Here is a 230,686-nt window from a genome sequence, read left to right as displayed (position 1 = left end):
ACAACCAGTCGTGCTCCTCGGACACCGCGCTGGAGGCCTGCTACACGGTCCGTGACCCGCTCGACCTGGCCATCCTCTGCGCGGCGATCATGGGTGCCACGTTCGGCTTCCTGTGGTGGAACGCCTCGCCGGCGCAGATCTTCATGGGCGACACCGGGTCGCTGGCCCTGGGTGGCGCGCTCGCCGGCCTGGCCGTGCTGACCCGCACCGAGCTGCTGCTCGTCGTCATCGGTGGCCTCTTCGTCCTGGAGACGCTCTCGGTGATGCTGCAGGTCAGCTGGTTCAAGATCACCAAGGGCAAGCGCATCTTCAAGATGGCGCCGCTGCACCACCACTTCGAGATGCTCGGCTGGGAGCAGGTCACCGTCGTGATCCGCTTCTGGATCATCGCCGGCCTCTTCGTGGCTGCTGGTATCGGACTCTTCTACGGCGAATGGGTGGCAACTGCAGGATGAGCACCAACGACATCGACACCTACACTCGCGCCTCCGACTGGGAGGGCGTGAAGGTCCTGGTCGCCGGTTTCGGCGTCGCCGGACGCGCTGCGACCGACAACCTCAACCACCTGGGCGCCTCCGTCGTCGCGGTGGACGAGCAGGTCGCCGGGCTGGACGAGGCCGAGGCGGCCGAGTTCGCCGAGCGGGCCGAACTGATGAACGTCCTCGGTGCCGAGGTCCGTCTCGGTGCCGGCGTGGCCGACTCCCTGCCCGACGACGTCGACCTCCTCGTCGTCTCCCCGGGCTGGGCCTCCGACCACCCGTTGGTGGAGCAGGCCATGGTCCGCGGCATCCCCGTGTGGGGAGAGGTCGAGCTGGCCTGGCGTCTGCGTGACCCGGCCCACGAGACCCCGTGGCTGGTCGTCACCGGTTCGCGCGGCCGAGCCCGGGTCGCGGCGATGACCGACTCGATCCTCCGCACCGAGGGCCGTCGTTCGGTGGTCGTCGGCAACGGCGCGCTGTCGCCGGTCGAGATCGTCATGGAGCCCGACCCCTACGACGCCGTCATCATCGACGCCTCGGCCGCGCAGTTGCACCACACCTTCTCGATGTCGGCGCACTCCGCGGTGGTGACCGGTCTGGGTCAGTTGGACGCCTCCGAGCACCCGGCGTGGCACGCCTCCTTCGAGGACTACGTGGCCGACACCGCGCGGGTCTATCACCAGGTCCAGCAGTCGTGCATCTTCAACGTCAACGACGAGCGCACGATGACCATGGTCGAGGACGCCGACGTGGTCGAGGGTGCTCGCGCGATTGGATTCACCCCCGGCATGCCGGCCGTCAGCATGGTCGGCATGGTGGAGGACATCCTCGCCGACCGTGCCTTCATCCCGCAGCGCACCACCAGTGCGGCCGAGCTGTGCACGCTGGAGGACCTCGACACCCAGGACCCCGAGCGGCTCCTCGACGCCCTGGCTGCTGCGGCCCTGGCCCGTTCGTTCGGTGCGTCGCAGGCCGCCGTCCGCGACGGACTGCGCGCCTTCCGCGACTGACCCACTGATCCACGACGCGGGGGAGGGCGGTCTCACACCGCCCTCCTTTCGCGACACGCAGCCGTCAACGCCCTGAATCGGCCCCGGCTGCGGGGAGACTGGGAGCGGGCTCGTGCAGTGCGCGGGCCCGCGAGACGCACCACCAGCCCCCGGCCGTGCCGTGAGGGCGTGATCACCGGGAGGAAGTCCCATGGCCTGGGCCGAACCTGACCGGTTGCGCAGCCGAGCAGCGAACCTCACCACGTCGGTGCGTGAGTTCCTCGACCGCCCTCTGACCACCTACCACCTGCTGACCGGTGCTTCGGCGCTGCTGCTCGTGCTGGGGCTGGTGATGGTGGCCAGTGCGTCCAGCGTCTACTCGTTCCGGTTCACGGGCGACTCCTACGGCATCGTGAAGCGCCAGCTCACGTGGGTGTTGATCGCAGCGCCCGTGGCCTGGGCCGCGAGTCGGATGAAGCAGGCCTGGTTGCGTCGCCTCGCGTGGGTGGCGCTGATCGGGTCCGCGGTGCTGCTTGCGCTGGTGCAGGTGCCGAGCCTCGGAGTCGAGGTCAACGGCAACCGGAACTGGCTTCGTCTGGGACCGGTGCAGATCCAGCCCTCGGAGCTGGCCAAGCTGTCGATGATCCTGTGGGCTGCCGACGTGTACGCCCGCAAGGACCCGCTGCTGGACCGGATGTCGCACCTGGTGGTGCCCGTCGTGCCGGTGGCGATGGCGATCATCGGGCTCGTCCTCTGGGGCCGCGACCTGGGCACCGCGATGGTTCTCTTCGCGATCCTGATGGCGATGCTCTGGGTGGTCGGCTTCCCGTGGAAGTACTTCGCCCTGGGTGGTGCGGGGCTCGTCGCGGTCGGTTTCCTGCTGGCTTCGACGTCGTCGGAACGCATGGAGCGTCTGACCAACTTCGTCGACCCGATGAAGGACTACCACAACACGGGCTGGCAGCCGGCTCACGGCCTGTACGCCCTCGCCACGGGCCGCTGGTTCGGCCAGGGCATCGGTGACTCCACCCAGAAGTGGGGAGACCTGCCCGAGGCGCACACGGACTTCATCTTCGCCGTCCTCGGCGAGGAGCTCGGCCTGCTCGGCACGCTGCTCGTGGTCAGCCTGTTCCTCACGATCGCGTTCGCCGCGATCCGGTTGGCCAGCAACACCGATCGGCTCTTCGTCCGCTACGCCTCCTTCGGCATCGTGGCGTGGCTGGTGGGTCAGATGATCATCAATGTCGGCATGGTGCTGGCGCTGCTCCCCGTCATCGGCATCCCGCTCCCGCTGGTCTCCTACGGTGGCTCGGCGCTGATGCCTTCCCTCGTCGCCCTCGGCCTGCTGATCGGGTTCGCCCGTCGCGAGCCGGAGGCCGCCGCCGCTCTCGCAGCCCGACGCGGTCCCACCGTCGTCTCGGCCCGGAGTGGCTCCTCACCCCTCGACTCCTAGGCTGGAAGCGTGATGCACGTCCTCCTCGCCGGCGGTGGAACCGCTGGCCACACCTCGCCCCTGCTCGCCACGGCCGACGCCCTGCAGCGTCTGGCCCCCGGAACCGAGATCACCTGCGTCGGTACGCAGACCGGCCTCGAGGCCCGACTGGTCCCAGCGGCGGGCTTCCCTCTCGAGTTCGTGCCGCGGGTGCCGCTGCCGCGCAAGCCCGGCATGGACCTGCTCAAGGTCCCCTCGCGCCTGCTGGCTGCCCGCAAGGCTGCTCTCGACATCATCGACCGCACCCAGCCCGACGTCGTCGTCGGCTTCGGTGGCTACGTCTCGGTGCCGGCCTACCTGGCGGCGAAGACGCGGGGCATCCCCGTCGTGGTCCACGAAGGCAATGCCCTGCCCGGCGTCGCCAACAAGTTGGGAGCCCGGTTCGCGGCCACGGTCGCGACCTCGTTCCCCGACACCCCGATCAAGGGCGCCACCTACACCGGTCTGCCGATCCGTCGGATGATCTCGACGATGGACCGCGCCGCGCTGCGGGCCGAGGCGATCGCTGCCTTCGACCTCGAGCCGGGACGCCCGACGCTGCTGGTCACCGGTGGTTCCCAGGGTGCGGCCCGGATCAACGCCGCCGTCTCGGGTGCCGCGCAGGCTCTCGCTGATGCCGGGATCCAGGTGCTGCACGTGATTGGCCCGAAGGCCGAGTTGGCCGAGCCCGTCACCGGCGTCACCTATCGCGTCGTCAACTACGTCGACCGGATGGACCTGGCCTACGCGGCCGCCGACGCGGTGCTGTGCCGTTCGGGTTCCAACACCGTCACCGAGGTCTCCGGCGTCGGTCTTCCGGCCGTGTACGTCCCGCTCCCGATCGGCAACGGTGAGCAGGCGCTCAACGCCAAGCCGGTCGTGGACGCCGGTGGCGGTCTCGTCGTCACCGACGCGACCCTCACCCCGGACTGGGTGCGCGAGCACCTCGTCCCCCTGCTCAGCGACGCCGAGGCACTGGCCAGCATGGGTCGCAACGCCTCCGACGTCATCCCGCTCGACGCGGACGAGAAGCTCGCCCGCCTGGTCATCGAGGCTGCCCAGTCCGTGAAGGAAGCACAGTGAAGATCCCCGTTCCCGACACCATCCCGTCCGCGACCGAGCTGGGTCGGGTGCACTTCGTGGGCATCGGCGGCGCCGGTCTCTCCGCGATCGCCCGGATCATGCTGGAGCGTGGCGTCACCGTCTCCGGTTCGGACGGCAACGACTCACCGACCCTCGACGCCCTGCGTGAGCTCGGCGCGACGGTGCACGTGGGCCACGCGGCCGAGAACGTCGCCGGTGCCGACACCCTGATCGTCTCCACCGCCGTGCGCGAGGAGAACCCCGAGGTCGTGGCTGCCGTCGAGGCCGGGCTGCGCCTGTGGCCCCGCTCGGCCGGCATGGCCTCGATCATGCAGGGCAAGCGGACGGTCGCGGTGGCCGGAACCCACGGCAAGACCACCACCACCTCGCTGCTCACCTCGGCCCTGATCGCTGCGGGCGCCGACCCGACGTTCACCGTCGGCGGCGACTTCGCCGCGACCGGGACCAACGCCCACGACGGCACCGGTGAGGTCTTCGTGGCCGAGGCCGACGAGTCCGACGGTGCGTTCCTGGTCTACTCGCCGTTCGGCGCGGTGGCCACCAACGTCGAGGCCGACCACCTCGACCACTTCGGCACGGAGGAGGCCTACAAGGCCGCCTTCGCGTCCTTCCTCGACCGGATCGACCCTGCGGGCTTCCTCGTGGTGGTCGTCGACGACGAGGGCGCTGCCGAGCTCGGTGACGCTGCCGAGGCCAAGGGCCTCACCGTGATCCGCGTGGGCGAGTCCGAGGGAGCCGACCTGCGTCTGGTCGACCTCACCTTCGTCGGCAACCGGTCCACCGCAACCCTGCTGGACGCCTCCGGTGCCGAGCTGGGCACCCTCGCGCTGCAGATCCCGGGCCGCCACTACCTCCTCGACGCCGTGGCCGCACTCGCTGCCGGTCTGCGTCTCGGCCACGACCTCGACGCCCTGCTGGAGGGCCTGGGCGGCTTCACCGGCACCCGTCGTCGGATGGAGCGCAAGGGTGAGGCCGCTGGCGTCCGCGTCTACGACTCCTACGCACACCACCCGGTCGAGATCAAGGGTGACCTGCAGGCCGCCCGCGCTCTGGCCGGTGAGGGCCGCGTCGTCGTCGCCTTCCAGCCGCACCTGGTCTCGCGCACCCGCATCTTCGGCGAGCAGATGGGCGTCGAACTCGCTGCGGCCGACGAGGTCGTCGTCCTCGACGTCTACCTGGCCCGTGAGGACGCCGATCCCGAGGTCACCGGCGCGCTGCTGGTCGCGGCCTGCCCGCTGGACGACGACAAGGTCGCCTTCGTTCCCGACTTCGACGCCGTCCCGGCCGAGTTGGTGCGTCGAGCCCGTCCCGGCGACCTCGTGCTGACCCTCGGTGCGGGCACCGTGACCCAGGTGGGTCCGCGCGTGCTCGAGCTGCTGGAAGCCCAGGAGGACTGAGCCGTGGCGACGGACGCCGACGCTCGTCGGGAGCGCGACGAGGAGCGGATGCGGCGACGCTTCGCGCGTCGTCAGTGGGCCCGACGCTGGGGCGTGTGGCGTCCGTTGCTGGCAGCCTTCGCCCTGGCGGTGGTGGTCGGTCTCGGTGTCTGGGTGGTGTGGTTCTCCACGCTCCTGGGCGTCGACGAGGTGCAGGTCACCGGTCTGGGGCATCTCGACCAGGCTCAGGTGCTGGAGGTCGCCGGAGTCAAGGAGGGCACTCCGCTGGTGAAGGTCGACACCTCGAACGTGGAGCGTCGGGTCAAGGCGCTCGCGCCGGTCCTCGACGTGACCGTGAGCCGTCGTCTCCCGGGGACGCTGACGCTGGACGTGACCGAGCGCGAGGCCGTGGCGATCACGGTCCTGGCCGGCAAGTGGAACGGCGTCGACGCTGACGGTGTGGTCTTCCGCCAGTACGCCAAGATGCCGCGCGGTCTGCCGCGTCTCAAGCTGGTCGGTCAGGTGGACCCCGAGGTGCTGCGCGAGGGTGCGCAGGTGGTGGCGTCGCTGCCGGACTCCTTGGCCGCCGACGTGCGTCGGGTCGAGGTGGAGACCGTCGACCACATCACCCTGGTGATGCGCGGTGGTCGCACCGTGCTGTGGGGGAGTGGTGAGGACTCGGCCGACAAGGCTGCCGTGCTCGCCGCGCTGGTGAAGGCCAGCCAGGACACGCACTTCGACGTGAGTGTCCCGGGCCATCCGGTCACGGCGCACTGACGGTGCTGACCTCATCGACGGTGTGCTGAGCGCCGACTTCGCACCACCTGTCACGCCCGTCACAGGTCCCGACCGAAAAAAATTTGGTCACGAAACCCGTGACACGCCGGGCCCGGGTTTCACTCCGGGGTGTGTTCGTGCTTACTCTCATCATACGAGAGGTTGACATAACTATAACCCTCAGGCTCACGGTTAGGGTTCGTGGGACGAGGGTTGTGGTGGGGGAGAGCAGGCTGGTCCTGCCACCTTCGGGCCGACCGTGCACAACCACCGAAGAGTCAGAGCCGGTCGCGAGCCGGACGTACGCAGGAAGGCGCGTAGACGTGGCAGCAGCCCAGAACTACCTGGCGATCATCAAGGTCGTGGGCATCGGTGGAGGTGGCGTCAACGCCGTCAACCGCATGATCGAGGTCGGCCTCAAGGGTGTCGAGTTCATCGCGATCAACACCGACGCGCAGGCACTCCTCATGTCCGACGCCGACGTGAAGCTCGACATCGGTCGTGAACTGACCCGCGGTCTCGGCGCAGGCGCCAACCCCGACGTCGGCGCTCGTGCGGCCGAGGACCACTCCGACGAGATCGAAGAGGTGCTCAAGGGCGCCGACATGGTCTTCGTCACCGCTGGTGAAGGTGGTGGCACCGGAACCGGTGGCGCTCCCGTCGTCGCCCGCATCGCCCGCTCGCTCGGCGCCCTGACCATCGGCGTCGTGACCCGCCCCTTCGCGTTCGAGGGTCGCCGCCGCGCGAACTCCGCGGAGGAGGGCATCTCCAAGCTCCGCGAAGAGGTCGACACCCTCATCGTGATCCCCAACGACCGACTGCTGTCCATCAGCGACCGCAACGTCTCGGTCCTCGACGCCTTCAAGCAGGCCGACCAGGTCCTGCTGCAGGGTGTCTCCGGCATCACTGACCTGATCACCACCCCGGGTCTCATCAACCTCGACTTCGCCGACGTCAAGTCGGTCATGTCCAACGCGGGCTCCGCCCTCATGGGCATCGGCTCGGCCCGCGGCGAGGACCGCGCGGTCGCTGCTGCCGAGGTGGCCGTCTCCTCGCCTCTGCTCGAGGCCTCCATCGAGGGTGCCCACGGCGTCCTGCTCTCGATCGCCGGTGGTTCCGACCTCGGCCTGTTCGAGATCAACGAGGCCGCCGCGCTGGTCGCTGACGCGGTCCACCCCGAGGCCAACATCATCTTCGGTGCCACCATCGACGACGCCCTCGGTGACGAGGTCCGAGTGACGGTGATCGCTGCGGGTTTTGACGGCGGCATGCCGAAGCGCCGTGAGTCGGGCGCGACCCTGGGTCGTCCCTCCTCGCAGGCCTCGGCCGCTGCCGCTCCCGCAGCCCCCACCACGCCGGCCGCCCCCGCGCAGCCGGCTCCCGTTGCCCAGGCTCCGGCCACCGCTCCTGCGGCCCCGGCCCAGCCGGCGCAGCCGTCCCAGCCGCCGGCCGCTCCTGTGGCCCAGCCGGTAGCTGAGCGTCCCCGTGTCCAGCGCAAGGTGGAGTTCGACGATGACGACCTGGACGTCCCCGACTTCCTCAAGTGAGGACGCCGACCTCTACCTGCACCGTGACCGCGTGAGCGGTGCGGTGCAGGTGGAGGTCGCGTTCACCTCGAACATGATCGACGTCGCCGAGCGTCCCCAGGAGCCCGGCGCCGTCGAGGCCGCCCTGGCCGTGCTCGAGGAGTCCCTCACCGTGCCGGTCGCCCGGATGCGCCAGGTGCACGGGATCGGGGTCCACGAGGTGCGCCTCGTCGACGGTCGTCCCACCGAGGTGCCCGAGGCCGACGCCCTGGTCACCACCGAGCGTGGTGTCGCCCTGATGACGCGCAGCGCCGACTGTGTGCCGGTCCTGCTGGCCGACGTCACCAACGGCGTCATCGGTGCCCTGCACGCGGGTCGTGTGGGTTTCGACGACGGTGTCGTCCCAGCCGCCGTCGAGGCGATGCGTGAGCTCGGCGCCGAAGAGATCACGGCGTGGCTCGGTCCTGCCGCGTGTGGCCGGTGCTACGAGGTGCCGGCCGAGATGCGGGCCGACGTCGCCGGTCGCCACCCCGCTGCCTGGACCGAGACCCGGGTCGGGACTCCGGCCCTGGACGTCGTCGGGGGAGTCCGTGAACAGCTGGTTGACGAAGACGTCGACGTCCTTGACCTCCCGATCTGCACGATGGAGGACGAGCGCACCTTCTCGCACCGTCGTCAGCAGGGTGCCGCGGGTCGCGCGGCCGGACTCGTCTGGATGCGCCCGTGACGAGCCGTGAGCAGTTCCTGTCCGAACGCCTCGCCACTGTGCGGGCGCGGATCGACGACGCCGTGAGCGCCGCCGGTCGCACCGACGACGTGCAGTTGATCGTCGTCACCAAGTACTTCCCGGCCTCCGACGTCCGGCTGCTGGCCGGGCTCGGGGTCACCGAGGTGGGGGAGAACCGCCACCAGGAGGCGAGCGAGAAGTCGGACGAGTGTGCCGACCTCGGTCTGTCCTGGCACTACATCGGTGGTCTCCAGAGCAACAAGGCCGCTGCGGTGGCCCGTTACGCCTCGGTCGTGCAGTCGGTGGACCGGCCCAAGTTGGTGGCCCCACTCGACCGTGGTGCCGGCGAGTCCGGTCGTGTCGTGGACGTGCTGCTCCAGGTGAGCCTGGACGACCCCGGTGCCGACCACCGTGCTGGTGTCCTTCCCGCCGACCTGTCGGCCCTGGCTGATCAGGTCGCCGCAGCGGAGCACCTGCGCCTGCGCGGTCTGATGGCCGTGGCTCCTCTGGGGGAGGAGCCTGCGCGGGCGTTCGAACGACTGGCACAGGTGCGTGCGTCGTTCCTGAGTGACCACCCCCAGGCGCGAGTGCTCTCGGCGGGCATGAGCGGTGATCTGGAGGAGGCCGTGGCCCACGGGGCGACACACGTGCGTGTCGGCTCAGCGATCCTCGGCCCTCGTCCCCCCATCTTGTAATGTCCGAAAACACCCTGCCGTCCCTCCGGGGCGGCGCGAACCGGAGGAATCTGTCATGAGCGGCGCGATGCGCAGGATCGGCGAGTACCTCGGCCTGCTCGAGGACACCGGGCGGTACGACGACTACAAGGACGACGCCGCCGACATCGAGACGACCATGGTCGGCCACGCTGAAGAGCCGCGCCGCCCTGCCCCGGTCGCCGACATCTCCGAGCGGCGTCGCCCGACGCCGGTCCCGAGCACCCCCACGGTGGCTGAGTTGAGCAAGATCCTGACCCTGCACCCGCGCACCTACAACGAGGCGCGCACCATCGGTGAGAACTTCCGTGACGGCATTCCCGTCATCATGAATCTCTCCGACATGAGCGACGCCGACGCGAAGCGCCTGGTCGACTTCGCCGCCGGTCTGGTGTTCGCCACCCGCGGCAGCATTGAGCGCATCACCAACAAGGTGTTCCTGTTGTCGCCCCACAACGTGACCGTCGCGGCCGAGGACAAGGAGCGGCTGGTCGACAGCGGCTTCTTCAACCAGAGCTGATCGCCGGTGTTCTTCTCGCTGCTCGCCCTCGTCGTGGGGGTGTTCATGATGCTGCTCTTCGTCCGTCTCGTGGTGGACTGGGTTCAGGTCTTCGCTCGTCAGTGGGTTCCGCGAGGTGCTCTGCTGGTTGTCCTGGAGGGCGTCTACTCCGCAACGGACCCGCCGATCAAGCTGGTTCGTCGTTGGGTGCCCACCCTGCGTCTGGGGAACGTGGGCATCGACCTGAGCTTCATGCTCGTCTTCTTCGCCTGCTGGCTGCTCCTCGCAGTCCTGCAGTCGCTCTAGAACCTGTGAGTTCTCCCCGCCTCCATGGGCGGGGAAGGCCCGCTTCCGTGGTGCCGTCGCGTGGGTGGAGATGACTTCACCGTCGCCACGTTGGCATCATGGGTACCGCAACACGCCTCGGGGACTGGCGCTATTGTTCCCACTAGTCAGAACCAAAGTTTTCTATGAAGAGATTGGGTGAGGTCATGCCGCTGACGCCTGAGGACGTGAGCAACAAGCGCTTTACTCCTGTCCGGCTCCGTGAGGGCTACGACATGGGTGAGGTCGACCAGTTCCTGGACGAGGTGGAGGCCGAGCTGGCCCGCCTCACCAAGGAGAACGACGACCTCCGGGCCAAGCTCGCTGCTGCCCAGAGTGCTGCTCCCGCGCCGGCTGCCTCGCCGTTCGCGATCACTCCGGAGCCCGTCGCCGCTCCCGAGCCGGTCAAGGCTCCCGAGCCGACCCCCGCTCCGGTCGCTGCGCCGATCGCCGCTCCGGTCACCGAGACCATCAAGGTCGAGACCGTCGCCGGCGCGTCCAACGCCGCTGCCCGCCTCCTCGAGCTGGCCGGCCGCAACGCCGACGAGCTCGTCGAGAGCGCCAAGGACGAGGCCGACCGCATCGTCGGCGAGGCTCGCACCAAGGCCGAGCGTCTCGACGTCGAGTCGAAGACCAAGGCCGACCGTGTCGAGGCCGAGGCACGCCAGCGTGCCCAGATGCTTGACTCCGAGACCGCTGAGCGTCGCATCCAGATGTTCGGCGACCTGGAGAAGGAGCGCGACAAGCTCAACGGTGAGGTCGAGACCCTGCGCTCGTTCGAGCGTGAGTACCGTTCGCGCCTGAAGACCTACTTCACCCAGCAGCTGGACGCCCTCGAGGGGTCCACCAGCCTGGAGTCCCCGGCGACCGGCGAGGTCTCCGCGCCGAAGCGTCTGCGTTCCATCCTGGGTGACGACGAGGGCTGAGCCCTTTCTCGCACGCGGTTCTGCAACGACGGCCGTCCCCTCTGGGGGGCGGCCGTCGTGCGTTGTCGGATCGTGACCGGTCCGAGTCCGGGCATGCCTTGAGCCCTGCGCCGGCCTTGCATAGCGTCACGTCAACTGCGCGGAACGGGCCGCGCGGCACGAGCCTCGCGGGAGCCCATCATGGCCAGCACCACGTCGACCAGAGACGCCAGCACCACCGTCAGCGGTCCGGCAGCGACGGGCAAGAACGTGCGCGTGCCCCGTCGTCGTCGACCGAAGGTGTCCGAGAAGCTGCTGGCCGGGTTGGCGCACAAGCCCGACGAATCGGCCTGGACCGCTGAGGAGGTCGTCGAGGTGCTGGACGCCCTCGACGAGCACCGCACGAGGGCCGAGGGTCTGCTGGCGGTGCTGGAGCACGAGGTCAACGGCCTGATGAAGGACGCCGGCGACGGTGCCGGGCAGGACCAGGCCGACGTGGGTTCCACCACGCTGGAGCGTGACCAGGAGCTGCAGTTGATGGCCGCCGAACGCGCCACCCTCGACCAGGTCGAGCGCGCCTGGGAGCGGGTCTTGGACGGCACCTTCGGGACCTGTGAGAACTGCGAGGAGCCGATCGGCAAGCTCCGGGCGATGGCTTTCCCACGTGCCACCCTGTGCATCGACTGCAAGCAGCGTCAGGAACGCCGCTGACCCGCGGCCCCGCGTTCAGCCCCGGAGCGGGCGTCCCGCGTCGAGCTGGGGGAGCCGCAGCGAGTCGGCGCGATGAATGTGCTGCGCTTGGCCGCTCGTGGGAGCATGGCTCCTGCCATGCACTCTGACCTCGACGCTCCTGCCCGCCCGCGGGCCCGCGTCATCTTCTGGCTCAGCGCGGTGGCGCTCTTCCTGGTGGACCTCTCCACCAAGGAGTGGGCGCTCTCGGCGCTCGCCGACGGCCCGGTGGACGTGATCGGGGACTGGTTCCAGTTCCGTCTGGTCTTCAACCCCGGCGCGGCGTTCAGCACCGGGACCGGTGTCACCTGGGTGTTCACGGCGATTGCCTGCGTGGCGACCGTGACCGTCCTGTGGCTCAGCCGTCGTCTGCGCAGCCCGTTGTGGTCCTTCGGTCTGGGCATGCTGCTCGCCGGAATCGTCGGCAACCTGTTCGACCGCATCTTCCGTCAGCCGGAGGCGTTCCACGGGCACGTCGTGGACTTCCTGAGCTTCGGAAGCTTCCCGGTGTTCAACGTCGCCGACATGTGCATCAACGTGGCCGCTGCCGTGATCGTGCTGCAGACCTTCCGTGGCGTCCGTCTGGACGGCACCCGGGAGCGCGACGATGACGACGACACAGCGGCGCAGGCCCCGGCAGGCCAGAACCCGGTGAGCCCCGAGGCTCCCGTGGAGCAGGACCCGATCGACCAGCAACAGGAGCACCGATGACCACCCACGCAGACCAGCGCACCGTCTTCGTCCCCGAGGGCCTCGCCGGCGAGCGCGTGGACGCCGCGATGTCGCGCATGTTCGGCTTCTCCCGCACCCGCGCCGCGGAACTGATCGCGATGGGCAACGTCCACGTCGACGGTTCCCTCGTCGCCAAGAGCGACCGGGTCGCCGCGGGCGTCATGCTCGACGTCGTCTTCCCGGTCGAGACCGACCCGCTCGAAGTGGTCCCCGAGATCGTCGAGGGGATCAAGATCATCCACGACGACGACGCCATCGTCGTGATCGACAAGCCCGTCGGTGTCGCCGTGCACCCCAGCCCCGGCTGGACCGGTCCGACCGTCGTGGGTCACCTCGCCGGTGCCGGTTTCCGGATCTCCACCTCGGGTGCCTCCGAGCGTCAGGGCATCGTCCAGCGTCTCGACGTCGGCACCTCGGGCGTCATGGTGATCTGCAAGTCCGAGCACGCCTACTCGGTCCTCAAGAACGCCTTCCGCTACCGCACGGTCGACAAGACCTACCACGCACTCGTCCAGGGCCACCCGGACCCGCTGCAGGGCACCGTCGACGCCCCGATCGGTCGCCACCCGAAGTACGACTACAAGTTCGCGGTGATGGCTGACGGTCGTCACAGCATCACGCACTACGAGACCCTCGAGGCGCACCGCTTCGCGAGCCTCCTGGAGATCCACCTCGAGACCGGTCGTACGCACCAGATCCGTGTGCACATGTCCGCGCTCAAGCACCCCTGCGTGGGCGACATGACCTACGGCGCGGACCCGACGCTGGCCCGTCGGGTGAACCTGGAGCGTCAGTGGCTGCACGCGGTCAAGCTCGGTTTCGAGCACCCGGAGACCGGCGAGTACGTGACGTTCGAGTCGACCTACCCCGACGACCTCGCGCACGCGCTCGAGGTCATTCGTGACGCCCACTGAGCCTGGCCCGGCCGGGGCGTCGCTGACGCCTGACGACGTCCTCCTGCGTCCCGCGGGGGAGGACGACGTGGTCAGGATGGCGGCCCTGCAGGTGCAGGCCCGTCGTGCGGCACCGATGCCCGGCGTGGTCGATCCTGAGGTCCTGGCCGCCGACCTGCGTGCAGGCCTGGGCGACGACGAGTTCTGGATCGCGGAGCGCGACGGCGAGGCGGTCGGCTACGTCCGGTTCGTGCGTCCCGACGCGACGCGGGTCGGATGGCTCGACGACCTCTACGTCGACCCGAACGCTTCCGGTCAGGGCGTCGGCACGCTCCTGCTCGAGTTCGTCCAGGCGTCGTTGCCCGGTGGTTTCGGTCTGTGGGCGTTCGCCGAGAACGCCCCCGCCCGCGCGTTCTACCGGGCCAGTGGCCTGCGTGAGCGGGAGTTCGTCCCCGCTGCGGACTCGCCGACGGGCGAGGACGAGGTGCGGATGACGTGGCCGTGACCACGTCCTGAGGTCGTCGCGGCGCAGGGGCCTGCGCCGGTGACCTTGCCTCGCCTACTCTTGAACAGCATGTCCCACCCGCTGGTGCCTGGAGTCCGCTCCATGCCCGGAAGGAGCACCCCACCCTCCCATGTCGGTCGCCAACGACTCGTTCGCCCATCTGCACGTCCACACCGAGTACTCGATGCTGGACGGCGCCTCACTCCTCGACGGACTGTTCACCCGGGTCCGCGACCTGGGCATGACGTCGATCGCGATGACCGACCACGGCAACCTGCACGGTGCCTTCGACTTCTGGCAGAAGGCCCAGAAGTACGACGTGAAGCCGATCATCGGCATCGAGGCGTACCTGACGCCCGGCACTCACCGCGGTGAGCGCAAGCGCGTGAAGTGGGGGCGCGGGAATGCGGCCGAGGAGGGCGGCGACGACGTCGCCGGTGGTGGCGCCTACACCCACATGACCATGTGGTCGGAGACGACCGAAGGCATGCACAACCTCTTCCGTCTCTCCTCGCGTTCCAGCCTCGAGGGCTACTACTTCAAGCCCCGCATGGACAAGGAGATCCTGGCCGAGCACAGCAAGGGCCTGATCGTCTCCACCGGTTGCCCCTCGGGCGCGATCCAGACGCGTCTGCGTCTGGGCCAGTACCGCGAGGCGATGGAGGAGGCCGGCGAGCTCCAGGACATCTTCGGTGTCGACAACGTCTTCCTGGAGTTGATGGACCACGGCATCAGCATCGAGAAGCGGGTCCGCGACGACCTCCTCAAGCTGGGCAAGGAGATGGGCATCCGTCCCATCGCCACCAACGACTCCCACTACAACAACCCTGAGGACGCCGACGCCCACGACGCACTGATCTGCGTCGCGTCGGGCAAGCGCCTCAGCGACCCCAACCGCCTCAAGTTCGACGGCGGTGGCTACTACATCAAGTCGGCCCAGGAGATGCGTGCGCTGTGGGCCGACGAGTTCGGCATGCCCGAGGCGTGCGACAACACCGTCGAGATCGCGGAGCGCTGCAACATCAGCTTCGAGTACTCGACCGGTGGCTACATGGCCAACGCGCAGATCCCGGCCGGTGAGACCGAGGAGGGCTGGTTCCGCAAGGAGGTGTGGCGGGGCATCGAGCACCGCTACCCCGGCGAGCGGATGACCCAGGAGGTCAAGGACCGCGTTGAGATGGAGCTGGGCGTCATCGCCCAGAAGGGCTACTGCGGTTACTTCCTCGTGGTTGCCGACTTCATCCAGTGGTCCAAGGACAACGGCATCCGCGTCGGTCCCGGTCGTGGTTCGGGTGCGGGATCCATCGCGGCGTACGCGCTGCGCATCACCGACCTCGACCCCCTCGAGCACGGCCTCTTCTTCGAGCGATTCCTCAACCCTGAGCGTCCCTCGATGCCTGACTTCGACATCGACTTCGACGACGCCCGTCGCGGCGAGGTCATCCAGTACGTCACCGAGAAGTACGGCTCGGAGCGCGTCGCCCAGATCGCGACGTTCGGTCGTCTCAAGGCGAAGGCTGCGATCAAGGACGCCGCGCGCGTCCTCGACCACGGTTTCGCGATCGGTGACCGCATCACCAAGGCTTTGCCGCCGGACATCATGGGCAAGGGCGTCCCGCTCAAGGACCTCTTCAACTCCGAGCACAAGCGTTACAACGACGGCGCCGAGTTCCGGGCTCTCTACGAGCAGGACCACGACGTCCGAACGATCTACCAGACCGCTCTCGGTCTGGAGGGTCAGATCCGCAACTGGGGTGTGCACGCGGCTGGCGTGATCATGTCCTCGGAACCGTTGATCGACATCGTCCCGATCATGTCGCGACCGCAGGACGGCGCTGTCATCACCCAGTTCGACTACCCGATGTGTGAGTCGCTGGGTCTGGTCAAGATGGACTTCCTGGGTCTGTCCAACCTGCGCATCCTCGAGGACGCGGTCACCAACATCAAGGCCAACCGCGACATCGACATGGTCCTGGAGGACCTGCCGTTCGACGACAAGGCCACCTACGAGCTGATGGGCCGCGGCGACACGCTCGGCATCTTCCAGCTCGACTCCTCGGGCATGCGCGCGCTGCTGCGTTCGATGCAGCCCGACAAGTTCGCCGACATCACGGCTGTCTCGGCGCTGTACCGCCCGGGCCCGATGGGTGCGGACTCCCACAACAAGTACGCGCACCGCAAGAACGGCCGCGAGCCGATCACCCCGATCCACCCGGCGCTGGAGGAGGCGCTGGAGCCTGTTCTCGGTGAGACCTACGGTCTGATCGTGTACCAGGAGCAGGTCATGGCGATCGCCCAGGTGCTGGCCGGCTTCACCCTGGGCGCTGCAGACAACCTGCGTCGCGCGATGGGCAAGAAGAAGAAGTCCGAGCTGGACAAGCAGTTCGCGGGCTTCGAGGCGGGCATGCTGGAGCGCGGCTACCCGGCCGACGCGGTCAAGACCCTCTGGGAGATCCTGCTCCCGTTCTCCGACTACGCGTTCAACAAGTCGCACTCGGCGGCGTACGGCGTCATCACCTACTGGACGGCCTACCTCAAGGCCAACTACCCGACCGAATACATGGCCGCACTCCTGAACTCCGTCAAGGACGACAAGGACAAGATGGCCATCTACCTCAACGAGTGTCGTCGGATGGGCATCAAGGTGTTCCCGCCCGACGTCAACGAGTCGGCGTTCAACTTCACCGCGGTGGGCACCGACATCCGTTTCGGTCTGACCGCTGTGCGCAACGTCGGCGGCAACGTCGTCGACGGCATCATCGCGGCGCGTGAGGAGAAGGGCCGCTACACCGACTTCAACGACTTCCTGGCCAAGGTGCCGGCGCAGTCGTGCAACAAGCGCGTCATCGACTCCCTGATCAAGGCCGGCGCCTTCGACGACATGGGTCACTGCCGGCGTGCGCTGGTGGCGATCCACGAGACGGCCGTCGACCAGTACGTCGACATCAAGAAGAACGAGGCCATCGGTCAGGACTCGCTCTTCGCGGGTCTCGACGACGCCGACGACGGCGGCGGATTCGGGGTCACGGTGACGATCCCCGAGATCGACGAGTGGGACAAGATGACGAAGCTGGGCCACGAGCGCGACATGCTCGGCCTCTACGTCTCCGACCACCCGCTGATGGGTCTCGAGCACGTGCTCTCCAACGGCACCGACGCGACCATCGGTTCGCTGCTCACCGACGAGGAACGTCCGCACGGACAGACCGTGACGGTGGCCGGTCTGGTGACGCAGGTGCAGCGCAAGATCACCAAGCGTGGCGACCCGTGGGCGACGCTGACCCTGGAGGACCTGCAGGGTTCGATCGAGGTCCTGTTGTTCCCGTCGTCGTACCAGCTCGCGGCACCGCACCTGCAGCAGGACGCGATCCTGCGGATCAAGGGCCAGCTCTCCAAGGACAAGGAGCAGCCCGAACTGCGTGGCCAGGAGGTGTCGGTCCCCGACATCACCGACGGCCCCAGCGGTCCGGTCGTGCTCTCGCTGCCGGCGACGCGGTGCACGGAACCGATCGTCGAGGGCCTGCGTGACGTCCTGCAGTCCCACCCGGGCATGACCGAGGTGCGTCTCAACCTGCAGATGCGCACGATGACGCGCGTCATGAAGCTCGACGACCGCCTTCGGGTGACGCCGTCCTCGGCGTTGTTCGCGGACCTCAAGCAGTTGCTGGGGCCCGGGTGCCTGGCCCAGTGACGTCCGACGCAGCGACCAGCAGTGCCGTGAAGCCGACGCTCGTGCGTGCCGCCTGGGTGGTGGGTCTCGGCCTGCTGCTCGGTGCGGTCGCCGGCGTCGTCTGGGAGGCGTGGTGGACCCCGCCGACCGGTGCGGCACTGGGCGGTCGTTGGCTGCCCGACACCGCGGGATCCACCGAGGTGGTGGACGCGTTCGGCACCTTCGCGGTGGTCGGGGGAGTGCTCGGCGTCGTCTACGGCCTGGCGGTCGTGCTCGTCGCTCGGGGACGCGACGTCGTGACGGCGCTGTCGCTGTTCGTCGGTGCGTTGCTGTCCGCCCGGGTGGCCGAGGCAGTGGGCGGCTGGCTGGGCCCGGAGGACGCCGATGCCGTCGCCGCGCAGGCGGAGGACCTCACCCCGATCGTGCGTGACCTCGTCCTCCCGCCGTCCACCGCGTCGTGGTGGCCCGACTGGCTGGGCAGCACCGTGCTGCTGGTGCCGGCGTTCGCGGCGCTCTCGATCGTCGTCGTGGTCAACCTGGCCGGGTGGGGCCCGAAGCAGAAGGCCGAGCCCGTCGTTCGGGTGGACCCAGCCGACTCAGTTGGGTGACCAGCGGGTCCGTGCGATGTCGCTGGCCGGCAACGACGGGATGGCTGCCATCGCTCGCAGTTCGTCGCCGATCAGCGTCGACAGCATGGTGAGCCGGTCGCCGGTGGTGTGCGCCTCCAGCAGGTCCTGACGCTGCGGCAGGGGCAGCGGGGTCCGGGCCGACAACGTCCACGAGAGGTACTCGGGGTCCTGGGGGAGTGAGCCCAGGATCGGTTCGTCGCGCCACTGCTCGAGTTCGGTGCGCAGCGACTCGTAGCGGCGGCGAGCCTTCGCGCCCAGCAGATCGTCACCGGGCACCGGACGCGGTTCGTCGACGAGTGCGACCCTCGCCACCACGTAGGGCTGTTCCTGCACCACTTGGGAGAGCCGGAAGCGTCCGCGGACCACGCAGTCGACGGCGTAGCCGCCGCCGGCGGAGGGGCGTGCGTCGACCAACTGCACGAGGCAACCGGTGCGGTACATGGTCTGCACGCCGTGCTCGCCGACCTCGTACCCCTCCTTGATCGCGACGCTGCCGAAGAGCCGTTCGGTGGGGTCGGCGACGTCGAGGAGGTCCTCGACCATCGCCCGGTAGCGCTCCTCGAAGATGCGCAGGGGCAGGGACTGTCCCGGGAAGAGGACCGCGCCCAACGGGAAGAGAGGGAGGTCGCGGTGTTCGGCGGGGCGCTGCTCGGCACCGTGCTCAGAGGTCACGTGAGCAAACGTACGTCCTCCGCACCCGTCCGGGGCAACGGGCCGAGGCAACGATCCACCCGAGGGGCGAACTACAATCGGGGGCATGATCCGCCGAATCGACCTCACCGACGCCGCGCCGTCCGTTGACTACCGCGGGAGCGTCCCCCGCGCCGAGTTCGATGTCGAGGCGGCAGCCCATGCCGTACGCCCGGTGATCGAGGCCGTCAAGACCCGTGGTCTCGACGCCGTTCTCGAGTACACCGCCAAGTTCGACGGCGTGGAGCAGACCGACATCCGCGTCCCCGTCGAGGCGCTCACCGAGGCTCTGGAGGGCCTGGACCCGGCCGTGCGTGCCGGCCTGGAGGAGTCGATCCGTCGTCTCCGTCTCACCTGTGCCGCCGAGCTCGAGGCCGACGTCACCACCGAGCTGGGCGAGGGTGCCCTCGTCACCCACCGCAAGGTCCCGATGGACCGCGTGGGCCTCTACGTCCCCGGTGGTCTCGCGCCGCTCGTGTCGTCCGTCGTCATGAACACCGTCCCGGCGCAGGTCGCCGGTGTCGGCTCGATCGCGCTGGCTTCCCCGCCGCAGAAGCACAACAACGGCCTGCCCGAGTCGACGATCCTGGCTGCCTGCGCGCTGCTGGGTGTCGACGAGGTCTACGCCGTCGGTGGCGCCCAGGCGATCGCGATGTTCGCCCACGGTGCAGGCGACTGCGCCCCGGTGAACCTCGTCACCGGTCCTGGCAACATCTACGTCGCCGCTGCGAAGCGTGAGCTGCGGGGCGTCGTCGGCATCGACTCCGAGGCCGGCCCGACCGAGATCGCGATCCTCGCCGACGACACCGCCGACGCTGCGTTCGTCGCTGCCGACCTGATCTCCCAGGCCGAGCACGACCCGATGGCCTCCTCCGTCCTCGTCACCGACTCCGTGGCCCTGGCCGACGCCGTCGTCGTCGAGCTGGAGAAGCAGGCCGAGGCCACCAAGCACACCGAGCGCATCCGCACCGCCCTAGGCGGTCAGCAGTCCGGCATCGTGATCGTGCGTGACGTCGAGCAGGGCATCGCCGTCGTCGATGCCTACGCCGCCGAGCACCTCGAGATCCACACCCGTGACGCCGACGCCGTGGCTGCACGCGTCCGCAACGCCGGTGCGATCTTCGTGGGTTCGTTCGCCCCGGTCTCCCTGGGTGACTACTGCGCCGGTTCCAACCACGTCCTCCCGACCGCCGGATGTGCCTGCCACTCCAGCGGCCTCTCGGTGCGTGCGTTCACCAAGTCCGTGCACGTGATCTCCTACACCAAGGCCGCGCTGGCCGAGGTCGCCGACCACGTCGTGACGCTGGCCAACGCCGAGGACCTCCCGGGGCACGGCCAGGCCGTCTCGGTCCGTTTCGCCGGTGAGGCGGGTGGCGAGAAGTGACCACCCTGCCGTGGCCTCCGCTGCGTGACGCCCTGATCGGCGACGAGCCCTACGGTGCTCCTCAGATCGACGTCCCCGTCCAGCTGAACACCAACGAGAACCCCTACGGTCCCTCGCAGGCCTGCGCCGACGACATCGCCGAGTCGGTGCGTGCCGCCGCGCTCACCCTCAACCGTTACCCGGACCGCGAGGCGACCGCGCTGCGCGAGGGTCTGGCCGAGTACCTGAACGCCGACGGCGGCCAGGGCCTCACCAGCGCCAACGTGTGGGCAGCCAACGGCTCCAACGAGATCATGCTGCAACTGCTCCAGGCCTTCGGTGGCCCGGGCCGCACCGCACTCTCGTTCGCGCCGACGTACTCGATGTACCCCGAGTACGCCCGTGACTCGCTCACCGAGTGGGTCTCCGGCAAGCGCGAGACCGACTTCTCCCTCGACCTCGACGCCGCGCGCGCCAAGGTCCTGGAGGTGCAGCCGGCCGTGGTGCTGCTGCCCAGCCCCAACAACCCCACCGGCACGGCGCTGCCGCCGGAGGCCATCTCGATGCTCTGCGAGGCTGCCGGCAACGGCGTCGTCGTGATCGACGAGGCCTACGGCGAGTTCCGTCGTGAGGGTGTCCCGAGCGCGCTGGAGCAGCTGCCCCAGCACCGCAACCTCGTGGTCAGCCGCACCATGAGCAAGGCGTTCGCCCTGGCCGGAGCCCGCCTGGGCTACCTGGCCGCAGCGCCGGAGATCGTCGACGCCGTGCGCGTCGTGCGCTTGCCCTACCACCTCTCCGCCGTCACCCAGGCTGCCGCGAGCGCGGCCCTGCGTCACGCCCCGGAGCTGCTGGGCAAGGTCGCCGACCTGCGCGTCGAGCGCGACGAGTGCGTCACCTGGCTGCGTGAGCAGGGTCTTCAGGTGGCCGAATCCGACGCCAACTTCGTCCTCTTCGGCACCTTCACCGACCGCCACGCGGTCTGGGAGGGGCTGTTGAAGCACGGAGTTCTGATCCGCGAGACGGGTCCCGATGGTTGGCTCCGGGTGTCGATCGGCACCCCGGACGAGATGAAGCAGTTCAAGAACGCCCTGGTGGCTGTGATGGAGGAAGCACGATGAGCCGTACCGCTCGCATCGAACGGAAGACCAAGGAGTCGTCCGTCCTCGTCGAGGTGAACATCGACGGCACCGGCAAGACCGACGTCTCCACCGGAGTCGGCTTCTTCGACCACATGCTCGACGCGTTCGGTCGTCACTCGCTGGTCGACCTCACCGTCAAGACCACCGGTGACACCCACATCGACGCCCACCACACCGTCGAGGACACCGCGATCATCCTGGGTCAGGCGCTGCGTCAGGCCCTGGGCGACAAGAAGGGCATCCGCCGCTTCGGTGACGCCACCATCCCGCTCGACGAGGCGCTCGTGCGTGGCGTCGTCGACTTGTCGGGTCGCCCGTACTGCGTCCACACCGGCGAGCCGGAGGGTCAGATCTACGTCGCCATCGGTGGCGACTACCAGGGTTCCCTGACCCGTCACGTCTTCGAGTCGATCTCGTTCCACGCCCAGATCGCGCTGCACGTCAACGTGCTCGCGGGCCGCGACCCGCACCACCTGGTGGAGGCGCAGTACAAGGCCTTCGCCCGTGCGTTCCGTGACGCCGCGGCCTTCGACCCGCGTGAGACCGGCGTTCCGTCCACCAAGGGCACTCTCGAGGGTGACGGTTCCGAAGCCGGAGCCACCGCGTGAGCAAGCCTTCCGTCGTCGTTCTTGACTACGGCTCCGGCAACCTCCGGTCGGGCGTCCGCGCCCTGGAGCGTGCCGGTGCCGAGGTCACCCTGACGAGTGACTTCCAGACCGCACTCGACGCCGACGGCCTCCTGGTCCCCGGTGTCGGTGCGTACGAGGCCTGCATGAAGGGTCTGCGCGCCATCAAGGGCGAGCGGATCATCGGTCGTCGCCTCTCGGGCGGTCGTCCGGTGCTGGGCATCTGCGTGGGCATGCAGATCCTGTTCGGCAAGGGTGTCGAGCACGGCGTCGAGACCGAGGGCTGCGACGAGTGGCCCGGCACGGTCGAGCGCCTGCAGGCCCCCGTCGTCCCGCACATGGGTTGGAACACCGTCGAGGTGCCGCAGTACTCGAGCCTCTTCGCGGGTGTGGAGGACGAGCGTTTCTACTTCGTGCACTCCTACGGCGTGCGGAAGTGGGAGCTCGTCACCAACGACCGCACCGAGGCGCCGAAGGTGACCTGGGCCGAGCACGGCGGTGACCGTTTCGTCGCCGCGGTGGAGAACGGTCCGCTGAGCGCCACCCAGTTCCACCCCGAGAAGTCCGGTGACGCCGGCGCCACCCTGCTGCGCAACTGGGTCAAGAGCCTCTGAGTCCTGCGCTCCTGCGCTCGGCTCGCTTCCCCTGAGAAGGACACATGACGAACTACCTCCAGCTCCTCCCGGCCGTCGACATCTCCGGCGGCCAGGCCGTTCAGCTCTCCCAGGGCGTCGAGGGCACCGGCGGCCAGTACGGCAGCCCGCTCGAGCAGGCTCTGCGTTGGCAGGAGGCCGGCGCTGAGTGGCTGCACCTGGTCGACCTCGACGCTGCGTTCGGCAAGGGCGACAACTTCGAGATCAAGTCCGAGATCGTCCGCACCCTCGACATCAAGGTCGAGATGACCGGCGGCATCCGTGACGACGAGTCGCTGCGCAAGGCCCTGGCCACGGGCTGCGAGCGCGTCAACATCGGTACCGCTGCGATCGAGAACCCCGAGTGGTGCGCCCGCGCGATCGCTGAGCACGGCGACCGCATCGCCATTGCTCTCGACGTGCGCGGCACGACGCTGGCCGGTCGCGGTTGGACGTCGGAGGGCGGCGACCTCTACGAGACGCTCGCTCGCCTCGACGCCGAGGGCTGCGCCCGTTACGTCGTCACCGACGTCAACAAGGACGGCATGCTGCAGGGCCCCAACGTGGAGCTGCTGCGCAACGTCTGCGCCGCGACCGACCGTCCGGTGATCGCGTCGGGTGGCATCTCCACCATCGACGACATCGCTGCTCTGGCTGCGATCGTCGACCTCGGTGTGGAGGGTGCCATCGCCGGTACCGCGCTCTACGAGGGGCGTTTCACCCTCGAGGAGGCTCTCGCGATCACGCTGCCGCAGGAGCGTCGTCGTGGAGGTGCGGGCGCATGAGCCTCGCCGTTCGTGTCATCCCGTGCTTGGACGTCGACGGTGGTCGCGTCGTCAAGGGCGTCAACTTCCAGGAGCTGCGCGACGCCGGTGACCCGGTGGAGCTGGCCCGGATCTACGACGCCGAGGGTGCCGACGAGCTGACGTTCCTCGACATCTCCGCCTCCCACGAGGCGCGTGCCACGACGATGGAGATCGTTTCGCGTACTGCGGAGCAGATCTTCATCCCGCTCACCGTCGGTGGTGGCGTGCGTGCCGTGGAGGACGTCGACCGTCTGCTGCGTGCGGGTGCCGACAAGGTCGCGATGAACACTGCTGCGATCAACCGTCCCGAGCTGATCAGCGAGGTCGCCGACCGTTTCGGCAACCAGGTGCTGGTGCTGAGTGTCGACGCTCGTCGTGCCGAGGGCACCGACTCCGGCTTCGAGGTCACCACGCACGGTGGCCGTAAGTCGGCCGGTCTGGACGCCATCGAGTGGGCGGCCCGTGCCGCTGAGCTCGGTGTCGGCGAGATCCTGCTGAACTCCATGGATGCTGACGGCACCAAGAACGGTTTCGACCTGGAGATCATCGAGGCCGTGCGCCGTGAGGTCTCGATCCCGGTGATCGCCTCCGGCGGTGCTGGTGCGGTGGAGCACTTCGCTCCGGCTGTCGACGCTGGCGCGGACGCTGTTCTGGCGGCCTCGGTCTTCCACTTCGGCACGCTGCGGATCAACGACGTGAAGGGCGCGCTGCGCGAGGCGGGTCACCCCGTCCGCTGAGTGCTCTGTTCCACGGTGAAGGCTGGGGTCCTTTCCTGGGATCCCGGCCTTCATGCGTTGGGGAGCGTGATGTCCACGACGAGGGGGACGTGGTCTGAGCGCTTCGTCGCGACCCAGTCCTCGTAGGCGCCGACGCTGACGGAGACGCCGGGCTCCATGCCTCCGGCAGGAACACGTGATCGATGTGGAAGCCCGATGCTGCCTTCCACTGGTGGTAGAAGGTCGGCTCCGTCAGTGGATCCGTCTCGCCGCGGGCTGTACTGAACGCGCTCACGAGACCGTGGTCCTGCAAGGCGCGTACGTTCTCGGAGTGGTGGCGGGCACTCGTCGCAATGGGGGCGTTGAGGTCTCCGGCCAGCACAACTGGGCCATCCAGCACCGGAAGGGTCTGAGAGATCACCTGCCCGGTCTGTGCCGCGTAGGAGAGCCGTCCCTCGACCCATCCAGGTCCGAGAGCCCAGACAGCAAGGACGGTGAAGTCGACAGGGCCAGTGATCCGAACTGGTAGGAGCCACGGCTGCTCCGGATCCATGGGCAATGTCTCCACACGCCACGGATCGCGTGCCAGGACGCCGATGTGCTTGGAATGCTTGGGATCGTCGACGGCGCGCTTGAGGACTGCCGTGACTTCGCGAGCCTCTCAGAGCCTGGTCTCAAAGGGGCCGCACTCACAGACCACCGCGACGTCGAAGTCCAGTCCGAGCAGGTGGGTGACGTTCCTTTCGAACTTCTCGCAGCAGTTCCAGGCAATAAGGCGCACGTCCGGAGTGTGGCAGAACTCCGGCTCGTCCCTCGGGCACGTGTCGGATGCCGAGCGCCGGTACGTGCTGGCCCGAACGAGGAAGGGTCGGATCGCCTCGAGGGTCCGGGCCCCTGCATCAGTAGCGGTGGTGTGATGCTGCCGCCCTCCATCCCTGCGGCGCCTGTTCCCTGCCATAAATGTCTGTGAGCTGAAAGACAAGGGCGACGACACCGACCAAGCCCGGCACGGCGTCCTTGACGGTGCCGCCCGGAAACGACATCGTGGCGCCGTGCCAGACTCGAAGCGCCCAACCCGACGAGGATCCAGCGACGATTCCACGGGACACGTCGGCCAGCAACGTCTGCGCGCGGGGGTCCTCACAGGAGTAGTTCTCATCGGAACAGCGGTGACGCTGATGCCGTTTGCGCTGACGTGGTGGAGCGCCGACCCTGCCTATGGCGCTTGGCAGATCGTCCTGCTAACGACCCTCACCAATGTAGGCACGGCGCTGCTATTGGCAGTGGTGATCTTCGTTCTTCAGCGCCACTTCACTAGGGACGTGCGAGGAACCATCGTGGAGGCAGCTAAGGACGAGGTAACTACGCAGACTCGTGGTTTGCGTGAAGAAACGGCGCAGTTGCGGACGCGGCTGGAAGACCTCACGAGACAGGTCGGACAGGAGATGGAACAGCGGGACCAAGAGGCTCACGACGTCGTCACCCGTGCACGTGACGACGTCACATTCGACACTGTGGCGGAGCTATTCGAAGTGGCTGCCGAGGTCGGGGCGCTGTGGTTCGGATCGGTCGTGGTGCCGGGTGGGGAAGACCTCGACGAGCCGCGTGTTCGAATCATGTGGGCGGACCTGTCGAATGTGTGGCGCGGCGGAAACGTCTTCGACAACTACGACGACATGACCTCCCCCGCGATTCAGATCGAGTTGCAACGGCCGGCCGATGTTCGTGGGGGGTGGTCACCAGCCGAAACACTGTGGTTCCCGTGGCAGCGGCCTGCAGATGCCTGGAGTGCTCTCGCTGAAGCTATGGTGGCGGACGGCCATGGACCGCTGGCCCGGCAACTCGATCCAACACTGGCGATGAATCATCTGATTGACGCATTGGAGGCCGCAATCAACGGGCGACGCCACACTCCTGGTAGTTGGATGCGTGGCGCGCTTGAGGAATGGGTGACGAGTGACTGGGCCGTTTCGGACTACGGGCTCGAAAGCCGCGATCATGGATCGATTCCTTCACGGTCGTTTCCCGAACACAACGGCGCTGCGCTGCGCCGCGCAGTCGGCGGTGAGAAGAACGACTTCGATCCGGGGTGTCCGGCTGGTGTCGACGAGCACCTATGGCGGTGCGCGCTAGGCGCCGCGCGGAGCAGGCACTATCGAGCTGTACCTGTTGCGGCCACAAGTGATCGGGGGCCCATCCCCTTCACAACCCAAAGTACTCCGCGTAACGATCCGGCCTGGCCACCGAGTGGCCCGCGATCGTGATGTCGCTGACGATTCATGCGACGGGCTCACTCGACGCCTCTCCGGTCGTGTCGGAGGCCTGCTCTAGGCTCTCGGACGCTAGGGCCAGCCAACTGACAGGACATCCATGAGTTACCGCAACAAGACCTACGTGGCGTTCGCCAGCGAGAACATCCACCTCTACCGGCTCATGGAGGCTTGGCGCGAGAACGACAACATCGACTTCGACTTCTATGACGCCCACGACCTCTTCGTGTCGCGGGACACCAGCAAGCCGGAGACCATCAAGCGCAATCTGCGTGAGCGGATGAAGAACGCCAAGCAGGTCGTCCTTATTGGCACCCATGAGGCAAAGAAGAAGGGAGGTGACGGCAATTCGTTCCTTGCCTATGAGGTGGCCGTAATGATGGAGTTCAACCTCCCTGTAGTCATCGCAAACCACGACGGGGACAAGAACGTCGACAAGAACTTCATCCCCTCGCCCCTCCTCAACGTCGACTATTACACGTTGTCGGTTGCGTTCAGTCCGAAGATCATCAAGTTCGCTCTGGATAACTACGCCGTCTTTTATCCATCCAGTGCCAACACTGGGCCTCACTACTACGAGCAGAAAATCTACGACAGGCTGTGAGCGTGACCCTGACCCGTGATCTCCGCAACCGGCGCTTTTGGCTTGGTCTTGGTACCCATGCCTTCGTCGCGTTGGGTATCGCGGCTAGCCTCCTCGGGCTGTTCGACCTCTTCTGGCCGAACAAGCTCGACAACTGGGATCTGCCCGAGATCCTTATTGTGCCCCTGCTGTCCCTCGGCTACGCGGCGTGGCGGTCCTGGCCGTACCCAGTTGAACAGCACTACTCGACTCCGGATACCAAGATTCGGGTCATTACGGGCGATCTCTTCGACCAAGACACCAATATTGTCATCGGCATGGCGGATACGTTTGACATCGAGACGCCCCACATCATCGCGAGGGGCAGCGTTCAGGGGCAGTTCCTAGAACGCGTGTACAGCCATGACGTGGCAGCACTGCGCTCCGAGCTAGAAGCTGCGCTTGCGGGCAAGACAGTGACTGGGACCGTGGTCAAGGTTGGCAACACCGATCGCTACCCTCTCGGCACTGTCGCGACCATCATTCACCAGCGAAGACACTACTTCTGCCTGGCCTACACGAGCTTGGACGAGCACAACAAGGCCGCATCGTCGATGGGCGTGCTCTGGGAGGCCATGGAACGGCTCTGGGATGAGGTGCGCCGACGCACCAATGGTGAGGCAGTCTCCATCCCTGTCATCGGCCTTGGCCAGTCAGGCATGTCTACCGTGCTCCCGATGCAAGACGCGGTGCGGTTCTTGATCCTCTCCTTCATGTTTGCCTCGAGGAAGGAGCGCGTGTGTGATGAACTTTCCATCGTTGTCCGACCCCGGGACGAGAAGCGACTTGACCTACTTGAGATCCAAGAATTCCTCAGTTCACTACGGAAGTATTCATGAGCCACATTGTCCTTCCGGATGCGTATCCCTGTGCATTTTGCGACTACCTCTCGGGTGAACGGCCCTACACTATTCTGCTTCGCGATGATCTAGCGGCGGTACTCGTGACCCGCGAACAGCGGGGTGTTTCTCACGTCCTTGTGATCCCAATTCGGCACGTTCCCACCGTTCTTGACCTTCATGACGCCGAAGCCCACGCAGTCATGGACCTGACCCGCCGTGTTGCTTCGGCCATCGATCAAGCAGATGGTCGACCTGGTATCAGCATTTGGCAGAACAATGGTGTGGCGGCCCAGCAAGCGATCCCCCACTTCCACATTCATGTTGCAGGGACCGTGCAGGGTGGCGGGACTGAGTGGGATGAGGTCGACGAGCTCACTGTTGAGGACACTGACAAGATCGCTGATCACCTCCGCCCGTACCTGTGACCGCGACGTAGCAAGCCTCGGGGCAAGCAGGGTCCTGTGCGCCGTTCGAGTCGTCAGGCGGGCGGTTTGAGGCGCGCCCACGAGGTGCTGCAATCTGGGCGGAGTGACGTATCTGGGTCAGCGGGCCCACGATGACCAGCAACAGTCGGAGGAGCGGCAACTAGACCCTTCGCAGGCCGTGGATGACTTCGGTTTGGGGAACAAACCCGGCGCGTAGGACGGTTGGCCCGGTGTAGGCCCTGCGAGACTGGGCGCCCCGCTACACCTCTCCCAGGAGCACCCCCTGAGCACTGCAGCACCGCCCGAAGCGCCCAAGGCCACGCGTCAGCGTCGTTCCACCACCGTCGAGGGTTTCCGGGTCCTGGGGGTCGCCGTCCGTCGTGAGCCGGTCGTCTTCTGGCTCTCCACGATCGGCAGCGTCCTGTTCGGTGTCCTCACCGTCGCCGACGCCTGGGTGCTGGGATGGTCCACCGACCACGTCGTGCTCCCCGCGTTCCGCGACGGGGAGATCGGTGTGGGGATGCTCGTCGCCGTCGTCGCACTCTTCGTCGGTGTCGCCCTGCTGCGTGCCGTCGGGATCGTCGCGCGTCGTCTCGGGGCCGGGCTCATGCAGTACCGGATGCAGGCGCACAGCCGCCGCGAGGTCACCCGCAAATACCTCGAGCTCCCGTTCGCGTGGCACCAGAAGCACCCCACCGGACAGCTCCTCTCCAACGCCTCCAGCGACGTCGAAGCAGCCTGGGCACCCATCGCGCCGTTCCCGATGGCGCTCGGCACCGTCGTCATGATGGTCATCGCGGTCGCGCAGATGTTCGCCGCAGACGTCGTCCTCGCCGTCGTCGGACTCCTCGTCTTCCCCGCGGTCGTGCTCGCCAACCTCTGGTACCAGAAGCTCTCCTCGCCCCTCATGACCCAGGCCCAGCGCCTGCGCGCCGAGGTCAGCGAGGTCGCCCACGAATCCTTCGACGGCGCCATGGTGGTCAAGACCCTCGGCCGTGAAGCCCAGGAGACCGAACGGTTCGCCGCCAAGGTCAACGAACTGCGTGACGTCACCGTCCGCGCCGGCAAGGTCCGCGCCGTCTTCGACCCCGTCCTTGCAGCGCTGCCCAACCTCGGCGTCCTCGTGGTCCTCGCCGTCGGCGTCGCCCGCGTCGAGTCCGGCGCCACCGCAGCCGGATCCGTCGTCACCGTCGCCTACCTCCTCACCGTCGTCGCGTTCCCGATCCGCGCCATCGGCTGGCTGCTGGGCGAGTTCCCGCGCAGCGTCGTCGGCTGGCAGCGCGTCCGCAGCGTCCTCGACGCCGAAGGCCGCATGGAACACGGCACCGCCACCGCCCCCACCGGCGACCCCGCCGGAGCCCGCCTCGACGTCACCCACCTCGGCTGGACCTACGACGACGCCGAACCCCTCCTGCGCGACGTCACCTTCCACGTCGAACCCGGCCGTACCGTCGCCCTCGTCGGCGCCACCGCGTCGGGCAAATCGACCCTCACCACCCTCCTGGCCCGCCTCGTCGACCCCACCACCGGATCCGTCGCCGTCGACGGCGTCGACCTCCGCGACCTCGCCGAAGGTGAACTCGCCCGGGTGGTCTCCGTGGTCCCGCAGACCGCGTTCCTCTTCGACGACACCGTCCGCGGCAACGTCACACTGGGTGGTGACTACACCGAGGACGAGGTCCGCGCAGCACTGCGCGTCGCCCAGGCCGAGGAGTTCGTCGACCGACTCCCGCAGGGCCTCGACACCCCGCTGGGGGAGCGCGGCACGTCGCTCTCAGGCGGACAGCGTCAGCGGATCTCCCTGGCCCGCGCCCTCATCCGACGCCCGCGCCTACTCGTCCTCGACGACGCCACCAGCGCCGTCGACCCCGAAGTCGAAGCCCGCATCCTCGCCTCCCTGCGCCACCGCGAAGGCGGGGGAGAAGGCACGACGCTCGTCGTCGTCGCCTACCGCAAGGCCACCATCGGCCTCGCCGACGAAGTCCTCCACCTCGCCGACGGCACCGTCGCCGACCGCGGCACCCACACCGAACTCCTGGCCCGCAACGAGGCCTACGCCCGACTCGTCAACGCCTACGAAACGCAGGAGGACGAGCAGTGAGCATGCGTCCCGGATCCATGGGCGACGCCCGCAGCCAGACCGGCGCGGCACCCGAGGCAGAGATCGGCGCGATCGAGACGATCCGACGCGGCCTCCGCCTCAGCCCCGAACTCCTCACCGGTTTCTGGGTGACGTTCACCCTCGCGCTCGTCGCCTCCGTCGGACAGGTCGTCGTCCCTGTCTCCGTCCAGCAGACCCTCGACAAGGGCCTCGGCGGCTCCGGCGACGGCGGCACCGACGTCAGCTTCGTCGTCACCATGGGAGCCGTCGCGTTCCTCGGCCTCGTCCTCACCAGCCTCGCCCAGTACGGCATGACGAGCCGCCTCTTCGCCACCAGCGAGCGCGGCCTCGCCGGCCTGCGGATCAAGGCGTTCCGTCACGTCCACGACCTCTCCCTGCTCACGCAGTCGACCGAGCGCCGCGGCGCGCTCGTCTCCCGCGTCACCAGCGACGTCGACCAGATCAGCCAGTTCCTCGTCTTCGGTGGCCTGCTGCTCGTCATCTCCGCCGGACAGGTCCTCGTCGCCACGATCGTCATGGCCGTCTACTCCTGGCAGCTCTGCCTGGTGGTGTGGATCTGCTTCGCGCCGCTGTTCATCTCGATCCGCTGGTTCCAGCGCAAGCTCGCCGCCGCCTACGGCACCGTCCGCCAGCAGGCCGGCGTCATGCTCTCGGCCGTCTCCGAGCCAGTCGTCGGCGCCTCAGTGGTGAAGTCCTACGCCGTCGCTGATCGCACCCAGGCCCGCATCGACACCGCGATCGACGAGTTCAAGGCCGCCAGCACTCGCGCCCAGCGCTTCACCGTCTTCTCGTTCTCCCTCGGCGGCATCTCCGCCGGACTCGCCAACGCCGCCGTCCTCGTGATCGGTGTCCTGCTCGGCTTCGCCGGAGACATGAGCGCCGGAGAGGTCCTCGCGTTCGCGTTCCTGGTGACCCTCTTCGTCGGCCCGGTGCAGATGGGCACCCAGATCATCACCGACGCCCAGAACGCCCTCGTTTCTTGGCGCCGCGTCATCGCCCTCGTCGACACCCCCGCCGACGTCGTCGACCCCGACACCACCCCTGACGGAGGCCTCGAACTGCCCCGCGGACCCGTCGACGTCGAGTTCCGCGACGTCACGTTCTCCTACCCCTCCGCACCCACCGACGCCGCCCCCGTCCTGCGCGACGTCTCCCTGCACGTCGCCGCCGGCACCCGCGTCGCGGTGGTGGGGGAGACCGGCTCGGGCAAGTCCACCTTCGCCAAGCTGCTCACCCGTCTCATGGACCCCAGCAGCGGTGAGGTGCTGCTCGACGGCATCGACGTGCGCCGCATCGGTCAGGCGTCCCTGCGACGCAGCGTCGTCCTCGTCCCGCAGGAGGGCTTCCTCTTCGACGACACCCTCGCCGCCAACGTCCGCTACGGACGCCTCGACGCAACCGACGACGAGATCCTCGCCGCCGCCGACGAACTCGGCCTCGCTGACTGGGTCGCCGGCCTGCCCGACGGTCTCGCCACCCGCGTCGGTCAGCGCGGAGAGTCGCTCTCTGCAGGTGAACGCCAACTCGTCGCACTCCTGCGCGCCCGCCTCGCCGACCCCGACCTGCTCGTCCTCGACGAAGCCACCAGCGCCGTCGACCCCGAGCTGGAGATGCGGATCGGACGCGCGCTGGAACGCCTCATGACCGGACGCACGTCGGTCACCATTGCGCACCGCCTCACCACGGCCGAGCAGGCCGACGAGGTGATCGTGGTCGCGGCCGGAGAAGTCGTCCAGCGCGGACCGCACGCCGAACTCGTGACGCAGACCGACTCCGCCTACGGACGCCTGCACGCCTCGTGGATCGCGCAGCAGGGACGATGACCCGCCCGACGATCAGGGACGCTGATCAGGTGACGCACACACACGCGGGGGATACTGGGGGAGTGACTGATCTCGATCCCGCCATCGCCGCCCGCCTCAAGCGCTCCGCCGACGGGCTCGTCCCCGCCGTCGTCCAGCAGCACGACACCGGCGAGGTGCTGATGCTCGGCTGGATGGACGACCAGGCCCTGCACATGACCCTCACCACCGGCCGCGCCACCTACTGGTCGCGCAGCCGCAACGAGTACTGGGTCAAGGGCGAGACCTCCGGCCACCAGCAGTGGGTCAAGTCGGTCGCGCTCGACTGCGACAAGGACACGATCCTGCTGCAGGTCGACCAGGTCGGCGCTGCCTGCCACACCGGCGACCGCACCTGCTTCGACGCCGACGTGCTCCTGTCGGTCGACACCCCCGGCGGCGAGCACCGTGCCTGACCAGGCTCCCGTCGACGCCCCGGCAACCACTCCCACAGCCCGGCGCAAGGACCGCACCTTCGGCCCGAGCGTCCTGGTCGGCCTCGTCGCCGCCGGCATGCTCGCCATCGCCGGCAACCGCGACTGGGTGCTCTTCGACGTCGCCGAAGCACAGCAGGGCAACGTCGACATCTTCACCGACGCCCACCCCGGCCTCGCCCAGGCACCGCTCGCCGGAGCCCTCGGACTCGTCGCGCTCGCCGGATGGGGCGTCCTGCTCGTCACTCGCGGCTGGCCGCGTCGGGTCGCTGCCGTCCTGGCCGCCCTCGCGCCGCTGGGCGCCGTCTGGGTGTGGCTCACCAGCCGCTCCGACATCCGTGACGACGTCGACGCCGCGATCGCCGCCGCCGGGGTCACCTGGCCCCACGAGGTCGTCGCCAGCACCTGGGCGACCATCGCACTGATCAGCGCCGTCGTCGCCACCCTCGCCGCCGTCGTCGCCGTCGTGCGGGTGGGCACCTGGCCCGCCATGGGCAGCCGCTACGACGCCCCCACCGCGCCGGTCGGTGCAGCAGCTCGCGTGGCGCAGGCCGAGGACCTCTCCGACGCCGACCCGACCGACCTGTGGAAGGCCCTGGACGAAGGGCACGACCCGACCTGAGGAAGACCTTCTGCCCGCCAACCACTAGGATGTGGGCAGTTATCACCAACACCAGAACTTGGAGCGCATCAAATGGCTGACAACCACGGCAACACTCCCGCAGCTTGGACCGGCGTGGCGGTGGCGATGCTCGGTTTCGTGATCGGCTGCGTGGCGCTCATGCTGTCGCCGGTGAGCATGGTCCTCTTCTGGGTCGGCGTTGCGCTCGGCGTCATCGCCCTGCCCGTCTTCCTGGTGATGGCCAAGATGGGCCTCAACCACTGATCCACGGTCCGCTGACCGCAGAGTCGAAGGGGACCCACGGGCACACACGCCCGTGGGTCCCCTTCGCCGTCTCTGCCGGCGTCGTCGGCACCGCGACGCTCGCGCTGCGGTTCCGTGACCCGCACGTCCAGGGCAGCTGGGGGTTCTGCCCCCTCGCCGTCCTCGGCTTCGACTGCCCCGCCTGCGGTGGCCTGAGGGCCGTCAACCTGCTCACCCACGGCGACCTCGTCGGAGCCGCGTCCAGCAACCTGTTGGCCGTCGTCGGCTTCGTCGCCGTAGGCCTCTGGTGGCTCCGGGCCGCAGTGCTCGCACTACGAGGGCATCCGAGGCCCTGGCAGGTGCAGCTCCCACGCCCGGTGCTGCTGGGCACGGCCGTGACACTGGTGCTGGTCACCGTGGCCTTCACCGTGCTGCGCAACTTCGGTGTCGACACCGCCCTGGGGGCGTGGCTCGCGCCCTGACCCGAGCCCGGCCCCCTGCCCGTGGGGTGAGAGGCTTGTCCAGTCCGACTTCCCCTGAACCAAGCCTGGAGGAACGCTGTGTCCGTCCTCGACGACATCGTCGCCGGCGTCCGGCTCGACCTCGCCCGCCGCGAGGCCGAGACCCCCCTGCACGAGTTGCGCGCCATGCTCGCCGACGTCGCCCCCGCCCTGGACCCGATGCCGCACTTCCGCGCCGCCGGTTCCAGCGTGATCGCCGAGGTGAAGCGTTCCAGCCCGTCCAAGGGACACCTGGCCGACATCCCCGAGCCGGCCGACCTCGCCGCCGCGTACGCCCGTGGTGGCGCCGGCGCGATCTCGGTGCTCACCGAGGAGCGTCGTTTCAAGGGATCCCTCGCCGACCTGCGCGCCGTCCGTGCGCGCGTCGACGTCCCGATCCTGCGCAAGGACTTCATCTTCTCCACCTACCAGCTCGTCGAGGCCCGCGCGGCCGGTGCCGACCTGGTGCTGCTGATGGCGTCGGTCGTCACCGACCAGTCCGAGCTGCGTCGCCTGCACGATGAGGCCGGCGAGCTCGGCCTCACCGTCCTCCTCGAGGTGCACGACGAGGAAGAGGTCGCGCGTGCCGCTGACCTCGGTGCCCAGCTCGTGGGCGTCAACGCCCGCAACCTCAAGACCCTGGAGGTCGACACCTCGACCTTCTCCCGTCTGGCGCCGCTGGTGCCCGACACGGCGGTGAAGGTCGCCGAGTCCGGCATCTTCTCGCCCGACGACGTGAACGGCTACGTCGACGAAGGCGCCCGCGTGGTGCTCGTCGGCGAGGCCCTCGTGAAGGACGGAGACCCCGAACAGGGTGTCCGCAGCATGACCGGCCTCACCGGCCGGGGAACGGGAGCAGAAGCATGACCAGCCGCCACGACGCCGACGAGCTCGGATTCTTCGGAGACTTCGGTGGGCGTTTCATGCCCGAAGCCCTGGTCGCCGCCCTCGACGAACTGACCGCCGAGTGGGAGGCCGCGATGGCCGACCCCGCCTTCATCGGTGAGTTCGAGCGGCTGCTGCGCGACTACGCCGGCACCCCGTCGAAGCTGTACCACGCCGAGCGTCTCTCCGCTCAGGTCGGCGCCCGCGTGCTGCTCAAGCGCGAGGACCTCAACCACACCGGCGCGCACAAGATCCGCAACGTCATGGGCCAGGCGCTCCTGACCAAGCGCATGGGCAAGACCCGCGTGATCGCCGAGACCGGCGCCGGCCAGCACGGTGTCGCCTCCGCGACCGCCGCTGCCTACTTCGGGCTCGACTGCACCGTCTACATGGGCAAGGTCGACACCGAGCGTCAGGCCCTCAACGTTGCCCGCATGCAGATGCTGGGCGCCGAGGTCATCGCCGTCGACGCCGGCTCCGCGACCCTCAAGGACGCGATCAACGAGGCCCTGCGCGACTGGGTCGCCTCCGTCGACCACACCGCGTACCTCTTCGGCACCGCCGCTGGACCGCACCCGTTCCCGTCGATGGTGCGCGAGTTCTGCCGCGGCATCGGTGACGAGTCGCGTGAGCAGTGCCTGGAGCAGTTCGGTCGCCTGCCCGACGCCGTGGCGGCGTGCGTCGGCGGTGGCTCCAACGCGATCGGCATGTTCACCGCGTTCCTCGACGACGAGGACGTGAAGATCTACGGCCTGGAGCCGGGTGGCGACGGTGTCGACACCGACCGTCACGCCGCCACCATCTGGGCCGGCGAGTCGGGCGTCCTGCACGGCGCCCGCACCTACGTCCTCCAGGACGAGGACGGCCAGACCATCGAGTCGCACTCGATCTCCGCCGGACTCGACTACCCCGGCGTCGGCCCGCAGCACGCGCACCTGGCCAAGACCGGCCGCGCGCAGTACCTGCCCGTCACCGACACCGAGGCCATGGACGCGATGGCGCTGCTGGCTCGCACCGAGGGCATCATCCCCGCGATCGAGTCCTCGCACGCGCTCGCCGGCGCGCTCAAGGTCATCCCCGACCTCGTCGCCGAGAAGGGCCCCGACGCCACGATCATCGTGAACCTGTCGGGTCGCGGCGACAAGGACATGGGCACCGCCATCGAATGGTTCGGCCTGGGCCGCTCCAACAACGAGCAGAGCAACACCGAGGAGAACGCGAAGTGACCGCCAAGTCGACCGCCAGCGCCTTCGCCCGCGCTCGTGAGGAGGGCCGCTCGGCCCTGATCGGCTACCTGCCCGCCGGCTTCCCCACCAAGCAGGGCTCCATCGACGCCATGCGCGTCATGGTCGAGAACGGTTGCGACGTCATCGAGGTGGGCCTGCCCTACTCCGACCCCGTGATGGACGGCCCCACCATCCAGGCCGCCGCCCAGACGGCTCTGGAGAACGGGTTCCGCACCCGCGACGTCTTCGACATCGTCGAGGCGGTCGCCGCCACCGGCGCCCCCACCCTGGTGATGACCTACTGGAACCCGGTCGAGCGCTACGGCGTCGACAAGTTCGCCGCCGACCTCGCCGGCGTCGGGGGAGCGGGACTGATCACCGCCGACATCACCCCCGACTCCGTCACCGGGTGGGACGAGGCCGCCGACGCGAACGACCTCGACAAGGTCTATCTCGTCGCGCCGTCCTCCACCGAGGAACGCGTGGCGATGACCACGGCGAACTGCCGCGGCTTCGTCTACGCCACCGCCGTCATGGGCGTCACCGGTGCCCGCGATTCCACCTCCGACCTCGCCGGTCCGCTCGTGGCTCGCACCAAGGCCACCACCGACCTCCCCGTCGGCGTCGGCCTCGGTGTCTCCAACGGGGACCAGGCCGCCGAGATCGCAAAGTTTGCCGATGGTGTCATTGTTGGTTCTGCGTTCGTCCGTGTGCTCGCCGAGCACGCCGACGACCCGGCAGCCGGCCTCGAGGCCCTCGCGGTCCTCACCCGGGACCTGGCCGCCGGCGTCCGTCGCTGACCAGACCCCCCGAAGAACGGCAACACCCGTGATGCAGACCCGTCCCCGTCCCTCCCGTCGTCCCGTGAAGGCAGCGCTCGGCGCGCTGACCCTGAGCGCAGCGCTCGTCCTGAGCGCCTGCGGCTCCACGGAGCAGGCCGTGGAGGGCGGGGGCGGTGTCTCCGGTGCCCTGAGCCAGATCGAGGGCGAGAACCGCTACACCCCGGCCGCCACCCCGCTGGTCTCCACCGTCGGTGGTGAGCAGGCCCTCGGCGACGTCGACGCCGACGTCACCCTCGTCTTCTTCGGCTACACGCACTGCCCCGACATCTGCGGCACGATCATGAGCACGATCGCCACCGCGCTGCGTCAGCTCGAGCCCGCCGACCGTGAGCGCGTCGACGTCACCTTCGTGACCACCGACCCCGCGCGCGACGACCAGCAGACGCTGCGCACCTACCTCGACCGCTACGACCCCGAGTTCGTGGGGCTCACCGGTTCCCTCGACGACATCCTCGCCGTCGGCACCTCCATGGCCGTCCACATCGAGGAGGGCGAGCCGCTGCCCAGCGGTGGCTACGAGGTGGTCCACACCGACCACGTCCTCGGTCTCGACGACGAAGGTCGCGGCAGCTACGTGTGGGGACGCCAGACCTCCGCGGCCGAGCTGCGTGGCGACCTCGAACTCCTGCTCGCCGACGCCTGACGTCCCTCTGCGGCGTTCCGCGGGTCGACCTTGCCACGCCGGGCGGTGAGGTCGGCGTAGCCTCTGCCCGGTACCGCCCCGTCCTCACGACAGCCGGAGAACTCCATGCTGCCCAGCATCGTCGCCCTCAGCATCCCCAGCCCGTCCCAAGGGGTCTGGGAGATCGGTCCCTTCCCCCTGCGCGGCTACGCGCTCTGCATCATCCTCGGCGTCGTCCTCGCGGTGTGGATGGGGGAGAAGCGTTGGGTCGCACGCGGCGGCAAGGCCGGCGACGTCCAGGACCTCGCCCTCTGGGCCGTCCCGTTCGGACTCGTCGGCGGCCGGCTCTACCACGTCCTGACCGACGCCTCCCTCTACTTCGGTGAGGGACGCAACCCCGTCGAGGCGCTCTACGTGTGGCGCGGCGGCCTCGGCATCTGGGGTGCGATCGCACTCGGCGCGGTGGGCATCTGGATAGGTGCGCGCCGCCGCGGAATCAAGGTGCTGCCGCTGCTCGACGCCCTGGCGCCGGGCGTGCTGCTGGCCCAGGCGTTGGGCCGCTGGGGCAACTGGTTCAACCAGGAGCTCTACGGCAAGCCCACCGACCTGCCGTGGGGCCTCGAGATCGACGACGCCCACCGTCCGCTGCAGTACATCGGCGACGACGTGCTCTTCCACCCGACGTTCCTCTACGAGTCGCTGTGGTGCCTGGCCGGCATGGCGCTGCTGCTGTGGGCGGACAAGAAGTTCCAGCTCGGCGGCGGTCGCGTGGTCGCGCTCTACGTCATGGTCTACACCGCCGGTCGGTTCTGGATCGAGCTGCTCCGCATCGACGACGTCCAGCTCGACAACGTCCTGGGCATGCGCTGGAACGCCTGGATGTCGATCATCCTGTTCGTGATCGCCCTGGCCTGGCTGGTGCGCAACCGCACGCCGCGCGAGAGCGTCGTGCGTGACCGTGCCGACGACGAGCTCGACGCAGTTTCGTTCGAGAAGCGCGCAGCAGCCGACACGGGAGCCGACACGGGAGCCGACACGGGAGCCGACACGGGGGAGTGACCCTCGCCACGTGGCACGAGACCCCCGTCCTGGTGGCGGGGGTCTTTTCACGCCTGAACAGCCTCGACCGAGTGGTGCACCCGATCAGGGGAGGGGCCACACCCTATTGGGTTAGGTCGGCCTGTGGTGCGCGACGTGTCACACGGGTGTTAATGTCCTCACCTCCGGGCCAACGTCGTCCCGAACTTGCACATTCCATCCGATCCGCTCACCTCGAGTCGGGGTGCAGTTCGGATCATGAGGACGACGGGAGAATGCCTCATGCACGCATTCCCGCCTGCTCAGGGGTTGTACGACGCACAGCACGAGCATGACGCTTGTGGTGTTGCCTTCGTCGCGACCCTGACCGGCGTCGCCAGTCACGACATCGTTGCCAAGGCCCTCGAGGCCCTGGTCAACATGGAGCACCGTGGTGCTGCTGGCGCAGAGCCCAACTCCGGCGATGGTGCCGGCATCCTGATCCAGGTGCCGGACGCCTTCCTGCGCGAGGTGGTCAGCTTCGACCTCCCCGCCGCCGGCAACTACGCTGTCGGTACCGCCTTCCTGCCCGGCGACGCCGACGCAGTGGCCACCACCGTCACCGAGATCGAGAAGATCGCCGCCGACGAGGGCCTCGAGGTCCTCGGCTGGCGCGAGGTCCCGGTCAACCCCTCCGTCCTGGGCGCCACCGCCCTGTCGGTCATGCCGACGTTCCGTCAGCTCTTCGTCGCCGCTCCCGGCGCCGCGCTGACCGGCATGGACCTCGAGCGTGCCGCCTTCGTGCTGCGCAAGCGTGCCGAGCGCGACACCGACGTGTACTTCCCGTCGCTGTCCTCGCGCACCCTGGGCTACAAGGGCATGCTCACCACCGAGCAGCTCGAGCAGGTCTTCCCCGACCTGTCCGACGAGCGTGTGGCCTCCGCGGTCGCCGTCGTCCACTCGCGCTTCTCCACCAACACGTTCCCCTCGTGGCCGCTGGCTCACCCGTTCCGCTTCATCGCGCACAACGGTGAGATCAACACGGTCAAGGGCAACCGCAACTGGATGCGTGCCCGCGAGGCACTGCTGGCGTCGGACAAGTTCGGCGACCTCGAGCGCGTCTTCCCGATCTGCACCCCCGAGGCCTCGGACTCCGCGTCCTTCGACGAGGTCCTCGAGCTCCTGCACCTCGGTGGCCGTTCGCTGCCGCACTCGGTGCTGATGATGATCCCCGAGGCGTGGGAGAACAACGCGACCCTGTCCCAGGAGCGCCGCGACTTCTACGAGTTCCACTCCACGATGATGGAGCCGTGGGACGGCCCGGCGTGCGTCGTCTTCACCGACGGCACCCAGATCGGCGCTGTGCTCGACCGCAACGGTCTGCGCCCCTCGCGCTACTGGGTCACCAAGGACGGCCTCGTCGTCCTGTCCTCCGAGGTCGGCGTGCTCGACCTCGACCCCGCCACGATCGAGCGCAAGGGTCGTCTCGAGCCGGGCAAGATGTTCCTGGTCGACACCGCCGAGCACCGCATCGTCGAGGACGACGAGATCAAGGACGGCCTCGCCGCCGAGAACCCCTACGGTGACTGGCTGCGCGACGGACTGATCAAGCTCAACGAGGTCCCCGACCGCGAGCACGTCGTCCACACGCACTCCTCGGTCGCTCGTCGTCAGCAGGTCTTCGGCTACACCAACGAAGAGCTGCGTGTCATCCTCGCGCCGATGGCCAACACCGCCGGTGAGGCACTCGGTTCCATGGGAACCGACACCCCCATCGCGGCCCTGTCGGAGAAGCCCCGCCTGATCTTCGACTACTTCACCCAGCTGTTCGCGCAGGTCACCAACCCGCCGCTGGACGCCATCCGCGAGGAGCTCGTCACCTCGCTGTGGGGCACCGTCGGCCCGGAGTCCAACCTCCTCGAGCCGTCGGCCGAGTCCTGCCGCCAGGTCGTGCTGCCCTTCCCGGTTCTCTCCAACGACGACCTGGCCAAGCTGCGCTACCTGCACCAGGACAACGACCGCGCCGAGTTCGCGACCCACGTCGCCCGTGGCCTCTACGAGGTCGCCGGTGGCGGCAAGGCCCTCAAGGCGCAGATCGACGAGATCTGCATGGAGGTCTCCGCCGCGATCGAGGACGGCGCCCGGATCATCGTGCTGTCCGACCGTCACACGACGGCCGACCTGGCCGCGATCCCGTCGCTGCTGCTCACCGCTGCCGTCCACCACCACCTGGTGCGCGAGAAGACCCGCACCCAGGTCGGTCTCGTCGTCGAGGCCGCGGACGTCCGCGAGGTCCACCACGTCGCGCTGCTGCTCGGTTACGGCGCCTCCGCGGTCAACCCCTACCTCGCGCTCGAGAGCGTCGAGGACCTGGCTCGCCAGGGTCACTACGTCAAGGTCGAGCCCGAGGTCGCGGTCAAGAACCTCGTCAAGGGTCTCGGCAAGGGCGTCGTGAAGGTCATGTCCAAGATCGGTGTCTCCACGGTCGCCTCCTACACCGGAGCGCAGATCTTCGAGGCCATCGGTCTGGCGCAGGACGTCGTCGACCAGTACTTCACCGGCACCACCTCCAAGCTGGGTGGCATCGGCATCGACACCATCGCCGAGGAGGTGTCGCGTCGTCACGCGACCGCCTACCCGCGCGGTGGCGTGCTCCCGCACAAGCGCGAGCTGGCCGTCGGTGGCGAGTACCAGTGGCGTCGTGAGGGCGAGCCGCACCTGTTCGACCCGGACACGGTGTTCCGCCTCCAGCACGCGACCCGCCAGGGCCGTTACGACATCTTCAAGCAGTACACGCAGCGCATCGACGAGCAGGCCGAGCGTCTGATGACCCTGCGCGGTCTGTTCAAGTTCAACTCCGAGCGTGAGCCGATCTCGATCGACGAGGTCGAGCCGATCAGCGAGATCGTCAAGCGTTTCTCCACCGGCGCCATGTCGTACGGCTCCATCTCGAAGGAGGCGCACGAGAACCTCGCCATCGCGATGAACCGTCTCGGCGCCAAGTCGAACACCGGTGAGGGTGGCGAGGACCCGGAGCGTCTCTACGACCCCGAGCGTCGCTCGTCGATCAAGCAGGTCGCCTCGGGACGCTTCGGCGTCACCTCGGAGTACCTGACCAACGCCGACGACATCCAGATCAAGATGGCCCAGGGCGCCAAGCCCGGTGAAGGTGGCCAGCTGCCGGGCAACAAGGTCTACCCCTGGGTGGCCAAGACCCGTCACTCGACGCCCGGCGTCGGTCTGATCTCCCCGCCGCCGCACCACGACATCTACTCGATCGAGGACCTGGCGCAGCTGATCCACGACCTGAAGAACGCGAACCCGGCTGCCCGGGTCCACGTGAAGCTGGTCTCCGAGGTCGGCATCGGCACCGTCGCCGCGGGTGTCTCCAAGGCCCACGCCGACGTCGTCCTGGTCTCCGGCCACGACGGTGGTACCGGTGCCTCGCCGCTCACCTCGCTCAAGCACGCCGGTGGTCCCTGGGAGCTCGGTCTGGCCGAGACCCAGCAGACCCTGCTGCTCAACGGCCTGCGAGACCGCATCGTCGTCCAGGCTGACGGTCAGCTCAAGACCGGTCGTGACGTCGTCATCGCCGCACTGCTCGGCGCCGAGGAGTTCGGTTTCGCGACCGCGCCGCTCGTCGTCTCCGGCTGCGTCATGATGCGCGTCTGCCACCTCGACACCTGCCCCGTCGGTGTGGCCACCCAGAACCCGGAGCTCCGCAAGCGCTTCTCGGGCAAGCCCGAGTTCGTCGTGAACTTCTTCGAGTTCATCGCCACCGAGGTCCGCGAGATCCTCGCCGAGCTCGGCTTCCGCAGCATCGAGGAAGCCGTCGGTCAGGTCCAGAACCTCGACACCGTCGACGCCGTCGACCACTGGAAGGCCGAGGGTCTCGACCTCTCGCCGATCCTGCACAAGGTGGAGAACCCGGCCCAGTTCGCCGACCAGGACCTCTACAACACCAAGACCCAGGACCACGGTCTCGACAAGGCCCTCGACAACGAGCTCATCAAGCTCGCTGCCCCGGCCCTCGAGAACGGTGAGCCGGTCCGTGCCCAGGTCGCGGTCAAGAACGTCAACCGCACCGTCGGCACCATGCTCGGCCACGAGGTGACCAAGCGTTACCGCGGCGCCGGCCTGCCCGACGGCACGATCGACATCACCTTCACGGGTTCTGCCGGTCAGTCCTTCGGCGCCTTCGTCCCCAAGGGCATCACGATGCGCCTCGAGGGCGACGGCAACGACTACGTCGGCAAGGGTCTCTCCGGTGGCCGGATCATCATCCGTCCCTCGCGCGAGGCGACCTTCGAGGCCCGCGACAACGTCATCGCCGGTAACACCATCGGCTACGGCGGCACCTCGGGACAGCTGTTCCTCTCGGGCCGCGTCGGTGAGCGTTTCTGCGTCCGCAACTCCGGCCTCACCGCCGTCGTCGAGGGCGTGGGCGACCACGGCTGCGAGTACATGACCGGTGGTCGTGTGGTCGTCCTGGGTCCCACGGGCCGCAACTTCGCGGCCGGCATGTCGGGCGGTTACGCCTTCCTGCTGGACCTCGACCCCGCCCAGGTCAACCCCGAGCTCGTCGACCTCAGCCCGGTCACCGGTGACCGCGTCGCTGAGCTCGAGGCGATCGTGCGTGAGCACTTCGAGGAGACCGGTTCCACGGTCGCCGAGGAACTGCTCGCCGACTGGTCCACGTCCGTGGGCCGCTTCACCGAGGTCATGCCTCGGGACTACCGTCGCGTGCTCGAAGCACGCGCCGAGGCCCTCGCCGAGGGTCTGACCGAGGACCAGGCCGCTGCGCGAATCATGGAGGTGCTTCATGGCTGACCCGAAGGGCTTCCTCAAGCACGAGCGTCAGGTCGCTGGCCGACGCCCGGTGGAGGAGCGAGTCAAGGACTTCAACGAGGTCTACACCGACGGTGGGATCGGCCGTGCGCTGCTCCCGATCATCAACACCCAGGCGAGCCGCTGCATGGACTGCGGCATCCCGTTCTGCCACTCGGGCTGCCCGCTGGGCAACATCATCCCGGAGTGGAACGACCTGGTGTACCGGGGTGACTGGGACGGTGCGGCTGACCGCCTGCACAAGACCAACAACTTCCCCGAGTTCACCGGTCGCCTGTGCCCGGCTCCCTGTGAGACCGCGTGCGTCGTCGGCATCAACCAGCCGGCCGTCACCATCAAGAACGTCGAGGTCTCGATCATCGACAAGGCCTTCGAGTCGGGCTACGTCCGTCCCGAGGCCCCCGAGTGGCTGTCCGGCAAGACCGTCGCCGTCGTCGGTTCGGGGCCCGCAGGTCTCGCTGCAGCGCAGCAGCTGACCCGCGCCGGTCACACCGTCGTCGTCTACGAGCGTGCGGACAAGCCGGGCGGCCTGCTCCGCTACGGCATCCCCGAGTTCAAGATGGAGAAGAAGCACCTCGACCGTCGCCTCGACCAGATGCGTCGCGAGGGCACCGTCTTCCGTTCCGGTGTCGAGGTCGGAGAGGGCACGCTCAGCGCCGAGCGTCTCCAGGAGCGTTTCGACGCCGTCGTCCTGGCCATCGGCTCCACCGTCCCGCGTGACCTGCCGGTCCCGGGCCGCGAGCTCAACGGCATCCACCAGGCCATGGAGTTCCTCCCGCAGGGCAACCGCGAGGGTGTCGGCGAGGTCGTCCCCGACCAGATCCGTGCCACCGACAAGCACGTCGTGATCATCGGTGGCGGTGACACCGGTGCTGACTGCCTCGGTACCTCCATCCGTCACGGTGCTGCCTCGGTGACCCAGCTCGAGATCATGCCGCAGCCGACCGAGGACCGTCCCGCCGGACAGCCCTGGCCGACCTACCCGATGATCTACCGCGTCTCCTCGGCCCACGAGGAGGGTGGCGAGCGCGTCTACTCGGTCAACACCACCGAGTTCGTCGGCGACGAGAACGGCAACGTCAAGGCGCTGCGTCTCGTCGAGGTCGACGCCTCCTTCCAGCCCGTCCCGGGCACCGAGAAGGAGATCCCGGCCGACCTGGTGCTCCTGGCCATGGGCTTCCTGCACCCGGAGAAGGACGGTCTCGTCGACCAGCTCGGTGTCGAGCTGGACGAGCGCGGCAACGTCAAGCGCGACAAGAAGTACCAGTCGTCCGTCGACGGCGTCTTCGTGGCCGGCGACGCCGGTCGCGGTCAGTCGCTGATCGTCTGGGCGATCGCCGAGGGTCGTTCTGCCGCCGCCGCGGTGGACGAGTTCCTCACCGGATCCACGGACCTGCCGGCCCCGATCCCGCCGAACGCGCGTCCGCTGACCGTCTGAGACGCCAGCACGCGCCCATCGGGCAGGACGGCCAACGTCGTCCGGCCTGACCGGTGGCCCGCAGCACCGACCAGGGTCGGTCCCCGTGAGGGGGCCGACCCTGGCCCTGTTCCCGGGGGGAGTGACGGCACAGGTGGCCTCCACCTGTTCAGGTGTGACATCGATGTGACAGTTGTCTCGCATTCGCTGCCGTGGTGACACCTGCCTGTCATCCGATGCAGGACGTAGCGGGGGTAGGATCGAGGAGTGCGCAGAGCCAAGATCGTCGTCACCCTCGGACCGGCTGTCGGCAGCCCTGAACGAATCAAGGAGCTCGTCGACGCCGGCATGAACGTAGCCCGCCTCAACATGAGCCACGGCACCCATGCCGACCACGAGCAGATGCTCGCCATGGTCCGCGAAGCGAGTGTCGAGACCGGCCGCGCGATCGGCGTCTTCGCCGACCTGCAGGGCCCCAAGATTCGCCTGGGCAACTTCCGCGAAGGATCCGCTGTCCTCGTTCCCGGTCAGGAATGGACCATCACCACGCGCGACGTGCTCGGTGACGGAACCGTGTCCGGGACCACCTACTCGGGTCTGCCCGGCGACGTCTCGCCCGGCGACCCCCTCCTCATCGACGACGGGAAGATCCGTCTCGAGGTCGTGTCCGTCGACGGGCCCGACGTCCTCACCAAGGTCATCATCGGTGGCCCCGTCTCCAACCACAAGGGCATCAACCTGCCCGGTGTGGCCGTCTCCGTCCCGGCGCTGAGCGACAAGGACGAGCGCGACCTGCGCTGGGCCCTGCAGCACGGTGTCGACTACATCGCGCTCAGCTTCGTCCGGCACGCCGCCGACGCCGACGACGTCCGCGCGATCATGGCCGAGGAGGGCGTCAGCGTCCCCGTCATCGCCAAGATCGAGAAGCCCCAGGCGATCGCCAACGCCGAGCAGATCATCGACGCGTTCGACGGCCTCATGGTCGCCCGCGGCGACCTCGGTGTGGAGTGCCCGCTCGAGGACGTCCCGCTGCACCAGAAGATGCTGATCGACCTGGCGCGTCGTCACGCCAAGCCGGTCATCGTGGCCACCCAGATGCTCGAGTCGATGATCAGCGCCCCCGCGCCGACCCGCGCCGAGGCCTCCGACGTCGCCAACGCCGTCCTCGACGGTGCTGACGCGGTGATGCTCTCGGGCGAGACCAGCGTGGGCAAGTACCCCATCGAGACCGTCCGCACCATGGCACGGATCGTGGCCTCCACCGAGGACCACGGCCTGGCCCGCATGGCTGCGGTCGACTGGCAGCCCCGCACCAAGGGCGGCATCATCTCCAAGGCCGCCGCCGAGGTGGCCCGTCGCATGGGCGCCAAGTACCTGGTGGCGTTCACCACCTCCGGTGACTCCGCCCGTCGTCTGGCCCGTTACCGCGGCGACGTCCCGATGCTGGCCTTCTCGCCGCTGGAGTCCACCCGGGCCCAGCTCGCGATGACGTGGGGCATCGAGACCCTGCGCACCGAGGACGTCCGCAGCACCGACGAGATGGTCCTGCAGATCGACGAGGTCCTGCTCGCCTCGGGCCGTGTCCAGGAGGGCGACTTCGTCGTCATCACCGCGGGCACCCCCTACGGCATTCCCGGATCCACCAACGCGCTGCGCATCCACCGTGCCGGTGACGCGAAGAACGCGCTGGCCGAGGCCTACCGCCGCGAGAGCTGACCCCTCGGCCCCGGTGGCCGCCATGCACGAGAGGCCCGGAACCTGATGGTTCCGGGCCTCTCGGCGTCTGGTGCCCCGGGTGGGATTCGAACCCACACTGGACGGTGTTTGAGACCGCTTCCTCTGCCGTTGGGATACCGGGGCCCTGAGGACGGGCACAAACTTAGTACAGCCGCGCGGGGTCTTCGCATTCAGGGGGCAGGCGTTAACCTCGTTGCGTGAGCAACAGTGTCGTCCCCGCATCCCGTGTCGTCATCGCCGAGGACGAGGCCCTGATCCGTATGGACCTCGCCGAGATGCTCGGTGAGGAGGGCTACGACGTCGTAGGCCAGGCCGCGGACGGCCAACGGGCCATCGAACTGGCCGAGGAACTGCGCCCCGACCTGGTGATCCTCGACGTCAAGATGCCGGTCCTGGACGGTATCGCCGCCGCGGAGCGGATCGCTGCACAGAAGATCTGCCCGGTCGTCATCCTGACTGCGTTCAGCCAGCGTGAGCTCGTCGAGCGTGCCCGCGACGCCGGTGCGATGGCCTACCTGCTCAAGCCGTTCAACAAGGCCGACCTCACGCCCGCGATCGAGATGGCGGTCAGCCGGTTCGCCGAGATGCGCAGCCTCGAGGACGAGGTCGCCGACCTCGCCGAGCGCCTCGAGACCCGCAAGACGATGGACCGTGCCAAGGGCCTGCTCCAGAGCGAGCTCGGGATCTCCGAGGCCGACGCGTTCCGATGGATCCAGAAGACCGCGATGGACCTGCGCCTCTCCATGCGTCAGGTCGCCGAGGGCGTCGTCACTCACGGCCCGGGCATCGCCAAGGGCTGAGGCTGCGGCCCTGCCCGCGGGCCGGGCAGAACTGGAGGGAACTCCGCGACGGAGCCTTCCGGACGGTACTGTTCACTTCGGCGTGTGGGGGCACGTGACGTCTGACCGTCCCTCCCGGGACGTGTGTGGTTGTCCCGTTCAGGGACGTGTGCTGAGGAGACGACGATGGGACGAGCTCAGGTTCAGGTGCGCGCTGCGCACGTGGGGGACGTACCCCTTCTCGCCGAGCTCTGGAGCGAACTCCTGCGCACCGGTGACGGTGTCGCGCTGGGGGACCTCGTGGCACTCGTCGAGCAGCAGGAGACCGACCCCGACCTCCGTGTCCTGGTGGCCGAGATCGACTCTGCCCCGGTCGGTGCACTGTTGGTGCGCGTCTGTGCGGTCAACCCCGTCAACCCGGATCGGATCGTCCAGGCCTTCGCGCCCCAGGTGGTCGCTTCATCGCGTCGTCGTGGTGTCGGCACTGCGCTCGTGGAAGCGGCCGTGACCTTCGCCGAGGAGCGGGGGATCAACTACGTCGGTGCTGCTGCGCTGTCGTCCTCGCGTGACGCCAACCGTTTCTTCGCCCGGATCGGGTTGGGGCCGCGCGCCGTCCTGCGGATCGCGACGACCAGCGCCGTGCGTCAGCGCCTCGGTTCGGTGCGCCCGGCTCGTGGCGCCGACCGACGCCACGTCGACCGCGTGCTCGCGGCGCGACGCGGACGCCGTTCGCGCGTCCCGTCCTGACACAGACCGACCGGCGCAGACCGACCGGCGCGGTTTGATCAGCGCGGTTCGATCAGCGTGGTTCGATCAGTGCGCAGGTGATGCGCGAGGTGCACAGGCGACGTCCCTGCTCGTCGGAGACGACGATCTCGTAGCAGGTGCTGGTGCGCCCCAGGTGGATCGCGGTCGCGACACCGGTGACGGTGCCCGTGGTCGCCGAACGGTGATGGGTGGCGTTGATGTCCACGCCCACCGGCACCCGGTCGGGGAAGCCGTGCAGAGCTGAGCCCATTGAGCCGAGGGTCTCGGCCAGCACCACCGACGCGCCGCCGTGCAGCAGACCGTAGGGCTGGGTGTTGCCCTGGACCGGCATGGTCGCGACGACGCGCTCAGGTGAGATCTCGACGAGTTCGATCTGCATCTTCTCGCACAGGGCACCCATCTGCGCGCCGAAGGCTGCGGTGAGGTCCTCAGGGGTGGCGGAGTCGATGTCGGCGGCGGTGAAGCCCGCGGAAGGGTTCGTCATGGCGGTCATTGTGGCGCACCTCGCCCGGTTCTCCCGGCACGTCCTCATGGAAGGCGAACGAGTCGGAGCCAACGGATAGTGTTCTGGTTCGTGACCGAGAAGTCCTCCCGCCCCCGCCTCCTGCTCCTCGACGGCCACTCGCTGGCCTACCGGGCGTTCTTCGCGCTCCCGGTCGACAACTTCTCCACCAGCACCGGCCAGCACACGAACGCCGTGTACGGCTTCACCTCGATGCTGATCAACGTGCTGCGTGACGAGGAGCCGACGCACGTGGCGGTCGCCTTCGACCTCTCGCGCCAGACGTTCCGGCTCGAGGAGTACTCCGAGTACAAGGCCAAGCGCGCCAAGACTCCCGACGAGTTCCGCAGCCAGCTACCGCTGATCCAGGAGGTGCTCGACGCACTCCGGATCAAGCACCTCTCGTTGGAGGGCTTCGAGGCCGACGACATCATCGCCACCTGGAGCACCCAGGCGCGCGAGGCCGGGATGGAGACGCTGATCCTCACCGGTGACCGCGACTCGCTCCAGCTGGTCAACGACGACGTCACCGTCCTCTACCCGATGCGTGGCGTCTCGGAGTTGGCCCGGATGACGCCGGAGGCCGTCGAGACGAAGTACTTCGTGCCGCCGCACCGCTACCCCGAGATCGCCGCGCTCGTCGGTGAGGACTCCGACAACCTCCCGGGCGTTCCCGGTGTCGGTCCCAAGACCGCAGCGAAGTGGATCAACCAGTTCGACGGCCTCGACAACATCATCGCCCGCGTCGACGAGGTGAAGGGCAAGGCCGGTGAGAGCCTGCGTGCCCACCTCGGTGACGTGATCCGCAACCGTCGCCTCAACGCGTTGCTCCGCGACCTCACCCTCGACTTCGGCCCCGCCGACCTCGCCCGTCAGCCGTGGGACCGTCAGGAGGTCCACACCCTGTTCGACGGCCTGGAGTTCCGGGTACTGCGCGATCGTCTCTTCGAGTCCCTCGACAGCGAGGAGGAGACCGCGACCGAGCCCTCGATGAAGGTCGAGGGCACCGTGCTGGAGCCGGGCACCGTCGCGGCGTGGTTCGCCGAGACCGGTTCTGCCGCGCTGGGTGTGCACGTGAGCGGCACCTGGCGCGCTGGTACCGGCGAGGTCGAGGGAATCGCGGTCTCCACGCTCGAGGGCCGCGCCGCCTACCTGGACACCCAGACCCTGACGCCCGAGGACGACGCCGCCGTGGCCGCATGGCTCGCCGATCCTGCGCGCGCCAAGGTCATCCATGACGCCAAGGGCCCCATCCTGGCGTTGGCCGCACGCGGCTGGGAGGTCGAGGGCCTGTCCAGCGACACCGCCCTGGCTGCGTACCTGGTGCGTCCGGACCAGCGCACCTACGACCTCGCCGACCTCACCGTGCGCTACCTCAAGCGCGAGCTGCCCACTGAGGACGTCGGCGACCAGGGACTCCTCTTCGACACCGGTGAGGCGGTCGTCGAGCCCGCCCTCGCACGCGCCCAGGCCAGCGTCGAGCTGGCCGCTGCGCTCGCCGACGAGATCGAGAGCCACGGCGGTACGCGTCTCCTCAGCGATGTCGAGCTGCCGCTGGTCGACATCCTCGCCCGGATGGAACGCACCGGCATCGCGGTCGACCAGGAGCACCTCCAGGCCCTCGCCGACGAGTTCGACTCCGAGGTCCGGGCCGCTGCGGCCGCCGCGTACGAGGTGATCGGCAAGGAGATCAACCTCGGCTCGCCCAAGCAGCTCCAGGTGGTCCTCTTCGAGGACCTCGGCATGCCGAAGACCAAGAAGACCAAGACCGGCTACACCACCGACGCCGACGCCCTCGCCTCCCTCTACGAGAAGACCGAGCACCCGTTCCTGCTGCACCTGCTGCGTCACCGCGACGTCATCAAGCTGCGTCAGACCGTCGAGGGTCTCCTCAAGACGGTCCAGCCCGACGGTCGCATCCACACGACGTTCAACCAGATCATCGCGGCGACCGGACGTCTGTCCAGCACTGACCCGAACCTGCAGAACATCCCGGTCCGCACCGCCGAAGGGCGTCGCATCCGTGAGGCGTTCGTCGTCGGTGAAGGCTTCGAGTCGCTGATGACGGCCGACTACAGCCAGATCGAGATGCGGATCATGGCGCACGCCTCCGGCGACGACCTGCTGGTCGAGGCGTTCCGATCGGGCCAGGACTTCCACGCCTCCACCGCCTCGAAGGTCTTCGGCGTCGACGCCGAGGCCGTCACCCCCGAGATGCGCGCCAAGATCAAGGCGATGAACTACGGCCTCGCCTACGGTCTCTCCGCCTTCGGCCTCTCGGGTCAGCTCAAGATCAGCCCCGGCGAGGCGTCAAAGCTGATGGACGAGTACTTCGAGACCTTCGGCGGCATCCGCGACTATCTCCAGGGAGTCGTGGAGGAGGCCCGCCGCACTGGGTACACCGAAACCGTCATGGGGCGTCGTCGCTACCTGCCCGACCTCACCAGCGACAACCGCCAGCGCCGCGAGATGGCGGAGCGGATGGCGCTGAACGCCCCCATCCAGGGCTCGGCGGCAGATCTCGTCAAGGTCGCCATGATCGGCGTCGACGCCGAACTGGCCGAGCAGGGCATGAAGTCCCGCGTCCTGCTGCAGGTCCATGACGAACTGGTGCTGGAAGTTGCCCCGGGCGAGCGTGAGGCGCTCGAAGCGCTGGTGCGTGCCCAGATGGGCAGCGCCGCAGACCTCCTGGTTCCTCTCGACGTCTCCGTCGGCACCGGACACAGCTGGCACGAAGCAGCTCACTGACGCAGCCGGAACCTTCCGGTCGCGGCCGCCTTCACGTACGGGTTCAGTGCGTGGGGGCGGCCGTTGCGTTGGTGGCGTCGAGTGCGCCGCTCGTGGTGTCGGAGGCGCTGTCCGCATCGTCGGCCGGTGCGGGGCGTCGGACGATCCAGAAGCTGGTCGCAACCAGGACGACGAGCAGGGCCGTGGTGACACAGAGGCCCCAGACCAGGAGCGACTGGGCGGTGGCCGCGGTCGAGCCGCCCAGCACCAGCACCGCGGCACAGATCCAGATCAGCCAGGTCGAACGACGGCCCTGACGTGCCAGCACCGCGTACACCACCAGCTGCACCATGGCCATGCAGGTGCCCAGGAGGGTGAAGGCCGGCAGGTCTGCGGAGATCTCGGCGAACTCGCCGCCGCCCACCACCGAGAGCGCGAGGGGGCGCAGGAGAGTGACTCCGAGCGTGGCCGCCAGACCGATCGCGGCGGTGAGAACCAGGCCGCGGGTCAGAGCCCGGATGCGTTCGGTGTGCGAGGCCAGGGAGGGGAACGCCACCACGACCACGAACTGCGGCAGGATCGCGCAGGTCTTGCTCAGGATCGCGCCGGCGGCGTACAGACCGGCCTCGTGCGGGTCGAGGACGGCGCGAGCCACGATCACGTCGACGTTGCTCAGTGCCATGAAGGACAGGAGCGCCTGGGAGTTGCGAGCCGCTTCGGAGACCAGCTCACGGATGCCGCGTCGGTGCATGCTCACGATGCCGGAGCGAGTGTTGCGCAGCGAGTGCCGTCCGACCAAGATCGGCAGGAAACCGGCCAGCGTCACTGCAACCAGGGCCGTGACCACGTCGGGCCACCACAGCAGCAGGACCACGCCGACGGGGAGGCGGAGCGAGGCAGCCAGGTAGAGCAGGCTCAGGTCACGCCAGCGGCGTTCGCCCTGCAGGATCCCGATGTAGCCGCCCACGACGGTGGAGGGCACGGTCGCTGCCGCGAGCCAGAGCGCGGGGGAGAGGTCGTCGAGTCGGAGCAGTTCCTTGACGAGCGGCGAGAGCACCACGAGCGCGAGCCCGATCCCCAGACCGGTGCGCCACGAGAGCCGCAGGACCGACGCCTCGATCTCCTGGGCGTGCGTGGCGTCGAGCGCGATCCGTCGGGCAGCCGTGGCCTGGACCCCCAGGGAAACGACGCTGAGGACCAGCAGCAGGTTCATGGCCGCGGCCAGCGCGCTGTACTCCGCAGGGCCCAGGAGGCGCGCAGACAGCATCGTCAAGGCGTAGAAGGCTCCGTTGGCGATCACCATCGTGGCTGCGATGCCACCTCCACCGGCGAGGAGTCCGGCGCTGCGGGACCTCGACGCAGGGACATCGTCCTGCGCGGCGGTGGTGGTGGTCATCCGGCGAGTGTAGGCACTCCCGCTACTCGCCGGTAGTGCTTGTGCCGCAAGAACGGCGGCGAGCCCGTCGAGGCGCTCTGAACGGCTGTGAGACACACCACGACATGCGTGCTTAGATAGCCCGCGTGACAGCCAGCGAAGCACATCAGAAGGACGTCGTCCGTCCGGCGTCAGAGGCCGGATTCGTCGCCTCTCTCACCGGTCTGCGCGGGTTCGCGGCGATCGCTGTCGTGCTGGTCCACATCAGCTTCTGGACCGACTACAAGTGGGTGGGCATTCACGGTTTCGGCCCGATCGCCCTCTTCGTCCTCGCGGGCTACCTGCTGTTCCGTCCGTACGGGGCGTGGATCCTGGGCGCCGCGGCGCAACCGTCCACCCGGGCCTATGCGGTGCGCCGACTCATGCGTACCTTCCCGGCCTACCTGGTGGCGATGCTGGTCTGGATCGTCATCTACCCGCCGGCCGTCCCGGTCGATGCGCGGGCCTGGTTCCACACCCTGACCATGACGGGCGTCTTCGAGGTGCTGAGCATCCCCAAGGGGATGGAGCAGGTCTGGAGTCTGGGCACCGAGCTGAGCTGGTACGTCGCGCTCCCGGTGCTCGCCGTGGCCCTGCACTCGTGCCTGCGCGGGAAGTCCCCGGCCGTGCGGCTGTGGGTGACCGGGGCAGTGCTGCTGGCCACCGTCCCGGCCACGACGGCCTTCATCGCCTGGTGCTACGAGGTCGGCAAGACCCAGGAGAAGCTCTGGCTCCCCGGCTATCTGATGTGCTTCACGATGGGCGCTTTCGTGGCGCTCCTGGTCGAGGCGCGTGCCGCTGGTCTGGCTCGTCTCGAGGGTGTTGAACGCCTGGCCTCCAGCCGGATCGTGCTCCCCGTGCTCTGCCTGGCTGCCCTGGCCGTGGTGATGTCGCCGCTGTCGGGGCCGCTGGACCTCTCGCCGCGCACCGCCACCGAGGACATCGTCCGGATCCTGTCCTGCACGGCCCTCGCGGCGTTGCTCGTCCTGGGGGCGGTCTTCACCCGGGACGGCCGGGGTGTCAGCGCCCCGCTGCGCTGGCGCTGGCTGGAGGCGACCGGACGCTGGTCGTACGGCATCTACCTGTGGCACCTGCCCGTCATCATCATGCTCGAGTCCGAGGCGGACCTCCCTGACGGTGTGGCCGGACTCCTGGTCCGCTTCGCCGTGGTGATCCCGATCGCGTGGGCGCTCGGGGCGACGTCGTACGTCTGGGTCGAGCTGCCCGCACAGGAGTACGGCCGCCGTCTCTCCCGCACCCGCGGGCAGGCGCAGCGCGAGGAGGGCGCGGGTGACCGGGAAGCCGGGTCGCACGCCGCGGGTCGGGGCGCGCGTTGAGTCGCGTCCCCGAGTCCGACTTCGACGCCGTTCGACTGGCCCACGAGGTCACCGGACTCTACGGTGACCCCGACGTCACGTGGGGGATCAGCCTGGAGGCTGAGTTCGAGACGCCGCTGGATCCGGTTCAGATCACCACTCGTCTGCAGGGATTGGTGGCCGAGTACCCGCACCTCGGTGCGGTGCCGCGCGTGGAACGCGCCGACGGTGAGGCGTGGGACACCCGACGTGAACAGGTCGCCAGCGCCGAACTCGGCACCGACGGGCGTCTCGTGCACGTCCTGCTCGACGACGCCGCCACCCGCGTCCTGATCACCGCCCACCACGGAGTCTGCGACGGCCTCGGACTGGTGGCCCTGCTCTCCGGTGTCGCCGGAGTCCCCGTCGTCTCCAGCGCCCGTGGCGTGGGGGAGACCCCTGCTCCGCGTTCCTTCCTCGGGTCGAGCCTGCTCCGGCTCCTCGAGGCCGTCTTCACCCCACCCGCCCGGTTCTCCGGCGCAGCCCCCGAGCTCGGTGCCGGCAGCGCCGACCACATGCGGCACGTCGTGCTCGACGACGTCCGGGTCAATGGCGCCCTGGCCTGCCACGCCCTGCTGCAGGCGCACGGGCAGTGGCCGCGGCGCCGCAACAGTGGCGGACGACGGTTCATGGTGATCATGGGCGCATCGCGCCGTCAGGGCAGCGAACTGCACCCCGACCGGCAGACGACGTTCCTCCGGATCAGGCTGCGCCCGCACGACACCGCCGAGCAGGTGGCCGCGATCGTGCGCACCACCGATCCCGAACCGGACTTCCCCGAGACCTCGGCGGGCGGAATCGGCCCGCTGGTGACCAAGGCCCTGCGCTCGCGACTGGGCTACACCGTCAACGTCTCCAACCTCGGTGTGCTCAGCGGCGACGGGCTGCTGCGCGCCACGATGTTCCCGGCGCTGTCCGGACCGATGGCGCTCGGGGTGGGTCTGGTGACGGTCCGGGGGCGCGCCAGCGTCTCGGTACGGATGCGTCGCACGGAACACGCCGACCACGAGGCCGACCGGCTGATGAGGGACCTCGCGGATCGCCTCACCCACGGCGTCGTGAAGGAGAGCAGTGCCTGAAATGGGCGCAGCGAACGGACGACGGCGTGGCTCGGTGAGCCGCAGCAATGACGACCGGGCAGATCACGTGCCCGTGGACGAGGACGGTGTGCAGGTGAGCGGCGGCAGCGGAGAGGCCAGCGACGAAGCCATGGGGGCGCGTCGCCGCGAGAGCAGGTGGACGCAGTACCCGGTGTGGGCGCTCCTGCTGTTCTTCTCCGTGCTCCAGCAGCCGGGCAAGACCACCTTCGACACCAAGCTCGACCTCACCGAGAACGTCGCAGGCTTCATGGGCCGCGCGCTCTACTCGTGGAACCCCATGTCCGGCATGGGCGAGCTGCAGAACCAGGCCTACGGCTACCTGTTCCCGCACGGCCTCTTCTTCTGGCTCGGTGACGTCGTCGGGCTTCCGGGATGGATCACCCAACGACTCTGGTCCGCGCTGCTCCTGGTCCTCGCCTACGAGGGAGCACGACGGCTCTTCATCGCGATCGACCGCGAGCGTGCCCGGGCTTGGCTGCCCCTGCTGGCCGGACTGGCCTACGCCTTCGCTCCTCGGATGCTGGGGCTGTCTGGCTCCCTGACCGGTGAGGTCCACCCCACGGCGATGCTGCCCTGGGTGGTGCTGCCGCTCGTGCTCGCTCTCAGTGGCAGGTTCAGCGCCCTGCACGGTGCCGCATGGTCGGGCGTCGCGGTGGCCTGCATGGGGGCCGTCAACGCCACCGAGGTGCTGCTCTCCCTGATCATGCCCGGTCTGCTGGTGCTGTTCAGTTGCGGCACGTCCGTGGGCCGCAGACTCATGGGGTGGTGGCTGCTCGCCCTGGCGCTCTCCACGTTCTGGTGGACCTCGAGCCTCGTGGTGCAGGGAAAGTTCAGCCCGCCCTTCCTCGACTACATCGAGACCGCGGCCACGACCACCCAGCCGTTGGGGTGGACCAACGTGGTGCGCGGCGCGAACCACTGGCTCTCGTTCCTGCAACTGGGTGGCGAACCGTGGTGGGACGGCGCCCACCAACTGTCCACAGGTCCGTTGCTGATCGTGCTCACCGGCGGTGTGGCCGCGATCAGCCTCTTCGGTCTTTTCCACCCTTCGATGCCGTGGCGCGTCCCGTTCGCGGTGGCGGCGCTCGTCGCCGCCTTCCTGCTGACCCTCGGCCACCTGCACACCTTCGGCAGCCCGCTGGCCGGCACCTACCAGTCGCTCCTCGACAGTGTTCTGAGCCCGTTCCGCAACGTGCACAAGCTGGACCCGGTGATGCGTCTGCCCATGGCGCTCGGCTTTGCCCACGCCGTCGGAATGGCCTCCGTCGCGGTCAAGCAGGGATTCGTCGCCCAGGGCTGGGCCCGGTCGGCGACTGCGGCGTCCACCGCCCTGATGGTCGTGGCGGGGACGCTCCTCGTCGGCTCCGCGCGTCCCCTGTTCACCCAGGACCTGCGCAACCCCGGCTTCGACCAGATCCCCGAGACGTGGCGCGACGCCGCCGCCTACCTGGGACGCTCCACCGAAGGTCGTCGCACCTGGATCGTGCCGGGCAGCAGCCACGGCATCCAGGAGTGGGGTTGGACCATCGACGAACCGATCCAGCCCGTGGCCGAGTCCGACTGGGTGACCCGCAGCCAGGTGCCCCTGGCGCCGGGAAGCACGATCAGGTTCCTCGACTCCCTCGAGGAGCGGATCCAGGACGGCACCGGGTCGCCGCACCTTGCGGACGCACTCGCGCGCTCCGGCATCTCGCACGTCCTGGCACGCCGTGACATCAACACCGCCGTCACCGGTTCTCCCTCCGACGCCCGGGTCGAGGCGGCGCTGAGCCGCAGCCCCGGACTGCGCGAGGTCGCCATGTTCGGCTCAGAGAAGAACGGCGACCCCACCCTGGTGATCTACAAGGTGGAACGGACCGTGCCGCTGCTGCAGGCAGTGCCGACCGACTCGCTGGTGACGCTGGCCGGTGGACCTGAAGACATCCTCACCGCCATGGAGGCCGGCGTCCTGGGGCCCACCGAGATCACGGTGAACTCCGCCGAGAAGGAGTGGAACGACTCCCCGGACGTCGTCGGCGACGGCTACCACAAGCGGGAACGCAACTTCGGTCGCGTGGTCGACGCCGTCTCCCACACCATGACCGCCGAGGAGAAGTACCGCACCAGTCGCCGAGTCCACGACTACGGCGGCGTCGGGGACTCCCAGCGCGTCGTGGCCGAGTACGAGTCGGTCAAGGTCGTGCGGGCGTCCAGCTCGAAGGCCTACGCCGACGCAGCCGACCAGATCCGACCGGAGTTCAGCCCCTACGCCGCGATCGACGGGGAGGAGAGCACCTACTGGCTCTCCTCGCCCTGGGAACACCCTGAGAAGCAGTGGCTGGAGGTCCAGTTCGACGAGCCCACCGACCTGCGATCCCTGCGACTCCTGGCCGTCGTCGACGGCATGTTCGGCACGCCGATGCGTCGGGTCAGGATCAAGGTCGGCGACCGCAGCTACGAACGCGATGTCGACCCCGAGACCGGAGAGGTCGTCCTCGACCTGCCCGGTGGCCCGGTGGAACGCGTCCGCGTCTCCAGCATCGACGTCTTCGGGGACTCCCGGTACGGACAGGTCGGCATCCGTGAACTCTCCTTCGAGGGCGTCGACACCGACCGAACCTTCGTCGTTCCCGACGTGGACGCCACGCCCAGCAGCACCTTCAGCTTCCGCACCCGCCCGCACCGCAGGCCCTGCGTCGAACTCGACGGCGGGCCGGAGTGCGACATCTCCACCGCTCGCCCCTCCGAGGAGGAGCAGGGACTGAACCGGACCTTCGTCGTCGGAGAAGAGGCCTCCTACCGCCTCGACGGCACCGTGCTGGCCCGGTCCACCTGGAGCAGCACCGCCAACGTCGACCCGAGCAAGGGCGCGGTCCGCGCCGAGGCCACCTCGGTCAACGGTTGGGACCCTGCCGCGGCAGGCCAGCGCGCCATGGACGGAGACACGTCCACCGCATGGGTGGCCGCCGAGGGCGAGATCTTCCCCAGCCTCGAGGTGTCGTGGGACGAGCGACGCACCATCGACCGCATCGCCCTGACCGGCACCAGCACCACCGGCATTCTCCCCACCCGCGCCGTCCTGGTGGCAGGCGACGAGCGCCGCACGGTCGACCTGGTCGACGGTGTCGCGGAGTTCGAGAAGATCAGGACCGACGAGGTCTCGGTCTCCTTCCCGATGGCACTCGACGGCCGCGGCGTCCCGGAGGGCCCGCTGGCCATCGCCGAACTCGAGCTGCGGGGCATCACCGACCTGGTCGCCGACTGGGACCCGACGACCGAGGTGCGTACCAAGTGCGGTGACGGCCCGGCGTTGAGGATCGATTCGGAGAAGTACCGGACCCGTGTCGTCGGCACCCAGAGCGACGTCGTGCAGGGCAACCCGATGAGCTTTGAGGTGTGCGACCTTGACGTGCTGCGTCTCGGCCCAGGACGACACTCACTGGTCTCGGCCTCCACCGACGAGTACGCCGTCAACTCGGTCGTGATCCGATCCCTCCAAGGACGCGTCGTCACCCAGAGCGAGGCCGTCGCTGGCCGCGCCCTCACCGTCACCGAGTGGGAACCCACCCGCCGGGTGATCGAGGTGGGGCCGGGGCAGGCCAGCGTGCTGCGCATCCCGGAGAACGCCAACCTCGGGTGGCGAGCACTCCTCGACGGTGAAGAACTCAAGACCCTGAGACTCGACTCCTGGCAGCAGGGGTACGTGCTCCCCGCCGACGCGTCCGGACAGGTGGTGCTGGAGTACCTGCCCGACGCTTCCTACCGCACGCGCATGTGGCTCGGCGGCGTGATGATCGTCGGCGTCTACGCCCTGGCCGCGGTGCTGTCGCTGCGTGGCGTGGCCCGTACCCGCCGCGAGGACGTCTCGGCGCGGATCCCGCTCTGGCTGCTCCGCGGCACCTGGCCGGTGCGCGCAGGTGCGATGCTGGTCGGCTACCTGCTCGGTGGTCTACCGGTCCTGGTCGGCATCGCGCTCGGCAACGTGCTGGGACGTCGGGGAAACCGCGCCGGACTGACCGCAGCAGCAGCGACAATGCTCGCAGCAGTGCTCCAGGGATGGAGTGCCTGGCGAGGTGACGGCGTGAGCGTGGACGCCGCCGACTGGGCAGCCGGACTGGCTGTCGGTGTGTGGATGGTCGCTCTGCTCGAGCCCGTCCTGAGGAGGAGGAACACCCATGCACGTTGAGGACCGCGAGACGACGGCTCCCGAACGCACGTCCCCTGTCGACCCCGCTCCGGCGGCGTCGCGTGCGGAGGAGGAGACCTGGTGGAGCGAGGTCGTGCGACCGGCGTTCCGGGGCCTCCCTGCGCTGATCGCCGTGGGACTGACCGTGCTCCTCGCGCTGTGGCGAGGTGTGGCGACGGCAGGCGGTCACTGGACGCAGGACGACTACCCGGGGCTTGCCCAAGCGGCTGCGAAGGGACTGAGCGGCGACTTCCTCGGTGGTTCACACGCTGGTGAGTTCTCGGTTCCGTCCCGCTTCCTCGTCTGGTGCGTGGAGTCGGTGACCGGCAGCAGTTGGGGAGCTGTCGCACTGGTCTCGACGGTTCTCGCGATCGTGGCAGCGGCCCTGACGTGGGTGGTCCTCTCCCAGATCCTCGGTGCGCGCTGGGTGCGGTTGCCGCTGTTCGCGGTGGTGGCCTTCACCCCGTCGGCGTGGGCCGGAACCATGAACTTCTCGCTGCTCCTGCTGCACCTGCCGGTCGTGGTGCTGTTCCTGCTGGCGACCTCGCTCCTGGTCCACGACGCCGTCCGTCCGGCTCGCGCGAGAGCGTGGTCCGCGGTGGTCGCGATCTTCCTGCTCCTGTTGTGGAGCGACCAGTCGGTGGCTCTCACCTTCGCGGTCCTCCTCGTCGTCCTCGGGACGGAGGTCGCCCGTTCAGGGTCGGTGCGCCAGGCGCTGGCCTCCGTCGTCGGTCGTCAGCCCGGTCTGTGGGTCACGGTGGCGCTGGGCATGGTGGCGCGGATCGTGCTGATGGCCGTGCGCGACGCCGACGGTGTGCTGCGCACCGACGGTGCGGACTCGGTGGTGGACGTCGTGGAGACGCTCGTCCGTCAGGTCGTGCTCGGTGTCGTGGGCGGTCCGTGGACCGGGTACGTGCAGGGCACCGAGATGTGGTCGATGGTGAACTGGCCGATGGCGGTGGCGACCTTGGTCTGCGTCGCGGGGATCGCCGTGATGGTGCGGTCGAGTCGCGTCGTCGTGGTCAGGTTCGCGCTGCTCGCTCTCCTGGCGCTGATGGTCTTCGCCATCGTGGTCCTGGTACTCACCAACAGTGGTGGCAACGCTGTGGCGCTGGCACCACGCACTGCGGACGCACTGCTTCCCGCGCTGGTGCTGATCGTCGCAGTCGGGCTCCGCGGAACCATCGTCCCGGACCGCGTCAGGACTGCTCGTCTCTTCGTCCCCGCCGGTGCGGCCGTGGCGCTGTCACTGCTGGTGGTGGTCTCCTCCGTCCCCACCTCGCGAATCCTGGTTCCGGCTCTGCAGAACGCCGACGACCGCGCCTATCTCGACACCTTGGCCGCTGCGCTGGACCTCGACCAGAGCGCCGTCGTGCTCGACGGGCCCGTGCCCGAGGGAATCATGCGCCTTTCGCTGGGGCTGGACGCCCGTGTCTCGACCGTGGCCACCGTCCTTCCCAATGAACCGTTCTTCGACCGGCCCAGCGGATCCCTGCGGATCGTCGACGGCTGGGGCAACCTCCAGCCCGTGGTGGTGGCCAACGGCATTTCCGCGGCGAAGGCCCCGGTGGAGGGATGCGGGTACGCGGTGCGCAAGGCGCCCGTGTCGGTGCCGCTGAAGGCGGCCGTCACCGGCGGCCCCCAGCTGGTGCAGATCGACTACTTCACCAACGCCCAGGGAACGATGCACGTGAGGACTCCTGAGGCAGAGGTCTCGTTCCCGGTGCGTGAGGGGCTTCGTTCGGTCCAGTTCCCGGTGCTGACCGAGGGTTTCTCGGCTCTCGAGATGCGGATCGACTCCGAGACCGACACGGTCTGTGTCGGTCTGGTCATGGTGGGTGCCGGCATGGCGGAGTCCGATCGGCCCCTGCGGGGTGCCCCCACACCTGACGACACCGTCGAGAAGCCCAGCGACAAGCCCAGCGACAAGCCCAGCGAGAAGCCCGGTGACGAGCCCAGCGACAAGCCCGGTGACGAGGGAGACAGGGCCAGCGACGACCCTGACGAGGACACCTCGACGAAGCCTTCGCCGGAGCCGGCCGAACCCGAGACCCGGGAGTGACGCCAGGCGTGAGCCCGGACCTTGACCCGACGTCGAACCCGGCGGTGACGAGCTCACCGCCGGGTTCGGCGCGTCGGCAGGGCGGATGGTGGCCGGTCTGGATCGAGATCGCCGTCGCACTGGCGGTGGTGGTCGTCGTGCTGGGTCCTGTGGTCCTGCGCAGCGGGTTCGTGCTGGTGGGCGACATGGTGTTCGTCCCTGACCAGCCCTGGAAGGATGCCTGGACCGGTGCGGACGGGGGAGTGCCGCGGGCGGTCCCGGCCGACGCGGTGGTCTCGGTCCTGTCCGGGTTGATCGGTGGCGAACTGCTGCAGATGTTGGTCCTCGCGGTGCCGCTGGTGGCCGGATTCCTGGGGATGACCCGGCTGACGGCAGGGCTCCCGCTGGTGGCCCGGCTGGCAGGTGGGCTCTGCTTCGTCTGGAACCCGTACGTCCACGAGCGCCTCGCGATCGGGCACTGGGGTCTCCTGTGCGGGTACGCAGCACTGCCGTGGGTTGCCCTCGCGGTGGTCCGGCTGCGCGACAGTGATCTCGGATCCCATCTCGGTCGCCGATTCACCGCGGTCCTCGTTGCTTCCCTGCTCGTCGCCGGGTGGAGCAGCCCGACGGGTGCTCTCCTGACGCTGGGCGTCGCCGGCGCGCTCGGCTGGGGGCGTCCCCGTCTCCTGGGCCTCTCCGTGGTGGTGTGGACCGTTGTCAACCTGCCCTGGTTGCTTCCTGCGGTCCTCAACGGAGCCGAGCAACTGCCCGCGGATCGGTTCGGCGTCACGGCGTTCGCCTCGGCCGCGGACACCCCGTGGGGGGTGCTGGGATCGCTGTTCACCTTCGGCGGCATCTGGAAGAGCGTCGTCTGGCCGGACGTGAGGGGGGAGTGGCTCTTCGCGGTCGTGGCCCTGACGGTCTCGCTGATCGCAGTGCTGGGCCTCTGGCTGGGGCATCGAGCCGGACCGGGCGGACGGGTGCTCCCTCGCACCGCCGCCTGGGTCCTCGGCGGTGCAGGACTGGCGCTGGCGGGTCTGGGCTCCTGGGAGCACTCCCGGCCGGTCGTGGAGTGGGTCGTGGTCTCGATGCCCGGGGGCGGGCTGCTGCGTGACGGTCAGAAGTGGGTGGCTTGGTGGGTGCTGGTGGCGTCCGTCGGATTTGCCAGCGCTGTCGCTCGCGCGGTGCGCTGGGCCTCACGAGCGGGTTCTGAAGTCGGGGTGACGACGGGTCTGTGCCTACTCCTGCTCCCGGTGATGGCGCTGCCGACCATGGCCCTCGGCCTGGGCGGCTTCCTGGCTGCTGCTGAGTACCCGGACGACTGGGACACTGTCCGGGCCGAGATGGAACGCCGGGTCGGGGACGCCGACACCGTGATCGCGTTGCCGTTCTCCACGTACCGACAGTTCGACTGGAACGCACGAGCGGTGCTCGACCCTGCCTCGCGTTACTTCCCGGGGACCAGCGTCACTGACGACTCGCTCATCGTGCCCGGCGGGACGGTGGGGGGTGAGAGCGCCGTGGCAGCGCAGGTGAGGGCGGCGCGGACGTCGGAGGAACTCACCGAGGTGCTGGCGGCAGCAGGGGTCCGTTGGGTCCTGGTGCACCGAAGTTCGACCAGTGCGCTGCTGCCGGAAGGAACTCGACGAGTCGTGGAGACCCGACAGTTGGACCTCCTGGAGATGCCGGCTGCAGAGGGCGTTGCGCCCAGTTCTGGCGGGGCGGGGAAGGGGTGGCGGGCACCGCTCTACGGCGTTGTCGACCTGACAGTGCTGTGCGGCTCGTTGATTCTGGTGATTTGTGGACTGACCAGCAAAAAGGCTTCCCCGGGCACCGTCTGACCTGCGTATACTCGCCACGAGTCAACGAGAGGTCTGGGAGGACGAATGTTTGCTTGGTTGATGTCGATTGTGGCGGGCGCCGTTGCTGCGCTGCTGACCGTGATCATTGCCGTCACTGCTCTGACTGGTGTTGACGCCGGCCAGGGTGGCGGCCCGAAGCCGGGTGAATCCACCTACGGCAGCTGAATCGGCGCAAGCGCCCGGGAGGGTGGCGCTGACAGAGGTTTTCACAGGGCGGGACCGATACCGGTCCCGCCCTGTTCTGCTGTCGCGGTCCTGGTGTCTCACAGACGTCCCGCTCCTGACATGACGCAGGCCCCGCTCCCATGAAGAGAGCGGGGCCTGCGTCATGTCCCGTCAATGACTCACAGCGACGGCAGGTCGTATCGGTGCGCCGTCGAGGCACCGGGAGACCACAGAGGTGGTGGCTTCCCAGGAGAACTGCTCACTCCGGAGCTGGGCCTTGTCGCCCATGGACGTGCGCAGTTCGTCGTCGGCCAGGAGTCGCCGCACACAGTCGGTGAAGTCGTCCTGGTCCTGTGCCAGCAGGCCCGTGACGCCGTCCAGGATGGACTCGGTGACACCTCCTGCGGACGCGTAGGCGATCGAGGGGACGCTGACGTGGGCCGCCTCGATGATCGAAAGCCCCCACCCCTCCTTGAGTGAGGGCATGACGTGGATCCAGGCTCGCGAGAGCTCCTCGAACTTGGTGCGGTCGTCGACGAAGCCGAGCAGCCGCACCCGGTCCTGGAGTCCGAGACGCGACACCAGCGCGGCCAGTTCGTCGGCCCACCAGCCATCGCCCATCACGGTCAGGGTGGCGTCCGGGATCTCCTCAGCGAGGTCGTGCAGGGCGTACACGGCGTGCTCGACCTGCTTGTGCGGCACGAGGCGGCTGAGCGCGACAAGACTGGGCTGCGGGTCGCGCGGCTGTGGGGTGAACTCAGGAACGGGCGGAACGCCGTTGTAGGCGATCCGAATCCGTTCGGCTGCCACTCCCAGAGTGCTGAGTTCGTCAGCGGTCACCTGGCTGACGGCGATGTACTGGTTGTGGCGATTGACGAAGGGGCCGGTGCGGGACTCCATGAACCATCCGACCTTCGCCAGGACCCTGCCCACGACGGGCCACTGCTCGCGATGGACGTGGTGGACGAGCACGCTCACGCGCGCACGCGTGAAGAGGGTCGAGCAGAACGGCATGCCGTTCTGGACCTCCAGGACCTGGTCGACGTGGCCGAACCGGCCGGTGAGCAGGTTCCACGCCGCCCACAGGTAGACCGTGAGATTGCGTCCGGCCCGCACGTAGTGGACGCCGTCGACCGTCTCGCGGGCGGTCGAGCCTTCGTAGCGTGAGGTGAAGAACGTGACCCGGCGGTCCTCCGCCGCGAGTCGCTTCGTCACCTGTTCGAGGTAGATTTCCGAGCCGCCCCCCTCGGGGTGCCACGGATCCCGCCAGTTCAGCACCAGTACGTGCTGCTTCGGGGTGTCGGATGTCGTAGGGGCGTGTGCTGCCTGCTTGTGTCTGGCTCGCATCGTGAACATCACCTGGTCTCCCTCCCGATGGTGATTACCGGAGGGTAGCATCCGCGACGTGATCCAAACCACACCCACTGACGCGACGGTCGAGGCTCCCTTTGCCGACGACTGGCGACGCTCGGTGAAGCTGTTCCGGTCCTTCCTGACCGAGCAGACCGACCCCCATGGGTTCTACGGTCTCATCGCTGAGGACACCGTGCAGATGATGCAGCGTCACATGACGCTGGAAGGGGCCCGGATCGCCGACTTCGGCGGCGGTGCAGGCTTCTACTCCGACGCGTTCGCGCGCCGGGGAGCCACGTCGTTGGTCGTCGACCTCGACCACGACGAGGTGAAGGCTCACGGTGTGCGGCACCCGCTGTCAGTGGTGGCGCGTGCCGAACAGGCGCCGCTCGCGGACGGTTCGGTCGACATCGGGTTCTCCTCGAACATGCTCGAGCACGTCCCCGACCTGGCCGGGACCTGCGACCAGATCGCCCGCGTCGTGCGGCCGGGCGGTCACGTCGTTCTCTCCTACACCGCCTGGTATGGGCCGTGGGGCGGGCACGAGACCTCGCCCTGGCACCTTCTGGGAGGCAGGCGCGCGGCCGAGCGGTACGAGCGCGTCAACGGCCGCCCACCGAAGAACCTCTTCGGTGAGAGCATGTACGCCGCCACCGTGGCCGAGGGGCTGCGATGGGCCGCGTCGCGCGACGACCTGGAGATCGTGGAGGAGCGTCCGCGCTATCTCCCGCCGGCCAGCAGACACCTGTTGCGAATCCCCGGTATACGTGAGGTGTTCACATGGAACTTGTGGCAAGTCTTGCGTAAGCGTCCGTGAATCCTGAGCTCGCTGGGAGAGGCGGGCTCTGATTTCGGCACTGCAGAACAAATTTTCACTGGTAGCGTGCGGCTACTTCGTGCGGCATGCACTTGTCTGGAGGGAACACGAGAGTGCGAAAGATATTGGGCCCGATCCTGTCGGGCATCGGTGGGTTCCTACTGGTCCTGGGACTTCTCCTGAACGTCTACGCCTACCCGCGTCTGGCGGTGGCTCCCCTCGACCAGGACGTCATCTCCGTCCTCGACGGTCCCGGCGCCCGCTTCTTCGACGTCAGTGTCGAGGGCGGAAAGATCGTGGGCGAGGTCGACACTGACTTCACCATCACGGCGAAGGTCGTGGGCGATGTCGACGCTGCTGAGTCCCACGGCGACAACGTCGCGGTCTGGACCAACAGCACCAAGATCACCACCGCAGAGGGCAAGTCCCCGCAGTCCACCGTGGAGCGCGTCGCGTTCGACCGGACCAGCGGTGAGGCAGTCGACTGCTGTGACGCGTTCTCCGAGAAGGTCCAGGGCGAACAGAACCCGACCAAGTTCCAGGGTCAGGTCTTCAAGTTCCCCTTCCAGACCAAGCAGCAGGAGTACCTGTGGTGGGACAGCACGCTCGAGCAGGCCTTCCCGGCCAAGTTCGTGCGTGAGGAGGAGTTCCACGGCATGAACACCTACGTCTTCGAGCAGAAGATCGAGCCCCGCGTGACCGGCCAGCAGGACGTGTCCCCGGACATGGTCGGCGAGATCGGCACCGGCAGCCTCAAGGCTGACCGCACCTACTCCAACCAGCGCACCTTCTGGGTGGAGCCCGAGACCGGCGTTGTCATGGACCGCGTCGAGAAGCAGTACGCGACCCTGCGTTTCGAGGGCGAGGACCGCGCGGTGGTGACCGACGTGGAGGCTCGTTTCTCCAAGGAGACCGTCGACGCCAACGTCTCGGAGTACGGCGACAAGGTCGGGCAGCTCAAGCTGATCCGCTTCACCCTGCCGCTGGTGCTGGGCGTCCTCGGTGCTGGCCTCCTGGTCGCCGGCCTCGTCCTGGGGCGTCGCAGTGGCGGTGACCCCGAGCACTACCAGATGAAGAGCCGCGCAGCAGCGTGACAACGCCACACTCGCGGTGAGGCGTGACGACGTGCATGCATGACCGCGAGCCGCAGGGGAGTGCTGGTCCCTGGCGGGTGGCATGACGGAGGGGCCCGGATCGACAGAAGTCGGTCCGGGCCCCTCCGTCGTTGGTTCAGTGCGTGGTTCGGTGCGTGGGTCAGCGCGTCGTCAGGTTGCAGACGAAGAGCGCCGTGCCGGGCGTGAGCAGACCGCGGGTGCGGGACCAGCCGCCCCAGTCGCGGTCGAGGTCGGCGGGCCATTCCGGTTCCATGAGGTCGACCATGAACAGGCCGCGCTCACCCAGGAGGCGCACCCAGTCGCCCAGGGTGCGGTGGTGCTCGACGTAGGTCGGGGCGCCGGTCTCGGGGTCCACCTCGACGTACGGGGTCCGGTCCCAGTAGGAGGTGCTCGCGGTGAGCCCGGCGACGCCGGGGTCGTCGGGGAACGACCACCGCGTGGGGTGCGTGACGGAGAAGGCGAAGCGGCCACCCGGACGGAGCACCCGGACCACCTCGTCGAGGCAGTGCTCGATGTCGGCGATGAACTGCAGGGCACCGAAGGACGAGAAGACGACGTCGAAAGTGGCGTCGGAGAAGGGCAGATCGGTGGCGGTTCCGCGCACCGACGGCGCGCTGACGCCGGTCTCCATGTCGAGGCGGCGAGCGTGCTGCAGTTGGCGCATCGACAGGTCGAGGCCGATGCCGACGCCGCCCTGGGTGCGCACCCACCGGGAGCACTGGCCCGCACCCGAGCCGACCTCGAGGACGCGGCGCCCTGCGACGGGGCCGAGCGCGCCGGCGGCCGCTTCGGTGAACCCTTCGGGGCCCCACACGAATCCGGCGTCACCCAGGAAGGACCCGTGGGTGGCCTGGTACTCGTCGGCGTAACGGTCCCAGTCGGGGCCGTTGGCCTGGCGGGACTCCTCCTCGCTCACAGCGCGGCGCTCGATCCCCACCGTCTGGGGGGCATGGTCGTTCGGGTGGTTCGTGGTGTCACTCTCAGGCACGCGGTCAGGCTAACGCGCGCACCGGCGCCCCACGCAGGCGTCGCAGGTCGCACGCGTGGGACGCCGCGGTGGCACCATGTGCGGCGTGACCGACCTCGCGAGCACCTCCCACTCCCTTGATCCGGACCTGCCCTGGCAGCCGCTCCCGGGTGGCTGGTCGGGGGAGACCTTCCTGTCGCGCACCGGGGGCGAGGCCCACGTGGTGCGGATCTATGCCCCCGAGCGGCCTCGACGCCCTGACGCCGCAGAGGTGGACGCTGCGCTGTCGCGTCTTGTCGGCGGGCTCGTCCCAGTGCCCCGGGTCGTCGAGCAACGTCCCGCGAAGGATGGTCATCCGGCCCTGATGGTCACCGAGTTCGTCCCCGGACGCCGGGCCGACGACGTGCTCCGAGCAGCGCTCGATGCCGATGACGTGGCGACGCTGGACTCCGTCGGACGTGCGTTGGGTGCGGTCGCGGGGCGGCTGGCAGGCATGCCGACGCTCCGGCGGGGCCGGTTCTCGGCTCCCGATCTGGTGGTGGTGGCCGACCCCGCTCACGGTGACGTCCACGCGCGGGTCACGCGCCGGCTGGGGGAGTTGCGGGGCTGGAGCGAGAGCGAGCTGGACGCACTCGAACGCGTGGCCGAACGTGCCCAGGACCTGCTGGACGAGGAACCACGCACCTGTCTGGTGCACGGCGACCTGAACCCCAAGAACGTCGTCCTGGCCGGGGACGGGAGCGTCGCGGCCGTGGTCGACTGGGAGTACGCCCACGCGGGCAGTCCCCACGAGGACCTTGGGGACCTCCTTCGGTTCGACCGGCACCCCGCGTGGGAGCAGGCGGTGCTCCACGGCTGGACCCGTGAGCGCGGTGGTGACCCGGCCCTGGCGAGAGACCTCGCCCGCGCCAGCGACCTCGCGGCACTGGTGGAACTGACGGTACGCCCCGGCGGGAATCTCGTGGTCGACCTGGCGGAGGTGTTCCTGAGGGAGATTGCGCGCACGGGTGACTGGCACGCCCATCCCTGAGGCACGGACGGTCCCGTCCGGGCGGCGTCCGGGCGTGGGGGACGCGCCGAAGCACGACTGGAGCGTGAGTGGGGTCACGCGGGAAGGTGGTTCACCCGGTTGGACGCTCGGAGAGCCTGAGGCGTAGCATGGGTCATTGCGTCAGAGACTGCCCGGACTCCATACGGAGTGAGTCCCGGCTCGGGTCCCGTGAGGGAGCCCCGAAAAGAGTCCCCCGCGCGCCCGCACGACTCCATCCATCCCAAGGACAACTCCTTCTTATGACGAGCTCCAACATTCCTCTTCCCGATTACAACGCGCCCCAGGTCGCGATCAACGACATCGGTTCCGAAGAGGACCTCCTCGCCGCCATTGACGCGACGATCAAGTACTTCAACGACGGCGACATCGTCGACGGCATCATCGTGAAGGTCGACCGCGACGAGGTTCTCCTCGACATCGGTTACAAGACCGAGGGCGTCATCCCCTCCCGTGAGCTGTCGATCAAGCACGACGTCGACCCGTCCGAGGTCGTCGCCATCGGCGACAAGGTCGAGGCCCTGGTTCTCCAGAAGGAGGACAAGGAAGGCCGCCTGATCCTGTCCAAGAAGCGCGCTCAGTACGAGCGTGCCTGGGGCACCATCGAGCAGGTCAAGGAAGAGGACGGCGTCGTCGAGGGCACCGTCATCGAGGTCGTCAAGGGTGGTCTCATCCTGGACATCGGCCTGCGCGGCTTCCTGCCCGCCTCGCTCGTCGAGATGCGTCGCGTCCGCGACCTGCAGCCCTACGTGGGTCAGACCCTCGAGGCCAAGATCATCGAGCTCGACAAGAACCGCAACAACGTGGTCCTGTCGCGCCGTGCCTGGCTCGAGCAGACCCAGTCCGAGGTTCGCCACGGCTTCCTCACCCAGCTCCAGAAGGGCCAGATCCGCAAGGGTGTCGTGTCCTCGATCGTCAACTTCGGTGCCTTCGTGGACCTCGGTGGCGTCGACGGCCTCGTGCACGTCTCGGAGCTGTCCTGGAAGCACATCGACCACCCGTCCGAGGTCGTCACCGTGGGTGACGAGGTCACCGTCGAGGTTCTCGACGTGGACATGGACCGCGAGCGCGTCTCCCTGTCGCTCAAGGCCACCCAGGAAGACCCGTGGCAGCACTTCGCTCGCACCCACCAGATCGGTCAGATCGTTCCGGGTAAGGTCACCAAGCTGGTGCCCTTCGGTTCGTTCGTCCGTGTCGAGGAGGGCATCGAGGGCCTCGTGCACATCTCCGAGCTGGCCGAGCGCCACGTGGAGATCCCGGAGCAGGTCGTCCAGGTCAACGACGACGTCATGGTCAAGATCATCGACATCGACCTCGAGCGTCGCCGCATCTCGCTGTCCCTCAAGCAGGCCAACGAGACCGTTGCCGCTGTGGACGACTCCGAGTTCGACCCGACCCTGTACGGCATGACTGCCACGTACGACGAGCAGGGCAACTACGTCTACCCCGAGGGCTTCGACCCCGAGACCGGCGAGTGGCTCGAGGGCTTCGACGAGCAGCGCACCAAGTGGGAAGAGGACTACGCCAAGGCCCACGCCCGCTGGGAGGCTCACGTCAAGCAGCAGGCCGAGGCGAAGGTTGCCGAGGCCGAGGCCGGCGAGGCCACCTCGTACTCCTCCGGTGGCGACGTCGCTGCTGCCGAGGAGGTCGGCGGTTCGCTGGCTTCCGACGAGGCGCTCCAGGCGCTTCGCGAGAAGCTCACCGGTGGCAACTGACACCTGAGCTCTCACTGAGCAATCGGCTCGAGCCCCGTCCGGAGAAATCCGGGCGGGGCTCGTCCCGTTTTCCTCGACGGCCCGTGTAGCGTCGCGGCGTCGATCCTTCCCCGCGACGAGGAGAACCCGTGAGCACCCCCGCAACCCCGACGTCCGCCCCGACCGCAGCCCCTGACTCCGCTTCGCCCGTCCGTCGGATCGCGCTGACCGGAGGAATCGCGTCGGGCAAGAGCACCGTCTCGACGCGTCTGGCCGCACTGGGAGCCGTCGTCGTCGACGCCGACCTGCTGGCTCGCGAAGTGGTGGCCCCGGGGACCCCCGGGTTCGCTGACGTGGTGGCGGAGTTCGGTGAGAGCGTTCTGGCCGCCGATGGATCACTGGACCGTCCTGCGCTCGGAGCGATCGTCTTCGCCGACGGGTCACGCCGCCGTGCTTTGGAGGCGATCATCCACCCGCTCGTGCACGCGGCCGGCGCAGCGTTGGAGGCTGCCGCTCCTGCAGACGCCCTCGTGGTCCACGACATCCCGCTCCTCGCCGAGGGCGGCCGGGCCGGAGAGTTCGACGCCGTGGTGGTGGTTGACGTGCCTGAGGAACTGCAGGTCGAGCGCATGGTGCGTGACCGTGGCATGAGCCAGGACGACGCGCGTGCACGGCTCGCTGCTCAGGCGTCGCGTGAGCAGCGTCTGGCGATCGCCGACGTGGTGATCGACAACTCCGGTACCCGCGAGGCCCTGACCGCCCGCGTGGACGAGGTCTTCGCCGAACTCACCCGCCGCCGGTCCTGACACGCCCCGGACGTGACGACGGGGCCCACGTTCGCCGTGCGGTGCGAGCGTGGACCCCGTCGGAGGGAGGGAGTTGGGTCAGTGGGTCAGGCGGCAGCAACCTGCGGCTCGGTGAGGCGGCGCAGCTTCTGCAGCGCCTCCCGCTCCAGCTGGCGAACGCGCTCGGCGGAGATGCCGTGGCGGGCACCGATGTCGGCCAGCTTGTGCTGGCGACCGTCGCCGAGGCCGTAACGAGCCCGGACGATGTCGGCCGAACGCGGGTCGAGCTGGGAGACGAGCGTGTCCAGGAGTCGGCGCGACTCGACGTCGATGAACTCGACGTCGGGGCTGGGGGCGGTCTCCTGGCCGATCAGGTCGCCGAGGGAGGTGCTGCCGTCCTCGTCGATGGGGGCGTCGAGGGAGACGTGGTCGCGACCCCACGACATGAGGTCCACGACGCGGTCGACCTCCATGCTGAGTTCGGCGGCGATCTCCTCGGGGCTGGGCTCGCGGCCGAGCATCTTCTCCATGGTGCGGCGGGCGTTGCCGACCTGGTTGAGTTCCTCGACCACGTGGACGGGGAGGCGTACGACGCGGGCCTGCTGGGCGACGCCGCGGGTGATCGCCTGGCGTACCCACCACGTGGCGTAGGTGGAGAACTTGTAGCCCTTGGCGTAGTCGAACTTCTCCACCGCGCGGATCAGGCCGGTGTTGCCCTCCTGGATGAGGTCGAGCATCGGCATCTGGGCACGGCCGTACTTGCGGGCGATGGAGACGACCAGGCGAAGGTTGGCGTTGATGAAGGTGTCCATGGCCTTGCGGCCCTCTTCGGCGAGCCACTCGAGTTCGTCCTGGTTGGCGCTCTTGGGTGCGCCTCCCTTGCGACGGCCGATGCGGCCGGTGTCGAGGAGGTGCTGGGCCATCAGGCCGACCTCGATGGTGCGGGCCAGTTCGACCTCGGTGGCGGCGTCCAGCAGCGGAGTCCGGGCGATCTCGTCGAGGTACAGGCCGACGGAGTCGCGTCCTTCGATCTCACGGTCGCTGGTGGTTGCACGGGTAGCGGTCCGAGTTGCCATGTGATGTCTCCTGCTCCGTGGACGTCGTCCAGACACCCACACGTGGTCAACAGTGGGTGCCCCGAGTTGATTCCGGGGCCCTCTTCGTTGCTCTCACAGGTTCAGACGAGCCGGGCAGGCGAGAAGTTGCCTCGATCGGCAACTCTCAGGGGGTTCTCAGGAGGGCCCGGTCAACCTGAAGGAAAGTTCAGGAAAACCGGGCCCGCACGGGGGAACTGGGGCGCTGAGGGCCGCTGGGACTCAGTCCTGCGCAGAGCGGGGCGGCACCTGGGCGAGACCCATCCGATCCAGGATCCACGCGGTCGAGAACGCGCGATCGTGCCATGCCTTGTACCGACCCGAGACGCCGCCGTGGCCGGCCGCCATCTCGATCCGCAGCAGGAAGTCACGACGTCCCACGGCGGTGGCGCGCAGCTTGGCGATCCACTTGGCGGGCTCGACGTAGAGCACGCGGGTGTCGTTGAGGGACGTCTCGGCCAGGATCGGCGGGTAGTCGACGGCGGCGACGTTGTCGTAGGGGGCGTAGGAGGCCATCAGGGCGTACACCTCGGCTTCGGCCTCGGGGTTGCCCCACTCCTCGTACTCACCGATGGTCAGCGGGAGGGTGGAGTCGAGCATGGTGGTCAGGGCGTCCACGAACGGGACGTCGGCCACGATGCCGGCGAACAGTTCGGGGGCCTGGTTGACCACGGCGCCCATGAGCAGGCCACCGGCGCTGCCGCCCTCGGCGACCAGCGTCTCGGCCGTCGTCCAGCCCTCGGTGACGAGGTGGCGGGCGACGTCGACGAAGTCGTTGAAGGTGTTGGTCTTGTGGTTGAGCTTGCCCTGCTCGTACCACCGGCGACCCATCTCGCCGCCGCCCCGCACGTGGGCGATCGCGAACGCGGCCCCGCGGTCCATCAGGGAGAGACGCGGGACCGAGAAGTACGGGTCCACCGAGGACTCGTAGGAGCCGTAGCCGTAGAGCAGCGTCGGCATGGGGCGGCCCTCGGCACGGACGTCCGTGCGGCACACCAGGGAGACCGGGACCTGCTCGCCGTCGCGGGCGGTGACCCAGATTCGGTGCTCCTCGTAGAGATCGGGGTCGAAACCACCCAGGACCGGCGTACGACGCAGCAGCGTCAGCTCGCGGGTGCGGACGTCGTAGTCGTAGACCGAGGACGGCACGGCCATCGAGGTCCAGCCCAGGCGCACGGTCGGCTGGTGGAAGTCAGGGTTGCCCGAGGCGCCGACGGTGTAGACCTCACGGTCGAACGCGATCGGGTACGTCTCGCCGAGACCGTCGTCGGTCAGCTCGACGATCGCGAGCTGGGTGAGACCTTCGGCTCGCTGCTGGACGACGAGGTGGGTGGCGAACGCGTCGACCTCTTCGAGACGCACCGACTCGTCGTGGGCGATCACCGGCGTCCAGCCATCGGGGCCGGTCGGGGCGACGGGTGCGGAGGCCAGCTCGAAGTTGGCGCCGGTGGCGTTGTGCATCACCAGGAAGACGCTCTCGCCGCCGATGACGGCGGGCTCGAGGCCGTACTCCAGTCCCGTGGTGCGCGGGTGGAACAGGGTCCAGGTGGCGTCGGGGTCGGTGGTGTCGAGGTAGGACCACTCCGAGGTGGTCTTCGAGCCGGAGACGATGAACAGGAAGCGGTTGTCGCGGCTGCGTCCCAGACCGGTCCAGAAGAGCTGGTCGCTCTCGTGGAAGACCAGTTCGTCCTCCGACTGCGGGGTGCCGAGGCGGTGGCGCCAGATCTTGTCGGCGCGCCAGGCGTCGTCGACGGTGTTGTAGTAGAAGGACGTACCGTCCGGGTGCCAAGTGGCGCCGCCCAGGACACCCTCGACGACGTCGTCGAGGACGGTGCCGGTGGCGAGTTCCTTGACCCGGATCGTGTAGCGCTCGTCGCCCTCGGTGTCGACCGACCACGCGAGGTAGCGGTCGTCGAGGCTCAGTGCGGAGCCACCGAGGGAGAAGAAGTCGTGGCCCTCGGCGAGTTCGTTGAGGTCCAGCAGGACCTGCTCACCGGGCAGGGCCGGCTGGTCGGGGTGCGCGGCCGCGTCGGGGGTGGGCGGGGTCCAGTCCTCGGGGTCGGTGACCGGAACGCGGCACGACGCGCCGTACTCCTTGCCCTCGAAGGTGCGGGAGTAGAACCACCAGCCGCGGCTGCGGGTGGGGACCGACAGGTCGGTCTCCTGGACGCGGTTCTTCACCTCGTCGAAGAGGGTCGCACGCAGGTCGGCCAGGTGCGCCGTGCGTGCCTCGGTGAACGCGTTCTCGGCCTCGAGGTGGGCGAGGACCTCGGGGTTCTCCTTCTCGCGCAACCACTCGTAGTCGTCGACGCGGGTCAGACCGTGGAGTTCGCGGGTCACGGGGCGTCGTTCGGCGACGGGGGGCTGCACTTCGAGTTCCATGTGCGCCAGCGTACGGGCCCGCCCTGACTCCTTCGGTGCTCCACGACGTCGTTTGCGCCCACGGCGAACAGGCCCGGAGAACAGGCCCGGAACGACGGGGCAGAATGGCCGCCGTGAGTGAGACTCCCCGGCCCCACATCGACCTCAACGCCGACCTCGGTGAGGAGGTCACCGACGACGAAGCCCTGCTCGCCGTGGTGAGCAGCGCGAACGTCGCCTGCGGCTACCACGCCGGCAACGCGGCGATCATGCGTGCCGTTTGCGCCGAGGCCGCCCGACGTGGCGTCTCGGTGGGAGCGCAGGTCTCCTACGACGACCGGGAGAACTTCGGCCGTGTGGCACTCGACGTCGCCGAGGAGACGCTGCGCGAGCAGGTCGCCGACCAGGTCGGGACGCTCACCGAGATCGCGCGCTCCGAAGGCATTGAGGTCAGGTACGTGAAGCCGCACGGTGCGCTCTACCACCGGGTGCTCGACGACGCCGCCCAGGCACGCGCCGTCCTTGACGGCTCCGGAGACCTCCCGGTGCTCGGGATGCGCCCGGGACTGCTGCTGCAGTGGGCCGACGAACGCGGACGCGCGACGTTCGACGAAGCCTTCCCCGACCGCGGCTACACCGACGCCGGGCGACTCGTGCCCCGCGATCAGCCGGGCGCGTTGATCCACGAGCCCGCCGACGTCGCAGCGGCTGCGGTCCGGTGGGCGCGTTCGGGCCAGGCGCACTCGGTCTGCCTGCACGGAGACAGCCCCGGTGCGGTCGCGACCGCGCAGCTGGTGCGCGCCGAACTTTTCGCGGCCGGGTTCGAGCTGCGGGGCCTGTGAGATGAGCACCGGGCCGTTGAGCGCGCTCGTCGCCCACGCCGTACGGACGGTGGGGGAGCACGCCGTCCTCGTCGAGGTCGCCGACACCGCGACCGCGCACGCCGTGGTGGCCTGGGTGCGGGAGTCCGGAATGGCGTGCGTCGACGTCGTCCCTGCTGCTCGCACGGTGCTGCTCGACGGCGTCGCGGACACGGCGGCAGCGATGATCCGGCTGAGGTCCCTGCAGCCGCACGACCTGCCGCCCGCTCCGGCGGGGGAGCACGACGTCGTGGTCCTCCCCGTCCACTACGACGGCGCGGACCTCGCGTTGGTGGCGCGCACCTGGGGCGTCGACGTCGACGAGGTCGTCACCCGCCACACCTCGCTCACCTTCGTCTCCGACTTCTGTGGCTTCAGCCCCGGGTTCGCCTACCTCTCCGGGATGCCGTCCGAGTGGCGAGTGCCGCGCCTGTCCTCTCCCCGCACCCGCGTGCCAGCAGGATCGGTGGCGCTCGCCGACACCTGGTGCGGGGTCTACCCGACTCCGTCGCCTGGCGGCTGGTTGCTGCTGGGACACACCGACGTCGAGATCTTCGACGTCACCCGCACCGACGCACCGGCGCTGCTCGCCCCGGGCACCCGGGTCAGGTTCACCGCCGCATGAACGCCGACGTGCGCGCGCTGCCCGGGCCGGTGTCTTTCGAGGTCGTCGACCCCGGCCCCTCCACGACCGTCCAGGACGCCGGTCGACCGGGGTGGGCGCACCTGGGTGTCACCCGCAGCGGGTTCCTCGACCGTGCCTCTGCCCGGTGGGCGAACCGGCTGGTCGGCAACGACCCTGACGCGGCGCTGCTGGAGACCACGGCCGGAGGCGTCACGCTCACCGCGGTCCGCGACGTCGTCGTCGCAGTCACCGGCGCCCGGTGCGAGGTGTTCGTGGCCGGCCGTCCCGCGCCACTCGACGAGGCGGTCGTGGTCAGGGCCGACACACTGTTGCACGTAGGCCGGGCCTTGCAGGGGCTGCGCAGCTACGTGGCTCTCGGCGGTGGCATCGACGCACCGCCTGTACTGGGATCACGCAGCACCGACCTGCTCGGAGGCATCGGTCCCTCGCCGCTCGCCGCCGGCGACCGCCTGCGGGTGGGCCGGGAACAGCCGGCCGCCGGTGCGAGGACCCACGGTCTGGTGCCGCGCGACGTCATGGGGGCCACGCCGTTGCCGCACGTCCACACCCTGCGGGTCCTGCCCGGTCCCCGGATCGACTGGCTCGACGATGTCAGGGTTCTCGACGCCGTGGAGTTCGTCGCCGGGTCAGGGTCCAACCGGGTCGGCCTGCGCCTGGAGCAGCCCTCGGTGCCATGGGCGCGCCGGCCGGGCGAGCTGCCCAGCGAGCCGATGGTTCTCGGTGCAGTGCAGTTGCCGCCGTCGGGGGACCCGGTGGTCTTCCTCGCCGACCATCCCACGACCGGTGGTTACCCGGTGGTGGCCGTCGTCGTCGAGGAGGACCTGGATCTCTGTGCCCGGATCCGTCCCGGTGAGAGGGTCAGGTTCCGGACGGCGGGATGACCGCTCGGGCGACGGCCTCGTCGTCGGGGGGAGGCTGCCACAGGTGCAGCGCCGGATCGTCCTGGGCGAAGGAACGCACCGGGCCGGGGCCCGTCTCGGCGGTCTCGAACCGCACGGTCACGACGCCGCGTCCGGCGCCCCACACCCATCCGGCGCCCATCTCGTCGTGGATCACGTCGCTGCCCGGGGCCCACTCGGGACGCCGCACCACCGGCGCGAGTCGGTCGAGTGCTTCGCGGTCGCTGGGCTCGGGGGGTTCGGGGTCGCTGAAGAGTTCTTCCTGCACCCAGTCGGCCAGACCCGAGACGCCGACGCCGAGCAGCCGGACCCCGCCGGAGGTGTCGAGGTCGGTGAGGAGGCCGCGGGCGGTGCGGGCGATCAGGGCGGCGTCGTCAGTGGGGGCCGGGAGAGTGCTGGAGCGGCTCGAGGTGGAGAAGTCGTGCAGCCGCACCTTGATCGAGATCGTGCGTCCCGACATCCGTTGCTTCGCGAGCCGACCGGCCACGGTCGCGGCCTGTCGGGTCAACAGGTCGGCCATCAGCTCACGGTCGGTGACGTCGGTGGAGTAGGTGTCCTCCACGCTGACCGACTTGGCCTCGCGCTCGGGCACCACGGCGCGGTCGTCCTCGCCGCGCGCCATCGCGTGCAGGGAGTGTCCGTGTGCCTTGCCGAGGAGCTGCACCACTTCGTGCTCGTCGAGCGCCTCGAGGTCGGAGACGGTGTAGACCCCGGAACGACGCAGCCGTTCGACGGTGGCCGGGCCGACGCCGGGGATCACGCGGACGTTCAACGGACGCAGCAGGTCCCGTTCGGTGCCCGGGTTGATGACGGTGAGTCCGTCGGGTTTCTCGATCTCGCTGGCGATCTTCGCGAGGAACTTCGACGACGCCAGCCCCACCGACGCGGTGAGGCCGCCGCTGACCTCGTGCACCCGGGCCCGCAGTTCCTCACCGACCGCGCGGACCGTGGCCTCGTCGAGGTCGGGCAGGCCCGCGGCGGCGAGGTCGACGAACGCCTCGTCCAACGACAGCGGCTCCACCAGCGGGGAGAGTTCCCGCAGGACGCCCATGACGGCGCGGCTGGTCTCGCGGTAGGCGTGGAACCGGCCCGACAGGAACGCTGCATGCGGGCACCGGGCCCGTGCCTCACGCGTCGACATCGCCGACCGGACTCCGAAGACGCGGGCTTCGTAGGACGCGGTCGCCACCACGCCCCGGCCACCCACACCTCCGACGACCACCGGCTTCCCCCGCAACGACGGCTTGTCGCGCTGCTCGACGGAGGCGAAGAACGCATCCAGGTCGATGTGCAGCACCGAGGCGTGCTCACGCATGCGCCACCCCCGACAGCACGACGACGTCTCCGGGGGCGACGCAGCAGAGGAGGGGCACGACGTCATTGTGCCTGCCGCTGCGGTCCGGCCGGGGCCGAGACGGGTTCGAGGCAGGGGAGAACCGGAGGCAGGATCCCTGCGCCGGCCGGCCGCGAGGCGCCGACAAGGCCGAGCTCGGGCGCCGTTGAGGGTGGCTGTCCACATCCCGCGTCTCGGGGCGCGGCGCGGAGGGGCTTCGGGCCGGGAGCGTCCTCGCATGGACCACAACACCGCACCGCACTCATCGCCCTCGTCGCGCTCCCGCCGCTCGGCCCCACGCCCGCGGCTCACCGTCACCTCTCCGCCTGACCTCGTCGCAGCGGTCGCCGTCGCCCTGGGATTCGTCCCCACTGAGTCGGTGGTGATGCTGGTGCTCGCACCGGCGTCCGGGCCGCACGCCCGGATCGACCTCCCGTACCCCAGGGAGGGGGAGGAAGGTGTGCGTTCGGTTGCCCGCGTCCTTGCTGCTGCCGGGATCCGCAACCACGTCGACCAGGTCGCGCTGGTGGTCTTCGCCGAGCACCACCGGGCGATGTCGATCGCGCCCGGTCTGGCCACGACGATGGCTGCTGCCGGGATCGAGGTCACGGCCTTCCTGGGCGCGGACGGTGCGTCATGTCTGGAGTTCGTGCCGAGCACCGGCGAGGTCCGCGGTCGGGATCGGGGCGGCTCGGACCTGGTCACGCAGCCCTACGAGGTGCTGGCCCACCCGTTCGTGGCGCGTGCGGTGGCCGACGGTCTCCCTGTGCGTCGAGACCGCAGCGAACTGGAGGAGATGATCGCGCCCCAGGGCGACGCCGTCTCACGCGTCGCGAGCCACACGTGTCCCCGCTGCCTCCGGGCGCAGCAGTCAGGACCGGGGCCCTCCGACGCCGAGCGGATCCGGGGATGGACGAGGCGAGGCGCACGCTTCCCCTCGACCCGTGACGAGCACCTGGTGGCCTGCCTGCTGAAGGTCCTCGACGACGCGGCGAGGGCGGGGGATTCCGACGTCAGGGACGCGACCTGGTCGTGGGTGCATCGCAGCGAAGCCGCCCGCCACGTCGACCTGTGGGTCGCGGTGGTGCGTGCCGCACCCGTGGGCCGGGCGGTCCAGGCAGCATCGGTGCTGGCCTTCCACGCGTGGCTCGCCGGTCAGGGTGCGCTGGCGTGGTGCGCCCTTGACCGAGTGGCCGAACGCGGAGGATCCAGCTCCCTGGCGACCCTGGTGCGCGACCTCATGGAACGTTCGGTGCCACCGCACTCCTGGGACCCGCTCACCGCAGTCGAGGTGGTCAGTGACGCAGGCGCTTCCACGTCCGTCGTGCCCCTGAGGGGTGCAACCACCACCCCTCCCGTGTGACCACTGCTGCCCGCGGGGCCAGCCCCAGGACCTTCCAGGCCCGGTGGGCCGACGAGATCCACTCCAGATCGGCGGGACACGGATCGGGAGTGCCCGAACGCGTCAACCAGAACCACGGGTCGGAAACGTGACCGATCACTGCGCGGCCCAGAGCGAGGGAGACCTCGAACCGGTCGTGGGCATCCATCACCTCCTCGGGCCCGGGACAGAAGAGGGAGGCATCCGACGCGGTGCGAGGCGCCGGGATCCAGGTCGAGAGATCGGTCCCGGGGCCCGCGCCCGTGGCGGGAGGGGTCTGCGCGCCGATCGTCCCGGCCCACACCCGCAACGGGACGTGCCCGCGGGTCCGCTCGTCCTTCACCTTCAGGCCCTCCCGACGCAGCGCGGACTCGAGAGCGCGGGGCAGGGCGACGGCAGGGGACTGACGCAATGGCGGGGCGGGTAGGTCCATGCAGCTCACTCTGGCCGAGCAGGGCATCGTGGTGGGGAGACCGTCCACAGGCACAGGTCACATCCGTTCCCCTCGCGCCCGACGCCGGTCGTGGGTACGGTCGAGACAGGGCCCGACGGCCTCAGTCGCACGCGAGGAGCAACCCATGTCAGTGGTTCTGGTCGGATACGTCGCCACCCCCGAGGGCGAGGCAGCCCTCGAAGCGGCCGTCGACGAAGCAGGCCGGCGAGGTGCACGTCTGCTGGTGGTCTGCTCCCACCGCGACGGCGACGTCGCAGCCGACGGCGAGAGCCACGCAGATGAGGCCGAGCGCCTCGCTGCTCACCTGCAGCACAGCGGTGTGGAGTTCGAGGTCCGCACCCTGGTACGTGGATTCGAGCCGTCGGAGGACCTGATCAGCCTCGCCGAGGTGACCGGTGCGGAACTCGTCGTGATCGGTCTGCGGCGTCGTTCGCCGGTCGGCAAGCTCGTGATGGGCACCAGCGCCCAACGGGTCCTCCTGGACGCGCCCTGCCCGGTGCTCGCGGTGAAGCCGCCGGCCTCCGAGGATCTCTGAGGCTGAGACGACCTGACCCCCGAGGGTCAGGGAACCGCGACGACGTTTGGCATCCTTGCTCCCATGGGTTTCCAGATCGCCAACCTGCCCGAGGCTGACGCCGTCCTCGACGCGCACCCCTTCGCCGTCCTCGTGGGCATGGCTCTCGACCAGCAGTACGGCATGGAGCACGCCTTCCGTGGCGGCTGGAAGCTCATCACCCGCCTCGGTGACCTCGACACCGCCCGCATCGCGGCGATGGACCCCGAGGAGTTCAAGGCGGTGGCCGCCGAGACCCCGGCGATCCACCGGTTCCCGGGATCGATGGCGGAGAAGCTCCAGGGCATCGCCCGGATCGTCGAGGAGACCTACGACGGTGACGTGACCCGTCTGTGGAACGAGGCAGCCACCGGCAAGGAGCTGCTCAAGCGAGTCCAGGCCCTGCCCGGCTTCGGCAAGCAGAAGGCGCAGATCTTCGTGGCGCTGCTCGCCAAGCAGCTCGACGTGCGTCCTGAGGGCTGGGAGGCAGCTGCGGGCGACTACGCCTTGGAGGGCTACCGCTCGGTCGCCGACGTCGTCGACGCCGACTCCCTGCTCAAGGTTCGTGAGTACAAGCAGGCCGCGAAGGCTGCGGCGAAGGCAGCCAAGGCCTGACCCGCCGGCCTGCGCGGCAGTTCATCAGGCCGCGCGCTCAGTCGCAGAGGCCGAGCATCTCCTCCAACGCGCGACGCTCACTGTCGTCGACCGCGAGGGTCCAGGCGTCCTTGACGACGATCCAGCGTCGTGCGTACGAACACTGGTACGCCTTCTTCGGTCGCCATGCGGCCGGGTCGCCGTCGCTCTTGGAGGAGTTCGTGGGCCCGTCGGTGGCGAGCAGCACGTCGAGACTGTTGGCGTAGGACCGACGCGTCCGTGCGTCCCAGGCCCATGCACCCGAACGCCACGCCTCGGCCAGCGGTACGACGTGGTCGATCTGCACGGCCTGGGCCTGTGAACGGTCCTTGAGGTCGTCGAGCTCGACCACGACCCCGGAGTAGGGGTCGGTCCAGGTCCCGGCGAGCACGTCGTGGTCGCAGCGTCCCTGGGGGGCGACGACGGCCGTGCCCGGATCGGCGTCACGCAGCAGCACGTCGTCGCGCTGGTTGCAGCCGTTCCCGTCGACGTCGGCCCACGCCGACCCGAACTCACTGCGCACGTAGGCAGGGATCGCCGCGGGGGAGCGCTCCACCTGCGGCAGCGCGTCCAGGAGGGTGCGGGCGCTCGCGGCGTCGGGCAGGGGGCTGCCGACCTCCACCTGTGCCGTGGCGGCGCCCTCGACTGCATCCCGGACCGCTGCCTCCATCTCGCTGCACCCGGACAGAGCGGTCGCGAGACCAGTGACGACGAGCGCGGCTGCGAGACGGGAGGAGGTGGAACGACGCAGGATGGGGAGGAAGAACACTCGCAGAGGATGCCAGAGCCTCCTGCGAGGGTGAGGGGGCGCACCTCGCGTGGCAGACGGTGAGCGCCGGTGGCATCGGTGCTGTGCCCGTGCGCTCCCCTGAACAGGGGTTCCGGGCCAGGCTGGTTGAAGTTCCGGTCGAGACCTTCTGGGAATCTTCACCGTCGTCGTGGCACAATGGCTGTTGCGGCTCTTGACGACACCGGGACCTGCCGCGCCCCTTTTCGCTCCACGAGAGGTGTTCGTGTCCTCGAACGCACGTAAGACGCTCCCCGCGGAGGTGCTCGAGCACCCCGCCATCGCCCTGCTCGTTGCGGCGGGAGGTGTGACCGGAACGGTCAGCCCCGACCAGGTCCGACAGGCCAGTGACATGGCCCAGGTCGAGCCCCGCCATCTCAAGGCACTGCTCACTCACCTGAGCGAGCTCGGCATCACCGTCGACGTCTCCTCGGTGTCCACCACGCGTGCTGCTGCTGCGGGTACCGCCCGCAAGACCACCACCGCGAAGACCACGGCCAAGAAGGCGACTGCGAAGAAGGCGGCTGCTCCCAAGGCCGCTGCCGCGGGTGCCGACGAGGACGAGGCCCCGGCCGCCAAGAAGGCCGCCGCCAAGAAGACGGCCAAGAAGGCGACCGCGAAGAAGGCCGCTGCCAAGAAGGCCCGCGACGAGGACGTCGTCGAGCTCGAAGAGGTCGAGATCGACGACGACCTCGAGCTGGACGACGACGTCGAGACGGTGGAGGACGACACCGCCAAGACGATCATCGGTCCTGACGGCAAGAAGATCCTTCCCGACATCCCGGACGAGCAGTTCGAGAAGGACGTCGCGAGCGACCCCACGATCAAGAAGGACGAGAAGGAAGCCTCCTTCGTCGTCTCGGCCGCGGACGACACCGACGAGCCTGAGCAGCAGGTCATGGTCGCCGGCGCGACTGCCGACCCGGTCAAGGACTACCTCAAGCAGATCGGCAAGGTCCCCCTTCTCAACGCGGAGATGGAGGTTGAGCTCGCCAAGCGCATCGAGGCCGGTCTCTTCGCCGACGAGAAGCTCGGCAAGGGCACCAAGATCGCCCCGAAGACCCTCGAGGAACTCGAGTGGATCTCCGCCGACGGCAAGCGCGCCAAGAACCACCTGCTCGAGGCCAACCTGCGTCTCGTCGTCTCGCTGGCCAAGCGCTACACCGGTCGCGGCATGCTCTTCCTCGACCTGATCCAGGAGGGCAACCTCGGTCTGATCCGTGCAGTCGAGAAGTTCGACTACACCAAGGGCTACAAGTTCTCGACCTACGCGACCTGGTGGATCCGTCAGGCCATCACTCGCGCCATGGCCGACCAGGCCCGCACCATCCGTATCCCGGTGCACATGGTCGAGGTCATCAACAAGCTGGCCCGTGTCCAGCGTCAGATGCTCCAGGACCTGGGCCGCGAGCCCACCCCGGAGGAGCTGGCCAAGGAACTCGACATGACCCCCGAGAAGGTCATCGAGGTCCAGAAGTACGGCCGCGAGCCCATCTCGCTGCACACGCCCCTCGGCGAGGACGGCGACTCCGAGTTCGGTGACCTCATCGAGGACTCCGAGGCGATCGTCCCGGCCGACGCCGTGTCGTTCACCCTTCTCCAGGAGCAGTTGCACGCCGTTCTCGACACGCTCTCCGAGCGTGAGGCCGGCGTCGTGTCGATGCGCTTCGGTCTGACCGACGGTCAGCCCAAGACCCTCGACGAGATCGGCAAGGTCTACGGCGTGACGCGTGAGCGCATCCGTCAGATCGAGTCCAAGACCATGTCGAAGCTGCGTCACCCGTCGCGTTCGCAGGTCCTGCGCGACTACCTCGACTGATCCACCGCTGTCCGACAGCGCTCACGACGCCCTCCTCGGCCTGCTGGGGAGGGCGTCGTGCGTTCCGGGCGATTCATCGGCTGCTGTTGGGGCCGGGTCTGTAGGTTGCTCCAATGAAATCCGGAAAGCGGCTGTTGGCCTTCTTGTGCGCCTCTGCGCTCACCCTCGCCCTGGCCGGCTGCAGCGGCTCGGAGGCGGAGAAGCCCACCCCCGAGGCGGTCGACCCGATGCGTGTCTTCCTCGAACCCTGGTACCAGGACCTCGACTCCCACGCCGAGGAGTCGGCGACGGTCCTCGTCGTGGGGGACTCGATCTCGGAGGGCAGCATGACCAACGTCGACGTGCTCACCGCACGGTGGCAGGCCAGCCTGCAGCGCCAGCTGCGCACCTCCGTGGGCATCGATGGTGCGGTCGGGTTCGTGCCGCCCTACTGGGGAGACGTGATGAGCACCGAGGCGACGCTGCAGTCCGGTGTTCCGTCCGAGGAGCGCCGTTTCGGCCCTTGGGGGCTGGGGGGACGCGCGCTGATCATGCCCGGCGGCGCATCGATCACGTACCCGCCGCTCACGGCGAACCGGATCCGGGTCGGCTACGGCATCAGCAACTTCGGTGGCGGGCAGGCGAAGGTCCACATCGACGGTTTCGACGTCACCGCCCAGGGCACCCTCGGTGGTCTGCAGGACGAGATCCCGGGCACGACTCCGTCAGGGACTCCTGACGAGGACGAGCCGCGGGCCTCTGATGACCCGACCGAGGTGGGGCCGACCATCTTCGGTGCCTCCGCGACGGCGTCGCAGGCGGGCCTGTGGTGGACATCGCCCGAGCTGGGGCCGGGACCGCACACCGTCCGGGTGGACTCCATCGCCCAAAGGTTCGGGTTCGTGCACACCGGAGTGGAGTACGTCAGCAGCCCCCTCGACCCCGTGACGGGGGAGGAGCGCAATGTCGGCGTCCATGTCCTCGACGCCTCCCAAGCGGGTGCGACGGCAGCCGAGTTCGCGAGCAAGAACGCGGAGGCCGGCACCTGGACCGAAGCCAGGGCACGCGACGCAGACCTCGTGCTCGTCAACCTCGGGTCCAACGAGGAGGAGAAGTACGAGGAGAGCCTGAAGATCGTCGTCGACCGGGCTCTCGAGGCCGCGCCCGAAGCACTGGTCCTGGTGGTCGACGGCTACGAGCCCGGCACATGGGAGCACGAGGACTGGGAGAAGGTCCGTGCGGCGCGACGCAACGTTGTGGACCAGTACGACGAAGGCGTCGCGCTCTTCGACCTCGCTGCGCAGTGGCCGGAGCTGGCCAAGGACGGATCGACGAGCCAGGGGCTGATGGCCGAGGTGCCGCCGCTGCACCTGACGCCGCAGGGGCAGCAGCGGATGGCGGACATCTTCACTGAGTGGCTCACACGCTGACCATCTCGCGGGAATGAGGCGGGCGCTGGTCGATCCCCGGCGGATCAGACGAGGAAGACTCCCACGATCCACACCACGGTGGCAGCGACCGCGGACAGCAGCTCGATCAGCATGCTGAGCCCCACCGCCTTGAGTGCGCCGACGCTGGAGGGCCAGGCCTGCGCTGCGCCGAGACGTCGGTGCTCGGCGAGGTAGACGCCCAGGACGAATCCGAGGAAGAGCCCCACCACGGGGACGACGAAGAAGCCCACTACGCCGAGGGCGCCGCCGACGAAGAGGGTGCTGTTGGGGACGCCGGAGTTCTTCAGGCGTCGCCCGGGGACGGTGAACTTCACGACTGCCCCTGCTGCCAGCAGCACCGAGCAGAGGGAGAACACGATCCACGAGGTGGAGGTGCCGATGCTGACGGCCCACACGAGCAGGGCGCCCCAGACCAGCAGGACTCCGGGCAGGACCGGGACGACGATCCCGACGAGTCCAACGGCGATCACGAGGGCGACGACGAAGGTCATGGTGGGGATCCTCTCGGGGAGACGGGTCGGGTGGTCATCCTGCGCCGGATACGACGGGCTCCGGGTACGACGACGGCCCCGGACCAGTGGTCCGGGGCCGTCGTCAGGACTGGGCGGCGCCCGGTGTCACCGTCGAGGTGACGGCGACTCGGCGTCAGCGCGCCAGCCGTGGCTCAGCGGTTAGCGAGCTTGTGGGTCTCGTCGTGGAAGGAGACAGCGATCTCGCGGAGCTTGTCACCGTGCTCGCGGGCGTGGTGAGCACAGAAGAGCAGCTCTCCGCCGCTCTGGAGCTCCACCCGGAGGTAGGCCTGGGCGCCGCAACGGTCGCAACGGTCCTCCGCCGTCAGGGCGGCGGTGGTGGGGGCAACTGCAGTAGTCACATCGGCCTCATTTCTGTGCTTCGGTGTCGGGTCCAACGTACCGGGGGGAGAAAAGATTCCCGCCACCGTTTCGGCTTTCCCATCCAATCATGAAGTTGTCCGTCCTGCGGCTCCAACTTCGGAGCCTCAGGTGAGGTGGTGCCGCCATCAGGGTACCCCGTGGTGCCAGCGAGCGGCAGTCTGCGACGTCACGCTGTCGCCTGGCCGTGACCGTAGCGTGGCAACAGCGAAGATGTCGCCGCTCGCCGGTAGATTTTGCCAACGTGGCAGCACCCAGCGACAACACCTACAACGCAGCGCACCTCCTCGTCCTCGAAGGACTGGAGGCGGTACGCAAGCGCCCCGGCATGTACATCGGCTCGACGGACACCCGCGGCCTCATGCACTGCCTGTGGGAAATCATCGACAACGGCGTGGACGAGGCCCTGGCCGGGCACGCCTCCGACGTCGAGATCACGCTGCACCCCGACGGTTCGGTGGAGATCTACGACAACGGCCGAGGCATCCCGACCGACAAGGAGCCCAAGACCGGTCTGCCCGGCGTCGAGGTGGTCGCCACCAAGCTGCATGCCGGCGGCAAGTTCGGCGGCGGTTCCTACAACGCCACCGGTGGTCTGCACGGCGTCGGCCTGAGTGTCGTCAACGCGCTCTCGGCGCGGATGGACATCGACGTCGACCGTTCGCCCGCCACTCAGGGTCTGTCGTTCCGTCGTGGTGTCCCCGGTGTCTTCGAGGGCGAAGGCCCCGACGCCGAGTTCACCGTCCAGTCCGGCCTCACTCGCAAGGGCAAGCGCGTCGCGAAGGGCAAGTCCGGCACCCGGGTCCGGTTCTGGCCCGACCGTCAGATCTTCACGAAGGACGCCGAGATCGTCATGGACGGTCTCGTCGGCCGTGCCCGGCAGACCTCCTACATCGTCCCCGGCCTCGGCCTGAAGATCACCGACCTCCGCGGCGAAGAGCCCGTCACCGAGACGTTCCGTCACGAGGGTGGCATCAGTGAGTTCGTGGAGTTCCTGTCCGCGGGCGAGCGGGTCACCGACGTCATGCGTCTCCAGGGCACGGGTTCCTTCAAGGAGACCGTGCCGATGCTCGACGCCAAGGGTCACATGACGCCGCAGGAGGTCGAGCGCGAGCTGGGCGTCGACGTCGCCCTGCGCTGGGACGCCGCCTACGACACCACCGTGCGTTCTTTCGTGAACGTGATCGCCACTCCCAAGGGCGGCACCCACGTCAGTGGCTTCGAGCAGGCCCTCACCAAGACGTTCAACGAAGCGATGCGAGCCACGAAGGCGCTCAAGGTCAACGACGCCGACGTGATCAAGGACGACATCCTTGAAGGTCTCACCGCGGTGGTCACGGTGCGTCTCTCCGAGCCCCAGTTCGAGGGCCAGACCAAGGAGATCCTCGGCACCCCGGCAGCGCGCAGCGTCGTCCGCAAGGTGGTCTCCTCCGAGCTCAAGAACTTCCTCTCCTCCACCAAGCGGGACCAGAAGGCCCAGGCCAAGCTCCTGATGGAGAAGGTCGTCGCGGCGTCCAAGACCCGCCTCAGCCTGCGTCAGCAGAAGGACACCCAGCGTCGCAAGAATGCCTTGGAGTCGTCGGCGCTGCCGGCGAAGCTGGCCGACTGCCGCTCGGGTGACAACGACCGCACCGAACTCTTCATCGTCGAGGGTGACTCCGCGCTCGGTACCGCCAAGCTGGCCCGCAACTCCGAGTTCCAGGCGCTGCTGCCGATCCGAGGAAAGATCCTCAACGTCCAGAAGGCCTCTGTCGCCGACATGCTGAAGAACGCCGAGTGCTCCTCGATCATCCAGGTGGTGGGCGCGGGCTCGGGGCGCACCTTCGACCTCGAGGCGCGTCGTTACGGCCGCATCATCTTCATGGCCGACGCCGACTCCGACGGTGCACACATCCGTTGCCTGTTGGCGACGCTCTTCTTCAAGTACATGCCCGGGCTCCTCGAGGCAGGCCGCGTCTACACCGCCGTCCCGCCGCTGCACCGCATCGAGCTCACCAACCCCAAGAAGGGGATGGAGAAGTACGTCTACACGTACTCCGACGACGAGATGCGTCGTAAGCTCGCCGAGTTGAAGAAGAAGAACGTCCGCTGGAAGGACCCGGTGCAGCGCTACAAGGGTCTCGGCGAGATGGACGCCGACCAGCTGCAGGAGACGACGATGGACCCGCGTCACCGCACGCTGCGTCGCCTCACCGTCGACGACGCCTCCGAAGCTGCGCAGGTCTTCGAACTCCTGATGGGTGCCGACGTGGCCCCGCGCAAGGAGTTCATCGTCCAGGGTGCCTACGAGGTCGACCTGGAGACGCTCGACGCCTGAGCGCCTCTTGCGACGTCCCGGGAACTCAGAAGGAAGTAGGGAACATGGGAATGTCGCACGTCGCTCCGGACGAGGTCGTGGGGGACAGCCGCGCGGCACAGACGCTGCGGCTGCTGCTCAAGGGCATCGTGGAGAACGCCGGCTACGAACCGAACGAGGTAGAGGTTCACGAGGCGTGGGTGGAGGCCGACGACGTCTTCTGTCTCGTCTACGACCTGCCGTTGCATGGTTCTCGTCGTATGGGGTTGCGTCGTGACGTCGATGAGGGATGGACGCCGGACGAGGTCGCCGGGGCGGTACTGGTCGGCGAATTGCTCGAACCGCTGGGGACGTTGGCTGACGCGCTGGTCGAGCGAGACGGCGTGTGGTGGTGGGAGGGCGACGAGCCGTCGAGGCGCATGCCGTACTCGTTGGAATGAGTCTGTTGCGTGTCCTCCGTTCGGTAAGGAGTTCATCGTCCAGGGTGCCTACGAGGTCGACCTGGAGACGCTCGACGCCTGAGTTCCCCTCGCGCCGCACTATGGGCAGCGCTGGCGGTCCTGGCCGTCGGGGTGGCCTTCCAGGCAGGTGCCAAGTAGTACGACGCCCGCTCGTGTGGACCGGAGGCAACCGACTGCGACCTCGGATTCTTCGGAGGACTCACATGGAGCGCGGTTGCGCTGCGCTGCGTGCTCGTTGCCATGGCTCTCGTGGAGAAACGCCGCCTCAGTCGCGCTTCCTGAGCGTGTCTGTCCGCCTCTGAAACGCCGCGGACGTCATAGGAATCCGGGGCCAGAGGCCCGGATTCCTATGACGTCCGGCGGAATAAGCGGGATGCCTCAGGCGTCGATCTCCTCGATGCGGCGCAGCAGGCCGGTGTCGACGTCGTAGATGCAGCCGGCGATCGCGATGTTGTCCGGGATCAGCGGGTGCGAAGCGACCTTGCGGAGGTCCTGACGCAGGGTCTGCTCCTGATCGGCGACCACGTTGAAGGGCTGCCAGGAGGAGTCGGTGCCGGTCTTCTCCGAGATGATCGCGTGCAGCTCGTCCTCCGACTTCGACGCCATCGCGCACTTGGTGTGCGGCACCACGAGGATGCGCTGGACGCCGAGGAGGTGCACGCCCAGGACGAGGGCCTCGAGGGCCTGCGGGGTGATGCGACCGCCGGGGTTGCGGAAGATCTTGGCGTCGCCGTGCTTCAGGCCGAGCATGGCCAGGGGATCGATGCGGGAGTCCATGCAGGTGACCATGGCCACGCCAGCATGTGCCTTGCCGTCGAACCCTCCGAGGGTGAAGTCAGCGGCGAACTTCTTGTTGGCCTCGATGAGGTCGTCGAATTCAGACATGGCGAAACTGTAAACCTGCTGAACTACCGACCTTCGACCGCGTCGCAGTTCTGAACACCAGCGCCGCCACCACAGCCGCTGCTACGCAGGCCACAGCCGCTCCGGCGAACACCGTCGACTCCTGCGCGATCCCGGCCTCCCGCAGCATCGTCGTGAACTCGGAGCAGGCCGACGTGCCGCCACAGACCTCACGGATCGAGGGCACTGCCTCGGTCTCGGAGTAGTAGCGCCGCAGGCCCACCGTGGTGAGCACCGAGATGCCCACCAGCATCCCGACCATCCGCGCCACCACGACCAACGCGCTCGCGAGCCCGTGGACGGCCTCGTCGGTGAAGGCCAACACCGCTGCGTTCACCGGAGCCAGCGCGAGACCGAACCCCAGGCCGCAGACCAGGAGCGTCGGCGTGGCGTGCCACTGGGTGAGGGAGTCCAGCCCCCACGACGCCATGAGCGCGAACGCCCCACCCGAGAGCAGCATCCCGAGGGCTGCGACCGGCCCAGCACCGAACCGGCGCAGGCCGTAGCCGCCCAGGACGGCTCCCACCGGCAGGGCCACGAGGAACTTCACCAGCTCCAGCGCGGCATCGACCTGGGAGTCGGTGTGGATCGTCGTCCGCGCGAACAACGGGACGTCGATCAGGGCTGCGACCAGAGCCGAGCCGACCAGGAAGCTCACCACCAGCGCCCCCCAAGCGGGGACCGCACGAAGGGTGCCTGCCGGGACCAACGGCGACGGTGCCGTACGCAGGTGCACGGCGAAGGCCAATGCCCCGACCCCAGAACCCAGGAGGTACCAACGGCCGTGGGCGGAGAAGACCTCCACCTGCGGGTCGGCCGTCGCGAAGGCCAGCACCACGCCGCCGAGCGCGATCGCGAGGAACGTCGCACCCAACAGATCGGCCTCACGGGCCGCGTGCCACCAGGGCTTGACGTCGATCAACGGTCGTCGCGCGGTGAGCAGACGCAGCAGGAACAGGAACGCGAGGACGCAGGTGATGACACCCAACGGCGTCGACCACCGACCGCCTGTGTCGGTGAAGGGAACGAAGAGCTGCCCCCAGAACAGGTCGCGCATCACGACACCCGGGCGGAGCAGCATCAGCACGAGAGCAGCGGACAGCGCCAGCCCCAGGAGCGCACCGAGGAAGTCGGGCCAGCCGGTGCGTCGCACACGCGGGGGAGCAGTACCGGTGCCGCGCGCCAATGCCAGCAGCCCCGCAGCCAGCACCAGACCCACGGCAAGGTTGAGCGCGAAGATGACCCGCCAGTCGGCGACCGCCATCACCACGGCACCCAGCAGGGGGCCGAGCACCGATCCGATCTCCTGGACCGCGGAGACCAGACCGAGCGGCACACCGCGTCGATGCGGCGGGTAGAGGTCGGCCACCAGCGCCAACGTTGCCGGGACCAGCCCGCCACCGCCCAGACCCTGGAGGAAACGACCGCCGACCATCGAGGTCATGTCGTAGGCGACCGCGGTGACCGCGGAGCCGAGGGCGAACACGACGAGCGAGACCACCAGCACCGGGACCCGGCCGCGGAGATCGGCGATCCGGCCGATCAGGGGCAGCATCGCGACGTACCCGAGCAGGAAGCCCGACACGATCGGGGCAGCCCGCTGCAGCTCGTCGATCCCGACGCCGACGCTGCCCATCATGTCGGGCAGCGCCATCACCACGACGTAGGTGTCTGCGGCCGCGAAACCGACCGCCAGTGCTGCCAGGGCCAGCAGCATCCGCACGCCCCGCGACAGCGCCCCCGTCGGCGTCACGGTGCCTCGATCACGCGCTCCAGCCCGAGGTCACTGACCACGAGCGTGTAGGTCATCTCCGGGGTGTCGGGGTAGAAGACGCCCGTCATCTCGGCCTCGGCCAAGGTGCCCGCGGAGGTGATCCGGAACGTCACGTCGAACTCGTCGCCGGCGCTGGTGGGCAGCACCCGCTGCATCACGTCGCCGCTGATCGTGCCGGTGTACGGCGTCAGCACCTCGGCGTTGTTCTTGCCGCCGCGCACCGATGATCCCGCCTCGACGTCCTCGGTCGCGTTCAGCAGTGCAGCGACACCGCTCTCGCGCGACAGGAGACCGGACGGGTCAGGGGCGCCGTACTCGGCGGGGTCGATGACGGACCAGCCCTGCGTCAACGGGATCTGGGCCCACACCGTGCCGTCGAGCGAACGCACCGGGACCGGCACCGCAGCGCCGGCGAAGTTGACCGTCAGGTCGCCCTCGAAGCCGGCGCCACCACCGGTCTCGGTGACCACGTCACCCTCGGCGCCCATGACACCGGCGGCGCCGCTGGGGAAGTCGGTCGAGGTCAGGGTCAGGTGGGCGCCGCTGGTGGAGTCGAGTTCGGTGGCCGCGGCAGCCAGTACGTCGAGCGGGCTGCCCGTGGGGGCAGCGTCGTCGCCCGAACAGCCGGACAGGAGCCACGGGGCCGTCAGGACGAACCCCGCGACAGCGGTCCATGTGGTGGTGCGCATCTCAGCCCTCCAGGTCAAGCGTGGTCTGGCCGTCACCGGCGGTGTCCGGCCCGGCGCCCACCGTAGCCACAGTGCCGGCCTCAGCCACAGTGCCCGCGTCGGCGTTGCCGATGGAGGCCTGGAACGAGACGGGCGAGGCGATCGCGGCGACCGGCTGTGCCGCAGGCATGCCCGAGCCGTCACGGCGTCCGTCCGGCTCCGGCAACGGGACCGGTGCACCAGAAGCGGCAGCGGCGCGTGCCGGTCCCTGACCGACCCACGCCAGGATCAGGGCGTCCTCGCCCTTCAGGAACCGGTGACAGCGCACACCACCGGTGGCTCGGCCCTTGGCCGGGTACTCGCTGAACGGGGTCACCTTCATGTTGCCCGGCTCGGTGCCCGGGAGGGCGGTCGAGGAGCCAGAGGCGGTCACCACGACCGCGTCGACGGGCTCGAACGCGGTGAACGAGACCACGCGCGCGCCGGCCGACAGCTTCACGCCCGCCACACCGCCACCGGTACGTCCCTGCGGACGCACGAGGTCGGCGGGGTAGTGCAGGAGTTGCGCGTCGGAGGTGACGAAGCAGAGCGTCTCGGTGCCGGTGCGCAGCTCGAGCGCGCCGACCACCTCGTCGTCGTCCTTGAGGGAGATGTACTCCCACTCGTCGCGGGTCAGGACTTCGGGGTTGACGCGCTTGACCACGCCGTTGCGGGTACCGACCGCGAGACCGGGGCCGTCCTCCTGCAGACGGGTCAGGCCGAGCGGACGTTCGCCCTTGCCCAGCTCGAGGACCTCGGCCAACGGCAGGCCGCCCTGCAGCAGCGGATCGCCAGCGGTCGCCGGGAGCTCGGGGAAGTCGAGGACGGAGAGCTTCACGACCCGACCGCGGTTGGTCAGGACACCCACCTCGCCACGGACGGTCGTGGTGACCGCGGAGACGACGACGTCGTGGTTGGCGCGGTCGCCACCGTGGCCCAGCGGCTCGTTCGCGGCCGTACGGGCCAGCAGGCCGGTGGAGGAGAGCATCGCGACGCACGGGTCGTCGGGGACCTCCAGGGAGGCAGCAGCCTTGGCCGCCGTCACCGGGACACCGGCCGAGGCCAGCAGTACCGTGCGACGCGGGGTGCCGAACGTCTTCGCGACGTCGCTGAGTTCGTCGGAGACGACCTTGCGGAGCAACTTCTCGTCGTCGAGGATCGCCTGCAGTGCGGCGATGGTCTCCTCGAGCTCGGACTTCTCCTTCTCGAGCTCGATCGTGGAGAACTTCGTCAGACGACGCAGCGGCATCTCCAGGATGTACTCGGCCTGGATCTCGCTGAGGTCGAAGACCGAGATCAGCTTGGCCTTCGCCTCGGCGGTGGTCTCGCTGGAACGGATCAGCGCGATGACCTCGTCGATGTCGAGGATCGCGATCAGCAGACCGTCCACCAGGTGCAGACGCGAAGCGGCCTTGTCCCGGCGGAACGTCGAGCGACGACGCACGACCTCGAAGCGGTGCTTGAGGAAGACCTCGAGCATCTCCTTGAGACTCAGCGTGCGCGGCTGCCCGTCGACCAGCGCGACCGCGTTGATGCCGAAGGAGTCCTCCAGCGGGGTCTGGCGGTACAGCTGCTCCAGGACGGCCTCGGGGACGAAGCCGTTCTTGATCTCGATCACCAGACGCATGCCGTGGGTGCGGTCGGTGAGGTCCTTGATGTCGCTGATGCCCTGGAGCTTCTTGGCGATCACCAGGTCCTTGATCTTGGAGACCACCCGTTCGGTGCCGACGCCGTAGGGCATCTCGGTGACGACGATGCCCTTCTTGCGGGGCGTGACGTTCTCGATCCGGGTGGTGGCCCGCATCTTGAACGTGCCGCGACCGGTCTCGTACGCGTCGCGGATGCCGTCCAGGCCGACGATCTTGCCGCCGGTGGGGAGGTCCGGACCGGGGATGAACTTCATCAGGTCGTCGGTGGTGGCCTTCGGTGCCTTGATCAGGTGCTTGAGGGCCGCGACGACCTCGACGAGGTTGTGCGGAGCGATGTTGGTGGCCATGCCGACCGCGATGCCGGTGGCACCGTTGACGAGCAGGTGGGGGATCGCCGAGGGCAGCACGGAGGGCTCGAACTCGCGGCTGTCGTAGTTGGGGCGGAAGTCGACGGTGTTCTCGTCGAGGGAGGCCGTCATCGCGGCGGCGGCCGGAGCCATCCGGCACTCGGTGTAACGCATCGCCGCCGGCGGGTCGTCGGGCGATCCGAAGTTGCCGTGGCCGTCGACCATCGGCAGGCGCATCGAGAACGGCTGGGCCATGCGGACCAACGCGTCGTAGATCGCGGAGTCGCCGTGGGGGTGGAGCTTGCCCATCACCTCGCCGACGACGCGGGCGCTCTTCACGTGGCCGCGGTCGGGACGCAGGCTCATGTCGTCCATCGTGTACAGGATGCGGCGCTGGACGGGCTTCAGTCCGTCACGCGCGTCGGGGAGCGCACGGGAGTAGATGACGGAGTAGGCGTACTCCAGGAAGGAGGTCTTGATCTCGTCCCCGACGTTGATGTCGAGGATGTGCTCCTCGAAGTCGTCGGGGAGCGGAGGAGTGGTGCTGCGTCGAGCCATGCGGATGATTCTTCCCGACGCCACCGACATCGTTGCCATGCGGCACGCCGTGACCTGTCCTGCACACCGCGTCCAGGGGCGTCCGCGGCACGCCGCGACGTGCGGTGCTGCACGGGCGCGCGCACGCTCACGTTAGATTCTGCACTGTGAGCGACGACGTGACCGGAACGGTCCTTCCTGAGCCTCCCAGCCACTGGGAGGCCGACGTCCTGCTGCGGGACGGACGGGCCGCGCACATCCGGCCGATCCGCCCCGAGGACGCCGACCTGCTGGTCGACTTCTATGCCCGGGTCTCGGACGAGTCGAAGTACTACCGGTTCTTCGCCCCGATGCCGAAGCTCTCCGAGCGCGACGTCAAGCGGTTCACCCAGGTCGACTACACCGATCGGGTCGCCTTCGTGCTGCTCGTGGGCCGCAAGATGATCGCGGTGGGACGCTACGACGCCGTCGGCGAGGGCGAGGCCGAGATCGCCTTCCTCGTCGAGGACAAGCACCAGGGTCGCGGCATCGGTCAGCTCCTGCTCGAGCACCTCGCCCAGGCGGGCCGTGAGCGCGGGATCGAGAAGTTCGTCGCGGAGGTCCTCCCCGACAACCACCCGATGATCCGTACCTTCAAGGACGCCGGTTACCAGGTCCGTTCTCAGTACGACGACGGCCTCGTGAGCCTCGAGTTCTCGATCGACGCCACCATGACCGCCCTCGACGTGATGGAGCAGCGCGAGCACCGCGCCGAGTCCGCCTCGATCGAGAAGTTCTTCAACCCGCGCTCGATCGCCGTCATCGGCGCCAGCCGCAAGCAGGACACCATCGGTCGGCTGCTGGTGCGCAACGTCGTCCTGGGCGACTTCAACGGCCGCGTCTACGCGGTCAACCCCAACGCCGACGCCGTCTCGGGGCTGCCGGCGTACAAGACGGTCTCCGACATCCCTGGCGAGGTCGACCTCGCGATCGTCGCGGTCCCGGCCGACAAGGTGCAGGACGTCGTCCTGGACTGCGCCGCCAAGGGCGTCCACGGCCTGGTCGTCATCTCCTCGGGCTTCGCCGAGACCGGTGAGGAAGGACGCCGCCGTCAGCGCCAGCTCGTCGGCCTCTCGCGTTCCTACGGACTGCGTCTGATCGGCCCCAACGCGCTCGGTGTCATCAACACCGACCCCGAGGTGTCGCTGAACTCCTCGCTCTCGCAGGTGATGCCGCCGCGTGGCCGTGCCGGCTTCTTCTGCCAGTCCGGTGCGCTCGGCTCCGCGATCCTGGAGAAGGTCAACAACCGTGGCCTGGGTCTGACCACCTTCGTCAGCGCCGGCAACCGCGCCGACGTCTCCGGCAACGACCTCCTGCAGTACTGGGAGAAGGACGAGTCGACCGAGGTCGTCCTCCTGTACCTGGAGTCCATCGGCAACCCGCGCAAGTTCTCCCGCATCGCCCGCCGCGTGTCGCGCCGCAAGCCGATCATCGCGGTCCGTTCGGGCCGCACCACCCAGGGCGTCCCGATGGGGCACGCGGTCCGCAAGATCGCTGCGCCCTCCCAAGCCGTCGACGCGATGTTCCGTCAGGCCGGCGTGATCCAGGTCGACACCCTGGAAGAGATGTTCGACGTCGCGCAGCTGATGGCTCACCAGCCGCTGCCGCGTGGGCGCCGCGTCGCCGTCGTCGGGAACTCCGACGCGCTGGCACTGCTGGCCGCTGACGCCGCGGCCGGGGCAGGCCTCGTCGTCAACAAGACCGTCGCGCTCGGTGCGGACGCCGGCGCGAGCGCGTTCGAGGACGCCCTTGACGCCGCGATCGACGACCCCGAGGTCGACGCCGTCGCCGCGATCTACATCCCGCCGCTCAACGTGTCGGGCGAGGACGTCGCCAACGTGCTCGCTGCCATCGGTGAGCAGTCCGACAAGCCGCTCGTCTCCACCTTCCTGGGCGCGGAAGGTGTCCCGGAACTGCTCCGGGTTCCCGACGTCGCCGGTTCGACCGCCGGTCGTGGCTCGGTGCCGTCGTACCCGGCTGTGGAGTCCGCGGTCCGTGCCCTGGCTCGGGTGGTCGAGTACGCGATGTGGCTGCGCACCCCGGTCAACGGCTCCAACGACGAGGCCCTCGTCGACCTCGCCGAGGCCAAGAAGATGGTCCACCACCTCCTCAAGCGCCACCCCGAGGGCTGGGACCTCACCGACACCGAGCAGCACGACCTGCTCGCCTGCTACGGCATCGACCTGTGGAAGACGCACCGCGTCAACAGCGTTCAGGAAGCGATCGAGGCGGGTGACGCACTCGGCTGGGACGTCGTCCTCAAGGCGACCGCCCCGCACCTGCGTGACCGCCCCGACCAGGCACACGTGTGGCGCACCATCGACGGCTCCGAGACGATGATGGAGGCCTGGGAGAAGCTTCTCGAGGTCGTCCCCGACGTCGCCAGCGCCGGTTTCGTGGTGCAGAAGAACGCACCGCCGGGCGTCCCGGTCGCGATGGAGACGATGGAGGACCCGCTCTTCGGACCGGTCATCTCCTTCGGCATCGGTGGCCCGATGACCGAACTGCTCCAAGACCGCGCCTACCGGATCCCGCCGCTGGCCGAGCACGATGCCCAGGACATGGTCCGCGAGATCAAGGCCTCGCCGCTGCTCTTCGGTTACCGCGGCAGCGACATCGTCGACGTCAGCGAGGTCGAGCGGATCCTGCGCCGGATCGCGCAGCTCCAGCACGACGTCCCGCAGATCCGTTCCCTCTCGCTCCCGCTCGTGCTGGCCGGCGAGGACGGAGCCGCGGTGCTCGGTGCCAACATCCGGATCGAGCCGATGGTCGACCCGCGTTCGGACTGGTTCGTGCGCCGTCTCAACGCCGTGCCCGGCGAGACGAGCCACGGATGAGCCGCTTCGGACGCGGTCGCGGCGCAGGCTTCGGTCGACGCGGTTCCGGGCCGGCGGGGCAGTCGCAGCAGGTGCCCGTGACCCACGCTGTCGGCGCGGGGCGTGACACACTGGACCCCATGCGCAGCAGGACCCCCGATCACGCTGGATCCGAGACGGACAGGACCCGCGAACTGCGGGCCGCGATCGAACGAACCGGTTACTACCCCGAAGTCGTCTCCGACGCGGTCTCCGCGGCGGTGGCCGGTGAGCCCGTGCTGGCCCACTACGTGCACCACGAGCCGACCTTCGAACGTGACGAGGTGCGTCGCCACCTGACCGTCGTGGTCCTCACCCCGACGCGTCTGCTGCTGGCCCACACCGACGAGCACCCCGGCGACGACCTGCTGCCGGAGCCGTACACGTCGACGTCGACCGAGGCGATCGCGCTCAGCGCGGTCCGCACCGTCGCGGTGACCCGCATGGTCACCAACCCCACCAAGGCTCCCGGACCGGCCGTCGAGGCCGTCCTGACCATCGGCTGGGGTGGCGTCCAGCGCCTCGACCTCGAGCCTGCCGGCTGCACCGACCCCCAGTGCGACGCCGACCACGGTTACACCGGCGTGCTCGCCGGTGAGGACTTCTCGCTGCGTGTCTCCGCTGCTGCTGACGGCCGTGACGCCGTCGCCGGCCTGCTGGCCTTCGCCGAGCAGGTCTCCTCCCGCACCCGCGGTGCGTGAGGTGAACGGTCCGTCCGACGCCGGGAACACCCCGGCGTCGTTCGTCGAGCCCGCCTACGGCAGCCGGTCGCTGACCGACGTCCTCCCGGCCGTCGCGGCCGCCCTGGGCACGCCGCTGCCGGGTGCCGTCACGAGCCTGCACCTGCCCGACGCCGGCTCCTACGTCGTCTTCCTGGTCGACGGTCTGGGCGCGGAACTGATCCGTCGCTACGCCCACGCGGCACCGTTCCTGGCGTCGCTGCTGGCCCAGCAGGAGCCCGGCACCGCTGGTGTCCCCTCCACGACCGTCACCAGTCTCACCTCCCTGGGCACCGGCCTCCTGCCGGGCACCCACGGGATGGTCGGCTACACCGCCCGGATTCCCGGCACCGACCGACTCCTCAACGGCCTCAACTGGTCCGGTGACGTCGACCCGCTCGTCTGGCAGCCGCACACCACCGCGTTCATGCGGCTGGGGGAGCAGGGCGTCCTGACGACGGTGGTCAACAAGGCCGAGTTCATGAACTCGCCGCTGACCACGATGTCTAACCGTGGCGCCGAGTACGTGGGCGCCCAGTCCGCCGGGGAGCGGATCGCGGCCGTGGTCGGTGCGTCGTGGCGCAGCCCGTCACTGACCTACGTCTACGACTCCGCCCTCGACAGCACCGGCCACCGCCACGGTGTCGCGTCGCAGGAATGGCTCCAGCAGCTCTCCGCGGTCGACTCCGAGGCCGAGCAGATGCGCGACCACCTCCCGCCCGGCACCCGCCTGCTGGTGATCGCCGACCACGGCATGGTCGACTCCCCGCAGGAGAGCCGGATCGACGTCGACGACCGTCGCGAACTGCGCGACGGTGTGCGACTGCTCGGGGGAGAGGCGCGCTTCCGGCACGTCTACTGCCACGACGGTGCCGTCGACGACGTCGCCGCCACCTGGCGTGAGGTCCTCGGGGACCGCGCTGAGGTGCTGACCCGCGCCGAAGCCGGCGCGCGTGGCTGGTTCGGTGCGCTCACCGACCCCGTCGCCGACCGGATCGGCGACGTGGTCGCTGCCTGTGCCGGGGACGCCGCGATCATGTCGAGCGTCGACTTCCCGGTCGAGACCCGCCTGGTGGGCATGCACGGCTCGCTCTCGCGCGCCGAGATGCTGATCCCGATGCTGGTGATCTGAGCCCGGTGTTGTGAGCCCGGCGATCTGAGCCCTGCTGATCTGAGTCAGTCGAAGGGCAGGGGTTCGGGCTGGAGGCTCACGGCCTTGGCCCGGGCCGCCGTCAGGTGACGACGGTGGTGCTGGCGGCACAACACCTCGTAGGTGACCTTCGTGGCCACCTGCGGGTTGTCGGCGACGTCTCCGGGCACGACGACCTCACCGTCGGTGACCATCGTGCCGTTCTCGACGCGGGCGTTGTGCGTCGCACGCTTGCCGCACCAGCACAGCGCCTCGACCTGCAGCACGTGCATCCGGTCGGCCAGCTCGACCAGTCGTGCACTGCCCGGGAACATGTACGAACGGAAGTCGGTGAGGATGCCGAACGCGAAGACGTCGATCTGCAGCTCGTCGACCAGCTTGGCCAGCTGGTCGATCTGGTCCGCGGAGTAGAACTGTGCCTCGTCGCAGATCAGGTAGTCGATCCGGTCGCCCTTGGTGAGGGAGTCGACCACGTACTTCCAGAAGTCGAAGTCGCTCGCGACATCGAGCGCGTCGTGGCTCAGGCCCAGACGGCTCGACAGGACGGCGTTGCCGCCACGGTCGTTGGCGGTGAAGATCCGACCCACTCGGCCGCGGGCGGCGTGGTTGTGGTTGGTCTGCAGCGCGAGAGTGCTCTTGCCGGAGTCCATGGTGCCGGTGAAGAAGTGCAGTTCAGCCACAAGAGCAGATCTTGTCACGGCGTGGGGCCTGACGCAGAACCACTGTCGCGCGTCTGCAGACGGCGTCGTGGCGTGAGACGTCCAACATGAGTGAGTAGATTGGGGAACATGGAATTCAGGTACTTGGGCAACTCCGGCCTCAAGATCAGCGAGATCACCTACGGCAACTGGCTCACCCACGGCAGCCAGGTGGACCAGGACACCGCCACCGCGTGTGTGCGGGCAGCCCTGGATGCCGGCATCACCACCTTCGACACCGCCGACGTGTACGCCAACACCATCGCCGAGTCCGTCCTCGGCGATGCACTCGCGGGGGAGCGTCGGGAGTCCCTAGAGATCTTCACCAAGGTCTACTGGCCCACCGGCCCCAAGGGACACAACGACGTCGGGCTGTCGCGCAAGCACATCCTGGAGTCGATCAACGGCTCCCTCAAGCGTCTGCGCACCGAATACGTCGACCTGTACCAGGCACACCGCTACGACACCGAGACGCCGCTCGAGGAGACGATGCAGGCCTTCGCCGACGTCGTGCGCTCCGGCAAGGCGCTCTACATCGGTGTCAGCGAGTGGACCGCCGACCAGCTCCGTGCCGCCGCACCGTTGGCCAAGGAGCTCGGCGTCCAGTTGATCTCGTCCCAGCCCCAGTACTCGATGCTGTGGCGCGTGATCGAGGACGAGGTCGTCCCCGCCTCCGCCGAGCTCGGTCTGTCCCAGATCGTCTGGTCCCCGGTCGCCCAGGGCGTCCTCACCGGCAAGTACCTGCCCGGTCAGCCCGCCCCGGCCGGCTCGCGCGCCACCGACGAGAAGGGCGGCTCCTCGATGGTGAGCCGCTTCATGACCGACGAGATCCTCACCGCCGTGCAGAACCTGCGCCCGATCGCCGAGCAGCTCGACCTGTCGATGGCGCAGCTCGCCGTCGCCTGGGTGCTGCAGAACCCGAACGTCGCCTCCGCGATCATCGGTGCCTCGCGCCCCGAGCAGGTCCACGAGAACGTCGGCGCCGTCGGCGTGACGCTCGACGCCGACGTCATGGCAGCCATCGACGCCGCCCTCGGCGACGTGGTCCAGCGCGACCCGGCCCTCACCGCGGCCAACGCTCCGGCCGGACGCCCGGTCTGAGCCCAGCGCGCACCTCACGACAGAGGCAGCACGCACGACGAGGGGCGGACGGTTCGTGAGAACCGTCCGCCCCTCGCGGCGTGTCAGGGTCGAACGTCAGTCGTTCGGTCCACCGCGCCGGTCAGTCGTTCGGTCCACCGCGCCGGTCAGTCGTTCGGTCCACCGAACATGATCTCGTCCCAGCTCGGGACGGAGGCGCGGCCGCGCCTCTTGGGCGACTTCTTCACGACAGGCTTGTCGGTGTCAGTCTCCGCGGGGGCGTCCGTCACTTCTACTGCCGGGGCCTCGTCCACGACGGCCGGAGTCTCCTCGACGGGGGCGGCGGGGGCCACGGCGGAGGGGGCCTCGACCGACGGCATCGTGGCGCGCTGGGGCTTGGCCGGGGCGTAGGGGGGAACGTGCTGACGCATCGCGCCGCGGATGTTCGCCACCGTCTCACTGAGGTCGATGGTGCGCTCCTCCACCAGCGGAGCGTGGGGGTCGGCCGCCTCTTCGACAGGCTCGGTGTCGGCCACCGGAGCCTCGTCGACGGGCGCCGCGGCTTCGACCTCAGCCGCGACCTCAGACTCGCCGTCAGCGGAAGTGTCCACCTCGCTCTGGCCCTTGACCAGGCGGATCGCGTCGTCGCCCAGGGAGACCGGAACCGAACGCAGACCCTGAGGGGCAGCGACCGGGGCGTCGAGCAGGGCGTCGCCGACCAGCCAGCGGGCGTCGTCGTCCTCGAGCAGGACGTAGTTGCCCTGGACGTCGTAGGTGAACGTGGCCACGCCGGTGCGGGCGGGGGTGTCGTAGCGGCCGGTGACCGTCCAGCGGCCGTCCTCACGACGGAAGGAGTCCCACTCCACCGAGGTGGGGTCCGTACGGTGCGCGCGGAGCTGGGTCTGCACGGCCTCGTCGACGGTCCGGGCGGTGGAGACACCGACCTCGTGCGGACGACGACGGATCGAGGAACGCTGGGCGCGGTCGGCGACGTGCTCACGCTCGGCCAGTACGGGGCCGGCGTAGACCATGATCTTGTCCAACGATGTCCCGGCCACGGCCGCGACGGACTCCGCACTCTCACCCGCGCGGATGCGGGCCTGGATGTCACGAGGGCGAAGGGCGCTTTCCATGCGGATCTCCAGATGGGCGGGTCGAGGCAGCTCACCACGCAGGGCGGAGCGCAGGGCGTTGTCGAGGTCGAGGGTGAACTCAGAACCGTTGCCGTCGACGAGCAGCAGGCGGGTGTGGTCCTCACTGAGGGCCGCAAGAGTGAGGTGCACCGGTCCACGCTCCCGCGCGGGGCCGGCGCCGGCCCGCTCACGCAGGTTCTCACGCACGTACGGCGCGCCGGGACCGGCGGTCGCGAAGCGGCTCGCCGGGGTGCCGTGGTCAGGCCCCGAGGCGAACGGGCTACGTGCGTTGGTGGACGACATTGCTGTCATTCTCCCAGAACTCGGCGCAAATAGGGATTGGTGAACACTCGATCAGGGTCGAGTCGATCCCGCAGGGAAAGGAACTCGTCGAGCAAAGGGTAGTCGTCCTTCACGTCGTCCACACGCAGGCGGTGCAACTTCCCCCAGTGGGGACGACCTCCGTACCCCCGCATGACGTTCTCGACGGCGGCGAAGTAGGCGGTGTGGTCGACGTCGTGGTGGACGTGGAAGGCCAGGTGCATCGAGTCGCGCCCGTACCCGGTGGAGAGAGCGACGTCGTCGGCAGGCGCGGTGCGGATCTCGACGGGGAAGGAGATCCGCCAGTCGTGGGCGTCCATCACCCGACGGGCCTCACGCAGCGCCTCCAGTCCCACCTCGCGGGGGAGGGCGTACTCCATCTCCCGGAACCGGACCGTGCGCGGGGAGACGAACACCTTGTGTGCGACGTCGGAGTAGGTGCGTGCCGACAGCACCCGGGACGCGGCGGCGTTGATGCCGGGCACCAGCGACGGGACCCTGCTCGCGACCGCGTTCAGGACGCCGAAGGCGGTGTTGGAGAGGAAGTCGTCGTCGAGCCAGGCGCGGAACGGGGACAGCGGCTCCGGGTCTTCGTCGGTGAGTCGGGTGTTTGCCTTGAGCAGTGCACGATCGGTGTGCGGGAACCAGTGCACGTCGACGTGATGGTGCGCCTCGTCGAGTTCGTCGAAGGTGGCCAGGAGTTCGTCCCAGCCGATCGGGCGTTCCTCGGCCCGGAGCAGGAACGTCGGCTCCACCTTGAACGTGACCTCGGTCAGCACCCCGAGCGCGCCCAGGCCGACGCGTCCCAGCCGGAAGACGTCGGGGTTCTCCGTCTCGGAGGCGCGCAGCACCTCGCCGGTGCCGGAGACCATCTCGAAGCCGGCCAGCTGGGGAGCGAGCCCGGCGACGACACCGCCGCTGCCGTGGGTGCCGGTGGAGACCGCGCCGGCCAGGGTCTGCTCGGCGATGTCGCCCATGTTGTGCAGAGAGACGCCGGCCTGCTCGAGCGCGACGTTGAGGTGCTTGAGCTGCACCCCGGCCGGCGCAGTGGCCGTCATCGTCGCGTGGTCCACCCGGACCTCGCCGACCAGGCGTTCGGGGGTCAGCATCGTGTGCTCGGGAGCCGAGATCGACGTGAACGAGTGCCCCGAACCGATCATCTTCACCGTCGTGCGTTCGCTGCGGGCACGCTCGACCGCGCGGACCACGTCAGCGCTGGAAGCCGGAGCCTCGGACCGGACGGGCGTGGTGCTCTCCAGGCCCGACCAGTTGCGCCACACCGGTCCGTGGCTCGCAGCCTCGGAGGTCGTGCGCACGTCGGTCATGGGCCGAGGCTAGTCCCCGCGACCCCGTCACGTCAGCGGGTCAGGAGACTGCGTCAGCCTCGGAACGGCGACGGGGACGCAACAGTTGAGCGGCGGCCGCGCCGAGCAGGCACGCGGCCACGCCCACCGCGAAACCGGCCGAGGGTCCGTGGGAGTCCACGAGCACGCCGCCGATCGCAGCGCCCGGAGCCACACCCGCCACCAGGCCGGTCTGGATCAGCGCCATGCCCTCGGTCAGACGCGCGGCCGGAACGCAGAGTTCGACGAGCGTCAGGGTCGCGATCATGGTGGGAGCGATCGCCAGCCCGGCGACCAGCAGCACTGCACCCAACGCCCAGGTCGAGGAGACCAGGATCGTGGGCACCATCAACACCGTCAGCGCGACCATGCCGACCCGGACTCGCACCTGGGGTCCACGACGCCACGTCAGGGTCCCGGCGACCAGGCCACCGACCATGCTGCCCAGCGCCCACATCGCGAGCAGCGGTCCGGAAAGGCCCGGTGACCCGGCGCGGTCGGCGAACGCCACCGTGGCGACCTCGGCGACGCCGAAGAGGGCGCCCTGCATCAGACCCACCACTGCCAGGGGCGCCAGTGCGGCCCAGTCCATCGGGGGCCGGACGTCGTTGCCGGAACTGCGGCGGCGTGCCGGGGGAGCGGTGTGTCGCTGCGCGGCGAACGAAACGGTGCCGACCAGTCCCAGCGTCAATGCCAGGGCCAGGGCCCACGCAGGCTGCCACAGCGTCGCCAGCGTCGTCACCAGCACCGGTCCGACGACGAAGACGAACTCGTCGATCACCGACTCCAGCGCGTAGGCGGTCTGCACCTCTCGACGCGAGGTCAGGACGTGGGACCACCGGGCCCGCACGCACGCGCCGATCTGCGGCGCGAAGGAGCCGCCCAGCGCGGCGAACAGGTAGGTGAGCGCAGAGGGCCAGTCGTTCTCCACCGAGAGGATCATCGACGCCAACGACGCAGTGAAACCGGCTGCTGCCACGGGCAGGACCCGCCACTGGCCGAAGGCGTCGATCAGTTTGCCGTGCACCAGGGCGAACACGGCCTGCGCCAGCACGTACGCGGCAGAGACGGTTCCGGCCAGACCGTAGGAGCCCGTCCTGTGCTCGACCAGCAGCACGATGCCGAGACCGACGGTCGAAGCAGGGAGCCGCGCGACGAGGGCCGATGAGCAGAAAGCGAGGGCCCCGGGGTGTGACAGGACGCGACCGTAGGAGGAGAACATCGTCATCAAGGTTACGGTCGAGGGCCCGGGGTTCGTTATCCGCCTGAGCCTACGATGGGGAGATGACCTCATCTCTCGGCGCTGACGTCACGCCGTACGACGCACTGCTCCTGCTTTCCTTCGGAGGGCCGGAGAAGCCTGAGGACGTGGTCCCGTTCCTCGAGAACGTGACCAGGGGGAGGGGGATCCCGCGCGAGCGCCTCGAAGAGGTCGGCCAGCACTACTTCGGATTCGGCGGGAAGTCGCCGATCAACGACCAGAACCGGGCCCTGCTCGCCGCACTGCGCGCCGACCTCGCCGAGGCCGGCGTCGATCTACCCGTGTACTGGGGCAACCGCAACTGGGACCCCTACCTCAACGACGCGGTGGAGCAGATGAAGGCCGACGGCGTGCAGCGTGCCGCGGTCTTCACCACCTCGGCGTACTCGTCCTACTCCTCGTGCCGGCAGTACCGCGAGAACCTCGCCGACGTCACCGCCGAGGTCGAGGGTGCCCCGCGCCTGGACCGCCTGCGCCAGTACTACAACCACCCCGGCTTCATCGACCCGTTCGTCGACGCCACCCTGGGCTGCCTCGCCGACCTCGACGCGACCCTGCGCGACGACGCCCACCTCGTCTTCGTCACCCACTCGATCCCCACCACGATGAACGACGGCTCGGGCCTCAACTCGCCCGCCGGGGGCGGCGCCTACGTGCGCCAGCACCTCGACGTGATGGCCCAGGTGACGGCCCGCGTCGCCGAGGCCACCGGCGTCGAACGCCCGCACGAGCTCGTCTACTGCTCGCGTTCGGGTGCTCCGCACGTCCCGTGGCTCGAGCCGGACGTCAACGACCGTCTCGCTGAGCTCGCCGCCGACGGCGTGAAGGCCGTCGTGATGATCCCGATCGGCTTCGTCTCCGATCACATGGAGGTCGTGTACGACCTCGACACCGAAGCGATGGCCACCTGCGCCGAGCTCGGGATCGAGGCCCGCCGTGCCTCGACCCCGGGCGTCGATCCGCGCTTCGTCGCGATGGTCCGCGACCTCCTCCTCGAACGCGCCGCCGTCGTCCGCGGTGTCGAGACCGTGCGCCGCAGCGTCGGGGCGCTCGGCGCCGGACCGGACCTGTGCGCGCCCGGCTGCTGCCCCCACCCGCGTGCCCCCCGACCGGCCCTGTGTGGTCGAGACGACGAACTCCCCACGAACGACGAGGTCAACGCCTGATGAACACCCCCCAGCCTGACGCCACACCCACCCCCCAGACCGCCCACGACGTCAGTGAACTGCGGGCCGTCGCCGAGCGGGTCGCTGCTGCCGCCGCCGACCTCGTGCGCGACATGGCCCGTCAGGCCGTCGAGGTGGCCGACACCAAGTCCAGCCAGGTCGACGTCGTCACCGAGGTCGACCGGGCCAGCGAGGCTCTCGTGCGCCGCCTGCTCGCCGAGACCCGCCCCGACGACGCCGTGCTCGGCGAGGAAGAGGGCGCCTCCGCAGGCGTCAGCGGTGTCCGCTGGGTCGTCGACCCGGTCGACGGCACCGTCAACCTGCTCTACGGCATCGACGAGTACGCCGTTTCCCTGGCCGCCGAGGTCGACGGAGAGCCGCTGGCGGCCGCGGTCGTCCACGTCGGCACCGGAACCGTCTACTCAGCGGGCCGGGGACAGGGCGCCACCAAGGACGGACGCCCGCTGCAGGTGCGTCCGGCGACCACGGTCGCCCAGAGCCTGGTGCTCACCGGCTTCGGGTACCGCAGCGAGGTCCGGGCCCACCAGGGAGCCTGCGTGGCCCGGCTGCTGCCTCTGGTGCGCGACATTCGTCGCATGGGTTCCTGTGCCCTCGACCTGTGCCACGTCGCCGAGGGCATCGCCGACGCCTACGTCGAGGACGGTCCTCAGCCGTGGGACTACGCCGCCGGACGCCTGGTGCTCACCGAGGCCGGGGGACGCTTCGAGATCCTCGCCGGTCCGCTGGGGCGCCAGCTGGACGGGTGGAACGAGCGCTCGGTGCTGGTGGCTGCCCCGGCGCACACCTGGGACGCCTTCGCGAGCACCCTGCGCGAGTGCGGTTTCGTCGACTGACGCCCTAGGGTGTCGCGCGTACGCTCGCAGCGCCAGCCGGTCCTGGGGTCTGTGCTCCGACGGGGCTGATCCTCGGCGGACGAAAGCGGTGGACGACGCCACCAGAATCGCGTCACCTGAATGCGGTACGGCTCACGTCCGGAGCGCGGGAATACCCGCGGGCAATAACAGGTTCGACACGACAGATGACGCCGGTGGTGCTCCACCGGACACCGTGGGGCACAATCCTCCCGCCGAGGGATGGCTCGGGCCGACACACGGCACAACATTTTCGGGACACGGAAGAAGAGATGGCGACCGACTACGACGCACCTCGCAAGAACGAGGAAGACCAGAGCGAAGAGAGCATCGAGGAGCTCAAGGCGCGCCGACACGACAAGAACTCCGGCAAGGTCGACGAGGACGAGACCGAAGCCGCTGAGTCGTTCGAACTGCCGGGTGCAGACCTCTCGCACGAGGAGCTCGCCGTCGAGGTGAAGCCCAAGCAGGAGGACGAGTTCACCTGCATGAGCTGCTTCCTGGTGCACCACCACTCGCAGCTGGCTGACGCCGAGAAGCAGATCTGCCACGACTGCTACTGAGCGCCACTGACGCCGAGCCCGGGCCCCGACGGGAACCCCGGGCCGCGTCACCGCGGTGCTGGACGTCGAATGATGTTCCGGCTGCACCGCACACGGACGAACGAGGCCGCATCCCCACGGGATGCGGCCTCGTGTCGTGTCTCGATGTCCGACGAACGGTGCTGAGACGAACGGTGCTCAGGCGACCTGCGCGTCCGAGGACGTGGCCTTCTGGCCGTCCTTGCGCAGGGTCGGGGGAAGCTGACCCGTCGACTGGGCGTAGTACGTGGCGGCCTTGCGGGTCGCGAGCATGCGGGCCAGGGCGATGATCGTGCCGCTGGCGGCGGCCCACAGGATCGCCTCACGCAGCTCGACGTCGGGGTCAGCGGGGTTCGCGGGCGGGTTCTTGCCCGTCGCCACGCGCCAGGAGGCGTCGAGACCCTTCTTGGCCACTGCTGCGGCGCCGACGGCGGCCACGGCAGAGAGCGCGTTCCACGCAGGGGACTTCTTCTGCTTGCCGGCCTTGGAACGCTTTCCCATGCGGGGCTCCTCCTCGTGCGGCGCCGTCGTGGACCGAACGAGCGCTCTGGGTGTTGGCCAGAGCCTAGCCGCGTCGGCAGAGCGTGCGGAGGGGGACAGGTCAGCGGACCTCGGCCGAGGCGCCGGCGGCACGCAGGGCGGCGGCGAGCTTCTCGGGGTGACGTGTGCTGACGAGCCAGTACGGGGCAGGGTCGCTGGGGTCGGTGACCGCGATCTTCACCGAGCGCTTGAGGTAGGGGCGCAGCACCAGGTGGGCACGTGCGTCCGCTTCGCGGCCGGCGACGGCGCGGGTGCGCTCGGCGTCCAGCGCCTCGACCTCGCCCAGGTGGTGGGTCTCGATCCGGGCGCGGCCCACGGTCAGGACGTCGTCGGAGATCCGGACCACGGCACCGTAGGCCGCGTACAGCACTGCCATCAGTGCGACGACGAACCCGGTGATGATCCAGACCACACCCTCGTTCTCGGGCACGGCAACCAGCAGGGCCAGCCAGAAGGTGGCGATCAGCATGATTCCCTGGACCCACCAGCGAAGGGGGACGTACAGACGCTCGGAGTACTCCACGGACCTCAGCCTAGGCGCGGCACCAAGCCGTGACGAAAGCCGCGCACACCCACCTCGGGGTACGTCGCCGACGGGTAGGCTCACCCGGTGACCCAGAACGCCCCCGCAGAGAACAGCCCCCGGACTGCCAGCGCGTCGTTGGACGTGCGGGTCGTCCGGATCGACGAAGGCCTGCCGCTCCCGTCCTACGCGCACCCCGGTGACGCGGGCGCGGACCTGCACACCGGCGTCGACGTCGTCCTCGCTCCGGGCGAGCGAGCTCTCGTGCCCACCGGCGTCGCGATCGCACTGCCCGACGGCTTCGTTGCCCTGGTGCACCCGCGCTCGGGACTCGCGGCCCGTCACGGCCTCTCGATCGTCAACACGCCCGGCACCGTCGACTCCGGCTACCGCGGCGAGATCAAGGTGATGCTGATCAACCACGACCCCGTGGAGGAGATCTGCCTGCAGCGCGGTGACCGCATCGCCCAGCTCGTCGTCCAGCGCTACGAACGGGTCCGCTGGGTCGAGGTGGAGACGCTGGACGACACCGCGCGAGGTGACGGGGGATACGGTTCCACCGGCGGTTTCACCGGTGGCACCCCCGCGAGCGCCTGAGTCACTCCACCCAGACCAGCACCACAGTCCAGCAACACCACAGACCAGCACCAGGAGGTGTCTTCGGTGAAGTTCCGTCGCAAGGCCACGCAGGAGACCGCAGCCCAGACCGCAGGTGCGGCCGCTGCCAGCGAGCAGTCGGCCCCCACCACCGGTCCCTTCGACGTGTCGGAGATCCGTGACGACATCGAGCGGATCGACGTGGGCGCGCTCCTCGTCGCCCCGGTCGAGGGTCTCGAACTGCGCCTCCAGGTGAACGAGCAGACCGAGGAGGTCGGCGCTGCGATGCTCGCCGGCCCGGAGGGTGCGATGGAGCTCCAGGCCTACGCGGCCCCCACCAGCGGTGGCCTGTGGGACGAGGTTCGTCCGCAGATCGCTGCCGACGTGGCCCGCCGTGGCGGTGCCAGCGAGGAGCGCGAGGGCGACTTCGGCACGGAGCTGCTCTGCCGCGTCCCCGCCCAGCTCGCCGACGGCAGCGAGGGTTTCCAGCCCTCGCGCATCATCGCCGTCGAGCGTGGCCGCTGGATGCTCCGTGCGACCTTGCTGGGACGTCCTGCGATGGACTCCGAGGCCGCTCAGGTCTGGGAGCACGCGCTGCGTCTCGTCGCGGTGCGTCGCGGTGTGGGTGCCATGCCGGTCGGCAAGCAGATTCCTCTGGTGCTCCCGGCCGAGGCTCGACGAGACTGACCCTCGACGCGCCGTCACGTCCAGGAGGCAAGCCATGGGGATGCGCAGCACCGCGAGTGACGCTCTGCGTCGCTGGGCCGACTCGAGCGACCAGGAGGCCCGCGATCTCCGCAAGGAGCACGGAGTCGCAGGTGCCACCCCGATCGGTCAGGCTCCCGACCGGGAGACGGTCAAGCTGCGCGGCACCGTGCGCACCCTCACCCTGATGCCCCGGGGCGGGGTCCCGTCGTTGGAGGCCGAACTCGACGACGGCACCGGCGTGGTCGTCCTGGTCTGGCTGGGACGACGTCGCATCGCGGGAATCCAGGTGGGCCGGGCGATGAGCGTCCAAGGACGAATCGGCCTGCACGACCACCGTCGCGTCCTGTACAACCCTCGTTACGAACTCATGCCGTGACCTGCGTCCGGCCTGGAACTCTCAGGAAGGACCATCCGTGACCCGTGAGGACACCGTCCCCGAGCCGCGAGCGGCCTCCGTCGGCAGCGTCGAGTCGCTGGTGCGTGAGCAGTTGGCCACGGCGCTCGGTGGACGACGCGGTATGGTCGAGGCTGCTGTCCCGACCATCCTCTTCACGCTGGTCTGGCTGACCCGCAAGGACCTCGACACCGCGTTGGTGGTGAGCATCTCGGCCGCCGTCGTGATGCTTGCGCTGCGTCTGGTGCAGCGCTCGACCGTGCAGTTCTGCCTGAACGCCCTCTTCGGGATCGCGATCGGCTGGTTCTTCGTGAACCGCTCCGCCGCCTCGGGTGGCAGTGCCGAGGACCAGGCGCTGGCCTACTTCCTGCCCGGAATCCTCTACAACGGCGGGTACGCGGTGGTGATGGCGTTCACCGTTCTCATCGGATGGCCTTTGGTGGGCTTCATGGTCGGCAGCGTCACCGGCGACCCCACGGCGTGGCACTCCAACCGTCAGGTCGTGAAGCTGTCCAAGGTCCTGACCTGGCTGCTGGCCGCCCCGTGCGTCCTGCGCGTCGTGGCCCAGGCGCCGGTCTACCTGGCCGGCAAGTCCGGATCGATGGACGCCGACACCGCCGTAGCGGTCCTGGGAACGACCAAGATCATCATGGGCTGGCCGGTCCAGCTCGCCACCCTCGCACTGATGGTGTGGGTGCTGGGACGCAACCACACGCCGCTCGAGGGCGACCCCGAGGACGTCGCTCAGGCGCTCGCCGGGCCCCGTGAGGACGACGACGCCTGACGTTCGGTCTTCTCGGCCGGGCTTCAGGCCTTGGGGGACCGCGGGGAGAGCAGTTCCTGCAGGGCGTCCTCGGCCTCCTCGTTGATGACGAAGAGGAGTTCGTCGCCCGACTCCAACGGCTGGTCCTTCTCCGGCGGGTAGACCTGACCGTCGCGCAGGATCGTGACGAGCAGACAGTTCTCCGGCCACGGCACCAGACCGGCCGGCTTCCCGACGTAGGGGGAGTTGTCCGGAAGGGTCAGCTCGACGAGGTTGGCGTTGCCCTTGCGGAAGGTGAAGAGTCGCACGAGGTCGCCGACGGTGACGGCCTCCTCCACGAGCGCCGCCATGATCCGCGGGGTCGAGACGTTGACGTCGACGCCCCACGCTTCGGTGAAGAGCCACTCGTTGTCGGGGTGGTTGACGCGGCCCACCGTGCGTGGCACCCCGAACTCGCTCTTCGCCAGCAGGGAGGTGACCAGGTTGGCCTTGTCGTCGCCGGTGGCCGCGATCATGACGTCGTAGGTCTGCAGTTTCGCGGCCTCCAACGACGACATCTCGCACGCGTCGGCCTGCAGCCATTGCGCCTGCGGGATGCGTTCGGGGACGACGGCCTCAGGGGCGCGGTCGATGAGGAGGACCTCGTGGTCGTTCTCGATGAGCTCGACGGCGATGGCTCGCCCGACGGCTCCGGCTCCGGCGATGGCGACGCGCACGGTTCAGTCCTCCTGGGGGCCGGAGTTGATGGCCCGGTACGTCTCGGCAGCGGTGGCCTCGGCCATCACCAGGTGGATGACGTCGCCCTCCTGGATGACGCTGTCACGGTTGGGGAGCATGCCCTCACCCAGACGGTCGATCCATGCGATCCGACTCGCGGTCTGGGACTGGAAACGGATCGTTCGTTCGCCGATCCATGCCTCGGGGGCGTGGACCTGATCGAGGCGGATCATGCCCGAAGGATCACGGAAGTCGGGTTCGGCGCCGGCCGGGAGCAGTCGTCGCAGGAACTGGTCCGACGTCCAGCGCACGGTGGCGACGGTGGTGATGCCGAGGCGCTGGAAGACCTCCGCGCGGCCCGGGTCGTAGATGCGGGCCACGACGGTGCCCACACCGAAGGTCTCGCGTGCCACCCGGGCGGCGATGATGTTGGAGTTGTCGCCGCTGGAGACCGCGGCGAACGCGTCGGCGCGACGGATGCCTGCCTTCTCCAGGACCTTCTGGTCGAAGCCCTTGCCGGTGACCATGTCGCCGTTGAAGTCGGCGCCGAGTCGGCGGAACGCGCCCGGGTCGACATCGATCACCGACACGGTGTGGTTACGGTCCTCGAGGCTGCGGGCGAGGGTGGACCCCACCCGGCCACAACCCATGATCACGACGTGCACGCGGCCACGCTATACCCGCCGCGACGGTTCGTGCGGTTGCGTGCGCGTCGTCGAGGTGCGATTGGGGCTAGCGTTGCCCGATGTGGGTGTAGGTGACGTCTTCAGACGGGTCCTGTTGGGCCGCAAGTTGCGCAGTTCTCAGCTGGGGGAGACGTTGCTCCCCAAGCGGGTCGCGCTGCCCGTCTTCGCGAGTGACGCGCTGAGCTCGGTGGCCTATGCCCCCGACGAGATCTTCATCATGCTGTCCATGGCCGGCGCCTCGGCGTACGCCATGTCGTGGCAGGTCGGCGTGGCGGTGGCGGTGGTGATGGCGGCCGTGATCGCCTCGTACCGCCAGACCGTGCACGCCTATCCCTCCGGCGGTGGCGACTACGAGGTGGCGAAGGTCAACCTCGGCCTCACCGCCGGCACGACGGTCGCGAGCGCGCTGCTGGTCGACTACTGCCTCACGGTGGCGGTCTCGGTCTCGGCAGGGGCGCACTACGCGTCCTCGGCACTGCCGTTCCTCAACCACCACGAGGTGCTGTTCGCGACCCTGATGGTGGTCGTCCTGGCCGCGCTCAACCTGCGCGGGGTGCGCGAGTCGGGCAAGCTCTTCGCCCTGCCCACCTACCTGTTCATCGTGGCGATCCTGGGGACGTGTGCGGTCGGGCTGTACCGCTGGTTCGACGGCAGCCTGCCGCGGGTCGAGTCGGCGGCCCTGGAGATCGTGCCCGCTCCCGGCTGGGAGGGAGAGCTCACGACGTTCGGTCTGATCGTGCTGCTGGCTCGTGCCTTCTCGTCCGGCTGTGCGGCGCTGACCGGTGTGGAGGCGATCTCCAACGGCGTCCCGGCGTTCACGAAGCCGAAGAGCCGCAACGCCGCCACGACGCTCCTGCTGCTCGGCCTGATCGCCGTCTCGATGATGCTGAGCGTGATCGTGCTGGCCCACCAGATGGGTCTGCGCTTCGTGGACCCCTACGACCTCGACCGCCTCGTCAACGCCGACGGCTCGGCGGCCAGCGACTACGACCAGCACGCCGTGATCGCCCAGGTGGCGCGTGGCGTCTTCGACGGGTTCCCGCCCGGCTTCTACGCCGTCACCATCGTCACCGGCCTGATCCTGGTGCTCGCCGCCAACACCGCGTTCAACGGCTTCCCGGTGCTCGGCTCCATCCTCGCCGAGGACGGCTACCTGCCCAAGGCGCTCGGCTCGCGGGGAGACCGTCTGGCCTACAGCAACGGCATCATCTTCCTCGCCGCGGTGTCGCTGATGCTGGTGTGGGTCTTCGACGCTGCAGTGACCCGCCTGATCCAGCTCTACATCGTGGGGGTCTTCGTCTCGTTCACGCTGAGCCAGCTCGGCATGGTGCGGCACTGGACCCGACACCTGCTCGACGAGACCGACCCTGCAGAACGAGGACGGATGCAGCGCTCGCGCGTCATCAACGCCGTTGGCATGGTGATGACGGGGGTGGTGCTGCTCGTGGTCCTGGTCACCAAGTTCACCCACGGTGCTTGGATCACGATCCTGGTGATGGGCTTGTTCTTCCTCGTCATGCGCGCGATCCGACGTCACTACGACCGGGTCACCGAAGAGCTCGCGGCCGACGAGCAGGACCGCGTCATGCCGACCCGGGTGCACGCGATCGTGCTGGTCTCCAAGCTCCACAAGCCGACGCTGCGGGCCCTGGCGTTCGCGAAGGCGACCCGCCCCAACGTGCTCGAGGCCGTCTACGTCGACATCGACTCCGTCGCGACCACTGCGTTGCTCAAGGACTGGGAGGAGCGCGACCTCGACGTTCCGCTCAAGGTGCTGCACTCGCCGTTCCGTGAGGTGGCCCGCCCGATCTCCGAGTACGCCCAGGCGATCCGCAAGGCCAGCCCGCGAGGAGTGGTGGCGGTGTACATCCCTGAGTACGTGGTGGGACGTTGGTGGGAGCAGTTGCTGCACAACCAGAGTGCCTTGCGACTCAAGGGACGATTGCTGTTCGCGCCCGGAGTCATGGTGACATCGGTTCCGTACCAGCTCGAGTCCTCGCAGGTCGCGCGTGCGCGCGTCGTCCGCGCCCAGGACCGGGTGAAGGCAGGTGACCTCCGACGCGGTCGGGTGGTCGAGGACGAGAGTGGACAGGTCAACAACAGATGAGCAGGCAGAACCGGCAGCCCCGTGAGCGCAAGGCCCGTGGAATCTCCCACGTGGGGGAGCGTCACGAGGTCGTCGTCGGGCCCGTGGCCCACGGAGGTCACTGTGTGGCCCGCGTCGAGGTCCCCGGAGCGGGCGAGGACGGCGCTGCGGCACAGCGTGTCGTGTTCGTGCGTCACACCCTCCCCGGCGAGCGGGTGATCGTCGAGATCACCGAGGGCACCGCGGGGGACCGGTTCTGGCGTGGAGACGCCGTCGAGGTCCTCGAGGCTTCGGCCCAGCGCGTCGAGGCCCCGTGCCGCTTCTCCGGCCCCGGCCTGTGCGGTGGCTGCGACTTCCAGCACGTGAAGGTCTCCCACCAGCGTGCTCTCAAGGCTGGAGTCGTCAAGGAGCAGCTCGTCCGTCTGGGCGGCCTCGAGGCTGAGAACCCGCTCGTCGCGGGTCTCCGTGTCGAGCAGGTCTCCGGCGACAAGAACGGCCTGCACTGGCGTTCCCGCACCCGCTTCGCCGGCACCATCGGCGGCGGTCGTGCGATGCGCAAGCACCGCTCGCGTGAGCTCGTCGAGATCGACGAGTGCCTGATCGAGGGCGAGACCGTCTCCCACACCGTCCACGGTGTCGCGTTCGAGGTCGCTCCGGGTGGTTTCTGGCAGGTGCACCCCGGCGCCCCCGAGGCCCTGGTCGACACCGTCCTTGAGTTCCTGGACCCCCAGCCCGGTGAGGCCGTCCTTGACCTCTACGCCGGTGTCGGCCTCTTCGGCCGCTTCCTGGCGGAGAAGGTCGGCACTGAGGCTCGCGTCGTCGCGATCGAGGGTGACGAGACCGCTGCCAAGTTGGCCAAGAAGAACATGACGGGTCTGGCCAAGATCCGTACCGCCGCCGGTCTGGTCGACCACGTCCTGCGTGACCAGTTCGACGAGCCCTTCGACCTCGTGGTCCTCGACCCCCCGCGTGAGGGTGCCAAGCGCAAGGTCGTCGAGCGTGTCGTCGACCGCGCCCCGCGTGCGGTCGCCTACGTCGCCTGCGACCCGGCTGCTCTGGCCCGCGACATCGCGCTCTTCGCCGAGCACGGTTACCGCCTGGAGAAGCTCCGCGCGTTCGACCTGTTCCCGATGACCCACCACGTGGAGTGCGTCGCGCTGCTCGTGCGCTGACGTCACCGACGCGAGAGCCCCGTGTCGTGCCCGAGAGGGTGCGGAACGGGGCTCTCGTGCGTCTGCTCAGCGATGGATGAGGCAGGTGGTCGTCGCGTGGGCGACCAGGCGACCTTCGTCGTCGCGGACCTCGCCCTGGGCGGTGGCGGTACGCCCGCCCACGTGGACGGTGGTCCCGACCCCGGTGAGACGGACACCGGCGACCGGGACGGTACGGGTGTAGTTCACCTTGATCTCGAGGGTGGAGTAGCCCTCTCCGGGGCCGAGGGTGGTGTGCACCGCGCACCCCATCACGGAGTCGAGGAGCGTGGCGCAGACCCCGCCGTGCACGTCCCCGAGGGGATTGGCGAAGTCGGGCCGGGTGACGACGCTGGCCTCGAACCGTCCGGGCTCGATCGCGTCGATCTCCATCCCGAGGAGCCGTCCGATCCCGGGGGTGGTCCCGATGCGGGACGCGGTGGCCCGGAGGAGTTCGAGACCGGTCATCTCTGAGGCTGCACGTGGCTGGCTGTTCTCGGTAGACCGTCTGGTCTACATGCAAGCAGAGGGTAGACCAGACGGTCTACCCTCTGGCCTTCTCGAATCACAGGAGATCCCATGGCGGCTGGCCCGCGTGAGCGTCTGGTCACTGCCGCCATCGAGCTGGTCCGCAGGGACGGCGTCGAAGGCGCGGCCCTCGCGGACATCCTGGAACGAGGCGGTGTGGCTCGGCGGTCGGTCTACCAGCACTTCCCCGGAGGCAAGGCTGAGATGGTCTCCGTTGCCACTGGCGAGGCCGGTCGACGGATGCGAGGTGTGATCGCGACCCTGGGGGCGGGGGTGACTCCGTCGGAGATGCTCGACGGACTCGTTCGGCGTACGGCGGACGATCTGCGACGCAGCGACTTCGCGCTCGGCTGCCCGGTGATGGCGGCCGCCAACTCTGCCGACGTGACGGTGGTACGGGCGGCGGCGGCCGAGGTCTTCGACCTGTGGATCGAGGAGATCTCTGCGCAGCTGGTCTCCGCCGGTCGCCCGGCGACCGAGGCGCAAGGTCTGGCCGGCTTCGTCGTGAGCTCGATCGAGGGGGCGCTGGCGCGGGCGCGTGCCGCACGCTCGGTGGCCCCGCTGGAGGAGGCCGCCGCCTTCCTCGTGCCTCTCGTGGCTGCAGTCGGAGACGCCGACTGAGTGCTGAGGGCGTGCGACGCTCGCCCTGCGGCGTTCGCCTTGGTTGGTAGGTGGACGTCGTGTATCTTGACGTCGAGAGATTATTTAACTTCGCCCCCGACGGCGCACTCGTGCGTCCGGACGGAGCAAGTAAGGCAGACCTTCCTATCTCCGCGCCGTCATGGCGCGGCAAGATGGGTACGAGTGTGAAACCCCAATCCCCTCCTAGGAGATGCGACTGATGGCCAGTCAGGACAGCTTCGGTGCCAAGAGCACCCTGGACGTGGACGGCAAGTCCTACGAGATCTTCCGTCTCGACGCGGTGACGGGTGACGACGTCGACGTCGCCTCCCTCCCGTTCTCTCTCAAGGTCCTCCTTGAGAACCTCCTCCGTACCGAGGACGGCGCCAACATCACGGCTGCCGACATTCGCGCGCTCGCCGGCTGGGACGCCGCTGCTGAGCCCGACAAGGAGATCCAGTTCACGCCGGCGCGCGTGATCATGCAGGACTTCACCGGTGTTCCGTGTGTCGTCGACCTCGCCACCATGCGTGAGGCGATGGCTGACCTCGGTGGCGACGCCTCCAAGATCAACCCGCTGGCCCCCGCCGAGATGGTCATCGACCACTCGGTCATGGCTGACGTCTTCGGTTCGGCCGACGCGTTCGAGAAGAACGTCGAGATCGAGTACGAGCGCAACCGCGAGCGTTACCAGTTCCTTCGCTGGGGCCAGGGCGCCTTCGACGACTTCAAGGTCGTCCCGCCGGGCACCGGCATCGTGCACCAGGTCAACATCGAGCACCTGGCCCGCACGGTCTTCACCCGCGAGGTCGACGGTGAGCTGCTGGCTTACCCCGACACCTGCGTCGGTACCGACTCCCACACCACCATGGTCAACGGCATCGGCGTCGTCGGCTGGGGTGTGGGTGGCATCGAGGCCGAGGCTGCCATGCTCGGCCAGCCGGTCTCCATGCTCATCCCGCGCGTCGTGGGCTTCAAGCTCAACGGCACGCTCCCCGAGGGCTCCACCGCCACCGACCTCGTGCTCACCATCACCGAGATGGTCCGCAAGCACGGCGTCGTCGGCAAGTTCGTCGAGTTCTACGGCCCCGGTGTCGCTGCCCTTCCGCTGGCCAACCGCGCCACGATCGGCAACATGTCCCCCGAGTTCGGTTCCACCATCGCGGTGTTCCCGATCGACGAGGAGACCACCAACTACCTCCGCCTGACCGGCCGCTCCGAGGAGCAGGTTGCTCTCGTCGAGGCGTACGCCAAGGAGCAGGGCCTCTGGCTGGACCCGGCCGCCGAGCCGCGTTTCTCCGAGTACCTCGAGCTCGACCTCTCCACCGTCGTTCCGTCGATCGCCGGCCCGAAGCGTCCCCAGGACCGCATCGAGGTCACCAAGGCTGCTGGCAACTTCGCGGAGGACGTCAAGACCTACGCCAAGGACGTCAACGCCAAGGTTCCGGTCACCCTTGCTGACGGCACCTCGTTCGAGCTGGAGAACGGCGCCGTCACCATCGCGTCGATCACCTCCTGCACCAACACCTCGAACCCGTCGGTCATGATCGGCGCCGCTCTTCTCGCGAAGAAGGCCGTCGAGAAGGGCCTGACCCGCAAGCCGTGGGTCAAGACCACCCTGGCTCCCGGTTCGCAGGTCGTCTCGGACTACTACGCCAAGGCCGGTCTGACCGAGTACCTCGACAAGCTGGGCTTCAACCTGGTCGGCTACGGCTGCGTCACCTGCATCGGTAACTCGGGCCCGCTCATCCCCGAGGTCTCGGCCGCCGTCAACGAGAACGACATGGCTGTCGTCTCGGTGCTCTCCGGCAACCGTAACTTCGAGGGTCGCATCAGCCCCGACATCAAGATGAACTACCTGGCCTCCCCGCCGCTGGTCGTCGCCTACTCGATCGCCGGCAACATGAACGTCGACCTCTTCAACGACGCTCTCGGCCAGGACCAGGACGGCAACGACGTCTTCCTCAAGGACATCTGGCCCACCCCGGCCGAGGTCGAGGAGACCATCCGCGGCGCCATCAACAAGGAGATGTTCGGCGAGTCCTACAAGGACGTCTTCGCCGGTGACGAGCGCTGGCGCTCGCTCCCGACCCCCGCGGGCAACGTCTTCGAGTGGGACGAGAAGTCGACCTACGTCCGCAAGGCCCCCTACTTCGAGGGCATGCCGGCCGAGCCGACCCCGGTCACCGACATCTCGGGCGCTCGCGTCCTGCTGAAGCTCGGCGACTCGGTCACCACCGACCACATCTCGCCCGCTGGCGCGATCAAGAAGGACTCCCCGGCCGGTCAGTACCTGACCGAGAACGGCGTCCAGCTGCGTGACTTCAACTCCTACGGCTCGCGTCGTGGTAACCACGAGGTCATGATCCGCGGAACGTTCGCGAACATCCGCCTGCGCAACCAGATCGCTCCCGGCACCGAGGGTGGCTTCACCCGCGACTTCACGCAGGCTGACGCTCCCGTCTCCTTCGTGTACGACGCTTCGGTCAACTACCAGGCTGCCGGCATCCCGCTGGTCGTCCTGGCTGGCAAGGAGTACGGTTCCGGCTCCTCGCGTGACTGGGCCGCCAAGGGCACCTCGCTCCTGGGCGTCAAGGTCGTCATCGCTGAGTCGTACGAGCGCATCCACCGCTCGAACCTCATCGGCATGGGTGTCATCCCGCTGCAGTTCCCGGCCGGCGAGAACGCCGACTCCCTGGGTCTGACCGGCGAGGAGACCTTCTCGGTCGAGGGCATCACCGCCCTCAACGAGGGTGTCACCCCCAAGACCGTCAAGGTCACCGCCACCAAGGCTGACGGCACTGTCGTTGCCTTCGACGGCGTCGTTCGCATCGACACCCCCGGTGAGGCGAACTACTACCGCAACGGCGGCATCATGCAGTACGTGCTCCGCAACCTGCTCAAGGGCTGATTCCAGCCCTGAGTGGGCTGTGACGCACAGCCTGAGGAGAGCCCTCGTCCCACTTCGGTGGGGCGGGGGCTCTTCCGCATTTCCGGGCTACCGTCCTCGGGACGCCGCACCCCACCGGTTTGGGTCGTGGATCGGGACGATTCACGACCCAAACCGGTGGGGCGTGAAGAATGTGGGCGGGTCTTCCAACCTTTCCCGAGGCGGCTGCGTGTTCAGTGGTGAGGGAGCCGTCGGTCCCGCAGGAGGAACCATGACGCACACCGAGCACGACGAACTCCGGGCCGACCTGAACCGTCTGGCCGATCCCGTCGAGGTGCCCGAACCCGGATTCGTCGACGCCTCAACGGCCTGGACGCGGGGACGGCGCTGGGGACGGCGTCGTCGTGCGGTGGCAGGAGCCTCTGCGGCACTCTGCGTCGTCGTCGTGGGAGCAGTGGCGTGGGCGGTGCCTGCGTCGCTCCCGTCCGTCGAGGAAGCCGCACCGGCCAGCCGGTCCGACGCGACGGCGCAGATCCCGGGACGGCTGTGGGACACGCCCTCGCGAGCTGGGGGGATCGGTTGGGGCGTCCCGGCGGTCGCGGCGCAGGAGGCGCCGCGCTGGGGCTGGTTCGGCAGCGACCCCGGCGTCGCGGTGCGGACCGGCGACGGACGTCAAGGATTCGTCGAGGCGCCTGACCACGCCGGTGGGGTGACGGTCTCTCCCGACGGGCGCAAGATCGCCTACTGGATCACGGGGGAGACCTCGGGTACCCCCAACACCGAAGGGGGCCAGTCGATGGTGGTGACCGGGATCGCGGTGCGTGACGTCCACGACGGGACTCTCCTGACCCACGACTTCGGCACCGAGCACGGTCTCTCCACCCGGACCCTGTACTTCGCCGACGACGCGCTGCTCGTGGCAGACGCAGGTGCTTGGCGGGCAGGCGACGACGGTGACGACATGGCCCGAGGGTCTTCGGAGGTGGGCGGGGGAGTCGTCTGGGACCTCTCAGCCGATGCGGCGCCGAAGCCGTGGGAGGAACTTTTCGGCGATGACGTCGAGGTCCCGAACGCACTCTTCGCCTGGGCCCGTGACGGTCGGATCGTCACGCTCGGGAGCAGCAAGTTGGGCCCCGGGGACGGCTACGACCCCGTCGAATCCTACGACCTGCGCACTGGAAAGGTGGAGCAGGTGGGGAGAGCGATCGGAGAGTGGCCGGGGTCGACGTCGGGGCTGCCCAACGTCGTCACCGATCGCGCGGGGGACGTCTATCTCGTGGGTGACGGTCGCCGGGAGCAGCACCCCAACAGCGTCACCGTGGTGCCCAACGGCGTCGATGACCTCAGCGCGATCACGGTCGGCCCTCGGGCGGTGCCGGGTTCCGACGGAACGCTCGGTTTCTTCGGGGTCCGTGACGGCAAGGTGTTGGTCTCGAGGATCGACGACAACGAGGAGATGGTGACTGCAGGATCGAGCCAGGACGTGATCGCGATGTGGCCCGAGGGCGAGGTGCGCACGATGGAGGTGATCGTCGACGTGCAGAGCGAGGGGGACAGCGAACACGGGAACTGGCAGTGGGCCACTGACCTCCTGGAGACGGCACCCCTCGCTGACCCGTTCGCTCCGCAAGGGCCGCCGGAGTCGCCGACGTCGCCGTGGGCGTGGATCGCTGGCGGTGCGGGAGTTCTCGTGGTGGCGCTGGGCGGCGCAGCACTGTGGTGGCGTCGTGCGCAGCCGTGACCTGAGCCCCGACGAAGCCGGTTTCACCGAGTTCGTCGCGGCGCGGCAGCAGCCGCTGCTCCGTGCAGCCCGGTTGCTCACGGGCAACGCGGCAGACGCCGAGGACCTCGTCCAGGAGTCGTTGGCGCGGTGTGTCCCGGTGTGGGCGCGGATCGCGGACGACCCTGAGCCGTACGTCCGCACGGTGATGGTGCGACAGAACATTTCCCGGTGGCGACGTAGGCGGATCACCGAAGTGGCCGAGCCTGTGGGGGAGTCGTGGCATCCGCACGCGGCGTCGTCGTCGGTGGAGGAGCGTGACCGGCTGGTGGCGGCTCTCGCCCAGCTGCCTGCGCGGCAGCGGACCGCTGTGGTGCTGCGCCACGTCGAGGACCGTTCCGAACGGGAGGCTGCCGAGATGATGAAGTGCTCTCTGGGGACAGTGAAGTCGCAGACCCATGCCGGGCTCGCGCGGCTGCGTCACTTGCTCGATTCCGCGACCCAGGGAACGGTTCCTGAACTTTCTCGAGGTGCGAGCCAACCTTCCTGAACGCGTCGGCGTACGTGAGGGTGTGGTTCGCCAGGAGCCGCGACGAGGAGGGGCCATGAACACGCTCGAAGACCGGTTGGGCCACCTGTCGGCAGCCACGGAGGAACCAGTGGGAGTCGCGCCGACGGACGCGCTCTGGTCGCGCGGGAGGCGTCGGGTGCACGCCCGGCGGGCAGTGGCCTGTGTGGCTGGGCTGGTGCTGGTGGGGGTGCTGGGCAGTCTCGGTGCCGTGAGTTCGGGCCTGACTCGCACAGAAGCGATGCCGGTCTCCGCCGAGAACGGCGTCGTCCTGCCGTCGTCGTTGGCGTTCGACATGCCTGAGGCGTTGCCGGAGCTCGGTGCAGGGGAGGCGTCGGCGGTCGGGTTGCGGCAGCGTCAGACCGGGCGCCTGTTCTGGGCTGGCCACGTCAACGAGATCGTGGGGGTTCAGGCCACCACTGGGACGTACGGCGTGATCGACACACCCGGTCTCGTGGCGGACGGTGTCGACGGCGTTCGGCTCTCCCCGTCGGGCCGCTACGTGGCGTACTGGGTGGGCGACGAAGCGCATGACGGGGCGATGGGTACGGTCGCCGATGCCGTGGCCGTCCGAGACCTGGTGACCGGCACCCTGGTGGAGCAGGACCTCGAAGCCGAGTTCGGGGCGGCCGTCGACCCGGCCATGATGGAGTGGATCGACGACGATCAGTTGCTCGTCAATCCGCTCTTCTACGACGACGAGAAGCGCAACGGGGCTGGTAGCGACCCTGAGAGGATGTTCACCCTCGGCGTCGACGGCGAGCGACGCCTCATCCCTGCGACCCGGACCGTGTGGCCGGAGTCGAACGTGGTCGATGGCCGTTACCTGGGGCAGACGGAGAGCCAAGAGTGGGTGGTGCTGGATTCCCGCACCTGGGCCACGGAAGCAGTCTCCTTGCCGAGCGCTGGTGATGCTGACGTCCGAGGCCCGTGGTGGGACGGCGACGACCGCGTCGCGGCGTTGCTTGACCCGTCGCCGGAGATTTCCGGCGACAACGACCTCAGGGTGGCCTTCGGAGACGTCGGGGTCGATGCGGGGCCGGTGGAGTGGCGTGACTCGGGTGCGGAGGTGCCTGACTGGTCGACGTTCGTGGGGTGGCGTGACGGCGGCGTCGTCGTGAACCGCGGCTTGGCCCTCGACGTCGTCACCGAGCAGGGCGCGATCGAGGAGTGGGTGACACTGCGGGAGGGCGACGGCAGCGTCGACACCTCCGACTGGGATCGCGGCGGTGTGGTGCAGCACTGGGAGTTCGCCCTCGAGGTTCTGGCCGACGTCGAGATCGTGGACGCCGTGACTCCGGAAGCGGACGCCGCGCTGAGAATGCTGCGCACGCTGCCGATCGTGGCGCTGGGGGCACTCCTAGTGGCCCTGATCGGCTACCTGTTCGCTCGGAGGGCACGTCGTGGCAACGCCTGAGGAGTTCACTGAGTTCGTCGCCGCCCGCTACTCGGCGCTGGTCCGCACGGCCCGTTTCCTGGTCGCTGACGCCCATGCCGCCGAAGACCTCGTGCAGGACGCATTGGTGAAGTGTGTCGGTGCCTGGCCCCGGATCAATGGCGACCCCGAGGGGTACGTCCGCACCGTCATGGTGCGCACCAACATCTCCCGGTGGCGTCGAGTTCGACTGCGTGAGCACGCCGTCGAGCACCTGCCGGAGGTCAGCATCTCTGATCCCGACGTCGCCGAGGCCGATGCCCTGCGACGGGCCCTCGCGACGTTGCCGCCCAAGCAGCGCACCGTCGTGGTGTTGCGGCATGTGGAGGACCGTACCGAACGTGAGGTCGCCGAACTGTTGGGCTGCTCGCTGGGGACGGTGAAGTCGCAGTGCCACGCCGGACTGGCCAAGCTGCGTGAGGCGTTGGCGGAGCCGGTTCCGTCGCCGGTTTGAGCATGGACGCAGGTGGAGGATCACTGTCACCAGGTGACAGCGATCCTCCACCTCATCTGTGTGAGCGCCTGGGTGCGAGCGCGTGGGTCAGCCTGCCTGCCGAACGGACCGGCGGGCCTCCTGCGGGGCGAGACCCTCGTGCCACGCCTCAATCCACGGGGCCAACGCCTCTCCGTCGGGGTCGACGTACGCGCCGGGGGCTGAGTGCTGCTTGAAGGACTCCCGCAGGACGTCGATCGACCCGTCGTCGGTGCGCTGGCTCCACGCTGCGAGGTAGGCCTGATGGGTCCGCTCCAACGGCCGAGCCGCTTCTCGCCGACGCACCACGGCGCCCAAGAGCGTTGCGAGGACTCCAGTGGTGAGGCCGAAGGCAGCCGCCTTGGTCCAGGAGAAGTCACTGGCGAGGTTGGCTGCGAAGGGCAGCGTCGTCGCTGTCAGGGCGAGCGAGAGCAGGCGGATGGTCACGGACGCAGCCTAGGTCGCTCGGGTGCGCTTTGGGTCCGGAACCGTGTCCCGTACCCGTGAGGGGGAGTGGGACGTGCACATGCACGCTGCCGCTCGAACCCTCCTCAGGGGTCATGCAGGGGAGTCGCCCGTACCTCAGCTCGGCCTTCCCGAACTGCCCAGCCGCAGCGGGGGCTCTGGCCGTGCTCACGTTGCTGACGACGGGTGTGCCGTCGACGATCCTCTGCGCGGGGGGGGATGCCTCGCGACGGTGTCTCAGAGTTGGGCGTTGAGATCGACGACGTTGCGCACCCGGTCGAGGACCTGCTCGGTGTCGACGTCGGGGTCGCTGACCTCGATCATCGTCATCAACGACGTCGCCAGGGTCAAGGACGCCTTCAGCAGTGGCTGCACGTTCACCTCGACCGCACCGTCCGGCCCCGTCGAACAGGAGACCGCGCCAGCAGCGGCGAGACCTTCGAGTGCGGCGACCACGCCCGCGTTGTCGCCGCCGGACCAGAATGCCTCCACGGCGTCGATCAGTACGTGCGCGCTCTGGCGCGTTGCTTCGGTGTCGGTGGTGACGGTCATGGGTCCTCCTGGGGACGAAGGTGGGGCCTTCCCACGGTCGCACCGCAGGCGCGTCAGGGCGACCCCTGTACTGGGCACATTGGCCGACAACCCGTCCGGCAGGATGAGGGCATGGAAGCACCCGTGCAGATCCGCAGCGCCCGCCCCGAGGAACAGGAGGCGTTCGAGTCCGTCGTCCGGGCCGCCTTCGCAGACGAAGGGGACGTCGTCGTCCGGGTCCTGCGTGAACTCGTCGACCGCGAGCTGGTCTGCGCGATCATCGTGGCCGAACGTAACGGCACGGTCGTCGGCACCGTCGCTCTCTCGCTGGCCTGGGTCGACGCCCGCGAACGCCTCGTCGAGATCGCCCTGCTGTCCCCGCTCGCCGTCCACCCCGACGAACAGAACCGTGGCACCGGAGCCCTTCTGCTCGACGCCGCCTTCGACGCGGCCCAGCAGATGGAGTTCCCGCTCGTCGCCCTCGAAGGTGACCCCGCCTACTACGCGAGCCGCGGCTGGGAGCAGTCCAGCGACCACGGCGTCCTCAGCCCGTCGGCGCGTGTGCCTGAGGCTGCCTGCCGGGTCCGGCTGACGTCGTCGTACGAGGAATGGGTCACCGGTCGCATCGTCTACCCCGACACCTGGTGGCGTCACGACACCGTCGGCCTGCGGGACCCGCTGCTCGCCCAGGTCGAGGCGGCGCCCGAAGGTGTGACCGCGGGCTGACCAGTCAAGGGTGCGTTCGAACAGGTGTTCGAATACGATCGAGCAATGCCTGCGTACGCACCCCCGGGATGGCCCCGAGAAGTCCTGCCGCCCGACGCTCCCGACTGGGAGGCCAGCGCGGTCAAGTGGTTCCTCGACCTCTGCCCGCCCGAGTACCGCCGCTACGAAGGACTGCGACGTCACCCCGTCGTCCTGGCCCGTTTCGCGGTCGTCCACGTCGAGGCCGACCAAGCAGCCGTCAAGCGCGGACTCAGCAGCGTCCGCGTCGACCTGCGCGACTACTGCACCCCGCCCGTGGTCGAAGCAGCCGCACAGACGTTCCTGCTCGAGGACGCCCGCCTCACTGGTGTCCGGCGCGCTGTCGGCCTCGTCGAGGAGGCCCTGCGCGGACGCAGGTACCGGCCCCGTCTCTGAGGGGGAGTAAGTTCGTCGCCGTGGTCGACTTCGCATGCGTGGCCCTCGTGGATCCCCGAGGGCACGTGCTGATGCAGGAACGTGACGACAACACCTCGCGGTGGCCTGATCGATGGGCGTTCCCCGGTGGTGCTGTCGAGGTCGGTGAGTTCGGAGTCACCTGTGCGGTGCGCGAGTTCGCCGAGGAGACCGGGGTGCACCTCGACCCCGGCTCCCTGACCTCACTGGGCACCCGCCCCGTCACCCTGCCCGACGGCCGCACCTTGTCGTGGGAGTTCTTCGTCTCTCGCACGGACCTCGGCCAGGAGGACGTCAGGTGTCTGGAAGGACGCCGGATGGTCTTCGTCGACCCGGCGCACTGGCGCGACCTGGAGATGATCCCCACCACCGGCAACGTCCTCGAGCTGCTGCAGGTCTGGATCGCTGCGAACCCGCCGCAGCTGGGAGAGCGACGCTTCGCCGGCGTCCTGCTCACCGACCCCCGCGGGTGGCTGCTCCTCCAGGAGCGCGACGAGTTCCCCGCCATCGACCCCGAGTGCTGGGGTCTGCCCGGCGGGCACGTCGAGCCGGGGGAGAGTTTCGCCGACGCCGCTCCGCGGGAGCTCGCCGAGGAGACTGGTCTGGACCTCGGTGACGCCCTCACGTTCTGGCGCGAGTTCGTCGTCGACCACCGTGCCGCGCACGGTACCTGGGACCGGATGCAGGTCTTCACGGCCTCCGTCGACCTCACTGACGCCGACGTGGACTGCCGCGAGGGACGTCGCATCGTCTTCGTCGATCCGGCCCTCGTTCCGGAGCTTCGGCTGACCCGTGCGGCCGAGCAGATCCTGCCCGCGCACCTCGCCGGGCACGGCGAGGTGGCCGGTCTTCCTGTGGGCTCCCCCCGTACGCTGGGAACATGAGCATCCCCACCGCACCCATCGTCGTCGCCGGCCTTGTCGGCGGCTACGCCACTGCCCGTTTCTCCGGCAAGCGTGAGCTCGGAGGCGTCGTCCTCGCCGCGGCTGGCGCTGCCGCCGCCAAGGGCTGGGCCGGCAAGGTCGGCGCCCCTGCCGCCGCCGGTCTCACCGCCCTCTACGTCGGTGCCTTCGGCGCCTCGCACCCGCTGGCCAAGAAGATCGGCGCCTGGCCGTCGGTCGGTGTGGTCACCGCCACCGTCGCCGCGGCCGCTCTCGTCGCGGACCTCAAGGGCCGCAAGAACGTCTGACCGGCCACGACGGTCCGTCCCTCCCGCGTGGGAATGGCGACGGGCCGTCGAGGGTTGCTTCGATGGCCACCGAGGTGCTTCGAAGGCCTAGACTTCAACACTCACGTCTTCTTGGTGCGTGAGGCAGAAACAGACAGGAAGCGGAGGACCATGGGTCACCTGGAGTCGATCGCCACGCCCGGCGACCTGCGAGGTCTTGACGCGGAGCAGCTCACCGAGCTGGCCGCGGAGATCCGAGAGGTTCTGGTCACCACGGTGGCGAAGACCGGTGGCCACCTCGGCCCCAACCTCGGTGTCGTCGAACTGACCCTGGGCATCCACCGGGTCTTCGAGTCCCCGCGCGACCGTGTCGTCTTCGACACCGGACACCAGTCCTACGTCCACAAGCTCCTCACCGGCCGCGCCGGCGAGTTCTCGACCCTGCGTCAGGAGGGTGGCCTCTCGGGTTACCCCAGCCAGGCCGAGTCCGAGCACGACATCGTCGAGAACTCCCACGCCTCTGCCTCGCTGAGCTACGCCGACGGCCTCGCCAAGGCCTACGCGATCAAGGGCGAGGAACGCCACGTCGTCGCCGTCATCGGTGACGGCGCGCTCACCGGCGGCATGGCCTGGGAAGCCCTCAACAACATCGCCGTCGCCGACGACAGCCGTCTGGTGATCGTCGTCAACGACAACGAGCGTTCCTACACGCCCACCGTCGGTGGCCTCACCAACGCGCTCACCAACCTGCGCACCAGTCGTCGTTACGAGCAGGTCCTCGGCACCGTCAAGCGCCGCCTCAACGCCGTCCCCGGCGTCGGCCCGGCCGCCTACGACGCGCTGCACGCGATGAAGAAGGGCGTGAAGGACGCCCTGGCTCCGCAGGGACTCTTCGAGGACCTCGGTCTGAAGTACGTCGGCCCCGTCGACGGCCACGACCTCGCCGCCGTCGAGCGCGCGCTGACCCACGCCAAGAAGTTCAACGGCCCCGTGATCGTGCACGCGATCACCAAGAAGGGTCACGGCTACTCCGCTGCCGAGCAGCACCAGGCCGACCAGTTCCACGCCCCGCGCCCCTTCGACATCGCCACCGGCGAGGAGTACCCGTCGGGCAAGATCTGGACCGACGCCTTCTCCGAGGCAATGGTCGAGCTCGGCGGACGTCGTGAGGACGTCGTCGCGATCACCGCCGCGATGATGCACCCCGTCGGACTCGACGCGTTCGAGAAGGTCTACCCCCAGCGCACCTTCGACGTCGGCATCGCCGAGCAGCACGCCGTCACCTCGGCCGCCGGCATGGCGATGGCCGGCCTGCACCCCGTCTTCGCGGTCTACGCGACCTTCCTCAACCGTGCCTTCGACCAGGTCCTCATGGACGTGGCCCTGCACAAGTGCGGCGTCACGTTCGTCCTGGACCGCTCCGGCGTGACCGGTGACGACGGTGCCTCCCACAACGGCATGTGGGACATGTCGCTGCTGCAGATCGTCCCCGGTCTGCAGATGGCGGCGCCCCGCGACACCGCCCGTCTGCGGGAACTCCTCGACGAGGCAGTTCAGGTCGACGACGCCCCCACCGCGATCCGCTTCCCCAAGGGGCCGCCGCCGGTGGACATGGAGGCCGTGGAGCGCATCGACGGCGTCGACGTCATGGTCCGCTCCGGCGAGAAGGACGTCCTCCTGGTCGCCGTCGGATCCATGGTCGCGACCGCCCTCGAGGTCGCTGAGCGTCTCGAGCAGCAGGGCGTCGGCGTCACTGTCGTCGACCCGCGCTGGGTCAAGCCCGTCAACCCGGCGATCGTCGCGATGGCGCGCGAGCACCGTCTCGTCGTCTCCGTCGAGGACAACGGTGTGGTCGGTGGCTGCGGTTCGGTGCTGCTGCAGACCCTCAACGACGCCGGCGTCCCCACCCCGGTCCGTCTGCACGGTGTCCCGCAGGAGTTCCTCGACCACGCCAAGCGCAACGTGATCCTGTCCCGGATCGGTCTCGACGCCCAGTCGCTGGCCCGTTCGGTCGTCGAGGACATGGCGAGCATCGAGCACGGACAGGCCCTGACGCCCGTCGCCCACTGAGCGACGCCCCGACTTCTCACGCCCTTCGGGTCCACCCTTCCGGGGGTGGATTCCGCAGGCGCGATATGACGGAGCGATAACGGTTGGACCGCGAAGTGCCGCACTCCCTAGGTTGCATGCATGAGCCTGTTCCGCACCAAGAGCATCGAGCAGTCGATCGCAGAGACGGACGAACCAGGGTCGAGCCTGAAGAAGAACCTCGGCGCTCTCGACCTCATCGTCTTCGGCGTCGGCATCATCGTCGGTGCCGGCATCTTCGTCTACACCGGCACCGTGGCCGCCACGAACTCCGGTCCGGCGATCGCGATCTCGTTCGCAGTGGCGGGGCTGGCCTGCGCGCTGGCTGCGCTCTGCTACGCCGAGTTCGCGTCCACCGTGCCCGCAGCCGGCAGCGCCTACACCTACTCCTACGCCACGTTCGGTGAGTTCATCGCCTGGATGATCGGCTGGGACCTCGTCCTCGAGTTCACCCTGGCCGGAGCCGCACTCAGCTCCAGCTTCTCGGGGTACCTGCAGACGCTGCTCGACGGCACCCCGTTCGAGCTGCCGACCCAGTTGTCCTCGGCCGTGGACGGCGTGGTCAACCTGCCCGCCATGATCCTGGCCCTCGCCATGACCGCGGTGCTGATGTGCGGCGCCAAGGTGGCCAGCCGGGTCAACCAGGTGGTCGTCGCGATCAAGCTCTCCGTGGTCGCGCTGGTGATCGTGATGGGCATCGGCTACGTCAAGACCTCCAACTGGTCGCCGTTCGTCCCCGACGCCGAGCCTGCGCCGAGCGGCACCGGCACCTTCATGGACCAGCCGCTCATCTCGTCGCTGTTCGGTGTCGAACCCGCCGTCTTCGGATGGGCCGGCGTGATGGCAGGTGCCGCGGTCGTGTTCTTCGCGTTCCTCGGCTTCGACGTCGTCGCCACCGTCGCGGAGGAGACCCGCAACCCGCAGCGCAACGTCCCGATCGGCATCCTCGGCTCGTTGGCCATCGTCACGACCCTCTACATCGCCGTCTCCCTGGTGGTCACCGGCATGCAGTCCTACCGCGACATCGACCCCGACGACCCAGCGCCGCTGGCCACCGCCTTCAACGCCGTGGGTCAGGAATGGGTCGGTGACGTGATCGCCGTCGGCGCCACCATCGGCCTCACCGTCGTGGCGATGCTCCTGATCATGGGCCAGAGCCGGGTCGCGTTCGCGATGGCCCGCGACGGTCTCCTGCCGCGTCCCCTGGCGAAGGTGCACCCGCGCTGGGGCACCCCCTACCGCATCACCGCGATCACGGGTGTGGCGGTGGCGCTGCTGGCCGGCTTCGTCGACTTCGCGACCCTGGGCCACCTGGTCAGCATCGGCACGCTCTTCGCCTTCCTGCTGGTGGCGATCGGTGTCGTGGTGCTGCGTCGTCAGCGTCCCGACCTGCCGCGCGCCTTCCGGGTGAAGTGGCTGCCGCTGGTGGCGGGCGCCTCGGTGCTGCTGACCCTCTACCTGATGCTCAACCTGATCGGCGAGACCTGGATCCGCTTCGTGGCCTGGATGATCCTGGGCGTCGCGGTCTACTTCGGCTACGGACGCAAGCACTCCCGGGTCGGTCTGGCCCAGCAGGCGGCCGCCGCTCGTCAGGAGTGAACGCGCAATTGTCGGATTGATGCGGTGACACGCCGTCGGCGTGGCATCAATCCGACAATTGCGGTGCAAGCAGAGCGCACCACCGGGGCTGAACGCGCCGAGGGCGCCCGGTCGCTGACCGGACGCCCTCGGCGTCAGCGTGTGCGGGGGAGACGCCCCGCAGGCAGGTGGATCAGTGGAACCGTTTGCCGTTGACCTTCTCGGAGATGCCCGAGGCGTCGAGCAGCATCGTGAGGCCACCGTTCCAGAACGAGAACCCGGCGCCGGTGATCATCGCGAGGTCGATGTCCTCGGGAGCCTGGGCGACACCCTCGTCGAGCATCAGCTTCACCTCTTCGGCCAAGCCGGAGAGAGCCTTCTCGCGCAGCTCATCCTTGCTCAGCACGACGGGCTCGGCCGGAGCGACCTGGAGCTCCTTCACCTTCGGGTCGATGGTGAGGTCGGGCAGGTAGAACGAGGAGATCTTCTGCTCGACGACCTTCTCCAGCAGCGGGGAGACGTAGAAGCGCTCAGGGAACGCCTTCACCAGGGTCTCGTTGTTGTGGAGCGCGATCGCCGGGCCCACCAGACCGAGCAGCATGAACGGCGGCATCGGGGCGACTCCGGCGAACGCAGCGTCCGCGGTCTCGATCGGGGTACCGGCGTCGACGCCCTTCGCCACCTCACCGAGGAAGCGACCCAGGAGTCGGTTCACGATGAAGGACGGCGAGTCCTTGACCAGGATGGAGGTCTTCTTCAGGCCCTTGCCGGTCGCGAACGCGGTGGCGAGGGTGGCGTCGTCGGTGGCGTCGCCCTTGACGATCTCCAGCAGCGGCATCACGGCCACCGGGTTGAAGAAGTGGAAGCCCACGACGCGCTCGGGGTGCTCCAGCTCGGACGCCATCTCGGTGATGGAGAGCGAGGAGGTGTTGGTGGCGAGCACGCACTCAGGGGAGACGACCTTCTCGGCGTCGGCGAAGACGGCTTTCTTGACGCCCATCTCCTCGAAGACGGCCTCGATCACGAAGTCGGCACCGGCGAACGCGGTGGCCTTGTCGGCCGATCCGGTGACCAGCGCACGGAGACGGTTGGCCTTGTCGGAGTTGATCCGGCCCTTGGCGAGGAGCTTGTCGATCTCGCCGTGGACGTAGGCGACACCCTTCTGGGCGCGCTCCTCGTCGAGGTCGGTCAGGACGACGGGCACCTGCAGACGACGGGCGAAGAGCAGTGCCATCTGCGAGGCCATCAGACCGGCACCGATGATGCCGACCTTGGTGACCTTGCGGGCCAGCGACTTGTCCGGGGCGCCAGCGGGACGCTTGGCACGCTTCTGGACGAGGTCGAAGGAGTAGAGGCTGGCGAGCAGCTCCGGCGTCTTCGACATCTCCTCGAGTGCGGCGTCCTCGGCGGCGAAGCCCTCCTCACGGGTCGCGGTGCGCGCGCCCTTGAGCAGCTCGACGATCTTCTTCGCGGCCGGCGAGGCACCACCGGTGCGGGAGAGCACGACGCCCTCGGCGCGGGCGATCGCGGCGTCCCAGGCCTGTCCGCGGTCGATCTCGGGACGCTCGACGACGACCTTGCCGGTCAGCACGTCAGCGGCCCACTTCAGCGAGGACTCCAGGTAGTTGACGCCACCGAAGACGGCGTCGGCCAGACCGAGTTCGAAGGCCTTCTGCCCGCCCACGGTGCGACCGTTGTTGAGCGGGTTCTCCAGTGCGACGGTGACGGCCTTGTCGGCGCCGACCAGGTTGGGCACCAGCCAAGCCCCGCCCCACCCGGGGACGAGTCCGAGCATCGCCTCGGGCAGGCCGAGAGCGGGTGCGGAGTCCTGCACGGTGCGGTAGTCGCAGTGCAGACCGACCTCGAGGCCACCGCCCAGGGCGAGACCGTTGATGAAGCCGAACGACGGCTTGGTGCCGTGCAGCTTGGAGAAGACGGCGTGACCGAGTTCGGCGATGGTGCGTACCCCGGCCGGGCCGGAGGCGGCCACCGACGTGAGGTCGGCACCGGCGGCGAGGATGAACGGCTTGCCGGTGACGCCGATCGCGATGATCTCGTCGTCGGCCAGGGCCTCGTCGATCGCGGTGTTGAGGGAGATGAGCCCCTTGAACCCGAACGTGTTGGGGCGGGTGTGGTCGTGGCCGTTGTCCAGGGTGATCAGACCCAGGGTGCCGGCGCCGCCGGGCAGGGCGACCTTGCGGAGCTTGGCCTCGGTGACGACCTCGGCGTCCGAGGCGTACCCGTTCGCCTTCTCGATGAGTGCGGTGACGTCGTACATCAGGCGTTCTCTCCGTTCCAGTTCGGGTTCTCCCACACGACGGTGCCGCCCATGCCGATGCCGATGCACATGGTGGTGAGGCCGTAGCGGATCTCGGGCTTCGCCTCGAAGGTGCGCGCGAGCTGGGTCATGAGGCGGACGCCGGAGGAGGCCAGCGGGTGGCCCATCGCGATGGCGCCACCGTAGGGGTTGACGCGGGCGTCGTCGTCGGCGATGCCGAAGTGCTCGAGCAGGGCCAGCACCTGGACGGCGAAGGCCTCGTTGATCTCGAAGGCACCGATGTCGTCGATGGTGAGGCCGGCCTGCTTGAGGGCCTTCTCCGTCGACGGGATCGGTCCGGCGCCCATGACCTCGGGCTCGACGCCCACGAACGAGTACGAGACCAGACGCATCTTGATCGGGAGTCCGAGCTCGCGCGCGGTCTCCTCGTCGGCGAGCAGCGCGGCGGTGGCGCCATCGTTGATGCCCGAGGCGTTGCCGGCGGTCACGTTGCCGTGGGCGCGGAACGGGGTCTTGAGACCGGCGAGGGTCTCCATCGTGGTGGCACGCGGCGCCTCGTCGGCGACCGCCAGGCCCCAGCCCTTCTCCACCGAACGGGTGGCGACCGGCACGAGGTCGGGCTGGATCTGACCGGCGGCGTAGGCCGCAGCGGTCTTCTCCTGGGAGCGCACCGCGTAGGCGTCGCAGCGCTCCTTGGTGATGGTGGGGTAGCGGTCGTGGAGGTTCTCGGCCGTGTTGCCCATGACGAGGGCCTCGGGGGAGACGATCTTCTCCGCCACGATGCGCGGGTTGGGGTCGACGCCCTCGCCCATCGGGTGGCGGCCCATGTGCTCGACGCCGCCAGCGATCGCGACGTCGTAGGAACCGAAGGCGATGCCGCCGGCCACGGAGGTGACGGCGGTCATCGCGCCCGCGCACATGCGGTCGATCGAGTAGCCCGGGGTGGTGTTGGGCAGGCCGGCCAGGAGGGCTGCGGTGCGGCCCAGGGTCAGGCCCTGGTCACCGATCTGCGTGGTGGCCGCGATCGCGACCTCGTCCACGCGCTCCGGGGGCAACTGCGGGTTGCGCTCGATGAGTTCACGGATGCACTTGATGACGAGGTCATCGGCGCGCGTCTCGGCGAACTGGCCCTTGGCCTTGCCGAACGGCGTGCGCACGCCGTCGACGAAGACGACCTCTCGCAACTGTCGGGGCACTGAGTCTCCTGATGCTCGGTGGGTGACCCGCTCGGTCGGCGCGGGTGCGGCATACGTTACCCCCGAGTAACCAAAAGAAAAGGGGTACTCGCAGTGCTGCACGTCACATGGGGGCTGAGGTCTGGACCACAGGGGAGTCGCGAGGCTGGCCACGCCGTGCCGACGGCCACGTCCCGGCGCAGTGGGAGTCACGGCCTAGGCTGAGGGCATGGCAGAGGCAGTTTCACGTCTGGTCCACATCGTCGACGACGTTCCGGAACTGGAGGACGTCGAGGAGTTGACGCTCGTCGTCGCGCTCAGCGGCTTCCTTGACGCCGGTCACGCGGGCGCCCTGGCTGCTGACCACCTGCAGTCCCTCGGTGACGCGCCGGTGGTGGCCACCTTCGACGTGGACGTCCTCTACGACTACCGCGCCCGTCGTCCGGCGATCACGTTCTCCCAGGACCACTACGAGGCCTACGACGCGCCGCGACTGGTGGTCCGGCTCGTGCGTGACAGCGGCGGTACGCCGTTCCTGCTGTTGCGCGGCCCCGAGCCCGACTTCCGCTGGGAGGCGTTCTGTCTGGCCGTGCGCGACGTCGTCGAGCGTTTCGGGGTGACGCGCGTGGTCTCCATGGGAGCGGTGCCGATGGCGGTTCCGCACACTCGACCGAGGGCCGTCACTCATCACGCCAACGACCCCGAGCTCCTCACCGGCGCTTCGCCGTGGCGTTCTGAGATCCGGGTCCCGACGAGTGTCCAGGCACTCCTGGAGCTGCGCCTGGGGGAGTGGGGGCATGCCGCGTTGGGGTACACGGTCCACATTCCGCACTACCTCGCGCAGATGGACTACCCCGTCGCCTCGATCTCGCTGCTGGAGAACCTGGAGATCGGTGGGCGCATGATCGTCGACCTCACCGGCATCCGCGCCAAGGCTGCCGAGTGTGACGCCGAGATCTCCACCTTCCTGGCCGAGCATGCCGAGGTGGCCGAGGTCGTCACGGCTCTGGAGCAGCAGTACGACACCTTCCAGCGCGCCGAGTCCACGGGTGCCTCGCTGCTAGCCTCCGACGAACCCCTGCCGACCGCGGACGACCTCGGGCGACAGTTCGAACAGTTCCTGGCGGGCCTCGACGGCCCTCCGGAAGGTGACCAGATCCAGGAGTGATTCATGGCGGGCAGTGCTGCGCAGTTGCTGGAATTGTTGGACCTCGAGGTGCTCGACGTCGACCTCTACCGAGGTCGACAGCCCGACACCCAGCGCCAACGCGTCTTCGGCGGCCAGGTGGCTGCGCAGGCGCAGATGGCCGCCCGCCTCAGCACGGATGCCCGCTACCACCTGCACTCGCTGCATTCGCACTTCCTGCGTCCAGGCGATCCGCACGTGCCGATCGTCTATGTCGTCGAACGTCTGCGCGAGGGGCGGGCCTTCGCCAATGTGCGGGTCGTGGCTCGCCAACGCGGCCGCGACATCTACCACCAGATGTGCACGTTCCAGGTGCCCGAGGAGGGCCTGGATCACCACGACGTGATGCCTGACGTCCCGCCGCCGTCCGCCGGCCTCTCCCTGGCTGACCTTGCTGCCGCGAACGGTGAAGCTGCTGCCCGGGAGTGGCAGCACGAATGGGCTGCCCTCGACATCCGTCACATCGGGATGACGGGCCGGGGACTGCCTGAGGATCCTGAGCGCAAGGCGCGAGCCCGGATGTGGGTCCGGATCGACGGTGACCTGCCCGAGGACCCGGTGATGCACGAGGTGGCATTGACCTACGCCTCGGACCTGACGTTGCTCGGTGTCTCGCTGGTGCCGCACGGACTCCTGATCAACGACCCTGCGCTGCAGCCGGCGTCGTTGGACCACACGATCTGGTTCCATCGACCCCTACGTGCCAACCAGTGGTGGCTCTACGACCAGACCTCGCCGAGTGCGTCCGGTGGACGCGGGCTGGCGTTGGCGCGGATCTGGAGCGAATCAGGCGAACTTGCTGCGACGGTGGCCCAGGAGGGCCTGATCAGGCGACGGTGAAGGGGGTGCGGTGGCATCGAAAGAGGCGACGAGCCCATAGCATTACACCGTTGTAATTCGTCGCATTTTGTGTGCGACACGCCGGTGCGTTGTTAACTGGGGTCGTTCCAGTGGCTCACGAGGCCGATGTTTCCTGTGCGAAAGCGTGCAGATGTCGTCGTCTGAGCCGCCTTCCTTCCCCAGGCCAGGAGCTGCCCCAGATGCGTCCGGACCGCCGACACCTCTCTCGACACCGAGCACCCGGACGCGCCCGCCTCGTCGGAGCCTCCGGTCCCCGTGCAGTGGCTGGGGTGCGACGCAGTGAGCAGCGCGAGGCGCCGAGCTTCTGGACCCATCTCACCGTCGCCACAGCGACCGTCTCGCTGGCCGCAGTCACCGCATTGGGGTTGGGGATCACCCAGGCCGAGGCGGGTTCCAGCGTGGCGAAGACGAAGGCTTCGGCCAAGGCAGCCACGCTCGTCCCGACCGTCAACCACCAGTTCCCGTTCGTCTGTGGCAGTTCCTGGACGACCTCGACCCGCGCCAACCACTCGCCGAGCTCGTACGCGGTCGACTTCAATGCCCCCAATGACGCTGGTCAGCCGGTCGTGGCCAGCGCGCGGGGCACCGTCACCAAGGCGGACAACTCCTCCACCACCGGGTACGGACGCCACGTCGTCATCAACCACGGCAACGGCGAGACCACTCTCTACGCCCACCTCGAGAAGGTGTTCGTGACCGTCGGCGTCACCGTCGACCAGGGCACGCTGCTGGGCAACCTCGGCACCACCGGCAACTCCAGCGGTGCACACCTGCACTACGAGCAGAAGATCGGTTCCAGCGTCGTGCCGGCGTGGTTCAACGGCACCCGCCTCACCTACGGTTCCGCGACCAGCAAGAACTGCGCCGACGTCCCTGTCGGGGCAGACCTGCTCGAGGGCGGCAGCGCGGAGATCGCTGTTTTTCGACGCAACGACGAGGCCTCCTACGTGGTGCGTCGCAACGACGGCGCCAGTGTCTCCCTCGCGGTCGGGCGCGGCTACCACCAGCCCGTCGTGGGCGACTGGGACGGCGACGGCCAGCTCGACACCGGGACCTACGATCCCCGAACCCACCTGTGGACGCTCGCGGGTGAGGCTGGTTTCCGCACGATCAAGTCCGGTGCCCGCGGCGACCGTCCGGTCGCGGGGGACTGGGATGCCGACGGCGTCTGGGAGACCGGCGTGCGCCGCGGATCCAACTTCCGCCTGAAGGGGGACACCGGCAAGATCACCGTCGTCCCGCTCGGCGACGTCGACGACCTGCCCGTCACCGGTGACTGGAACGGTGACGGCGTCACCGACCTGGGTGTCTACGACCCTGCCACGTCGGTCTTCACTCTCCGTACGGTCGTGAACGGCAAGGCCCAGATCCGCACCGTGGCGCACGGCGCTGCCGGCGACCTGCCCGCCGTCGGCGACTGGAACGGTGACGGCGTCACCGACCTCGGCACCTGGACCCCGTCGCTGGCGTCGTTCTCCCAGCGCCTGCTGACCGCGACCAGCATGTCCAAGGGCGTCCTCGGCCGCACCACCGTCGTGAAGTGGGGCAAGAAGCGCTGACCCGCTCCAACCGCCACGCACCAGTCAGAAGTGCTGTCGAAACGGACGTTTCGCAGCACTTGTGACTGGTGCGTGAGTGATTTCAGAGAGCGGTGGCGCGACCCACGAGGTGCGGGGCGCCGTCCTTCGGGGACGTCAGGCCGAAGCGCAGGTCGATACGCTCGCCTTCCAGGCCGAACGCGACGGTGCCCGGCAGGAACACCGGGGTCTTGAACGCGACCGACACCTTGACGGCGTCAGGGATGCGGTTCTCGATCGCGGCCATGCACCGTGCCTTGGTCCACATGCCGTGGGCGATCTGACGCTTGAAGCCGAGCGCCTTCGCCGTCACCGGGTACAGGTGGATCGGGTTGATGTCACCCGAGACCCGGCCGTAGCGACGGCCCAGGTCGCCGGGCAGGTTCCACTGCGCCGTGCCGTCGGGGGCAGCACCCAGATCCAGCGAGGACGACGCAGCATCCTCAGTGCCTCGACCGCGCACCAGGTAGGTGGAGACCTCCTCCCACACCACCTCGTCGCCACCATTGCCAGCGTCGCGGGACGAGGTGACCGTGGAGACGAAGTCCAGGACGCGTCCCTTGGGGTGCGGACGCGGGGCCGCGACGGTGACAGAGGTGGTCAGCACCTCGTCCAGTGCGATCGCACGGTGCTGGGTGATGGTGTTCTCGGTGTGCACCCCGCCCATCGCGGGCCACGCGTACGCCGGGCTCGCCATGATCTCCATGTGCAGCACGAAGGCCGCCAGGTGCGGGAACGTCAACGGCAGGGTGTCCTTGCGTGGGAACCCGCAGACCGCCGCGTACTGCGCCACCAGCCGGGAGTCCGCAGCAGCGGGTGCCCCCGTCAGGGTGATCGGCTCGAACGTGGTCGACGGGACCTTCTTGACGCCCGGCAACTGGTTCACGCCCGGTATCGACGGAGCAGCCAGGCGCAGGAGCCGGGAGACGCCGGACAGATCAGGGGCTGCCACCTCAGGCCCCCAGCATCATCTGGCCGCAGACGCGCACGACGTTGCCGTTGACCGCGCTCGAACCGGGGGCCGCGTACCAGGCGATGGTCTCGGCGACGTCGACCGGGAGGCCGCCCTGGCTCATCGCGTTCATGCGCTGGCCGACTTCACGGGTCGCGAACGGAACGGCCGCGGTCATCTGGGTGATGATGAAACCGGGAGCCACGGCGTTGACGGTGATGCCGTTGGTCAGCTGCGGGGCGAGGTCCTGGACGAACCCGATGACGCCGGCCTTGGACGCGGCGTAGTTGGTCTGCCCGACGTTGCCGGCGATGCCTGCGATCGAGGAGACGCCGATGATCCGGCCGTCGGCGTTGATCGCGTCGACGTCGAGCAGGGCCTGGGTGATCCGGGCCGGGGCGGTCAGGTTGACCGCGATCACCGACTCCCAGCGGTCGGCCTTCATGTTGGCGAGCTTCTTGTCGCGGGTGATGCCGGCGTTGTGCACCACGATGTCGACGCCGCCGTGCTCGGTCTTGAGGTGGTGTGCGATCCGCTGCGGGGCGTCGGAGTGGGTGATGTCGAGGGCGAGGTGGTCGCCGTCGAGCTCGGCCATCAGGGTCACCAGGTCGCTCGCTGCCTGCGGGACGTCGAGACCGACGACCTTCGCGCCGTCGCGGTGCAGGACGCGTGCGATCTGCTCGCCGATGCCGCGCGAGGCCCCGGTGACCAGGGCGACCTTGCCCTCGAGCGGGCGACGCCAGTCGGCGGGAACAGGGGTGTCGGTGCGGCCGTCGGTGCCGATCTTCACGACCTGGCCCGAGACGTAGGCCGACTTGGGGGAGACGAAGAACGCCAGCGTCGAGTCGATGGCGGCCTCGGCGCCCTGTGCCACCTGCACCAGTTGGACGGTGCCGCCCTTGCCGATCTCCTTGCCCAGCGAACGGGTGAAACCTTCCAGACCGCGCTGCGCGATCCGGGCGTCACCGGCGAGCTCCTCGGGCAGCGCACCCACCACGACGACGCGCGGGCACGAACGCACCCGACGCATCACGGGGGTGAAGAACTCCTGCAGGGCGATCAGTCCGGCGGGGGAGTCGATGCCGGTGGCGTCGAAGACGAGAGCCTTGTACTTGGCGATGCCGTCGTCGGTGGAGGTCGACTCGACGTCGTAGGACTTCAACACCGTCTCGATCTGTGCGGACACCCGGCCGGTGCCCCCGAGCAGGACGACGCCGTCGACCAGCGGTGCACCCTCGGACCAGCGGTCCAGGCGCACGGGCTGCGGCAGGCCGAGGTTGGAGGCCAGGAACTTGCCCACGCCGCTGGAGACGAAGGACTGGTAACGGTCGGTCATGTCGAGATCCTCTTCGAACGGTGCGGGTGCGGTGCCCGGTCGGGCAGGGGACAGGAGTCGCGGGGCTGGCGTGGAACACCGCCGCCGGACGGACCCGGATGTGTAACTGTAGGTGTAACTCCGCGTCTACCGGCCAGTGTCCATGACGCGCGACACAGTAGCCTGACGCCCCACGGCGTCGGTCCGCAGCCGCCGCACCACCGCTCCAGGAGACAAGCCATGCAGGTCAGCACTCGCAGGGTCGCCGTCATCGGCGGCAACCGCATCCCCTTCGCCCGCTCCAACGGCGTCTACGCCGACGTCTCCAACCAAGAGATGCTCACCGCTGCGATCGACGGTCTCGTGGACCGCTTCGGTCTGGCTGGCGTGCAGGTCGGCGAGGTCGTCGCCGGTGCGGTCCTCAAGCACAGCCGCGACTTCAACCTCGCCCGCGAGTGCGTCCTCGGCTCCAAGCTCGCCCCCACGACGCCCGCCACCGACATCCAGCAGGCCTGCGGCACCGGCCTGCAGGCCGTCATCCAGGTGGCCAACAAGATCGCCCTCGGCCAGATCGAGGTCGGCATCGCCGGTGGCTCCGACACCACCTCCGACGCGCCCGTCGCGATCAGCGACAAGCTCCGCAAGAAGCTGATGAAGGTCAACACCGCCCGCGACACCAAGGGCAAGCTGATCGCCCTCGGACAGATCCGCCCCGGCGACATCGGCCTCTCGATTCCGCAGAACTCCGAGCCCCGCACCCGCAAGTCGATGGGCGAGCACGCCGCCCTCACCGCCCTGGAGTGGCGCATCGGCCGCGAGGAGCAGGACGAGCTCGCCGCCCGCAGCCACCAGAACCTCGCCCGCTCGTGGGAGGAGGGCTTCCACGACGACCTCGTCACCCCGTTCCGTGGCGTCGAACGCGACACCAACATGCGCGCCGACTCCACGCCTGAGAAGCTCGCCAAGCTCAAGCCCGTCTTCGGCAAGGGGGCTGCCGCCACCATGACGGCCGGCAACTCCACCCCGCTCTCCGACGGAGCCTCCGTCGTCCTGCTCGCCAGCGAGGAGTACGCCGCCGAACAGGGCTGGCCGGTCCTGGCCTACCTGACCGCCTACGAGACCGCCGCCGTCGACTACGTCCACGGACACGAAGGCCTGCTGATGGCACCCGCCTACGCCGTGGCCACGATGCTGCAGCGCGAGGGCCTCACGCTTCAGGACTTCGACTACTACGAGATCCACGAGGCCTTCGCCTCCCAGGTGCTCTCCACCCTCAAGGCATGGGAGGACCCGATCTTCTGCAAGGAGCGCCTGGGCCTCGACGCGCCGCTCGGCTCGATCGACCGCGACAAGCTCAACGTCAACGGATCCTCGCTCGCCGCCGCGCACCCGTTCGCCGCGACCGGTGGCCGTATCGTCCCGGTGCTCGCCAAGCTGCTCGACGCCAAGGGCTCGGGCCGGGGGCTCATCTCCATCTGTGCCGCCGGCGGCCAGGGCGTCGTCGCGATCCTCGAGAAGCCCTGACGCCACGCACGCTCGCTGAGCACACGCACCACCTGAGCGGCCCTGGACGGCACCAGCGTCCGGGGCCGGTCTGCGTCATCCGGACGGTGTGACCTGCGTCGCGTCGGTCACGACAGGGTCACGCCCGATCGGGGGAGAGGCACACGGCGCTGGTACCTTCGTCCCGATCGACATCCTTTAACGAGCCGTCCCGTGAGGCGGAGAAGGAGGTCTGGCGGCCCATGCCTGCCCTCACCCCCGGAGTCGGAAGTGACTCCACCCCAGGACGCATCGTCCTCGACGCCCGTGACATCGCCCGGGCCCTGACCCGCATCTCGCATGAGATCCTTGAACGCAACCGCGGCGCGAGCGACCTCGTCCTGGTGGGTCTGCACAGTCGCGGAGTCCCGCTCGCGCACCGCATCGCCGAGCGCATCGCCGCCGTCGAAGGCGTCGACGTCCCTGTCGGCGAACTCGACGTCACGATGTACCGCGACGACCTGCGGACCAACCCCACGCGGGCCCCGCACAAGACCGACGTCCCGCCGATCGACGGACGCATCGTCGTCCTCGTGGACGACGTCCTCTACTCGGGCCGCACCATCCGTGCCGCCCTCGACGCCCTGGGAGACCTCGGGCGTCCGGCAGCGGTGCGCCTGGCGGTCCTCGTCGACCGCGGTCACCGCGAACTGCCCATCCGTGCCGACCACGTCGGCAAGAACCTGCCCAGTGCCCGCAGCGAGCGCGTCCACGTCGCGCTCAGCGAGGCCGACGGCCGTGACGAGGTCCGCATCAGCGGAGGAGACGACGCGTGAAGAAGCACCTGCTGTCGATCGACGACCTGACCGTCGACGACATGAACCTGCTCCTCGACACCGCCGCGGAGATGCACGACGTGCAGCGCCGCTCGGTGAAGAAGATCCCGGCCCTGCGCGGACGCACGGTCATCAACCTGTTCTTCGAGGACTCGACCCGCACCCGGTCGTCCTTCGAGATCGCCGGCAAGTGGATGTCCGCCGACACCATCAACATCACCGGCAAGGGCTCATCGACCTCCAAGGGCGAGTCCCTGCGCGACACCGTCATGACGATCGACGCGATGAGCGTCGACGCGATCGTGATGCGCCACCACGCCTCCGGCTCGGCCCAGCAGGTCGCTGGCTGGGTCAACGCCGTCGTGGTCAACGCCGGTGACGGCACCCACGAGCACCCCACCCAGGCCCTGCTCGACGCCTACACCCTGCGTCAGAAGCTCGGCTCGATCGAGGGCAAGCACGTCGCGATCGTCGGCGACCTGACCCACAGCCGCGTCTTCCGTTCCAACGTGAAGTCGCTGATCCGCCTCGGCGCGAAGGTCACCGTCGTCGCCCCGCCCACCCTGATGCCGTCCGGCGTCGAGGCGTGGGCCAAGGCCGACGGCTTCGAGCTGTCCTGGGACCTCGACCCGGTGCTGCCCACCGTCGACGCCCTGATGATGCTGCGCGTCCAGAAGGAGCGCATGAGCGGCGGTTTCTTCCCGACACCGCGCGAGTACACCGTCGGCTACGGCCTGACCCGCGACCGGCTCGCGCTGCTGCGCGACGACGTCCCGATCTGCCACCCCGGACCGATGAACCGCGGCCTCGAGATCGCTGCCGACGCTGCTGACGCCGCGCAGTCGGTGATCCTCGACCAGGTCTCCGCGGGTGTCGCCGTCCGCATGTCCGTGCTCTACCACCTGCTCGCCGGAGAGGAAGCCTGATGAGCGCTCCCCTGACTGACACCACGTCCGCGAACACCCCGAACGCGCTGCTGATCACCGGCGCCTCCATCCTCGGTGGCGACGTCGCCGACGTCCTCGTCGTCGACGGTGTCATCGCCGCTGTCGGCGAGATCCCGGCTGACGCCGCTGCTGGCGCCGAGGTCATCGACGCCGCCGGTCTGGTCGCCCTGCCGGGTCTCGTCGACCTGCACACCCACCTGCGTGAGCCGGGCCGCGAGGACGCCGAGACCGTCGTGACCGGTTCGCGTGCCGCCGCTGTGGGTGGCTACACCGCCGTCCTGGCGATGGCCAACACCAACCCCGTCACCGACACCGCCGAGGCCGCCGAGCGCGTCTTCGACCTGGGTGTGAAGGCCGGCCTCGTGCAGGTCCAGCCCGTCGGCGCGGTCACCAAGGGCCTCGCCGGCGAGGAGCTCGCTGAGCTCGGCCTGATGCACCGCTCGCGTGCCGGCGTCACGGTCTTCTCCGACGACGGCAAGTGTGTCCACGACTCCCGCGTGATGCGTCGCGCGCTGGAGTACGTCAAGGCGTTCGGCGGCGTCATCTCCCAGCACTCCCAGGACCCGCACCTGGCCGGCAGCACCTCGTGCTGCCACGAGGGTGAGGTCTCGGGACGTCTCGGTCTGCCGGGCTGGCCCGGCGTGGCCGAGGAGGTCATCGTGGCCCGCGACGTGATGCTCGCGCGTCACACCAACTCGCGTCTGCACGTCGCGCACGTCTCGACCGCCGGTTCGGTGGAGATCATCCGCTGGGCGAAGTCCCTCGGCATCGACGTCACCGCCGAGGTGACCCCGCACCACCTGCTGCTCACCACCGACCTGCTCGAGGGCTACGACCCCGTCTACAAGGTCAACCCGCCGCTGCGTCCGGCCGAGGACGTCCTCGCCCTGCGCGCCGCGCTCGCTGACGGCACCATCGACGCGGTCGCCACCGACCACGCGCCGCACGCACGCCACGACAAGGAGCACGCCTTCGTCGACGCCGCGTTCGGCATGCTCGGTCTCGAGACCGCGCTCGCCGTGGTCCGCACCGCGATGGGCGACGACTTCACCTGGGCCGACATCGCCCGCGTGATGAGCCAGAACCCCGCGAAGATCGCCGGCCTGGCCGGCCAGGGCGGCACCCTCGCCGTCGGCGAGCCCGCGCACCTGACGCTGGTGGACCCCGAGGCCGAGGTCACCGTCGACCGTGCTGACTCGGTCTCCCTGAGCCGCAACAACCCGTGGCACGGCCGCAGTGTCGTCTCGCGCGTTCTGCACACGATCTACAACGGCACCGTGACCGTGCGCGACGGCAAGCTCGACTGACGCACGCACCTGCCCGTACGACGAGGCCCGTCCCGCTGCGGTGGGGCGGGCCTCGCTGCGTCCCGGTTCAGCGCACTTGGGCATTCGGTGAGGCGCCTCGTAGGGTGACGTCCGTGTGGATGACCTCCTGACCTGACCGGCGCCAGCGGCTGAACAGCCCGGCCGGTCCGACGTACCCCTCGTTCTCGTCGCAGGGACCCCCTTGCGACCTCAGGAGCTCTCATGACTGCCTCTTCCTTGCGCCCCGTCGCCCTCGATGACGTCACCGTCGCCTACGGTGCCCGCACCGTCATCAGCGACCTCTCCCTGACCTTCGCGCCCGGGCGCCGCACCGCGTTGGTGGGGGAGAACGGCAGTGGCAAGTCGACGCTGCTGCACGCCGTCGCCCAACGCCTCCCGAAGACGGCCGTCGTCATGGGGACCATCACCGCGCCCAAGGACCTCGTCATGGTGGGGCAGGAGCCCCCGTTCCGAGACGAGTGGACCGTCGCCGAGGTCCGGACCCGGACCCTGGCGCCCCTGCAACGGCTCCTCGACCACCTCGAGATCCTGGCCGACCACCTCGACGACCCCGTCGCGGCGCAGCGGCACGCACAGATCCTGGAGCGTGCGGTGGCCACCGATGCGTGGGACGCGGGCCGTCGTGCCCAGGAGGCAGCCGAGCGGCTCGGCCTCGGAGGGCTCGACGAGACGCGCCCGGTCGGTGCGCTGTCAGGCGGACAGCGGATGCGACTCGCGCTCGCTGGCGTCATGACCACGCGACCCTCGGCCGTCCTGCTCGACGAACCCACCAACCACCTCGACGACGACGCCCTGGGCATCCTGACGGAATTCCTCACGACGCTGCCCGGCGTCGTCCTCGTCGCCTCCCACGACCGCGTCCTGCTCGACGAGGTCTGCACCGACCTCGTCGACCTCGACCCCAGCGAGTTCGGTACCGACGGCCTCGGGGGACGCCGGTTCAACGGTGGCTGGAGCGTCTACGAGACCAAGCGCAACGCCGACCGAGCACGGTGGGAGCAGACCTGGCTGGCTCAGCAGGACGAGCTCCGTGAACTCCGACGCGCCACGCAGGTGGGGGAGTCCGACGTGGCCCGTGGCCGAGGACCGCGCGACAACGACAAGTTCGTCCACTCCTTCAAGGGCGAACGCGTCCAGAGTGCGGTGGCACGTCGTCGTCGCGACGCCGAACGCCGCCTCGCAGCAGCGGAGGCCGCTCAGGTCGCAAAGCCGCGACCGGTCCTGCACCTGTCGGCACCGGTCACGACCAGCACCGGTGCTTCCATCCGGGTCCGCGACCTCCGGGTCGACGACGACACCTCGACCGCGCCGCGCCTGAGCGTGAGCAAGCTGGACGTCGCACCCGGGGAGCACCTGCTCGTCACCGGCGGCAACGGCGTCGGGAAGTCGACCCTGCTCGGCGTGCTCTCGGGACGGATCGCTCCCAGCGCCGGCACCGTGGACGTCGCGGCTCGCCGGGTCGCGGAACTGGAGCAGGACGTGCACTTCGAGGATCCGTCGCGATCTCCGGCGTACGTCTGGGAACAGGCCTTCGGCGAGGAGCCCGACGTCGTGCTGCGTGAGCTTGGGCTGGTGCGTCCGGCCGACCTGCAGCGCCCGATCGGGCTGCTCTCGGTGGGGCAGCGTCGTCGTCTGGGACTCGCCCTGGTGCTGGCCTCACGTCCGGACCTGTTGCTGCTCGACGAGCCGACCAATCACCTCTCCCTGGGGTTGGCCAGCGAACTCGAGGACGCCGTGGGGGAGAGCACCGCGACGATCGTGGTCGCCTCGCACGACCGCTGGCTGCGTCGTCGTTGGGACGCCGCCCACCTGCGACTCGAGGTCGGCTCAGGCCGAGGTTGATCTCGTACGGCTGTGGAAGAGCGTCCGCAGCTGTGCACTGAACGACCAGTGGAGCTCGAAGTCGGTGATCTCCAGGTTGGAGATCTCGTCCTCGCCGCCCAGGTAGAGCGGGATCCGGTGGCCGACGCACTCCTCAGGGCTCAACGTGCGTGACCCGAAGCCGGTGCCGAGCCATTCGCGGTGCCAGTCCGACATCAGTGCGGCTTGGTGGTTGTGGACGAGTTCGTCGTCGTGGAATCCGGCGAAGCTCACCGGCACTTCGTAGGCCTGCCCGTCGGCCGGGTCCAGGAGCAGCAGTTGCGGTTCCTCCTCGACGACGCGCGCGAGGTCGACGGCGAACTGTCGTCCGGTCCAGGAGTGGGCGAAGACGGTGAAGCGACCGTTGAACTCGGGGAACATCTGCTCGGCGACGCGTTGCCCGACGGGGCCGCTGCGGGCGTCGTGGAAGCGGTAGACACCGCCCCGGAACGAGCACCCCGCGAACTCGTGGGCGAACTCGGCGTACCCGGGGGTGACGACGAGGTTCGGGTGCAGCCACACCTGGCCTCCGGAACCGGTGTCCCGGGTGGCTGCGTAGTTCCGCCTGAAGGTGTCGAAGCCCATGGGTCCTCCCCGTCGCCCGAACTCTCGAACCCGTGCCGGGGCCGTAGAACAGCAACCTAGTGGTCGGTGCACCGTTCCGTGACCCATCCGTACCGGGCCGTGAGACCTCAGCCTCAGACCCCTTGCGGCACAGGCCGCAGGGGAGACCGCGCCGTGACGTCGTTCAGGCTCAGCGTCACGAGAGGAGAACGCTGGGGTCACGGCGACGTGACATGGCTCTCTTTGAGTGACCCCCTCGTCAACCCCTCGATCGGGGGTCCGGTCCCGCTGATAAGGTTCACACCGCTCACACATCCTTTAACGATCCGTCCAGTGAGGCGGAGAAGGAGGTCGGCGTGCCTCTGCATGCCCCCAAGCCCGCGCTCCTCGTACTCGAGGACGGTCGCGTCTTCCACGGTGAGTCCTTCGGAGCCGAAGGCGAGACCTTCGGCGAAGCAGTCTTCAACACCGGCATGACCGGTTACCAGGAGACCCTGACGGACCCGTCGTACCACGGTCAGGTCGTCGTCATGACGGCTCCGCACATCGGCAACACCGGTATGAATGACGAGGACCCGGAGTCCTCGCGCATCTGGGTCGCCGGCTACGTCGTGCGTGAACCTGCTCGTGTGCCGTCCAACTGGCGCGCCCAGCGCACCCTCGCCGACGACCTGCGCGAGCAGGGCGTCGTCGGCATCTCCGGCATTGACACCCGCGCCCTCACGCGTCACCTGCGTGAGCGTGGCGCGATGCGCGTCGGCATCTCCTCGATCGACACCGATCCCGCCGTGCTGCTGGAGAAGGTCAAGAACTCCGCCGAGATGTCGGGCGCCAACATGTCCGACGCCGTCTCCACCTCGCAGGCCTACGTCGTCCCGGCCGTCGGTGAGAAGAAGTTCACCGTCGCTGCCCTCGACCTCGGCATCAAGGCCAACACGCCCCGCATGATGGCCGAGCGCGGCATCGAGGTGCACGTGCTGCCCGCCGACGCCTCCCTCGAGGACGTCAAGGCCGTCAACCCCGACGGTCTCTTCTTCTCCAACGGCCCCGGCGACCCGTCGGCGACCACCGGCCAGGTCGAGCTGCTCAAGGCCGCCCTGGGCGAGGAGATCCCGTACTTCGGCATCTGCTTCGGCAACCAGCTCTTCGGCCGCGCGCTCGGCTTCGGCACCTACAAGCTGAAGTACGGCCACCGTGGCATCAACCAGCCGGTGATGGACCGCACCACCGGCAAGGTCGAGGTCACCGCGCACAACCACGGTTTCGCTGTCGACGCCCCGCTCGACGCAGCCACCGAGACCCCGTTCGGCATCGCCACGGTGTCCCACGTCTGCCTCAACGACGACGTGGTCGAGGGCCTCGAACTCCGCGACCCCGCGGGCAAGCTCAAGGCGTTCTCCGTGCAGTACCACCCCGAGGCCGCGGCCGGTCCCCACGACGCCGCGTACCTGTTCGACCGGTTCAGCCAGCTGATGGCCGACGCCACCGTCACCCCCCAGGAGGCGTGATCATGCCGAAGCGTGAAGACATCAAGTCCGTCCTCGTCATCGGCTCCGGCCCGATCGTCATCGGCCAGGCCTGCGAGTTCGACTACTCCGGCACCCAGGCGTGCCGCATCCTCAAGGAGGAGGGCCTGCGGGTCATCCTCGTGAACTCCAACCCGGCCACGATCATGACCGACCCGGAGTTCGCCGACGCCACCTACGTGGAGCCGATCACCCCCGAGTTCGTCGAGAAGGTCATCGCCAAGGAGCGCCCCGACGCGATCCTGCCGACGCTGGGTGGCCAGACCGCACTCAACACCGCGACCGCTCTCCACGAGAACGGCGTGCTGGAGAAGTACGGCGTCGAGATGATCGGTGCCTCCTTCGAGGCCATCCACCGTGGTGAGAACCGCGAGCTGTTCAACGACATCGTCCGCAAGGTCGGTGGCGAGGTCTGCCGCTCCTACATCTGCCACACCATGGACGAGGTCGAGGCCGCCGTCGAGGAGCTGGGTTACCCGGCCGTCGTGCGCCCCTCCTTCACCATGGGCGGCCTGGGCTCGGGCATCGCCTTCACCCCCGAGGACCTGCACCGCATCGCCGGCGCCGGCCTCTCGGCCTCCCCGACCACCGAGGTCCTGATCGAGGAGTCCATCCTCGGGTGGAAGGAGTACGAGCTGGAGGTGATGCGCGACAAGAACGACAACGTCGTCATCATCTGCTCCATCGAGAACTTCGACCCGGTCGGTGTCCACACCGGCGACTCGATCACCGTCGCCCCCGCGCAGACGCTGACCGACCGCGAGTACCAGAAGCTGCGCGACATCGCGATCGACGTCATCCGTGAGGTCGGCGTCGACACCGGTGGCTGCAACATCCAGTACGCGGTGAACCCGGAGAACGGCCGGATCATCGTCATCGAGATGAACCCGCGCGTCTCCCGCTCCTCCGCGCTGGCCTCGAAGGCCACCGGCTACCCCATCGCCAAGATCGCTGCCAAGGTCGCCATCGGCTACACGCTCGACGAGATCGAGAACGACATCACCTCGGGCCCCAACGGCTCCACCGCGGCGTCGTTCGAGCCGACCCTGGACTACGTCGTCGTCAAGGTTCCGCGCTTCGCGTTCGAGAAGTTCCCCACCGCTGACTCCACCCTCACCACCCACATGAAGTCGGTGGGCGAGGTCATGGCGATCGGCCGCAACTTCTCCGAGTCGCTCAACAAGGCTCTCCGCTCCATGGAGGCCAAGGGCTCGCAGTTCACCTGGGCCGGCGAGGCCGGTGACCTGGACGCGATCTTGGAGGACGTCAAGCGTCCCCACGACGGTCGCATCCAGAAGCTGATGCTGGCCATCCGTGCCGGTGCCACGCAGGAGCAGATCTTCGACGCCACCAAGATCGACCCCTGGTACGTCGACCAGCTCTTCCTGATCAACGAGGTCGCCGAGTCGGTCGCCGCCGCGCCCGAGCTCGACGCCGCCACGCTGCGTCTGGCCAAGCGCCACGGTTTCTCCGACCTCCAGATCGCGGGCATCCGTGGTCTCGTCGAGGCCGACGTCCGCGCCCTGCGCCACGACCTGGGCGTCCGCCCGGTCTACAAGACCGTCGACACCTGCGCCGCCGAGTTCGCCGCGAACACCCCGTACTACTACTCGTCCTACGACGAGGAGACCGAGGTCGTCCCGCGTGAGCGCGAGGCCGTCATCATCCTCGGCTCGGGCCCCAACCGCATCGGTCAGGGCATCGAGTTCGACTACTCCTGCGTGCACGCCTCGCAGGAGCTGTCGAAGGCCGGCTACGACACCATCATGGTGAACTGCAACCCCGAGACCGTCTCCACCGACTACGACACCTCGGACCGTCTCTACTTCGAGCCCCTGACGCTGGAGGACGTCCTCGAGATCGTCGAGGCCGAGCGTGCGGCCGGCCCGATCGCCGGTGTCATCGCGACGCTGGGTGGTCAGACCCCGCTGGGCCTGGCCCAGGGCCTGCAGGACGCCGGTGTCCCGATCGTGGGCACCTCGCCCGAGGCGATCGACCTCGCCGAGGAGCGCGGCGCCTTCGGCCGCATCCTCTCCGAGGCCGGCCTGATCTCCCCGAAGCACGGCACCGCCGTCTCCTTCGAGGACGCCCGCGCCATCGCCCACGACATCGGTTACCCGGTCCTGGTGCGCCCGTCCTACGTCCTCGGCGGACGTGGCATGCAGATCGTCTACTCCGACGACACCCTCGAGACCTACCTCGAGGCTGCCACCGAGCTGATCAGCGACGAGCGTCCGGTCCTCATCGACCGGTTCATCGACGACGCGGTCGAGATCGACGTCGACGCCCTCTACGACGGCAACGAGCTGTTCCTCGGCGGCGTCATGGAGCACATCGAGGAGGCCGGTATTCACTCCGGTGACTCCTCCTGCGCCCTGCCGCCGATCACCCTGGGACGCAGCGAGATCGAGCGCATCCGCGTCGCCACCACCGCCATCGCCCAGGGCGTCGGCGTGCGCGGCCTGATCAACATCCAGTTCGCTCTGGGTGCTGACGTGCTCTACGTGATCGAGGCCAACCCGCGTGCCTCGCGCACCGTCCCGTTCGTCTCCAAGGCGACCGGCGTCTCGATGGCCAAGGCCGCCTCCCGCGTCATGCTGGGTGCGACCATCGCCGATCTGCGCGCCGAGGGCCTGCTCCCGACCGAGGGCGACGGCGGCAACCTGCCGGGCGACGCCCCGATCGCGGTCAAGGAAGCAGTCCTCCCGTTCAACCGCTTCCGCACCAAGGACGGCCAGTTCGTCGACACCGTGCTCGGACCGGAGATGAAGTCGACCGGTGAGGTCATGGGCTTCGCCGCCGACTTCGGCACCGCGTTCGCCAAGGCACAGGCCGGTTCGTTCGGTCCGCTGCCGACCGAGGGCAAGGTCTTCATCTCGATCGCCAACCGCGACAAGCGCACGATGATCTTCCCCGCCCGCGTCCTGGCCGACTACGGCTTCGAACTGTTCGCCACCGAGGGCACTGCCGAGGTCCTGCGCCGCAACGGCATCACCTCCACCGTCGTGCGCAAGCACTCCTCCGGTGTGGGCCCCGACGGCGAGAAGACCATCGTGGGCATGATCCAGGACGGCGAGATCGACCTGATCGTCAACACGCCCAACGGTTCGGCCACCGGTGCTCGCCACGACGGTTACGAGATCCGTGCAGCCGCCGTGCTGACCGGTACCCCGTGCATCACCACCGTCCAGGGTGCTGCTGCCGCGGTCCAGGGCATCGCTGCACTGCGCAGCGGTGAGATCGGCGTCCGCTCCCTGCAGGAGTGGGCCGCCATCACCTCCGCTCCCCGCGGCGTGACCGCGTGAGCGAGAAGACCCTGGCCGGCAAGGCCTACGACCAGCTCTTCACGCAGGTCTTCGCACGTACCGACCCCGAGTGGATCCACCACAAGGCGTTCGCCGCGATCCGTGCCGCCCGCCCGCTCACGCAGCGGGTGGTCGGCACGGCCGCCGCCGAGGCCGGTTCGCCGGTCGAGGCGATGGGCATCCGGTTCCCGCACGTCCTGGGTCTGGCTGCTGGTTTCGACAAGAACGCCGTCGGCATCGACGCCCTCGCGGGCCTCGGTTTCGGCCACGTCGAGATCGGCACCGTCACCGGTGAGCCGCAGCCGGGCAACCCCCAGCCGCGTCTGTTCCGCCTGACCGAGGACCGCGCGATCGTCAACCGCATGGGCTTCAACAACGACGGCGCGGAGGCGGTGGCCCAGCGCCTCGCCGCCCGTGCCGCCTCGGGCAAGGCCTCCGACGTCGTGCTCGGTGTCAACATCGGCAAGACGAAGGTCGTCGAGGAGGACGACGCGATCGCGGACTACGAGAAGTCCACCCGACTCCTCGCGCCGCACGCCGACTACCTGGTGGTCAACGTCTCCTCGCCGAACACGCCCGGACTGCGCGACCTGCAGGCCGTGGAGAAGCTCCAGCCGCTGCTGGAGGCCGTGCGGGTCAAGGCCGACGAGGTGACCGCCGACCGCGACAAGCGCGTCCCGCTGCTGGTCAAGATCGCCCCCGACCTGAGCGACGAGGACGTCCTCGCCGTGGCCGACATGGCGATCGCGATCGGTCTGGACGGCATCATCGCCACCAACACGACCATCTCCCGCGACGGCCTGAAGTCGGACGCCGCGAAGGTGACCGAGATCGGTGCCGGTGGTCTCTCTGGTCGCCCGCTGACCCAGCGCTCGCTGGAGGTCATGCGGATGCTGCGCGCACGGGTCGGTGACGACCTCACCCTGATCGGCGTCGGCGGCATCACCACCCCCGAGGACGCCGCTGCGCGCCTCGAGGCCGGTGCCGACCTGCTGCAGGGCTACACCGCGTTCATCTACGAGGGCCCGCTGTGGCCGCGCAGGATCGTGCGCGGTCTCGCAGGCCGCTGACGGTCCCACGGGTCGCAGCAGAAGACACACACGTGGACACGGAGCGAGGGAGACGTCGAGGCGTCTCCCTCGTCCCGCGTCCGGACCAGGAGATCTGATGAGCACCTCTTCGCCCGTCCCCTTCGGCGCCCGTCTGGCCGCCGCGATCGAGGCCCGCGGACGCGTCTGCGTCGGCATCGACCCGCACGCCTCCCTGCTCGCCTCGTGGGGCCTCGAGGACACCCTCGCCGGCATGGAGAAGTTCGCGCTCACCGCGACCGAGGCGATCGCGCCGCACGTCTCGATCGTGAAGCCGCAGGCCGCCTTCTTCGAGCGCTTCGGTTCCCGTGGTGTGGCCGTCCTGGCTCGCGTCGTCGAGGCCGCCCGTGAGGCCGGCGCGCTGGTCTGCATGGACGTCAAGCGCGGCGACATCGGTTCGACCTCGCAGGCCTACGCGGATGCCTACATGGACCCGCGTTCCGACCTCGCCTCCGATGCCGTCACCGTGAGCCCCTACCTCGGCTTCGGTTCGCTCGACCCGTTCGTGGAGACTGCCCGCCGCACCGGCGCCGGCATCTTCGCGCTCGCGCTCACCTCGAACCCCGAAGGTGCCTCGGTGCAGCGTTCGATCACTGCCGACGGCCGTACCGTGGCTGCCTCGATCCTCGACGACCTGCGCGCCCTCAACGCCGACGCCTCCCCGCTGGGCAGCTTCGGCGCCGTGGTGGGCGCGACGATCGCCGACCCGGGCACGTCGCTGGCCATCAACGGACCGCTGCTGGTCCCCGGCTTCGGCGCCCAGGGCGGCACCGTGGCCGACATGCAGCGGATCTTCGGTGACGCGGCCGCCAACGTGGTCCCCAGCACCAGCCGTGGCGTCCTGCAGGCAGGCCCCTCGGCCACGGCGCTGGCCGACGCGGCCCGTGCGGCCAACGACGAGGTCGCCGTCCTGGGGCGCTGAGTCCCACCGCAGACATCACCCCGTCCGGGCGAACGGTGGGGGAGCGCACGCCGCCGCTCGGGGCCGGCGAGTCTCCTCCGCCGTCACCGACTGGGATGCTGGACACACTTCGAGCCCGGTCCCTCCGGCCTCGATTGCTGCCAGCGAGAACCCCCGACTAATCTGGGTCGGCCGCGCGAGCGGAACCCCCACCACATAGATCAACGAGGAACCTGACGTGGCACTCCCCGAGCTCACCCCCGAACAGCGCCAGGCCGCCCTGGACAAGGCTGCTGCCTCGCGCCGCGAGCGCGCCGCTGTCAAGAACCGCCTGAAGGCCGCCGAGGTCTCCATCATGGAGGTCATCGCCGAGGGCCAGGAGAACGACGTCGTCGGCAAGATGCGCGTCGTCGACCTGCTGCAGTCCATGCCGGGCGTCGGCAAGGTCAAGGCCAAGGCCCTGATGGAGCGTCTCGCGATCGCCGAGAGCCGCCGCGTGCGTGGCCTCGGTGTCAAGCAGATCGCCGCCCTCGAGACCGAGTTCGCAGCCCAGTGACCGATGCAGTGACCCCCACGGAGGCCGGCAGCACCGAGCAGGGCCAGCACCGTCTGGTCGTGCTCGCCGGGCCCACCGCCGTGGGCAAGGGAACCGTGGCCGCGGCCGTGCGCGAGGCGCACCCCGAGGTCTGGGTCTCGGTCAGCGCGACCACCCGCAAGGCTCGTCCCGGTGAGATCGACGGAGTGCACTACCACTTCGTCGACGACGCCGAGTTCGACCGCATGATCGCCGAGGACGACCTGCTCGAGTGGGCGACCGTCCACAAGGTCGCCCGCTACGGCACCCCCCGTACCCCCGTGGTCCAGGCGATCGCCGAGGGTCGACCCGCGATGCTGGAGATCGATCTCCAGGGCGCGCGTCAGGTCCGCGCGAACATGCCGGAGGCACTCCTGGTCTTCCTGGCTCCGCCGTCGTTCGAGGAGCTCGAGCGACGCCTCGTCGGTCGCGGCACCGAGACCGAGGAGGAGCGCGAGCGCCGCCTGGCGACCGCTCGCGTGGAGCTGGCCGCCGAGGCCGAGTTCGACGTCACCATCGTCAACCACGAAGTTCCTGTGGCTGCCGAGGAATTGGTAACGTTGCTCAAATCCCGCGTCTGATCCCTTCAGGGGTCGGTCGTACGCCCGGACAGGGCGTATCCTGTCTATTTGCAAGTACCCGTCGCCGGCACCCCGGTGACGACCGCCGAGAAGAACCAGCGAGGCTGAACGAGTGGCTGCTCCCAAGATCGACGCCGTGGGCGTGACGAACCCCTCGATCGACGACCTGCTCACCAAGACCGACAGCAAGTACCAGCTGGTCCTCTACAGCGCGAAGCGCGCCCGTCAGATCAACGCGTACTACTCGCAGCTGGGCGAGGGCCTGCTCGAGTACGTCGGCCCGCTCGTGGACACCCACGTCCAGGAGAAGCCGCTCTCGATCGCTCTGCGCGAGATCAACCAGGACCTCCTCACCTGCGAGGACGTGGACCCGGCTGAGCTCGCCGCCGAAGAGGCCGCCGCACAGGCTGCTGCCGCCGACGTCGAGTGACGTCTGAGTGACCACGAACCCCACCTCCCGCCCGGGCGCCGTCCCGGTGGAGGTCGCACCGGCCGCGTCCCCGACGGGGACGCGGCCGCGTGTCGTCCTCGGCGTGAGCGGCGGCATTGCCGCGTACAAGTCCTGTGAGGTGCTGCGCCGCTTCACCGAGTCGGGTCACGACGTCACCGTCGTGCCGACCGCTGCGGCGCTCGAGTTCGTCGGTGCACCCACCTGGGCTGCACTGTCGGGCAAGCCCGTCTCCACCGACGTGTGGGACGGCGTGCACCAGGTGCCGCACGTTCGGATCGGTCAGGGCGCCGACCTCGTCGTCGTCGCTCCGGCCACTGCGGACCTGATGGCGAAGGCCGCCCACGGTCTCGCCGACGACCTCCTGACCAACACCCTGCTCACCGCGCGCTGCCCGGTGGTGTTCGTCCCTGCGATGCACACCGAGATGTGGGAACACCCCGCCACGGTCGCCAACGTCGCGACCCTGCGCGAGCGCGGGAACATCGTCCTCGAGCCCGCCTCGGGACGCCTCACCGGCAAGGACACCGGCAAGGGCCGTCTGCCCGACCCCTCGGAGATCTTCGAGACGGCCGTGCAGATCCTGGCCCGCGGTGGTGCCGAGTCCGACCTGGCCGGACGGCACGTCGTCGTCTCTGCCGGTGGCACCCGCGAATACCTCGACCCGGTCCGTTTCCTGGGCAACCGCTCCTCGGGCCTGCAGGGCTACGCCCTGGCTCGTGCTGCGGTCTCCCGTGGTGCCCGGGTCACCCTGGTCAGCGCCAACGTCACCCTCGCCGCTCCTGCCGGGGTGGACGTCGTCGCGGTGGAGACCACCGAGCAGCTGCGCGCTGCGGTGCTGGCCGCCACTGCGGAGGCCGACGCCGTCGTCATGGCTGCTGCTCCGGCGGACTTCCGTCCGACCAACCGCAGCGAGAACAAGATCAAGAAGGCCGCCGACGGTTCGGCGCCGGCTCTCGAGCTGGAGCAGAACCCCGACATCCTTGCCGAGATCTCGCACCACCGAGCCCGTGCCGGCCAGGTCGTGGTGGGTTTCGCCGCCGAGACCGGTGACGCCTCCGGATCGGTCCTTGAGCTGGGACGTTCCAAGCTGGCCCGCAAGGGGTGCGACCTGCTCGTCGTCAACGACGTCAGTGGGGGAGCGGTCTTCGGTTCCGAGCGCAACGACGTGGTGATCCTGGCCGCCGACGGTGACGCCGTCGACGTCCCCGAGGGCTCGAAGGTCTCCGTGGCCCATGCCATCTGGGACGCCGTGGCTCCGCGCCTGGCCTGAACGACCGCACCCGAACCGGCATCTCACGGTGCCGGTTCGATCCACCTGTCCTCGACTGGACACGAGTCCTGTTCGGCGACAGATTTCATAGACAATTCGATCGGTGAGATGACCGTCCCACCCCGCGGACGGGATCTACGCTGTGGGCTTCATACATCCTGGGAGAGAGTGACGCTGTGACTGGACGCCTGTTCACGTCCGAGTCGGTGACCGAGGGTCACCCGGACAAGATCGCTGACCAGATCAGCGACACCGTGCTGGACTACCTGCTCGAGCACGACCCCGCCAGCCGTGTGGCTGTCGAGACCCTGCTGACCACCGGCCTCGTGGTCGTGGCCGGCGAGGTGCGCACCGAGGCCTACGCCCCGGTCGCGCAGCTGGTTCGCCAGAAGATCCTGGAGATCGGTTACGACTCCTCCGAGAAGGGCTTCGACGGCAACTCCTGCGGCGTCACCGTTGCGATCGGTGAGCAGTCGGCCGACATCGCGCAGGGCGTCGACGAGGCCCACGAGGGTCGCGTGGAGTCCTCCAGCGACGAGCTGGACCTCCAGGGAGCCGGCGACCAGGGCCTCATGTTCGGTTATGCCTGCGACGACACCCCTGAACTGATGCCGCTGCCGATCACCATCGCGCAGCGTCTGGCCCAGCGTCTGTCCGAGGTCCGCAAGAACGGCACCATGCCGAACCTGCGTCCCGACGGCAAGACCCAGGTCACCATCGAGTACGACGAGGAGAACCGTCCGGTTCGCGTCGACACCGTCGTCCTCTCCACCCAGCACTCGGAGGAGACCGACCTCGACAAGCTCGAGGCCGAGATCAAGCAGAACGTCATCGACCCGGTCCTCGAGTCCTTCGAGATCCCGTCCGACGACTATCGCCTGCTGGTCAACCCGACGGGTCGTTTCGTCGTCGGTGGACCGATGGGGGACGCCGGTCTGACCGGTCGCAAGATCATCATCGACACCTACGGCGGCATGGCTCGTCACGGTGGCGGTGCCTTCTCCGGCAAGGACCCGTCGAAGGTCGACCGTTCGGCTGCCTACGCCATGCGTTGGGTCGCCAAGAACGTCGTCGCTGCCGGTCTGGCCCGTCGTTGCGAGGCCCAGGTCGCCTACGCCATCGGCAAGGCCGCGCCCGTCGGCGTCTTCATCGAGACCTTCGGCACCGGCGTCGTCTCGGACGAGAAGATCCAGGCTGCTGTGCTCGAGGTCTTCGACCTCCGCCCGGCCGCGATCGTCCGCGACCTCGACCTGCTCAAGCCCAAGTACGCCCAGACCGCTGCGTACGGCCACTTCGGCCGGGAGCTCCCGGGCTTCACCTGGGAGATCACCGACCGTGCCGAGGCCCTGCGCGCTGCTGCAGGTCTGTGACACCCACCGGCCGCCACCGGTGAGGTTGCTCCCTGGGGAGCGAACTCGTCGGCTGGGACTGGTACCAATGTCTCCATGAGTGACATCCACGAGGCCGGGCAGCTGGACATGCTGCCCGGCCTTCGTGACTCCGTACGCGCTGTCGTGCGTCAGGAGGTCGACAAGGCCAGGAGTTCGGTCAGCAGGCGCGACAAGAAGCGCGCCGCCGACGCGGAGCCGGCCGAGACCAACCCGATCGCCCGAGTCCTGGTCGACGTCCCCGTCGCCCACCTCGATCGACCTTTCGACTACCTCGTCCCGAAGAAGTATGACGAGGACTGCCGCCCCGGTGTCCGGGTGAAGGTGCCCTTCGGTGGTCAGGACGTCGACGGCTTCGTCCTCGAACGCGGTGAGGAGTCCGACCACGTCGGACAACTGCGTCCCCTGCGTCGAGTGGTCTCACCCGAGCCGGTGCTGACGCCGGAGATCGCTGATCTCACCGAGCAGATCGCGGCCCGCTACGCCGGTGCCCGCGCCGACGTGCTGCGTCTCGCGGTGCCGCCACGTCATGCCACCGCTGAGGCCGAGGCTCCCGAAGCGGTCCCTGGCGTGGTGCCCACGTCGGTCCACGACGCGGCGGCGGCCGAGCAGGCGTGGTCCATGCACACCCACGGACCGGCGTTCGTCCAGCACCTCGCTGCGGGGGAGTCCCCGCGTGCGGTCTGGCAGGCCGTCCCCGGCACAGACTGGGCGACGTTGGTGGCGCACGCTGCTGCAGCGACGGCTGCCTCGGGGCGTGGCGTCGTCATCTGTGTCCCCGACCACCGTGACGTCGCCCGGGTCTCCGCGGCCCTGCACGCGGTGGCCGGGCCCGAGAGCCATGCCGTCCTCGCCGCCGACGTGGGTCCCGCGGCCCGCTACACCGCGTTCCTCGCGGCGCTGCGCGGCACCCGTCGGATCGTCGTCGGCACCCGTTCGGCGGCTTTCGCACCGGTGCGCGACCTGGGGCTCGTCGTGATCTGGGACGACGGCGACGACCACCACTCCGAGCAGCGTGCTCCGTACCCGCACGCTCGCGAGGTGCTGCTGACCCGTGCGCTCTCCACGGGGGCAGCGTCGTTGGTCGGTGGCTTCACTCGCACGGTGGAGGCCGAGTACCTCGTTCGCACCGGGTTCGCCCGGGAGATCGCAGGTGACCGCGCGGTGGTGCGTCAGGCAGCGCTGGTGGACGCCCACTGGCTCCAGGACCGCTCCGTGGCCACCCGCATCCCGCAGCGCGTCGTGCAGATGATGAAGCAGGCCCTGGCCGAGGGCCCTGTGCTGGTGCAGACGCCCCGCACCGGCTACCTCCCGACGTTGGCCTGCGAACGCTGCCGCACCCCCGCCCGTTGCAGCGCCTGCACGGGTCCGTTGCACCTCGACAGCCCCATCGAACCGCCGTCGTGCCGCTGGTGCGGTCAGACGCATCCGGGATGGCGGTGCACCGAGTGCGGCCACCACGGCATGCGCGCCCCGGTGATCGGCCGCGACCGCACGGCCGAGGAGCTCGGACGTCTCCTGCCCGGCGTCACCGTCCGCAGCTCGGGTGGCGACCGGATTCTCGACAGCATCGGCACCAAGCCGGTCGTGGTCGTCGCGACGCCCGGAGCCGAACCCGTCGCCGAGGGCGGGTACGCCGCCGTCGTCCTGCTCGACGTCTGGCTCTCGCTGGGACGTGCGGAGCTGCGCGCCGACGAAGAGGTGCTGCGCAAGTGGCTCAACGCCGCCGGGCTCGTGCGGACCGGAGCTCGCGTCGCGGTGGTCGGTGATCCGTCCCTGCCCGTCATCCAGGCGCTCGTGCGGTGGGATCCTGCTGGCTTCGCGGCGCGCGAGATCGAGACCCGCGTGGAGACCCACCTCCCGCCTGCGGTTCGGATGGCCACCGTCACCGGTACCGAGGCGGCTCTGGAGGAGGCTCTGCGGTTGGTTGACATGCCCGACGTCGTCGAGGTGCTCGGTCCGGTCCCGGTGGACGAGGACGCGGTGCCGAACGTCGGCGACGAACCGCAGATGCGGTACGTGCTCCGGGTGCCGCGTGCGATGGGAGCGACACTGAGCCAAGCGCTGGGGGACATGCAGCGTGCCCGTGCGGCGCACCGCGCCACTCCGGTGCGGGTCCGCGTCGACCCCCTCAGCCTGTGACGCTCCGGCCTGAGGGCGTCCGGCGCGGGGAATCCCGTCCCGTCGTCGGCGCTCACTAGACTGGTCGGCACGAGTGGCGGAGTCGTTCCGCCCGAGAGGAGTCACGTGTCCGTCCAGCCGATCCGCCTGTTCGGTGACCCGATCCTGCGCAAGCCTGCGCTCGAGGTGGTCACCTTCGACAAGGAACTGCGCACGCTCGTGCAGGACCTCACCGAGACGATGAACAAGGCCGGTGGTGCCGGACTCGCCGCGCCCCAGATCGGTGTCGGCCTGCGCGCCTTCACCTGGAACATCGACGGCGAGCTCGGACACCTGATCAACCCCGTCCTCGACCTCAGCGACGAGATCCAGGACGGCCCCGAGGGCTGCCTCTCCCTGCCCGACCTGGCCTATGACTGCAAGCGCGCCCTGCGCGTGGTGGCCAAGGGCTTCAACATGCACGGAGACCCCGTGACCATCGAGGGTTCGGACCTGCTGGCGCGTTGCATCCAGCACGAGACCGACCACCTCGACGGCGTGCTCTTCATCGATCGCCTCGACACCGACGCCCGCAAGGCTGCGATGAAGGCGATCCGCGAGTCCGACTGGTTCGGTCTCGAGAAGCCCACGGTCAAGGTCTCTCCCCACGCCACGAACGGATTCGGTTTCTGACATGCGCATCGTCTTCGCCGGCACCCCTGAGGTCGCCGTTCCTTCCCTGGACGCCTTCGTCGCCTCTGAGCAAGAGGTCGTCGCCGTCGTCACCCGCCCCGACGCCCCGTCGGGTCGTGGACGCAAGCTGGTGGCCTCCCCGGTGGCGCAGCGTGCCGAGGAGTTGGGCATCCCGGTGCTCAAGCCTGAGCACCCGCGTGACCCCGAGTTCCAGGCCCAGCTCAAGGAGCTCGCTCCCGACGCCTGCCCCGTGGTCGCCTACGGTGCGCTGCTGCCGCAGTCCGCACTCGACATCCCGAAGCACGGCTGGATCAACCTGCACTTCTCCTTGCTCCCGGCCTGGCGCGGTGCCGCCCCGGTGCAGCACTCGGTCTGGGCCGGTGACGAGTTCACCGGTGCCACCACGTTCCGCATCGTCAAGGCTCTCGACGCCGGCCCCACGTTCGGCGTCATGACCGAGCGCGTCCGCGACACCGACACCTCCGGTGATCTCCTGGGCCGTCTCGCCGAGGGTGGCGCGCACCTGCTGGTGCAGACGATCTCCGGCATCGAGACCGGCCAGATCGAGGCCCGCGAGCAGCCTGAGGACGGCATCACCATCGCGCCGAAGATCCTCGTCGAGCACGCCCGCATCGACTGGGCCGACACCGCGCTGCGCATCGACCGTCAGGTCCGTGCCTGCACCCCTGCGCCGGGTGCCTGGAGCCTGTTCGAGGGTGAGCGGATCAAGATCGGTCCGGTCACCATCGCCGATGACCACGAGCCGCTGGCCCCCGGCGTCATCGAGGTGGCCAAGAAGGCCGTCTTCGTGGGCACCTCCTCGGTGCCGGTGAAGCTCGGCGAGGTCAAGGCGTTCGGCAAGAAGCAGATGAACGCAGCTGACTGGGCCCGCGGCGCGCGTCTCGAGTCCGGCGTCGTGCTGGGTGTCGAGAAGCCGGCCGAGGACGACGCAGCAGCTGAGTCCACCGAGGCCTGAGCCTCCCGTGCCCTGAGCCTCCCGTGCCCCGTGCCGCACCGGTCTTCCCGGTGCGGCACAGGCACATCTCGTCCCGGACCAACCGGTGCGGCACGAACCATCACCGAGGTGCGGCCCCCACGCTGCGCCGTCTCGTCAAGGAGCACTTCTCACATGGGTGAGTACCGTCGTCGTGGACGTCCTGCGGGTCGTAGCGGCCCCCGTCCCGGGAGCAAGCCGGGCGCCGGTGCGCCCGAAGCAGGCAAGCGCCCCGGCAATCGGTCCAAGGTGGACCCGTCGCGTCTGGCCGCCTTCGACGTCCTCAAGGCTGTCCGGGTCGAGGACGCCTACGCCAACCTGGTGCTCCCCAACGTGCTGGAGAAGCACGACCTGAATGGACGTGATGCCGCGTTCGCGACCGAGCTCGCTGCCGGTGCGATCCGCTGGCAGGGGCTGTACGACGCGATCATCGACGCCAACCTCGACAAGCCGCGTCTGGAGGCGAAGGTCCGCGACGTGCTGCGTCTCGGTGTTCACCAGCTCCTCGCGATGCGCGTGCCTGACCATGCCGCGATCGCGACCAGCGTCGAGCTGACCCGCGACCGTGTCGGCACCGGGCCCACGGGTCTGGTCAACGCGGTGCTCCGCAAGGTGGCGGCGCACGGCATGGGTGCCTGGATCGGTCAGGTCGCCCCCGACCCGGCTCGTGACCTCACCGGTCACCTCGCTGTTGCGACCTCGCACCCCCGCTGGGTGGTGCAGCGTCTGGCTGACGCATTGGAGGGTCACGGCCGTTCCCGCGACGAGGTCGCCGACCTCCTCGCTGCCGACAACGTCTCCCCGAAGGTCACCCTGGTGGCACGTCCGGGCCTGGTCGAGGTCGACGAACTCGTCGAGGCCGGCGCCGAGGCGACCGGACGTTCTCCCTACGCCCTCACCTGGGGCGGTGGCGACCTGTCCGAGGTCCCGGCTCTGGTCCAGGGACGCGCGGGTGTCCAGGACGAGGGTTCGCAGCGTGTTGCTCTCGCCGTCGACGAGGCCGTGGTGGAAGGCCGCGACGAACTGTGGCTCGACCTCTGCGCCGGTCCCGGCGGCAAGACCGCCCTGCTCGCCTCCCTGGCCGCTCGACGTGGCGCGAAGGTCGTCGCGAACGAGGCCCAGCACCACCGCGCCAAGCTGGTGGCCCGTGGTGTCCGTGCCGCGGGTGCCGGCATGGCTGGTGTCCTGACCGGTGACGGCACCCAGCCCGCCTGGGCTCCCGGTACCTTCGACCGCGTCCTGGTCGACGCCCCCTGCTCCGGTCTCGGCGCGCTGCGTCGTCGTCCGGAGTCGCGCTGGCGTCGTACCGAGAAGGACGTTCTCGAGCTCGTCGACCTGCAGAAGGCCCTGCTCCGCAACGCCCTCGACGCCGTGCGCCCTGGCGGCGTCGTGGTGTATGCGACCTGTTCGCCGGTGCTGGAGGAGACCTCTGGCGTGGTCGAGGCGATCCTGGCCGAGCGCGACGACGTGACCGAGGAGTCCCGCTTCCAGCTGTGGCCGCACACCGACGCCTCCGACGCGATGTTCACTGCTGTGCTGCGGCGCAGCTGATCGATCGCAGCAGCCAGCCTCTTCCGGACGCCCCGTGCCCCACCTACCGTGGGGGCATGGGGCGTTCTGCATCCGCTGCACCAGCGGTCATGGTCGAGGTCGAGGACGTCGTGGTCCGGATCAGCAACCCGGATCGCATCTACTTCCCTGGCGTGGGGCCAGGCGCGGGGGTGACCAAGCTCGATCTCGCCGAGTACCACCTCAGCGTGGGATCCGGGATGGTGAACGCATTGCGGGAACGCCCGTGCATGCTGCACCGCTACCCGAAGGGGCTGGTCGGTCAGCCGGGGATCGAGAAGGTGCACCAGAAGAAGGTGCCGTCCGGGAAACCGTCGTGGGTGGAGACCGTCAGCGTGCACTTCCCGCGCTTCGACCGCGACGTCGACGAACTCTGCGTGACACGGTTGGCGAGCGTGATCTGGGCGGTGCAGATGTCGGCGGTCGAGTTCCATCCGTGGAACAGCCGGCGCGCGGACGTCGAACGTCCCGACGAGTGGCGCATCGACCTCGATCCGGGCCCCGACGCCGACTGGGCGCGGGTGCGTCGGGTTGCGGGCGTGGTGCACGAGGTGCTCGACGAACTGGGGGCTGTGGGGTACCCGAAGACCTCGGGCGGCTCGGGGATCCACGTCAACGTCCGGATTGAACCGACGGTGACGTTCGCCGACCTGCGTCGTGCTGCGGCCGCGTTCGCCGAGGAGGTACGACGCCGTGCGCCCGACGACGTGGCGACGACGTGGTGGCGCAAGGACCGCGACCCCGCCCACGTCTTCGTCGACTGGAACCAGAACACCCGCGACCACACGGTGGCCGCTGCCTATTCGGTGCGTGGGGTGCCGAGTGCCCGGGTGAGCGCGCCGGTGCGGTGGGACGAGATCGACGATTGCGTCCCGGACGACTTCACCGTCCTGACGATGCCGGCCCGCTTCGAAGCCCTGGGGGACCTGCATGCCGACATCGACGACCACCCGTTCGACGTGGCTTCGCTGGTGGAGTGGGCCGCGCGTGACGAGGCTGCGGGGGAGTCTCCGATCCCGTCCGCAGGGAGCGACCACGGCGCGCCGTAGACTCCCCGATCGTGGGTATTCAGATCACGCCGTCCATCTTGAACGCTGACCTCGCCGCCCTCGGCGCAGAGGTCGCCCGAATCGAATCTGCTGACTGGGTTCACGTGGATGTCATGGACAACCACTTCGTGCCGAACCTGACGCTGGGTCTCCCGGTCATCGAGAGCCTGCGCAAGCACACCACGCTCCCGTTCGACGCGCACCTGATGATCGCTGACCCCGACCGCTGGGCTCCCGCCTACGCCGAGGCCGGCTGTGGTTCGATCACCTTCCACGCCGAGGCCGCTGCCGCCCCGGTCCGCCTGGCCCGTGAGATCCGTGCCCAGGGCGCCCGTGCCTCGATGGCACTCAAGCCCGCGACCCCGATCGAGCAGTACGAGGACATGCTCGGCGAGCTCGACATGCTCCTGATCATGACCGTCGAGCCCGGCTTCGGTGGCCAGAAGTTCCTCGACCTCTGCCTGCCCAAGATCCGCAAGGCGCGCGAGATGATGAAGAAGCACGGCCTGGAGACCTGGCTGCAGGTCGACGGCGGTGTCTCCTTGGAGACCATCGAGCGGTGCGCCGAGGCCGGAGCTGACGTCTTCGTCGCAGGTTCGGCCGTCTACTCGGCCGCCGACCCCGACAAGATGGTCAACGAACTGCGTGCGAAGGCGGAGATCGCCTCCGCCCGCTGCGCCCACTGACGTTCACCGCAGGAGCCCCGTCGACCACCCGGTCGGCGGGGCTCCTGCGTGTTCAGCAGTGAACGCGTCCAGAGCACGGACCCCATGTAAGTCCAGCAACTAAGTATGGTTTAGGGTGGTCTCACGAGTTGTCCACAACTCGCGTGCTCTGGGGGCGGTGAAATTCCGCACCGGCGGTGAAAGTCCGCGACCCGACCGCATCCAGCGGCCGGTTGAGCAGGTGAAATTCCTGCACCGACGGTCAAAGTCCGGATGGTAAGTGCACGCTGATCCGTTCCATTCCTGCGACCCGTCCCACCCTTCTCGGGCGACGGTGCGTGCCGGCACGGATCCGCAAGACTCCCGAAGTTCGTGAGCTCCCGAACCCAAGGAGAAACGAATGTTCACCGGAATCATCGAAGAGCTCGGCGCCGTCCACGCCGTGCACGAGCTCACCGACGCCGTCCGCCTCACCGTCCGCAGCACCGAGCTGCTCGACGGCGTGAAGCTGGGCGACTCCATCGCCGTCAACGGTTGCTGCCTCACTGTCGCCGCCACCGGATCGAGCGAACCCGACGGGCCGATCGATCTCTGGGTCGCCGACGTCATGGCCGAGAGCCTGGCCCGCACCACCCTCGCCGGCCTCCGGGCCGGGGACGCCGTCAACCTCGAACGCGCCGTCGCCGCCGACACCCGCCTGGGCGGACACGTCGTCCAGGGGCACGTCGACGGGATCGGCACCGTCGTCGACCGTCGACCCAGCCAGAACTGGGAGATCGTCGAGTTCACCGTCCCCGACGCCCTCGCACCCCTGCTGGTCGAGAAGGGTTCGATCACCATCGACGGCACCAGCCTCACCGTCGTCGACCTCACCCTGCACGAGGACGGCACCACGACGTTCACCGTCAGCCTGATCCCCGAGACCCTGGCCCGCACCACCCTCGGCACCCGCGCCGTGGGGGAGCAGGTCAACCTGGAGAGCGACGTCCTGGCTCGCCACGTCGCCCGGATCGTCGAACACCAGGTGGCTGCACAGGTCGAGGCGCGCCTCGACGCCGCGGTCGCCCAGGCTCTCGTCGCCGCGGGGGTACTGGCATGAGCATCCGACTCGACACCGTCGAGGCAGCCATCGCTGCCGTCGCCGCCGGGGGAGCCGTCATCGTCGTCGATGACGAGGACCGCGAGAACGAGGGCGACATCATCTTCGCCGCCGACGCCGCCACCCCCGAACTGATGGCCTTCACCGTCCGGCACTCCTCGGGAGTCATCTGCGTCCCCCTGGAGGCAGAACGCCTCAGCGCACTCGACATCCCACTCATGACGCCACACAACCAGGACCCGCTCCGCACCGCCTACACCGTCTCCGTCGACGCGGCCGTCGGCGTCAGCACCGGCATCTCTGCTGCCGACCGGGCACACACCGCCCGACTGCTCGCTGACCCCGACGCAGTACGCGGCGACTTCACCCGCCCCGGACATGTGTTCCAGTTGCGCTACCGGGCCGGGGGAGTACTGGTGCGCCGTGGGCACACCGAAGCCGCCGTCGACCTCGCCCGACTGGCCGGACGCGCACCCGTCGGCGTCCTCGTCGAAGTGGTCAACGACGACGGCACCATGAAGCGCGGACAGCAACTGCGCGACTTCGCCGACGACCACGGACTGCCGATGATCTCCATCGACGCCCTGGTCGCCCACCGTCGTCGCACCGAACTCCACGTCGAACGCCTCGCCTCCACGCCGTTGCCCACCGCTCACGGAGTCTTCGCGGCGCACGGGTATCGATCCCTGCTCGACGACACCGAACACGTCGCCCTCGTCGTCGGCGACCTGAGCGACCCGGCGGAGGAGACGGACGGTCGGGCCGGGGGAGAAGCCCCACTGGTCCGGGTCCACTCCGAATGCCTCACCGGCGACGTTCTCGGGTCGGCCCGCTGTGACTGCGGGCCGCAGTTGGAGGAGTCGCTGCGGCAGGTCCAGGCAGCCGGACGCGGCGTCGTCGTCTACCTCCGGGGTCACGAAGGACGCGGGATCGGGCTGGTGGAGAAGCTGCGCGCCTACGCATTGCAGGACGACGGCGCCGACACCCTCGACGCCAACCTGGCCCTCGGCCACCCCGGTGACGCCCGCACCTACGAGACCGCTGCGCACGTCCTGCGCGACCTCGGCGTCACGTCGGTCCGGTTGCTGACCAACAACCCCGACAAGGCCCGGCAACTCGCCGCACTCGGGATCGAGGTGGAAGCCGTCGAACCACTCGTCGTCGCACCCACGCCGGAGAACCTGCACTACCTGCAGACCAAACGGGACCGCTTCGGCCACGCTTTCCCCAGCCTCGAGGAGGAGACCGCATGAGCGGCCACGGAGCACCCCTGACCCAGCCCGTCGCGTCGGCGCACCTGCGGGTGGCCGTCATTGCCGGCACCTGGCACGCCGAGGTGACCGACGGCCTGATCGCCGGAGCTCAGCGGGCACTCGCCGCCTATGGCGTCACCGACCATGTCCTGCTGCGGGTGCCGGGAGCCTTCGAGCTCCCGGTCGTCGCCGCGGCCGCTGCTCGCACGCACGACGCCGTCGTCGCACTCGGCGTCGTGGTCCGGGGAGGGACCCCGCACTTCGAGTACGTCTGCTCGGCGGCCACCGACGGACTGACCCGGGTGGCGCTCGACACCGGAGTCCCGGTCGGGTTCGGGTTGCTGACCTGCGACACCGACGCCCAGGCCCTCGACCGCGCCGGTCTGCCCGGCTCGAGCGAGGACAAGGGGTACGAGGCGACCGCTGCGGCGTTGGACACCGCACACGTCCTGGCACACCTGCGCTCCGGCGCTGTGACCGGCTGACATTGCTCCCGGCCGGACACGCACGGTGTCCGGCCGGGACCCGCGGTGCAGGAGTTGTGTCCGCGACGGCCTAGACTCGCCCTCGTGAAGACGTTCGAAGGACTGTGGGCAGAACTCAACGAGATCGCCGCTAGCCGCCCCGAGGGATCCGGCACGGTACGAGCACTCGACGCCGGTGTCCATACGATCGGCAAGAAGCTCGTCGAGGAGGCCGCCGAGTCCTGGATGGCCGCCGAGTACGAGGGCAAGGACGCCACCGCGGAGGAGCTCAGCCAGCTCCTGTACCACGCGCAGGTCCTGATGATTGCCTCCGGTATCACGCTCGAAGACGTCTACTCCCACCTCTGAGGATCCCCCTGATGGCTCAGCCCACCGACGCCCCCCTGTTGCGCGTCGCCGTCCCCAACAAGGGCGCCCTGTCCGCTGCTGCGTCCGAGATCCTCAAGGACTCGGGCTACCGCCAGCGCCGCGACTCCAAGGAGCTCGCGATCATCGACGTCGAGAACGGCGTCGAGTTCTTCTACCTCCGTCCCCGTGACATCGCCCTGTACGTGGGCTCCGGCACGCTCGACGTCGGCATCACCGGTCGCGACCTGCTCGCCGACTCCGGTGCCTCCGCGATCGAGATCCGCGACCTCGGTTTCGGTGCCTCGCGCTTCCACTTCGCCGGCCCCGCTGGCAAGTACTCCTCGCTCGATGACCTCGAGGGCAAGCGCATCGCGACCTCGTACACCGGCATCGTCCAGGCGTTCCTCGACGAGCGCGGCATCAACGCCTCCGTCGTCCGCCTCGACGGCGCGGTCGAGACCTCGATCCAGCTCGGTGTCGCCGATGTCATCGCTGACGTCGTCGAGACCGGTTCGACGCTGCGCCTGGCCGGTCTGGCCACGTTCGGCGAGGAGATCCTGCGCTCCTCGGCCATCCTCGTCACCCGCGAGGGCGCCGAGAGCCACCCCGGTTTCGAGACGTTCCGTCAGCGCATCGAGGGCGTCCTGCTGGCTCGCTCGTACGTGATGATGGACTACGACATCCGCTCCGAGCACGTCCAGGACGCCGTCGCACTGACCCCGGGCATCGAGTCCCCGACGGTCTCCCCGCTGCACCGCGAGGGCTGGGTCGCCGTCCGCGCGATGGTTCCCCGCAACGGTTCGCAGCGCCTCATGGACCAGCTCCACGACATGGGTGCCCGCGGCATCCTGCTGACCGCGATCAATGCCTGCCGCCTCTGACAGCGGTTCGACCGCCCAGCCGGACGCCAGGAACACCTGGCGCCCGCTGGGCGTCGCGATCGCGAGCGGCTTCTTCTTCGCCATGCTCGTGATCGTCTGTCTGGTGGCCTGGGTCGGCTTCGGCGACGAGGTCCGTGGCCAGTTCACCTTCGCCCAGCGCGCCACCCTGATCGGGATCGGCGTCGGCATCGGTGTGATCCTGTTCGGCCTGTGCCGCTCCAAGGTCACCGTCACCGACGAGGGCGTCGTGGTGGTCAACGGCTACCGCACCTACCGTCACGCCTGGGCCGAGGTGGAGTCCGTCCACCTCAAGTCCGGTTCGCCGTGGGCGTCGCTGCGCCTCGTCAACGGTGACCGCACCCAGGTGATGGCTCTCCAGGGCTCCGACGGGGACCGTGCACGCGCCGGTGTCCGTGCGATCCGGGCTCGGCTGCAGAGCAAGTGAGCCTGCGCACCTGAGCTCCAGCAACTGAACCACCGCCGAAGGGTCGGTCTCACGTCCAGAACGTGAGGTCGGCCCTTCGTCGTGTCTGCTCCCGTTCGTGGTGGGCACGTTCCTGGGTCGCCCACGTCTCGAACCACGGCGCGTAGTCGTCGCCGTCGCGGGCCAGGGCCCGGTCGCGGCGGGTGGTCGCGTCGGCGTCCACCCAGACCATCAGGTCCACGTGGCGCTGGAGGCGCCTTGCACCGGCGCCCACTCCTTCGACCAGCACGACGTCAGCGACCGGCACGACCGCCGGCGTCGTGAAGTGCCCGCGGTGCCAGTCGTAGCGCCGGTGCTGCAGCACGCGGCGCTCGCCGAGTCGGGACAGGACCTGAGTGGCCACCGCGTCCACGGCTGACTCCACCCCGGTCCAGCCGTCGAGGAGGTCGTCGAGATGGATGACGACCGCCCCGGGAACCAGAGCCTGCACGGCCTCGGCCGCCGTCGACTTCCCCGAGCCTGACGGGCCGTCGATGGCCACGACGAGCGGTCGGTCACCGGGGGAGGGGTGAGGAAGCGCAGCCACGATCTGCCGGGCCGCGTCGTCGGTCGTGGTCAGAACGCCTGACCCTGCCCGCGGTAGCTCGGCACCGTCTCCACGATCCGGTCTCCGGTCACGAGGTGGACGTCGCGGACGTGCTCGAAGAGTTCGCCCGACTTCGCGTGCCGGAACCAGACGAGATCGCCGACCTGCAACGACGACGCAGGGGAGCCGACCAACGGGGTCTGCACCTCGCCCGCACCCTCGGTACCGATCAGGTCCAGGCCCGGGGGAGCCCATGGCAGAGGCGAGCGGTCCGCGCCGGTCGGGCCCGACGCGATCAGGCCGCCACCGTGCACGGTGACGGTGTCGGGGGCAGGACGTCGCGTGACCGGGAGCCCGAAGAACGCAGCAGGTCGCGGCGCGAAGGAGCGGTAGTGGTCGAAGATGCCCGGCACCAGCAGGCCCGAACCCGCGGTCACCTCGGTCACCGACGGGTCGCCGGCCGACGTCTCGAGCGAACCGGAACCACCGGCGTTGAAGAACTCCAAGGACGTCAGGCCCGTGGCTGCGAGCACGGAATGGAGGACCTCGCGCCGGCGCGACGCGAGCTGGCGGACGGAGGCCCGCTTGATCCCACGGATCGCGACCGAACGGATGTCGCGGCGAGCGTCGGCAAGGCCAGCGACCTGGCCCTCGTACGTCATGACGCCGACGAGGCGGAAGCCGGGACGCGTGGCGATCTCGGCAGCCAGATCGGCAGCGATCGAGGCCGACCGGACGGGCGAGCGACGGGGGCCGACGACGCCGGAGCCCAGGTGCAGGCCGGCGTCGACGTCGAGGCAGAGGCGCACCGGAGTCCGGGCGGCGTCGGCATCAACTGCGTCGAGGCTGCTCCTGACGGCGTCGATCAGGTCGAGGTGGGCCACGTCGTCCACCATCAGGGTGACTGCGGCCAGAGCTGTCGGGGAGGTCAGCAGGGCAGCGAGGGCGCGACGGTCGACCGTCGGGTAGGCGACGACGACGTCGTCGCTGACGCCGGTCTCCACCAGGTGCAACGCCTCTGCGAGCGTGAACCCCAGGACGCCGGAGAAGCCGGGCAGGGCCAGTGCTCGCTCGATCAGTGCCGGGACACGCAGGGACTTCGAGGCGACCCTGATCGGGGTGCCGCCGGCGCGACGGACCAGATCGGCGGCGTTGGCGTCGAAGGCGTCGAGGTCGACGACGGCAGTGGGGGAGCCGAGTGGCTCGGGGTGGGCTGCGACCGCGCGGTCGAGTCGCTGCCACAGCGTGTTGCGTGCCTGCAGTCCGAGGTGGACGCGGGTGCTGCTCATTCGATGCCTCGGCGGCGCAGCAGTTCTTCGATGTCGCCCAGACCGTCGTCGGCTGCATCATCGGTCGGTGCGGCGCTGGTCGGTGCGGCGCCGCGCGCGCGGGGCTGGGAGGCGCGCACCCGCCGGGCAGCGCGGGGCGTGGCCACGGCGGGGGCGTCGTCCTCCCGGCTGCGGAGGAATGCGGCGAGCAGGATCAGCGCGATCGCCAGGGCGCCGAGCCCCAGCCCCAGCCCGAACCCGAAGGAGAGGACGATGCCCGAGGTCCAGCGGGTGACCGCCGTGGCCACGCGACCGACGAGGGTGAAGACGCCGGTGAGCCATGCGGCGGGGATCAGTAGCGCCCAACCCAGAGCCCGCACGCCGGCGGTGGTTCCGCGCCGGGTGAAGGCCCACCAGGTGCCGACCGCGCCGAGTCCGGTGGCCAGCAGTGCGAGGAGGTTCCACATCACGTCGTTCACCGCACCAGCGTCCCACACGGCCGGCTGCGCGCGTGCGAGGAGACGGCCCCTGCGACGGTAGGCTGGCGCCACCATGAGCGAGCCGAAGCGCGAGATCGACCCGAACCGTTTTGCCGGAGCCGAGATCATCCAGTCGTCCTTCCCCGACGACGACGGCACCTGTGCCCCGGCCCTGGCGGCAGCCCTCACTGCCTACGCCCAGGACCGCAGCGTCTTCCCCGACGTGATCACCGCACTGGCGCCTACGCGTCTGCTGGTCCCGGTGGTCGCCCTCCTCGGTGAGGTCGACTACGACGAGAAGGGCCTGGCTCACGACAAGTCCTCCGACATGGCCACCGTCCTGGTCACCGGCGCGGACGGCCGTCAGGCGTTGATCGCGTTCACCTCCACCGAGGCGCTGCACCGCTGGAACCCCGAGGCCCGCCCGGTGCCCGTGCCCGCGCACGTGGCCGCGCTGAGTGCCGTGCAGGAGAAGGCGGCGGCGCTCGTCGTCGACATCGCCGGTCCGGTGCCGTTCGTGATCCAGGGGACCGACCTCGAGCCGTTCGCCGCCCAGTGGCAGATGGTCCGTGTCGGCGAACAGTCCGGATGGATGCGTCCGGCCGAGTGAGTCTGAAGGAGTGAGTCCGGAGTTGGTCAACGGGGCACGGCTGGTCTACAGTCGTCCCTGTTGACCGATTGCAGCCAGTTCTCTGGGTGTGATCTTCAAGCGGAGGCAAGCATTGCGTCTCCCACCCGCATCGACCGCGAGGTCGTCGGGTCCGGTCCTGGGCAGGAAGAGATTCCCGCCCGGTGTGCTCCTGAGTTCGGGACGCGATTGACTGGCTTCCGCTTCGACAAGCGGAAGCCATTGTTCATTTCGGGACAAGGTCCGCACACAAACCACTGGAGGACACATCAGTACTGAGTTGCGCATCAACGAGCGGATCCGGGTTCCCGAGGTTCGGCTCGTCGGTCCCAACGGCGAGACGGTCGGCATCGTTCCGACCGACCAGGCACTGAAGCTGGCCCAGGAGGCCGACCTCGACCTGGTCGAGATCGCGCCCCAGGGCCGCCCGCCCGTCTGCAAGCTCATGGACTACGGGAAGTTCAAGTACGAGAACGCCCAGAAGGCCCGTGACGCGCGACGGAACCAGACGAACGTCATCATCAAGGAGATGAAGCTTCGTCCGAAGATCGACTCGCACGACTACGAGACGAAGAAGGGCCACGTCGTCCGCTTCCTCAAGGCCGGCGACAAGGTCAAGATCACGATCATGTTCCGCGGTCGTGAGCAGCACCGCCCCGAGCTCGGCTTCCGCCTGCTGCAGAAGCTGGCCGAGGACGTGCAGGAGCTCGGCTTCGTGGAGTCGTCCCCCAAGCAGGACGGTCGCAACATGACCATGGTGCTCGGCCCGCACAAGAAGAAGGCCGACGCCAAGGTCGACGTCCAGGCTGAGAAGGACGCCAAGGTCGCGGAGCGCGAGGCAGCTGCTGAGATCGAGCGCGCCGGACGCGCTCCGAAGGAAGGCCAGCTCGTCGCCCAGAAGAAGGAGCGCAAGCGCTCCGAGAACCTGGACCCCGAGATCGAGGCCTGAGCCCCACCCCTAGTACTTCGGCGGCCCGATGGGCTGCCGCCGCACCACGATAAGAGAGGGCACATCCAGATGCCGAAGAACAAGAGCCACTCCGGTGCCGGCAAGCGCTTCCGCGTGACCGGTTCGGGCAAGATCCTTCGCGAGAAGGCCGGCAAGCGCCACAACCTTGAGAAGAAGTCCTCCAAGGTCACCCGTCGCCTCACCGGCACCGTCGAGGTTGCCAAGGCTGACGTGCCCCGCGCCAAGAAGCTTCTCGGTCGCTGACGCGACGCCCTCACCCCAGAACTTTTCGGCGCTCTCCTGATCTGGAGCTCGCCGGCATGACAAGCATCAAGGAGTCAAGATGGCACGCGTCAAGCGCGCAGTAAACGCCCACAAGAAGCGTCGGGTCATTCTCGAGCGCGCCAAGGGTTACCGCGGCCAGCGTTCGCGCCTGTACCGCAAGGCCAAGGAGCAGGTCACCCACTCCCTGGTCTACAACTACAACGACCGTCGCAAGAACAAGGGCAACTTCCGCAAGCTCTGGATCCAGCGCATCAACGCTGCTTCCCGCGCGAACGGCATGACCTACAACCGCTTCATCCAGGGTCTTGGCCTGGCTGGCATCGAGGTCGACCGCAAGATCCTTGCTGACCTCGCCGTCAACGACGCCCCCGCGTTCGTCGCTCTGGTCGAGGCTGCCAAGGCTGCCCTCCCGGCCGACGTCAACGCCCCCAAGGCTTCCTGACGTATCTCGTGAACACTCCTCTGTCCCACGCGAACACGCGGGTCAAGGAGGCACGGAAGTTGAGCCGCCGCTCGGTGCGAACCGAGCGGCGGCTTTTCCTTGCCGACGGCCCGAAGGCCGTTGAGGGTGCCCTCACGGTGCCCGACTGCGTCGTCGAGGTCTACGCGACCGTCAAGGCCGCCGACGAGTACGCAGACCTCCTCGCCGACGCACCCCAGGTGTGGCTGGTGGAGGACCGCGCGATGGAGACCCTCTCGGACTCCGTCTCGCCTGCTGGCGTCGTGGCCGTGTGTCGGTTCCTCGACGTCGAGCTCGCTGACGTGCTGGCCGGCTCGCCGCGACTGGTGAGCATCTGCGCCGACGTGCGTGACCCCGGCAACGCCGGCACGGTCATCCGTACCTCTGACGCTGCCGGAGCGGCAGCCGTCATCCTGGCCGGCAACTCCGTCGACCCCTACAACCCCAAGACGGTGCGTGCCACCGTCGGGAGCCTCTTCCACCTACCGATCGTCCGCGTCGACGACCCGGCGCAGGCAGTGGCTGCCCTGCAGCAGGCCGGCCTGACCGTCCTGGCTGCAGACGGTGGCGGCGAGGACGACCTCTTCACCACCGACCTCGAGCCCGCCACGGCGTGGCTCTTCGGCAACGAGGCGTGGGGTCTTCCCGACGAGCTCGCTGCCGTGGCAGACCGTCGGGTCTCGATCCCGATCCACGGCCGCGCCGAGAGTCTGAACCTGGCCACGGCCGCAGCGGTGTGCCTCTACGCCTCCGCGCGCGCCCAGCGCTGACGCACGCCAGTGCGCACGTCCGGCCGAGTGAGTCGTACCCGGTGATCCTCATCGACGAGGCGAGGGTCCCCGGGTACGGCACCACGTGGGCCCATCTGGCCAGCGACACCTCCCTGGACGAACTCCACGCCTTCGCGCGTCGTCTCCAGATCCCTGAGCGTGGCTTCGACCGCGACCACTACGACGTTCCCGCCGAGCACCACCAGCGGATGCTCGACGCCGGGGCGGTGCAGGTCTCCTCGCGCGAACTCGTCGTCCGACTCAGGGCTGCTGGTCTGCGTCGACCCAAGCCCCTGCACCTGAGTGCACAGCTGTCTCCAGACGCCTGAGTTCGTCGGTGGCGTTGCGTCGCGCATCCGCCTCCCATGCCGAGCGTGCCGCTGCCGAGGCGAACACGTGCTCACGCCCGAGGAAGTGACGCAGCACCTCCGCCCGACCCTGCGCGAAGAGTTCGTCGGGGACGGAGGCGTACTCCTGGCGGACCCCGGCGACGTAGGCCTCGTAGCGCTCGGGTGCTGCCGCCAGGATCGCCAGGTCCGCGTCGCACAACGCGATCCCGTCGACGTCCTCAGGAGCGGGGGAGTGTTCCCGGGTCAGCAGCACCAGACGTGCGACCTCCTCGACCTCGACGTCCGTCACGAGTCCTGTCAGCGCGGTGCGCGCCCAGTCGGCCGAGCGTCCCTCGGGATCGCGTGCGGCGTCGTAGACCGCATCGTGGAACCACGCGGCCAGCGCGGTGACGCGCGCGTCGTGGCCGGTGTGCGGGTGCAGGTCGTCGAGTCGGTCGAGCACCTCGGCGAGGTGCTGGAGATCGTGGTAGCCGCGTTGGGCCTGCGACCACGCGTCCAGCAGGGCTTCGCCCAGGGCGAGGCCAGTCGAGGATTCGGCCAGGGGCCACCGTCGGGCCAGACGGTCACGGAGGGCGGGTTCGAGGGGCACGGCACCATTGAACTCGTTAGATTCTCAGGGTGAACGCCGATCTCTTCGACTCCCTCCCTGACGGGGCCCTGGTTGCGGACTGCGACGGTCTTGTCCTCGCGGTCAACGCCGCCGCGCGGCAGATGCTGGGGGACGAGGCGCGACCGGGCGCCCGCCTCGACGACGCCCTGACGTTGGTGGACAACCACGGCGTCGACTGGTGCTCGGTGAACCTGCCCTACGACGGCCTCGGGACGCGCAACGGGGTGCCGGAGCAGACCTGGCTCCTGCCGGACGGACGGGAGGTCCTGGTCACGGCGCGGATCGTTCGTCCGACTCCGTCCTCGCCGGTGGAACAGGTGGCGTTGAGTCTGCGCAGCGGTCGCGGGCGCGCCCGTCTGGACCGTGAGCGTTCCGACCTCGTGGCCACCGTCGCCCACGAACTGCGCTCGCCACTGACCGGGGTCAAGGGTTTCGTCCAGGTCCTCCTCAACCGCTGGGACGTCCTCAACGACGACCAGAAGAAACTCATGCTCGCCACGACGCTGGCCGACGCCGAACGGCTGTCCCGCCTGATCGCGGAACTGCTCGACGTCGCACGACTCGACACCGGGCGGTTGGGACTGGCCGTTCGGCCGGTCGACCCCGACGTGTTGGTGCGGCGTGTGGTGGACTCGGTCTCTGCCTCTGCCGCCTCTCGGGAGTTCACCGTCAGCACCGAGAGTTCGGCGCAGGTGCTCGCCGACCCCGACAAGTTCACCCAGGTCGTCACCAACCTCGTCGAGAACGCCGTACGTCACGGCGACGGCACCGTCCGGGTCAGCCTCTCCGACGTGGTCGCAGCCGACCAGCCGATGGTGAGACTCGTCGTGAGTGACGAGGGGGACGGCATCGACGAAGACCTGCGCCGTCGCGTCATCACGAAGTTCTGGACCACCGGCACCGCGTCGGGCACCGGACTGGGGATGTACCTGGCCCACGGCCTGACCCGGGCCCATGGAGGTGACTTCATGATCGGCGAGCGCGACGGCGGCGGCGCCGAGATCGTGGTGCGCTGGCCTGCAGCCCCTGCCACCTCCGCGGCAGGTGCGGAGCAGTGACGCAGCGGGGCACGGAATCCGTGACGAACCTGCACAGTTCCTGCACGACGTCCCCGCCGTTCCTGCGCAGCCCGCTGCCTAGGTTCTGAACCATGACCACACCACCTCCCAGCCAACGCACGGTCCTCGTCGTCGAGGACGACCGGGCAATCAGTGACGCCCTGCGCGACCGTCTCGAGTCCGAGGGCTATCGGGTCCTGCAGGCCTTCGACGGACCCGACGCGGTACGTACCGGCGTCGAGGCCAGGCCTGACGCGGTGCTGCTCGACGTCATGCTCCCCGGCTTCGACGGGCACGAGGTGTGCCGTCGGCTGCAGGCGGTGTGGCCGGTGCCGGTGCTGATGCTCACTGCCCGCGACGAGGAGTCCGACGTCCTGGTCGGGCTGGCCGTGGGGGCCGACGACTACCTCACCAAGCCGTTCCGGATCCGCGAGGTCGTGGCCCGGCTGTCCGCGCTGCTGCGCCGGGTCGAGCGTGCCGAGAGCTTGCGTCGTGAACACACCGCACCACTCGACGAGGACGTCCTGACGGCCGGTGACCTGAAGGTCGACGTCGCCCGTCGCGTGGTGGAGGTGTTGGGGGAGCAGGTCGCCCTGACGCGTACCGAGTTCGACCTCCTCGCCGTGCTGGCCCGGGACCCGGGGCGTGTGGTGACACGCGAGCAGATGATCGACGAGGTGTGGGACTGGGCCGAGGCCTCCACCACCCGCACGGTCGACAGTCACGTCCGGGGTCTGCGCGCCAAGATCGGTGCGGCCCGGATTCGCACCGTCCACGGTGTCGGGTACGCGCTGGAACCGACGGGTTCGGCGCGATGAGCGCGCTCAGTGCCGTCACCTCGATCAAGACCAAGCTCGGGCTGCTCGTGGCGGCCTCCGTCGTCGTGGCTGCCGTGGTCGGTGCTGCGGGCGGGGTCGCCCAAGTGTCGTGGTGGATCGTCCTGCCGGTCACGGTGCTGCTGGCCCTCACCGTCACGCAGTTGCTCGCTGCCGGGATGGTGGCGCCGTTGCGCGACATGACGGCGGCCGCCTCCGCGATGTCGGCCGGCGACCTGAGTCGCCGCGTACACACCGACAACACCGACGAGGTGGGACAGCTCGCCCGGGCCTTCAACCGGATGGCCGAGGACCTCGCCGTCGTCGACGCCGAACGCCGCGACCTGATCGCCACGGTCTCCCACGAACTGCGCACCCCCGTCACGGCGATGACCGCCCAGCTGGAGAACCTCGCCGACGGTGTCGTCGAGGCCACCCCCGAGCGGATCGCGCAGGTGCTCAGCGCCGCCGAACGCCTCGGCGACCTCGTCTCCGACCTGCTGACCCTGTCGCGGCTCGAAGCCGGAGTCGTCGACCTCGCCGTCATCCCCGTGGAGCTCAAGGCACTCGTCGAGCAGTGCGCCGCCGAGGTGCGGCGTTCCGGACGGGGAGCCGAGGTCCACGTCGAGTTCGACGACGACCTCGTGGTGCACGCCGATCCGGCGCGTCTGCGCCAGGTGATCATCAACGCCCTCGACAACGCGGCCCGTCACACGCTCGGCGACACCCCGGTCCGGGTGCTCGCGGGCACGGACGCGAGTGGGCCGGACGTCGGACAACCAGGCGCACAGCCAGGTGTGCAGCCAGGTGTGCAGCTCACCTGGATCGAGGTGCGCGACGGTGGAGCGGGCGTGGCATCCCACGACCGCGAGCGCGTCTTCGAACGCTTCGGCACCGATGCCGGCGGCGGGACGGGTCTCGGACTCGCCATCGCCCGGTGGGTGGCGACCCTGCACGGTGGCACCCTCGCCTTCGTCGACCCCGTCGAGGGGGAGAGCGGTGCACGTCTGCGACTGGAGTTGCCCGCACTGCCAGCGACCGCAGGCCAGAACGGAGCGACGAGTCCCTCGCGCCCCCTGAGTGTCACTGCGCAGGCCGCGACCGATGCGCCGTCGGGGCGCACGACCGCACCAGCGCCAGGGCCTCTCGACGGCATCTGGCCCTCGCGCGACGACCGTCCCCGTCCGGGCCTGCTCGTCGCGACAGCGCTGGTCGCCCTGTGCGGAGCAGCCTGGATGACGTTCCACGGCCCAGGGTTGGCGTGGACGGCTGTGCTCGTCGCCGCCGGAGCCGTGGCGTGGTCGGCCTCCCCGCACCGTCGTTCCCCGTTCACGCTGACCACCTCGCTGCTCGCGCTCGGCCTCGTCGCGGTGATGGCGTGGAGTGACAACGCCGCACTGGGGCTGATGGGCGTGATCGCCGCCTCCGGGGTCTTCCTCGCAGGCCTCACCCGCGCCCGCACCTTCATCGGGATCCTGGTCTCGGGGCTGGCGTGGCCGCTCTCGTCGCTGCGTGGCCTGCCGTGGTTCGGCCGTTCCCTGGGCGTCGTCGGGCGGGCCGGTGCCCTGCCCGGGGTGGCCCGCACCGTCGGACTCTCGCTCCTCGCCCTGGCGGTCTTCGTCGCCCTCTTCGCCGGAGCTGACCCGACGTTCGCCCGCTGGATCGACGCCTTCGTCCCCGACCTCAGCCTCGGTGACGGCGTGCTGCGACTCTTCGTCGGCGGTTTCGTCTTCGCCACCACCCTGGCCGCCGTGCATCTCGCCGTGAACCCGCCCGACAGTGACGTCTTCGCCCGGGTCCCGGTCCGCGCCGCCAGCCGGTGGGAGTGGCTGGTCCCGGTGCTGGTGGTCGACGCCGTCTTCCTCCTCTTCCTCGCCTCCCAGATCAGGGTCGTCACTGCGGGGGACCAGTGGCTGCGCGAGACCGCCGGGATGACCTACGCCGACTACGTCCACCAGGGCTTCGGCCAGCTGGTGGTCGCCACCCTCCTCACCCTGGTGGTGGTCTGGGCAGCGTCACGTCGCGCGTCCCTGCGGCCACAGGACCGCCCCTGGATGCTCGCCTCCTGCGGGCTGCTGGGGCTGGCGGCCATCGGAGTCGTCGCCACGGCGGTGGGACGGATGCGGGTCTACGAGGACGCCTACGGCCACACCGTCATGCGGTTGTTGGTGACCGTCTTCGAGGGATGGCTCGGGGTGGTCCTGGCCTCCGTGCTCCTGCTCGGGTTGCTGCGACGCGGTGCGTGGGTGCCCAGAGTGGCACTGCTCAGTGGCGCGGCCGCCCTGCTCACGCTGCTCCTGGTCCGTCCCGACGCCGTCGTCGCCCAGCGCAACGTCGACCGGTTCGAGGCCACGGGTGAGCTCGACGTCCTCCACCTCTCCGGCCTGTCGCGCGACGCGGTCCCGGCCGTGACCAGGTTGCCCGAGCCGGTTGCGCTCTGCGTCGTCGAACTCTCCGACTGGGGCCGGGGTGACTTCGCCGTGCCGACGCTGGCTGACTGGAACCTGACGGCGACCCGGGTCGACGCCGACCTCGCTGCGCTCCGTGAGAACGCCGTGCGCACCCAGGGCGACCAGGGCTCGGCCTGCGGCGCGCTCCCGGGCGGGGACGATGTCGTGGCCGGGGTCGCGACCCTGCAGCTCACCCAGCAGTGAGCAGGCCCAGTGCAGGACCTGACCCTCACGCGCGGATCCCGCGTCGACGCCGACCGGGCCGGGGGTGCGTACCATGGAGACGTGGTGCGCACCCTTGACGTCGGCAGGCGATTTACCTGCCCCGGACCCGTGGCGGGTTCGGGAGCCTGAGTGTGCGCCGCGAGTGAGGCACACACCTCACTCCAGCCGCCGGGTCCGGGGAGACGGACCGACCGCGTAGACCCATAGAATTGGCGCGTCTCTGCACGCTGCTGGAAAGGGAGCCATGTCCGGCCCCAACACTGATTTCGACCCCGTCGAGGTGACGCCGCTCCAGGCGGAGGAACTCGAGGCCATGCGCGACGCCGCGATCGCTGCGTTCGAGGCCGCGACCGACCTCGACGAGCTCAAGCAGGCCCGTCTCGACCACGCCGGCGACCGTTCGCCGATCGCGCTGGCCAACCGTGAGATCGGTGCCCTGCCCCCGCAGGCCCGCAAGGAGGCCGGTGCCCGCATCGGCAAGGCCCGCGGTGCCATCAACAAGGCTCTGGCCGAGCGTCAGGCCGTGCTCGAGGTCGAGCACGAGGAGCGCATGCTGGTCACCGAGACCGTCGACGTCTCGCTGCCCACCGCTCGTCGTCGCCGCGGCTCGCGCCACCCCCTGACGATGCAGTCCGAGGTCATCGCAGACGTCTTCGTCGCGATGGGCTGGGAGATCGCCGAGGGCCCGATGGTCGAGGCCGAGTGGCTCAACTTCGACGCCCTCAACCTCGGTGCGGACCACCCCGCCCGCACCATGCAGGACACCTTCTGGACGGTGCCCGCGGAGAACCACGTCGTGCTGCGCACCCACACCTCCCCGGTGCAGGCCCGCACGATGCTGACCCGCAAGCCCCCGATCTACGTCGCCTGCCCCGGTCGCGTCTTCCGCACCGACGAGTACGACGCCACCCACAGCCCGATGTTCCACCAGGTCGAGGGTCTCGTCGTCGACGAGGGCATCACCATGGCGCACCTCAAGGGCTCCCTGGACCACCTCGCCACCGCGCTCTACGGCGAGGGCATCACGACGCGTTTCCGCCCGTCGTACTTCCCCTTCACCGAGCCGTCGGCCGAGGTCGACCTGCGCTGCTTCGTCTGCCGCGGTGAGAACAGTGATGAGTGCCGTACCTGCCGTGGTGAGGGTTGGATCGAGTGGGGCGGCTGCGGCGTCGTGAACCCGCGCGTCCTGATCGCCTGCGGCATCGACCCGGAGGTCTACTCCGGTTTCGCGTTCGGCTTCGGCATCGACCGCACCTTCATGTTCCGTCACGGCCTGGACGACCTGCGACCGCTCTTCGAGGGCGACGTCCGGTTCAGCGCCGCTTTCGGCACCGAGATCTGAGGAGAGTAAAGAGATGAAGGCCCCCCTCTCCTGGATCAAGGAGTACGTGGACGTTCCCGAGGGAACGACCACCGAAGAGATCACCAGCCGGCTCACCATGACCGGCCTCAAGCTCGAGGCGATCGACAGCCCCGGCGCTGCCATCACCGGCCCGCTCGTCATCGGCCAGGTCCTCACCCAGGACAAGGAGCCGCAGAAGAACGGCAAGATCATCAACTGGTGCACCGTCGACGTCGGTGACGCCAACGGCACCGGCGAGCCGCAGGGCATCATCTGCGGCGCCCACAACTTCGGTGTGGGCGACAAGGTCGTCGTCGTGCTGCCCGGTTCGGTCCTGCCCGGCGGTTTCGCGATCTCCGAGCGCAAGACCTACGGCCACCTCTCGGCCGGCATGATCTGCTCGCACTCCGAGCTCGGCATGGCTGCCGACCCGTTCGGCAACGACGGCGACGGCATCATCGTCCTCCCCGCCGACGCGGGTGAGCCCGGCACCGACGTCCGCTCGATCCTCGGTCTCGACGAGGAGATCATCGAGTTCGAGGTCAACCCCGACCGCGCCTACGGCCTCAGCCTGCGCGGCATCGCCCGCGACGTGCTCGTCTCGGTCGAGGGTGCGTCCAACTTCCGTGACCCCGCCGTCCGTGAGACCCCGGCCGCGAACGAGGCCGGTCACCCGGTGCGTCTCGAGGACACCGAGGGCTGCCCGGTCTTCGTGGCTCGCAAGGTCACCGGTTTCGACCCGACCGCCCCGACCCCGCAGTTCATGGCCGACCGTCTCACCGCCGCCGGTATGCGCTCGGTGTCGCTGGCCGTCGACGTCACCAACTACGTGATGCTCGAGACGGGTCGCCCGATCCACGGCTACGACGCAGACAAGCTCAACGGTGCCCTCGTGGTCCGTCGTGCGGTCGAGGGCGAGAAGCTCACGACCCTGGACGGCACCCAGCGTGTCCTGTCGGTCGAGGACCTCGTCGTCACCGACGACTCCGGCGTCATCGGCCTGGGCGGCGTGATGGGCGGTGCCTCGACCGAGATCGGTGAGTCCACCACCTCGATCGTCGTCGAGTCGGCGCACTGGAACGCCACCGCGATGTTCCGCACCGGCAAGCGCCACAAGATCTCCTCCGAGGCCGGCAAGCGCAACGAGCGCGGTGTCGACCCGACGATCTGCGAGGCTGCCGCCGACCGCGTCGTCGAGCTGCTCGTCGAGTTCGGTGGAGCCACCGCTGACGCCGGTGTCACCGTCGTCGGACAGGCCCCCGAGATCCCCGCGATCACCGTCTCCGGTGACAAGGCCGCGAAGGTCTCCGGCATGGAGATCTCCGAGGAGACCGCTGTCGAGGCACTCCGCGCGGTGGGTTGCACCGTCACCGGCACCGGCACTCTCTCGGTCACCCCGCCGCCGTGGCGCCCCGACATGACCGACCCGCAGGACACCACCGAAGAGGTCATCCGCCTCGTCGGCTACGACAAGGTGCCCTCGATCCTCCCGGTCCCGCCGGCCGGTCGCGGCCTGACCCGCGCCCAGCAGCTGCGTCGTCGCTTCACTCGCACCATCGCGGGGGAGGGCTTCACCGAGGTCCTCACCTTCCCGTTCGTCGGTGAAGCAGACTTCGACGCCCAGGGCATCGCTGCCGACGACGAGCGCCGCAACGCGCTCCGCCTGGAGAACCCGCTCTCCTCCGAGGCGCCCTTCATGACCACCACGGTCCTGTCGGGTCTGCTCAAGGCTGCCCAGAAGAACGTCGGCTGGGGCACCTCCAGCTTCGGCATCTTCGAGACCACCACCGTCACCCTCCCGACGGGTGGCGCGACCACCATCCTCGGTGTCGACCGTGGTCCCTCGGCCGAGGAGTTCGCTGCCCTGCAGGCCGGTCTCCCGGCCCAGCCGCTGCACCTCGCGCTGGTCGGCGTCGGCGAGTCCGACGGCTCCGGCTGGTGGGGCGAGGGCCGTGGCGTGGAGTGGACCGACGCCGTGGACGCCGTCCGCGCCGTCGCTGCGTCGGTCAGCCTCGAGGTCACCGCTCGCAACGCCGAGCGTGCCCCGTGGCACCCGGGCCGCTGCGCCGAGCTCAGCGTCGGTGGTGTCGTCATCGGTCACGCCGGTGAGCTGCACCCCAAGGTCTGCGCCGCCTACGGCCTGCCGCGTGGTTCGGTCGCCGCCGAGGTCGACCTCGACGTCCTCATCGCACAGGGTGTCCACCTGCGTCCGGCCCCGACCTTCTCGGTCCAGCCGTTCGCCAAGGAGGACGTGGCCCTGGTCGTGGACGCCTCCGTCCCGGCCGCCGACGTCGAGGCCGCTCTGCGCGCAGGTGCAGGCGAGGACCTCGAGTCGATCACCCTGTTCGACGTCTTCACCGGTGAGCAGGTGGGCGAGGGCAAGAAGTCCCTGGCCTACGCGCTGCGCTTCCGTGCTGCGGACCGCACCCTGAAGGCTGCGGAGGTGTCCGCCTACCGCGACGCCGCCGTCGCCTCCGCGGTGGAGAAGGTCGGCGCCGTCCAGCGCTGATCCGCATCGTTCCTGGTCCCGTCCACCCATGAGGGTGGGCGGGACCTGTACGTTGTGCACCTGTTCGGGGGTGGTCTCAATTCGATGACGCCCCGCTCTCGCATGCACATGCATAAACATGTATGGTTATGCATGTGAGTGAGAACAAGGTCAAGGTTGCTGTTGCAGGTGCGTCCGGCTATGCCGGTGGCGAGGTCCTGCGCCTCCTGCTCGGGCACCCCGGCGTCGAGATCGGCGCCCTGACGGGTGGCTCCAACGCGGGCGAGAACTTCGGGCGCCTCCAGCCGCACCTGCTGCCCCTGGCTGACCGCGTCCTCGAGCCGACCACCCCTGAGGTCCTGGCTGGCCACGACGTCGTCTTCCTCGGCCTGCCGCACGGCGCGTCGGCCGCGATCGCCGAGGCTCTGCCCGCCGACGTCGTCGTCATCGACTGCGGTGCTGACTTCCGTCTCCTCGACGCCGCCGTGTGGGAGAAGTTCTACGGCTCCGCCCACGCCGGTTCCTGGCCCTACGGCCTGCCCGAGCTGCCCGGCCAGCGCGAGCAGCTCGCCGGCGCCACCCGGATCGCGGTCCCCGGCTGCTACCCGACCGTCTCCACCCTGACCATCGCCCCGGCCGTGGCCGCCGGTCTGGTCGAGGCCGACGTCACCATCGTCGCCGCCTCCGGCACCTCGGGTGCGGGCAAGGCAGCCAAGACCAACCTGCTCGGCTCCGAGATCATGGGCAACGTCAGCGCCTACGGCGTCGGCGGCGTGCACCGTCACACCCCCGAGATCGTCCAGAACCTCGCCAAGGTCACCGACGAGCCGGTCACCGTCTCCTTCACCCCGCTGCTGGTCCCGATGCCGCGCGGCATCCTCGCCACCGTCTCCGCCCCGCTCAAGGGCGACGTGACGCCTGCGCAGGCCCGTGCGGTCTACGCCGAGGCCTACGCCGACGAGCAGTTCGTGCACCTGCTGCCCGAGGGCGTCTGGCCCCAGACCAAGTCGGTCGTCGGTTCCAACGCCGTCCACGTCCAGGTGACCGTCGACGTCGAGGCCCGCCGTCTCGTCGCGGTCGGCGTCGTCGACAACCTCGCCAAGGGCACCGCCGGTGCCGCGGTGCAGTGCATGAACCTGGCCCTCGGTCTGGACGAGTCCATGGGTCTCACCACCGTCGGCCTGGCTCCCTGAGCCTGCGCTGACTCCCGCGGGGAAACATCCCCGCGTCCGCGGGTGGTGCGACACCACCCCTCGACCCGCAGACTGGACCCATGACCTTCAGCATCAAGCAGTACCCCGAACAGATCGCCGTCGTCCGCTTCGGTCCCGGCTCCGAGGTTCCCGGCTGGGCCGAGTCCTCGTCGATCTTCCAGGTGACCGCGACCGCCACCCACACCACCGTGGTGTGCGCAGCCCGCAACGTCCCCACCAAGGCACGTCACGTGCGCTCCTTCACCGCCTTCTCGGTGCTGAGCGAGCACACCCTCGAGGACGCTGGCGTCCTCGTTCCCCTCATGGCCACCCTGGCCGAGGCCGACATCTCCGTGGTCCCGGTCAGCACCTTCGAGGAGCCGTGGCTCCTCGTCCCCCAGAACGACGCCAAGAAGGCCGCCGCAGCGTGGACCGAGCAGGGGCACACCGTTGCCCCGGCCAAGCCCGCCTGACCCACAGCTCCACCTCACTCAGCCCCACACCGCTGAAAGGCACCCCGCAATGAGCATCACCGCACCCGCCGGCTTCACCGCTGCCGGTGTCGCCGCCGGACTCAAGTCCACCGGCGCGAAGGACATGGCACTGGTCGTCAACAACGGCCCGCGCTTCGACTCCGCGACCGTCTTCACCTCCAACCGCTGCAAGGCCAACCCGGTCCTGTGGTCCCAGGAGGTCGTCAAGGACGGCATCGTCCGTGCGGTGGTGCTCAACTCGGGTGGCGCGAACTGCTACACCGGTGCCGAGGGCTTCCAGACCACCCACGCGGTGGCCGAGAAGGTCGCGGAGAAGGTCGGCATCGGAGCCATCGACGTCGTCGTGTGCTCCACCGGCCTGATCGGTCTCGCCAACCCGCGCGAGAACATGATCGCCGGCGTCGAGGCCCTGGCCGCTGCGCTCACCAGCGACGGTGGCGACGACGCAGCCTCCGCGATCATGACCACCGACACCGTCTCCAAGCAGGCCGTCGTCGAGGGCGCGGGCTGGTCCATCGGTGGCATGGCGAAGGGTGCGGGCATGCTCGCCCCGGCCCTGGCCACCATGCTCGTGGTCATCACCACCGACGCCGTGATCGACGCTGCTGATCTCGACCAGGCCCTGCGCGCCGCCACCCGGGTCTCCTTCGACCGTCTCGACTCCGACGGCTGCCAGTCGACCAACGACACCGTGACCGTCCTTGCCTCCGGCGCCTCGGGCATCACCCCGCCGCTGGCCGACTTCACCGCCGCCCTGACGCAGCTGTGCACCGACCTCGCGACCCAGCTGCTCAAGGATGCCGAGGGCTCCGAGCACGACATCGCGATCACGGTCGTCAATGCCGTCACCGAGGACGACGCCGTCGAGGTCGCCCGCTCGGTGGCGCGTTCCAACCTCTTCAAGGCCGCCGTCTTCGGCAACGACCCCAACTGGGGCCGCGTGCTCGCCTCCGTTGGCACCACCCAGGCCGAGTTCGACCCCGCTGACCTCGACGTCGCCATGAACGGGGTGTGGGTCTGCAAGAACTCCACTCCGCACGCCGACCCCGCGACGGTCGACCTGACCCCGCGCGACGTCAGCGTCACCATCGACCTCAAGTCCGGTGACGCCCGCGCGACGGTGTGGACCAACGACCTCACGCACGCCTACGTGCACGAGAACAGCGCCTACAGCTCCTGATGGGGAACACGATGAGCACCCGACCCGACAAGAAGGCCGCCGCAACCCTGGCTGCCGCCCTGCCGTGGCTGAAGAAGTACCACGGCCAGACGATCGTGGTGAAGTACGGCGGCAACGCCATGACCAACGACGACCTCAAGGTCGCCTTCGCCGAGGACATCGCGTTCCTGCGCTTCGCCGGCTTCAAGCCCGTCGTCGTTCACGGTGGTGGCCCGCAGATCAACCGGATGCTCGACAAGCTCGGCATCGAGTCCGAGTTCCGTGGGGGTCTGCGCGTGACCACGCCCGAGGCGATGGACGTCGTCCGGATGGTCCTGGTCGGTCAGGTCCAGCGCGAGCTGGTGGGCCTGATCAACTCCCACGGCCCGCTGGCCGTCGGCCTCTCGGGTGAGGACGCCGGTCTCTTCCGTGCCGAGCCCGCCTGCGTGATCGTCGACGGCGAGGAGGTCGACCTCGGCCTCGTCGGTGAGGTCGCCGAGGTGCGCCCCGAAGCCGTTCTCGACCTCGTTGAGGCCGGCCGTATCCCCGTCATCTCCTCGGTCGCTCCTGACGCCGAGGGCCAGATCCACAACGTCAACGCCGACACCGCTGCTGCTGCCCTGGCCACCGCGCTGGGTGCGGAGAAGCTGCTGGTGCTCACCGACGTCGAGGGTCTCTACCGCGACTACGGCAACTCCGACGACGTCATCCAGGAGATCTCGCCCGAGGCGCTGGCCGAGATGCTCCCCACCCTCGACGCCGGCATGGTCCCCAAGATGCGCGCCTGCTACGAGGCCGTCACCGGGGGAGTGGCCCGCGCCACCGTCGTCGACGGTCGCGAGCCGCACGCCGTGCTGCTCGAGATCTTCACCGACGAGGGTGTCGGCACCCAGGTGCTGCCCGGCGTCGAGACCAAGATCCGCAACGCCTACGCCTCGGAGGAGTCCAAGTGAGCGCCCTTGCTGACACCGTCGCCGACACCGCTGCCTGGCAGGACCGGTACACCGGCTCGGTCATGAACACGTTCGGAGTGCCGCAGCTGGTGCTGGCCCGTGGCGAGGGGTCGAAGGTCTACGACGTCGAGGGTCGTGAGTTCCTCGACCTCCTCGGCGGCATCGCCGTCAACGCCCTGGGCCACGGCCACCCCGCGCTGGTCGCCGCGGTGACCCGGCAGGTCTCCGAGCTCGCGCACGTCTCCAACTTCTTCGCCACCGCCCCGCAGGTCGAGCTGGCCTCGAAGCTGGTCGAGCTGTTCGGTCACGACGCCCGGGTCTTCTTCTCCAACTCCGGCACCGAGGCCAACGAGGCCGCGCTCAAGGTGACCCGTCGCACCGGCCGCACCAAGGTCGTCGCGATGGAGCACGCCTTCCACGGCCGTACCCTCGGCGCGCTGTCCCTGACGGCGAAGGAGGCCTACCGGGCTCCCTTCGAGCCGCTCGGTGGCGAGGTCGTGTGGGTTCCGTTCGGTGACGTCGAGGCTCTGGCCGCCGCGGTCGACGAGAACACCGCCGCGGTTGTCCTCGAGCCCGTCCAGGGCGAGGCCGGTGTCAACCTGGCTGCCCGCGACTACCTGCTCAAGGTCCGCGAGATCACCACCGCTGCCGGTGCCCTGATGTGGCTCGACGAGATCCAGACCGGCATCGGCCGCACGGGTTCGTGGTTCGCGTTCCAGGACTCCGACCTCTTCGACGGCGACGTCGTCCCGGACCTCGTCACCCTGGCCAAGGGCCTCGGCGGTGGTGTCCCGATCGGTGCGACCATCGCTGCCGGTCCGGCCGCGACGCTGCTGGTCCCCGGCAACCACGGCACGACGTTCGGCGGCAACCCGCTGGCGACCGCTGCGGCTGGTGCCGTGATCGCGACCATCGAGTCCGAGGGCCTGCTGGCTCACGTCAAGCAGGTCTCGAAGGTGCTCGCCGACGGTCTCGCCGCTGATGCCCGCGTCACCGAGGTCCGCGCCGCCGGTCTGCTGATCGGCCTCGACCTCGTCGACGGCCTCGACTCCGCGAAGGTGATGCAGGCGGCCCTGGCGGCCGGTTACATCGTCAACGCGCCGACCCCCTCGCGCATCCGCCTCGCCCCGCCGCTGGTTCTCACCACCGACGAGGCCGAGCAGTTCCTGGCCGACTGGCCCTCCGTCCTCGACGCAGCTGCAGGAGCCTGACATGCCCCGACACCTCCTTGCCGACGACGACCTCACCCCTGCCGAGCAGGCCGAGGTCCTGGCCCTGGCCGCCGAGCTCAAGGCCGACCCGTACGGCCCCAAGCCGCTCGACGGCCCGGTCACAGTCGCGATGATCTTCGACAAGCCGACCCTGCGCACGCAGACCTCCTTCGGTGCCGGCATCGCCGAGCTCGGTGGACACGCGATGCTGGTCGACGGCGCGATGGCCGGCATCGGCAAGCGTGAGTCCGTCGCCGACGTCGCCCGCGTGCTGGGCCGTCAGGCCGGACAGATCGTGTGGCGCACCTACGCCCAGTCCGCGCTCGAGGAGATGGCGGAGTTCTCCGGCGTCCCGGTGATCAACGCGCTCACCGACGACTTCCACCCCTGCCAGCTCCTGGCCGACCTGCTCACGATCTCCGAGCACAAGGGACGCCTCGCCGGCCTCACCGCCGTCTTCCTCGGCGACGCCGCCTGCAACATGGGCAACTCCTGGGCGCTGGCCGGAGCCACGGCAGGGATGAACGTCGTCCTGTCCGGCCCCGAGGGCTACCAGCCCGAGCCGGCCATGATCGAGCGGGCCCGCGCGATCGCCGCCACCACCGGTGGTTCGGTCACCGTCGAGATCGACCCCACGGCAGCCGTCGCCGGCGCCGACGTCGTCATCACCGACACCTGGGTCTCGATGGGCAAGGAGGACGAGGCCGCGGCCCGTCTCGCTGAGCTCGCGCCCTACCAGCTCAACGCCGAACTCCTGGCCGGTGCCGCCGACGACGCGATCGTCATGCACTGCCTGCCCGCCTACCGCGGCAAGGAGATCACCGCCGAGGTGCTCGACGGTCCCGCCAGCGTCATCTGGGACGAGGCGGAGAACCGCCGTCACGCCCAGAAGGCCGTCATGACGTGGCTGCAGGCACGACGATGAGCAAGGTCCGTCCGCTCACGAAGGGTGCGCGTCACCAGCGCATCGTCGAACTGGTGACGCAGCACGAAGTGCGTTCCCAGGGTGAGCTGGCGGCACTCCTGGCCGACCAGGGCGTCGCCGTCACCCAGGCCACGTTGAGCCGCGACCTCGTCGACCTCGACGCGGTCAAGGTGCGCGGTGCCTCGGGACAGCTCGTGTACGCGGTGCCGGGGGAGGGGGGAGACCGTTCTCCCTCTGCGCCGCGTGAGTCCGGTGCGGCCCTGGATCGTCTCTCCCGCCTGTGCGGTGAGCTCCTGGTCTCGGCCGAGGCGAGCGCCAACCTGGTGGTTCTCCGCACTCCTCCGGGAGCGGCGCAGTTCCTGGCCAGCGCCCTCGACAAGGCAGACCTGCACGCGGTGCTGGGCACGATCGCGGGGGACGACACCGTCATGGTGATCTCCCGTGACCCGCTCGGCGGCGACGCGCTCGTGGCCCGGTTCCTCGACCTGGCCACCCCCCATCGGATCCCCGGTTCCACGCCCGGCGGCCCCACCCAGCAGACTTCTACCCACGCCCACTCCAGCAGCACAGCAAAGGACGCACAGTGAGCAAGGTCCTCACCTCCCTCCCCGTCGGCGAGCGCGTCGGCATCGCCTTCTCCGGCGGTCTCGACACCTCGGTCGCCGTGGCCTGGATGCGCCACAACGGTGCCATCCCGTGCACGTACACCGCCGACATCGGTCAGCCCGACGAGCCGGACATCGACGGCGTCCCGGACCGCGCGAAGCTGTACGGCGCCGAGATCGCCCGCGCGGTCGACATCAAGCCCCAGCTGGTCGAGGAGGGCCTGGCCGCGATCGCCTGCGGCGCCTTCCACATCCGCTCCGGTGGCCGTTCGTACTTCAACACCACGCCCCTGGGCCGTGCCGTCACCGGCACCCAGCTCGTGCGCGCCATGATGGAGGACGGCGTCAACATCTGGGGCGACGGCTCCACCTACAAGGGCAACGACATCGAGCGGTTCTACCGCTACGGCCTCATGGCCAACCCGTCGCTGCAGATCTACAAGCCGTGGCTCGACGCCGACTTCGTCAACGAGCTCGGTGGCCGCTCCGAGATGAGCCAGTTCCTCCTCGAGCACAAGCTGCCCTACCGCGACTCCGTCGAGAAGGCGTACTCCACCGACGCCAACATCTGGGGCGCCACCCACGAGGCCAAGACCCTCGAGCACCTCGACGTCTCCCTGGAGACCGTCGAGCCGATCATGGGCGTGAAGTTCTGGGACCCGTCGGTCGTCATCGAGACCGAGGACGTCACCGTCCGCTTCGAGGCCGGTCGTCCGGTCGCCCTCAACGGCAAGCGTTTCGATGACGCCGTCGAGCTGGTCCTGGAGGCCAACCGCATCGGTGGTCGCCACGGTCTCGGCATGTCCGACCAGATCGAGAACCGCATCATCGAGGCCAAGTCGCGTGGCATCTACGAGGCCCCGGGCATGGCGCTGCTGTGGATCACCTACGAGCGTCTCGTCAACGCGATCCACAACGAGGACACCGTCGCGCAGTACCACAACGAGGGCCGCAAGCTCGGTCGTCTGCTGTACGAGGGCCGTTGGCTGGACCCGCAGGCGCTGATGATCCGCGAGTCGATCCAGCGTTGGATCGCTTCCCTGGTCACCGGTGAGGTCACCCTGCGTCTGCGCCGCGGTGAGGACTACACCGTCCTCAAGACCGAGGGTGAGAACTTCTCCTACCACCCGGAGAAGCTCTCGATGGAGCGCACCGAGAACGCTGCCTTCGGTCCGCTGGACCGCATCGGCCAGCTCACCATGCGCAACCTCGACATCGCCGACTCGCGCTTCAAGCTCGAGCAGTACGCCAACCAGCCCCTCGACCAGGGCCAGGTCCTCGTCGAGAACGGCACCCTGTTCGGCGAGCTCCCGGTGGGTGGCGCCGACGTCATCAGCGCGAACCCCGACGTGGCCGACGAGTCCGACGTCGAGAACGCCGGTGACTCCGCCGCCATGGAGTTCGGCGCCGACTGATCGGCCTGCATCCGTCACGGGCGGCGTCCTTCCCACGAGGGACGGACGCCGCCCGTCGCGGTTCTCCACTCCTCGCTCCGGGCTCAGCCACCGGGGCAGCACCGCACGTCCAGCACCACACGTCCAGCACCACACGTCCAGCACCACACGTCCAGCAGTACGCACCACGCGGGGAGAGCCCCGCGGTCCAGAATCACGAGGAGCACCGATGAGCGCCAACGACGGCACCACCAACGAGGGCAAGCTCTGGGGCGCCCGCTTTGCCGGTGGCCCTTCGCCCGAGCTCGAGGCGCTCTCGCGCTCGACCCACTTCGACTGGCGCCTGACGCCCTACGACCTCGCCGGATCGCGTGCCCACGCCAACGCCCTGCACCGTGCCGGTCTGCTCTCTGACCACGACCACGCCGAGCTGCTGCGCGGCCTCGACGTGCTGGGGGAGAAGTTCGCCGCCGGTGATCTCGCTCCGTCGGTCCAGGACGAGGACGTCCACGGTGCGCTCGAGCGTCTGCTGATCGAAGAGGTCGGGGCTGACGTCGGTGGCCGGCTCCGCGCCGGCCGCTCGCGCAACGACCAGGTCGCGACCCTGTTCAAGATGTTCCTGCGCGACCACGGTCGCGTCATCACCGCCCAGGTCCTCGACCTCGTCGACGCCCTCACCGAGCAGGCTGCCGCCCACGCCGGCGCGATCATGCCCGGCCGTACGCACTTGCAGCACGCGCAGCCGGTCCTGCTCTCGCACCACCTGCTGGCCCACGTGTGGCCGCTGCTGCGTGACGTCTCCCGTCTGGCCGACTTCGACGCCCGCGTCGCCTCCGACTCCCCGTACGGTGCCGGAGCGCTGGCCGGTTCGACGCTGGGCCTCGACCCGGTCGGCGTTGCCACCGAGCTCGGCTTCACCGGTTCTTCGGCCAACTCGATCGACGGCACCGCTGCCCGTGACTTCGTCGCCGAGTTCGCGTTCGTCTCCTCGATGATCGGCGTCGACGTCTCGCGTCTGGCCGAGGAGGTCATCCTGTGGTCGACGAAGGAGTTCAACTTCGCGACGCTGCACGACTCGTGGTCGACCGGTTCGTCGATCATGCCGCAGAAGAAGAACCCCGACATCGCCGAGCTGGCTCGCGGCAAGGCCGGTCGTCTGATCGGCAACCTGTCCGGTCTGCTGGCCACGCTCAAGGCGCTGCCGCTGGCCTACAACCGCGACCTGCAGGAGGACAAGGAGCCGGTCTTCGACTCCGTCGACACTCTTGAGGTCCTGCTGCCCGCCTTCACCGGCATGATCGCGACGCTGAAGTTCAACACCGCTCGTATGGAGGAGCTCGCTCCCCAGGGCTTCTCACTCGCGACCGACATCGCCGAGTGGCTGGTGCGTGAGGGCACGCCGTTCCGTATCGCCCACGAGGTCGCGGGAACCTGTGTCCGGGTGTGCGAGGAGAACGGCATCGAACTGCACGAGCTGACCGACGCCCAGTTCGCCGAGATCAACCCGGCCCTGACTCCCGCCGTGCGCGAGGTCCTGACGATCCAGGGCTCGGTCAGCGCTCGCACCGGCCGCGGTGGCACTGCTCCGGTCCGCGTGGCCGAGCAGCTCGACGAGGTCCGCGCCCGCGTGGCCGAGCTGCGCTCGCAGATCGCCTGATCCGTCGGATCCTTCACCACGACGCCCCCACCGGCTCCAGGCCGGTGGGGGCGTCGCTGCGTCACCAGCACGGAGACGCAGGTCAGGAGCGGATTCGGCCGCGGGACCGTGACCGGCCGGACGCGGGGGAGGGGCATCCAACCACAAGGTGGGCGCCCCGAGTTGACGTGTCCTGTGAACGGGGTGTTAAGGTTTCACCTGTCGCCGCAAGGGACACGGACACAGCCCAGAAGGGCTGCTTGAACGAGTCACTGGCAGTGGCCACTTGATCAAAGAGAAACGTAGGTTTCTCGGAAATCGCCTGAATCGCTCGGTTTGACTGAGAGATTCACACCGACTAAGTTTAGTCGGGTTGCTCCAGAACGAAGTAGCCGCTCGAAAGAGTGGGTGCGGGATCTGGATGTGCTTGATCCTTGAGAACTCAACAGTGTGTCATAGTCGACGAATTAGTTTGATATGCCCCGTCGACTGGTCTTCTTCGGAAGAACAGTTAACGGATTTCTTTTGACAATAAATTCTGACAACAACATTGTCGGGGTTTGTTCTGTCGGGAATTGGCTTTTCTTTGAAATTTCAATGGAGAGTTTGATCCTGGCTCAGGACGAACGCTGGCGGCGTGCTTAACACATGCAAGTCGAGCGGTAAGGCCCTTCGGGGTACACGAGCGGCGAACGGGTGAGTAACACGTGAGTAATCTGCCCTTCACTTCGGGATAAGCACCGGAAACGGTGTCTAATACCGAATATGAACTGCCTCTGCATGGAGGTGGTTGGAAAGTTCCGGCGGTGAAGGATGTGCTCGCGGCCTATCAGCTTGTTGGTGAGGTAATGGCTCACCAAGGCTTCGACGGGTAGCCGGCCTGAGAGGGTGATCGGCCACACTGGGACTGAGACACGGCCCAGACTCCTACGGGAGGCAGCAGTGGGGAATATTGGACAATGGGCGAAAGCCTGATCCAGCAACGCCGCGTGAGGGATGACTGCCTTCGGGTTGTAAACCTCTTTCAGTAGGGACGAAGCGAAAGTGACGGTACCTACAGAAGAAGCACCGGCCAACTACGTGCCAGCAGCCGCGGTAATACGTAGGGTGCGAGCGTTGTCCGGAATTATTGGGCGTAAAGGGCTCGTAGGCGGTTTGTCACGTCGGGAGTGAAAACCAGGTGCTTAACACCTGGCCTGCTTCCGATACGGGCAGACTAGAGGTATGCAGGGGAGAACGGAATTCCTGGTGTAGCGGTGAAATGCGCAGATATCAGGAGGAACACCGGTGGCGAAGGCGGTTCTCTGGGCATTACCTGACGCTGAGGAGCGAAAGTGTGGGGAGCGAACAGGATTAGATACCCTGGTAGTCCACACCGTAAACGTTGGGCGCTAGGTGTGGGGTCTATTCCATGGATTCCGTGCCGCAGCTAACGCATTAAGCGCCCCGCCTGGGGAGTACGGCCGCAAGGCTAAAACTCAAAGGAATTGACGGGGGCCCGCACAAGCGGCGGAGCATGCGGATTAATTCGATGCAACGCGAAGAACCTTACCTGGGTTTGACATATGCCGGAAACACCTAGAGATAGGTGCCCCTTTTTGGTCGGTATACAGGTGGTGCATGGCTGTCGTCAGCTCGTGTCGTGAGATGTTGGGTTAAGTCCCGCAACGAGCGCAACCCTCGTTCTATGTTGCCAGCACGTAATGGTGGGGACTCATAGGAGACTGCCGGGGTCAACTCGGAGGAAGGTGGGGATGACGTCAAGTCATCATGCCCCTTATGTCCAGGGCTTCACGCATGCTACAATGGCCGGTACAAAGGGCTGCGATCCCGTGAGGGGGAGCGAATCCCAAAAAGCCGGTCTCAGTTCGGATTGGGGTCTGCAACTCGACCCCATGAAGTCGGAGTCGCTAGTAATCGCAGATCAGCAACGCTGCGGTGAATACGTTCCCGGGCCTTGTACACACCGCCCGTCACGTCACGAAAGTCGGCAACACCCGAAGCCGGTGGCCCAACCCTTGTGGAGGGAGCCGTCGAAGGTGGGGCTGGCGATTGGGACGAAGTCGTAACAAGGTAGCCGTACCGGAAGGTGCGGCTGGATCACCTCCTTTCTAAGGAGCACACACCCCGACAACCAACGAATGTTTGGTTGCGCATGGTGGTGTCTCACTAGTGGAATCGTCGATGAATGGCTTTGATCTGGAAGTCCAGGTCTTTCTAGTACTGCTTGCTTGCAAGCGTGGAACACGAAGATGTTGGAGCAGAGGTTGGGGTCGAGACACACTGTTGGGTCCTGAGGGATCAGGCCACACCCTGTGGGGTGTGACTGGTTTGCTCTGGCCTCTTTCGCTGAAGGACGACTGCTTGCGGTTGGCTGGATGGGTTGGTGGGTTTGTTGTTTGAGATCTGAATAGTGGACGCGAGCATCACATACTCAATTTATTGAGTGTGTATGTGCAATAAGCAGAATTGTATGGTCTTTGTAGTTCGAGTTGTTTTGACGATGTTGGAACAAGCTACTAAGGGCACATGGTGGATGCCTTGGCACCAAGAGCCGATGAAGGACGTAGTAACCTGCGATAAGCCCCGGGGAGTTGGTAAACGAACTGTGATCCGGGGGTGTCCGAATGGGGAAACCCAGCTGGAGTCATGTCCAGTTACCCTCACCTGAACACATAGGGTGAGTGGAGGGAACGAGGGGAAGTGAAACATCTCAGTACCCTCAGGAAGAGAAAACAAAAGTGATTCCGAGAGTAGTGGCGAGCGAAATCGGATGAGGCCAAACCGCATCTGTGTGATACCCGGCAGGGGTTGCAGGTGTGGGGTTGTGGGGCCACTCGATCAGTACTGCCGTGCTGGTACAGAGTAAGAAAATGTTGATGAAGCCGAAGCAGGTTGGAAAGCCTGGCCGTAGAGGGTGATAGCCCCGTACGTGTAAGTCAGCATCTCTGGAGTGTCACCCCAAGTAACACGGAACCCCTGAAATTCCGTGTGAATCTGGCGGGACCACCCGTTAAGCCTAAATACTCCTTGGTGACCGATAGCGGACAAGTACCGTGAGGGAAAGGTGAAAAGTACCCCTGGCGGGGAGTGAAATAGTACCTGAAACCATGTGCCTACAATCCGTCGGAGCCTGTTAAAGGGTGACGGCGTGCCTTTTGAAGAATGAGCCTGCGAGTTAGCGGTGTGTAGCAAGGTTAACCCGTGTGGGGTAGCCGTAGCGAAAGCGAGTCCGAATAGGGCGATTGAGTTGCACGCTCTAGACCCGAAGCGAAGTGATCTATCCATGGGCAGGTTGAAGCGCGGGTAAGACCGCGTGGAGGACCGAACCCACTTAGGTTGAAAACTGAGGGGATGACCTGTGGATAGGGGTGAAAGGCCAATCAAACTTCGTGATAGCTGGTTCTCCCCGAAATGCATTTAGGTGCAGCGTCGTGTGTTTCTTGCCGGAGGTAGAGCACTGGATAGCCGATGGGCCCTAGCGGGTTACTGACGTTAACCAAACTCCGAATGCCGGTAAGTGAGAGCGCGGCAGTGAGACTGCGGGGGATAAGCTCCGTAGTCGAGAGGGAAACAGCCCAGACCATCAGCTAAGGCCCCTAAGCGGTGACTAAGTGGAAAAGGATGTGGAGTCGCATTGACAACCAGGAGGTTGGCTTGGAAGCAGCCACCCTTGAAAGAGTGCGTAATAGCTCACTGGTCAAGTGATTCCGCGCCGACAATGTAGCGGGGCTCAAGTCATCCGCCGAAGCTATGGCATTCAGATATTAAGCTAGGCCTTCGTGGTCCAGGCGTCTGGATGGGTAGGGGAGCGTCGTGTGGGCAGTGAAGCAGCGGAGTGATCCAGTTGTGGAGGCCACACGAGTGAGAATGCAGGCATGAGTAGCGAATGAAATGCGAGAAACATTTCCGCCGAATGATCAAGGGTTCCAGGGTCAAGCTAATCTGCCCTGGGTAAGTCGGGACCTAAGGCGAGGCCGACAGGCGTAGTCGATGGACAACGGGTTGATATTCCCGTACCGGCGAAGTATCGCCCATGATGAGGCTGTTGATGCTAACCGTCCGAAGCACCGTGACCAAAACCCTTCGGGGTGGAGGCGTGTGTGTGGAGCACGGGACCCGATTCAGTAGTAGTCAAGCGATGGGGTGACGCAGGAAGGTAGTCCAACCGCGGCGATGGTAGTCCGCGGCCAAGGGTGTAGGGCGTGTGGTAGGCAAATCCGCCACACATAGGCCTGAGACCTGATGGGGAGCCGTTTGGTGAAGTGGGTGATCCTATGCTGTCGAGAAAAACCTCTAGCGAGATACGAGCCGCCCGTACCCCAAACCGACTCAGGTGATCAAGTAGAGAATACTAAGGCGATCGAGTGAACCATGGTTAAGGAACTCGGCAAAATGCCCCCGTAACTTCGGGAGAAGGGGGGCCGGATCCGTTAGCACCCGTGCGGTGTGAAGCGGTGATGGCCGCAGAGACCAGGCCCAAGCGACTGTTTACTAAAAACACAGGTCCGTGCGAAGTTGTAAGACGATGTATACGGACTGACTCCTGCCCGGTGCTGGAAGGTTAAGGGGACCGGTTAGACGCAAGTCGAAGCTGAGAACTTAAGCCCCAGTAAACGGCGGTGGTAACTATAACCATCCTAAGGTAGCGAAATTCCTTGTCGGGTAAGTTCCGACCTGCACGAATGGAGTAACGACTTGGGCGCTGTCTCAACCATGGACTCGGCGAAATTGCACTACGAGTAAAGATGCTCGTTACGCGCGGCAGGACGGAAAGACCCCGGGACCTTTACTATAGTTTGGTATTGGTGTTTGGTTCGGCTTGTGTAGGATAGGTGGGAGACTGTGAAGCATTCACGCCAGTGTTTGTGGAGTCGACGTTGAAATACCACTCTGGTCGTACTAGATGTCTAACCTAGGTCCGTAATCCGGATCAGGGACAGTGCCTGATGGGTAGTTTAACTGGGGCGGTTGCCTCCTAAAATGTAACGGAGGCGCTCAAAGGTTCCCTCAGCCTGGTTGGTAATCAGGTGGCGAGTGTAAGTGCACAAGGGAGCTTGACTGTGAGACAGACATGTCGAGCAGGGACGAAAGTCGGAACTAGTGATCCGGCGCCAGCATGTGGAAGCGGCGTCGCTCAACGGATAAAAGGTACCCCGGGGATAACAGGCTGATCTTCCCCAAGAGTCCATATCGACGGGATGGTTTGGCACCTCGATGTCGGCTCGTCGCATCCTGGGGCTGGAGTAGGTCCCAAGGGTTGGGCTGTTCGCCCATTAAAGCGGCACGCGAGCTGGGTTTAGAACGTCGTGAGACAGTTCGGTCCCTATCCGCCGCGCGCGTTGGAAACTTGAGAAAGGCTGCCCCTAGTACGAGAGGACCGGGGTGGACGAACCTCTGGTGTGCCAGTTGTTCCGCCAGGAGCACGGCTGGTTGGCTACGTTCGGAAGTGATAACCGCTGAATGCATCTAAGCGGGAAGCATGTTTCAAGATGAGGTTTCCCACCACCTTGAGTGGTTAAGGCCCCCAGCAGAACACTGGGTTGATAGGCCGGAGGTGTACAGCAGTAATGCCTAGCCGACCGGTACTAATAGGCCGAGGGCTTGTCCCAACACCGTACAAATCAACTCGACCAACAAGAGTTATTGCCACGCGTCCACTGTTCAGTTCCCAGACAACAAGCGTTGTTTTTGGAATGCACGATACAAGTTGATATGCTTGTCTTCGTAACACAGACTACCCGCCCCTTTTTTTGTGGGTGTGGTTGAAGGGTTACGGCGGTCATAGCGAAAGGGAAACACCCGGTCCCATCCCGAACCCGGAAGTTAAGCCTTTCAGCGCCGATGGTACTGCGATCGAGAGGTCGTGGGAGAGTAGGACGCCGCCGGACAATTATTCGCCGTTGAGGCCCCCACCTTCGGGTGGGGGCCTCCGGTCATTTCATGACCCCTTTTCGTGGGCTTTTCGCGCCGGGGTGCGCTCCGCACCTGGCAGTGCATGCGCCAGGACTTGCGTCGCGAGACACGCAGAGAGGGCCCCACCGGCATCGGTGGGGCCCTCTCTGCGTTCCAAGAAAGCAGTGTCAGCGTGTCGGAAGGAGCTCCGAGTCGGCCGAGCGCATCAGGACGCCGATGTTGGGCTTGGGCTGGAAAGAGGTTGCCTTCTCCGGAAGGAGGCGACCCTCGTCCATGGCACGGTCCAGGAGGTCGTAGCCGGGGGCCGGCAGCAGCACAGCGACCTGCCCGACCCCAGCGTGCTGGAGCGCCTCGTCGACGGTGTGGTGGTGGGCGACACCGGCGGCACCCTGCAGGCGCGGCACGACGTCGAGGTGGAGATGCTCGACCGGACTGCGGTTGGCCTCGACCCGGACCTGGATCCACGAGGTGCCGTCGGTGGCCACCCAGGACGAGGCATTGAGAGCAGAGATGCCGCCATCGGGGGACACGGCAGTGACTTCGGCTCCGATGCTCCTGAGAGCGTCGCTCAGGGCCGTCAAGGTGACTCCGGGGAAGGTGCGGTGAATGGCGCCCAGGAAGAACGGAGTGTCGTCCTGGTCGACCACCATCACCAGACCGCGGTCCCAAGGAGTACCCGGGTTCTGCTCCTGGAGACGCAGGTAGGCGGCGTAGCGGTGGTGGCCGTCGGCGATCATCAACTGCGTCGCGGAGAGCTGGTGGGTGACCACCGCGATCTCCTCGGCGTCCTCGATTCGCCACAGCCGGTTGAGCTGACCGGAACGGTCCTCGTACTCGTGCTGCGGTGCGCGGCTGCTGACGGTGTCGAGCATCTGTCGCAGGGCTTGGGTGCCGTGGTGCACCAGCAGGATGGGGGCGGGGTTGACCCCCATCTCGAACATGCGGGTCGCCAGCTCTGCAGTCTGCTCGGCGTGGATCCCCTCATGGGCGTACACGGTGCGTTCCGCGTCGTTGAGCGCACGGGTGGAGAGGTCGAGAGTGCCCACGATGCCGCGGATGGTCATGCCGGTCACGGTGTATTCGTGCAGGTAGAGGGCGGGGGACTGGTCGACGTCGACATACCCCTCGTCCTGCCACTCGAGTAGTCGTTGGGCGACCTCGTTGTAGGGGCGCGCGAAGGCGCGAGCCACCGCCGGGTGGGCAATCCGTCGAGGTGAGAGACGTACGCCACGGAACGGGTGCAGGAGCACCGGGGCCGCAGGGGAAGCGGGAACCTCGACGTGCGAAGGTGTTGAGTCCGAGACGTGCATCCCAGCATCGTATGGGGCGCGCACCGCGGTGAGTGAAGGAGACTCTGGATGTTGTTGGAATCACTGGTTCCGCTGGTCGAGCGACACGACCTGTTCATGTTCGACCTGGACGGTGTGATCTACGTCGGTCCGGACGCCGTTCCCGGGGTCCCTGAGGTCCTGCGAAGGATGAGCGCAGCCGGCGTAGGCGCGGCGTTCGTCACCAACAACGCCGCTCGTCCCACCGCCGTGGTGGCGGAACACCTGCGTGAGCTGGGCATCGACTGCTCCGACGAGGACGTCGTCAACTCGGCCCAGGCAGCAGCCGCTCTCGTCGCAGGTTCGCACCCGCAGGGCAGCAAGGTGCTCGTCGTCGGTGGTCCCGGCCTCGAGGCCGCGATCAGCGAGGTCGGTCTGGTGCCGACCACGGACGCCACGGACCCCGACGTCGTCGAGGTGTTGACCGGCTACGGTCCCGACGTCGTCTGGAAGACGATCATGGCCGGTGCCGCCCGCGTGCGCGCCGGTGTGCCGTGGACCGCCTCCAACACCGACCGCACGTTCCCGACCCCGGCCGGCCCGCTCCCGGGCCACGGTCTGCTGGTGAAGCTGATCCAGGAGTACTCCGGTGTCACGCCGCGGGTTGCCGGGAAGCCCGAGCGTCCCCTGCTGGACGCAACGATCGCCCGCAACTCCGCGCAGCGTCCGGTGATGGTGGGCGACCGCCTCGACACCGACATCGAGGGTGGTCGCAACGCGGACGTCGACACGATCCTGGTGCTCACCGGTGTGACCGGACTCAGTGAACTCGTGGCAGCGACCCCGCGTCTGCGTCCCCACTTCATCTGCCCGACTCTGGAGAGCGCGTTCGTGCCCCAGGGCGTTCCGACCCGCACCGAGGCCGGCGCGCACGCGCTGGGCGGCTGGAGCGCGCGGGTGGAAGCGGGTGAACTGCGCGTCGAGGGCGCCGGCTCGGAGGCAGACTGGTGGCGCGTCGCGGCCCATGCTGCGTGGGAGCACCTCGACGCCACGGGTACGCCCGTACTTGTCCACAACGCCGTGCCGCCGCTGCGGTGAACTGTCGGTCCTGAGAGGTAACCTCGTCCCATGGCTGAATCACTGCTCGGTGGAGCCACACCGACTCACGCAAGCGAGGCTTCCGGCTCCGTGCCGGAGATCCGCGCTGCCCAGACCGGCGTGGCCGGCGTCGACCGTGTCCTCTCGCAGGTGGTGAACGTGCACGAGCTGCCCGTCGCCGAACGCGTGGCCGTCTTCGAGCGGGTGCACGACGAGCTGCGACGCTCGCTCGACGCCGACCAGTCCGCAGCACGCCCCGACGACGCAGGGGCGTGACGAGCACAGTGCCTCCCCGTCGTCTCCGGCTCGACCAAGAACTGGTCCGCCGTGGTCTGGCGCGTTCGCGCGAACACGCCAGCACCCTCATCTCCGAGGAACGCGTCAAGGTCCAGGGCGTCCTGGCCCGCAAGCCCGCCACCGGTGTCACGACCGACGTCGCGATCGTCGTGCGTGAAGACCCCGACCAGCCCGACTACGCCTCGCGCGGAGCCCACAAGCTCGTCGGCGCCCTGGAAGGGTTCGCGCCCTTCGGCCTCGAGGTCGAGGGCAAGCGCTGCCTCGACGCAGGTGCCTCCACCGGTGGCTTCACCGACGTCCTCCTGCAGCGAGGCGCCAAGCGGGTCCTCGCCGTCGACGTCGGCTACGGCCAGCTCGTCTGGCGTCTGCAGAACGACGACCGCGTGGAGGTCCACGACCGCACCAACATCCGTGAGCTCTCGCCGGAGATCGTTGGCGAGCCCGTCGACCTCGTGGTGGGAGACCTCTCCTTCATCTCGCTGACCCTCGTGCTCGACGCGCTGCTCTCGGTGATGGCAGACGACGGTTCGCTCGCACTCATGGTCAAGCCACAGTTCGAGGTCGGCAAGGACCGCGTCGGCAAGGGCGGCGTCGTCCGCGACCTCGCCCTGCGCACCGAAGCGGTCGCGACGGTCGCCGAGGCCGCGGCCCAGCGCGGATGGGGCGCACGCGCCGTCACCGTCAGCCCGCTCCCGGGTCCGTCAGGCAACGTCGAGTTCTTCCTGCTGCTGCGCAAGGGCGAGGCCACCATCGGTGTCGAGGAGATTGACGCCGAGGTGCAGCGCACCTCCGACCTCGGTACCAAGGCAGCGGAGAAGTCCGCCCAGAAGTACGACGAGAAGACTCACGGCCAGGGGTCGACCGAGGACCAGAGGTGAACGCGGCCCTCGCCCCGCACCGTCGTGTCCTGCTGATCGCCCACACCGGGCGTGAAGCTGCACGCACGGTGGCGATGTCCTTCCTCGAGGCGCTCACCAGCCACGGCATCATCGTGCGGGTTCCGCACGAGACCGCCGACGAGCTGGGCATCGAGCCCTCCTCGTTCACCCCGGTGGTCGAAGTGGTCGCCGAGGGCGAGGACGTCGGTGCCGACTGCGAGCTCGCGGTCGTCATCGGGGGCGACGGCACCATCCTGCGTGCCGCGGAGTACACCCACACCAGCGGAACCCCGCTGCTGGGCGTCAACCTGGGGCACGTTGGTTTCCTCGCCGAGGCGGAGGAGGACGACGTGGACTCCACGATCGAGGCCCTCGTCGAGGGGCGTTACACGATCGAGGACCGGCTCACCGTCGACGTCGACGTCGTGGTGGGCAAGGAGGTCGTTGCCTCCACGTTCGCGCTCAACGAGGCGAGCGTCGAGAAGGCGGCCCGTGAGCGGATGCTCGAGGTGGTCGTCGAGGTCGACGGTCGCCCGATCTCACGGTGGGGCTGCGACGGAGTGGTCTGCGCGACCCCGACCGGCTCCACCGCCTACAACTTCAGTGCCGGCGGCCCCGTCGTGTGGCCCGAGGTCGAAGCGCTCCTGATCGTGCCGATCTCTGCCCACGCCCTCTTCGCCCGCCCCATGGTGGTGGCGCCGTCGTCGGTGCTGGCCGTCGAGGTGCTCGCCGACAGCGGTAGCGCAGGCGTGCTGTGGTGCGACGGTCGTCGGACGTTCGACCTGCCCCCCGGGGCACGGATCGAGGTGCGTCGAGGGGCGACCCCGGTCCGCTTGGTGCGGTTGCACGCAGCACCGTTCGCCGACCGACTGGTCGCCAAGTTCGACCTCAGCGTCGAGGGCTGGCGTGGTTCGGCCGAACGTCGACGTCGTCAGGCCACCTGAACCCACTCGCGGTCCGCGCACCTCCGACCCGTACTTCCCGCCGACCACTTCACGAGGAGTCCCACGATGTTCGAGGAGATCAGGATCAGTTCGCTGGGCGTCATCGAGGCGTCCACGCTGGAACTCGGTCCCGGCCTGACCGTCATCACCGGTGAGACCGGGGCTGGCAAGACGATGGTGGTGACCGCCCTCGGGCTGCTGCTCGGCGGTCGCGCCGACTCCGGTGCCGTGCGCACCGGCGCGAGCCACGCCCGGGTCGAAGGCGTGGTGCGCACCGACGGACTCGACGAGTTCGTGGCCACCGTCGAGGACCTCGGCGGCGTCGCCGAGGACGGACACGTCGTGCTGGCCCGCAACATCTCCGCCGAGGGACGCTCGCGGGCGTGGGTGGGCGGCGCAGGCGTTCCCGCTGCCAAACTCGCCGGCGTCGCGGAGCCGCTCGTCGCAGTGCACGGACAGTCCGACCAGCACCGACTCCTCAAGCCGGCCGCGCAGCGCGAGGCCCTGGACCGCTACGCGGGAGAAGCGCTGCGGGTCATCGCCGAGGAGTACCGCACCGACCACCGTCGCCTGACGAAGGTGGAGAAGACCCTGCACGAGGTCATCCACTCCACCCGCGAACGCGCACTGGAGGCCGACCAGCTCCGCAACGCTCTGGAAGAGATCGAGAAGGTCGCGCCGGAGTCCGGTGAGGACGTCGAACTCGCTGCAGAGGAGACCCGCCTCGGCTTCGCCGACACGTTGCGCCATGCGGCCGAGACCGCTCGCGAGGCGCTGTCCTCGGAGGAGGGCAACCCCGACACCCTCGGGACCGTGACGGCTGCCCGTCGCGCGCTGGAGTCGGTCCGCGAGCACGACCCCGAGGCAGCTGCCCTCGCGGACCGCCTCATCGAGGTCAACTACCTCGTCACCGACCTTGCCGGCGACGTCGCCTCCTACGCGTCGTCGTTGGAGACTGATCCTGCGCGACTGGCCGCGGTCAGCGAGCGTCGTGCAGACCTGTTGCGCCTGACCCGCAAGTACGGCGACACCATCGACGAGGTCCTGGCGTGGTCGGGCACCGCAGCTGCGCGACTCTTCGAACTCGACGACGACGACACCCGGATCGAGACGCTGCGTGCCGAACGTCGTGCATTGCGCGAGAAGCTCGCCGGTCTCGCCTCCCAGATGTCCGCACTGCGGCGCGAGGCGGCCGCTCGCCTCGGGGATGCGGTCAGCGAGGAACTGACGCTGCTGGCGATGCCGCACGCCCGGGTCAGTGTCGAGGTGACCCAGCAGGTCGTGCCCGGCGACTCCGTCGACGGCGACACCACCGGCACCCTCTTCGTCGACGGGCGCTGGGTGCGCTCCACCGTTCACGGCGTCGACGAGATCGAGCTGCTGCTCGCCGCCAACGCCGGAATGAAGGCCCGAGCTCTCGACAAGGGCGCCTCGGGAGGTGAGCTCTCCCGCGTCATGCTGGCCGTGGAGGTCGTGCTCGCCGGCACCACGACGGTGCCCACCTTCGTCTTCGACGAGGTCGACTCCGGTGTGGGTGGCAAGGCAGCGATCGAGATCGGGCGCCGCCTGGCCCAACTGGCGCGCACCTCCCAGGTGCTCGTGGTGACCCACCTGCCGCAGGTCGCCGCCTTCGGCGACCGTCACATCGTCGTGGCCAAGTCCAGCGACGGCACCGTCACCCGCTCGGGACTGGTGACCCTGGCCGAGGACGAGCGTGAACGTGAACTGTCGCGGATGCTGGCCGGACTCGACGAGTCCGACACAGCGCTGGCCCACGCCCGGGAACTGATCGAGACCGCTCGCGCGACGCGCTGATGAATCGACCCTGCGGCGTGACGTCCCCTCTCTTTGGGATCATGGCGACGTCATGAAGTTCTCCACCAGAAGTCGTGCCCAGGCCGGCGTTGCCGGTGTCACCGGCCCCGCCCGCGTCGATCGCGGTCACCGCGCCGAACTCCCGGGCCTCCGCGAGGGAGAGATCGCGGTCATCGACCGCCTCGACCTCGACCGGGACACCGCCCACCGCCTCCTCGATGCCGGCGTCGTCGCCGTGCTCAACGCCTCCGCCACCGTGTCGGGCCGCTTCCCGACCCAGGGCGCGCAGGTGCTGGTGGACGCAGGTGTCGTCGTCGTCGACCAGGTGGGACCAGAACTCGTCACCCAGGTCAGCACCGGTGACGTCCTCACCGTCGACGCCGACCAGGTGCAGGTGGGGCGCGGGCGCACCCTCACCGGCCGCCGGCTCGACCAGGAGACCGTCGCCGCGCTGCTGCAGGAGTCCCGCGAGGGGCTCACTCACCAGCTGGAGAGCTTCACCCACAACAGCGCCGAGTTCCTGCGCCGTGAGCAGGACGTCCTGCTCGACGGCGGGGGAGTGCCCACCCTGGCCACCCGCGTCGCCGGTCGTCCGGTGGTGGTCTTCGTGCCCGGCAACGACCTCGAGACGCACCTCAAGCAGACCCGCCGCTTCCTCGCCGAGCAGAAGCCGGTCGTGATCGCCGTCGACACCGCGCTCGAGACGCTGCGCAAGCGTCGCGTGCGCAGCGACGTCGTGGTGCTCTCCGGCTCGCACGCAGCCGGAGACCGGGTCAGCCCCAAGGCGCTGCGCTCGGCCCGCGACGTCGTGGTGCGCGCCGACCGCGGAGCCTCCGCGCAGATCGCCGAACTCCTCGCCCAGCGCGGCATCCGCGCCTCGACCTTCGAGTCCTCGGCCACCACCGACGACGTGGCCCTGCTGCTGGCTGATGCGTCCGGTGCCAGCGTCATCGTGGGAGCCGGTCTGCACGCGACCCTCTCGGACTTCCTGGACCGCCAGCGTTCCGGCATCGCCAGCACCTACCTGACCCGGCTCAAGGTCGGTGCACGGCTGGTGGACGTCTCCGCGCTCGCCACGCTCTACTCCGGTCGGGTCCGTCCCCGTCACCTGCTGGCGCTCGTCGCCGCCGGTGCGATCGCCCTCGGCGCCGCGGTCGCGACCACGCCCGTGGGCCAGGAATGGGCCGACGACCTCGGCGACTCCAGCTCTCAGTTCATCGACACCATCCAGGGGAAGTTCCAGTGATCTCGTTCCGTACCCACGTCGCCACGTTGGTGGCCGTCTTCCTCGCCCTCGCGGTCGGGGTGGTCCTGGGGGGCGGCCCGCTCAGCGACCTGGGCCGGGGGACCGACGAGAACACCGCGGCGCTCAAGGACCGTCTCGACGAAACCGAGACGATCGCCGACTTCGGCAACGACTTCGTGGCCGACACCTCCGACCGGATCCTCGCGGGCGCCCTCAAGGGACGCCAGGTGGCGATGGTGACCCTGCCGGGAGCCAAGGCGTCCACCGTGGACGCGCTGCGTGAGGCGGTCGGCGCCGCGGGCGGCACCGTCACCGCCGTCCAGGAGCTCGGCTCCAGCCTGGTCAACCCCGCAGAGAAGGGCCTCGTGGAGTCCCTGACCACCCAGATGCTGTCCCAGGTCCCTGCGGGCAGCGTCAGCGGCAACGCGACCACCTACGAGCGTGCCGGCGAGTTGATCGCCCTCACGCTCAGCACCACCGAGACCGCCGGTGCGACGGTCCGCGCAGAGGCCGGCACCGTCTCCGAGGGCCTCGTCGGCGCCAACCTGCTGCCGCAGGCTGCCGAGGTCACCCGGCTGGCCCCCCTGGTCCTGGTCGTCTCCGGCGACGAGGTCTCCGGCGACGGCGGTGACGCGATCCTGTCCGGTCTGGTGCGTGGACTGTCGCGTCGTTCGGTCGGGACCGTGGTGGTCTCCGACACGTCGGAGCGCGACGACCAGATGGACCGGGTTCGTCGCGACGACGCCTGGGGAGCGGCCACGAGCGTGGACGGAGCAGAGCAGGTGGTGGGACAGACCACAGCTGTCCTGGCCCTGGCACGCTCGTTCGACACCCAAGGTGGAAATTTCGGTGCCACAGGTTCTGACGGAACGGTCCCGCTGAGGTAGCATTGAAGCCCGTGAACAAGTCCTCTGCCACCAAGCACGTATTCGTCACGGGAGGCGTCGTCTCCTCCCTCGGCAAGGGGCTCACGGCGTCCAGCCTGGGTAGCCTCCTCAAGGCCCGCGGTCTCCGCGTGACCATGCAGAAGCTCGACCCGTACCTCAACGTGGACCCGGGCACCATGAACCCGTTCCAGCACGGCGAGGTCTTCGTGACCGAGGACGGCGCCGAGACCGACCTCGATGTCGGCCACTACGAGCGCTTCCTGGACACGAACCTCAACCAGATCGCCAACGTGACCACCGGTCAGGTCTACTCGACCGTGATCGCGAAGGAGCGTCGCGGCGACTACCTCGGTGACACCGTGCAGGTCATCCCGCACATCACCAACGAGATCAAGGACCGCATCCTCGCCATGGGTGGCGACGACGTCGACCTCGTGATCACCGAGATCGGTGGCACCGTGGGCGACATCGAGTCCCTCCCGTTCCTTGAGGCCGCCCGCCAGGTCCGCCACGAGATCGGCCGCGAGAACGTCTTCTTCGTCCACGTCTCCCTGGTGCCCTACATCGGCCCGTCGGGTGAGCTCAAGACCAAGCCGACCCAGCACTCGGTCGCTGCACTGCGCAACATCGGCATCCAGCCCGACGCCGTCGTCTGTCGCGCCGACCGCGACCTCCCCGAGGGCATCAAGCGCAAGATCGCGCTGATGTGCGACGTCGACCTCGAGGCCGTCGTGACCTGCGCCGACGCCCCGTCGATCTACAACATCCCCAAGGTGCTGCACGCCGAGCACCTCGACGCGTACCTGATCCGTCGTCTGGACCTTCCGTTCCGTGACGTCGACTGGACCCTGTGGGACAACCTGCTCGACCGCGTCCACAACCCCAAGCACCAGGTAACCGTCGCCCTGGTCGGCAAGTACGTCGACCTCCCCGACGCGTACCTCTCCGTGGGTGAGGCCCTGCGCGCCGGTGGCTTCGCCCACTACGCCAAGGTCAACATCCGCTGGGTCGCTGCTGACCTGTGCGAGACCGAGGAAGGCGCCCTGGAGAACCTCGGCGACGTCGACGCGATCTGCGTCCCCGGTGGCTTCGGCATCCGTGGCCTCGAGGGCAAGCTCGGCGCCCTCACCTTCGCCCGTACCCGCGGCATCCCGACCCTGGGTCTGTGCCTGGGCATGCAGAGCATGGTCATCGAGTACGCCCGCAACATGTGCGGTCTGACCGAGGCCGGCTCCACCGAGTTCGACCCCGACAACGCCCAGCCGGTCATCGCGACCATGGAGGAGCAGAAGTCGATCGTCGACGGTGCAGGCGACCTGGGCGGCACCATGCGTCTGGGCTCCTACCCGGCCGCTCTCGGCGAGGGCACTCTGGCCCGCGCCGTCTACGGCGAGGCCTCGATCACCGAGCGTCACCGTCACCGCTACGAGGTCAACAACGCCTACCGCGACCAGCTCGCGGAGGCCGGCCTGGTCTTCTCCGGCCTCAACCCCGACCTCGACCTCGTCGAGTTCGTGGAGCTGCCGCGCGAGGTGCACCCGTACTTCATCGGTACCCAGGCGCACCCCGAGCTGAAGTCCCGCCCGACCCGTCCGCACCCGCTGTTCGCCGGTCTGGTCGAGGCTGCCCTCGAGCGCCAGAAGAACGCCTGAAGGCACACGCATGAGCACTCACGACGAACTGAGGGACGTGCCGGCCAGCTGGCCGGTGCACAGTTCTCGTGACGTGCACCGGGATGCCTGGGTCGTCGCCGTCCGTGAGGACGAGGTGAGCCGACCCGGGCATCCCGAGGAACGATTCCACCGACTCTCGGTGGAGCATCCCGGCGCTGTGGTGGTGCTGGCGATCGACGAGGACGACCGTGTCCTCCTCCTGCGCCAGTACCGCCACACGTCGGGGCACCGTTTCGTCGAGCTCCCCGCGGGGCTGCGCGACGCCGACGGTGAACCCCCGGTGGAGACCGCGCAGCGTGAACTGCGTGAGGAGGCCGAACTGGCCGCCACCGAGTGGACCCACCTGCTGAGCACGTTCCCCTCGGCCGGGATCCTGAGCGAGGTCCACGAGATCTTCCTGGCCCGCGGCCTGAGCCACCTCTCGCGCGGCGACTTCGAACTGCACGCCGAGGAGGCCGAGATGGAGACCTTCTGGGCTCCGTTCGACGAGCTGCTCGACGCGGTCCTGGAAGGGCAGGTCCGTGAAGGACCGCTCGTGCAGGCCGTCCTGGCCTACGAGGTGCTCCGCACCCGGGGCAAGGTGTGAGTTCGTCGTCCCTGGTCCGGGCCACGCCCGTCGTCGACGCCCTGCGCACCTACCTCGACCACCTCACCGTCGAACGCGGTCTGGCGGCCAACACTGTCCAGTCCTACCGACGTGACCTCAAGCGCTACCTGGCCTTCCTCGACGCCCGCGGGGTCGCGACGGTTCCCGACGTCACCACCACAGCGGTGGCGGACTTCCTCGTGCACCTGCGCGAGGGCGACGCCGACCACACTGCGCTGAGCGCCACCTCGGCGGCTCGCACCGTCGTGGCGGTACGTGGCTTCCACAAGTTCTGCGTCCGCGACGGTCTCGTCGACGTCGACGTCGCCAGCGACGTCAAGCCGCCCACGCCCACCAAACGCCTCCCCAAGGCACTGCCGCTGAGCGACGTCGAGGCGTTGATCGAGGCCTCCGGCAGCGAGGGCACGCCGCTGTCCCTGCGCGACAAGGCCCTGCTGGAGCTGCTCTACGGCACCGGCGCCCGCATCTCCGAGGCCGTCGGCCTCGACATCGACGACCTCGACCTGCACGCCCGGACCGTGCTGTTGCGCGGCAAGGGCTCCAAGGAACGGATCGTCCCGATCGGCTCCTACGCCGTCGAGGCACTCGAGAACTACCTGCGCAACGCGCGCACCGATCTGGTCGGCAACGGCAAGGGCGGCCCTGCGGTCTTCCTCAATGCCCGCGGCGGTCGGCTCTCGCGGCAGAGTGCATGGAGCGTCCTGGTGAAGGCGGCCGAACGGGCCGGCATCACCCGCGACGTCTCGCCGCACACGTTGCGGCACTCCTTCGCCACGCACCTGCTCGACGGCGGTGCCGACGTCCGTGTCGTCCAGGAACTTCTGGGCCACGCCTCGGTGACCACGACACAGGTGTACACGTTGGTGACGGTGGACAATCTTCGTGAGGTCTTCGCGACCGCACACCCCCGCGCCCTCGACTGAGGACGCACCGGACGAACAGACCGGCCGCAGCGACGGCCGAGGAAGCAGGACCCGACGTGGCACGCATGAGCGAGTGGTGGCTGGACGTCGAGGGCGAGGACGCTCTCTACGACGCCTTCACCGACTGGACGACGGGGGAGGGCATCACGCTCTACCCGCACCAGGAGGAAGCCGTCCTCGAACTGCTCTCCGGCAACAACGTCGTCCTGGCCACCCCGACCGGTTCGGGCAAGTCGCTGGTCGCACTCGGTGCTCACGCCGCCGCGATGGCCACCGACCGGGTCTCGTTCTACACCGCCCCGATCAAGGCGCTGGTCAGCGAGAAGTTCTTCGCCCTGTGCGAGACCTTCGGCGCCGACAACGTCGGCATGCTCACCGGTGACGGCTCGGTCAACGCCGACGCCCCGATCATCTGCTGCACCGCCGAGGTGCTCGCCAACATCGCGCTGCGCGAGGGCTCCGACGCCGACGTCGGCATGGTGATCATGGACGAGTTCCACTACTACGGCGACCCGGACCGCGGCTGGGCCTGGCAGGTGCCCCTGCTGGAGCTCCCGCAGGCCCAGTTCCTGCTGATGTCGGCCACCCTGGGCGACACCACCGAACTGCGCGAGGACCTCAGCGCCCGCACCGGCCGCGAGTCCGCGATCGTCGACGACGCCGAGCGTCCCGTGCCGCTGCACTTCAACTGGTCGATGGAGCACCTCGACGACACCCTCGCGGAGCTGATCGAGACCCACCAGTCGCCGGTCTACGTCGTCCACTTCACCCAGGCGGCGGCGGTCGAGCACGCCTCCAACCTGCTCAAGGGCATGAAGAAGTCGCCGCGTCGGGACGAGATCAACGAGAAGCTCGAGGGCTTCCGGTTCGGTGCCGGCTTCGGCAAGACGCTGAACAAGCTCCTCAAGGCCGGCATCGGCGTCCACCACGCCGGCATGTTGCCCAAGTACCGCCGTCTGGTCGAGCAGTTGGCCCAGCAGGGCCTGCTCACCGTCATCTGCGGCACCGACACCCTCGGCGTCGGCATCAACGTCCCGATCCGCACGGTGCTCTTCACCGGCCTGGCCAAGTTCGACGGGTCGCGTCAGCGGATCCTGCGCAGCCGTGAGTTCCTGCAGATCGCCGGTCGCGCCGGACGTGCCGGCTTCGACACCGTCGGGTACGTCGTCGTGCAGGCGCCCGAGCACGTCATCGACAACGAGAAGGCGAAGGCGAAGTCGGAGGCCAAGAACGCGGCCAACCCGAAGAAGAAGTCAAAGCCGACGTTGAAGAAGGCACCCGAGGGTGCCGTGGTGTGGAGCGAGCAGTCCTTCACCAAGCTGGTGGAGTCGACGCCGGAGCCGCTGCGTTCGCGGATGAAGGTCGACGACTCGATGATCCTCAACGTCGTCTCCCGCGAGGAGGACGCGTTCGCCGTGATGCGTCGCCTCCTCAACGACAACCACGAGGACCGTCGCAACCAGCTCAAGCTGTCGCGTCGTGCCCTGCGCCTGACGAAGGCTCTGGTGCGTTCCGAAGTGCTGGTGCGCCTCGACGAGGTCGACGAGTTCGGTCGCCGCTACGTCGTCAACGACGCCCTGAGCGAGGACTTCGCCCTCAACCAGCCGCTGAGCCAGTTCGCGCTCGCCGCGATGGACGTCCTGGACCCGGAGTCGCCCGACTACACCCTCGACGTCGTCTCGGTGATGGAGGCCGTCCTCGAGGCGCCCCGCCAGATCCTGTTCGCCCAGCAGTTCGCTGCCCGCGGCGAGGCCGTCAACGAGATGAAGGCCGACGGCATCGAGTACGACGAGCGGATGGCGCTGCTGGAGCAGATCACCTGGCCCCAGCCGCTCGCCGAACTCCTCGGCGCCACCTACGAGACGTACCGCCAGACCCACCCGTGGCTGCCCGAGGACGCCCTGGGACCGAAGTCGATCGTGCGCGAGATGTTCGAGCAGGGCATGAGCTTCACCGACTTCGTGGGCCGCTACCAGATCGCCCGCTCCGAGGGTCTGGTCCTGCGCTACCTCACCGACGCCTACCGCGCCCTGCGGCACTCGGTGCCCGAGCGCGTGCGCACCCCCGAGTTCGAGGACATGGTGGAGTGGCTCGGCGAGGTCGTGCGTCAGACCGACTCCTCGTTGCTCGACGAGTGGGAGGCGCTCACTGACCCCGAGGCCGTGGCCGCCCGACTCGCGCAGCCCGACACCGTCTCCAGCCCGCGTCCGCTCTCCAAGCGCGAGCGCGCCCTGAACGTCATGCTGCGCAACGCGATGTTCGCCAAGGTGGTCGGTGTGTCCCGCGACGACCTCGACACGCTCATGCGTGCCGAGCGCGAGGCGGCCGACCGGGTCGAGCCCTCGCGCGAGGTCGTCATGACTCGCTCCTCGTGGGACGAGGCGTTGGAGGAGTACTACGACGAGCACGAGAAGGTGCTCACCGACGCTGACGCCCGTGGCCCGCAGTGGCTCGAGATCGGTCCCGAGGAGCAGGGCACCCCGGTGGGTGCCGACGAAGACCTCGTGGTGCGGATCCGCCGCGTCGCACAGACCCTGTCGGACCCCGAAGGCCACCGCGACTGGGTGATCGAGGCGGTGCTGGACTGCGACGCCACCGACGAGGCCGGCGAACTGGTGCTCGCCACCGCCGCCATGCGTCGTCTCTGACACACACCCACGAGGCGCCCGGCGGCTGTGAGTGTGCACCGTTTCACAGTCCCGGGCACTTGATTCCGGGGTCTCCTTGTCGCTGTTGTCGGCCGACGCCTAGAGTCGCGACAGCAGGGCGAGAAGTCGGCGAGTCGACACGGCACACAGCCGGACGCCTCCCACCCCCGCCCGTTCCCCATTCAGCCACGACAGAAGAGGTCAGAGTGAGCGAGCCCCTCGCCGTCCAGACCCAGGTCGATCCCGCAGCCGAGATCGGCCCCACCGGCCGTCCGCTGCCGGTTTTCCCCGAGCCGACCCCGATCACCACGCACGGCAACGCGCGGATCGTGGCGATGTGCAACCAGAAGGGTGGCGTCGGCAAGACCACGACCACCATCAACCTGGGTGCCGCCCTCGCGGAGTACGGCCGCAAGGTCCTCCTCGTCGACTTCGACCCGCAGGGATCGCTCTCGGTCGGCCTGGGGCTCAACCCCCACGACATGGAGTTCACGGTCTACAACCTGCTGCTGCAGGACGACATCGACTTCACCGACGTCGTCGTCGAGACCGGCATCGAGGGCGTCGACCTGCTGCCGTCCAACATCGACCTCTCGGCCGCCGAGGTGCAGCTGGTCAACGAGGTCGCCCGTGAGCAGACCCTGCTCCGCGCCCTCGAGCCCGCCCTCGAGTTCTACGACGTCATCCTGATCGACTGCCAGCCGTCGCTCGGTCTGCTGACCGTCAACGCGCTGACGGCCGCCCACGGCGTCATCGTGCCGCTCGAGTGCGAGTACTTCGCGCTGCGTGGCGTCGCGCTGCTCAAGACCACCATCGACAAGGTCCGCCAGCGTCTCAACCCGCGTCTGCAGGTCGACGGCGTCCTGGGCACCATGTTCGACGGCCGCACGCTGCACAGCCGCGAGGTCATGGAGCGTCTGGTCCAGGCGTGGGGAGACACCGTCTTCCACACCGTCATCCGTCGCACGGTGAAGTTCGCCGACTCCAGCGTCGCCGGTGAGCCGATCACCTCCTACGCCTCCTCCTCGCCCGGCGCGGAGGCCTACCGTCAGCTCGCACGGGAGGTGGCCGCCCGGTGGCACGTCGGGTGAGTCTCCCGGCCGCTGACGACCTGTTCCGTCCCACCGCCGTCGAGGCAGTGGCAGAACGCGTCGTGAGCGCCGAGGTCGCCGAAGAAGTGGCCGAGACGCCCACCGCCAAGCCGGCGCGCAAGCGCACCGCCGCTGCAGCGGACCGTCCCAAGGTCGCCAAGGCGACCGTGAGTGCCGCCGCAGCACTGGAGAAGAAGTCCTCGGGCCGGGTGCGCCACGACGAGAAGATGACGGTCTACGTCACCTCCGACGAGCTCCTCGACCTCGAGCACGCGCGCCTGACGCTGCGTCGCAGTCACGGTCTGGCCGTGGACCGCGGTCGCGTGGTGCGTGAGGCGATCGCGATGGTCCTGGCCGACTTCGAGGCCAACGGCGACGACAGCGCGCTGGTCAAGCGACTCCTGGAGGACTGACCGGGTGCCCCCGGCGTCCTCTGTCGCCGGTGCCGCTCAGCCCAGCGCCGACGTGAAGGTGGCGGAGAACCGCGAGTTCTCCGTCCACCTCGACGTCTTCGAGGGTCCCTTCGACCTGCTCCTCGGCCTCATTGCCAAGCACAAGCTCGACATCACCGAGGTGGCACTCAGTCAGGTCACCGACGAGTTCATCGCCCACGTCCGAGCCCTGGGGCCCGAGGGCGACCTGGAACAGACGACGTCGTTCCTGCTCGTCGCGGCCACTCTGCTGGACCTCAAGGCTGCCCGCCTGCTGCCCCAGGCCGAGGTGGAGGACGACGAGGACCTGGCGCTCCTGGAGGCCAAGGACCTGCTCTTCGCCCGCCTGCTGCAGTACCGCGCCTTCAAGGAGGTCGCCGGTGTGCTGGAGCAGCGTCTGGGATCGGAGGCACTGCGCTACCCGCGCGCCGTCGGGCTGGAGGAACGGTTCGCGAACCTGCTGCCGGACGTCCTCATCGGGGTCGGGCTGGAGCAGTTCGCGGCGATGGCAGCCAAGGCACTCACACCCAAGTTGGCCCCGCAGATCCCGACCGCGCACGTGCACGCACCGCACGTCTCAGTGCGTGACCAGGCCGAGCTCGTTGCCGACCGGCTCCGCGAGCACGGCACCCTGACCTTCGCCGAACTCTGCGCGGACGCCGAGGACACGCTCACGACCGTGGCGCGGTTCCTGGCGCTGCTGGAACTGTTCCGCGACGCCGTGCTCGCCTTCGACCAGACGACCCCGATGGGCGAACTCCGCGTCACCTGGGTGGGGGAGAGCGCCACGCCAGCAGACCTCTCCGGTGTCGACGAGTTCGACGGCACCGCGCGTACCGACCACGCCGACCACGATCCGGAGGAACCTCGTGCAGCCCTCTGACGACTCCCGTTTCCGGGCAGCCCTGGAAGCCGTCCTGATGGTCGCCGACCAGCCCCTGGACGCCACCACGCTCGCCGACGCGGTGGGCCGTGGGCCCGAGGAGGTCACCACCGCCCTGCGTGCTCTGGCGGGGGAGTACACCGCCCAGGGACGCGGCTTCGACCTGCGCCCCGTCGCCGGAGGCTGGCGCTTCTACACCCGACCCGAGTACGCCGACGTCGTCGAGGCGTTCGTGCTGGAGGGTCAGCAGGCCCGCCTCACCCAAGCGGCGCTGGAGACGTTGTCGGTGGTCGCCTACAAGCAGCCGGTCTCCCGGGCCCGGATCTCGGCGATCCGTGGCGTCAACGTCGACGGCGTGATGCGGACCCTGCTGGCGCGCGGACTGGTGGAACCGTGCGGGACCGACGAGACTTCAGGGGCGAACCTGTACCGCACCACCAGTTACTTCCTGGAACGGATCGGGGTGACCAGCCTCGACGACCTGCCCGAGCTGGCCCCGTACCTGCCCGACATGGTCGACGTCGAGGACGAACTGGCCGCGGTGGCAGGACCCGCCCCCAGCACCCAGCACACGCACGACCCCGCAGCCCCCGACGTAGAAGAGACGGACGCATCCGCATGAACACCCCCGAGGAACGCCGCACCATCGAGCTCGAGGAGGACGGCCAGATCCGTCTCCAGAAGCTCCTCGCCAAGTCCGGTGTCGCCTCGCGCCGCAAGTGCGAAGAACTCATGCTCGACGGTCTCGTCGAGGTCAACGGTGAGGTCGTCTCCCGTCTCGGCACGAAGGTCGACCCGGCCACCGCGGTCATCCACGTCAACGGCAAGCGCCTGCCCCCGATCAACGCCAACGTCTACCTGGTGCTCAACAAGCCCCGGGGCGTCGTCTCCACCATGAGCGACCCCGAGGGTCGTCGCACGATCAGCGACCTGGTCGCGGACCGTCCCGAGCGCCTCTTCCACGTCGGTCGTCTCGACACCGACACCACCGGTCTGCTGCTGCTGACCAACGACGGCGACTTCGCCCACAAGATGGCGCACCCGTCCTACGAGGTCGACAAGACCTACGTCGCCGAGGTCGAGGGCGAGGTCTTCCCCAACGTCCTGAAGAAGCTCCGTGCGGGCGTCGTCCTCGAGGACGGTCCGGTCGAGGTCAAGCAGGTCAAGGTGATCGAGGCCGGTCGTGGTAATGCCAAGGGCCGCAGCATCGTCGAGCTGGTCATCCACGAGGGTCGCAACCGCATCGTGCGTCGCCTGCTCGCCGAGGTCGGCCACCCCGTCATCCGCCTGACGCGTACCCAGTTCGGTCCGGTCAAGCTGGGCCGTCTGCCGCTGGGCGAGATCCGCGAGCTCACCACCGACGAGCTCGGTGTGTTGCTCGACGCTGCCCAGATCTGAGTACCCCGTCAGGTGCGGTGAGGGTGACGGCCTAGGATTTCTCGGCGTGACCCTCACCGGACCTGTGGAAGTGGTGGGTACCGGTCTTCTCGGTACCTCCCTCGCGCTCGCCTGCACTGCAGCGGGCCTCGACGTACTGCTCAGCGACGTCTCTGCCGAGCACGTGCGCACTGCGTCCGGTCTCGGCGCCGGTCGCGCCAAGCAGCCCGGCGACCGGGCGCAGGTCGTGGTCGTGGCGGTCCCGCCGGACCACCTCGGCCCGGTGATCGCGTCGATCCTCACCGAGACCGCAGGCACCGACACCGTCGTCACCGACGTCGGTTCGGTCAAGGCCGCCCCGCTCGCCGTCGTCGCTGACCACCCCGAGGCCGCCCGCTACGTCGGCAGTCACCCGATGGCCGGCTCCGAGCGTTCCGGGCCGCTCGCCGGTCACGCCGCGCTCTTCGAGGGACGTCCCTGGGCGATCACCCCGCACCTGGGCTCCGACGACGCCGCCGTCGAACTGGTCGAGGAACTGGTCCGGCTCACCGGTGCCGTGCCGGTCTGGCTCACGCCCGACGAGCACGACCGGGCCGTGGCCCGCACCTCCCACGTCCCGCACCTGATGGCCGCCCTCGTCGCCGGACGTCTGGCCGAGGCCCCCGAGGCCTACCTCAACCTGTCGGGCCAGGGCGTCCGCGACGTCACCCGTGTCGCCGCCGGGGACCCGCGTCTCTACGCCCAGATCGTCACCGGGAACCGCGACGCCGTCCTCGACCTCCTCGGCGAGGTGCGCGAGCAGCTCGACGCCGCGATCACCGCGATCGGTTCCGGTGACCGTGGCGGCCTCGAGGAGATCCTGACCCGCGGCAACGTCGGGACCCGCGCGATCCCGGGCAAGCACGGCGGTCCGGCCCGTCCGATGGCCTCGGTCTGGGTCACGATCGCCGACGAACCCGGCCAGCTCGCGACGCTGTTCGCTGACGCCGTCGAGACCCGGATCAGCGTCGAGGACATCCGGATCGACCACGACCCGAGCCGTCCCGTCGGTCTGGTGGAACTCGTCGTCGACGAGACCCACGCCGACACCCTGCTCGAGGCGCTGGCGGCGAAGAACTGGGTCGCGCACCGCTGAGCCGCACTGCGGGGCCTCACCGGTGACCCATGTCGTGGGGGAGCGTCCGCGTAGGATCTCCGCGTGAGCGCAGAGCAGAACACCCCCATCACCGGCCGCACCGGCATCGTCGTCGCCCTCGACGGACCCTCGGGTTCGGGCAAGTCGAGCACGTCGCGTGGCGTCGCCACCCGACTCGGCTTCCGCTACCTCGACACCGGGGCGATGTTCCGCGCCATCACCCTGGGCATGCTGAAGGCCGGTGTCGACGTCCACGACGCCGACGCCGTCGCTGCCCACGCGGGTGTCACCCAGATCGTCTCCGGCACCGACCCGAGCAACCCCACGATCCACGTCGACGGCGAGGACGCGAGCGTCGCGATCCGTGGCGAGGACGTCGTCGCGGCCGTCAGCCCGGTCGCAGCGGTTCCCGCGGTCCGTACCCGTCTGCTCGAGCTGCAGCGCGAGATCATCGGTGCCGGCGACATCGTCGTCGAGGGCCGCGACATCGGTTCCGTCGTCGCGCCCGACGCCGACGTCAAGCTCTACCTGACCGCTGACCCGGCCGCCCGCGCCGCTCGTCGTGCGCTGGAGGAGGGTGGATCCGACGTTGCCGCCACCGAGGCGTCGTTGCTGGCCCGCGACAGGATCGACTCCACCCGCACGACCGCTCCGCTGACCATGGCCGACGGTGCGGTGCACATCGACACCACCTTCTTCACCCTCGACGAGGTCATCGACCAGGTCCTCGAGCTCGTCGAGGCAGCACGCGCCGGCCGCTGACCCGCACGTCCACGCCGGACGTGGGCCCGGTCACGTTCCCGGCCCACGCGAGCCCTCACGGGGTGAGTGGAGTCCCCGGGACGGTGGCCAGCGGCCCAAGATCGTCTACGGTGAACCCTGGAGAGTCGAACAGATCGACGATCCTGGAACCCCGGGAACACGTGGGCGGTGCCGTGACGTTGAAGAAGCAGCACCTGCGCGGAGAAGCCTTCCGTGCCCGCGCCCTGACCGGGCGCGACCTGCCGGGCCCCGTCCCGGAGTAGGAATCCGACCCGCGTACCCCAGCGGGTTCGTACACAGAGGAACACCATGACCGAGACCCCGGACGTCGACACTCACGTCGGCCCCACCCCCGTCCTGGCCGTCGTCGGCCGCCCCAACGTGGGCAAGTCGACGCTCGTCAACCGCATCATCGGCCGTCGTGAGGCCGTCGTCGAGGACCGCCCCGGCGTGACCCGCGACCGTGTCTCCTACGACGCCAACTGGAACGGCCGCATCTTCACGGTCGTCGACACCGGCGGTTGGGACCCCGACGCCGAGGGCCTCGCCGAGGCCATCTCCGGCCAGGCCGAGGTCGCGGTGTCGCTGGCTGACGCCGTGCTCTTCGTCGTCGACGCCACCGTCGGCATCACCGACACCGACGCCGCTGTCGTGAAGGTCCTGCGCAAGTCCGGCAAGCCGGTCGTGCTGGCCGCCAACAAGGTGGACGACATGCGCACCGAGGCCGAGGCCTACGGTCTGTGGAACCTCGGTCTGGGCGAGCCCTACCCGATCTCCGCGCTGCACGGCCGTGGCTCCGGCGACCTGCTGGACGCCTGCCTGCGTGCACTGCCCGAACTCCCCGAGCACGGCTTCGAAGAGGTCGGCGGTCCGCGTCGCATCGCGATCGTCGGCAAGCCCAACGTCGGCAAGTCGTCGCTGCTCAACAAGCTCGCCGGCGAGAACCGCGTCGTGGTCGACAACGCTGCCGGCACCACTGTCGACCCGGTCGACGAGCTGGTCGAGCTCGGTGGCGAGACCTGGCGCTTCATCGACACCGCGGGCATCCGCAAGCGTGTCAAGGAAGCCTCGGGTCACGAGTACTACGCCTCGCTGCGCACCACGACCGCGATCGACCGCGCCGAGGTGGCCGTCCTCGTCATCGACGGTGGCCAGACCATCTCCGAGCAGGACATGCGCATCATCCAGACGATCCGCGAGGCGGGCCGTGCACTGGTGATCGCGTTCAACAAGTGGGACCTCGTCGACGACGAGCGCCGCTACTACCTGGAGCGCGAGATCGAGCGCGACCTCGTTCAGGTCCAGTGGGCTCCGCGCATCAACGTGACCGCCCGTACCGGTTGGCACATCGACCGCCTCGTCCCGGCGCTGAACAAGGCGCTCGAGGGCTGGGAGACCCGCGTGGGCACCGGTGCGCTCAACACGTTCCTGGGACGTCTCGTCTCCGAGCACCCGCACCCGGTGCGTGGCGGCAAGCAGCCGAAGGTCCTCTTCGGCACCCAGGTCGCGACCGCTCCGCCGCACTTCGTGCTGTTCACCTCCGGCAAGCTCGACGCCGCCTACGAGCGCTTCATCGAGCGTCGTCTGCGCGAGACCTTCGGTTTCGTCGGTACGCCGATCCAGATCGAGCAGCGCGTGCGCGAGAAGCGCAAGCGTTCCTGATTCAACCGCACGCACCGTGCACACGTAGGGCGCCGTCCGACTCACGTCGGGCGGCGCCCTGCGTCGTTCTCAGGCTCGTCGTTCCCGGAGCACTCCAGGGAGAAACGCGAGGCGTCTGAGCATGAGTGCTCATGAGCAGGGCGTCGGGCTGCGGAAGGCTGGTCACATGAGCACTCACACCGACATCACCGCCCCGTCCACCGCCCCGGCTGCCGGGCCCTCGACCACGCCCCGCACCTTGGGACGTATCTGTGCCGGCGTGGGGGTCCCACTGCTGGTCTTGTACGCGGTCGGCATGGTCGTGACCTACGGCGACGTCGTCGATGCCCCCGACGACCCTCAAGGTGGCATCGGAGCGCTCGTGCTGATGATGATGGCGGTCTGGTGGGTCCTCATTGCGGCGGCGACGCTCACAGGTGTCCTGGGCGGTCGTTCCGGCCGGCTGGTGCCCGCGGTGATCGGGACGTCGCTCCTGGGTGTTCTGGCGGTGCCGCCGCTGATCGGATCGATCCAGGTTCTGCTCGAGTCCTTGGTTGGGTGAGTCTGGGTGCGGATGCGCCCGCTTGAGGCCGGGGATGGACCCCGAATTCTTGTTCGGGCGGCCTGTGAGGTAAGTTTTTCTTGTTGCCACGGGAAACCGCAGGAAACATTCGGGCTGTAGCGCAGCTTGGTAGCGCACCTGACTGGGGGTCAGGGGGTCGCAGGTTCAAATCCTGTCAGCCCGACGTAGTAAAGATGCAGGTCAGAGGCACTTTCTGAGAAATCAGGGAGTGCCTCTGCTGCGTTTCCGGGGCACCAGATGACACAGCCATGACACATGACACATGTCGGATTCCCCGGTTATCGGCTTTCCTGCCCCCTCGTGACACGCCAGACGCGCTGTGAGCCGTTCTGAGGGCTTGGTGCGGTGTCATGGCGGGGAAGTGCGCCAGAGCCGTTCTCCGGGCTTCTGAGCGGTGCTGCGAGCGTCTGCGGGCTTCCGGGGCAAGCAAGTACCGTAGACAGCACAAGACCCCCGTACCTTGTCTGTACGGGGGTCTTGCTGTGCGTGGGGGAGTGTCAGCCCTTGTGGAACACGAAACGAGAACCCTCGTCGTCGGCCAGCGTGGGGGTTGCAACCAGCATCCACCCCCGGTCTTCCAGTGACTCCAGTGCGGCTGCAAGTCGTTCGCTGCGGCTGCCCTGTGCGTCGGGTGCTTCTCTACGAAGTTCCGAGTGCGTGTAGACGACGTACGGCATCTCAGTTCTCCTGTGCGGGGGGCTCCGATCCCGTGCATTGAGGCACCTCCTGGTACCGACACGTGATGTCGGTGCCGGTTAAACCGATCAAATAGAGATCTGTGACGAAGATCCTTGCGCGAGCTTGCGAGTTCACGACGAAGGCACTTGAGGCGGGAGCGACCATGTACGCAGCCATTTGTCGGTCGGACAGTTTGAACGCTGGCTGGCTATGCACGTTGGGTGATTTGGTCGTCCTCCGATTCCAGGGTTACTCGGAGGCTCTTGCGGGCTCGTTGCATACGTTTTCGAGCGGTCGCTTCGCCGATGCTGAGGACAGTGGCGGCGGCATTGATCGGCAGGCCGTCCCAATAGACGAGTTTGACGAGTTCTTGGTCGTCGTCGGAGAGCTTCGCGATGGCATCACGGAGCACGAGTTGCGCCTCGGTGTCCACGGCCGGTTGGACTGACATGGGAACTGCGCGAAGCCGATCGGCTAGGGCATTTTGGCGGATGATGCCTCGTCGGTAGTTTGCCGTGGTTCTGCGAGCGATAGATAGGAGCCACCAGAAGGCTTGTTCCTCGTCTGTTGGCATCACCCGTGCCCGTCGCCACGCAGTTAACAGTGTTGCTGCGGCCAAATCTGGGGCGTCGTCGAACGAAACCCGTTTGAGTAAATATCCCATCAGGCGATCTCTGTAGTCAGTTGCAAGGTTCTCGAACTGGGCGGCGAGTTCGTCGCGGCTTCTCAATGGTCGGCCTTCGGAGCATCGCCCAGCCCGTTTGTGCACTCGGCCTCAAAAAGGCTGCGTAGGAGGGCCATATCGATGTTGCGGTCGGGGGAGGCCCCTGTTCCTTCATGGTTCTCCAGACGGCGCACGCCACCGCCGTCCACAGCGACGAAAGCACCGGGATCGCCGAGGCTTTCCAACGCGGCTGATGCAACATCTGGCGTGACTTGTTTATCGATCCAGACGCGCATCCACTGGCACTGGGCGTATCGGACATATGTCGCGGCGATGCTTGACTCCACCAAGGGTGCGGAGCTGGCCTTTGACTGATCGACTACCTGATCGATGGCATCTTGGAGTGCCACGCCGTCGGGAAGTGGTAGATCGGTAGGCGCCAGTTTTGTGGCCACCAGCACGAAGTCGGATGCGTTGGGGTCGATCAAGTTGTTGGCCTGATCTGTGGTTGCGGGGGAGTCGAACCAAGTAGGCGAAGAAACAAGTGCGATCGCGCCGAGGCTCAACGCGGCCACCCCCACGGCGAACCTGGTGCCGGTCCGTTGGAGGCCCTGTCGGAAGGTTCGCTTCCGGCTGCCACTGGTGATGGTACGAACTGTGGCTGCCATGGCTGGGCCAAGGCTGCTAGGGAGAGTGACTTCGGGGGCAGACTCACGTAAGAGTTGGTCGATGTCTGGCATGGGCGTCTCCTCGTGAAATGTCATGTTCACCCTAGTAATGTCCGGCTCCGGCAGAAACGTGACATGAAATCTGAACGGGTTGTGAAACTGCACGACCGTGCGGGGCGAATCTGATGGCAAACACGCCGCTGGCTAGGAAGAAAGCTGTCTTAGCTGACAGTAGGCCGCTCGAGTCCGGCTGCGTAGCGCCATGTCACATTCTTTGGAGTGCGGAAGCAGGTGGGATTCGGCTGGCGCGCCAGGAGGGGTAGAGCCCGGCGATGACGCCGGTGGCGATGCCAAGGGCTGGGGATAAAAGAAGGAGCAAGGGGTCCAGGACTGGTGTCCATTGTTGGGCGATGGAACCGATCAGCACAGCGGCCACCCCGACTGCTGAGCCGAGGAGGCCGCCCAGTCCGCCGAGGACGACTGATTCGATGAGGAACTGAGACAAGATATGGGTGGGTTTGGCTCCGAGGGCTTGGCGTAGCCCGATTTCTCCGGTGCGTTCCATCACCGCAACTAGGGTGGTGTTGGCAATGGCGACGCAGCCGATGACCAAGGCGATGGCGGCTAATGCCAGCAGCAGGCCGCCCATGGAGGTCTGGACTGGGTCGGAGACGACCGACCAGTTCGGCGGCGCAATGGTCGAGAAATGCTCAGGGTGCGCATGGTCCAACGCGAAGGGAGCCTGGCGGGCAATCAGAGGCGCAGCACCCAAGTCTGTGCGGATCAGGGCTTTGGCGGCTTGTTCGGGCCGGCCGTACCGGTCAATAGCCACTGGTGCGGGGATCATCACGGCGTTGTCCAGTTCGGGCAGCGTCCCGGTGTCGGACAAGATGCCGATGACCGCGTAGGCATCGTTGCCGATGAACACCGTCGGATTGGTCAGCACTGAGGGGATGCCCAGGTTCTCCGCTGCGGCGGGCCCCAACACAGCCACGGGTTGTCCGGTCAGTGTGTGGAAATCGTCAAAAAGTACGCCCGAGGCCAGTTGGGTGTTGGCCGCGGTGAGCGTGCCGCCCTCGACAGCCCACGCGACAAGGGCCGCCCCTGTGCCCGAAGCCTTCTGGTCAATGTTGGGGCGTTTGGCGATAGTCCGCGGCTGCCCGGTAACGGGATCGGCGCCGATCGCGGTGGCAAAATATACCCCTGCATCGGCTACGCCATTGAGATTCCGGAGTCGGATGCCCGTGTCATCTGGGAAGGAGTAGACCCCCGAATCGGCGGCTGTTCCTGTTTGCATGGCCTTGTCGAACTGGGCATCGGTGACGGTGACGGTGGTGGCTTCAAGTTCGTTGAACGTCGAGGTGATCTGTCCGCGTGCCGTGTCGGTCAGCCCCAGGATCGCGATCACCGCCGCGCAGCCCAGGACCGTGCCAAACATCGTCAGGATCGAGCGCGCAGGACGTGCCGCGATGGTCGAGACCGCCTCACGGACTGCATCGCCCGACCGGATTCTAGAGACTCCAACAGTTGTGGATGATGACGGACGTGGACGTCGTTTCTTGCGGAGTTTCATTGGCTGCCTGCTTCGACTGGCCCAGTGCACGGTGGTTCGGATGTGGGGAGGTCGCGGACGTTGCCGTCGCGGACCTCGATACGGCGGTGGGCGCGAGCAGCGAGTTGTTCATCGTGGGTGACGATGACGATGGTGAACCCTGCAGCGTTCATCTGTTCAAACAGGGCCAAGATCTCTTCGGACCGCTCGGTGTCGAGGTTCCCGGTCGGCTCATCACACAGCAGGACGGCTGGGCGACACGCCAATGCGCGGGCGATCGCCAGGCGTTGACGTTCCCCGCCGGACATCACCGAGGGCATGAATCCGGCCCGGTGAGACAACCCGACCATCTCGATGGCCTCGGCTGCGCGGGCCAACCTGATCTTTCGTGGTGTCTTGGCGTAGGTCCCCGCCAGGGCAACATTGTCCAGTGCCGTCCGGTTGGCCAGCAGGTGGAAGGACTGGAACACAAAGCCGATCTTGCTGCCCCGCAACGCCGCGCGTTGGGCCGGACGCAACGGACCGGTGTCGATTCCGTCCAGCAGGTACCGGCCAGCGGTCGGTGAGTCGAGCAAACCCAGAACGTTCAGCAGCGTGGACTTTCCTGATCCTGACGGCCCGACGATCGCCGCGAAGTCTCCTTGACCAATGACTAAGTCGACCGGGCGGACCGCGTGGACTGGCGCTGGTCCGGGATAGATCCGTTCCAGAGCGTCCAAGACGATGACAGGCTGGCCGCCCTCAGGATGGGTGGCTTGTTCGGTCATCCGCCGATCACCACCTTGTCACCCGCGCGCAGGGCGTCCGAGGTCTTGGGTGTGACCTCGACCAAGCTCTCCCCAGCAACACCGACCTCGACGGGTATCCGGGTGAGTGACTTGTCGGCTGCCTGGACGATCACCGACAACCCCCCACTTGCGTCGGAATTGATCGCTCCCTGTGGGACGGCAAGGACCGTCCCCGGTGTCGCGGCAGCCACAAACGTCACCTTGACATCGGCCCCTGCCAGTGAAAAAGGAAGAGGCTTCGGAGTGGAGATCTCGATCACGACCTGTCCAGGCGTTGTTGTGCTGCCGATGGAGGCAATGACTCCGGTGACCGAACCGTCCGGCAGGTCGACCTCGACATGGTCACCCTCGCGGAGAAGACCCGCTTGGGCTTCGGGGACGTCGGCAGAGAGCTGCACCGCAGTCGGGCTCAGCGTGAACAGCGAGCTGGCCGGGGCATAACCGGTTTTGGTGCCGATCTGGGTCACCGAAGCCGGCAGGCGTGGAACGAACACGATTTCGTTGCGCGGCACCATCGTTCCCCGACGGGCCACCTCCAACCCCAGCGCCTCATTCGCACGGTTGGCCGCACGCTCGGCCTGAGCGATTTCGGCTTCTGACGGCCCTTCATAGACAGGCTTGGCGCCAGCATCATCGGGAGTGTCGCTTTTGCGCGCCTTCTCCCATGACTTGAGTTGCGCCGCCAACGCTGCATTGGACCTGGTGCGTTGGCCTTTGAGCTCTGCCAATGCCGCGGAGGCATCCTCATAGGAGTCCCGCGCGGACTGAACAGCGCCCTGGTCCGAACCGTCACCGCCGTCGGTGACCGGTGCCGGATAGTCCAGTTGCCTATACAACCGAGCCACGGCAGCCTTGGTGGCGTCATCGAGCACGCCCGTGACAGCGCCCGAATAGTGCTTCAGTGCCGTCAAAGACCGTTGCAATTGCTCAACATCCGGGCCTCTCATCAGCGGCTTGATATCGCGATACATTGCCTTGGCCCCTTGCAGAACGATGACCGGTCTCCCATCAACCTCCACGACGGCCTGTCCTTGGTTGACCTTGTCGCCCATCGAGGTGAAGACGCCGGTCAACACGCCATCCCCGCCACCGTCTTCGGCCCCGCCCGAAGACCCGGCCTCAGCACCAGCGTCGCCGGGAAGCAGGCTGCCGTGGCCAACTTTGACCACATCGACCGCAGCAATCCGTCCCCGCGCGACCACCGCACTCGTGATCTTCTGTGACACCACCTCAGCGGTGATGATCGTTGCCGATGGCGGCTGCGACCGTGCTGCCATCTCCCGAGGTGAGAGCATCGACTGCCCAGCGACCCAACCGCCAGCGGTCGCCGCCACTGCCACGATCACCAGCGCCGTCAGCCATCCTCGTCCGGGCATCCGCGCTGCCTGCGCATCCGGGGTGGAAGGCTGGGACGTCGAAGGGCTGGAATCGTTGCGGTTCTTCCACCATGTGATCTTCGGAAACATCACGTTGCTGTCAGCCGAGTTCTTTGATGATCTGCTGCGCGTTGCGCAGCAACTGTGCGTTGACCTCTTCCAGTACCTTCAGCGTCGGACGATTCTTCTCCGCCATGGCAACCTGGTGATCCCAAAACACACTCCTGAACACATCAGCCAGGCGGCTCGAACGCTTGCACTCCACATCCGCCACCGCAGTCTTGGTCTCAACTGCTGGCGGGTCGGGGACTGCATCGGTCAACGTGAACCCGTCGAAAGCACCGAATGCTTCTGCTGGAGTTGCGTAGTTGAATCCGGCTGAACGCATACACGTCGACCAGAGCTTCAGCGCCCTCTTGTAGTCAGCGTCGGCATAGGTCGCTGTCAAAGACGTTTCGTAGATTTTGCCCAGGATCGGGGTGCTCTCGTCCTCGCTCGGCCGGTTCTTATCGATGAGTTTTTCTGTCTGTCCGAGGCACCCGCCGTCTCCGGCCACTTTCAGCGCGAACTCGTACTCGGCGCTCGGATACTTCTGCCCGCTCTGGGCTTGACGTTCATCCTCCATGCCGATGCTGCTCGGATTGAGTTGATAGCCGTAGCCCTTGGCGTAGTCGGCATCGAGGATGCCGATGTAGCCATCAAACAGGACCGCAGATCGCTTCTGCACCTCAAGCTTTGGCGCCGGATCGAGGAACGTAAAACCTTGATCCTTCATGCACTGTTTGACCTTCAAATAGGAAGCCGTGTCGACCACCAACTTCTGCTCAGGAGTCATCTCACCAAGAAGGGCATATACCCCTGGGACAAGTTCCCCATTTTCCCCCGGTGGGATCTGATCGTCATCAGACAACGCCGGAAGAGATCCGGAGCCACCGGGAGTCTGGGGGCTCTCCGGCGAACCGTAAAGACTGGAAGGATCGACCGAATTGCTCGCCTCAGGACCCTTGGTCTCCGATGTACAGGCCGTCAGCGCGAACAGACCTGCCAATACACAGAACACGACACGGCGCCTCACCGAACTGACACCATCATCGGCTGTGGCCAGGCCAACCGTTGGAGAAGGACAGCAAGTTGGCGGCAAGTGTCCGGTACCCATCGACTTCCCAAGGGACTCTGTTCGGCGGCACTGGCGGTGCTTGGGACGGGCGGGACCAAGAAACATTCAAGGTCAGGGGTGGGCATGGGACCTCCTCAGGAACGGATGCTCACCCTTGGAATGTCCGGCACAGCCAGAAACGTGACATGCGAAATCAGAACTTCTGGCACGTCCTGCGGGTTTCCGCGCCCAGCGACCGGACAGTGCCGGCCTACGACGACCGCGGCCGATTGAAGGCCGGTATGACTAGGATTGTGAACAGCGAACCGGATCGATGCAGTGACATCAGAAGAGAAGGCTGCTGATGGCGGTCACTGCCTGCAATGGCAATACACCGTTGCCCAGTGCGGTGATCTGCTGGTTTGACGTCAGGTCGTGTCCCTCGCCTGTGATCCAGCCAGCTGACAGTCCCATGAGCCATTCCACGAACTCCGGTGCTGGCCCGCGGACTGGTGGCGTCGTTCAGGAGCGCTGGTGCGGGGGCTGCTCGTCCTGTGGTGTGTTCCCATCGGGCGATGGCGTGGGCGTAGTATCCCCAGCGTTGAAGATGTCCTCGATCAGGGTCCACAGGGTCGCCGGCTCGGCGGTACGTCTGTTCCAACCAGGAGGGCCGTTCAGGGAGCTCCCGTCCCTGTCCCGGTAGATGACCCGGGGGGGGAGCACATCAGCGGTGGCGATCGAGCAGCTTGTGCGTGACTCAGCTCCCGTGACCT

205 protein-coding genes, 2 tRNA genes, 3 rRNA genes, 2 pseudogenes and 1 riboswitch (2 of these 213 running past the window's edge) are annotated in these 230,686 nt (G+C 68.5%); of the genes and pseudogenes, 166 read left to right on the top strand and 46 right to left on the bottom strand.

Features of this window, described 5'->3' with window-relative positions; all coding sequences use genetic code 11:
• From mraY to EOV43_RS09785, 18 genes are all read left to right on the top strand, one after another.
• Positions 1–455 carry the final stretch of a phospho-N-acetylmuramoyl-pentapeptide-transferase gene (gene mraY, locus EOV43_RS09870; RefSeq protein WP_128221132.1) on the top strand. It extends 622 nt beyond the left edge of the window, so only the last 455 of its 1,077 coding nucleotides appear in the window; the start codon falls outside the window, past its left edge; the stop codon is at positions 453–455.
• Positions 452–1,489: a Mur ligase family protein gene (locus EOV43_RS09865; RefSeq protein WP_128221131.1), complete on the top strand. Its 1,038-nt coding sequence runs from the start codon at positions 452–454 to the stop codon at positions 1,487–1,489. The genes mraY and EOV43_RS09865 overlap by 4 nt, the downstream gene beginning before the upstream one ends.
• 190 nt (positions 1,490–1,679) lie before the next feature.
• Complete coding sequence (ftsW, locus tag EOV43_RS09860) at positions 1,680–2,921, top strand: putative lipid II flippase FtsW (protein WP_128221130.1); 1,242 nt, start codon at positions 1,680–1,682, stop codon at positions 2,919–2,921.
• Positions 2,922–2,933: 12 nt separating this feature from the next.
• The gene (gene murG, locus EOV43_RS09855; protein ID WP_128222259.1) at positions 2,934–4,022 is read left to right on the top strand and encodes an undecaprenyldiphospho-muramoylpentapeptide beta-N-acetylglucosaminyltransferase; all 1,089 of its coding nucleotides are present in this window, start codon (positions 2,934–2,936) and stop codon (positions 4,020–4,022) included.
• Positions 4,019–5,440 carry a UDP-N-acetylmuramate--L-alanine ligase gene (gene murC / locus EOV43_RS09850; protein ID WP_128221129.1) on the top strand — a complete coding sequence of 474 codons (1,422 nt, stop codon included), beginning with the start codon at positions 4,019–4,021 and terminating at the stop codon, positions 5,438–5,440. Before murG ends, murC begins: the two co-directional genes overlap by 4 nt.
• A 3-nt stretch (positions 5,441–5,443) precedes the next feature.
• On the top strand, positions 5,444–6,196 hold the full coding sequence (locus tag EOV43_RS09845) for a cell division protein FtsQ/DivIB (RefSeq protein WP_239022066.1): 753 nt from the start codon (positions 5,444–5,446) through the stop codon (positions 6,194–6,196).
• Between the two features lie 323 nt (positions 6,197–6,519).
• Positions 6,520–7,743, top strand: a complete 1,224-nt coding sequence (gene ftsZ, locus EOV43_RS09840) for a cell division protein FtsZ (protein ID WP_128221128.1) — start codon at positions 6,520–6,522, stop codon at positions 7,741–7,743.
• The gene (locus tag EOV43_RS09835; RefSeq protein ID WP_239022065.1) at positions 7,709–8,449 is read left to right on the top strand and encodes a purine nucleoside phosphorylase YfiH/LACC1 family protein; all 741 of its coding nucleotides are present in this window, start codon (positions 7,709–7,711) and stop codon (positions 8,447–8,449) included. The genes ftsZ and EOV43_RS09835 overlap by 35 nt, the downstream gene beginning before the upstream one ends.
• Positions 8,446–9,144: a YggS family pyridoxal phosphate-dependent enzyme gene (locus EOV43_RS09830; RefSeq protein ID WP_128221127.1), complete on the top strand. Its 699-nt coding sequence runs from the start codon at positions 8,446–8,448 to the stop codon at positions 9,142–9,144. The genes EOV43_RS09835 and EOV43_RS09830 overlap by 4 nt, the downstream gene beginning before the upstream one ends.
• A 55-nt stretch (positions 9,145–9,199) precedes the next feature.
• A complete protein-coding gene (locus EOV43_RS09825; protein ID WP_128221126.1) occupies positions 9,200–9,682 on the top strand; it encodes a cell division protein SepF in 483 nt (160 codons plus the stop codon).
• Positions 9,683–9,688: 6 nt separating this feature from the next.
• Positions 9,689–9,967: a YggT family protein gene (locus tag EOV43_RS09820; protein ID WP_239022064.1), complete on the top strand. Its 279-nt coding sequence runs from the start codon at positions 9,689–9,691 to the stop codon at positions 9,965–9,967.
• Positions 9,968–10,152: 185 nt separating this feature from the next.
• Entirely contained in the window at positions 10,153–10,911 is a 759-nt protein-coding gene (locus tag EOV43_RS15860) for a DivIVA domain-containing protein (RefSeq protein WP_128221125.1), read from the top strand.
• Positions 10,912–11,091: 180 nt separating this feature from the next.
• On the top strand, positions 11,092–11,601 hold the full coding sequence (locus EOV43_RS09810) for a TraR/DksA family transcriptional regulator (RefSeq protein WP_128221124.1): 510 nt from the start codon (positions 11,092–11,094) through the stop codon (positions 11,599–11,601).
• 117 nt (positions 11,602–11,718) lie between these two features.
• Positions 11,719–12,330, top strand: a complete 612-nt coding sequence (gene lspA, locus EOV43_RS09805; protein ID WP_206611306.1) for a signal peptidase II — start codon at positions 11,719–11,721, stop codon at positions 12,328–12,330.
• The gene (locus tag EOV43_RS09800; RefSeq protein WP_128222255.1) at positions 12,327–13,265 is read left to right on the top strand and encodes an RluA family pseudouridine synthase; all 939 of its coding nucleotides are present in this window, start codon (positions 12,327–12,329) and stop codon (positions 13,263–13,265) included. Before lspA ends, EOV43_RS09800 begins: the two co-directional genes overlap by 4 nt.
• Complete coding sequence (locus EOV43_RS09795; protein ID WP_128221123.1) at positions 13,252–13,749, top strand: GNAT family N-acetyltransferase; 498 nt, start codon at positions 13,252–13,254, stop codon at positions 13,747–13,749. Before EOV43_RS09800 ends, EOV43_RS09795 begins: the two co-directional genes overlap by 14 nt.
• A gap of 130 nt (positions 13,750–13,879) precedes the next feature.
• A complete protein-coding gene (dnaE, locus tag EOV43_RS09790) occupies positions 13,880–17,440 on the top strand; it encodes a DNA polymerase III subunit alpha (RefSeq protein ID WP_128221122.1) in 3,561 nt (1,186 codons plus the stop codon).
• Positions 17,437–18,027 carry a hypothetical protein gene (locus tag EOV43_RS09785; protein WP_128221121.1) on the top strand — a complete coding sequence of 197 codons (591 nt, stop codon included), beginning with the start codon at positions 17,437–17,439 and terminating at the stop codon, positions 18,025–18,027. The genes dnaE and EOV43_RS09785 overlap by 4 nt, the downstream gene beginning before the upstream one ends.
• Here the strand turns inward: EOV43_RS09785 and EOV43_RS09780 are convergent.
• The gene (locus EOV43_RS09780; RefSeq protein ID WP_239022063.1) at positions 18,016–18,720 is read right to left on the bottom strand and encodes an LON peptidase substrate-binding domain-containing protein; all 705 of its coding nucleotides are present in this window, start codon (positions 18,718–18,720) and stop codon (positions 18,016–18,018) included. The two genes, EOV43_RS09785 and EOV43_RS09780, sit on opposite strands and share 12 nt — an antisense overlap.
• A gap of 85 nt (positions 18,721–18,805) precedes the next feature.
• Between EOV43_RS09780 and hisD the strand changes: the two genes are divergently transcribed.
• From hisD to hisF, 6 genes are read left to right on the top strand one after another with little or no spacing between them, the layout of a single operon-like run.
• Positions 18,806–20,122, top strand: a complete 1,317-nt coding sequence (gene hisD, locus EOV43_RS09775) for a histidinol dehydrogenase (RefSeq protein WP_128221119.1) — start codon at positions 18,806–18,808, stop codon at positions 20,120–20,122.
• A 5-nt stretch (positions 20,123–20,127) separates the two neighbouring features.
• Positions 20,128–21,219 carry a histidinol-phosphate transaminase gene (locus tag EOV43_RS09770; protein ID WP_128222254.1) on the top strand — a complete coding sequence of 364 codons (1,092 nt, stop codon included), beginning with the start codon at positions 20,128–20,130 and terminating at the stop codon, positions 21,217–21,219.
• Positions 21,216–21,848, top strand: coding sequence for an imidazoleglycerol-phosphate dehydratase HisB (gene hisB / locus EOV43_RS09765; RefSeq protein ID WP_128221118.1), 633 nt, complete (start codon positions 21,216–21,218; stop codon positions 21,846–21,848). The genes EOV43_RS09770 and hisB overlap by 4 nt, the downstream gene beginning before the upstream one ends.
• Positions 21,845–22,480: an imidazole glycerol phosphate synthase subunit HisH gene (gene hisH, locus EOV43_RS09760; RefSeq protein WP_128221117.1), complete on the top strand. Its 636-nt coding sequence runs from the start codon at positions 21,845–21,847 to the stop codon at positions 22,478–22,480. Before hisB ends, hisH begins: the two co-directional genes overlap by 4 nt.
• A gap of 44 nt (positions 22,481–22,524) precedes the next feature.
• The gene (gene priA / locus EOV43_RS09755) at positions 22,525–23,283 is read left to right on the top strand and encodes a bifunctional 1-(5-phosphoribosyl)-5-((5-phosphoribosylamino)methylideneamino)imidazole-4-carboxamide isomerase/phosphoribosylanthranilate isomerase PriA (protein ID WP_128221116.1); all 759 of its coding nucleotides are present in this window, start codon (positions 22,525–22,527) and stop codon (positions 23,281–23,283) included.
• Positions 23,280–24,041: an imidazole glycerol phosphate synthase subunit HisF gene (hisF, locus tag EOV43_RS09750; protein ID WP_128221115.1), complete on the top strand. Its 762-nt coding sequence runs from the start codon at positions 23,280–23,282 to the stop codon at positions 24,039–24,041. The genes priA and hisF overlap by 4 nt, the downstream gene beginning before the upstream one ends.
• A gap of 193 nt (positions 24,042–24,234) precedes the next feature.
• On the opposite strand, the pseudogene EOV43_RS15995 reads toward hisF, so the two are convergent.
• Positions 24,235–24,573: pseudogene (locus tag EOV43_RS15995) on the bottom strand (hypothetical protein); the annotation flags it as partial.
• A 616-nt stretch (positions 24,574–25,189) separates the two neighbouring features.
• On the opposite strand from EOV43_RS15995, the gene EOV43_RS09745 reads away from it, so the two are divergent.
• The 19 genes and pseudogenes from EOV43_RS09745 to pyk all read left to right on the top strand — a co-directional run bounded on the left by EOV43_RS09745 (position 25,190) and on the right by pyk (position 46,514).
• On the top strand, positions 25,190–26,284 hold the full coding sequence (locus tag EOV43_RS09745; protein ID WP_128221114.1) for a hypothetical protein: 1,095 nt from the start codon (positions 25,190–25,192) through the stop codon (positions 26,282–26,284).
• A 106-nt stretch (positions 26,285–26,390) separates the two neighbouring features.
• Complete coding sequence (locus EOV43_RS09740; protein WP_128221113.1) at positions 26,391–26,894, top strand: TIR domain-containing protein; 504 nt, start codon at positions 26,391–26,393, stop codon at positions 26,892–26,894.
• 2 nt (positions 26,895–26,896) lie between these two features.
• Positions 26,897–27,751, top strand: a complete 855-nt coding sequence (locus tag EOV43_RS09735; protein ID WP_128221112.1) for a macro domain-containing protein — start codon at positions 26,897–26,899, stop codon at positions 27,749–27,751.
• Positions 27,748–28,179, top strand: coding sequence for an HIT family protein (locus EOV43_RS09730; protein ID WP_128221111.1), 432 nt, complete (start codon positions 27,748–27,750; stop codon positions 28,177–28,179). Before EOV43_RS09735 ends, EOV43_RS09730 begins: the two co-directional genes overlap by 4 nt.
• Before the next feature lie 247 nt (positions 28,180–28,426).
• Entirely contained in the window at positions 28,427–30,280 is a 1,854-nt protein-coding gene (locus EOV43_RS09725) for an ABC transporter ATP-binding protein (protein ID WP_378528777.1), read from the top strand.
• Between the two features lie 2 nt (positions 30,281–30,282).
• Positions 30,283–32,124: an ABC transporter ATP-binding protein gene (locus EOV43_RS09720; RefSeq protein ID WP_239022305.1), complete on the top strand. Its 1,842-nt coding sequence runs from the start codon at positions 30,283–30,285 to the stop codon at positions 32,122–32,124.
• Between the two features lie 62 nt (positions 32,125–32,186).
• The gene (gene hisI, locus EOV43_RS09715) at positions 32,187–32,558 is read left to right on the top strand and encodes a phosphoribosyl-AMP cyclohydrolase (RefSeq protein WP_239022061.1); all 372 of its coding nucleotides are present in this window, start codon (positions 32,187–32,189) and stop codon (positions 32,556–32,558) included.
• Positions 32,551–33,198, top strand: coding sequence for a Trp biosynthesis-associated membrane protein (locus EOV43_RS09710; protein WP_128221108.1), 648 nt, complete (start codon positions 32,551–32,553; stop codon positions 33,196–33,198). Before hisI ends, EOV43_RS09710 begins: the two co-directional genes overlap by 8 nt.
• 72 nt (positions 33,199–33,270) lie before the next feature.
• Positions 33,271–33,462, top strand: a complete 192-nt coding sequence (locus tag EOV43_RS09705) for an HGxxPAAW family protein (protein WP_128221107.1) — start codon at positions 33,271–33,273, stop codon at positions 33,460–33,462.
• Positions 33,387–33,740 (top strand): annotated as a pseudogene (locus EOV43_RS15990) (DUF2752 domain-containing protein); the annotation flags it as partial. The gene EOV43_RS09705 and the pseudogene EOV43_RS15990, both read left to right, overlap by 76 nt.
• A gap of 60 nt (positions 33,741–33,800) precedes the next feature.
• Positions 33,801–33,923, top strand: coding sequence for a hypothetical protein (locus EOV43_RS15855; protein WP_277745781.1), 123 nt, complete (start codon positions 33,801–33,803; stop codon positions 33,921–33,923).
• A gap of 78 nt (positions 33,924–34,001) precedes the next feature.
• Complete coding sequence (trpC, locus tag EOV43_RS09695) at positions 34,002–34,808, top strand: indole-3-glycerol phosphate synthase TrpC (protein WP_128221106.1); 807 nt, start codon at positions 34,002–34,004, stop codon at positions 34,806–34,808.
• Entirely contained in the window at positions 34,805–36,052 is a 1,248-nt protein-coding gene (gene trpB / locus EOV43_RS09690) for a tryptophan synthase subunit beta (protein WP_128221105.1), read from the top strand. The genes trpC and trpB overlap by 4 nt, the downstream gene beginning before the upstream one ends.
• Positions 36,049–36,852: a tryptophan synthase subunit alpha gene (gene trpA / locus EOV43_RS09685; protein WP_239022060.1), complete on the top strand. Its 804-nt coding sequence runs from the start codon at positions 36,049–36,051 to the stop codon at positions 36,850–36,852. Before trpB ends, trpA begins: the two co-directional genes overlap by 4 nt.
• Positions 36,853–36,883: 31 nt before the next feature.
• Positions 36,884–37,537, top strand: a complete 654-nt coding sequence (locus EOV43_RS09680) for an SCO family protein (protein ID WP_128221103.1) — start codon at positions 36,884–36,886, stop codon at positions 37,535–37,537.
• A 105-nt stretch (positions 37,538–37,642) separates the two neighbouring features.
• Positions 37,643–38,575 carry a prolipoprotein diacylglyceryl transferase gene (lgt, locus tag EOV43_RS09675; RefSeq protein ID WP_128221102.1) on the top strand — a complete coding sequence of 311 codons (933 nt, stop codon included), beginning with the start codon at positions 37,643–37,645 and terminating at the stop codon, positions 38,573–38,575.
• 261 nt (positions 38,576–38,836) lie between these two features.
• On the top strand, positions 38,837–43,363 hold the full coding sequence (gene gltB, locus EOV43_RS09670) for a glutamate synthase large subunit (RefSeq protein WP_128221101.1): 4,527 nt from the start codon (positions 38,837–38,839) through the stop codon (positions 43,361–43,363).
• Positions 43,356–44,819: a glutamate synthase subunit beta gene (locus tag EOV43_RS09665; RefSeq protein WP_128221100.1), complete on the top strand. Its 1,464-nt coding sequence runs from the start codon at positions 43,356–43,358 to the stop codon at positions 44,817–44,819. Before gltB ends, EOV43_RS09665 begins: the two co-directional genes overlap by 8 nt.
• Before the next feature lie 246 nt (positions 44,820–45,065).
• Complete coding sequence (gene pyk / locus EOV43_RS09660; RefSeq protein WP_128221099.1) at positions 45,066–46,514, top strand: pyruvate kinase; 1,449 nt, start codon at positions 45,066–45,068, stop codon at positions 46,512–46,514.
• Positions 46,515–46,582: 68 nt separating this feature from the next.
• Here the strand turns inward: pyk and EOV43_RS09655 are convergent.
• A tRNA-Leu gene (locus EOV43_RS09655) sits at positions 46,583–46,658 on the bottom strand.
• A 74-nt stretch (positions 46,659–46,732) separates the two neighbouring features.
• On the opposite strand from EOV43_RS09655, the gene EOV43_RS09650 reads away from it, so the two are divergent.
• Together EOV43_RS09650 and EOV43_RS09645 are read left to right on the top strand one after the other, a co-directional pair.
• Positions 46,733–47,335, top strand: a complete 603-nt coding sequence (locus EOV43_RS09650; protein WP_128221098.1) for an ANTAR domain-containing response regulator — start codon at positions 46,733–46,735, stop codon at positions 47,333–47,335.
• A gap of 165 nt (positions 47,336–47,500) precedes the next feature.
• Positions 47,501–48,061 carry a GNAT family N-acetyltransferase gene (locus tag EOV43_RS09645; protein ID WP_128221097.1) on the top strand — a complete coding sequence of 187 codons (561 nt, stop codon included), beginning with the start codon at positions 47,501–47,503 and terminating at the stop codon, positions 48,059–48,061.
• Positions 48,062–48,113: 52 nt separating this feature from the next.
• On the opposite strand, the gene EOV43_RS09640 is transcribed toward EOV43_RS09645, so the two are convergent.
• Positions 48,114–48,566, bottom strand: a complete 453-nt coding sequence (locus EOV43_RS09640; protein ID WP_128221096.1) for a hotdog fold thioesterase — start codon at positions 48,564–48,566, stop codon at positions 48,114–48,116.
• A gap of 90 nt (positions 48,567–48,656) precedes the next feature.
• Between EOV43_RS09640 and polA the strand changes: the two genes are divergently transcribed.
• Positions 48,657–51,332 (top strand): DNA polymerase I, encoded by a 2,676-nt coding sequence (gene polA, locus EOV43_RS09635; protein WP_128221095.1) that lies wholly within the window; start codon positions 48,657–48,659, stop codon positions 51,330–51,332.
• Positions 51,333–51,375: 43 nt separating this feature from the next.
• On the opposite strand, the gene EOV43_RS09630 is transcribed toward polA, so the two are convergent.
• Positions 51,376–52,707 (bottom strand): lipopolysaccharide biosynthesis protein, encoded by a 1,332-nt coding sequence (locus tag EOV43_RS09630; RefSeq protein WP_128221094.1) that lies wholly within the window; start codon positions 52,705–52,707, stop codon positions 51,376–51,378.
• Between the two features lie 125 nt (positions 52,708–52,832).
• Between EOV43_RS09630 and EOV43_RS09625 the strand changes: the two genes are divergently transcribed.
• The 6 genes from EOV43_RS09625 to EOV43_RS15440 are packed head-to-tail and all read left to right on the top strand — an operon-like array spanning position 52,833 to position 63,413.
• Positions 52,833–54,062 (top strand): acyltransferase family protein, encoded by a 1,230-nt coding sequence (locus tag EOV43_RS09625; RefSeq protein ID WP_164878692.1) that lies wholly within the window; start codon positions 52,833–52,835, stop codon positions 54,060–54,062.
• A complete protein-coding gene (locus EOV43_RS09620; RefSeq protein ID WP_128221092.1) occupies positions 54,059–55,159 on the top strand; it encodes a hypothetical protein in 1,101 nt (366 codons plus the stop codon). The genes EOV43_RS09625 and EOV43_RS09620 overlap by 4 nt, the downstream gene beginning before the upstream one ends.
• A gap of 1 nt (position 55,160) precedes the next feature.
• Positions 55,161–59,345, top strand: a complete 4,185-nt coding sequence (locus tag EOV43_RS09615) for an alpha-(1->3)-arabinofuranosyltransferase domain-containing protein (RefSeq protein ID WP_128221091.1) — start codon at positions 55,161–55,163, stop codon at positions 59,343–59,345.
• Entirely contained in the window at positions 59,335–61,407 is a 2,073-nt protein-coding gene (locus EOV43_RS09610; protein ID WP_128221090.1) for a hypothetical protein, read from the top strand. The genes EOV43_RS09615 and EOV43_RS09610 overlap by 11 nt, the downstream gene beginning before the upstream one ends.
• Before the next feature lie 8 nt (positions 61,408–61,415).
• Positions 61,416–63,227: an MmpA family trehalose lipid delivery protein gene (locus EOV43_RS09605; RefSeq protein WP_128221089.1), complete on the top strand. Its 1,812-nt coding sequence runs from the start codon at positions 61,416–61,418 to the stop codon at positions 63,225–63,227.
• A gap of 45 nt (positions 63,228–63,272) precedes the next feature.
• The gene (locus EOV43_RS15440; protein ID WP_164878691.1) at positions 63,273–63,413 is read left to right on the top strand and encodes a hypothetical protein; all 141 of its coding nucleotides are present in this window, start codon (positions 63,273–63,275) and stop codon (positions 63,411–63,413) included.
• A 171-nt stretch (positions 63,414–63,584) separates the two neighbouring features.
• Here the strand turns inward: EOV43_RS15440 and EOV43_RS09600 are convergent, their stop codons facing one another.
• Positions 63,585–64,760, bottom strand: coding sequence for a glycosyltransferase family 4 protein (locus EOV43_RS09600; protein WP_277745780.1), 1,176 nt, complete (start codon positions 64,758–64,760; stop codon positions 63,585–63,587).
• A gap of 58 nt (positions 64,761–64,818) precedes the next feature.
• Between EOV43_RS09600 and EOV43_RS09595 the strand changes: the two genes are divergently transcribed.
• Together EOV43_RS09595 and pgfA are read left to right on the top strand one after the other, a co-directional pair.
• Complete coding sequence (locus EOV43_RS09595; protein WP_239022059.1) at positions 64,819–65,583, top strand: class I SAM-dependent methyltransferase; 765 nt, start codon at positions 64,819–64,821, stop codon at positions 65,581–65,583.
• 113 nt (positions 65,584–65,696) lie between these two features.
• Complete coding sequence (gene pgfA, locus EOV43_RS09590) at positions 65,697–66,677, top strand: cell envelope lipid trafficking protein PgfA (RefSeq protein ID WP_164878689.1); 981 nt, start codon at positions 65,697–65,699, stop codon at positions 66,675–66,677.
• Between the two features lie 160 nt (positions 66,678–66,837).
• Here the strand turns inward: pgfA and EOV43_RS09585 are convergent, their stop codons facing one another.
• Positions 66,838–67,686, bottom strand: coding sequence for a class I SAM-dependent methyltransferase (locus EOV43_RS09585; protein WP_239022058.1), 849 nt, complete (start codon positions 67,684–67,686; stop codon positions 66,838–66,840).
• A gap of 85 nt (positions 67,687–67,771) precedes the next feature.
• On the opposite strand from EOV43_RS09585, the gene EOV43_RS09580 reads away from it, so the two are divergent.
• The 3 genes from EOV43_RS09580 to coaE all read left to right on the top strand — a co-directional run bounded on the left by EOV43_RS09580 (position 67,772) and on the right by coaE (position 71,213).
• A complete protein-coding gene (locus EOV43_RS09580) occupies positions 67,772–68,695 on the top strand; it encodes a phosphotransferase (RefSeq protein WP_239022057.1) in 924 nt (307 codons plus the stop codon).
• 260 nt (positions 68,696–68,955) lie between these two features.
• The gene (gene rpsA, locus EOV43_RS09575) at positions 68,956–70,428 is read left to right on the top strand and encodes a 30S ribosomal protein S1 (RefSeq protein WP_128221086.1); all 1,473 of its coding nucleotides are present in this window, start codon (positions 68,956–68,958) and stop codon (positions 70,426–70,428) included.
• A 128-nt stretch (positions 70,429–70,556) separates the two neighbouring features.
• Positions 70,557–71,213: a dephospho-CoA kinase gene (gene coaE, locus EOV43_RS09570; protein ID WP_128221085.1), complete on the top strand. Its 657-nt coding sequence runs from the start codon at positions 70,557–70,559 to the stop codon at positions 71,211–71,213.
• Positions 71,214–71,299: 86 nt separating this feature from the next.
• On the opposite strand, the gene EOV43_RS09565 is transcribed toward coaE, so the two are convergent.
• Together EOV43_RS09565 and EOV43_RS09560 are read right to left on the bottom strand one after the other, a co-directional pair.
• Positions 71,300–72,268, bottom strand: coding sequence for a sigma-70 family RNA polymerase sigma factor (locus tag EOV43_RS09565; protein ID WP_128221084.1), 969 nt, complete (start codon positions 72,266–72,268; stop codon positions 71,300–71,302).
• A 240-nt stretch (positions 72,269–72,508) separates the two neighbouring features.
• Positions 72,509–74,668: a S9 family peptidase gene (locus EOV43_RS09560; protein ID WP_128221083.1), complete on the bottom strand. Its 2,160-nt coding sequence runs from the start codon at positions 74,666–74,668 to the stop codon at positions 72,509–72,511.
• A gap of 113 nt (positions 74,669–74,781) precedes the next feature.
• On the opposite strand from EOV43_RS09560, the gene EOV43_RS09555 reads away from it, so the two are divergent.
• The 3 genes from EOV43_RS09555 to EOV43_RS09545 are packed head-to-tail and all read left to right on the top strand — an operon-like array spanning position 74,782 to position 77,034.
• Positions 74,782–75,489, top strand: a complete 708-nt coding sequence (locus EOV43_RS09555) for a 5-oxoprolinase subunit PxpA (protein ID WP_239022056.1) — start codon at positions 74,782–74,784, stop codon at positions 75,487–75,489.
• A 1-nt stretch (position 75,490) separates the two neighbouring features.
• Positions 75,491–76,132 (top strand): 5-oxoprolinase subunit B family protein, encoded by a 642-nt coding sequence (locus EOV43_RS09550; RefSeq protein WP_128221081.1) that lies wholly within the window; start codon positions 75,491–75,493, stop codon positions 76,130–76,132.
• Positions 76,129–77,034, top strand: a complete 906-nt coding sequence (locus EOV43_RS09545; RefSeq protein WP_128221080.1) for a 5-oxoprolinase subunit C family protein — start codon at positions 76,129–76,131, stop codon at positions 77,032–77,034. Before EOV43_RS09550 ends, EOV43_RS09545 begins: the two co-directional genes overlap by 4 nt.
• On the opposite strand, the gene EOV43_RS09540 is transcribed toward EOV43_RS09545, so the two are convergent.
• A complete protein-coding gene (locus EOV43_RS09540) occupies positions 77,012–78,367 on the bottom strand; it encodes a DNA polymerase IV (protein WP_128221079.1) in 1,356 nt (451 codons plus the stop codon). The two genes, EOV43_RS09545 and EOV43_RS09540, sit on opposite strands and share 23 nt — an antisense overlap.
• 256 nt (positions 78,368–78,623) lie before the next feature.
• Here EOV43_RS09540 and EOV43_RS09535 point away from each other — a divergent pair, with 256 nt between their 5' ends.
• On the top strand, positions 78,624–79,748 hold the full coding sequence (locus tag EOV43_RS09535; RefSeq protein ID WP_164878688.1) for a DUF4192 domain-containing protein: 1,125 nt from the start codon (positions 78,624–78,626) through the stop codon (positions 79,746–79,748).
• Here EOV43_RS09535 and EOV43_RS09530 read toward each other — a convergent pair.
• On the bottom strand, positions 79,681–80,199 hold the full coding sequence (locus EOV43_RS09530) for a hypothetical protein (RefSeq protein WP_128221077.1): 519 nt from the start codon (positions 80,197–80,199) through the stop codon (positions 79,681–79,683). The genes EOV43_RS09535 and EOV43_RS09530 overlap by 68 nt on opposite strands.
• A 145-nt stretch (positions 80,200–80,344) precedes the next feature.
• On the opposite strand from EOV43_RS09530, the gene EOV43_RS09525 reads away from it, so the two are divergent.
• Entirely contained in the window at positions 80,345–80,755 is a 411-nt protein-coding gene (locus tag EOV43_RS09525) for a universal stress protein (RefSeq protein WP_128221076.1), read from the top strand.
• Positions 80,756–80,818: 63 nt separating this feature from the next.
• A complete protein-coding gene (locus EOV43_RS09520) occupies positions 80,819–81,388 on the top strand; it encodes an HhH-GPD-type base excision DNA repair protein (RefSeq protein WP_128221075.1) in 570 nt (189 codons plus the stop codon).
• A gap of 37 nt (positions 81,389–81,425) precedes the next feature.
• On the opposite strand, the gene EOV43_RS09515 is transcribed toward EOV43_RS09520, so the two are convergent.
• A complete protein-coding gene (locus EOV43_RS09515; protein WP_164878687.1) occupies positions 81,426–82,175 on the bottom strand; it encodes an HNH endonuclease family protein in 750 nt (249 codons plus the stop codon).
• 238 nt (positions 82,176–82,413) lie between these two features.
• Between EOV43_RS09515 and EOV43_RS09510 the strand changes: the two genes are divergently transcribed.
• Both EOV43_RS09510 and EOV43_RS09505 read left to right on the top strand, forming a co-directional pair.
• Complete coding sequence (locus EOV43_RS09510; RefSeq protein WP_239022055.1) at positions 82,414–84,012, top strand: RNA polymerase sigma factor; 1,599 nt, start codon at positions 82,414–82,416, stop codon at positions 84,010–84,012.
• Between the two features lie 113 nt (positions 84,013–84,125).
• On the top strand, positions 84,126–85,421 hold the full coding sequence (locus tag EOV43_RS09505; RefSeq protein ID WP_128221072.1) for a GDSL-type esterase/lipase family protein: 1,296 nt from the start codon (positions 84,126–84,128) through the stop codon (positions 85,419–85,421).
• Between the two features lie 44 nt (positions 85,422–85,465).
• Here the strand turns inward: EOV43_RS09505 and EOV43_RS09500 are convergent, their stop codons facing one another.
• Together EOV43_RS09500 and EOV43_RS09495 are read right to left on the bottom strand one after the other, a co-directional pair.
• A complete protein-coding gene (locus EOV43_RS09500) occupies positions 85,466–85,933 on the bottom strand; it encodes a DUF456 domain-containing protein (RefSeq protein ID WP_128221071.1) in 468 nt (155 codons plus the stop codon).
• A 173-nt stretch (positions 85,934–86,106) separates the two neighbouring features.
• Positions 86,107–86,313 carry a DUF7455 domain-containing protein gene (locus tag EOV43_RS09495; RefSeq protein WP_128221070.1) on the bottom strand — a complete coding sequence of 69 codons (207 nt, stop codon included), beginning with the start codon at positions 86,311–86,313 and terminating at the stop codon, positions 86,107–86,109.
• A 263-nt stretch (positions 86,314–86,576) separates the two neighbouring features.
• Between EOV43_RS09495 and EOV43_RS09490 the strand changes: the two genes are divergently transcribed.
• Positions 86,577–88,649 carry a DNA gyrase/topoisomerase IV subunit B gene (locus tag EOV43_RS09490; RefSeq protein WP_128221069.1) on the top strand — a complete coding sequence of 691 codons (2,073 nt, stop codon included), beginning with the start codon at positions 86,577–86,579 and terminating at the stop codon, positions 88,647–88,649.
• A 44-nt stretch (positions 88,650–88,693) separates the two neighbouring features.
• On the top strand, positions 88,694–89,068 hold the full coding sequence (locus EOV43_RS09485) for a hypothetical protein (RefSeq protein ID WP_128221068.1): 375 nt from the start codon (positions 88,694–88,696) through the stop codon (positions 89,066–89,068).
• Between the two features lie 399 nt (positions 89,069–89,467).
• On the opposite strand, the gene EOV43_RS09480 is transcribed toward EOV43_RS09485, so the two are convergent.
• The 4 genes from EOV43_RS09480 to EOV43_RS09465 are packed head-to-tail and all read right to left on the bottom strand — an operon-like array spanning position 89,468 to position 95,027.
• Positions 89,468–89,974, bottom strand: a complete 507-nt coding sequence (locus EOV43_RS09480; protein ID WP_128221067.1) for a beta-class carbonic anhydrase — start codon at positions 89,972–89,974, stop codon at positions 89,468–89,470.
• The gene (locus tag EOV43_RS09475) at positions 89,967–91,745 is read right to left on the bottom strand and encodes an MFS transporter (RefSeq protein ID WP_239022054.1); all 1,779 of its coding nucleotides are present in this window, start codon (positions 91,743–91,745) and stop codon (positions 89,967–89,969) included. Before EOV43_RS09475 ends, EOV43_RS09480 begins: the two co-directional genes overlap by 8 nt.
• The gene (locus tag EOV43_RS09470) at positions 91,742–92,455 is read right to left on the bottom strand and encodes an LppX_LprAFG lipoprotein (RefSeq protein WP_128221066.1); all 714 of its coding nucleotides are present in this window, start codon (positions 92,453–92,455) and stop codon (positions 91,742–91,744) included. The genes EOV43_RS09475 and EOV43_RS09470 overlap by 4 nt, the downstream gene beginning before the upstream one ends.
• 1 nt (position 92,456) lies before the next feature.
• Positions 92,457–95,027 (bottom strand): DNA gyrase/topoisomerase IV subunit A, encoded by a 2,571-nt coding sequence (locus tag EOV43_RS09465; protein WP_128221065.1) that lies wholly within the window; start codon positions 95,025–95,027, stop codon positions 92,457–92,459.
• A 146-nt stretch (positions 95,028–95,173) separates the two neighbouring features.
• On the opposite strand from EOV43_RS09465, the gene EOV43_RS09460 reads away from it, so the two are divergent.
• From EOV43_RS09460 to EOV43_RS09450, 3 genes are all read left to right on the top strand, one after another.
• Complete coding sequence (locus tag EOV43_RS09460; RefSeq protein WP_239022053.1) at positions 95,174–97,882, top strand: bifunctional acetate--CoA ligase family protein/GNAT family N-acetyltransferase; 2,709 nt, start codon at positions 95,174–95,176, stop codon at positions 97,880–97,882.
• Between the two features lie 119 nt (positions 97,883–98,001).
• Entirely contained in the window at positions 98,002–98,601 is a 600-nt protein-coding gene (locus EOV43_RS09455) for a DUF5998 family protein (protein ID WP_128221064.1), read from the top strand.
• A 1-nt stretch (position 98,602) separates the two neighbouring features.
• The gene (locus tag EOV43_RS09450) at positions 98,603–99,751 is read left to right on the top strand and encodes an alkaline phosphatase family protein (protein WP_128221063.1); all 1,149 of its coding nucleotides are present in this window, start codon (positions 98,603–98,605) and stop codon (positions 99,749–99,751) included.
• A gap of 44 nt (positions 99,752–99,795) precedes the next feature.
• On the opposite strand, the gene EOV43_RS09445 is transcribed toward EOV43_RS09450, so the two are convergent.
• Positions 99,796–100,449 (bottom strand): thymidine kinase, encoded by a 654-nt coding sequence (locus EOV43_RS09445; protein WP_128221062.1) that lies wholly within the window; start codon positions 100,447–100,449, stop codon positions 99,796–99,798.
• A 108-nt stretch (positions 100,450–100,557) separates the two neighbouring features.
• Here EOV43_RS09445 and EOV43_RS09440 point away from each other — a divergent pair, with 108 nt between their 5' ends.
• Positions 100,558–101,568: an aldo/keto reductase family protein gene (locus EOV43_RS09440; protein ID WP_128221061.1), complete on the top strand. Its 1,011-nt coding sequence runs from the start codon at positions 100,558–100,560 to the stop codon at positions 101,566–101,568.
• Positions 101,569–101,714: 146 nt separating this feature from the next.
• Here EOV43_RS09440 and sepH read toward each other — a convergent pair whose 3' ends face one another.
• Genes sepH through EOV43_RS09425 form a run of 3 tightly spaced genes read right to left on the bottom strand, consistent with a single transcriptional unit; the run spans position 101,715 to position 105,572 of the window.
• Positions 101,715–102,983 (bottom strand): septation protein SepH, encoded by a 1,269-nt coding sequence (gene sepH, locus EOV43_RS09435; RefSeq protein WP_164878686.1) that lies wholly within the window; start codon positions 102,981–102,983, stop codon positions 101,715–101,717.
• Positions 102,984–102,988: 5 nt separating this feature from the next.
• On the bottom strand, positions 102,989–104,326 hold the full coding sequence (locus EOV43_RS09430; RefSeq protein ID WP_128221059.1) for a D-arabinono-1,4-lactone oxidase: 1,338 nt from the start codon (positions 104,324–104,326) through the stop codon (positions 102,989–102,991).
• 40 nt (positions 104,327–104,366) lie between these two features.
• A complete protein-coding gene (locus EOV43_RS09425; protein WP_164878685.1) occupies positions 104,367–105,572 on the bottom strand; it encodes an MFS transporter in 1,206 nt (401 codons plus the stop codon).
• Between the two features lie 56 nt (positions 105,573–105,628).
• On the opposite strand from EOV43_RS09425, the gene EOV43_RS09420 reads away from it, so the two are divergent.
• From EOV43_RS09420 to EOV43_RS09410, 3 genes are all read left to right on the top strand, one after another.
• Complete coding sequence (locus EOV43_RS09420) at positions 105,629–106,771, top strand: ferrochelatase (protein ID WP_128221057.1); 1,143 nt, start codon at positions 105,629–105,631, stop codon at positions 106,769–106,771.
• Entirely contained in the window at positions 106,771–107,625 is an 855-nt protein-coding gene (locus EOV43_RS09415; RefSeq protein ID WP_128221056.1) for an inositol monophosphatase family protein, read from the top strand. The genes EOV43_RS09420 and EOV43_RS09415 overlap by 1 nt, the downstream gene beginning before the upstream one ends.
• A 290-nt stretch (positions 107,626–107,915) precedes the next feature.
• Complete coding sequence (locus EOV43_RS09410; protein ID WP_128221055.1) at positions 107,916–108,206, top strand: DUF4193 domain-containing protein; 291 nt, start codon at positions 107,916–107,918, stop codon at positions 108,204–108,206.
• A 177-nt stretch (positions 108,207–108,383) separates the two neighbouring features.
• On the opposite strand, the gene EOV43_RS09405 is transcribed toward EOV43_RS09410, so the two are convergent.
• Both EOV43_RS09405 and EOV43_RS09400 read right to left on the bottom strand, forming a co-directional pair.
• Positions 108,384–108,725, bottom strand: a complete 342-nt coding sequence (locus tag EOV43_RS09405; RefSeq protein WP_128221054.1) for a DUF4235 domain-containing protein — start codon at positions 108,723–108,725, stop codon at positions 108,384–108,386.
• A 100-nt stretch (positions 108,726–108,825) separates the two neighbouring features.
• The gene (locus EOV43_RS09400; protein WP_239022052.1) at positions 108,826–109,287 is read right to left on the bottom strand and encodes a DUF3093 domain-containing protein; all 462 of its coding nucleotides are present in this window, start codon (positions 109,285–109,287) and stop codon (positions 108,826–108,828) included.
• A 138-nt stretch (positions 109,288–109,425) separates the two neighbouring features.
• Here EOV43_RS09400 and dut point away from each other — a divergent pair, with 138 nt between their 5' ends.
• The 4 genes from dut (at position 109,426) to EOV43_RS09380 (ending at position 111,770) form a co-directional block, all read left to right on the top strand.
• A complete protein-coding gene (gene dut / locus EOV43_RS09395) occupies positions 109,426–109,884 on the top strand; it encodes a dUTP diphosphatase (RefSeq protein ID WP_128222245.1) in 459 nt (152 codons plus the stop codon).
• A 66-nt stretch (positions 109,885–109,950) separates the two neighbouring features.
• Positions 109,951–110,571 carry a DUF3710 domain-containing protein gene (locus EOV43_RS09390; protein ID WP_164878684.1) on the top strand — a complete coding sequence of 207 codons (621 nt, stop codon included), beginning with the start codon at positions 109,951–109,953 and terminating at the stop codon, positions 110,569–110,571.
• A gap of 34 nt (positions 110,572–110,605) precedes the next feature.
• The gene (locus tag EOV43_RS09385) at positions 110,606–110,968 is read left to right on the top strand and encodes an OB-fold nucleic acid binding domain-containing protein (protein WP_239022051.1); all 363 of its coding nucleotides are present in this window, start codon (positions 110,606–110,608) and stop codon (positions 110,966–110,968) included.
• Between the two features lie 37 nt (positions 110,969–111,005).
• Entirely contained in the window at positions 111,006–111,770 is a 765-nt protein-coding gene (locus EOV43_RS09380; protein WP_239022050.1) for a DUF3159 domain-containing protein, read from the top strand.
• A gap of 23 nt (positions 111,771–111,793) precedes the next feature.
• Here EOV43_RS09380 and EOV43_RS09375 read toward each other — a convergent pair whose 3' ends face one another.
• Both EOV43_RS09375 and EOV43_RS09370 read right to left on the bottom strand, forming a co-directional pair.
• Positions 111,794–112,465 (bottom strand): potassium channel family protein, encoded by a 672-nt coding sequence (locus EOV43_RS09375; RefSeq protein WP_128221052.1) that lies wholly within the window; start codon positions 112,463–112,465, stop codon positions 111,794–111,796.
• Positions 112,466–112,468: 3 nt separating this feature from the next.
• Entirely contained in the window at positions 112,469–113,116 is a 648-nt protein-coding gene (locus EOV43_RS09370) for a potassium channel family protein (protein ID WP_378528774.1), read from the bottom strand.
• 97 nt (positions 113,117–113,213) lie between these two features.
• Here EOV43_RS09370 and EOV43_RS09365 point away from each other — a divergent pair, with 97 nt between their 5' ends.
• Positions 113,214–115,259 (top strand): APC family permease, encoded by a 2,046-nt coding sequence (locus tag EOV43_RS09365; RefSeq protein ID WP_239022049.1) that lies wholly within the window; start codon positions 113,214–113,216, stop codon positions 115,257–115,259.
• Entirely contained in the window at positions 115,256–116,410 is a 1,155-nt protein-coding gene (locus tag EOV43_RS09360) for a class I SAM-dependent RNA methyltransferase (RefSeq protein WP_128221049.1), read from the top strand. The genes EOV43_RS09365 and EOV43_RS09360 overlap by 4 nt, the downstream gene beginning before the upstream one ends.
• A 66-nt stretch (positions 116,411–116,476) precedes the next feature.
• Here EOV43_RS09360 and EOV43_RS09355 read toward each other — a convergent pair whose 3' ends face one another.
• A complete protein-coding gene (locus EOV43_RS09355) occupies positions 116,477–116,896 on the bottom strand; it encodes a PaaI family thioesterase (RefSeq protein ID WP_128221048.1) in 420 nt (139 codons plus the stop codon).
• 111 nt (positions 116,897–117,007) lie between these two features.
• On the opposite strand from EOV43_RS09355, the gene EOV43_RS09350 reads away from it, so the two are divergent.
• The 6 genes from EOV43_RS09350 (at position 117,008) to EOV43_RS09325 (ending at position 124,644) form a co-directional block, all read left to right on the top strand.
• Positions 117,008–117,577, top strand: coding sequence for a TetR/AcrR family transcriptional regulator (locus tag EOV43_RS09350; RefSeq protein ID WP_128221047.1), 570 nt, complete (start codon positions 117,008–117,010; stop codon positions 117,575–117,577).
• A 220-nt stretch (positions 117,578–117,797) separates the two neighbouring features.
• Positions 117,798–120,488 carry an aconitate hydratase AcnA gene (acnA, locus tag EOV43_RS09345; RefSeq protein ID WP_128221046.1) on the top strand — a complete coding sequence of 897 codons (2,691 nt, stop codon included), beginning with the start codon at positions 117,798–117,800 and terminating at the stop codon, positions 120,486–120,488.
• A gap of 250 nt (positions 120,489–120,738) precedes the next feature.
• Positions 120,739–122,208 carry a DUF4381 domain-containing protein gene (locus tag EOV43_RS09340; protein WP_128221045.1) on the top strand — a complete coding sequence of 490 codons (1,470 nt, stop codon included), beginning with the start codon at positions 120,739–120,741 and terminating at the stop codon, positions 122,206–122,208.
• A complete protein-coding gene (locus tag EOV43_RS09335; RefSeq protein WP_239022047.1) occupies positions 122,195–122,737 on the top strand; it encodes a SigE family RNA polymerase sigma factor in 543 nt (180 codons plus the stop codon). Before EOV43_RS09340 ends, EOV43_RS09335 begins: the two co-directional genes overlap by 14 nt.
• Positions 122,738–122,792: 55 nt before the next feature.
• Positions 122,793–124,172, top strand: coding sequence for a hypothetical protein (locus EOV43_RS09330; RefSeq protein WP_128221044.1), 1,380 nt, complete (start codon positions 122,793–122,795; stop codon positions 124,170–124,172).
• Positions 124,159–124,644: a SigE family RNA polymerase sigma factor gene (locus EOV43_RS09325; protein WP_128221043.1), complete on the top strand. Its 486-nt coding sequence runs from the start codon at positions 124,159–124,161 to the stop codon at positions 124,642–124,644. Before EOV43_RS09330 ends, EOV43_RS09325 begins: the two co-directional genes overlap by 14 nt.
• An 87-nt stretch (positions 124,645–124,731) precedes the next feature.
• Here EOV43_RS09325 and EOV43_RS09320 read toward each other — a convergent pair whose 3' ends face one another.
• Together EOV43_RS09320 and EOV43_RS15435 are read right to left on the bottom strand one after the other, a co-directional pair.
• Positions 124,732–125,109, bottom strand: coding sequence for a hypothetical protein (locus EOV43_RS09320; protein ID WP_128221042.1), 378 nt, complete (start codon positions 125,107–125,109; stop codon positions 124,732–124,734).
• A 255-nt stretch (positions 125,110–125,364) separates the two neighbouring features.
• Positions 125,365–125,679 carry a hypothetical protein gene (locus tag EOV43_RS15435; protein ID WP_164878683.1) on the bottom strand — a complete coding sequence of 105 codons (315 nt, stop codon included), beginning with the start codon at positions 125,677–125,679 and terminating at the stop codon, positions 125,365–125,367.
• A 111-nt stretch (positions 125,680–125,790) separates the two neighbouring features.
• Between EOV43_RS15435 and EOV43_RS15430 the strand changes: the two genes are divergently transcribed.
• The 6 genes from EOV43_RS15430 to EOV43_RS09285 all read left to right on the top strand — a co-directional run bounded on the left by EOV43_RS15430 (position 125,791) and on the right by EOV43_RS09285 (position 131,671).
• Positions 125,791–126,384 carry a GNAT family N-acetyltransferase gene (locus tag EOV43_RS15430; RefSeq protein WP_164878682.1) on the top strand — a complete coding sequence of 198 codons (594 nt, stop codon included), beginning with the start codon at positions 125,791–125,793 and terminating at the stop codon, positions 126,382–126,384.
• A gap of 45 nt (positions 126,385–126,429) precedes the next feature.
• On the top strand, positions 126,430–126,798 hold the full coding sequence (locus EOV43_RS09310) for a hypothetical protein (protein ID WP_128221040.1): 369 nt from the start codon (positions 126,430–126,432) through the stop codon (positions 126,796–126,798).
• A gap of 20 nt (positions 126,799–126,818) precedes the next feature.
• Positions 126,819–127,700: an NUDIX domain-containing protein gene (locus EOV43_RS15710; RefSeq protein ID WP_239022046.1), complete on the top strand. Its 882-nt coding sequence runs from the start codon at positions 126,819–126,821 to the stop codon at positions 127,698–127,700.
• On the top strand, positions 127,697–128,005 hold the full coding sequence (locus EOV43_RS09295; RefSeq protein WP_128221039.1) for a hypothetical protein: 309 nt from the start codon (positions 127,697–127,699) through the stop codon (positions 128,003–128,005). Before EOV43_RS15710 ends, EOV43_RS09295 begins: the two co-directional genes overlap by 4 nt.
• A 150-nt stretch (positions 128,006–128,155) precedes the next feature.
• Positions 128,156–130,054 carry a 1-deoxy-D-xylulose-5-phosphate synthase gene (gene dxs, locus EOV43_RS09290; RefSeq protein ID WP_128221038.1) on the top strand — a complete coding sequence of 633 codons (1,899 nt, stop codon included), beginning with the start codon at positions 128,156–128,158 and terminating at the stop codon, positions 130,052–130,054.
• Positions 130,055–130,174: 120 nt separating this feature from the next.
• Entirely contained in the window at positions 130,175–131,671 is a 1,497-nt protein-coding gene (locus EOV43_RS09285; RefSeq protein WP_128221037.1) for an amino acid permease, read from the top strand.
• Between the two features lie 172 nt (positions 131,672–131,843).
• Here EOV43_RS09285 and EOV43_RS09280 read toward each other — a convergent pair whose 3' ends face one another.
• Positions 131,844–133,928 carry a 3-hydroxyacyl-CoA dehydrogenase NAD-binding domain-containing protein gene (locus EOV43_RS09280; protein WP_128221036.1) on the bottom strand — a complete coding sequence of 695 codons (2,085 nt, stop codon included), beginning with the start codon at positions 133,926–133,928 and terminating at the stop codon, positions 131,844–131,846.
• Entirely contained in the window at positions 133,928–135,124 is a 1,197-nt protein-coding gene (locus EOV43_RS09275) for a thiolase family protein (RefSeq protein WP_128221035.1), read from the bottom strand. Before EOV43_RS09275 ends, EOV43_RS09280 begins: the two co-directional genes overlap by 1 nt.
• 208 nt (positions 135,125–135,332) lie before the next feature.
• Between EOV43_RS09275 and EOV43_RS09270 the strand changes: the two genes are divergently transcribed.
• From EOV43_RS09270 to EOV43_RS09260, 3 genes are all read left to right on the top strand, one after another.
• Positions 135,333–136,271, top strand: coding sequence for a PAC2 family protein (locus EOV43_RS09270; protein WP_128221034.1), 939 nt, complete (start codon positions 135,333–135,335; stop codon positions 136,269–136,271).
• A 3-nt stretch (positions 136,272–136,274) separates the two neighbouring features.
• A complete protein-coding gene (locus EOV43_RS09265) occupies positions 136,275–137,129 on the top strand; it encodes an acyl-CoA thioesterase (RefSeq protein WP_128221033.1) in 855 nt (284 codons plus the stop codon).
• A 290-nt stretch (positions 137,130–137,419) separates the two neighbouring features.
• The gene (locus EOV43_RS09260; protein ID WP_164878681.1) at positions 137,420–138,709 is read left to right on the top strand and encodes a M23 family metallopeptidase; all 1,290 of its coding nucleotides are present in this window, start codon (positions 137,420–137,422) and stop codon (positions 138,707–138,709) included.
• An 82-nt stretch (positions 138,710–138,791) separates the two neighbouring features.
• Here EOV43_RS09260 and EOV43_RS09255 read toward each other — a convergent pair whose 3' ends face one another.
• Complete coding sequence (locus EOV43_RS09255) at positions 138,792–139,679, bottom strand: MaoC/PaaZ C-terminal domain-containing protein (RefSeq protein ID WP_239022045.1); 888 nt, start codon at positions 139,677–139,679, stop codon at positions 138,792–138,794.
• Position 139,680: 1 nt separating this feature from the next.
• A complete protein-coding gene (locus EOV43_RS09250) occupies positions 139,681–141,015 on the bottom strand; it encodes a 3-oxoacyl-ACP reductase (RefSeq protein WP_128221031.1) in 1,335 nt (444 codons plus the stop codon).
• Positions 141,016–141,234: 219 nt separating this feature from the next.
• On the opposite strand from EOV43_RS09250, the gene EOV43_RS09245 reads away from it, so the two are divergent.
• The 5 genes from EOV43_RS09245 to EOV43_RS09225 all read left to right on the top strand — a co-directional run bounded on the left by EOV43_RS09245 (position 141,235) and on the right by EOV43_RS09225 (position 147,429).
• Positions 141,235–142,518, top strand: a complete 1,284-nt coding sequence (locus tag EOV43_RS09245; protein WP_128221030.1) for an acetyl-CoA C-acetyltransferase — start codon at positions 141,235–141,237, stop codon at positions 142,516–142,518.
• A 221-nt stretch (positions 142,519–142,739) separates the two neighbouring features.
• The gene (pyrR, locus tag EOV43_RS09240; RefSeq protein WP_128221029.1) at positions 142,740–143,312 is read left to right on the top strand and encodes a bifunctional pyr operon transcriptional regulator/uracil phosphoribosyltransferase PyrR; all 573 of its coding nucleotides are present in this window, start codon (positions 142,740–142,742) and stop codon (positions 143,310–143,312) included.
• Positions 143,309–144,238, top strand: coding sequence for an aspartate carbamoyltransferase catalytic subunit (locus EOV43_RS09235; RefSeq protein ID WP_128221028.1), 930 nt, complete (start codon positions 143,309–143,311; stop codon positions 144,236–144,238). The genes pyrR and EOV43_RS09235 overlap by 4 nt, the downstream gene beginning before the upstream one ends.
• The gene (locus EOV43_RS09230; protein WP_128221027.1) at positions 144,238–145,566 is read left to right on the top strand and encodes a dihydroorotase; all 1,329 of its coding nucleotides are present in this window, start codon (positions 144,238–144,240) and stop codon (positions 145,564–145,566) included. The genes EOV43_RS09235 and EOV43_RS09230 overlap by 1 nt, the downstream gene beginning before the upstream one ends.
• Before the next feature lie 222 nt (positions 145,567–145,788).
• On the top strand, positions 145,789–147,429 hold the full coding sequence (locus EOV43_RS09225) for an ABC-F family ATP-binding cassette domain-containing protein (RefSeq protein ID WP_128221026.1): 1,641 nt from the start codon (positions 145,789–145,791) through the stop codon (positions 147,427–147,429).
• Here EOV43_RS09225 and EOV43_RS09220 read toward each other — a convergent pair.
• Positions 147,415–148,032 carry a T6SS immunity protein Tdi1 domain-containing protein gene (locus tag EOV43_RS09220; protein ID WP_164878680.1) on the bottom strand — a complete coding sequence of 206 codons (618 nt, stop codon included), beginning with the start codon at positions 148,030–148,032 and terminating at the stop codon, positions 147,415–147,417. The two genes, EOV43_RS09225 and EOV43_RS09220, sit on opposite strands and share 15 nt — an antisense overlap.
• Before the next feature lie 335 nt (positions 148,033–148,367).
• On the opposite strand from EOV43_RS09220, the gene carA reads away from it, so the two are divergent.
• From carA to EOV43_RS09115, 21 genes are all read left to right on the top strand, one after another.
• Complete coding sequence (carA, locus tag EOV43_RS09215; protein WP_128221024.1) at positions 148,368–149,519, top strand: glutamine-hydrolyzing carbamoyl-phosphate synthase small subunit; 1,152 nt, start codon at positions 148,368–148,370, stop codon at positions 149,517–149,519.
• A 2-nt stretch (positions 149,520–149,521) separates the two neighbouring features.
• Positions 149,522–152,842, top strand: coding sequence for a carbamoyl-phosphate synthase large subunit (gene carB, locus EOV43_RS09210; protein ID WP_128221023.1), 3,321 nt, complete (start codon positions 149,522–149,524; stop codon positions 152,840–152,842).
• On the top strand, positions 152,839–153,912 hold the full coding sequence (locus EOV43_RS09205) for a quinone-dependent dihydroorotate dehydrogenase (RefSeq protein WP_239022044.1): 1,074 nt from the start codon (positions 152,839–152,841) through the stop codon (positions 153,910–153,912). The genes carB and EOV43_RS09205 overlap by 4 nt, the downstream gene beginning before the upstream one ends.
• A 97-nt stretch (positions 153,913–154,009) precedes the next feature.
• Complete coding sequence (gene pyrF, locus EOV43_RS09200) at positions 154,010–154,852, top strand: orotidine-5'-phosphate decarboxylase (protein ID WP_128221022.1); 843 nt, start codon at positions 154,010–154,012, stop codon at positions 154,850–154,852.
• Between the two features lie 217 nt (positions 154,853–155,069).
• Positions 155,070–155,387 carry an integration host factor, actinobacterial type gene (gene mihF, locus EOV43_RS09195; protein WP_128221021.1) on the top strand — a complete coding sequence of 106 codons (318 nt, stop codon included), beginning with the start codon at positions 155,070–155,072 and terminating at the stop codon, positions 155,385–155,387.
• 8 nt (positions 155,388–155,395) lie between these two features.
• Positions 155,396–155,986: a guanylate kinase gene (gmk, locus tag EOV43_RS09190; protein WP_128221020.1), complete on the top strand. Its 591-nt coding sequence runs from the start codon at positions 155,396–155,398 to the stop codon at positions 155,984–155,986.
• Positions 155,987–156,098: 112 nt separating this feature from the next.
• On the top strand, positions 156,099–156,416 hold the full coding sequence (gene rpoZ / locus EOV43_RS09185) for a DNA-directed RNA polymerase subunit omega (protein WP_277745779.1): 318 nt from the start codon (positions 156,099–156,101) through the stop codon (positions 156,414–156,416).
• Positions 156,417–156,423: 7 nt separating this feature from the next.
• Entirely contained in the window at positions 156,424–157,707 is a 1,284-nt protein-coding gene (coaBC, locus tag EOV43_RS09180; RefSeq protein WP_479680812.1) for a bifunctional phosphopantothenoylcysteine decarboxylase/phosphopantothenate--cysteine ligase CoaBC, read from the top strand.
• Between the two features lie 176 nt (positions 157,708–157,883).
• The gene (metK, locus tag EOV43_RS09175) at positions 157,884–159,077 is read left to right on the top strand and encodes a methionine adenosyltransferase (RefSeq protein WP_128221019.1); all 1,194 of its coding nucleotides are present in this window, start codon (positions 157,884–157,886) and stop codon (positions 159,075–159,077) included.
• A 75-nt stretch (positions 159,078–159,152) separates the two neighbouring features.
• Positions 159,153–161,237 carry a primosomal protein N' gene (locus tag EOV43_RS09170; protein ID WP_128221018.1) on the top strand — a complete coding sequence of 695 codons (2,085 nt, stop codon included), beginning with the start codon at positions 159,153–159,155 and terminating at the stop codon, positions 161,235–161,237.
• A gap of 105 nt (positions 161,238–161,342) precedes the next feature.
• On the top strand, positions 161,343–161,888 hold the full coding sequence (def, locus tag EOV43_RS09165; RefSeq protein ID WP_128221017.1) for a peptide deformylase: 546 nt from the start codon (positions 161,343–161,345) through the stop codon (positions 161,886–161,888).
• A gap of 1 nt (position 161,889) precedes the next feature.
• Positions 161,890–162,864: a methionyl-tRNA formyltransferase gene (fmt, locus tag EOV43_RS09160; protein WP_128221016.1), complete on the top strand. Its 975-nt coding sequence runs from the start codon at positions 161,890–161,892 to the stop codon at positions 162,862–162,864.
• Positions 162,865–163,017: 153 nt separating this feature from the next.
• The gene (locus EOV43_RS09155; protein WP_128221015.1) at positions 163,018–164,433 is read left to right on the top strand and encodes an RsmB/NOP family class I SAM-dependent RNA methyltransferase; all 1,416 of its coding nucleotides are present in this window, start codon (positions 163,018–163,020) and stop codon (positions 164,431–164,433) included.
• Positions 164,434–164,489: 56 nt separating this feature from the next.
• The gene (locus tag EOV43_RS09150; protein ID WP_128221014.1) at positions 164,490–165,500 is read left to right on the top strand and encodes a DNA polymerase domain-containing protein; all 1,011 of its coding nucleotides are present in this window, start codon (positions 164,490–164,492) and stop codon (positions 165,498–165,500) included.
• An 11-nt stretch (positions 165,501–165,511) separates the two neighbouring features.
• Positions 165,512–166,186: a ribulose-phosphate 3-epimerase gene (rpe, locus tag EOV43_RS09145; RefSeq protein WP_128221013.1), complete on the top strand. Its 675-nt coding sequence runs from the start codon at positions 165,512–165,514 to the stop codon at positions 166,184–166,186.
• Positions 166,187–166,325: 139 nt separating this feature from the next.
• Positions 166,326–166,455, top strand: a riboswitch (FMN riboswitch).
• Between the two features lie 110 nt (positions 166,456–166,565).
• Positions 166,566–167,264 (top strand): riboflavin synthase, encoded by a 699-nt coding sequence (locus EOV43_RS09140; protein ID WP_128221012.1) that lies wholly within the window; start codon positions 166,566–166,568, stop codon positions 167,262–167,264.
• Entirely contained in the window at positions 167,261–168,517 is a 1,257-nt protein-coding gene (locus tag EOV43_RS09135; protein WP_128221011.1) for a bifunctional 3,4-dihydroxy-2-butanone-4-phosphate synthase/GTP cyclohydrolase II, read from the top strand. Before EOV43_RS09140 ends, EOV43_RS09135 begins: the two co-directional genes overlap by 4 nt.
• Entirely contained in the window at positions 168,514–169,002 is a 489-nt protein-coding gene (gene ribH / locus EOV43_RS09130; protein WP_128221010.1) for a 6,7-dimethyl-8-ribityllumazine synthase, read from the top strand. Before EOV43_RS09135 ends, ribH begins: the two co-directional genes overlap by 4 nt.
• A gap of 84 nt (positions 169,003–169,086) precedes the next feature.
• The gene (locus tag EOV43_RS09125; protein ID WP_128221009.1) at positions 169,087–169,350 is read left to right on the top strand and encodes a phosphoribosyl-ATP diphosphatase; all 264 of its coding nucleotides are present in this window, start codon (positions 169,087–169,089) and stop codon (positions 169,348–169,350) included.
• Positions 169,351–169,361: 11 nt separating this feature from the next.
• Complete coding sequence (gene hisG / locus EOV43_RS09120; protein ID WP_128221008.1) at positions 169,362–170,231, top strand: ATP phosphoribosyltransferase; 870 nt, start codon at positions 169,362–169,364, stop codon at positions 170,229–170,231.
• Complete coding sequence (locus tag EOV43_RS09115) at positions 170,215–170,676, top strand: PH domain-containing protein (protein WP_128221007.1); 462 nt, start codon at positions 170,215–170,217, stop codon at positions 170,674–170,676. Before hisG ends, EOV43_RS09115 begins: the two co-directional genes overlap by 17 nt.
• A gap of 49 nt (positions 170,677–170,725) precedes the next feature.
• Here the strand turns inward: EOV43_RS09115 and EOV43_RS09110 are convergent, their stop codons facing one another.
• The 3 genes from EOV43_RS09110 to EOV43_RS09100 are packed head-to-tail and all read right to left on the bottom strand — an operon-like array spanning position 170,726 to position 172,988.
• A complete protein-coding gene (locus EOV43_RS09110) occupies positions 170,726–171,241 on the bottom strand; it encodes a nucleoside/nucleotide kinase family protein (RefSeq protein ID WP_128221006.1) in 516 nt (171 codons plus the stop codon).
• 29 nt (positions 171,242–171,270) lie between these two features.
• Positions 171,271–172,530, bottom strand: coding sequence for an amino acid deaminase/aldolase (locus tag EOV43_RS09105; RefSeq protein ID WP_128221005.1), 1,260 nt, complete (start codon positions 172,528–172,530; stop codon positions 171,271–171,273).
• On the bottom strand, positions 172,527–172,988 hold the full coding sequence (locus EOV43_RS09100) for a hypothetical protein (protein ID WP_128221004.1): 462 nt from the start codon (positions 172,986–172,988) through the stop codon (positions 172,527–172,529). The genes EOV43_RS09105 and EOV43_RS09100 overlap by 4 nt, the downstream gene beginning before the upstream one ends.
• A gap of 73 nt (positions 172,989–173,061) precedes the next feature.
• Here EOV43_RS09100 and EOV43_RS09095 point away from each other — a divergent pair, with 73 nt between their 5' ends.
• The 6 genes from EOV43_RS09095 to EOV43_RS09070 all read left to right on the top strand — a co-directional run bounded on the left by EOV43_RS09095 (position 173,062) and on the right by EOV43_RS09070 (position 176,409).
• Complete coding sequence (locus tag EOV43_RS09095; protein ID WP_128221003.1) at positions 173,062–173,598, top strand: SseB family protein; 537 nt, start codon at positions 173,062–173,064, stop codon at positions 173,596–173,598.
• 298 nt (positions 173,599–173,896) lie between these two features.
• Entirely contained in the window at positions 173,897–174,565 is a 669-nt protein-coding gene (infC, locus tag EOV43_RS09090) for a translation initiation factor IF-3 (RefSeq protein ID WP_128221002.1), read from the top strand.
• Between the two features lie 69 nt (positions 174,566–174,634).
• Positions 174,635–174,829, top strand: a complete 195-nt coding sequence (rpmI, locus tag EOV43_RS09085) for a 50S ribosomal protein L35 (RefSeq protein ID WP_128221001.1) — start codon at positions 174,635–174,637, stop codon at positions 174,827–174,829.
• A gap of 79 nt (positions 174,830–174,908) precedes the next feature.
• Positions 174,909–175,292: a 50S ribosomal protein L20 gene (gene rplT / locus EOV43_RS09080; protein ID WP_128221000.1), complete on the top strand. Its 384-nt coding sequence runs from the start codon at positions 174,909–174,911 to the stop codon at positions 175,290–175,292.
• A gap of 8 nt (positions 175,293–175,300) precedes the next feature.
• Entirely contained in the window at positions 175,301–176,080 is a 780-nt protein-coding gene (locus EOV43_RS09075) for a TrmH family RNA methyltransferase (protein WP_128220999.1), read from the top strand.
• Positions 176,081–176,121: 41 nt separating this feature from the next.
• Positions 176,122–176,409, top strand: a complete 288-nt coding sequence (locus EOV43_RS09070) for a DUF4031 domain-containing protein (protein WP_128220998.1) — start codon at positions 176,122–176,124, stop codon at positions 176,407–176,409.
• On the opposite strand, the gene EOV43_RS09065 is transcribed toward EOV43_RS09070, so the two are convergent.
• The gene (locus EOV43_RS09065; protein ID WP_206611304.1) at positions 176,342–177,019 is read right to left on the bottom strand and encodes an HD domain-containing protein; all 678 of its coding nucleotides are present in this window, start codon (positions 177,017–177,019) and stop codon (positions 176,342–176,344) included. The genes EOV43_RS09070 and EOV43_RS09065 overlap by 68 nt on opposite strands.
• 29 nt (positions 177,020–177,048) lie before the next feature.
• Here EOV43_RS09065 and EOV43_RS09060 point away from each other — a divergent pair, with 29 nt between their 5' ends.
• The 17 genes from EOV43_RS09060 to rrf all read left to right on the top strand — a co-directional run bounded on the left by EOV43_RS09060 (position 177,049) and on the right by rrf (position 200,879).
• Positions 177,049–178,098 carry a sensor histidine kinase gene (locus tag EOV43_RS09060; RefSeq protein WP_128220997.1) on the top strand — a complete coding sequence of 350 codons (1,050 nt, stop codon included), beginning with the start codon at positions 177,049–177,051 and terminating at the stop codon, positions 178,096–178,098.
• Positions 178,099–178,190: 92 nt separating this feature from the next.
• The gene (locus EOV43_RS09055; protein ID WP_128220996.1) at positions 178,191–178,916 is read left to right on the top strand and encodes a response regulator transcription factor; all 726 of its coding nucleotides are present in this window, start codon (positions 178,191–178,193) and stop codon (positions 178,914–178,916) included.
• On the top strand, positions 178,913–181,567 hold the full coding sequence (locus tag EOV43_RS09050) for a DUF4153 domain-containing protein (RefSeq protein ID WP_128220995.1): 2,655 nt from the start codon (positions 178,913–178,915) through the stop codon (positions 181,565–181,567). The genes EOV43_RS09055 and EOV43_RS09050 overlap by 4 nt, the downstream gene beginning before the upstream one ends.
• A gap of 265 nt (positions 181,568–181,832) precedes the next feature.
• Entirely contained in the window at positions 181,833–182,930 is a 1,098-nt protein-coding gene (locus EOV43_RS09045) for a phenylalanine--tRNA ligase subunit alpha (RefSeq protein ID WP_128220994.1), read from the top strand.
• Between the two features lie 13 nt (positions 182,931–182,943).
• Positions 182,944–185,439, top strand: coding sequence for a phenylalanine--tRNA ligase subunit beta (pheT, locus tag EOV43_RS09040; protein WP_128220993.1), 2,496 nt, complete (start codon positions 182,944–182,946; stop codon positions 185,437–185,439).
• 128 nt (positions 185,440–185,567) lie between these two features.
• Positions 185,568–186,611, top strand: a complete 1,044-nt coding sequence (gene argC / locus EOV43_RS09035; protein WP_128220992.1) for an N-acetyl-gamma-glutamyl-phosphate reductase — start codon at positions 185,568–185,570, stop codon at positions 186,609–186,611.
• An 80-nt stretch (positions 186,612–186,691) separates the two neighbouring features.
• Positions 186,692–187,084 (top strand): ACT domain-containing protein, encoded by a 393-nt coding sequence (locus EOV43_RS09030; RefSeq protein WP_128220991.1) that lies wholly within the window; start codon positions 186,692–186,694, stop codon positions 187,082–187,084.
• Between the two features lie 49 nt (positions 187,085–187,133).
• Complete coding sequence (gene argJ, locus EOV43_RS09025) at positions 187,134–188,285, top strand: bifunctional glutamate N-acetyltransferase/amino-acid acetyltransferase ArgJ (protein ID WP_128220990.1); 1,152 nt, start codon at positions 187,134–187,136, stop codon at positions 188,283–188,285.
• An 11-nt stretch (positions 188,286–188,296) separates the two neighbouring features.
• The gene (argB, locus tag EOV43_RS09020) at positions 188,297–189,217 is read left to right on the top strand and encodes an acetylglutamate kinase (protein WP_128220989.1); all 921 of its coding nucleotides are present in this window, start codon (positions 188,297–188,299) and stop codon (positions 189,215–189,217) included.
• A complete protein-coding gene (locus EOV43_RS09015) occupies positions 189,214–190,428 on the top strand; it encodes an acetylornithine transaminase (RefSeq protein WP_128220988.1) in 1,215 nt (404 codons plus the stop codon). Before argB ends, EOV43_RS09015 begins: the two co-directional genes overlap by 4 nt.
• A gap of 1 nt (position 190,429) precedes the next feature.
• Complete coding sequence (gene argF, locus EOV43_RS09010; protein ID WP_128220987.1) at positions 190,430–191,353, top strand: ornithine carbamoyltransferase; 924 nt, start codon at positions 190,430–190,432, stop codon at positions 191,351–191,353.
• Positions 191,350–191,940 (top strand): arginine repressor, encoded by a 591-nt coding sequence (locus tag EOV43_RS09005; protein WP_128220986.1) that lies wholly within the window; start codon positions 191,350–191,352, stop codon positions 191,938–191,940. The genes argF and EOV43_RS09005 overlap by 4 nt, the downstream gene beginning before the upstream one ends.
• The gene (argG, locus tag EOV43_RS09000) at positions 191,937–193,373 is read left to right on the top strand and encodes an argininosuccinate synthase (RefSeq protein ID WP_128220985.1); all 1,437 of its coding nucleotides are present in this window, start codon (positions 191,937–191,939) and stop codon (positions 193,371–193,373) included. The genes EOV43_RS09005 and argG overlap by 4 nt, the downstream gene beginning before the upstream one ends.
• A gap of 208 nt (positions 193,374–193,581) precedes the next feature.
• Positions 193,582–195,009 (top strand): argininosuccinate lyase, encoded by a 1,428-nt coding sequence (argH, locus tag EOV43_RS08995; protein WP_128220984.1) that lies wholly within the window; start codon positions 193,582–193,584, stop codon positions 195,007–195,009.
• Positions 195,010–195,582: 573 nt separating this feature from the next.
• Positions 195,583–197,099: ribosomal RNA gene (locus EOV43_RS08990) — 16S ribosomal RNA — on the top strand.
• Between the two features lie 398 nt (positions 197,100–197,497).
• Positions 197,498–200,600 (top strand): 23S ribosomal RNA (locus tag EOV43_RS08985).
• Between the two features lie 162 nt (positions 200,601–200,762).
• Positions 200,763–200,879, top strand: a 5S ribosomal RNA gene (rrf, locus tag EOV43_RS08980).
• Together the 16S, 23S and 5S rRNA genes form the textbook arrangement of a ribosomal RNA operon.
• 192 nt (positions 200,880–201,071) lie before the next feature.
• Here rrf and EOV43_RS08975 read toward each other — a convergent pair.
• The gene (locus tag EOV43_RS08975; RefSeq protein ID WP_128220983.1) at positions 201,072–202,214 is read right to left on the bottom strand and encodes a DUF1015 family protein; all 1,143 of its coding nucleotides are present in this window, start codon (positions 202,212–202,214) and stop codon (positions 201,072–201,074) included.
• Positions 202,215–202,262: 48 nt separating this feature from the next.
• On the opposite strand from EOV43_RS08975, the gene EOV43_RS08970 reads away from it, so the two are divergent.
• From EOV43_RS08970 to EOV43_RS08870, 21 genes are all read left to right on the top strand, one after another.
• Positions 202,263–203,270, top strand: a complete 1,008-nt coding sequence (locus tag EOV43_RS08970) for an HAD-IIA family hydrolase (RefSeq protein WP_128220982.1) — start codon at positions 202,263–202,265, stop codon at positions 203,268–203,270.
• Between the two features lie 30 nt (positions 203,271–203,300).
• On the top strand, positions 203,301–203,546 hold the full coding sequence (locus EOV43_RS08965) for a hypothetical protein (protein ID WP_128220981.1): 246 nt from the start codon (positions 203,301–203,303) through the stop codon (positions 203,544–203,546).
• Positions 203,543–204,445 (top strand): TlyA family RNA methyltransferase, encoded by a 903-nt coding sequence (locus tag EOV43_RS08960; protein WP_338323513.1) that lies wholly within the window; start codon positions 203,543–203,545, stop codon positions 204,443–204,445. Before EOV43_RS08965 ends, EOV43_RS08960 begins: the two co-directional genes overlap by 4 nt.
• Positions 204,442–205,389 carry an NAD kinase gene (locus EOV43_RS08955; RefSeq protein ID WP_128220980.1) on the top strand — a complete coding sequence of 316 codons (948 nt, stop codon included), beginning with the start codon at positions 204,442–204,444 and terminating at the stop codon, positions 205,387–205,389. The genes EOV43_RS08960 and EOV43_RS08955 overlap by 4 nt, the downstream gene beginning before the upstream one ends.
• 66 nt (positions 205,390–205,455) lie before the next feature.
• Positions 205,456–207,204 carry a DNA repair protein RecN gene (recN, locus tag EOV43_RS08950; protein WP_128220979.1) on the top strand — a complete coding sequence of 583 codons (1,749 nt, stop codon included), beginning with the start codon at positions 205,456–205,458 and terminating at the stop codon, positions 207,202–207,204.
• Between the two features lie 52 nt (positions 207,205–207,256).
• Positions 207,257–208,450, top strand: a complete 1,194-nt coding sequence (steA, locus tag EOV43_RS08945; protein ID WP_128220978.1) for a putative cytokinetic ring protein SteA — start codon at positions 207,257–207,259, stop codon at positions 208,448–208,450.
• Complete coding sequence (locus EOV43_RS08940; RefSeq protein ID WP_164878798.1) at positions 208,447–209,337, top strand: copper transporter; 891 nt, start codon at positions 208,447–208,449, stop codon at positions 209,335–209,337. Before steA ends, EOV43_RS08940 begins: the two co-directional genes overlap by 4 nt.
• A gap of 11 nt (positions 209,338–209,348) precedes the next feature.
• Positions 209,349–210,989 carry a CTP synthase gene (locus EOV43_RS08935; RefSeq protein ID WP_206611302.1) on the top strand — a complete coding sequence of 547 codons (1,641 nt, stop codon included), beginning with the start codon at positions 209,349–209,351 and terminating at the stop codon, positions 210,987–210,989.
• A gap of 10 nt (positions 210,990–210,999) precedes the next feature.
• A complete protein-coding gene (locus EOV43_RS08930; protein WP_128220975.1) occupies positions 211,000–211,596 on the top strand; it encodes an NUDIX domain-containing protein in 597 nt (198 codons plus the stop codon).
• On the top strand, positions 211,593–212,540 hold the full coding sequence (gene xerD / locus EOV43_RS08925) for a site-specific tyrosine recombinase XerD (RefSeq protein ID WP_239022043.1): 948 nt from the start codon (positions 211,593–211,595) through the stop codon (positions 212,538–212,540). The genes EOV43_RS08930 and xerD overlap by 4 nt, the downstream gene beginning before the upstream one ends.
• A 65-nt stretch (positions 212,541–212,605) precedes the next feature.
• On the top strand, positions 212,606–215,188 hold the full coding sequence (locus tag EOV43_RS08920) for a DEAD/DEAH box helicase (RefSeq protein WP_128222234.1): 2,583 nt from the start codon (positions 212,606–212,608) through the stop codon (positions 215,186–215,188).
• 206 nt (positions 215,189–215,394) lie between these two features.
• Positions 215,395–216,279 carry a ParA family protein gene (locus tag EOV43_RS08915; protein ID WP_239022042.1) on the top strand — a complete coding sequence of 295 codons (885 nt, stop codon included), beginning with the start codon at positions 215,395–215,397 and terminating at the stop codon, positions 216,277–216,279.
• Positions 216,264–216,692 (top strand): hypothetical protein, encoded by a 429-nt coding sequence (locus EOV43_RS08910; protein ID WP_128220974.1) that lies wholly within the window; start codon positions 216,264–216,266, stop codon positions 216,690–216,692. Before EOV43_RS08915 ends, EOV43_RS08910 begins: the two co-directional genes overlap by 16 nt.
• Positions 216,693–216,696: 4 nt before the next feature.
• Positions 216,697–217,593 carry a segregation and condensation protein A gene (locus EOV43_RS08905; RefSeq protein WP_206611301.1) on the top strand — a complete coding sequence of 299 codons (897 nt, stop codon included), beginning with the start codon at positions 216,697–216,699 and terminating at the stop codon, positions 217,591–217,593.
• Complete coding sequence (gene scpB / locus EOV43_RS08900) at positions 217,580–218,215, top strand: SMC-Scp complex subunit ScpB (RefSeq protein ID WP_338323514.1); 636 nt, start codon at positions 217,580–217,582, stop codon at positions 218,213–218,215. The genes EOV43_RS08905 and scpB overlap by 14 nt, the downstream gene beginning before the upstream one ends.
• Positions 218,212–218,991, top strand: a complete 780-nt coding sequence (locus EOV43_RS08895) for a pseudouridine synthase (protein ID WP_128220972.1) — start codon at positions 218,212–218,214, stop codon at positions 218,989–218,991. The genes scpB and EOV43_RS08895 overlap by 4 nt, the downstream gene beginning before the upstream one ends.
• 46 nt (positions 218,992–219,037) lie before the next feature.
• A complete protein-coding gene (locus EOV43_RS08890) occupies positions 219,038–220,105 on the top strand; it encodes a prephenate dehydrogenase (protein WP_128220971.1) in 1,068 nt (355 codons plus the stop codon).
• A 63-nt stretch (positions 220,106–220,168) separates the two neighbouring features.
• Positions 220,169–220,867, top strand: coding sequence for a (d)CMP kinase (gene cmk / locus EOV43_RS08885; protein ID WP_128220970.1), 699 nt, complete (start codon positions 220,169–220,171; stop codon positions 220,865–220,867).
• A 309-nt stretch (positions 220,868–221,176) separates the two neighbouring features.
• Positions 221,177–222,529, top strand: a complete 1,353-nt coding sequence (der, locus tag EOV43_RS08880) for a ribosome biogenesis GTPase Der (RefSeq protein ID WP_128220969.1) — start codon at positions 221,177–221,179, stop codon at positions 222,527–222,529.
• Positions 222,530–222,695: 166 nt separating this feature from the next.
• Complete coding sequence (locus EOV43_RS08875; RefSeq protein ID WP_128220968.1) at positions 222,696–223,070, top strand: hypothetical protein; 375 nt, start codon at positions 222,696–222,698, stop codon at positions 223,068–223,070.
• Positions 223,071–223,180: 110 nt separating this feature from the next.
• Positions 223,181–223,254: transfer RNA gene (locus EOV43_RS08870), tRNA-Pro, on the top strand.
• A gap of 334 nt (positions 223,255–223,588) precedes the next feature.
• Here EOV43_RS08870 and EOV43_RS08865 read toward each other — a convergent pair.
• The 7 genes from EOV43_RS08865 to EOV43_RS08835 form a co-directional block, all read right to left on the bottom strand.
• Complete coding sequence (locus tag EOV43_RS08865; RefSeq protein WP_128220967.1) at positions 223,589–223,768, bottom strand: hypothetical protein; 180 nt, start codon at positions 223,766–223,768, stop codon at positions 223,589–223,591.
• A gap of 209 nt (positions 223,769–223,977) precedes the next feature.
• Positions 223,978–224,499 (bottom strand): RNA polymerase sigma factor, encoded by a 522-nt coding sequence (locus EOV43_RS08860; protein ID WP_128220966.1) that lies wholly within the window; start codon positions 224,497–224,499, stop codon positions 223,978–223,980.
• Positions 224,496–225,173 carry a hypothetical protein gene (locus EOV43_RS08855; protein ID WP_128220965.1) on the bottom strand — a complete coding sequence of 226 codons (678 nt, stop codon included), beginning with the start codon at positions 225,171–225,173 and terminating at the stop codon, positions 224,496–224,498. Before EOV43_RS08855 ends, EOV43_RS08860 begins: the two co-directional genes overlap by 4 nt.
• Before the next feature lie 193 nt (positions 225,174–225,366).
• Positions 225,367–226,674: an ABC transporter permease gene (locus EOV43_RS08850; protein WP_128220964.1), complete on the bottom strand. Its 1,308-nt coding sequence runs from the start codon at positions 226,672–226,674 to the stop codon at positions 225,367–225,369.
• The gene (locus EOV43_RS08845; protein WP_128220963.1) at positions 226,671–227,420 is read right to left on the bottom strand and encodes an ABC transporter ATP-binding protein; all 750 of its coding nucleotides are present in this window, start codon (positions 227,418–227,420) and stop codon (positions 226,671–226,673) included. Before EOV43_RS08845 ends, EOV43_RS08850 begins: the two co-directional genes overlap by 4 nt.
• A complete protein-coding gene (locus EOV43_RS08840) occupies positions 227,417–228,907 on the bottom strand; it encodes a peptidoglycan-binding protein (protein ID WP_128220962.1) in 1,491 nt (496 codons plus the stop codon). The genes EOV43_RS08845 and EOV43_RS08840 overlap by 4 nt, the downstream gene beginning before the upstream one ends.
• A gap of 10 nt (positions 228,908–228,917) precedes the next feature.
• Complete coding sequence (locus EOV43_RS08835) at positions 228,918–229,877, bottom strand: hypothetical protein (RefSeq protein WP_128316364.1); 960 nt, start codon at positions 229,875–229,877, stop codon at positions 228,918–228,920.
• A gap of 802 nt (positions 229,878–230,679) precedes the next feature.
• Between EOV43_RS08835 and EOV43_RS08825 the strand changes: the two genes are divergently transcribed.
• Positions 230,680–230,686, top strand: partial view of a LysM peptidoglycan-binding domain-containing protein gene (locus EOV43_RS08825; RefSeq protein WP_164878799.1) — the 5' end (the start) only. The gene runs 2,681 nt beyond the window's last position; only the first 7 of its 2,688 coding nucleotides appear in the window; its start codon is at positions 230,680–230,682; its stop codon lies beyond the right edge, outside the window.

The organism is Nocardioides yefusunii (genome assembly GCF_004014875.1).
GTDB lineage: Bacteria > Actinomycetota > Actinomycetes > Propionibacteriales > Nocardioidaceae > Nocardioides > Nocardioides yefusunii.
The sequence above is the reverse complement of the archived record's forward strand: the minus strand, read 5'-3'. Positions and strand labels throughout refer to the sequence as shown.

Coding starts and splice junctions, on each gene's coding strand:
- EOV43_RS09865 (WP_128221131.1), top strand. CDS start 452: ATGAGCACCAACGACATCGACACCTACACTCGCGCCTCCGACTGGGAG.
- ftsW (WP_128221130.1), top strand. CDS start 1,680: ATGGCCTGGGCCGAACCTGACCGGTTGCGCAGCCGAGCAGCGAACCTC.
- murG (WP_128222259.1), top strand. CDS start 2,934: ATGCACGTCCTCCTCGCCGGCGGTGGAACCGCTGGCCACACCTCGCCC.
- EOV43_RS09835 (WP_239022065.1), top strand. CDS start 7,709: ATGACGACCTGGACGTCCCCGACTTCCTCAAGTGAGGACGCCGACCTC.
- EOV43_RS09825 (WP_128221126.1), top strand. CDS start 9,200: ATGAGCGGCGCGATGCGCAGGATCGGCGAGTACCTCGGCCTGCTCGAG.
- EOV43_RS15860 (WP_128221125.1), top strand. CDS start 10,153: ATGCCGCTGACGCCTGAGGACGTGAGCAACAAGCGCTTTACTCCTGTC.
- EOV43_RS09810 (WP_128221124.1), top strand. CDS start 11,092: ATGGCCAGCACCACGTCGACCAGAGACGCCAGCACCACCGTCAGCGGT.
- lspA (WP_206611306.1), top strand. CDS start 11,719: ATGCACTCTGACCTCGACGCTCCTGCCCGCCCGCGGGCCCGCGTCATC.
- EOV43_RS09800 (WP_128222255.1), top strand. CDS start 12,327: ATGACCACCCACGCAGACCAGCGCACCGTCTTCGTCCCCGAGGGCCTC.
- dnaE (WP_128221122.1), top strand. CDS start 13,880: ATGTCGGTCGCCAACGACTCGTTCGCCCATCTGCACGTCCACACCGAG.
- hisD (WP_128221119.1), top strand. CDS start 18,806: ATGATCCGCCGAATCGACCTCACCGACGCCGCGCCGTCCGTTGACTAC.
- hisB (WP_128221118.1), top strand. CDS start 21,216: ATGAGCCGTACCGCTCGCATCGAACGGAAGACCAAGGAGTCGTCCGTC.
- priA (WP_128221116.1), top strand. CDS start 22,525: ATGACGAACTACCTCCAGCTCCTCCCGGCCGTCGACATCTCCGGCGGC.
- hisF (WP_128221115.1), top strand. CDS start 23,280: ATGAGCCTCGCCGTTCGTGTCATCCCGTGCTTGGACGTCGACGGTGGT.
- EOV43_RS09740 (WP_128221113.1), top strand. CDS start 26,391: ATGAGTTACCGCAACAAGACCTACGTGGCGTTCGCCAGCGAGAACATC.
- EOV43_RS09730 (WP_128221111.1), top strand. CDS start 27,748: ATGAGCCACATTGTCCTTCCGGATGCGTATCCCTGTGCATTTTGCGAC.
- EOV43_RS09720 (WP_239022305.1), top strand. CDS start 30,283: ATGCGTCCCGGATCCATGGGCGACGCCCGCAGCCAGACCGGCGCGGCA.
- EOV43_RS09705 (WP_128221107.1), top strand. CDS start 33,271: ATGGCTGACAACCACGGCAACACTCCCGCAGCTTGGACCGGCGTGGCG.
- trpB (WP_128221105.1), top strand. CDS start 34,805: ATGACCAGCCGCCACGACGCCGACGAGCTCGGATTCTTCGGAGACTTC.
- EOV43_RS09680 (WP_128221103.1), top strand. CDS start 36,884: ATGCAGACCCGTCCCCGTCCCTCCCGTCGTCCCGTGAAGGCAGCGCTC.
- lgt (WP_128221102.1), top strand. CDS start 37,643: ATGCTGCCCAGCATCGTCGCCCTCAGCATCCCCAGCCCGTCCCAAGGG.
- gltB (WP_128221101.1), top strand. CDS start 38,837: ATGCACGCATTCCCGCCTGCTCAGGGGTTGTACGACGCACAGCACGAG.
- EOV43_RS09665 (WP_128221100.1), top strand. CDS start 43,356: ATGGCTGACCCGAAGGGCTTCCTCAAGCACGAGCGTCAGGTCGCTGGC.
- EOV43_RS09645 (WP_128221097.1), top strand. CDS start 47,501: ATGGGACGAGCTCAGGTTCAGGTGCGCGCTGCGCACGTGGGGGACGTA.
- EOV43_RS09640 (WP_128221096.1), bottom strand. CDS start 48,566: ATGACGAACCCTTCCGCGGGCTTCACCGCCGCCGACATCGACTCCGCC.
- EOV43_RS09630 (WP_128221094.1), bottom strand. CDS start 52,707: ATGACCACCACCACCGCCGCGCAGGACGATGTCCCTGCGTCGAGGTCC.
- EOV43_RS09615 (WP_128221091.1), top strand. CDS start 55,161: ATGGGCGCAGCGAACGGACGACGGCGTGGCTCGGTGAGCCGCAGCAAT.
- EOV43_RS09610 (WP_128221090.1), top strand. CDS start 59,335: ATGCACGTTGAGGACCGCGAGACGACGGCTCCCGAACGCACGTCCCCT.
- EOV43_RS15440 (WP_164878691.1), top strand. CDS start 63,273: ATGTTTGCTTGGTTGATGTCGATTGTGGCGGGCGCCGTTGCTGCGCTG.
- EOV43_RS09600 (WP_277745780.1), bottom strand. CDS start 64,760: ATGCGAGCCAGACACAAGCAGGCAGCACACGCCCCTACGACATCCGAC.
- rpsA (WP_128221086.1), top strand. CDS start 68,956: ATGACGAGCTCCAACATTCCTCTTCCCGATTACAACGCGCCCCAGGTC.
- EOV43_RS09565 (WP_128221084.1), bottom strand. CDS start 72,268: ATGGCAACTCGGACCGCTACCCGTGCAACCACCAGCGACCGTGAGATC.
- EOV43_RS09560 (WP_128221083.1), bottom strand. CDS start 74,668: ATGGAACTCGAAGTGCAGCCCCCCGTCGCCGAACGACGCCCCGTGACC.
- EOV43_RS09550 (WP_128221081.1), top strand. CDS start 75,491: ATGAGCACCGGGCCGTTGAGCGCGCTCGTCGCCCACGCCGTACGGACG.
- EOV43_RS09545 (WP_128221080.1), top strand. CDS start 76,129: ATGAACGCCGACGTGCGCGCGCTGCCCGGGCCGGTGTCTTTCGAGGTC.
- EOV43_RS09540 (WP_128221079.1), bottom strand. CDS start 78,367: ATGCGTGAGCACGCCTCGGTGCTGCACATCGACCTGGATGCGTTCTTC.
- EOV43_RS09535 (WP_164878688.1), top strand. CDS start 78,624: ATGGACCACAACACCGCACCGCACTCATCGCCCTCGTCGCGCTCCCGC.
- EOV43_RS09530 (WP_128221077.1), bottom strand. CDS start 80,199: ATGGACCTACCCGCCCCGCCATTGCGTCAGTCCCCTGCCGTCGCCCTG.
- EOV43_RS09525 (WP_128221076.1), top strand. CDS start 80,345: ATGTCAGTGGTTCTGGTCGGATACGTCGCCACCCCCGAGGGCGAGGCA.
- EOV43_RS09520 (WP_128221075.1), top strand. CDS start 80,819: ATGGGTTTCCAGATCGCCAACCTGCCCGAGGCTGACGCCGTCCTCGAC.
- EOV43_RS09505 (WP_128221072.1), top strand. CDS start 84,126: ATGAAATCCGGAAAGCGGCTGTTGGCCTTCTTGTGCGCCTCTGCGCTC.
- EOV43_RS09500 (WP_128221071.1), bottom strand. CDS start 85,933: ATGACCTTCGTCGTCGCCCTCGTGATCGCCGTTGGACTCGTCGGGATC.
- EOV43_RS09485 (WP_128221068.1), top strand. CDS start 88,694: ATGGGAATGTCGCACGTCGCTCCGGACGAGGTCGTGGGGGACAGCCGC.
- EOV43_RS09480 (WP_128221067.1), bottom strand. CDS start 89,974: ATGTCTGAATTCGACGACCTCATCGAGGCCAACAAGAAGTTCGCCGCT.
- EOV43_RS09470 (WP_128221066.1), bottom strand. CDS start 92,455: ATGCGCACCACCACATGGACCGCTGTCGCGGGGTTCGTCCTGACGGCC.
- EOV43_RS09465 (WP_128221065.1), bottom strand. CDS start 95,027: ATGGCTCGACGCAGCACCACTCCTCCGCTCCCCGACGACTTCGAGGAG.
- EOV43_RS09455 (WP_128221064.1), top strand. CDS start 98,002: ATGCGCAGCAGGACCCCCGATCACGCTGGATCCGAGACGGACAGGACC.
- EOV43_RS09440 (WP_128221061.1), top strand. CDS start 100,558: ATGGAATTCAGGTACTTGGGCAACTCCGGCCTCAAGATCAGCGAGATC.
- sepH (WP_164878686.1), bottom strand. CDS start 102,983: ATGTCGTCCACCAACGCACGTAGCCCGTTCGCCTCGGGGCCTGACCAC.
- EOV43_RS09430 (WP_128221059.1), bottom strand. CDS start 104,326: ATGACCGACGTGCGCACGACCTCCGAGGCTGCGAGCCACGGACCGGTG.
- EOV43_RS09425 (WP_164878685.1), bottom strand. CDS start 105,572: ATGACGATGTTCTCCTCCTACGGTCGCGTCCTGTCACACCCCGGGGCC.
- EOV43_RS09420 (WP_128221057.1), top strand. CDS start 105,629: ATGACCTCATCTCTCGGCGCTGACGTCACGCCGTACGACGCACTGCTC.
- EOV43_RS09415 (WP_128221056.1), top strand. CDS start 106,771: ATGAACACCCCCCAGCCTGACGCCACACCCACCCCCCAGACCGCCCAC.
- EOV43_RS09410 (WP_128221055.1), top strand. CDS start 107,916: ATGGCGACCGACTACGACGCACCTCGCAAGAACGAGGAAGACCAGAGC.
- EOV43_RS09405 (WP_128221054.1), bottom strand. CDS start 108,725: ATGGGAAAGCGTTCCAAGGCCGGCAAGCAGAAGAAGTCCCCTGCGTGG.
- EOV43_RS09385 (WP_239022051.1), top strand. CDS start 110,606: ATGGGGATGCGCAGCACCGCGAGTGACGCTCTGCGTCGCTGGGCCGAC.
- EOV43_RS09370 (WP_378528774.1), bottom strand. CDS start 113,116: ATGGGTTGTGGCCGGGTGGGGTCCACCCTCGCCCGCAGCCTCGAGGAC.
- EOV43_RS09360 (WP_128221049.1), top strand. CDS start 115,256: ATGAGCAGGCAGAACCGGCAGCCCCGTGAGCGCAAGGCCCGTGGAATC.
- EOV43_RS09355 (WP_128221048.1), bottom strand. CDS start 116,896: ATGACCGGTCTCGAACTCCTCCGGGCCACCGCGTCCCGCATCGGGACC.
- EOV43_RS09350 (WP_128221047.1), top strand. CDS start 117,008: ATGGCGGCTGGCCCGCGTGAGCGTCTGGTCACTGCCGCCATCGAGCTG.
- acnA (WP_128221046.1), top strand. CDS start 117,798: ATGGCCAGTCAGGACAGCTTCGGTGCCAAGAGCACCCTGGACGTGGAC.
- EOV43_RS09340 (WP_128221045.1), top strand. CDS start 120,739: ATGACGCACACCGAGCACGACGAACTCCGGGCCGACCTGAACCGTCTG.
- EOV43_RS09330 (WP_128221044.1), top strand. CDS start 122,793: ATGAACACGCTCGAAGACCGGTTGGGCCACCTGTCGGCAGCCACGGAG.
- EOV43_RS15435 (WP_164878683.1), bottom strand. CDS start 125,679: ATGACCGTCACCACCGACACCGAAGCAACGCGCCAGAGCGCGCACGTA.
- EOV43_RS15430 (WP_164878682.1), top strand. CDS start 125,791: ATGGAAGCACCCGTGCAGATCCGCAGCGCCCGCCCCGAGGAACAGGAG.
- EOV43_RS09310 (WP_128221040.1), top strand. CDS start 126,430: ATGCCTGCGTACGCACCCCCGGGATGGCCCCGAGAAGTCCTGCCGCCC.
- EOV43_RS09295 (WP_128221039.1), top strand. CDS start 127,697: ATGAGCATCCCCACCGCACCCATCGTCGTCGCCGGCCTTGTCGGCGGC.
- dxs (WP_128221038.1), top strand. CDS start 128,156: ATGGGTCACCTGGAGTCGATCGCCACGCCCGGCGACCTGCGAGGTCTT.
- EOV43_RS09285 (WP_128221037.1), top strand. CDS start 130,175: ATGAGCCTGTTCCGCACCAAGAGCATCGAGCAGTCGATCGCAGAGACG.
- EOV43_RS09280 (WP_128221036.1), bottom strand. CDS start 133,928: ATGTACGACGTCACCGCACTCATCGAGAAGGCGAACGGGTACGCCTCG.
- EOV43_RS09270 (WP_128221034.1), top strand. CDS start 135,333: ATGGCAGAGGCAGTTTCACGTCTGGTCCACATCGTCGACGACGTTCCG.
- EOV43_RS09265 (WP_128221033.1), top strand. CDS start 136,275: ATGGCGGGCAGTGCTGCGCAGTTGCTGGAATTGTTGGACCTCGAGGTG.
- EOV43_RS09250 (WP_128221031.1), bottom strand. CDS start 141,015: ATGACCGACCGTTACCAGTCCTTCGTCTCCAGCGGCGTGGGCAAGTTC.
- EOV43_RS09245 (WP_128221030.1), top strand. CDS start 141,235: ATGCAGGTCAGCACTCGCAGGGTCGCCGTCATCGGCGGCAACCGCATC.
- pyrR (WP_128221029.1), top strand. CDS start 142,740: ATGCCTGCCCTCACCCCCGGAGTCGGAAGTGACTCCACCCCAGGACGC.
- EOV43_RS09230 (WP_128221027.1), top strand. CDS start 144,238: ATGAGCGCTCCCCTGACTGACACCACGTCCGCGAACACCCCGAACGCG.
- EOV43_RS09225 (WP_128221026.1), top strand. CDS start 145,789: ATGACTGCCTCTTCCTTGCGCCCCGTCGCCCTCGATGACGTCACCGTC.
- EOV43_RS09220 (WP_164878680.1), bottom strand. CDS start 148,032: ATGGGCTTCGACACCTTCAGGCGGAACTACGCAGCCACCCGGGACACC.
- carB (WP_128221023.1), top strand. CDS start 149,522: ATGCCGAAGCGTGAAGACATCAAGTCCGTCCTCGTCATCGGCTCCGGC.
- pyrF (WP_128221022.1), top strand. CDS start 154,010: ATGAGCACCTCTTCGCCCGTCCCCTTCGGCGCCCGTCTGGCCGCCGCG.
- EOV43_RS09170 (WP_128221018.1), top strand. CDS start 159,153: ATGAGTGACATCCACGAGGCCGGGCAGCTGGACATGCTGCCCGGCCTT.
- fmt (WP_128221016.1), top strand. CDS start 161,890: ATGCGCATCGTCTTCGCCGGCACCCCTGAGGTCGCCGTTCCTTCCCTG.
- EOV43_RS09155 (WP_128221015.1), top strand. CDS start 163,018: ATGGGTGAGTACCGTCGTCGTGGACGTCCTGCGGGTCGTAGCGGCCCC.
- EOV43_RS09150 (WP_128221014.1), top strand. CDS start 164,490: ATGGGGCGTTCTGCATCCGCTGCACCAGCGGTCATGGTCGAGGTCGAG.
- EOV43_RS09140 (WP_128221012.1), top strand. CDS start 166,566: ATGTTCACCGGAATCATCGAAGAGCTCGGCGCCGTCCACGCCGTGCAC.
- EOV43_RS09135 (WP_128221011.1), top strand. CDS start 167,261: ATGAGCATCCGACTCGACACCGTCGAGGCAGCCATCGCTGCCGTCGCC.
- ribH (WP_128221010.1), top strand. CDS start 168,514: ATGAGCGGCCACGGAGCACCCCTGACCCAGCCCGTCGCGTCGGCGCAC.
- hisG (WP_128221008.1), top strand. CDS start 169,362: ATGGCTCAGCCCACCGACGCCCCCCTGTTGCGCGTCGCCGTCCCCAAC.
- EOV43_RS09115 (WP_128221007.1), top strand. CDS start 170,215: ATGCCTGCCGCCTCTGACAGCGGTTCGACCGCCCAGCCGGACGCCAGG.
- EOV43_RS09105 (WP_128221005.1), bottom strand. CDS start 172,530: ATGAGCAGCACCCGCGTCCACCTCGGACTGCAGGCACGCAACACGCTG.
- EOV43_RS09095 (WP_128221003.1), top strand. CDS start 173,062: ATGAGCGAGCCGAAGCGCGAGATCGACCCGAACCGTTTTGCCGGAGCC.
- rpmI (WP_128221001.1), top strand. CDS start 174,635: ATGCCGAAGAACAAGAGCCACTCCGGTGCCGGCAAGCGCTTCCGCGTG.
- rplT (WP_128221000.1), top strand. CDS start 174,909: ATGGCACGCGTCAAGCGCGCAGTAAACGCCCACAAGAAGCGTCGGGTC.
- EOV43_RS09055 (WP_128220996.1), top strand. CDS start 178,191: ATGACCACACCACCTCCCAGCCAACGCACGGTCCTCGTCGTCGAGGAC.
- EOV43_RS09050 (WP_128220995.1), top strand. CDS start 178,913: ATGAGCGCGCTCAGTGCCGTCACCTCGATCAAGACCAAGCTCGGGCTG.
- EOV43_RS09045 (WP_128220994.1), top strand. CDS start 181,833: ATGTCCGGCCCCAACACTGATTTCGACCCCGTCGAGGTGACGCCGCTC.
- pheT (WP_128220993.1), top strand. CDS start 182,944: ATGAAGGCCCCCCTCTCCTGGATCAAGGAGTACGTGGACGTTCCCGAG.
- argC (WP_128220992.1), top strand. CDS start 185,568: ATGCATGTGAGTGAGAACAAGGTCAAGGTTGCTGTTGCAGGTGCGTCC.
- EOV43_RS09030 (WP_128220991.1), top strand. CDS start 186,692: ATGACCTTCAGCATCAAGCAGTACCCCGAACAGATCGCCGTCGTCCGC.
- argJ (WP_128220990.1), top strand. CDS start 187,134: ATGAGCATCACCGCACCCGCCGGCTTCACCGCTGCCGGTGTCGCCGCC.
- argB (WP_128220989.1), top strand. CDS start 188,297: ATGAGCACCCGACCCGACAAGAAGGCCGCCGCAACCCTGGCTGCCGCC.
- argF (WP_128220987.1), top strand. CDS start 190,430: ATGCCCCGACACCTCCTTGCCGACGACGACCTCACCCCTGCCGAGCAG.
- EOV43_RS09005 (WP_128220986.1), top strand. CDS start 191,350: ATGAGCAAGGTCCGTCCGCTCACGAAGGGTGCGCGTCACCAGCGCATC.
- argH (WP_128220984.1), top strand. CDS start 193,582: ATGAGCGCCAACGACGGCACCACCAACGAGGGCAAGCTCTGGGGCGCC.
- EOV43_RS08975 (WP_128220983.1), bottom strand. CDS start 202,214: ATGCACGTCTCGGACTCAACACCTTCGCACGTCGAGGTTCCCGCTTCC.
- EOV43_RS08970 (WP_128220982.1), top strand. CDS start 202,263: ATGTTGTTGGAATCACTGGTTCCGCTGGTCGAGCGACACGACCTGTTC.
- EOV43_RS08965 (WP_128220981.1), top strand. CDS start 203,301: ATGGCTGAATCACTGCTCGGTGGAGCCACACCGACTCACGCAAGCGAG.
- recN (WP_128220979.1), top strand. CDS start 205,456: ATGTTCGAGGAGATCAGGATCAGTTCGCTGGGCGTCATCGAGGCGTCC.
- steA (WP_128220978.1), top strand. CDS start 207,257: ATGAAGTTCTCCACCAGAAGTCGTGCCCAGGCCGGCGTTGCCGGTGTC.
- EOV43_RS08930 (WP_128220975.1), top strand. CDS start 211,000: ATGAGCACTCACGACGAACTGAGGGACGTGCCGGCCAGCTGGCCGGTG.
- EOV43_RS08920 (WP_128222234.1), top strand. CDS start 212,606: ATGAGCGAGTGGTGGCTGGACGTCGAGGGCGAGGACGCTCTCTACGAC.
- EOV43_RS08895 (WP_128220972.1), top strand. CDS start 218,212: ATGAACACCCCCGAGGAACGCCGCACCATCGAGCTCGAGGAGGACGGC.
- der (WP_128220969.1), top strand. CDS start 221,177: ATGACCGAGACCCCGGACGTCGACACTCACGTCGGCCCCACCCCCGTC.
- EOV43_RS08875 (WP_128220968.1), top strand. CDS start 222,696: ATGAGCACTCACACCGACATCACCGCCCCGTCCACCGCCCCGGCTGCC.
- EOV43_RS08865 (WP_128220967.1), bottom strand. CDS start 223,768: ATGCCGTACGTCGTCTACACGCACTCGGAACTTCGTAGAGAAGCACCC.
- EOV43_RS08855 (WP_128220965.1), bottom strand. CDS start 225,173: ATGCCAGACATCGACCAACTCTTACGTGAGTCTGCCCCCGAAGTCACT.
- EOV43_RS08850 (WP_128220964.1), bottom strand. CDS start 226,674: ATGAAACTCCGCAAGAAACGACGTCCACGTCCGTCATCATCCACAACT.
- EOV43_RS08845 (WP_128220963.1), bottom strand. CDS start 227,420: ATGACCGAACAAGCCACCCATCCTGAGGGCGGCCAGCCTGTCATCGTC.
- EOV43_RS08840 (WP_128220962.1), bottom strand. CDS start 228,907: ATGTTTCCGAAGATCACATGGTGGAAGAACCGCAACGATTCCAGCCCT.